We start from the raw sequence: 226,650 nt of genomic DNA, 5'->3' as shown, positions 1-226,650 counted from the left end.
CGGCAACGGCAACGGCAAATACTGATCAAAGAGAGCCATCGCTGCAACTCCTGTCACCTCGGACCGCGTTACTGACACTACCCAGTTTTTTTCCTCGGTACAGCAAGGTAATCGCTGATTTACTGACAAGCAAGCACCACGATCTTGCCACCCGCCCCAACTGGATCATTGATGTCAGGCTCAATAATGGTGGTAGTGATAGCACTTATGCGCCGCTACTGCCATGGATCAGCTCAGGCGAGATCGTCAGCGTGGGTGGCGAATGGCTGTCCACGCCAGCCAATATCGCCGGACAGGAAGATATCTGCGCGCTGTTCGCCCCCGGTGATACCTCGTGCACGACATACAGTGAGCATGCCGTCGCCCGTATGCGCAGCGTCGCATCAGGCCAGTTCGTGACGCAACAAGCCGATGGACCTGTCAGCTATGGAAGTTTTCCCAGAAAGAAAATGCAGCCGGCCCGCGTGGCGGTACTGGTCGACCGCGATTGCGCGAGCTCCTGCGAAGAATTCCTGCTGGCAGCGCGGCAAAGTTTTCGTGTCAAACTGATCGGGCGCAACAGCAATGGCGCCCTCGATTACTCGAATTTGCGCCTGCATGCCTTGCCCTCAGGGATACGCCAGTTAATGTACGCCACCTCGCGCTCGGCCCGCTTGCCGCAGCTGCAGGTGGACCTGGGCGGCATCATGCCCGACATCTACCTGCCGCCGCCGAAGGACGAGGCGGAGCGCGCCCAGGAAATCGTGCGCGTGCAGCGCTGGCTGGAAGGCGGTAGTTTACGTTAATGGCAGCAGTGAATCTACCGTGTGATTCAGCAATAAAAAAACCCGCTGCATATCGACGCAGCGGGCTTTGATAGGAGCAAGCGCAGACTCAGGCAGCTAAACGCACACTACCTCTACACCCGTCCATCAGGAACGACAGACCGACGACCAGCACCAGCTCGCCCTCGGCCGAGCGGGCAGTACCGGTAATGCCTTCCACGGTGATGGCCGTCATCGGCTTGATCACCAGATCGGCCGTGCCATCGACGGCGGCCACGGCGAGAATGTACGGCTGTGGCGCAGCAACAACAATACCCACGCGTTCGCTGCACGATTCGTAGCCCAGGGCGCCGGCCAGCGACCGCACGGGCAATGGACGGCCCTGGTCTTTCAGCACGGGCGCGCCGCCCACTTCCATGAAGGTTTCCGGCAATTCGACGACGCGCTGCACCACCGCCATCGGCAGCGCCAGCGCGGCGCCCGACGTCGACACGAGCATGGTCGGCACGATGGAAAGCTCGATCGGCAGGCGGATGGCAAACTTGGTGCCCTTGCCCAGCGACGACTCGATGTGGATGGCACCGCGGTTTTTCTCCACGGCCGTCTTGACCACGTCCATGCCCACGCCGCGTCCGGAGACGCTGGAAGCCACTTCCTTGGTCGAGAAGCCCGGCAGGAACACCAGCTGGAAGCATTCGTCGTTGCTCAGTTGCGCGTTTTCGCTGATCAGGCCTTTTTGCTGGGCCTTGCTGCGCAGGAAGGCCGGGTCCATGCCCTTGCCATCATCTTGCAGCACGATCATGACACTGTTGGCTTCCTGCCAGGCTTTGAGCGAAATATACGATTTGGCGGGCTTGCCGGCAGCCAGGCGCGCTTCCGGCGATTCTACGCCATGGTCGAGCGAATTGCGCAGCATGTGCACGAGTGGATCGTACAGGCTGTCGACAACCACGCGGTCGACTTCTGTCTCCGCGCCTTCGATGGTCAGCTCGACATCCTTGCCCAGGTCTTTCGCCAGTTCGCGCACCAGGCGCGGGAATTTCTGGAACAGTCGGCCGACAGGCTGCATGCGCGTGGCCAGGGTGGCCCGCTGCAGCTCGGTCGAGTAGCGCGAAGCGCGTTCCAGGGTTTCCGCCAGGGTCGCCATCAGGGTGGCGGCCTGACCTTCGAATTTGAATTGCAGCAAGCGTTCGAGCAGCACGGCAGCCTGGTTGGCAGCCTGCACCGACTCGCCGGCCACTTCCAGCAGTGCATCGAGCTTGACGGCGTCGACGCGGATACTGTCTTCCTTGACGGGCGCGGCATGACGCACTTCCGGACGATCTTCACGCCGTTCCGCACCATCCCAGGCCTTTGCGGCCGGCTTGGCAACGGCAGCAGGGGCGGCGGCCACGACAGCAGGCGCAGCAGCGACGGCGGAGGCCGGTGCGGCAGCGACCTGGCTACCGGCCGGCACGACCGCGTTATACATGCCTTCCCAGTCCAGGCCATCGGCACTGGCGGTGGAAACAGCGGCGGCTGGCGCCACCACGACCACTTCGGCAACGGGCGCGGTGGCTTGCGTCACCACGGCAGCGGCAGGTGCAGGTGCAGGTGCGTCTATGCCCTTGCCTTCAATGGCGTTCGTCAGGATGTGTTCCAACTCTTCCGGCATGGCCGGCAAGCTTTCCGGCGCGGCACCGTTGGCCAGTTCCGTCAGCTGGTCGGCCACGAAACCGGACGCTTGCAGCGCCGCCTCGATGGCGATCGGCGTCACCGGCGCGGCGCCCGTGCGCAAAGCGTCGAACAGGTTTTCCGTCAGATGGCAGGCCGCCACCAGCGCGGGCAAGCCCATGAAGCCGGCGCCACCCTTGATGGTGTGGAAGGAACGAAACACGGCATTCAGTGTTTCCTTGTTGTCGGGATCACGCTCGAGGCGCAATAAGTGCTCTTCAACATTAACCGCAAGATCCATCGCCTCAACGACGAAATCCTTGAGCATATCGTCCATTAGAATCCCAAATCCGCAAGAAGGTCGTCTACATTATCCTGGTCCAGCGCCACCGACGGCACGGACGGGCCCTGCATCAGCGGCACCGGCTTTTGCGCCAATTTTTCGCGCACTTCGGCCGGCGCGTTGTCGCGCAGCAGTTGGGCAAGCTCGTGCTCCACCGTCTTGGTGATGTTGACCACTTTTTTGATCAGCTGGCCCGTGATGTCCTGGAAGTCCTGCGCCATCATGATTTCCAGCAAGCGCGCTTTTTCCGCTTCCGTTGCCTCGGCAACGGCTTGCGCGAACTGGCGCGTATCGCCGGCCAGGGCCTTGAATTCTGCCAGGCTCAGCTTGCCATCGAACAGCGCCGTCCAGCGGCTGTCCATGTCCTTGGCTTTCTTCGACAGCACATCTTGCGCCGGCATGCCTTCGTCGAGCGTATTCAGGACCTTGTTGGCGGCCTGTTCCGTCAGGGTGGCGACATATTCCAGGCGGTCCTGGGCATCGACGATCTGCGACGACGCTTCCGTCAACGCCTTGTCGTAGCCCAGTTCGCGCAGCGAATCGTGCAGCAGGCGCACGATGCCGCCCAGGCGTTCGAACATCGGCTTGTCGGACTGGTCGACAGGATCGGCCGCTTCGCCAGGCACGCCTGCGGCAGCCGCAGGTGGCGCTTCCGGCACGGCGGCGACTGGCGCTTCCGCTACGGCTGCCGGCACGGCGGCGCTGGCCGACACCGAATCGAACAGCGCGTCAAAATCATCGTCCGCGATCACGGCTGCGGGCGCTGCGGCAGGCGCGGGCTTGGGAGCGGCCGCACTTTGCGCAGATACTTCATCGAATAATGCATCAAAATCATCAGCGGCGTTGGTCATATCCCTGCTTCTCCATAATTTGTCAAAATTCCGCCTGAACTGTGCGTTTTACAGACTGATACCCACAATTTCTCGATTAAGATGATTTGAGGCAATACCGCTGCGATGGTGCGAGTGTAGCAGGGCGCCGCCCTGTTGGTAAATCTCAAAACGCGCTTCCTGGTGTAAAGCTGGCTCATAAGAGCTTTTCCGCCAGGAAATAAGTGTTCCTACCGTTGTATTTTGAAATACTACCATTGGCGTGCCTGCAAGACCACGCGCCGCACAAGAAATCCTGCTCGCGGGCGCCTGCGCAACAGTACGCCAAGGATATCGTTGCGGCTAAAACACGATCTTTCTGCTAATGTTGTCTATACTGAAGGTGCAATAGTATTGATAATTATCAAGTCTTTACATGAATACCATGCTGCCGCCGCGCCTACAATAAGGGGCGTTGCACGCGCTGAGTCACTGCCAAAGGACCTGCCATGTATAAGAAAATTCTGATCGCCACGGACGGCTCCACCGTCTCCAACCTGACGGCCTGTGCCGGCGTTGCCTTTGCCGAACAGATGCAAGCCGACATTCTTGCCGTGTACGTGGCGCCCGAATACCAGTACCCGGTGTATATCGAAATCATTCCCCCAAGCTATCCCAGCGAGGAGGAATACCGCATCGCCATGCGCAAGGCGGGCGCCGACCACTGGCAGCCCATCCTCGACGCTGCCGCCAAACACGGCCTGGAAGCGACGGGCCTGACCGCCTTTTCCGACAGCCCCGCCCTGAAAATTGTGGAAGTGGCGCAATTGCAGCAATGCGACCTGATTTTCATGGGCTCGCATGGCCGCAGCGGTTGGGGCCAATTGCTGCTTGGCAGCGTGACCAATAAAGTGCTATCGCACTCGAAATTACCGGTGCTCGTGCATAGGCTGATCAAGGAACCCCCATCAAAATAAGGGGTCACATGGCCTAGCAGGCCGCCGCAGCCCATATATCGGGTAAAAGGCAAAACTGCGACCATTTCAGTTAAAATAGCAACGTTTCTCGTTTCTTAACACCCGGCCGGCCGCAACGAAACGGCCAGGGAAAAATACACGCCTCCAGATTGCGCGCCTATGATACGTATTGTGATTGCCGACGACCACACCATCATGCGAGAAGGATTGAAGCGCATCCTTGACGGCGCGCCGGACATCGACATCGTGGGCGAAGCCATCGATGGCTTTGAGGTACTCAACCACGTACGCCAGGGCGGCTTCGACCTGTTGCTGCTCGACCTGTCGATGCCGGGCCGCAGCGGCGTCGATCTGATCCGGCAAATCCGCAGCGAGGCGCCCAAGCTGGCCATCCTGATCCTCACCATGCACGAGGAAGAGCAATATGCGGTGCGCGCCATCCGCGCCGGAGCGCAAGGCTATCTGACCAAGGAAAGCGCGGGCACCCAGCTGGTGGGCGCCATCCACAAGGTGGCGTCGGGGCGCCCCTACATCAGCGCAGAGGTGGCAGAGCAGCTTGTGCTCAACATCATGATGCCAAATGAAAGCTTGCTGCACAAACAGCTGTCGGACCGCGAGTTCGAAGTCTTTTCCCTGCTGGTGGCGGGCAAGTCGATCACGGAAATCGCCAACAATCTGCACCTGAGCGTGAAGACGGTGAGTACGCACAAGACCCGCATCATGCAAAAGATGGGCATGAGTTCGTTGTCGGAAATGGTCCAGTATGCCGTGGCGCACCGTCTGCTGTCCCCCTTCAAGACCTGACTGGCGCGCCAGCGCGTAGGAACAATCCTACATCAATTGCCACAGCTCCTACTGTCATATTCAGCCACTGCTGATATGAATTGCATACGGTTGTTGGCATACTGAAACCAGTAATCAAGTTGCTGGGAAGTTATTTCATCACACAGCAAGTCTTCAGCGAATTGAGCATTACCAGCCTGGACGCGCGCCGCCGACCCTTGCCCGCCCGCCGTCCTGCGCACCTTGTCATTCAACTCTGAACTACCTGTCACCAGGAGATGAACATGCTGTCCACGCAAACGCCTGAAACCCGCGCTGCCTCTCCATCGCTGGCCCCCTCCTCTCCGATGGAAGCGGGGCGTCAGCGCCAGGGTCGGCTCTGGTCGAACCTGAAGGAGGTGTGCGACCTGCTGCATATCTCCAGCGCCTGCACCATTGCCGCCGACGAACTGCTGTTCCAGCACGTGCAATTCAAGACGGGCCAGCGCGTGCACACCATCGGCCAGCCGTTCGACACCTTGTACATCGTCAATTCGGGCTTCCTGAAAACCGTGCTCATCGACGAATTCGGCAATGAGCAGGTACTCAGCTTTCCCATGAAGGGCGACATGCTGGGCGTCGATGGCATCCACTCGCGCCATTACTCCTCGGAAGCGGTGGCCCTGTCCGACTGCGACCTGATCCTGCTGCCGTTCAAGAAGCTGACGGCACTGGGCCGCGTGCACCTGGAGCTGGAAAATGTCATGTACGGCGTGATGAGCCGCGAACTGGTGCGCGAACAGGCGATGATCGGCATGCTGGGGGCCCTCAGCGCCGAAGCCCGCGTGGCGCGTTTCCTCGTCTCGCTGGCCGACCGCTTCGCGCAGATGGGCTACTCGAGCAAGCTGTTCAACCTGCGCATGACGCGCCATGAAATTGGCAGCTACCTGGGCCTGACGCTGGAAACGGTCAGCCGTACCCTGTCCGCCTTCAATGAAATCGGCCTGATCACGGTCGACCAGCGCACCATCGGCATCAAGGATCCGGACGCCCTGAAAACCCTGCGCCGTCTGCCGCCCTCGCGTTCGCGCGCCAAGCAGCTGGCCGCCGCCAAGCTCAAGGCCGACACCGCCGCCGCAGCCACCGCCTCGGCGCAATTGCTGGCCACCATTTAACGCCCCAAATAACGCCCCAAAAAGATTTCCTTCAAGCTTGGCACAGGCTTGACCCGGCCAAGGCGCGCACCGCCTTGCCGGGTCTTTTTTGCTGCCGCTCCCCTTCCGCGCCGCGCTTGCGGCCGCCTTTGCGCAGCACCCGGCGCACCGCCCTCGCCCAAGGTGCCGTGCCGCCGTAAAAAAGCGCAAATTCCGCACAAATAGGCCTTGCTTTTTGGGCCACATTCAACAATAATGCAAATACGAATCATTCTCAACTGAGACAAAGAAAGCCCAACATGCAAAGCTCAAAACCAGCCTTGATCCAGGATGCCGCTAGCGCCCACGTCCGTCCTCCCGTCAGCATGGCGCAACCGGCGCGCCGCATCACCAGCGAAGCGCTACTGCAGCAGGGCCGCGAAGTGGAAATTGAGCACAGCGGCAAAATCTATCGCCTGCGCGTCACCCAATTGAACAAGCTGATCCTGACTGCCTGAAGCAGCACGGCAGCCAGTCACCACACTCGCCAGCCAGTCGCGCTCCGTGCGCGCAGCCAGCCAAACCACCGCACAGGAGTGTTTGATGGCGAACGACCGACCTTCCCCGATGTTTCCGTCCCCGCAGGGCCAACAGCCTGAATTGCTGCTGTCGGCCGTGCTGCACCTGATGTCGCACTACCATGCGGGCAGTCCCTGCGAGAAACTGGCGGGTGTCATCGAACGCCACCTGCAAGTGTTGTCCAATTCGCCCGGCCTGGGGCCCGTGCTGCAAGCGACCTGCCAGCAGTTGTCGCAGCAATGGGCCGCCCTGGTGGCGCTGCACTGCCCTGCGCCGCCCAAGACCACCTTGTTTGAGCGCTTGGCACGCCTGCTGAGCGCCAAACGCCCTGTTTCACCCCTGCCGCAATAATTTCTCTTCAACACCTCCCATCGCCTAACAGGATATCGCCATGTGTGACAAAGACAAGTCCCTGCCCGTCATCAGCAATTGTTCCAGCGGCGAGGGCGAAACAGCCGCGCTCGCTTCGCGCCGCCGCCGACTGTGGGAACTGTCGCATACTTGCCATTGCCCGCTGGTCGGCGTGGGCTTGCCGCTGGGCTACCTGCGCAAGCTGGTGGGCAAGATGACGGGCGGGCGCGTGCTGGCCGACGACTACGAAGTGCACGTGGGCGCCGTGACGGAATGCGGTGCGCGCAACCGCCTGTCCGAAGCCCTGCAAAAGGAACTCGAACGCCGCTACGCCCCCGTGATCCTGCGCTTTCGCGGCGCCAAGACCACCGAGCAAGTGGCCGAGCTGTGGCGCACGGCCGTCGCCAACGGCGACGTGTCGGGCGCCTTCTGGGCCGGCCTGACGCATCCGCGCTGCGATGCCGAACTGGAAGAGCAGATGTGCCGCGACTTGCACATGATCCAGCACCAGGCCGGCGCCTGCGTGCGCGCCGACATGGGCAAATTTACGGCCTTGCAGGAAGAAAATGCACGCCTGACGCACGAACTGGCCAAGCTGCAACAGCGCAGCCAGGCCATGTTGATAGAAAAAACGGGCGAGCTGGAACGCCAGGAAGCGGTGCTGCTGCGCACGCGAGCCGAAGCTATCGGCAAGGATAGCGTGATCGATGGCTTGCGCTTTGATCTGGCGCAGCTGCAGGCCGCCATCCCGGCGCTGGAATCGCGCACGCGCCTGGTCGAGCGCCTGGCGCAAATGGATGAGCGCGAAAAGGAATTGCGCCAGCAAATCACGGAATTGAAGCAGGCCCAGCCACGTCCGACCGCCGCCGTGCCGCCACCGGCGCCTAAGCTGGAAGTGTCGACGGGCGGCAAGCTGAAAATGCCGATCCGCCTGGTCGATCAAAGCGTCTTGTGCGTGGGCGGGCGCAGCGGCAATGTCGCCACCTACCGCGCCTTGATCGAGCGGGTCGGCGCGCAGTTCGCCCACCACGACGGCGGCCTGGAAGATAATGCCAACCTGCTCGATTCGAGCCTGGCAGCGGCCGACCTGGTGATTTGCCAGACGGGCTGCATCAGCCACAGCGCCTACTGGCGCGTGAAGGATTACTGCAAGCGCACGGGCAAGCGTTGCGTCTTCATCGACAACCCCAGCATCTCCAGCCTGGCGCGCGGCTTGCAGGAAGTGAGCGGGGAAATGGAACCTGCCGTGCTGAACACGGCAGAGTAATACGGCGCAGGGCGGTGTGCTTACGCCGCCAGTTCGCGGTCGATGGCCTCGCGCAGGATGGCATCGTCGACCGTGGTGTCGGGCGCGAAACGTCCCACCACCTTGCCATCCTTGCTGATCAAAAACTTCTCGAAGTTCCATAGCACATCGCTGGGCCGCTCCTGCGTGATGCCGTAGCCGGCCAGCTTGGCGCGGAAATCGCTGCCCGGCTTTTCCTGCGCTTGCGGCTGTTCCTGCACCAGGCGCTGGTACAGCGGATGCTGGCCCGGACCCTTGACGACGATTTTTTCAAACAGGGGAAATTGCACGCCAAAGGTGCCGCGGCAAAAGTCCGCGATCTCGGCATTGCTGCCCGGCTCCTGCGCGCCGAATTCATTCGCGGGGAAACCGGCCACCACCAGGCCCTCGGCCTGCTTGTCGGCGTAGAGTTTTTCCAATCCTTCATACTGCGGCGTCAAGCCGCAGGCGGAGGCTACATTGACCACCAGCACCACCTTGCCGCGATACGCGTCCAGGCTGCTAAGCTCGCCATTGATGCGGCGCAAGGGAATGTCGTAAATGCTGTCGCTCATGATGGGTCTCCTTGGATAAAACAATCATGATAGCTGTGTGCGCGCGAACGCGCTGGCGGAGTCAAAAACTCAGTACACGTCGCGCCGGTAGCGCCCTTCTGCCGCCAGCGCATCGAGCGCGGGCCGGCCCAGCATCTCTTGCAGGGCCTGGTCGACGCCGCCCGCCATGCCGGCCAGGCTACCGCAGATATAGATGGCGGCGCCCTGCTCCAGCCACAGTTTGACTTCGTCTGCATTGCCGCGCAGGCGGTCCTGCACGTAGATCCGCTCCGCCTGGTCGCGCGAAAACGCCAAGTCCAGGCGCGGCAGGTCACCGCTGGCGTGCCAGTGTTCAATTTCTTCGTGATAATGAAAATCGTGGGCCGCGTTACGCTCGCCAAAGATCAGCCAGTTGCGCCGCTGACCGGCCAGCACACGGCTTTTCAGGTGGCCGCGCAAACCGGCGATGCCGCTACCGTTGCCAATCAGAATTAATGGCCGTTGGGCATTGTCTTCCAGGCGGAAGCGTTTGTGCTGGCGCAAGCGCAGTTGCACCACGTCGCCCACAGACGCCTGCGCCGTCAGCCAGCCCGAGGCCAGTCCCAGGCTACCATCGGGATGCGCATGCTGGCGCACCAGCAAGTGCACGCCGCCATCGCGCGGGATCGAGGCGATCGAATATTCGCGCGGCTGGGCGCAATCCGCCGGCACGGCCACTTGCACCAGGTCGCCAGACTGCCAGTCAGGCAGGCTGCCGACCACGGGCGCCAGCTCCACATGAAAGATGGCGCCACCGGCGCTGTCCGGATTGAGCAAGCGCCTGTGCGTCAGGCGCCAGTCGCCGAAGGCGGGGGCGCTCCAGTCCGGTGCGTCGCTGGTGCCGGCCAGGTGGCTCAGGCGCTGGAACCATTGCTCGATGGCGGCGCTGGCGCTGCGGTCGACCTCGATACGTTCAAACAGGCGCGAGGCGCCCTGCGCCGCCAGCCAGGCATCGAGCGCGCGGCCGAAGCCGCAGAAGTGAGTGTAGCTGCGGTCGCCCAGGGCCAGCACGGCGTAATGCAATTGCGGCAACGCCAACTCACCTGTCACGCGCGTCATGAATCGGCCCATGAAGGCGGCCGCATTGTCGGGCGCGTCGCCTTCGCCATACGTGCTGACCAAGAACAAGGCCCGTTCCGCTTGTTGCAAATCAATGGCCGTCAGTTCAGCCAGCGCACACAGACGCACGGGAATGCCGGCCAGCTGCAAGCTCTGCGCCGTTTGCGTGGCCAACTCTTCGGCATTGCCCGTCTGGCTCGCATACGCCACCAGCCAGGCGGGGCGGTTGGCCAGCGCCGCCTTGGCGGCAGCGGCGCCGCGGCGCCTGGTGCGCGCGCGCAGCCAAGGTGCCAGGCACACGCCCGCATAACTGAGGGACAGGGCGGCAAGCAAGGCCAGCCGTGTCGTATCGTGCGTAAAAATCATGGAAAGTAAGTGTTCATTCGTCGAGCATGGCCAGCATCTGGCTGCTCAGCGTTTCGTGGTAGCCATGGCCGTCGCGCTGCAGGAAGCGCGCGGCCAGGCCCTGCTCTTCGGCCAAGGCCATGCCGGCATCCACGCCCAGCACGGTCAGGGCCGTCGACCAGGCGTCGGCCGCCATGCATTCGGCGTGCACGACGGTAACGGAAGCGAGTTGATTGGCGATCGGCATGCCGCTGCGCGGATCAATGGTGTGTGAAAAACGAACGGTGCCATCCTGGAAGAAACGTCGGTAATCGCCCGAAGTCGCCACGGACAAGCCGTGCAGCGCCAGCAGAATTTCCGGCGGATGCTGTGCATTATCGGCACTATCGGCGGCGCCATCGACCTGTTCCAGCATGACCCACCACGGCTGGCCGTCGGGCTTGCTGCCGGCGCCGCGCAGTTCGCCACCCACTTCGACCAGGTAATGATGGATGCCCTGGCTGTCCAGGTAGCGGGCCAGGCGGTCCACGCCATAGCCCTTGGCCACGGCCGACAAATCGAGTTGCAAGCCTCCCGGCTGGCGCGCGCGGCGAGCCGGCAAGTCCAGCTCCAAGCGGCGGCGCTGGCGCTGCGACAGCAGCAGCGCCACCGTGTCACCTTTCGGCGGCAGGAAGCCGGGCTCATCGTAGCGGTGGCGGGGACCGAAGCCCCATAGGTTGACGAGCGCACCCGCGCACGGGTCATACGCGCCACCGGACGCCTGCGATACGTGCATGGCAAAGCCCAGCACCTCGCAAAAGGCTGCGGGCAGGCTGTGCCAGCTACCGGGCTCGGCCAGGTTGAAGCGGCCCAGGTCGGACTCGTCGCTCCAGTGACTCATTTGCGCCACGACAAGGTCCAGCTGCTGCTGCAAGCCTTGCTGCAGGTCGGCGCTGCCCGCGCGTCCCGGCATGGCGGACTCCAGCAGGCGCACCGACCAGCTGGTGCCCATAGCCAAGCCGCGCAAGTCCCGGATCGCGGCGCCGGGCGGCGCGACCTCATCGGAAATATGCTGCGGCAGCAAGACCCGGCGCATCGGCGAGCTCGTGAAGAGGCCGCCGCTTACTGCGGCAGCACTTCCACGGTGGCCGCGTATGTCATGCGGCGCTCCGGCATGGCTGGCGGCTGACCGGCCACGGCCGGTGCGGCCGCAGGCCAGGTGCTGCTCAGGTAATACATGCCGGCCGCCGGCACCGTAAACGTGATCTCGCCCTTGGCATCGGTGCTCTGGCGGATTTCGCCCAGCACGCCGCGGTAGCGCACGCCGCCTGGCACCAGGCTGAAAGCCTGGTTGGCTGCCGGCTTGCCATCGACCAGGAAGCGCCACGTGGCTTTCTCGCCCGCGCGCAAGTCGTTCGGATGCGTCACTGGCACGAATTCCAGGCCCACGCCGGTCGGCTTGAACACTTCCGTGCTGGTCTCGCCATTGCTGAAGAAGGTTTCCAGGCGGCTGGCCGTGCGCGTGACTTTCACATCTTGCACATCGGCCGGCATATCTTTCTTGAAGGTTTCCTCGTTGCCGCGGAAACGTTTCTGCTCGCCATTTTGCTTGTAGCTGGCCATGACGTTTTGCGACACGATGGCCGCTTTATACGTGCCCGGCTTTTCCATTTTCACATCGAAGACGCTGCGCAGGCGGCCCGTGACGGTATTCGCCGGCGCCACTTTCGCGCCATCCGGGCCGATGACTTGCAGCGCGTCCAGGCGCAGCGGCTGGTGGTCGATTTCGAACAGGCCGTCGGAGACGGCGGCGTCCACCGTCACCCAGGCGTCCTTGCTTTCCACCATCGTGCTCGATGGCACCATCCAGCCGCGGTGGGCGTGGGCGTTCATGGCCAGGCCGGCCAGGGCCAGGGCGATCAGCGGTTTATTGAGTTGCTTCAACATGGTAGAGGCGCCTTAAGGTTTGAGTTGGACGACGACATTGCCGAGTTCTTCCTTGCCTTTGGCAGGAACGGACTGGGCCGATTTCAACGGCCACTGGAACGGTACGCGCACCAGTTCGCGTCCGCCCGCTTCGCGCGCCGCTTCCACCACCACCTGGTATTCGCCGGCCGGCAGCTTGTCGAGCAAGGCCTTGGCGCCGGGGAAAGTCAGGGTATGTTCGCCCGGCGCACGCGTGGCGCCGCTGACGCCGTCAACCGGCATGGCCAGGTCGCGGCCACTCTTGCGCCACCATTGACGCATGTCCTTCAGCCACTTCTCGCCTGCCTTGTCCTTCTTTTTCACGTCATACAGCACCGTCAGGTTGCCGACGACCTTTTGATCGGCCGTTTCCAGCCACGCCGCCACGTAGGGACGATGATATTCCGCCACATTCAGTTGCGGGATTTCAAGCTTGAGGGCCAGGTCGGCCGCCATCGCCGAAGTGCCGATCAGGGGAAGGCCAAGCGCCAGGGAGTAGCGTAATTTCATGGTGTGCCTGTAAAAAAGAATAGTAAAAACGATCAATGGATAAACAGCAAGGCGATCGCGCAGGGTATCAAGATACCGAGGCCAACCATCGGCCAGGTAAATGGCCGGTTGGCCGCGTGGAACTTCAAAATCAATAAACCCGTCAGGCAAAACACGATGCAGGCGCCGGCAAAAATATCGATGAACCAGTTCCAGGCCACGCCCGTGTTGCGGCCCTTGTGCACATCGTTGAGCCAGGACACCCAGCCCCGGTCCGTCAATTCATATTCGGCGGCGCCGTCTTCCAGGCCGATGCGCACCCAGGCGTCGCCACCCGCCTTGGGCAGCGGCAAATACACTTCATCGACGCTCCATTCGGCGGGACGCCCGCCCGCATTGAGCGACCATTGCTGCTTCAGCCAGGTCTCGGCGGCGGCCGGCATGGGCGCGTTTGCGCCATCATGCTGGGCCGCATACGCGGCCAGTTCGGTGACCAAAGGAGCCGGCAGCAGCGCCTTCTGGCGCGTGATCGATGGCTTGGCTTCGATCTGGCTGGCGTGATTCAGCGTAATGCCGGTGATGGCGAACAAAAACATGCCCAGCAGGCAAAGTGCCGAGCTGATCCAGTGCCATTGATGCAAATTCTTCAGCCAGACGGCGCGACCGGCATTGTTCTTGGCCTTGTCTGCGGCGCCCGCATTACCCATTGAGGGCTCCCGGCAAGGAGCGAGCCAGGTGGCGCGACAAGTCAGTGTGCTTCATTCCCATCCTTCAATCAAAGTTCATGCTTATCGCTTCAAACAAATGATAATGATTATCATTTATTAAGTCAATACATGGGCGTCCCGCCAGGCCGGCGTTTTGTAACAGCTTTGAAACAAAGTTACGCCACTACGTAAGCTGCCGTACAGAGCCGCGTGCAGCACCCGCCTATGCTGTTGTTCAGGACAACCATCAAGGGAGCACCCCAATGCAATCGTATTCCAGCGAACAACTGGCCAGTATCGCGGCCAAGATCAAGGACGTCAAATTTGGCATGCTGACCACCAGCGACGACATGCGCACGCTCACCAGCCGGCCCCTGACGCAGCAGCAAGTCGACAACGCGGGGCAAATCTGGTTTTTTGTCTCGGACGAGGCCGCCTACACGCGCGATTTGCTGAACAATCCGCAAGTCAATGTCAGCTTTGTCGACACGGGCGACAGCCTGTATGTGTCCGTCTGCGGCCATGCGCAGCTGCTGAAGGACCGGGCCAAGGCGGAAGAGCTGTGGAATCCGCTGATGAAAGCATGGTTCCCGGGCGGGCTCGACGATCCGAAGCTGTCGCTGATCAAGGTAACGATCCAGTCGGCCGAGTATTGGGACAGCAGTGCCAGCAAGATGATGCAATTCTATGAAATGGCCAAGGCCGCCATCACGGGCGAGCCACCGAAAAACCTGGGTGAACACGGCCGCGTCGACCTGTAGCAGTGCTGCATTATTTACCCGGGTGTTATTGATTTTTAATTTGACCCGGGTAAAATTACTTGCATAGGCACGCATTGGAGGCAAGACACGCACGCACCCGTATCACCGCCTTTGCAGGCCCACACAAAGTTGCCGCTGGCACATTGCAGGCGGTGGCCAAACACTGAAGGAATGGGTGACGCGCGATCCCGGGGCACAAATCCTGATTTTCGACGACACGAACGGTGGCCAAGTGGACCTGAACCTGCACGGCAGCCTGGCCGACATGTTGCAGCGCTTGCCACACGCAGGCGTGCCCAGCAGCGCTAGGCGAGCGAAGCGGCCTATAAAGTCATGTACGCGTTGGCGGGCGATGCGCCCGGCTTCAAGGAAGCCAGCCGCGCCCTGTTCGCCGGCAAGCAGCCTGCGTTCCTGGCGTGCGTGCAGGAATGGCCAGCTGACGTGCGCGAACACGTCTTGCAACTGGCTCAGCGGGGGATGGTCAGAGCCTGAAGAAAGCTAGGCGACCCGGTCAGACTCCCGTGCTGCCCGTGGTGTCGGGCGCATTGTCGGCGCTCTGCCGGCTCTGCCCGGCGGAACCGGACTGATGATGTGGCAAACGGTCAGCGCGCCGCACTTCGCCAATGGAAAACAGATCGTCGCCTATATCGAGTCCTTGCTCGCTATCGACCAGCACAAAGCTCTCGGCCGACTCGGCGGTGCTTTGCTTGCTGCCTGCCGTGGACGGCGTGCCGCCCTGGCTCTTGCCGGACTGCGGCGTAGTGAAGTTGCCCATCATCTTCTCCCTGGTCGTGCGTGCGATTTAATTGCAAATTGACTGCGAATTGGCCGTGACCGGCGCAGCTATTTCATCATAGTCCATGCCTGCTGCATTGCATCAAAATTTTGTGGCGGGCCAACCAACGCCCCGCCTGACCAGTGGCAATGTGCGATTCCCCCCGGCCAGGCGTGCCTTGCTAGCGCTTCCACTTACTTGTTGCGCGAACCGGACGAGTCCGTCCCTGAACCCGCACCGCCACTTTGCTTGTTGCCACTGTCGCGGTTGCCATCCTGCTTCATGCTGGAATTGTCACGCGCACCGCTGGAACTGGCGGCACTTTGACGGCTGGCATCGTTTTTGTGGCTTTGGCTGCCTGCGCGGCGCGCTTCTTCCGACGTGAATTCATGCGCCGTGCCCTTTTCATGCGCGGCGCGTCCGCCTTCGCTGGCGATTTCGCGCTGCTGGGCGGGGTCCATGGAAGCAAAACCACGCTTGCTGGTATCGCTTTGCTTGTTGCCGCCGCTGCTGCTACCGCTACTGCTGCTACCGGTTTTACTACCTTGCTGTTTATTGTCGCTCGATGTGGCCATGATGATCTCCTTGATCGATGAATCAGAAAACAGTGCAAACCATGCAATTCTTCCCCCTCGCACGGCAAGGGAAGCCTTATCTTAGTGCGCACAGGGGGCACAAGTAATAGGAGGATGGCAAGAGCGCATGTAGGATGAGTCCCGCCCGTGGTGGCACAGTTACTTCCAGTTTTTCACCAAAAGTACCAAACACTCAGCAGTTATTGGATATTGGGTATCGGGAAAATCGCCGCGTCCGCCGTCACATACACGCGCTCGCCAACGGCTGGCCGCACCGCATGGCCACCCGTAAAGGCGCCAAACGATGGCAAAATGGCACGCTGCCGGCCCAGCAGGAAACATGGCAGGCGCAAGCCGCTCCTGTCCGCGCGCAAATGAAACACAGGATGCACGTGGCCGGCCAGCACATAGCCGGGCGCGACGGTGTCCGGGTGATGGCAGAAGGAAAGATTGCCCACGCTGTGCGGTTCGTCCACCATGCTGATGCGTAGTGCGGCGGCCGGATCGCCCGCATGCGCATCATGATTGCCGCGCACCACCGTCAGGCGCACGTGCGCATGGCGCGTGCGCCAGGCCAGCATGGCCGCCACGGTGGCGTTCGCGTGTGCGGCGCGCGCGTGCAGGAAGTCGCCGAGAAAGACGATCTCCTCGCAAACATGGCTGGCCAGCAAGGCATCCAGCGCCAGCAAGTTTTGCGTGGTGGTGCCACGCGGCACGGGCACGCCCAGCGCACGGAAGGCGGCCGCCTTGCCGAAATGGATGTCGGCAATAATCAGCATCTTGCGCGCCGGCCAATACACGGCCTGGTGCGCCAGCAGCCATACCAGCTCGCCAGCCAGTTCCACCACGCAATGCGCTGGGCGCTGGCCGTTCATGCGGCCGCCTTTTCCAGCGCACTCACCAGGCGCGCTACCCGGTCTGACAGTTTTTCCGTCGTCAGCTGTTCGCGGAAACGCTCGACCATCAGGCCGAAGGCAAACGGCGAGGCCCGCTCCAACGGTTGCAGCGAAATCTGCCGTCCATGCAGCTCGTGCAAGGTGGCGCGCAAGCGCGTCAGTTCCAGTTCCTGCTCCAGCACTTCGCGCTGCGCCTGCGTGAGCAGCAAATTGGCCGCGTCGTGCTTGCGAAACACTTCAAAGAAGAGCGAGGACGACGCTTGCAACTGGCGCGCGCTTTTCGGCTGTCCCGGATAACCCTGGAACACGAGGCCGGCGATGCGGGCAATTTCGCGGAAGCGCCGCTGCGACAATTCCGTCGCGTTCAGGCTGGCCAGCACGTCCTCGAGCAAGTTGTCCGTGCTGAACAGAGGAATATCAGCGCCGCTGGCAGCCGTCAACAGCGGTGCAAAATCGATATCGTCCGCGCCCAGCAATTCAAAGCCGTAATCGTTGACGGCGATCGACAAGGTCGCCGGCTGCACGCGCGCGATGCGGTAGGCCAGCAAGGATGCCAGTCCCAGATGCACCGAGCGGCCGGCGAACGGATACACGAACAGGTGATGACCTTCTCGGCTGGACAAGGTTTCGAGCAAGAGGCTGGCACGCGTGGGCAGGCTGGACCATGCCCGCTGGATGGCCAGCAGCGGCGCCAGCGCGTGCATTTCCGGCCCGCTGGCCTTGCCCTCTTGCGCCAGCTGCAACTGGTCCAGCACGGCATGCGCCAGTTCCGACGACAGCGGCATCTTGCCGCCCTGCCAGCGCGGCACGGCGCCGCGGCTGCCTGTTGCACGCCGCACATACGCTGTCATTTCATGCACGCGCACGAATTCCAGGATGCGCCCGCCAAACAAAAAATGGTCGCCCTGCTTCAAGCGCGCGATGAACGATTCCTCGATGCTGCCGATGCGTCCGCCGCCCAGGAACTTGACCTGAATCGCCGCCTCCGAGACGATGGTGCCGATGCTCATGCGGTGGCGCCGCGCCAGGGCCAGATCCGGCACGCGGTACACGCCCTGTTCGTCGGGCAGCACACGCCGGTATTCCGGGTACACGGTCAGGCTTTGCCCGCCGCGGGCGACAAAGTCGAGCGCCCATTGCCACTCGTCTGGCGTCAGGTGGCGGTAGGACCAGGCGGCGCGCACTTCGTGGTACAGGGCTAGCGACTCGAAGCCGCCGCCCAGGGCGATCGTCACCAGGTGCTGCACCAGCACGTCGAGCGGCTTGTCCGGCACGGGACGCGCTTCCAGGTAGCCCTGCGCCAAGGCAGCGCGGGCAGCCGCTGCTTCCAGCAGTTCCAGGCTGTTGGTCGGCACCAGGGTGACGCGCGAAATGCGTCCCGGCGCGTGGCCGCTGCGCCCGGCCCGCTGCACCAGCCGGGCGATGCCCTTCGCGCTGCCCACCTGCAGCACCCGTTCGACGGGCAGGAAATCGACGCCCAGGTCCAGGCTGGAGGTGCACACGACGGCTTTCAGTTCGCCCGTTTTCAGGTGCTGCTCGACCCATTCGCGCACTTCGCGGTCCAGCGAACCATGGTGCAGGGCGATCAATCCCGCCCAGTCCGGCCGCGCATCGAGCAAGTGCTGGTACCACAGCTCTGCCTGCGAACGCGTGTTGGTAAATACCAGGGTGGTGGCGCTGCCCTCGATCTCGGCGATCAAAGGCTGCAGCATCTGGATGCCCAAATGCCCGCCCCAGGGAAAGCGCGTGGGGTTCACAGGAATCAGGCTGTCGACGAGGATGCGCTTCTTGACTTTACCTTCCACCAGCACGCCGGCGTTTTCCTCGCCCAGCAGCACGTCCTGCGCCTGCTGCAAGTTGCCCAGGGTAGCCGACAAGCCCCACGTCATCAATGCGCCATTCCAGCGGCGCAAGCGGGCCAGCGCCAGCTGCACCTGCACGCCGCGCTTGCTGCCCATCAATTCATGCCACTCGTCGACGATCACCGTTTCCAACAGGCTGAAGCGTGCCTGGGCATCGGCCTGACTCAGCATCAGGGACAGGCTTTCCGGCGTCGTGACGAGCACCTCGGGCCAGGCTTTCGCCTGCCGCGCCCGCTGCGCGGCGCTGGTATCGCCCGTGCGCGCCTCGATGCGCCAGCCCGGAGCGAGATCAGTACCAGAGGCGTGCAGCGCCCGCACGGTGTCGGCGGCCAACGCCCGCATGGGCGTGATCCACAGCACGCGCAAACCCTGCTTTCGTCCCTGATTTCCGCCCGTGCTTTTCAGGCGCTCGGCGCGCAGCAAGGCGCCGAACCAGACCGCATACGTCTTGCCGGACCCCGTGCTGGCATGCAACAGGCCGGAGCTACCCTGTGCGGCGGCCCGCCAGACGGCGCGTTGGAAGGGAAAAATCGTCCAGCCGCGCCCTGCAAACCAGGCATCGATGCGCTGCGCCAGCGTGCTTTTGCTCATCGCTTGCTCATGAATCGTCCTTCATGCGGCGCTCGCCAGCAGGGCCTTCAGGGTGGCCAGGGTGTCCGCGTCGGCGATGGCCTTGTCTTCACGCCGGCGCAGGATGCGGGGAAAGCGCACGGCGATGCCCGCCTTGTGGCGGCTGGAGGCAGCGATGCCTTCGAAGCCGATCTCGAACACCATCGTCGGCTTGACGCTGCGCACGGGGCCGAATTTCTCGATGGTGTTCTTGCGGATGGCCGCGTCGACTTGGCCAATTTCCGCATCCGTCAAGCCCGAATACGCCTTGGCGAAGGGCACCAGCTTGCGCTCTTCACCATGCTCGCCATCCCACACGGCAAACGTGTAATCCGTGTACAGCGAAGCGCGCCGGCCATGGCCCGCCTGGGCGTAGATCAGCACGGCGTCGATGGCATACGGATCGATCTTCCATTTCCACCAGGTGCCCACGTCTTTCGTCCGGCCCACGCCATACGCGGCCGAGACGGCCTTGAGCATCAGGCCTTCCACGCCGCGCGCCCGCGACTCAGCACGGATGGCCGCCAGCGCATCCCAGCTATCGGCGGCGATGCGCGGCGACAGTCGCAGCGCGGGAGAAGACACGCCGTCCACCAGGGTTTCCAGCAGCGCGCGCCGTTCCATCTGGGGCAGCTGGCGGACATCCACCCCATCCATTTCCAACATATCGTAGGCCACGAGCACGGCCGGCAGCTCGGCCAGCAGCTTGGCAGGCAGCGCCTTGCGCCCCATGCGTTGTTGCAAATCAGCAAATGGTGCCGGCAGCTCGCCCGGCTTCCAGACGAGGATTTCGCCATCGAGCACCGTACCCTCGGGCAAAGCCAGCTGCGCCAGTTCAGGAAAAGTCTCCGTGATCAATTCCTCGCCACGCGACCACAACCAGTTGACGCCATCGCGGCGCAACAGCTGGGCGCGCATGCCGTCGTATTTCCATTCAACCAGCCAGTCGGCAAGGTCGCCCAGCGTCTCCGGCGGCGCCTGCAAAGGGTGCGCCAGGAAGAAGGGGTAAGGCTGGCCGCCGCGCAGCGCATGTTCATCCTCCGACTGCGCGCCGGTCAGCTTGAGGAAGCCTGCGCCCGTGGGGCTGACCTTGCCATCGGTCCAGCCCATCAGGCGCTGCGCGATCAGCTTGCTGTCCACGGCGGCGATGCCGGTAAGCGCGCGCGTCACCAGCAGTTTGGACACGCCCACGCGAAAACTGCCGCCGATCAGCTTGATCAATAGAAACCGTTCGCGCGTTTCCAGCTCGTCCCAGTACGCCAGCAGTGCGGCGCGGATGGTCTCGGGCGCCGCGCCGCGCAAGGGCGCGATGCGCTGCTCGACCCACTCGGCCAGGCCGATATCGCTGCGCCTGGCGGGCGCGGGCAGGATCAGGGCGATGGTTTCAGCCAGATCGCCCACGGCGTGGTAAGCCTCGTCGAACAGCCAGGCATCGAGGCCGGCACGTTCGGTCGCGTATTCGCGCAGCAACTTGGTGGGCACGGCCTGGCGCGGCTTGCCGCCGGCCAGGAAATACACGGCCCAGGCCGCGTTTTCGGGTGATGCGCCCCGAAAATAGGCTTGCAGCGCCGCCAGCTTGCGGCTGGTGGACGTGGTTTCATCGAGTTCCGCGTACAGCCGGGCAAATTCACGCATGGGTGACGTCCTCCGCTGCCGTGGAAGCACCAGGCGCACTGTCATCGGCTTCGTCATCGCCATACTCGGTCTCAAAGCCGCCCGCCTGCCAGCCATTCTGCTGCAGCCAGCGCACCATCACGGGTATCGAGCCATGCGTGACGATGATGCGTTCGGCCTGCGTGGCACTGATGGCTTGCATCAGGCCGGGCCAGTCGGCATGGTCGGACAGCACGAAACCCCGGTCCACGCCACGCCGCCGGCGCGCGCCACGCAACAGCATCCAGCCGCTGGCGAACGCATCGCTGTAGTCGCCGAAGCGCTTCATCCACGGCGAACCGGCGGCCGAAGGCGGCGCGATCACCATCGCCGTCTTCAGGGCCGCCTTGTGCGTCACATCGCCCACCATCACGGTGGCCGGCAAGGCCACGCCGGACTCGCGGTAGACCTGCGTCAAGGCCTGCGCCGCGCCATGACAGATAATGGGACCGATAGTGGCGTCCAGACCCGCCAGGATGCGTTGCGCCTTGCCAAAGGCGTAACAGAACAGCACGCTGATGCGCCCTTCGGCCGCATTCCTGCGCCACCATTGGTTGATATCGTCATGGATTTCCTGCGGCGCCTGCCAGCGGTAGATGGGCAGGCCGAATGTCGATTCCGTGATGAAGGTATCGCAGCGCACGGGCTCGAACGGCGTGCAGGTAGGGTCGGGCTGCAACTTGTAGTCGCCGGACGCCACCCACACTGCGCCGCCGTGCTGCATGCGCACCTGGGCAGAACCGAGCACGTGGCCGGCCGGATGCAGCGACACCTGCACGCCGTGGTGTTCGACAGTCTCGCCATACGCGATACCCTGGATGGAAACGGCACCCAGGCGCGCCTGCAGCACTTTGACGCCGTCGCTGGCGCACAGGTAATGCCGGTGGCCCACGCGTGCATGGTCGGCATGCGCATGCGTGATGATGGCGCGCTCGACAGGGCGCCACGGGTCGATGTAAAACTGCCCCGGCACGCAATACAAGCCTTCCTTGCGCACCACTACCATGTCGGCCATGCCCAGCTCCCTACGTTAAAAAAAACTGCGTCGGAATGACTTGATTCTAGCGCTCTTGCGCGCGATCACTGTTCGACAGCGCACAATGGATACGCGCAGGTGCGATAAACTCAGCCATGAAAGCGCGCGTGGTGTTTTCCGGAAACGCCATCATGACCTGGTCGCCCGCCACCGACAGCGCGCTGCCGATCTGGCAACGGGGCACGCGCACGCGGCTGCCCACGGCGATCAGCGGCAACGATGGCTCGGCGGGGGCTTGCGCCAGAGTCTACGCTTGCGGCACCTCGTCCAGGGCAATCGGCACCGCCAGCTTGTGATGAGCTGCAGCTTGCGCGCTTCCAGCCGGGTGTCGATATCGGCCATCACTTCCAATGTGGCCGTTCCCACAGGCTGCTGTTGAGCTGCACGGCCGTGATGCCCAGCTGCTGCAGCTTTTCCAGCGGTCTTTTATCAGCCAGATCAACGGCCACACGACGACAGTCGCACCGGGCAACAGCGCGGCGGGCAGCTGGTAGCACAGCGATTTTCCGCTGCCGGTGGACAGGATGGACAGGATGGCCAGGGTGTCGCGTCCGGCCTATACGCTGTCGATGACTTCCTGCTGGCCCGCGCGCAACCAGCCGCCAGCTTGCCGTCACCTTACGGCCGGGACCGGCGCACCGCCACAGGAAGGCTGTTACAGCCCGCGCAGGACTTCAGGAAGCCAACAGGATCGCCCAGAAGAGCATCAGCAAGCCGGCAATCGACACGCACCACACCAGCGTGCGCACGACCGGCACGCCAAACGCGTACAGCGGCAGGTACAGCACGCGGGCGGCCAGATACAGGGCCGCGCCGTACAGGGTCAGCGCGCTTTCCTGCGCCGTCACGTGGGCGATCAGTACGGCGGCAGCGAACAGGGGCAGGGTTTCAAACAGGTTCGCCTGGGCCCGCTGCAAGCGGCCTGTGATCTTGCCCACGGGCGGCCCGTCGCCGTCGCGCGCGCTCACGTTATACGCCGTGCCTGTTTCGCGCGTGCGTAACAGTGCGGGCAACAGGATTTGCACCAGCGCCAGCACCAGAGTACAGCCTAGCATGGTCAGTTCAGGAGTCATGTGTGCCTCTTCAGGGTGAGATAGGCAAGCCGTGCCGGCGCGTGCCCATCAGGGTTGATCGAGTGCTGCTTGCAACTCTGTCAAATCATAGGGCTTGCGCAAGACACTGGCGGAAAAGCCCAGTTCATCCATCGATTCCTTGCCATAGCCGGTGGAAAAGATGATGCGCATGTCCGGCTTCTCGCGCAGCACCATGCGCGCCAGCGCGATGCCGGACATGCCTGGCAGGCTGACATCGGTAAACAGGATATCGAAGTCTTGCTCATTGAGCAATTGCCACGCCGCCTCGCCATCGGACACGCCGCTGACCGTGTGGCCCAGCATGCCCACCAGCTCACACACCATCAGCTGGGAATCGAGATTGTCTTCCACCACGAGAATTTTCATCGATGTCGGCAGGTCACCCTGCGGCACCAAAGCATGGCCCGTCAAGTCCAGCCCTGGCGTACCGCCTTCCAGCACGCCGGTCGCCGTGCTGCCGCTCGCCTGAATGCCGGCCACCGACGCGCCAGATCGGTCAAACTGGCGCGCGCGCATTTGCTGCTGGCGGTTGGCCAGCACATGGCGCAGCTTGCGCGCCAGCTCTTCGCGTCGGTACGGCTTGCTGAGTAATTCCACACCCGCGTCGAGCCTGCCCTCATGCACGATGATGTCTTGCGCATAGCCCGAGGTAAACAACACGGCGATATCGGGCTGCAACGCGCGCGCCTGGCGCGCCATCTCCGTGCTGCTGACAGGGCCCGGCATGATCACGTCCGTAAATAGCAAGTCGATCTGCGCGCCGCTCAGCAGCACGGATAGCGCGCTTTCGCCATCTTCCGCTTTAAGCACCGTATAGCCGAGCGCACCGAGCATATCGACCACGGTGGTGCGCACGCCCACGTCGTCTTCCACCACCAGCACCGTTTCCGTGCCGCCCGTGACGACGCCGCTCAATTCCAGTTCCTCGTCCGCTTCGGCCATCAGGGAACGGGGCAAATAGATTTTGACTCCCGTGCCCACGCCAGGTTCACTGTAAATGCGAATATGACCGCGGCTTTGCGTCACGAAGCCATACGCCATCGACAAGCCCAGGCCCGTGCCCGCGCCTTCCGGCTTGGTGGTGAAGAACGGCTCGAACGCACGCTGCAGCACGGGGCCGCTCATGCCGCGGCCCGTGTCCGTCACCGACAGCATTACGTACTGGCCGGCCGGCACATCGACCAGCTTGTTCACATACTGCTCGTCGAGCACCACATTGCCCAGCTCGATGGTCAGCTTGCCCACGCCATCCATGGCGTCGCGCGCATTGATGGCCAGGTTGAGGATGACGTTCTCGATCTGGCTGCGGTCGATCAGGGTATTCCACAGCCCGCCACCACCCACCAGCACGATATCGATCGCTTCGCCCAAGGCGCGCCGCAGCAACGCATCCATGTTGCGCACCACGCGCGCCAGGTCGGCCACTACCGGTTGCAATGGTTGACGCCGCGCAAACGCCAGCAGGTGCGACGACAGCTTGGCGCCTCGCTCGACGGCGGTAATCGCCGTGTCCAGGCGCTGGCGCATCACGCCATCCGTGCCCGTCAGGTGCTGCAGCAAATGCAAATTGCCGGAGATGATTTGCAGCACATTGTTGAAGTCGTGTGCGATACCGCCTGTCAGCTGGCCCACGGCTTCCATCTTTTGCGCCTGGCGCAAGGCATCCTCGGCCTTGGTGCGCTCATTCACCTCTTGTTCGACACGGTGTTCCAGCGTTTCGTTCAATTCATGCAGCGCCTTTTCCACGCGGCGCCGGTCCGTGATGTCGGTCTTGACGGCGATCAGGGAGTGCGTCTGGCCCTGCGCGTCCAGCAGACGGCTGACATTGCTCGACACCCACACATGCGAGCCGTCCGGTTTCAGGTAGCGCTTTTCCAGCGAGAACGATTCACCCGTTTCCACCAGACGCTGGAATAGCACGCCGTTGCCAGGCACGTCCGCCGGATGCATGATGTCGTTCATGTTTAGGCTCAGCAGCTCTTCAGCCGAGCGGCCCAGCATGCGGCACAGAGCGCCGTTGACGCGTTGGAAACGGCCATCGAGGCCCAGCTCGGACAAGCCCACCGAGGCCTGGCCGAAAATGGCCGCCATGCGCTCCTGGCTGGCGGTGAGTTCATCCTCGATATGGCGCCGCTCCGTGACGTCAAACGACACGCCCACGTAGCGGCGCTGGCCCGGCACGCGGCCGGCCACCACCTCGCCCTGACGCGCGATCCAGCGCAACGCGCCGTCGGCAGGGCGGCGGATGCGGTACTCCACATACTCGAGGGGATTTTGCGCCAGGTCAAGCTTGCTGGGCCCCACCTTATTCAAGTCCCGTTCGTCTACCAGACTCACCAGCAAATGTTGCGTGACCTCTTCCTCGTCGGCAATGCCCCACAAGCGGCGGAACATGGGCGAGACCAGCATCGCGCCGGTCTCGGGGAACCATTCGAAGGTACCGATGCCGCCCGCCTGCTGGGCCAGGCGCAGCCGCTCCTCGCCTTCCATGCGCTCGGTGACATCGATGCCCTCGACCAGGATACCCGTGACCACGCCCTCGTCATCCTTGATGGGCTGGTACACGAAGTCGATCTGGCGCTGGCACGTCTGCCCGTCCGCCATCTGCAAATCCACCTTCACCTGGCGCCCTTCGAAGGGTTCGCCCGTGCGATAGACCTGGTCGAGCAGTTCGATGAAGCCCTGCGCCTTGACTTCAGGCAAGGCCGATTCGACAGTCTTGCCCAGTAAATCGCGGTGGCCCACCAGGCGCAGATAATGTTCATTCGCCAGCTCGAACACATGCTGCGGCCCGCGCAGCATGGCCATGAAGCTGGGCGCCTGTTGAAACAGGGCGCGCAGCAGCGCGCGCTCTTCGCCCAGGCGACGGTTGGCCGCGCGCACGGCCTCGCTCTCTGTCTGCAAGGTGGCGTTGAGTTCGCCCAGCTCGGCCGTGGCCAGCTTCAGCTGGCGCCCCTCTTCCATGCGCGCCGTCAATTCCAGCGCCGTGCACAGCACGCCATCTACCTGGCCATCGGCACCATGCACAGGCGTGTAATACAGGTCGAAACAGACATCCGTGCACTCTCCACCGCGCAACAGCGGCAAACAGCATTCGCGGTGCACCTGCGTTTCGCCGCGCAGTCCCGCTTCGAGAATGCGCGCGTTCCAGTCCCAGATTTCGGGCCAGACGGCAGGTACCGTGGCGCCCAGCGCCGCCGGATGGCGCGCCCCGGCGATCTGGATGTAGTCATCGTTGTAAATCATGACGTGCTGCGAGCCCCACATCAGCACCATCGCCATCGGTGAATTGAGCACGATGTCGACGCTGGTGCGCAAATGGGCAGGCCAGCCATCGAGCGCACCAAGGCTGGTGGCGGACCAGTCGTGCCGGCGCACCAGCTCGCCCATGTTGCCGCCGCCGCGCGGCCAGGCTGGCGCGCTCATGTGGCCAGTCCCGCTTGCACGCGCACCTGACACTGGCGCGGGATGCGCACGGTCACTACCGTGCCCTGCGTGGCCGTGGAACTGAGCTCGACCGTGCCGCCGTGGGCCTTGACGAACATGTTCACCGTGTACAGGCCTAGACCCAGGCCCTGCCCCGTCCTGCGCTTCTCGCCCGCCTGCCGGAAAGGCTCGAACAGGGTAGGCAGCAAGGCGGCGGGGATGACACCACGATTGGCGATGCGCAATTCAATGCTGTCGGCGTCGCGTCCGTCGAGGGCCAAATGCACCGGCGTGCCCGCCTCGCCATGCGTGATGGCATTGCATAACAGATTCGAGATGACTTGCAACAGCAAGCCCGCATCGCATTGCCCGTGCAGCTCGCCGACACTGCTGACCTCGACATGCGTGGCCTGGCCCGCCGTCTCGCATTCCTCGACGATGGCGCGCGCCAGCGCCAGGTAGTCGTGCGTGCTGCTGCGCAACTCCATCGTGCCGGAACGGATGCGCGCCAAGTCCAGCAGCTGGTCGACCATGCGCGCCATGCGCTTGGCGCTGCTTTCGATGCGCTGCGCCGTGACGATCACCTTCGGGTGATCGCTCATCATCGGCAACAGCATGGCGCCGTTCATCACCACCGACAAGGGGGTGCGCAAATCGTGGCCCAGCACGGCTGTGAACAGTTCATTGAGGTGCAGTGCATGCTTGAGTTCATCGAGCTGGGCCGACAATTCACGCTTTTGCTGGTATAGCTGCACCAGCACCGCCACCTTGCTTTGCAAGGCTTTCACGTCGATGGGTTTGTACAGGAAATCGACGGCGCCCGCCTCGTAGCCACGGAAGCTGTAGCTCGCTTCGCGCGACGCGGCTGTGAGGAAAATCAAGGGAATGCCGCGTGTGCGTTCGCTGCCGCGTATCAGCTCGGCCAGTTCGAAACCATCCATCTGCGGCATTTGCACGTCGATCAGGGCCAGCGCGACCTCATGCGTCAACAGCAATTCCAGCGCCTCAGCGCCCGAGCTTGCCTTCAGGATGACAATACCAGGCCGTGCCAGCACGGCTTCGGCGGCGACCAGGTTTTGCGCGATGTCGTCAACGACGAGGATATAAATAGGTGCAGTCACGGAGTCATCTTCAGGCATCGCAACGGCAAGATGCCATCATGTTTCGAGATGGATATAAACATTGTTTCAATTCTCACATATATTACACGCACTGCTCGACTCCCACTCACTTGTGTTCGCCATCGCCAAGCAAGGCCAGGCTGGCAGCCATCTGCGGCAAATCAAGCACGCGGTCGGCGCCGGCCAACTTGAGCGCGGCGGCCGGCATAATGCCACAACTGGCCCGTTGCGGGTCTTGCACCCAGGCGCTGCCGCCCAGCTGCCGCACGCGCGCCAGGCCTGCCGCACCGTCGGCCGAAGCACCCGTCAAGATGATAGCCAGCACGGCGCGCCGGTAAGCGTACGCGGCCGTTTCCAGCAGGACATCGATGGACGGGCGTGAAAAATACACGGGCGCTTCTTGCGACAGGGAAAAACAGCCATCGGGTTCGACTTGCAGGTGGTAATCGGGCGGCGCGAAATACACGGTGCCGCCTTGCAGCGGTTCCTTGTCCTGCGCTTCGCGCAAGGGCAGCGCGCAGCGCGCAGCATACAGCTGCGGCAACTGGCTAGAGCGGCCCGGCGCCAGGTGCAGCACCACCACCACGGTTGCGCGGCAGGCAGCGGGCAAGGCGCGCAGCACGATGCCCAGCGCCTCCACGCCGCCGGCCGAGGCGCCGATGGCGATCAGACGCAGTCCGGCCGGCGGTGGCGCCACGTCGCAGGTCGGCAGCATGTCAGGCACGCTGGAAGATACGTACAGCCGGGCTCAGCTCGTTGAAGCTGGCCGCATGGCGGCTGAAATGCAGGCTTTCCTTCATGCCCAGGCCCAGGAAGCCCCGGTTTACCAGCGCTTCGTGGAACAGGCCCAGGCTGCGGTCTTGCAAGTCTTTATTGAAGTAAATCATGACGTTGCGGCAGGAAACCATGTGCACCTCCGAAAACACGCTGTCCGTCGCCAGGCTGTGGTCGGCGAAGACGAACTGGCGCCGCAGGCGCCGCTCAAAGATGGCGCCCTTGTAGGCGGCCGTGTAATAGTCTGACAAGGAGCGCTTGCCGCCCGCCAACTGGTAATTCTCGCTGAACTGGGCGATGCGCTCAATCGGATAGATGCCCGCTTCGGCGGCGGCCAGCGCCTCGACATTGATGTCGGTCGCATAAATCATGCTGCGCTCGAGCAAGCCTTCCTCTTCCAGCAAGATGCCCAGCGACCACACCTCTTCGCCGCTGCTGCAGCCAGCCACCCAGATCTTGATGGAGGGATAGGTATGCAGGACGGGCACGACTTTTTCGCGCAAGGCGCGGAAATACGCAGGATCGCGGAACATTTCGCTCACTTGCACCGTGAAAAACTGCAGCATCTGCGCGAACATGGCCGGCTCGTGCAAGATGCGATCCTGCAACTGCGACAGGCTGGCGCAGCCGAAGCGCTCCATGGCCTGGCGCATGCGCCGACGCAACGACGCCACCGAATAATCGCGGAAATCGTGCTGATATCTCAACAAGATTCCTTCAAGCAATAACTTCAATTCGATATCGAAAATATCATCATCTAGCAATTTGACATCCACCCTTCTATCCATGCTGCATCCCCCGGCCCCGCAGCGCCGCGCGGGTGCTTGGAGCCAGCCGGAATGCTAGCAGATCGTCGGGAATTATCCCGCAGCTAAAGCGTCAGTTAGGTACGCTGGCGTACGCTCGGCTCATCTTTTTCAGGCATCCACGCCCTTCATGCCTTCCGCCGTATAGCGCGCGCCCGCCGCCATGCCCAAGGGAAAGGCGGCGCTCATCGCCGCCAATTCCGCCGTGTCCAGCTGCACGGCCAACGCGCCGAGGTTGTCGTGCAGGTAGGCGATGCGCTTGGTGCCGGGGATAGGAATGATGTCCGGCCCTTGCGCCAGCAGCCAGGCCAGCGCCAGCTGGGCCGGCGTGCAGTCTTTCGCGCGCGCCAGTTCCCGCACCAACGCCACGATGGCCTGGTTGCGCACCAGGTTATCGGCCGCGAAACGGGGATTGAACTGGCGAAAATCCCCGGCGTCGAGGCTGTCCGCGCCGGCAATGGCGCCCGTCAGGAAACCGCGGCCCAGCGGGCTGTAGGCAAAAAAACTGGCACCCACTTCGCGGCAGGCGGCCAGCACGCCCTGCTCCGGCTCGCGCGTCCACAGCGAGTACTCGCTCTGCACGGCGGCCACGGGGCAGAGCGCCGCCGCGCGCCGCAAGGTGGCGGCGCTCACTTCGCACAGGCCCACGGCGCGAATCTTGCCCTCTTGCAGCAGTTGCGCCAGCGCCCCCATCGAGTCTTCCAGCGGCGTCTCGAGGTTCAATCGGTGCAGGTAAAACAGGTCGATGGCCTCCACGCCCAGGCGCGCCAGCGACGCTATACACGCCTGGCGGATGTAGGCGGGGGAGTTGTCGACGCGGCGCGCATAACTGCCTGCCTCGCGCGCCAGGCCGCACTTGGTGGCGACCAGGGCCTGGCCGCGATGGGCTGCCAGGAAGCGCCCCAGCAATTGCTCGTTGTGGCCAAAACCGTAGGCGTCGGCCGTGTCGAACAGGGTCACACCCGCCGCCAGGGCCGCTTCCAGCGTGACCAAGGATTGCGCCTCGTCCGTGGCGCCATAGAATTCCGACATGCCCATGCAGCCCAGGCCCAATGCCGAACTGTTCAAGCCGCTATGGCCGATGCGTCGTTGTTGCAGTTGCATGTTGATCTCCCTCATTGTCAATACGGCCAGTCTGCGCCGCGCCAGCGAGCAAGGGAATGCGCAATTTCGTGATACCTTTCTGGTATGAGATCCCTCGATACCCATGCCTTGAGCCTGTTTTGCGCCGTCGCCCGCTGCCTGAACTTCCGCCAGGCAGCGGAACAGCTGCACATGAGCCAGCCGCCCCTGTCGCGCGCCATCAAAGGGCTGGAAGAACGGCTGGGCGCACGATTGTTCGAGCGCGACACACAGGGCGTGGCCTTGACGCAGGCGGGCCGCACCCTGCTGCCGCAAGCGCTGCATATCCTCGCTTTGCTTGAGTTGGCGCAAACGTCACTGCGGCAAGACAGCGCGCCCGCGCGCCTGCGCCTGGGCCTGACCAGTTCGGTGGAAGCAGGCCTGTTCCGGCCCCTGCTGGCGGCACTGGAGGGGCAACTGGGTAAGGTCCGGCTGGAACTGACGGCGGCGCCGTCACCGCGCCTGGTCGCTGGCGTGCGCAAGGGCCAGCTCGATGCGGCCCTGCTCGCCCTGCCCAGCGCCACCTTCGAGTTGGCCGTGCAGCCGCTGGCGCGCCAGCCCATGATGCTGGCCCTGCCGGCCAGGCACCGCCTGGCAAAAAAGCGCAAGCTGGGTCTGGCCGACATCGCGGCAGAATCGATTTACTGGTTCGAACGGGCGCGCCAGCCCGCCTTTTTCGACCATTGTCAGCAGGTGTTTCGCCGCCATGGCTTCGCGCCCATTTTTTTGCGTGAGGCGCCCGACCACCATGTGCTGCTCAGCGATGTGGCGGCCGGCAAGGGCATGGCCCTGCTGGCCGACTCGTTCCGCGCGCTGCGCCTCGCTGGCGTAGTCTACCGGCAACTATTGGAGGGAGAGGAATTGGCGGCCGGCATCGGCCTGGCCTGGCGGCAAGAGCACGGCCATGCGGCCCTGCCCCTGCTGCGCCAACTGGCGGTGGAGCATCTGAACAAGTGATGGCCGCACGCGGATGCGCCAGACGCGCTACCATGGCGCCTTACCTATTTTGCACTCCTCCACGACCATGACGTTTACCATCAGCGACGCCGCCTACGGCACCGATACCCCGGAAGCCAAGCAAGCCATGTATGCGGACCTGCGTTCGCAACTGCAAGGCTTGCTGTCGGGCGAGAGCGACTTCATCGCCAATACAGCCAACTTCAGCGCGCTGGTCTTCCACACCATGCCGGGCTTGAACTGGGCCGGCTTTTATTTCCTCAAGGGCGAGGAGCTGGTGCTGGGGCCGTTCCAGGGCAAGCCGGCCTGCATCCGCATCAAGAAAGGCCGCGGCGTGTGCGGCACCACCGTGGTCGAAGGCAAATCCATCGTCGTGCAGGACGTGCACGCGTTTCCCGGCCACATCGCCTGCGATGTCAATTCACGCTCGGAACTGGTGGTGCCCGTCTTTGCAAACGGCCAGATCATCGGCGTGTTCGACCTCGACAGTCCCCTGGTGGGCCGTTTCGACGATGTCGACGCGCAAGGCGTCGAATCGCTGGTGCGCGTGCTGGAAGCGGCCATCGTCGCAGAGTAAGTAATCAGTCGCCGGACTTGACGGCGATGAATTCGCCCTTGCCGACGGTGGCCAGGCACGTCGTGTAGTTGCTGTCGGCGCGGATGGCGTCAAGGAACTCCGCCATGTCCGCGTAATGCGAACTGGCGTTGTCCACCACCAGCACGCCGCCGGCCGCCAGCACGCGGTCCAGCTGCGGCCACCATTGTGCATACTGCTGGCGGGCGGAATCGAGAAAGATGACATCGTAAGCGCCATCCGCCGCATCGCGCAGCACGTCGCCCGCGTCCGCCAGCAGTTGCTTGACCACGCCCTGCAATTGCGCGCGCACAAAGTTGGCATGCGCCATGTCGAACTTGTCCTGCGCTTTTTCCACCGTCACCACGATGCCGCCCAGCGCCTGCGCCGCGCGCGCCAGCCACAGGGTGGAATAGCCGTTCGAGGTGCCAATTTCCAGCACGCGGCGCGCACCGCGCGCACGCACCAGCACGGCCAGCAATTCGCCCGTGTCGCGCGTAATGTTGAGCATGCGGCTGGCGCGCTCCGCGTGCGCCGCATCGTTGCTGCTACCGAATGCTTCGAGTTCACATAATAAGGTATCGAGGGTATCGATGCTTGGCATGGCGGCTCCTTGTTCAAAGCATCAGCATAGCAAAAAAACCAAGTAATCCTCGGGAAATTACTGTGAAATTATGACGAACAGAACCGGATGCTATGCAAGGCGCCTGTTGCGACGCAGTGCAAGCACTGCTAGCAGCGGGCAACGCTGCAGAGCGCCGGTTAAGGAAGTCAGAAATCACAATAATTTATTGGGGGTTACTTAAGCGCTGGCACGGCGGTGCAGCGGACGTTTCAGGGTTTGCACCATCACCACGCCCAGCAAGGTCACGCCGCCGCCGATCACATCATAACTATGCAAGGTTTCCCCCAGGAACAGCATGGCGATGATGACGGTAAACACGGGCAGCAAATTCATCAAGGTCGTCGCGCGGCTGGGGCCCAGCTTGGCCAGGCCGTGCATCCACAAAAACGGCGCGATGATGGAAGCGGGGATGCCCGCAAACAGCACCAGCGGCAAGCCGGCACTGGTGACGGGCGGCGCGGACTGGCTCAGGTAATACACGAACAGCACGGGCACGGCGCACCAGACCTGGATCAGCAGGGAATGCCAATTATTCAGGGGAATCTTCCAGCGCTTGAGTAGCACGCCATAGCCCGCATACGACAGGCAGGCCAGCAGCATCAGAGCGTCGCCCACGGCCGCTCCATGGGCGATCAGGGCGACCGGGTCGCCATGGCTGAGCAGATAGCCGAGTCCCAGCAGCGACACCAGGCCGCCAAACACGCCGCCCACGGTGGGCGCCTCTTTCAACAGCAGTACGGACAGGCCCACGGCCAGCAGCGGCATCACGGATGCCAGGATGCCCATATTGGTGGCCGTCGTCGTTTGCGCGGCGATGTAGGCCAGGCACTGGTACATGACCATGCCCAACATGCCCAACACAAACAGTTTCCCAAGATACGGTTGCACCACGGCCCGCTGCTTCCACACGGCGCGGCCAAACACAAGCGCCAGCAGCACGCCGGCCAGCAGCCAGCGGTAAAACGAGATGGCGGCCGGGTCGATCACGCCCACGGCCATCTTGCTGACGATGGTATTGATGGCCCAGATCAGCACGGCGATCACGGGAAACAGGTAATGCTTGGCTTGCATGCGGCGTACTCCATTATTCAATGAGCGCCATTTTCGCATGGTCCGATTCCATGGATATAATGCATACCGGACAAACGATGCGAAGAACAGGACAAAACAGGAGACACGATGGCCAGCAACCAGCATTTTCCCGCCGTTTCCGACACCCTGCCCTACCCCGTGTACTTTCGCCTCGACGATTATCACGCGCACCAGCAATTCGATTACCAGAGCCATCCGTGGGGACAGCTCACGTATTGCTCCACGGGCGTGATGGAAATCATGGTGGCGGGCCAGCGCTATCTGTCGCCGCCCCAGTACGCCGTGTGGATACCGCCCGAGACCTTGCACGACGGCTATATCCGCCAGGATGTCATATTTCACTCGGCCTACATCGATGCCAGCCTGTGCGCGCAACTTCCGGCGCAGCCGTGTGCGCTGGTCCTGAGTCCCCTGCTCAAAGCTATCCTCGGCGACTTTGCCGGCCGGGGCGTCACCACGCCCGCCACCCAGGCGGACCAGCGCCTGGCGCAGGTGCTGGTCGACCAGTTGCAACTGGCGCCCTGCAGCCGCAACTACCTGCCGGGCAGCGACGAACCCGTCATCGCGGCGCTGCTGGCGGCCCTGCAGGCGGATCCCGGCAGTAACCGCTCACTGGCCGACTGGGCCGCGCAATTGCATGTGACTGAACGCACCCTGGCGCGCCGCTGCCAGCGCGAACTGGGTATGCCGTTCGGCGAATGGCGCCAGCGCCAGCGCTTCCTGGCCGCGCTGCCCTTGCTGGAACAGGGCGACACCGTGCAGGCCATCGCGCTGGAACTGGGCTATAGCACGGCCTCGGCCTTCATCGCCATGTTCCGCCGCCAGAGCGGCGGCACGCCGGACCAGTTCCGCCGCGGCCTGCGCTGAGAAAGCAAACCGGCGTTGTCCGCTTTGTCATATGGGGATGCTAAAATTCAAACATCTTTCCAGAGAGCAAAAGGACGCGCATGAACCCGAGCACCGAGACGGCCACCGACACTGCTGGCAGCACCGACCTGCCCGAGGTGCCCGAGGTGCCCGAGGTGCCCGAGGTGCCCGAGGTGCCCGAGGTGCCCGAGGTGCCAGCGTCGACCGCGACGGCGGCACCTGCGACCATCCGCCTGGAAAAGGAAGAAATACCCACCGTGCTGGGCAAGCTGCGCACCCTGGTGCAGGACAAGACGCGTTTCGAGCCGCACGACATCACGCCGCTGGGCGAGGTAGACGTCTTGCAAGATTTTTCCTTGCAGGCCAACTACGAGCTCGAGGCGCGCTTCGAGCAGCGCGTCATCAATGGCTATTTCGCGCCGTCAGGCAATGACTGCCGCTGTCAGGGTGGCCTGCATGAGGTGGGAGCACTCGCTCACGCGCAGGAGAAGGAACGCCTGCGCTGCGCTGCAGCCAAGCTCGACAATGCCTTGCGCCAGGCGGGCCAGGCTTACAACGGCGTCGAAGCGGGCGTTTACCTGCCGCACGCCGTCAAGTACTGGCATTTGGACACCTGCAGCAACTGCACCGGCCACGGCCGCATCAGCTGCCACACTTGCCACGGTTCGACCACGGAAACCTGCTGGAACTGCCACGGCGGGCGCACCGTCAGCTGCGACGCGTATGGCTGCTACGGCAGCGGCAAGATATCGTGCTCGTATTGCAGCGGCAGCGGCACAGTGTCCGAGCAAATCACCGATTACGTGACGGTGCAAGTGCCCACTACCACCTACAGCAACGGCAGCTCGCACACCAGCTACCACAGCGAAACGCGCACGCAATACCGCACCGAGCATCGCAATTGCTACCATTGCAGCTTCGGCAAGGTCATTTGCAACAGCTGCCACGGTTCCGGCAATGTCAATTGCGGCACTTGCCGCGCCAGCGGCAGCGTCACCTGCCGTACCTGCAGCGGCGTGGGCGACTTGCGCTGCAACCCGTGCGACGGCTCGGGCAAGGTGGGCAAGGCGGCCTGGGTCGACGTGCATGTGGCGCCCGGCTACAGCGTCAGCCTGCCCAAGCAGGCGCCCGACGATGCGCGCCGCATCCGCGACAAGGAGAGCGTGCACTCACTGGCCGCCATCGCCAGCAGCGTGGGCCTGGCGAAAGTGAGCATTTATAATGAAGACCAGCCGCAGGAAGTCGACGCCCTGTATGCGGCCAAGCTGCGCATCGTGCGCCTGGACGCCGCGTGCAACGCAGAAAAACACCACCTGGTGGCATATGGCACCGACTTGCGCTGGCTGACGCTCGATGACATCGTGGAAAAGCTGCTGCGCGGCGACCTCAAGGCGCTCAGCGACGCGCTGGCCGGCAGCGCCGACGATGGCCTGTTTTCGGCTCACGTGCAGCGTTTATTGACGCCACTGCGCGACGTGGCTGCCTCGGAACTGAATGCGGATGTAATCGAGTCTGTCCTCAGCGGCGAAGCGGACCACGCGCACGTTGATATCGTCTCCGCCGAGTATGCGCAGAATATGCGCACCTGCGTGCTCGGTGCCTTGCGCCAGGTCTACACGCGGCTGGCCAAGCAATTCTGGTGGAAAAGCGCGCTGGCCGCGCTGGCCGCCGCCAGCGCCACCTGGTTCTTCGCCGGCCGCGGTGGCGCCGCCGTCGCCGGCCTGCTCGTGACGGGCGCCGGCTACTGGCTCTTCAACCGCAAGGTGAAAACAGTGCTCAGTGAGGCGCTGGGCGGCGAGCAGCAGGCCGAACGCGCCATGCGCATCGCCGGCAAGGGCCGCCGCAACCAGTTGGCGCAAGTGCTGATCCTCGCGCCCGCCAGCTTGGCCGTGCTGGCCGCCAGCTATGGCTTGCCCGTGCGCGTGCGCGCGCCCTCCCCACCAGCGCAGGCGGCCATGGCCTCGGCGCCCGTCGCCCCCCATGCGCCAGCCGCCGTGCCGCAGGACGCAAGTAACGCCAAGGCCGTCAAGCTGTATGAAAATGGCGACAAGGTGCAGGCGCTGGCCATGCTGGAAAGCCTGGTCGGCAAGGGCGACGCCGGCGCGTATGGTTTGTATGGCTGGATGCTGCTGATGGGCGAAGGCAAACCCGGCCCCGTCACCGCGCCGACGGCGCAGCAGCGGCAAGCGCGCCAGGTGGCCGCCAAGCCCCTGATCGGCAAGGGTCTGGTGAAGAACGACAGTTATGCGCTGACGGCGAAAGGCGTGATGCTGGCCGAAGGCTGGCAGGAAGCACGCAACATGGCGCGCGGACTCGACCTGCTGAAGCAGGCCGCGAACAAGGGTAATGCGCAAGCCATGCATTTGCTGGGCCTGTACCACGTGCGCGGCTACCAGATTCCCGTCAACCACAAGGAAGCGCGCAAATGGTTCACCCTGGCCGCCGACAAGGGCAGCGCGGGCGACATCTACAACCTGGGGTTGATGGATTGGGAAGGCGCGGGCTTGAAGCGTCCGGACCGCGCCAGCGCCCTGCAGCGCTGGAAGATCGCCGCCGCCATGGGCGAGGAACGCGCGATCAAGGCGGTAGCCCAGGGTCAACCTTAAGGAGCAGCTGAAAAAAAGCCCATGGCGTTGTTGCATTGCCTGGCCGTACGCTTGCGCGGGCCGTCGGCTTTCGGCTTGACGTCCAGGCCGCGCGTGCCCGTCCAGATGCCGGCCATGCCCGTCAAGGGACCCAGGTTGTTCAGGGTGTGCACGTCGGCGGACGGCTCGGTGTAGATATCTTCGGGAAAATCGCTCATGCGGAAGTCTTCAAAATGGGGCAACAGTGCTTGCCGCCATGGTAAGACGCAGGCCGCTGTCAGGGAAAGAGCGCGCTATGGCACTCGATGAACAGCAAGGCTGCTGTCGCCAGCGCGGGGCGCTGCGCCTCGAACACCGCCGCGTCGCGCGCGTGCAGCAAGTTGGCGGCGACGTCAGGCAGCTGCAGCTCGCCGGCAATCAGCGCCGCCACCGCCTCGATATTCACATACAAGGCGCTGTCAAAGCCTTCCCAGTCCACGTAGGCCAGCCATTCGGCCAGGGTCACCACGCAAGCGACTTGCGGCGCCAGGGCCGCGATGAGATCAAAGCGCAGCACGCTGTCGCTGCGGATGCCTTCCTGCTGCAGCACGACCAGCGCCACGTGCTGCAGCGCGTCTTCCGGGGCGCGCCGGTATTTGTTCAGCAAGCGCTGCGTCAGCGTGTAGCGCTCGGCGTCGATGCCGCGCAGGGCGGCTGCCACGTCGTAATCATGCAGCGCCAGGTGGCGCACCGCGCAGGCCGCGTCCACGCCGGCTTTCGCGGCGACGATATCGGTGAGCTGCTGCCGGCGCGCGTCATTCATGCTTACACCAGCGGGTCGGTCAAACCGGTCAGGGTGAAGATTTCAAAGCCCGTTTCCGTCACGGCCAGCGAGTGCTCGAACTGCGCCGACAGCGAACGGTCTTTCGTCACCGTCGTCCATTTGTCTGGCAAGACCTTGACCTGGTAGCTGCCCACGTTGAGCATCGGTTCGATGGTAAAGATCATGCCCGGTTCGAGCACGATGCCCGTGCCGGCGCGGCCATAGTGCAGCACTTGCGGCGTGTCGTGGAAGACCTGGCCCACGCCATGGCCGCAGAAGTCGCGCACGGAAGAAAAACCCTGCGCCTTGGCCACCGCCTCGATGGCGGCGCCCACGTCGCCCAAGGTCGCGCCCGGGCGCACGGTGTGGATGCCGGCCATCATGGCGTCATACGCCGTGTTGACCAGGCGGTTGGCCAGGATGGAGACTGCGCCCACCTTGAAAGTGCGGCTGGTGTCGCCAAACCAGCCCTGGAATTTTGGCGTCACGTCGATGTTCAGGATGTCGCCCACTTTCAGGATCTTGGTCTCGGACGGGATGCCGTGCGTGACCACGTGATTGACGGAGATGCAGCTGGCGTGCTTGTAGCCGTGGTAGTCGATGGTGCCGGGGATGGCGCCGGCGGCGCGCATGAATTCTTCGCACAGGGCGTCGAGCTTGGCCGTTGAGACGCCCGGTTTCACGAAGGGCGTAATGTAGTCGAGCGTGTCGGCGGCGATGCGGCCGGCCGCGCGCATGCCGATGAAACCTTCTTCATCGTGCAGGGGGATTTTCTTGCCGTGTTCAAGCTGGGTGGAATAGCGCATGGATTTCTTCTTTGTTAATGTGATGTGGTGTGTAAAGCCCAGCCGCGCACGGCGTCGTGCGAGGCGCGCAGCATGGCGTCGACACTGGCCGGTATCGGCCGCTCCTGGGTCAGGTAGGGCTTGACGACGGCCACGGGCGCGTCGATCAGCACGAATTTGAGCAGCATGTGGTCCAGGTCCAGCTCCGTGGTGGCGGGCATGGCTTCGGCGCAGCGGACAAAGCAGGCGTCGAGCGCCGCCTGTTCCTCTTCCACGGCGGCCAGCAATTCCTCGCTGAGGCCACTGCTGAAATCGGGGCTGTCCGCGCATTGCAACAGGAAGCGCGCGTATACGGGCTTGCGCCGGCACCAGTCCAGCAAGCCGTGCACGCCGGCCCAGGTGTCGCCACCGAGCCAGCGGCTGGCCACTTCCTCGCGGAAATCGCTTTTCACGCGCAGCCAGGCGCGCGCCAGGATGGCGTTGCGCGAATCGAAGCGGTGATACACGGAGCCGATGGGCGCACCGGCCTTGACGGCGATGGCGGCCATCGAGACGGCAGCCACGCCGCACTGGGCGGCGACGGCGATCGCGCTGTCGATGAAGTTGTTTTCGTTGAATTTTGCGAGTCTGACCATTCAAATAGAATACAGATTCTATTTGAATCCGTCAAGCGTCCCGAGATGCACCGACAAGAGTTGCCCTACTGCCTTACAATGGTATGCACGAACCGCTCAAGGAGAATCCGCTTGCTTACGCCCCCCTTCATCGCCTCCTCCCGCTTCGACGATCCACGCCTGGCGCTGGAACAGGTGCAAGCCATTTACCGCAGCAGCATCGAACACTTGCGCGACGCGCTGCAGCGCTTTGTCGCCGGCGAAGACATGCACGAAAGAGTGCGCGCCTGCTACCCCTTCGTGCGCATCCAGACCGACACCGTGGCGCGCGCCGACTCGCCGCTGGCCTACGGCTTTGTCGCCGGTCCCGGCGTATTTGAAACCACCCTGACGCGCCCCGATCTGTTTGGCGACTATTACCTCGACCAGTTCACCCTGCTGCTGAAAAACCATAACAGCGGCCAGAAGGTGCAACTGGAAGTGGGCGTGAGCGCCCAGCCGATCCCCGTGCATTTCTCGTTCGCCGAGCATGACCATATCGAAGGCAATATGGATGCGGGCCGCCGCCTGGCCATGCGCGACCTGTTCGACCTGCCCGACCTGTCGGCCATGGACGATGGCATCGCCAACGGCACGCACGAACCGGCGCATGGCGAAGCGCAGCCGCTGGCCTTGTTCACGGGCCCGCGCGTCGATTACTCGCTGCAGCGCCTGCGCCATTACAGCGGCACCTCGCCGCAACACTTCCAGAACTTCGTCCTGTTTACCAATTACCAGTTCTACATCGACGAATTCATCCGCCTGGGCCACGCCATGATGGACCGCGCGCCCGATGCAGCCGCGCCCTCGGACGACGACGGCTATGTCGCCTTTGTCGAACCGGGCAATGTGGTCACGCGCCGCGTGGGCCAGACCGTCGAAAGCGAGGATGCGCTGGGCGCCGCGCCGCCGCGCCTGCCGCAGATGCCCGCCTACCACCTGCTGCGCGCCGACGGCAGCGGCATCACCATGGTCAATATCGGCGTCGGTCCCGCCAACGCGAAAACCATCACCGACCATATCGCCGTGCTGCGCCCGCACGCCTGGCTGATGCTCGGTCATTGCGCCGGCTTGCGCACCACGCAAAGCCTGGGCGACTACGTGCTGGCGCATGCGTATGTGCGCGAAGACCATGTGCTCGACGAAGACTTGCCGCTGTGGGTGCCGATCCCGCCGCTGGCGGAAATCCAGCAGGCGCTGCAAACGGCGGTGGCGGAAATCACCCAGCTGACAGGGCATGACTTGAAACACATCATGCGCACGGGGACCGTGGCCAGCACGGACAACCGCAACTGGGAACTGCTGCCGCAACGCACGCCGGAGCGCCGTTTCAGCCAGAGCCGCGCCATCGCGCTGGACATGGAAAGCGCCACCATCGCCGCCAACGGCTTCCGCTTCCGCGTCCCGTACGGCACCCTGCTGTGCGTGAGCGACAAGCCGCTGCACGGCGAAATCAAGCTGCCCGGCATGGCCAACCACTTCTACCGCGAACGGGTCGACCAGCATCTGCGCATCGGCATCCGCGCCGTGGAACTGCTGCGCCGCCAGGGCGTGGACCGGCTGCATAGCCGCAAATTACGCAGCTTTGCGGAAGTGGCGTTTCAGTAAGCGCGCTTCAAGGGAAAAACCGGGGATCGTAGCTCCACCGCCTGACGGTACTGGCGGTGATCGCTACGGCATCAGCATGCCGGGGATTGAGCAAGACATTGTATTCGTCGGGCACGATCACGGAAGGTACCAGCAGCAAGGCGGTTTTTCCCGCTGCAATCCAGCTATCGCCAACCCGCTTGCCCGACAAGCCGGCCGGTATGGCGTCCCAGCCGCCGGGAAATGGATCGAGTACCTGGCGCGCGTCCCATACGACATCGGGAATGGCGATACGCACCAGGTAACGATTGAAGGGCAGGCCGCCACCACGCAGATAATGGACGGTTTCCAGGGTGGCCAGTGCGATACTCGTTGAGCAATACACGACAGGCGCGCCCTTGCTGTTCCAGCGACCGCCCGTAATCCTGGCGCCGGTGCCGCTCAGGTCACTCGCAGGATAGGCTGGCGTCTCGACGGCAATACGCCAGAGCACATTCATGCATAGGCTCCGCTCTGCGTCATGGACAGCAATTCCGCCACCAGTTTTTGTCCCTCGAAGGTGTCCATGTAGCTGGCCGGCGTCGCACCCGCCAGCGCAGGCAGCGGCTTGCTCAGCCAATCTGAGACCCAGCGCGCCGCGTCAAAGCCGGTGGGATCGCCCGATTGCTCGACCATCGCCTGCACCATGCCGATCAGGGTTTCAATGCCCAGCACGCGTTCCGATTCGTCCTTCGACAGCAAACTGGCGTCTTTCTCCTTGCGGCTGATGGTGGCACGCGACAACCCCAGGCTCGACAACATGAATTCCTTACTCATGCCCATGCGCGCAGACAGGCGGCTGATCGTCGAAGCTGGAATGCCTCGCCGTATCAGCGCAATGCGCGCATCAGTATCAAAGCCATACAGCGCCATGCCCTCGTATAGCGTCCTCGCTTGCTGGACCGGGACGGGAATGTCAACTTGCCGCACCATAATCACCTCCTTTAAGACATAAGTATAGCTCAAATGAGGCAATACACAAGGAAGGTCCAAGGTCAAAAAAAAATGCCGTTCAGCGCAGGCTGAACGGCATGAACGGCGGCACTGCACCGCATGCAGGGCGCTCCTTACAGGAAGCGATCCAAAATCTTGCGCGTATTCTTGTCAATATTAAACATGTCGCGTATCAAAAAATGAATACCGTGGTTATCGGCGATCAGCAGCGACGTGGCGCCGATGCGGCGGATGTCTTCTTCGCCTTTCAGCACGAACTGTGTCTCGCCCCGGTCCGTGTCGACGTGCCAGGTGCACGGCGTGGCAAAGCTGGAAACGCTTTTCACGCGCGCAATCTCGGGCATGAATTCGCGCCCTTCCAGCTCTTCCTGCAGCAGGCTGCGCGCCGGTTCCGGCAAGGCGTCGAGGCATTCGATCCACGCCACTTCCTTGCCATTACCCAGCACCAGCGAAATGCCTTCGTCGGGCGACTGGATGGGAAAGGCGCGCACGGGCGCCACACCTTCAAAGATCTGGCCGTCTTCGGCCGTCATCACCAGCTTGCCAAAGGTGTCGCGGCTTAATGTAAAAGTTGTACTGGCCATGCTTATTCCTTGTCATCCAGGGCGAGTTCGTTGTTGCGCGCCTGTGCTTCGTAGAGGCGGAAATAGGCGCCCTCTTTCGCCATCAATTCATCGTGACTGCCCACTTCGACGATCTGGCCGCGGTCCAGCACCACCAGGCGATCGGCACGGTGCAAGGTCGACAGCCGGTGCGCGATGGCGATCGTCGTGCGGCCCTGCACCAGGTTGTCCAGCGCCTTCTGGATTTCTTTTTCCGTTTCCGAATCGACCGACGATGTCGCTTCATCCATGATCAGGATGCGCGGATCGATCAGCAGGGCGCGGGCAATCGAGATGCGCTGGCGTTCGCCGCCCGACAAGCCCTGACCACGCTCGCCCACCATCGAATCGTAGCCTTGCGGCAGGCGCAGGATGAATTCGTGCGCATGCGCGGCGCGCGCGGCGGCGATGATCTCCTGGCGCGTCGCGTGCGGCTTGCCGTAGGCGATATTTTCCGCGATGGTGCCGAAGAACAGGAACGGTTCCTGCAGCACCAGGCCGATATTGCGGCGATAGTCGGACACGGCGAACGAGCGGATGTCGACGCCGTCAAGCAAAATCGCGCCTTCGGACACGTCATAGAAACGGCAAATCAGGTTGACCAGGGTGCTCTTGCCCGAACCGCTGTGGCCCACCAGGCCGATCATCTCGCCCGCCTTGATGTTCAGCGTGATGCCGCGGTTGACGGCCCGGTTGCCGTAGCGGAAACCGACTTCGCGCAAATCGATCCGGCCTTCGATCTTCTCCAGTTTCACCGGTTGCGCCGGTTCCGGCACGCTCGACACGTGGTCGAGGATGTCGAAGATGCGCTTGGCGGCGGAAGCCGATTTCTGCGTCACAGAGACGATGCGGCTCATCGAGTCGAGGCGGCCATAGAAGCGCGTGCTGTAGGCGATGAAGGCGGTCAGCACGCCGACGGTAATTTCGCCGCGCGACAGCTGCCAGATCCCGAAGCACCAGATGACCAATAAGCCCATCTCCGTCAGGAAGGACACGGTCGGCGAGAACAGCGACCAGACCTTGTTCAATTTGTCGTTGACGGCCAGGTTGTGCGCGTTGGCGTCGCGGAAACGGGCCGCTTCGCGTTTTTCCTGCGCAAACGCCTTCACCACGCGGATGCCGGGGATAGTATCGGCCAGCACGTTGGTCACTTCGCTCCACACGCGGTCGATCTTTTCAAAGCCCGTGCGCAAACGGTCGCGCACCAGGTGAATCATCCAGGCGATAAAGGGCAGCGGCGCCAGGGTCATGATGGCCAGCCATGGATTCATCGACCACAAAATGACGCCCGTCATGATAATCATCAGCACGTCGGAGGCAAAATCGAGCAGGTGCAGCGAGAGGAAGACGCAGATGCGGTCGCTGCCGCTGCCGATGCGCGCCATCAAGTCGCCCGTGCGCTTGCCGCCAAAGAATTCCAGCGACAGTTTCATCAGGTGTTCATACGTGGCCGAGCGCAGGTCGGCGCCCATGCGTTCGGACACCAGGGCCAGCACATAGGTCTTGCCCCAACCCAGCAGCCAGGCCAGCAAGGCCGAGCCAAGTAAACCACTCATGTAGTACACCACCAGCCACGGGTCGATATGCTTGCCGTTTTGGTACGGGATCAGCACATTATCCATCAGCGGCGCTGTCAGGTAAGGCGGAATCATGTGCGCGGCAGTGCTCAGCAGCATCAGCATGAAGCCCAGGGCCAGCTGGCCACGGTAAGGGTGGGCGAAGCGCCACAGGCGGAACAGGGTCCAGGTCGATGGCGGCGTGTACAGCACCTTGGCGCAGATCGGGCACTCTTCCTGCTCCGGCTCCAGGGGCGCCTTGCAGCTAGGACACACTTCCTGCTCAGCTTCCAGCACGGGCTGGCCCGTCAGGTGGCTGTCGAGGCGTTCGACAAACTGCTCCAGCACGCGGATCGCGTGCAGGTTCTGTCCCAGGGTAAAACGCCACGAGGCCAGGCGGCCATGGTCGTCGAACAATTCCAGGTGGCCGACACCGGCGTGGTCATGGTGCGTCAGGCGCAGCCCGGGGCGGAAAGACCAGCTGTTCCAGGCGGTATCGCCCGGTGAACGGGCCAGCAAACGCTTCTCGGTGACAACAATTATGCCTTTTGTGAAACGTAATCGCGCATCGAGGTCAACCTCAACGCTACTTAAAACGTTCTCCCCTGGAGAAAGATTCTTTTCCACTTCCGCCAGCCAGGCTTCTGCTACAGGCGCCGGCAGTGAGGTGAGGGGAATAGTTGTTGCAGGAACACTCAGTTCAGTTGTCATCGTAAAGCATACTCCGGCTCGTAGCCAAGCCCTTCAGGGGCGGGATTTGGGGGGATGGGGCAGACGCCCGATCAATGTTTGTGTGCTGCGCGATGGCGGCTGGCGGATGTACCAGTGGCAATTTCCTGTATTGTATCGAATGGACGCATGCCGGTAAGGAATGGATGGGAAACAATCGGGAAATGCCGGATAGCCGCTGCGCTTTTGCAAGTATACAACAGGAAGCTGTTGCGCAAATGGCCCTACTTTGATACGAGACGGTAACTATCTGACAAGCAAGGCAACATTTAGTAACAATTAGTATGGCAACACCAGCAGAATACGAGAAGCAAACGCGACAAGTGGCCATTAAAAGTGGCACACTGCGCATACCCGGGATAAAGAACCAAGCACGAGCCTGAAAAGACCCTGTAGAGCCAACATAAAGTATCTGGCGCCCAGACGCCTGGCCTGTTATCAAGAAACCACTTACATGATCAAGAAGAAGAACATCGAATTTGTCCGCGTCACCCACTTGCGCGGCCCCAACATCTGGACTTACCGCCCGGTGATTGAAGCCTGGGTCGACATCGGCGAACTGGAAGATTTCCCATCGAATACCCTGCCCGGCTTGTACGAGCGCCTGGTGGCGTGGCTGCCCGGCATGATCGAGCACCGCTGCGGCGTGGGTGAACGGGGCGGCTTTTTCGAGCGCCTGCGCGAAGGCACATGGTCGGCCCACATCCTCGAACACGTGGTGCTGGAATTGCAAAACCTGGCCGGCATGCGCACGGGCTTCGGCCAGACGCGCTCGACCAGCCAGCGCGGTATCTACAAGATGGCCTTCCGCACGCGCGAAGAACACGTGGGCCGTGCCGCCCTGGCTACCGCGCGCGAACTGCTGATGGCCGCCATCAACAATGAAGCCTACGACCTGGAAGCGGCCCTGGCGCCTCTGCGCGAGCTGGTCGACGCGCGCTGCCTGGGCCCGAGCACGGCCAGCATCGTCGATGCGGCGACCGAGCGCCGCATCCCGTCGCTGCGCCTGAATGACGGCAATCTGGTGCAACTGGGCCACGGCGCCGCGCAGCGCCGCATCTGGACGGCCGAAACGGACCGCACCAGCGCGATTGCCGAAGGCATCGCCAGCGACAAGGACTTGACCAAATTCCTGCTCAAATCGTGCGGCGTGCGCGTGCCCGAGGGCAGTCTGGTGCGCAGCGCCGAAGCGGCCTGGGAAGAAGCGCAGGACATCGGCGTGCCCGTCGTGGTGAAACCGTATGACGGCAACCATGGCCGCGGCGTGTCGCTGAACCTGATGACGGAAGCGGACGTGAAAGCGGCCTACGAACTGGCCGCGCGCAAGGGCGACAGCTCGGCCGTGCTGGTGGAAAGCTTCATCACGGGCGACGAACACCGTCTGCTCGTCGTTGGCAACAAGCTGATCGCGGCCGCCAAGGGCGAATCGCTGTGGGTCGATGGCGACGGCGTCTCCACCGTGCTGGAACTGGTGAACACGCAAATCAATATCGATCCGCGCCGCGGCGAAGGCGAAGATTTTCCATTGGGTACCGTCAAGCCGCATGAATCGGGCGAAATCGTGCTGGAACTACAGCGCCAGGGCATGACCGCCCTGTCCGTGCCGCAGGCGGGTCAGAAAGTGCTGATCCAGCCGAACGGCAACGTGGCCATCGATGTCACCGACGACGTGCATCCATCCGTCGTGCATGCGGCCTTGCTGGCCGCCCGCGTGGTGGGCCTGGATATCGCCGGCATCGACCTGGTCACCACCGACATCACGCGTCCGCTGGAAGAGCAGCGCGGCGCCATCATCGAAGTCAATGCCAGCCCTGGCTTGCTGGCGCACATCAAGCCGGGCGTGGGCCAGCCGCGCCCCGTCGGCGCGGCCATCGTCGACCACCTGTTCGCCTCCGAGGAAACAGGCCGCATTCCGCTGATCGGCGTGACGGGCACGCGCGGCGCCAGCCTGATCGTGCGCATGCTGTGCAAACTGCTCAACCTGTCGGGCCTGCACACGGGCGCCGTTTGCAGCGAAGGCATGTACCTGGACCAGCGCCGTGTCGTCAGCAACGATTGCGTGAACTGGGACGCGGGCCAGCGCCTGCTGCTCAACCGCACCGTGCAGACGGCCCTGTTCGAGAGCAATCCGCGCATGATCCTGGCCGAAGGCCTGGCCTACGACAAGTGCCAGATCGGCATCGTCACCGACATGGGCAGCCTCGATAGCGTCAAGGATTTCGACGTGCTGGATGAAGCGGGCCTGTACAAGGCTGTGCGCAGCCAGGTCGACGTGGTGGTGCCGACGGGCGTGGCCGTGCTGAACGCCGCCAACGCGCACGTGCTGGAACTGGCCGAGCTGTGCGACGGCAGCGTGACCCTGTATGCGCAGGATGGCAGCCTGGCCGCCATCGCGGCGCAGCTGGCTGCCGGCCAGCGCGCCGTGTTCGTGCGCGGCAACCATATCGTGCTGGCCGAAGGCGGCATCGAAACGGTCTTGCTGTGCCTGGACCTGCTAAAACCGGCCACGGCCGGCAATGTCGACAGCGTGCTGGCCGTCGCGGCGGCCGCCTGGGCCATGAACCTGCCCGTCGACCTGATTTGCGCCGGCCTGCGCACCTTCGACGCGGCCCCTGGCTGCATCGGCAACTAATCGGCAACCAAGGTACAGGATAGCAGCACTCAAGCCCGGCCAGCATGGCCGGGCCCACAAGAACACAACAGGATTACGGTTTAATTATGGAAGTATCTCGCGTACGGGCCTTGCGGGGCCCTAACCTCTGGAGCCACGACACCGCCGTGGAAGCCATTGTTTCCTGCACCACGCAGGAACTCGACATTGCCCAGTTGCCCGGCTTCGAAGCCCGCCTGCGCGCGCGCTTTCCGCAACTGAGCCCGTTGCAGCCGCTGGGTAACTACAACGCCGCGCCGATGGCGCAGGTGCTGGAACTGGCGGCGCTGGGCCTGCAGGCGCAAGCCGGTTGCCCCGTCACTTTCAGCCGCACCACGCCGACCCTGGAAACGGGCATCTTCCAGGTCGTCGTCGAATACTCGGAAGAAGCCGTCGGCCGCCTGGCACTGGAACTGGCGCAGCAGCTGTGCCGCGCAGCGCTGGACGATGCGCCGTTCGACCTGACCGGTGCCCTGCACCAGTTGCAGGAACTCGATGAAGACGTGCGCCTGGGCCCTTCGACGGGTGCCATCGTCAACGCCGCCGTGGCGCGCAACATCCCGTTCCGCCGCCTGACCGAAGGCAGCCTGGTGACGTTCGGCTGGGGCAGCAAGCAGCGCAAGATCCAGGCCGCCGAAATGGATGGCACCAGCGCGATTGCCGAAGCCATCGCGCAAGACAAGGAACTGACGAAAAAACTGCTCGATTCTGCCGGCGTGCCCGTGCCGCAAGGCCGTGTCGCCATCGACGTGGACGACGCCTGGGCCGCCGCCTGCGAGATCGGCCTGCCGGTCGTCGTTAAACCCAAAGATGGCAACCAGGGCAAGGGCGTGACCGTCAATGTCACCACGCGCGAACAGCTGACGGCCGGCTTCATCGCGGCGCAGGAATTCCGCGACGATATCCTCGTCGAGCGCTATCTGCCAGGCCACGATTTCCGTTTGCTCGTCATCGGCAACAAGATGGTGGCAGCGGCCCGCCGCGACCCGCCGCAAGTGGTGGGCGACGGCCAGCACACGGTGCGCGAACTGGTCGATCAGGTCAACCTGGACCCGCGCCGCGGCAGCGGCCACGCCACCTCGCTGACGAAAATCCGCTTTGACGACATCGCCCTGGCCAGCCTGGCCAAGCAGGGCTACGTGGCCGAATCGGTGCCGCCCGTGGGCCAGCGCGTGATTTTGCGCAATAACGCCAACCTGTCGACGGGCGGCTCGGCCACCGACGTCACCGTCGACGTGCACCCGGAAGTGGCGGCGCGCGCCGTCGCGGCCGCGCATATGGTGGGCCTGGACATCTGCGGCGTGGACGTGGTCTCCGAGAGCATTCTCAAACCGCTGGAAGAACAAAACGCCGGCATCGTCGAAGTGAACGCCGCACCGGGCTTGCGCATGCACCTGGCGCCGTCGTTCGGCAAGCCGCGCCCCGTGGGCGAAGCCATCATCGCCGCCATGTTCGCCGAGGGCGACGATGGCCGCATCCCCGTCGTTGCCGTTACGGGCACCAACGGCAAAACCACCACCGTGCGCCTGATCGCCCACCTGCTCACCACCTCCGGCCTGCGCACGGGCATGACCAACACGGATGGCGTGTACATCGAAGGGCGCCAGATCGACAGCGGCGATTGCAGCGGTCCGCGCAGCGCGCGCAACGTGCTGCTGCACCCTGACGTGGACGCGGCCGTGTTCGAGACGGCGCGCGGCGGCATGCTGCGCGAAGGCCTGGCCTTCGACCGCTGCCAGGTCGCCGTGGTGACGAATATCGGCGCCGGCGACCACCTGGGCCTGAACTACATCACTACCGTGGAAGACCTGGCGGTGCTGAAACGCGTGATCGTGCAGAACGTGGCCGACAGCGGCGTGGCCGTCCTGAACGCCACCGACCCCGCCGTCGCGCGCATGGCCAAGAATTGCAGCGGTACGGTGACCTTCTTCGCCGCCGACAAGACGCATCCCGTGATGGCCACGCACCGCGCACAGGGCAACCGCGTGGTGTATGTGGAAGACGGCAAGCTGGTCGCCGCACAGGGCAAGGAGCGCCACGAAATCGCCCTGTCGCAAGTGCCGATCACGCGCAACGGCGCCATCGGCTTCCAAGTCGACAACGTCATGGCCTCGCTGGCCGCCGCCTGGGCCGTGGGCCTGGACTGGAAAACCATCGCGCTGGGCTTGAAAACCTTTGCCAATGAAGCCGACAATGCGCCCGGCCGCTTCAACGTCTTCGATTACAAGGGCGCCACCCTGATCGCCGATTACGGCCACAATCCAGACGCCATCCTGGCGCTGGTGCAGGCCGTGGAAAGCATGCCGGCGAAGCGCCGTTCGGTGGTCATCAGCGGCGCCGGCGACCGCCGCGACGAAGATATTCGCCAGCAGACGGAAATCCTCGGCGCCGCCTTCGACGACGTGCTGCTGTACCAAGACCAGTGCCAGCGCGGCCGCGCCGACGGCGAAGTCGTGGCCTTGCTGCGCCAGGGCTTGAACGGCGCCAAGCGCACCAGCCATATCGATGAAATCAACGGCGAATTCGTCGCCATCGACAAGGCCCTGGCGCGTTTGAATGAAGGCGATCTGTGCCTGATCCTGATCGACCAGGTGGAAGAAGCGCTGGCGCACATCGCCAAGCGCGTCGCCGAAGCGTAAGCGCAGCCTGACGGCATACAAGGGGCGGCCTGCGGGCCGCCCTTTTTTATGGGCGCGCCGTATCCAGCCACGCACCGGCACGGTGCAAAAACACCTTGTATCGACCTGGCAAGCTTGTAATTTCGGGCATGAAAATTGCCACTAAGAAAACACAAACTTGGCTGACGAGAAGGTGGTGCACGCATGGTGGGCAGAATCTCGCGCATGATCGGGAAATTGACGGTAGGGCGTAAACTGGCGCTGATCTACTTGCTCGATCTGTCTGCCGTCATCTTCATTTCCGGTATCCTCATCAACGAAAAATACATCGCCATCGACTTTTCCCGCAAGGAGATGGCGGGCAATGCCTACATCGCCGCCATCCGCGATGCGCTGCTGCCCCTGACGCGCAGCACGGCGCAACCGGGCGCGCGAGCGGCGGCCGCGGAGCAGGCCAAACGCAGCTTCGGCGCGGACATGCGCAGCGCCGAACTGAATGCGCAATTTGCCGCCCTGCTGCGCCAGGCCGGTAGTGCTCCCGCTGCGCCGGACGACAGCATCGCGCCCTCGCCCGCCTTCGTCGCCGGACGCGCACTGCTCACGCGCGTGGGCAACCAGTCGAATCTGATCCTCGACCCGGACCTGGACAGCTATTACACGATGTCGCTGGTGATCCTGCGCTTTCCCGAGCTGCTGGAAGTGATCAACAGCATGCGCGCCCTGGCCCTGCAACTGGCCACGGCCGAAGGCGCGCAGCGCCAACGCCTGCAGACCCAGTTCCTGATCCTGGAAGGGCACATGGATGCCACCATGGGCGGTATCGGCAGCGACTATGCGGAGGCGTTCGCGGCCAGCACGCCGCTGCTGCGCAAACACCTTGACGGCTCGCGCGCGACCCTGCAGCAAGCCGTGGCGCAGTTACGCGCCAGTACCCTGGCGCTGGCCAGCGCACCTGCCCATGCGGCCGGCTGCACGGCGCTGGCAAGGCACGATGCGGCCGCCGTCGCGGCCCTGCAGCGTGCCTGGCGCGCGTGGCGCAGGAGGTGCGCGAAACGGGCGACCATAGCCTGCGCGCCATCTGGGACAGCGAGGACGAAACGGGGCGCCTGGTCAGCGCCTTCAATACCATGCTGCAGCAGCTCGACTTCCAGCGCATGGCGCAGCAGGAACTGGTGGCGCGCGCCAGTGCGGCCGATGCGCAGCGCCAGCTGGTCGACGCCATTCCCATCCCGTTGATGGTCACCTCGATCCCGCATCACCAGGTGCTGCACGCGAACCAGGCCGCGCACGCGTGGCAGGGCGGCCTGGAACTGGACCCGTGGGTGAGCGGCATGCGTCCGCAAGCCCGTTCGCGCTTCTTCCAGCGCTTGAGCGACCTGGGCGCCGTCGATGAATTCGAGGTGTGCTGGAGCGGCGGCGGCACGCCCACCTGGGCACTGATTTCCGCGCGCCTGATCGATTACCAGGGCCAGCGCGCCGTGCTGTCGACCTTCACGCCGATCAACAAGATGAAGCTGATGGAGTCACGCCTGGAACTGTGGGCCAAGGTGTTCGAGGCATCGGCCGAAAGCCTGATCGTGATGGATGCCGACATGCGCATCATCACCGTCAACCAGGCCTTCCGCCGCCACGCGCTGTACGACATGGTGGAGCTGATCGGCAAGCGCCCGGCCTTCCTGCTATCGCAGCAAAACAGCCATGAGCAGCTCGACAGCCTGCGTCAGACCCTGGCGCGGCGCGGCTACTGGCAGGGCGAGATCCGGGTTCAGCGCAAGTCGATGGAAAGCTATCAGGCCTGGCTGGTAATGAACGCCGTGCGCGACCTCGATGGCGTCACCACGCATTTCATCGCCAGCTCGCTCGATATCAGCGAACGCAAGGCCAGCGAGCGGCAGATCGAGCACCTGGCCCACCACGACGCGCTGACGGGCCTGGCGAACCGCCACGTGTCGAAACTGCGCCTGGCGGCCGCCATCGCGCAGGCGCGCCGCAGCGGCGAAAAGGTGGGCGTGCTGTTCGTCGACCTGGACCGCTTCAAGCACGTCAACGATGCGCTGGGCCACCACGTGGGCGACGCGCTGCTGCAATCGGTGCGGCGCGCTTGCTGCAGCTGGTGCGCGAAGGCGATACCGTCAGCCGCCTGGGCGGCGATGAATTCGTCGTCATCCTCAACGGCATCGGCGATGCCGCAGCCATCGTCGCCCTGCTCGACACCCGGTTGATACCGGCCATGCGCCAGCCGCACCAGGTCGAAGGCAGCGAGCTGTATGTCTCGTGCAGTGTGGGCGTGGCCATTTACCCGGATCACAGCGACGACATGGATCCCCTGATGCGCCACGCCGATGCGGCCATGTACCAGGCCAAGAGCGGCGGGCGCGACCGTGCGCGCATGTTCACGCCGCAGATGCAGGAGCAGCAATTGCAGCAGCTGCACTTGGAAAGCGATCTGCGCCACGCCATCGAGCGGCAGGAACTGGTGCTGTCGCCAACAGCTGGCCTGGCGCGAAGCCGGCAAAGGCGACATCGCCGTGTCGATCAACCTGTCGGCCATCCAGCTGAAAAGCGGCGGCCTGGTGGCCACCTTGCGCGAAGTGCTGCGCGAGTTTCCCGTCACGCCAGGACAGATCGAATTCGAACTGACCGAATCGATCCTGATGGACAATGTGGACGACACCATCGCCACCCTGCGTGCCATCAAGGTACTGGGTTTTGCCCTGTCGATCGACGATTTCGGCACCGGCTATTCGAGCCTGAACTACCTGTGCCGCTTCCCGCTCGACAAGCTGGAAATCGACATGAGCTTCGTGCAGGATATCCACGGTTCACCGCAAAACCTGGCGGTGACGAAAACCATCATCGGCCTTGGCCATACCCTCGGCTTGACGGTCACCGCCGAGGGCGTGGAAAGCGCGGCCGATGCCGACGTGCTGCGCCATGCCGGCTGCGATGAATTGCAAGGCTACTATTTTGCCCGGCCCATGCCGCAGGCGCACTTCATGGCCTGGCTGGCGCAAAGCGCCGCGCCTTACGCCGCCTGACACCTCCTGTGGAGCGCCCGCAACGTGGGCGCCGGATTCGACAACGCGTGGTGCGCCGCCAAGGCGCATGAATGCTGCAGGGATACCGGAATTGGTATTGACATCGCAAAAGAAGTCATTTGTGGGGCAAAGTCATTCCCTCTACCATGTTTCTTGAGCAAGTTTCAGCTCTGGCGGCGACTGCCGCAGCGTTCTCAACATAACTAAAATACAGGTGGAGACAAGATGAACCAATGGATGGCAACAGGCACCCGCACGCCCAAGCAAAACACACGACTGACCTTGAAGGCCACGGTGGCCGCGCTGGCCGGCGCGGGCTTGCTGAGCAGCGCTTCCGTCTGGGCGCAACAGGCGCCCGCCGTGGAGACACCGGTGGCAGAAACTGCACCGGCAGCACCCGCGCAGGCCGCAACGCCAGCCGACAATGCCGGCATCGCCGTCGTCGCCGTCACGGGCGTGCGCAGGGCAGCGCAAAGCGCACAGACAATCAAGAAAAACAACGATCAGGTGGTCGACTCCATCGTCGCCGATGAAATCGGCAAATTCCCCGACAAGAACGTGGCCGAAATCCTCGGCCGCGTGACGGGCGTGCAGATCCGCCGCGAGAGCGGCGAAGCGGGTACCGTCATCATCCGCGGCTTGCCCGGCGTGGTGACCTTGCTCAACGGCCGCGAAATGTTTACCTCGGTGGGCCGCAGCCTGTACCTGGCCGACATTCCGACGGCCATGCTGCAGCGCGTGGACGTGTACAAATCGCAGGGAGCCGACATGGTCGAAGGCGGCACGGCCGGCGTGATCGACGTGCGCACCAACCGCCCGTTCGACTTCAAGGGCTACACGGCATCGGGCAACGTGCGCGCCGAGCACCGCGACAAATCCGGCTCGACGGACCCGAACGTCAGCGGCATGCTCTCGAACCGCTGGAAAACCCCGTACGGCGAATTCGGCGCCCTGCTCGGCCTGTCCTACCAGCGCGGCAGATACTATGACGAGACGATCTGGAACGCCGAACCCGTCAAGCGCCCGGAGGCGGGCAACATCACGGGTCCCGATTCCGTCGGCATGATCCCGACCGTGGGCGACCGCAAGCGCTACGCGGCAAATGCCGCCTTCCAGTGGCGCCCGAACTCGCAGGTGGAAGTGTATGCGGAAGGCATGTCGACCCTGATCAAGCATGCGTTCGACAGCCAGTTCTTCGTCGGTTCGCTGCCCTGGGGCCAGAACCCGGACATCACCCTGATCCCCGGCACCAGTCAGGCAGCCACGGTGGGCAAGATCAATGGTCAGCAGTCGCCATTCACGCTTGGCTCGACCCAGGCGCGGCGCGACCGCTCGATCGGCTCGCAAGGCGCCATCGGCGCGCGCTGGGATATCACGCCGCAGTTGCGCGCCACCACCGAACTGGCGCGCACGGTCAGCAACTTCGAGCGCGAATTCCCCATCCTCGACTTCCTCGCCCATCCGACCAGCATCATCGGCAGCACGAACGTCAACGGCGGCGCGCAAATCAGCTACCCCGGTTACAACATGACCGATCCGAAGAACTACACCCTGCTCGGCTTCTACGATAACCACAGCCACGACGAAGGCAGCTCGACCGACTGGCGCGCCGATGCCACGTACGACATGAACAGCACGGGCTTCTTCCGCGAATTTTCGGGCGGCGTGCGCATGGCCAAGCGCAAGGCCGAATCGATCCGCGAAAAGAATGGCCAGGGCGGCCTGACGTCGACCATGCACGCCGATGCCCTGCCCGGCCTGGCCTGCACTTCGCACCAGAACACAGGCAACTTCGGCCTGCAAAGCTGGCTCACGCCATGCCGCGACTTCATGCTCAATAACACGGGCGTGCTGCGCCAGCTGTATACGGGCAGCAGCGAACGCAGCCCGGACGATCCGATGAGCCATTACAAGGATGTGGAAAAAACCAATGCCGTCTACGGCAAGACGCGCATCGGCTTTGAACTGGCGCAAGTACCAATCGACGGCACCTTGGGCGTGCGCGTGGTACAGACCAAGCAGGACTTGCAAGGCAACTCTTCGCAAAACGGCATCGTCACACCGGTGCGCGTAAAGACTTCAGATACGGACGTGCTGCCCAGCATGACCTTGAAAGCCATGCTGCGCCAGGACCTGATCGCCCGCATGACCGCCGGCAAGGCCGTGCAGCGCCCCAACTTCGCCGACTTCAACCCGGGCGTGAGCCTGGGCCAGAGCCTGGAGATGGTGCGCCCGACGGGAAGCGGCGGCAATCCAGACCTCAAACCCGTGGAAGGCAAGAACCTCGACGTGGCGCTGGAATGGTATTTCGCGCAAACGGGCTCCGTCACGGCCACCGTGTTCCGCCACAACTTCAAGAATTACATTTTGTCCGGTTCGGCCAAGGAAACCTATGGCGGCATCGTGTATGACATCACGCGTCCGCGCAACACCTCGAAGGGCCACCTGCAAGGCCTGGAAATGGCTTACCAGCAGTTCTACGACAAGCTGCCGGGCTGGATGAGCGGCCTGGGCTTGCAAGCCAACGCCACCTACATGACGGGAGAGCTGGAAGAATTGAATGGCAGCGTGCATCCGTTCACGGGCATGTCGAAGTGGTCGGCCAATATCGTCGGCCTGTACGAACAGGGAGCGTGGTCGGCGCGCCTGGCCTACAGCTGGCGCGACAAATATGTCGATGACTACAACTACCGCGGCAAGGGCATGCACCTGACCGTGGCACCCACCAAGACCCTGGACGCGTCGGTATCGTACAAGCTCACCCCGCACACCACGGTGACCCTGGACGCCAACAACCTGCTCGATTCGACCTACCGCGACTACCACGACACGCCGGATTATGTGCGTGATGTGCGGCGCTATGACAAGGTTGTAGGTATCTCAGTCCGCTGGAGCTACTAGCCAGTCCCCCACCCTTTCTTCCTTGCGAGGGTTTTCAGCGCCAGCCGGCAACGGTTGGCGTTTTTTTTCTCTATGGAATCTATCCGACAGTGGAGTGATCTGACGCAAGGTGGCGCCGCCGGGGCGCTTTTATGCTGGCAGCTTGACTAGCGAACCCGGCGGGGACAGCATGCGCGATGCACGACACGTCGATGCACAGTTATTTCAACCCGACATCCCGGTGCGGCTCGACATGCGCACGGCGGCGCTGGTCGAGCATGCGCTGGCCCTGCAGGAAATGGCCGGCACGGGCGCCGCCGCGCTGTTCCTGCATTGCCACGACGTGCCGCTGCCCACCGCCTTGCGCGTGCTGACGACGGGACCACGCCGCACACCGGCCGGGCCGCACCTGTTTGCCCGCCTGCGTCCGCGCACGGCTGCGCTGGCGTCAGGCTTGCCGCTACCGGCGCGCTGACGAATCCTGTACCATCGCCGCAACCTATTCATTTGAGGCACGGCGATGCAGGCAGCGACACCCCACGACCCCTATGCTGCACTGATGGCCCTGATCAAGGCGCGTCATGCGGAACTGAGTCCGCAATTCCAGGCCGGCGCCCGCTACCTGGCCGATCATCCGGACGAGGTGGCCGTGTCATCCATGCGCAGCATCGCCGCGCGCGCGCAGGTGCAGTCGGCCGCCCTGGTGCGCCTGGCGCAGCAACTGGGCTTTGCCGGCTGGCCGGAACTCAAAGCCATCTTCGTCGAACGCATGCGCGTGGGACCGGCCGGCTATGCGGCAAAGGCCGGTGCGCTGGCCGGCAAAGAGGGCAAAGAGCGCGACCTGGTCAGCGAAGTATTCGCGCAGCAGCAACACAACCTTACCGCCACGGAAAGCGCCAACCATGCCGCCCTGGATGCGGCCGCCAGCCTGCTACAGGCGGCGCCCCGCGTGCACGTGGCCGGCTTTCGCGCCGCCCACCCCATCGCCTACACCTTGCACTACCTGTACCGCCTGCTGCGCTCCAGCGTGCAACTGCTGAGCGGCCAGGGCGGCACGCTGGAAATGGACTTGCGTGCCCTGCAAGCGGACGAAGCCGTCGTCGTTGTCAGCTTCGCGCCGTATTCCAGCGAAGCGCTGATGGTGGCGCAGACGGCGCGCCGGGCCGGCTGCAAGGTCGTCACCATCAGCGACAGCGCCATGTCGCCGCTGGCCCTGCAGGCTGACGCCAGCATCGTCATCGCCGTCGACAGCCCCTCGTTCTTCCCTTCCATCGTGGCCGGCGTCGCCGCCGTGGAAAGCCTGGTGGAATTGCTGGTGGCGCGCGCCGGGCCTGATGCTGTACACGCCATCGGCGCGGCGGAAAATCAGTTGCGGGCGCTGGGCGCCTACGCAAAAACATCGAATGATGTAAATTAAAAATAAATACATCATACGTTGTAATGCAGTGCACAGCATTCTATAATCGGCCATCCCCATGCCGATAAGAACGCGATGCCATGAGCCATGTCTTCCACCGCAGCCTGACCGCCAGTTATCCCGTCGCCGCTAGCGGCGATGGCCCTTACCTGATCGATGCCAATGGCAAGCGCTACCTGGATGCCTGCGGCGGCGCGGCAGTCTCGTGCCTCGGCCATGCGGATGCGGCCGTGATCGCCGCAGTGCAGCGGCAAATTGCCACGCTGGCGTACGCGCATAGCTCTTTTTTCACCACCGAACCGATGGAGCAGCTGGCCGATTTCCTCGTCGCCAGGGCACCAAACGGTATCGACAGCGTGTATTTCGTCTCGGGCGGCTCGGAAGCGGTGGAAAGCGCCCTCAAGCTGGCACGCCAGTATTTCGTCGAACGGGGCCAGCCGCAGCGCCGCCACATCATCGCCCGCCGCCAAAGCTACCACGGCAACACCCTGGGCGCGCTGGCCACGGGCGGCAACGCCTGGCGCCGCCAGCAGTTCGAGCCGCTGCTGATCGGCGTCACCCACGTGTCTCCCTGCTATGCTTACCGCGACCAGCCGGCCTATGAAACGGACGGCGATTACGTGGCGCGCCTGGGCCAGGAACTGGAAGACAATATCGCCGCACTGGGCGCGGACAACGTCATGGCCTTCATCGCTGAACCCGTCGTCGGCGCCACGGCCGGCGCCCTGCCCGCCGTCACCGGCTACTTCCAGCGCATGCGCGACATCTGCCAGCGCCACGGCATCCTCCTGATCCTCGACGAAGTCATGTGCGGCATGGGCCGCACAGGCAGCCTGTTCGCCTGCGAGCAGGAAACCATCACTGCCGACCTGATCTGCATCGCCAAGGGCCTGGGCGCCGGCTACCAGCCCATCGGCGCCGTGATGGTATCCAAAGACATCCGCGACACCCTCCGCGCCGGCACGGGCTTCTTCCAGCACGGCCACACGTACATTGGCCACGCCACCGCCTGCGCCGCAGCCCTGGCCGTGCAACAGCAGATCGAGGAACGCGATTTGCTGGCCAATGCGCGCGCCATGGGTGGCTTGCTGCAAGAGCGGCTGCATGCGCGTTTCGACAGCCATGCGCAGGTGGGCGACATCCGTGGCCGCGGCCTGTTCCTGGGGCTGGAACTGGTGCAGGACCGCGCCAGTAAGCAGCCGTTCGATCCGGCCCGCCGCTTGCACGCGCGCATCAAGGAGCACGCCATGCAAAACGGACTGATGTGCTACCCCATGGGCGGCACCATCGACGGCTTGCACGGCGACCACATCCTGCTGGCGCCGCCCTACATTATCGACGCCAGCCACGTCGATGAAATCGTCGACAAGCTGGGCAGGGCCATCGACGCCAGCGTGCGCTAAGTGCGCCCGCTGTTACCCACGGTGGAGATCAGGCTGGCGCCGCAGCTGGTCTTGTGCCCGTCAAACGCCACGGGCACACCATCGATCAGCACCTGCGGATCACCCTCGGCGATCACGCAGCGCACGTGGCCTTTTATCGGGCAAACGCAAGGATCGCCCTTGCGCGCCACGGCCACGCCCAGCACCGTACTGTTCGGCGCCGCGCCCACCACCTTGCCGCCGTGACTGGTGGGGTCGTTCAAACGGATCACGCCACGCATCATGCCTCCCTGTCCTTGTCCAGCGCATCACTGCGGCACGTGTCCATGCAGTGAAGCTCCCACAGACATTATCAGGCGTTACCCGCCAGTCATCATTGCGCTCGAACACATTGACGACATGCCCTCTGCCGTAGCACCCATAGCCATCAGGCTGCAACTTTTGTTCACTCCTTGCCAATATTAATTGACTTATTCGAAACAATCGTTTTAAATCAGGAAGTTACTCAAAATCAATCATCTTGGGCATTCAAACATCGCATTCACCCTCTCGATGCTTGACGTCCACGCTGATGCACTCTGAAGCCAAGGTATATGGAACTGCTCGACTCCCTGCGTCAGACCCCGTCGCAAGACGACACTATCAGCGGGCACTACGAAGTGCGCCGCTTGCTGGGCGAAGGTGGTTTCGGCCATGTATTCGAAGCCTGGGATTCCAAGCTGTGCCGTAGTGTGGCGCTGAAGCGTTTGAAACCGCAAGCCGACGTGCTGCATCCCGAAAAACTCATCAATGAAGCGCGTCTGGCCGCCTCGCTGCGCCATGCAGCCTTCGTGCGCATCTTCGCCATCGAGGGCCAGGGCACGGGCCAGTCCATCGTCATGGAATTGGTCGAAGGCCAGACGCTGGGCCAGTTCATGCACAGCGGCAAGGCTGATCTGCAGGCGGCACTCGACATCGCCTACCAGATCGCCGACGCCATGGAAGAGGCGCACGCCATGGACCTCGTGCATGGCGACTTGAAACCGTCGAACCTCATGCTGGAAGCGGATGGCAAGGTGCGCATCCTCGACTTCGGCCTGGCCCGCCACATCGATCCGCAAGCGACGCAAACGACCACCCTGTGCGACTTGCAGGGCACCATCGCCTACATGGCGCCCGAACGCCTGATGGGCCGCCTGCCCGACACGCGCGGCGACGTCTACGCGCTGGGCGCCATGCTGTACGAAATGCTGGCCGGCCAGCGCCACTTCGCCCACCTGAACGGCCTGGCCCTGGCCGCCGCCCACATGCAGGCGACGGAACCGTGGCCCTACCTGCCGGAAACGGTGCCGCCCGCCATCAACGCCCTCGTGCGCGCGATGACGGCGCACGACCCGGCCGAACGGCCACGCACCATGCGCGATGTGCGCGAGGCGATGGGGGCGCAGCGCGGGGAAGCTGTCACCGTGGCTGCCCCCCTTGCCGACGAGACGCCGGCGAAGGAAGAACCGCCCGCCAGCGTCTCCATCCGCCTGCCCCTGCCCCGCCAGCGCACGCTGAAATGGGGCGCAGGCGTGGCGCTGCTGGCGGTACTGGCGGGATGGCAGCTGCCCAATATCATTCCTGCCGTCAAATCGTTCGTCACGGGCGAGAAAGCACCGGCGCGGTATTCAGAAATGGCCAGCATGGCGGCGGGGATGGAAGCGTTGCGCATGCTCGATCAAGATAGCAGTAAGACACTGGCCATTGAGCATTTCAGCACCATCCTTAAACACAATCCAGAGCATGCTGCTGCAAATGCTGGCCTTTCGCTGGCTTTCACGTTGCGCTATTTAGGTAGCAACCGTGACGAAACTTGGCTGCAACGTGCGGACGTTGCCGCAAAACAAGCATTGGTAACCGACGATCAGCTGGCTATTGCTCATGTGGCACAGGCCTGGGTTCTGGAGTACCAAGGCAAACGCCCGCAAGCGATGCAGGAAATCACGGCAGCCTTGAACCTTGAACCAAACAATCTGCTGGGCATGTATGGTAAGGCGCGCCTCCTCATCCATGCACAAAAATTTGACCTGGCTCAGGAAGTGCTTGGCAAGGCCATCACGCTATATCCCAGTGATCGCCCTTTCATTTCAATACTGGGCAAGCTGCACTACAACCTAGGTAATTACACGGAAGCTGAAAAGCTCTTCCGGACAGCCATACTGATGGACCCGCATGTGGCCAATTCCTATGCCCAACTCAGCGGTACACTTGACCGTCTGAATCGCAGTGACGAAGCCCTGCAGGTGCTACAGCAAGGATTACAAGTGCATCCTGACTGGGAACTGTATACCAATCTTGGCAACGCCCTGTTTAATCGGGGCGACTATCTGGGAGCAGTGCAGGCATTTAAAAGTGCCGTCTCAGAAACTAAAGGCAGTCCCGGCAACTACCTGCTATGGGCGAACCTGGCGGATGCCCAACGGTGGGTACCCGGACAGATTGAGTTGTCACGCGACTCTTATCGGCGCGCAATTACGCTGATTCAAGTGATGCTACGCCACTCGCCAAACGACCCAAAAATAAATTCGCGGCTGGCACTATATTCAGCCTATGTGGGCTCGCAAGACGATGCGCTGAAGCACGTAGTACAAGCTGTCCAGCTTGCTCCCACATTGCCAGACACCCATTTCAGGGCCGCACTGACCTATGAACTGATAGGCAAGCGCAATGAAGCGATGGCGGCATTGAAACAAGCCATAGAACATGGCTATCCCCTCAACCTGATCGAATCCGCTCCCGATCTGTTGACACTACGGCGAGATGCTCGCTATCAGAAATTACTTATTAATATGGAAAGAAATCAGAAAACATGACGTACGAAAAACCCTGGATGAAGTTGTCCGTGCACTTTGATGCAGACCAGATTACCAACCAGCTCGACTATGCGTTTACTTCCTGCGACGGCAGCGCTGACCCGCGCCATGGTCCCTATATGGGCGGTGTGCATTTCCAGCAAGGCCAGCACGTCTACCTGGAAGTCAATTGCTGTGGCACCAAAGAAAGTGGCTTTACGTCCTTTCAAGTCGTCAATTGCTGCCTCATCAGCGTACCCCAGCTGACCCAAATCGGCCCCGACGTACCCACCCGCTATTCGCTGCCGTCGCCCTTCCTGCAAGCCGCTGGCGCCACCTATCAACTGCCCCTGGATTTCGAGTCCCATGTCTTACCACCAGACCCTGCCCTACCGGATCTGCGCCGCATCCGCCAGGATTGGAAACACAGCCTTGACGTGGGTCAAAGCAAGGGCCGCTGGGAACTCTCGTTCGTACTGACCGTGCGCATCATTCGAGGCGAGCAAGACTTGCCGGAACTGCGCGTCTTCAGTTTTGATCCGGAAGCATCGATAGGTGGCCACACCGATACGTAATCCGTACAGCGACCGACAGACACTTTTCGCCCGACCACTAGTGCTACCGGATATCCAAGCCGCGCCGACCTCCGCCAGCGCGGCTTTTTCACATCCGCACGCAATACGCCGCCCCGCCTGCCGAAAGCGGTAAAATGACGGCCTTGGACCCAAGCTCCGCCCCCCTGGCGCGGTCTTGAATGCACACAGCACCACCCACAGCCCGTCAGGCACGTCTTTCCCTGCCGCCGGACCAACGACAAAGAACACATGACCACCGTCCCAAAAGAAATCAACGCCGCTGCGGCAAAGAAAAATTCGGCTGAAAAGCTTACTCCGATGATGCAGCAATATTTAGGCATCAAGGAAAACCATCCGACGATGTTGGTCTTCTACCGCATGGGCGATTTCTACGAGCTGTTTTTCGAGGATGCGGAAAAAGCCTCGCGCCTGCTGGGCATTACCCTGACGGCGCGCGGCGTGGCCAGTGGCAATCCCATCAAAATGTGCGGCGTGCCGTTTCACTCGCTCGATGGCTATCTGGCCAAGCTGGTCAAGCTGGGCGAGTCGGTGGCCATTTGCGAACAGATCGGCGACCCGGCCACCAGCAAGGGTCCCGTCGAGCGCAAGGTCATGCGCGTCGTCACGCCCGGCACCTTGACGGATGCGGACTTGCTGCCCGAGAAGGCCGAGCGCCCGCTGCTGGCCATGTGCAGCATCACGCAGCGCAAGACGGTCACCACGGGCCTGGCCTGGCTGTCGCTGGCCAGCGGAGCGCTTAAACTGATGGAGTTTTCCGGCGACAGCAGCACCGTGGCGGCGCGATTGCAGCAAGAACTGGAGCGCATCGTGCCGGCCGAAATCCTGAGCGGCGACAATGGCAAGCTGTTCGACGACTATGCGGGCACGCATATCAACCGCGTGCCGGACTGGCATTTCGACGTGGTCGGCGGCCACAAGGCCCTGCTCGATCAACTGAAAGTGGCGACACTCACCGGCTTTGGCGCCGATGGCCTCGGCGCCGCGTTCGGCGCGGCCGGCGCGCTGCTGCGCTATGCACAGTCGACGCAGGGACGCGGCTTGCAGCACGTGCGCTCCTTGACGACGGAAACGGAAAGCGAATTCATCGGCCTGGACGCGGCCACGCGGCGCAACCTGGAGTTGACGGAAACCATCCGCGGCCAGGAATCGCCCACGCTGTTCTCGCTGCTGGATCATTGCCGCACGGCCATGGGTTCGCGCATGCTGCGCCATTGGCTGCACCATGCGCGGCGCGACCAGAACGTGGCGCGCGCGCGCCATGAAGCCATCGCCGCGCTGGCGCAAAGCGAAGCGGCGGGGCCATTGGCCGCCACCTTGGCGCAAGTGCCCGATATCGAACGCATCACCACGCGCATCGCGCTGCTGTCGGCGCGTCCGCGCGACCTGGCAGCCCTGCGCGACGGTTTATTGCAACTGCCGGCCCTGCGCGGCGACGTGGTGCGCTGTTATGGTCCTGGCCAGGGCGGAGAAACAGGTTTGCTGGCCGCCATCCACGCGGCCCTGGCGACACCGACCGCATGCCTGGACTTGCTGGTGCGTGCCGTGGCGCAGGAACCGGCCGCCATGGTGCGCGACGGCGGCGTCTTCGCCACCGGTTTCGATGCCGAACTCGATGAACTGCGCGCCCTGTCGGAGAATGCGGGCCAGTTCCTGCTCGACCTGGAAACGCGCGAACGGGCGCGCACGGGCATCGCCAACCTGCGCGTCGAATACAACAAGGTGCACGGCTTCTATATTGAAGTCACGCACGGCCAGACGGACAAGGTGCCGGACGACTACCGCCGCCGCCAAACTCTGAAAAACGCCGAGCGCTACATCACGCCGGAACTCAAAGTGTTCGAAGACAAGGCCCTGTCGGCGCAAGACAAGGCCCTGGTGCGAGAAAAGCTGCTGTACGACCTGCTGCTGGCCGAGCTGGCGCCGCACATCGGCACCTTGCAAACCATTTCGCAAGGCCTGGCCCAGCTCGACACCCTGAACGCGCTGACGGAACATGCGCAGCAGCACAACTGGGCCGCGCCGCAACTGGTCGACGAGCCGTGCATCAACATCGTCGAAGGCCGCCACCCGGTGGTGGAAAAGCAGATCGAACGCTTCATCGCCAACGATTGCCGCTTCGTCAACGAGCGCCGCCTGCTGTTGATTACTGGCCCGAACATGGGCGGTAAATCGACCTTCATGCGCCAGGTGGCCCTGATCACCCTGCTGGCCTACGTGGGCAGTTACGTGCCGGCCGCTTCCGCCACCATCGGTCCCATCGACCGCATCTTCACGCGCATCGGCGCCACCGACGACTTGGCGGGCGGACGCTCGACCTTCATGGTGGAAATGACGGAATCGGCGGCGATCCTGAACGGCGCCACCGAGCATTCGCTGGTGTTGATGGATGAAGTGGGCCGCGGCACCTCGACCTTCGACGGCCTGGCCCTGGCATGGGCCATCGCGCGCCATTTGATCGACAGCAGCCGTAGTTTTACCTTGTTTGCCACGCATTACTTTGAGCTGACGCAACTGCCGGACAGTCACCCGAGCGCCGCCAACGTGCATTTGTCGGCCGTCGAACACAAGGACAGCATCGTCTTCCTGCACGCCGTGCAGGCCGGTCCCGCCTCGCAAAGCTACGGCTTGCAGGTGGCGCAACTGGCCGGCGTGCCGCAGCCGGTGATCAAGGCCGCGCGCAAGCACCTGGCGCGCCTGGAAGCGCAAGCGCTCGACGCCACGCCGCAGCGCGACCTGTTCGCGCTGCCCTCCGCCGATCCGTATGCGCAAGAGGAAGAAGAGGAAGCGGCACCGCTGGCCGCGCTGAATGCGGCGCAGCAAGCCTTGCTCGACGCGATCGCCGACCTCGATCCCGATGCGCTCACGCCGCGCGACGCGCTGGAACAGCTGTATCAGTTGAAACGGCTGGCCGCCGCATGACCACGCGGCGCAGCATCGCTAGCCTGCGCCTGCTGGCCGCCGGCTTGCTGGCCGCCAGCCTGCAGTGGCAAGCGGCGCTGGCCGCCCCGGGCGACCAGGCCGGCTTCGAGTTTGCCGTGCTGGGCCATTCCTTCAACGCGGGGCCGGACGACGGCCCCCTGAAAAAAGCCATCGCGGACACCAGCGCCTTCAATGCCTCGTTCGTAGTGGCAACCGGCATCAAGGCTGCCAGCGAGTCCTGCAGCGACAAGCTGTACAGCCAACGCAAGGACCTGCTGGACGCCAGCGGGCCGCCGCTGATCGTCTCGCTGTCGGCCAGCGACTGGGCCAACTGCCGCAATTCGCGCGGCAGGGTCAACGCCATCGAACGCCTGAACCGCTTGCGCGACGTGTATTTCGCCGACGACCAGAGCCTGGGCCAGCGCAAGCTGACCCTGTCGAGACTGTCATCGACGGCGAAATTCCGCAGCTATGCGGAAAATGCCCACTGGGAATACGGCGGCGTGCTGTTCGCCACCATCAACCTGCCCGCGAATAACAACCATTTCCTGCCAGAAGCGGGACGCAACAGCGAATTCGAAGACCGCCTGGTCGCCAACCGCTCCTGGCTGCAACGCCTGTTTGCCATGGCGCAGCGCAAGCAACTCGACGGCATCGTGCTGTTTTCCGATGGCGACGTGGGCGTGCTCGATGAAGACGACAATTCGCTGCTGCCCAGCTTTAGTTCGAAACAGGATGGCTTTGCCGGACCGCGCAAGCAGATCCGCACCCTGTCGAAGAAATTCAGCGGCAAGGTCTTATTGGTCGATACGCAGCGCGATGGCGACGTGGACGGCAAGGAAGGCAAGAGTAGAAAGGCCGCAGCCAGAGCAGGCGGGCCGAAAATCAGCTGGAAAGGCAACCTTGGCCACGTCAGCATCGACAGCGACTGGTCCGCCATCGCCGTACGGCCAGGCAAGACGCCATTCTTTGAGGTGCGTCAACGGGCCGTCAGGCCATCGGCGCAAGCGCGCGCCAAGGCGTCGACTGTGCGCCGATAAACGTGCACAGCAATAAATAAAGGCCGGCGCAAAGCCAGCCTTTATCTAACAGACAACAGACGTCACGACGCCTGACAAAACCATAGCGAGCGGCAGTGATTTGTGGCCGAGAAGCGCAACCGTACTCCAGTACGGTGAGCATCGCCGGCCGCAAAGCGCGCCGCGCAGCAGGTTTGGTCAGGCGTCTCCAGATTAGTGGATAGGATGAGTGCGGAAGTGGTCGCCCTCTTCGCCGTCGCCTTCATCATCTTCATCGCCATGGTCATGGCCGTGTGCGCCATGCACGTGGCCATGGGCAATTTCTTCGTCGGTGGCTACACGTACGTCAGCGACGGTCAGCGAGAAGCGCAGCGCGATGCCGGCCAGTGGATGGTTGCCGTCCAGCACGACTTTGTCGTCGGCGATATCGGTCACCGTGAAGATCATCGCTTCTTCGTCCGGCGAATCGCTTTCCGGCATGCCTTCGAACTGCATGCCCACTTCCAGCGGCTCAGGCAGGCGATTGCGCGGCTCGACCTTCACCAGGGCTGGATCGTATTCACCGAAAGCATCATCCGGTTCGATCTGGATCGTGTTGGAATAGCCAACTTCCTTGCCATCGAGCTCTTCTTCGATCTTCGGCAGGGTGTTTTCATAATCGCCGTGCAGGTAGACCATCGGCTGACGGCCGTCTTCGATCAGATTGTCTTGCGCGTCTGACAGTTTGTAGTTGACAGTCACGACCGTATTTTTGGCAATCTTCATTATGTTTCCTTTCATTGTATAAGCAGGCAAATTATACCTTCACGCCGCCAACGGCAGGCGCATTCCTGCATTTCCGGTTGTTATAATGGGCGCATGAAAAAATTAACTCTCCTCGGCGATATCACGCCGGCGCAATTCCTGCGCGACTACTGGCATAAAAAACCCTTGTTGATCCGTCAAGCCGTACCTGGCTTCAAGGCGCTGTTCGATATCAAGGCCCTGACCGAGCTGGCTGCCCTGGACCACGTCGAATCGCGCCTGGTGAGCCATGCGGATGGACACTGGAACATGCAGCAAGGCCCGCTGACCAGCCTGCCATCGTTGAAACAGAAAGAATGGACCTTGCTGGTGCAGGGCGCCAATCTGCACAGCGCCAAGGCCGACGCCCTGCTGCGCCAGTTCCGTTTCCTGCCGGACGCACGCCTGGACGACCTGATGGTCAGCTTCGCCACCGATGGCGGCGGCGTGGGCCCGCATTTCGATTCCTACGACGTGTTCCTGCTGCAAGGCCAGGGCAAACGCCACTGGCGCATCGGCGCGCAGAAGGACCTGAGCCTGATCGACGGCTTGCCGCTGAAAATCCTCAGCAACTTCACGCCCAACGAAGAATTCACGCTGGAACCGGGCGACATGCTGTACCTGCCGCCCCACTACGCACACGACGGCGTGGCCATCGGCGACTGCCAGACGTATTCGATCGGCTTCCGCTCACCCACGTTCCAGGAACTGGGCGAAGCTTTCCTGCAATTCATGGCCGACTCGATCGACTTACCGGGCATCTACAGCGATCCCGACTTGAAAGCGTCGGACAAACCGGCGGAAATCCCCCGCGAAATGCTCAGCATCATCACGGAAGAAATAAACAAGGTGCGCTTCACGGAAGAAGACGTGACCATCTTCCTGGGCGAACACCTGTCGGAACCGAAACACAATGTGTTTTTCACGCCGCTGTCCAAGCCGTTGACGGTGGGCCGCTTCGCGGACGCCGCACAAAAAAAGGGCGTTGTGTTGTCGCGCAAGACGCTGATGCTGTATCGTGGCAAGAATGTCTTCATCAATGGTGAATCGTTTGCCATTGGCAAGGCCGACAAAGCGGCCCTGGAAATCCTGGCCAACGAACGCGCCCTCAATGGCGCCGCCGTGGCCCAGGCTTCCGATGACGTGATGGATGCGTTATATACCTGGTATCAGGTTGGCTGGATCGAACTGGCCTGAATGATCGTGGCGTAGCAAAGTGGTATTACAGTAGATGAAATGACAGCATCTGCGTTAGCGCAATGAAACATATTATTTTTATATCGCTTTGTCGCGCTTTCGCAAATCGCTTACACTTGCTTGCAATTTGCTTCGGCAAATATTGCGATATCACAAAATAGTTGCGAATTTGCCTCTTGCTCCTATTGCGACGCACCAAAAATCGCTATAATATTCGGTTAGGAAGTTTCCGTTGTCTGGCAGGCACCACCTGGTACGAAAAGCCTTCGAAGACGACCTAACGAGCGATAATTACCGGTAATTATTCATCGCAACAATATTGATTTATTTTTTGAAATAATTAAGGAAAACAAATGAAAAAATCCCTGCTGATCGCCTCCCTGATGGTTGTTGCTCTGGCTGCTTGCAGCAAAAAAGAAGAAGCTCCTGCACCAGCACCAGTAGTTGAAACCCCAGCACCAGCACCAGTAGTTGAAGCTGCTCCAGCTGCTGCTGCTGACGCTGCTGCTTCGGCCGCTACCGACGCTGCTGCTGCTGCTACGGCTGCCGCTTCGGCCGCTACCGACGCTGCTTCGGCTGCTTCGGCTGCTGCATCGGCTGCTAAGTAATTTAGCACCCCGCAGGAAAGAAAGCCGGCCCTCGGGCCGGCTTTTTTGTGTCCGCAGTTTTATGCGCCGGATAAAACGCTGGTAATCGGCAATAAAAAAGCTGGCACGGTTTCCCGGGCCAGCTTTTTTAATGTGCGGCAGGCTCTGATGCCTGCCGCGAATGTACTACTTATTTCAGCTGATCGTTCAGCAAGCCCAGGATCTTCTCGGCCACTGGCGAGGTATCGGGTTTGCCTTCGTTGCTGAGGATGCTGACCAGGCTGGTCGCGCCATTGCCAGCCTTGACCAGGACGCGGTAGCGCTGCGCTTCCTTGTCCTTGTCGGACGACGAGCCCCAGCTGAACAGTTTCGAGAAGAAACCATCTTTCTTCACAGCATCCGGATCGACGTAACGTACGAAATACGTGCCTTGCGTACGGTCGCGGTCTTCCACAGTGAAGCCGACGCGGTCCAGCGCCAGGCCGACACGGCGCCAGGCGCGGTCGAAGCCTTCATCGACTTCGATGCCGCGCGCCGGCGTGGCGGCGTCGCCCACCAGTTTGGCGTGCAGCGGCTGCACGATGGCGCCGTCGACGGCCGTCTTCGCTTGCGCTTCGTCGCTGGCCGCGCCCAGGCGCGTCATCAGCTTGGCCAGAAATTGTGCTTCCAGGCCCGGATCATTCGGCCGCGCGGTCCAGGTGGTGGTTTCCTTGTCGCGGCCCGTAACGACCTCTTCCACGCCACGGTGGCTGATGTAGATCTCGGTCGAACCATCGGCCAGGCGCTCCACGCGGGTGCGGAACTTGTCTTTTTCACCTGTCGAGTACATCGAATCGAAGGCCTTGCCTATGGTGTTGCGGATAAAGTCTTGCGGCAACTTGGCGCGGTTTTCATTCCACTCGGTTTCCATGATGCCAGCCGTGGGCTGGTCGATGGCGACGGTAAAGCCGGAATCTTCCCAGAACTGCTTGAGTTGCGGCCACAGCACTTCAGGCGACTGCTTGACGACCAGCCAGCGCTGGTTGCCCGCGCGCTCGACCTTCACGCCACCGGCCGTGACTGGCACGACGCCCACCACGCCGTCGGCGCCCACGATGACGGGCGTGCCGGCCGTGGCGTTGCGCTGCGCGTTATAGCCGGAAGCCGTGGCCACGCCGTTTTTCGAATCCGGCAGGGAGTAGCGGTTGTCCTGCTGCAATTGCGTCAGGTCAGGCGGCACGTCCAGGGTGCCGGCTTTCTTGACCGACTTGTAGTCGACCTTGTCGCCGCCGACTACCGAACTGATCATGCCGCAGCCCGCGAGGCTGGCTGCGATGGCGCCGATGACGATGCCGCGGACGGCGATGGTGGCAGGCGCCGATTGGTTTTTCTTGCAATTAGTCATGTCGTAACTGGATAAGAAGCTAAGTAGCAGCTGGAATCAGGGAAGGTCCGGACTGGTCAAGTCCGGTTTGAAGTTCGGCCTTAAGACAGGATGCCGGCGTCGCGCAAGGCATCGCGCACGATAGCATGGCAATTTTCAGCCAGTGGCACCAATGGCAAACGTATGCCGGCCGGCATCAGGCCCATTTCGGCCAGCGCCCATTTGACGGGCACCGGATTGGGCTCGACAAACAATTTCTGGTGCAGAGGAAAAACTTTGTTATTGATGGCGATCGCCTTGGCACGCTCGCCCGCCATGGCCGCAACGCACAGTTCGTGCATGGCGCGCGGCGCCACGTTGGCCGTCACGGAGATATTGCCGTGGCCGCCGCAAAACATCAGCGCCATGGCCGTCGGATCATCGCCCGAGTACACGGCGAAGTCGGCCGGCACGAGGCGCAGCAAGTCGATGCCGCGGCCGATATTGCCGGTCGCATCTTTCACGCCGACGATATTCGGGATGGCGGACAGGCGCACGATGGTCTCGTTGCCCATGTCGGCAACCGTGCGGCCAGGCACGTTATACAGGATGACAGGAATATCGACGGCTTCGGCGATGGCCTTGAAGTGCTGGTACATGCCTTCCTGGGTAGGACGGTTGTAGTACGGCACCACTTGCAGGACAGCATCGGCGCCCGCTTCTTTTGCATAGCGCGTCAGTTTGATGGCCTCGGCCGTGGAGTTGCCTCCGGCGCCGGCGATGATAGGAATGCGTCCCTTGGCATGTTCGACGGTCAACCGGATCAGCTCGCAGTGTTCTTCTACGCTGACTGTTGCCGATTCGCCCGTCGTGCCAACGATGACGATGCCGTCCGTACCCTCGGCGATATGCCAGTCGATCAGCTTGCGCAGACCTGGAAAGTCCAGACTGCCGTCTGCGTGCATCGGGGTGACGATTGCTACAATGCTGCCCTTGATCATAGTAAGTTTATAGCGCCGATAAATAAAACAACGATTGTAGCGGATAGCCCGCGCCTGTGGTGCATTCTGACATAGTATGGCCGCTCAAAACGTCGGCAGCAGGGCCGCCAACCGTGGAAAATCCGGGCGGACGGCACAAATTCGTTGCACCAGAGCAGCTTTTGGCTGTTCCACGCGTCCATCTTCGTACGCTACCACACGCAAGCCGTGCTGCACCGCCCAGCTCAGCATTTCGCCTTCCTTCAGCAGGAATTTCGGATTCGACGGCTTGCCAAACTGCTCATTACCTTCGGCAAACGTTTCGTACAGCAGCACGCCATCGGGCGCCAGGCTAGCCACCATGGCTTCCAGCAGGGGCCGGTGCAGATAATTGGTGACGACGATGCCGGCAAAGCGCCCGGGGGCGAACGGCCACACGGCGCCCGGCGCTTCCAGGTCCACCAGCGAGGTAGTGATGCCCGTGCCGGCCGCCTTTTCCAGCATTTCCGGATCATGGTCGAGCGCGATGACGGGGTGGCCCAGACTCACCAGGTGGCGCGCATGGCGCCCGGCGCCGCAGGCCAGGTCCAGCACTTCGCCGCCCGGGATCAGGGGCGCCCAGCGACGTACCCAAGCGGAAATCGCTTCAGTTTCTATAGTTGGTTCAATTACTTGCATCGGTATTTCCATCAATTATTTGCGACCATCCAGTTGCGGGCATCAAGTCAATAGTGCCGTCAGGGGCGTGACCATGGCGACAAAAATGCCAATCACAAATTCGATCGCCGCCAGCAAGGCGCGGTTCAATATGCCCGTGTACATCAGCAGCACCAGGGCGCCGAACACATACAGGCTGTAGCGCTCGATGCTGGCGTAAGGACGCGCCAGCTGCATCGGCAGCAAGCCAGTCATGATGCGCCCGCCATCGAGGGGCGGCACGGGAATCAGGTTAAAGACAAACATGGCCGCATTCACGCTGACGCCGGCACCGGCCATCTTGCGGAAAAACATGGCCATTTCCGTCGGCGGCATGATGCTAAGGACGACAAAGGCGATCATCCAGCCCAAGCCCATGACGAAATTCGCGCCGGGACCGGCAAATGCCACCCACGCCATCTGCTTCTTCGGATTGCGCAGACGGCTGAAGTCGACGGGCACCGGCTTGGCATAGCCAAACGGTACCTGGATCGTGAAATACAGTATCAAGGGCAGCAGTATCGTGCCGAAAGGATCGATATGCCGGATGGGATTGAGGCTCAACCTGCCCTCGTTCGAGGCCGTAGGGTCGCCGAAATAGCGCGCCGCGTAGCCGTGCGCCGCCTCATGCAGGGAAATGGCAAACAGCACCGGCACCAGGTACACCGCAACGGTCTGGACTATCGTATTGAAATCGCTCATGACCGAGATTCTACCAGAGGCGTACTGGAGCCTTTCTTATGTTGCCATTAAAGATAGGTAAATCCAGCGCCCTGCGCCAGCCACTACAAGCCCAGCGCAGCCGGGTCGCCGCGTCCCACGCGCACCACTTCCGGCTCCGCACCCGTCAGGTCGATCACGGTGCTGGGGCCATGCGCGCAGACGCCGCCATCGATGATCAGGTCGACCAGCTTTTCCAGGCGCTCGCGGATCGTGTCGGCATCCGTCAGGCTGTCTTCGTCGCCGGGCAGGGTCAGGGTGGCACCCAGCAGTGGCTGGCCCAGCTCGTCCAGCAGGCTTTGCACGATGCGGTGCTGCGGCACGCGCAGGCCGATGGTCTTGCGCGAAGGATGACTGAGGCGGCGCGGTACTTCCTTGGTCGCTTCCAGGATGAAGGTGTAAGCGCCCGGCGTGGCCGCCTTGAGCAGGCGGAACTGGCGGTTGTCGACGCGGGCATATACACCCAGCTCGCTCAAGTCGCGGCACAGCAAGGTCAGGTGATGCTTTTCATCCACGCCACGGATGCGGCGCAGGCGCTCGACGGCGCCTTTGTCGTCGAGCTGACACACCAGTGCGTAGCAGGAATCCGTGGGCAAGGCCACGACGCCGCCGGACTGGATGATTTGTGCCGCCTGCTTGATCAGGCGCAATTGCGGATTCTCAGGGTGAATATGAAAAAATTGACTCATGTGTAAGCATTCTGGCGAACCAGCTTGTTAAGTTAGCATTATTGTACGCCGCGCAGCGCGGCAATACGTTGTTCGAGAGGCGGATGGGTGGCAAACAGCGCGCCCCAGCCGCCATTGCCGCCGCTGATGCCCAGCGCCTGCATCGATTGAGGCAGCTCGCCCGGCGGTACGCCGCCCAGGCGGGCCAGCGCATGCATCATCGGCGTGGGGCTGCCCAACAGTTTGGCCGAACCGGCATCGGCGCGAAATTCGCGCTGGCGCGAGAACCAAGCCACGATGATGGAAGCGAGCAAGCCAAAGATCACTTCGCACACCATGACGGTGACGAAATAGCCGATGCCGCGTCCGCCGCCTTCGCGGTTGTTATTTTTCAACAGCACATTGTCGACAAAGAAACCCACCACGCGGGCCATGAAGACGACAAAGGTATTCACCACGCCCTGGATCAGGGTCAGGGTGACCATGTCGCCATTGGCGACGTGGGCGATCTCGTGGCCCAGCACGGCTTCGACTTCATCGCGGTTCATGCTTTGCAGCAAACCCGTCGAGACAGCCACCAGCGCCGAATTTTTGAAGGCGCCCGTGGCGAAGGCATTCGCCTCGCCTTCATACACGGCCACTTCCGGCATGCCGATGCCGGCCCGCTCGGACAGGGCGCGCACGGTATTGACCAGCCACAATTCGGTTGACGAGGTCGGGTTGTCGATCACGCGCGCGCCCGTGCTCCACTTGGCCATGGGTTTGCTGATCAACAGGGAAAAGATCGACCCCGTGAACCCCACCACCAGCGAAAACACCAGCAGGCTGCCCAGGTTTAGAGTGCTGCCGCGTGCCGGGTTGCCCACGCCCAGCAAGCTGAGGACGAGCGACAGCACCAGCATCACGGCCAGGTTGGTGACAACAAAAAGGACGATACGTTTCATGGGCGATGGCTCCGGAAAACAATAATAACTAAAAGATAAGTATGCGGTCGCGACTTTTCAAGCCCTGCTCGGCAGGCGCCGGCCAGCCGTACCTTAGAACCAGTCGTGCCAGATCGGGGTCACGTTGGCAGGTAAAGGCGGCAGCTTGGCAAAATCCACGCGCGACTCGCCTGGCGCATGGAAATCCGTGCCGCGCGAAGCGAGGAAGCCGTAGGCGTTGGCCAGCTGCGCGTATTCCGGATACTGATCCGGACTGTGACTGCCCGTGACGACTTCGATAGCCACGCCGCCGAGCTGCTTGAATTCATCGAACAGCACGCCTTGCGCCATGTCGCTGAAGCGGTAGCGGCCCGGATGGGCGATGACGGCCACGCCGCCCGCGCCGCGTATCCAGCCCACCGACTCGGCCAGGGTGGCCCAACGGTGCTCGACATAACCCGGCTTGCCTTCCGACAGGTATTTCTTGAACACGTCAGGGATATTCGCGCATTTCCCCATTTCCACGATGTAGCGGGCGAAATGCGTGCGCGACATCAAATCCGGGTTGCCGACAAATTTCAAGGCCCCTTCATAGGCGTCGGGGATGCCGGCCAGGTCCAGCTGGCGGGCGATTTCGCGGCCGCGCGCGTCGCGCCCGGAGCGTGTCTGGTGCAAGCCCTGTACGAGACCGGGATTGTTTTCATCGACTTGCAAGCCCACGATGTGCACGGTCTGGCCGGCCCAAGTGATGGAAATTTCCACGCCGGCCACGAAACGCATGCCCAGGTCCAGCGCGGCCGTGCGCGCGGCGGCGATACCGGACACTTCATCGTGGTCCGTGAGTGCCCACACATCGACGCCCGCGCGGCAAGCGTACGCGGCCACGGCGGCAGGCGCGAGCACGCCGTCGGAAATATTCGAATGACAATGCAGGTCGACTTTAAGCATGTGAAAACAATACCCTGCACGGGCTCAGCATGAAAGAAGCTTTCATTGTACGCTGCTTGCCCGATAAGGAAGTCGCGTTAGCGACACAGTTGCGCCAATGCATTACTGCGCCAGGAAGGTTTCCACCAGGCGCGCCAGCTCCGCCGGCTGGTCATGGTGCAGCATGTGGCCCGCGTCCGCCATCATTTCGCAGCGCACATCCTTGATGCAGGCCAAACGCCGGTCGATTTCGATGCGCGCCTCGTCCTTTGGTCCCATCCATTGCCACATATTCGTCTCCATCGCCTCCACCCACAGCACGGGCGCCGTGATGCGGCGCCAGCACGCCATCACTTCTTCCACCTGATACAGGATGGGATTGACGCGCTTGTGCTGCGGGTCGCCCAAGATGTCCCACTCGCCCGCCTCGTTCTGCGCCGACCAGTGTTCGGCCAGGAAAGCTGCGCGCGCGTCCGGCAGGCGCGGATTGGTCTTTTGCAGGCGCTCGGCCACGGCCTGTTGACTCGGATAGCTGCGCATGGCGGGCGGCTCGCGCAATTCGTCCAGCCACTTGGCGTAGCGGCCCGGCGCCTGCTCCGGCTCCGTCGCCATCATGCCGAAGCCTTCCAGGTTGATGAAGCGGCTGATGCGCTCGGGCCGCACGCCCGCATACAAGCCGGCCACGTTGGCGCCCATGCTGTGACCGAGCAACTTGACGGGTGCGTCCGGCGAATAGTGCAGCAGCATGGCGTCCAGGTCGGCCAGGTAATCGGGGAACCAGTAAGTATCGGACTGCGTGTAGTCGCTGAGGCCAAAACCGCGCCAGTCGGGCGCGATCACGTGCCAGTCGCCTGCCAGCTCGTCGACGACGAACTGGAACGAGGCGGCCACGTCCATCCAGCCGTGTACCATGAACAGGATGGGCGCGCCTTCGCGGCCCCAATGACGCACATGCGTGCGGGCGCCGCGGATGTTGATGAATTCGGAACGGGAAAGTTTCATGGGTTTCATCTCATTGCCTGCCTTGAAAGTGGCGCGGATGGCGCCACATGCTGTGTCTGTAAATAGTACGAACATAAAAGTACGACCGTTCGATAATTATACCGGATTGGTGGTCGGCGCCAGGACTTGCCCTGCAACAGCGTAAAATAGCGTACATAGCAGGTAAGCCAAGCAAAACTTCCGCGTCCGGCCCAGCCCGGCGCTTCCACCACCGCCATAGGCTAACGATGACACTCTACCAATTGGGCGCCGATGCGCCACAGATTGACGCTTCCGCTTTTGTTGCCGACACGGCCAACGTGATCGGCAAGGTGACGCTGGAAGCGAATACGTCCGTATGGTTCGGCGCCACCATCCGCGGCGACAATGAACGCATCACCGTGGGTGCCAACAGCAATGTGCAGGAAGGCGCCGTGCTGCACACGGATCCGGGCTACCCGCTCGACATCGGCCAGAACGTGACCATCGGCCACCAGGCGATGTTGCATGGATGCACGATTGGCGATGGCGCCCTGATCGGCATCCAGGCCGTGATCCTGAATGGCGCGAAGATCGGCAAGGGCTGCCTGGTCGGCGCAGGCGCACTGGTCACGGAAGGCAAGGAATTTCCCGACAATATGCTGATCATCGGCTCACCGGCGAAAGCCGTGCGGGCCCTGACGGTAGACGATATCACCAAGCTACAAGGCAACGCCGTGAACTATGTGCAACGCGGCCAGCTATTTAATACGCAACTCAAGAAGATTGGATAAGAGAATGACGACTGAAACCACGGGCGCTGTCAGCGCAGCCGCCACCACCCAGGATACCTTGCAAAAATTTATTTTTGACAACGCCGCCGTGCGCGGCCAGTTCATCGACGTCTCCGGCACCTGGCAGGAAGTAGTTGCGCGCCACGCCTACCCGACGGCCGTGAAAAAAGTGCTGGGTGAAATGGTCGCCGCCGCCGCTCTGCTGTCGGCCAACCTGAAATTCAACGGTTCCATCATCATGCAAATCCATGGTGACGGTCCCGTGCGCCTGATGGTGGTCGAGTGCGATTCGGACTTGCGCCTGCGCGCCACGGCCAAGCTGGACCCGGACGCCGCCATTCCCGAGGTCGCCACCGTGCCGCAATTGCTCAACGCCACGGGCAAGGGTCGCTTCATCATCACCCTGGACCCGGCCGACAAGGTGCCAGGCCAGCAACCGTACCAGGGCATCGTGCCGCTGGACGGCGACGACATGGCGACCGTGATCGAAAACTACATGTTGCGTTCGGAACAACTCGACACGCGCTTGTGGCTGGCCACGGACGACAGCGTCTCGCGCGGCCTGCTGCTGCAAAAGCTGCCGCACCACGGCGGCAAGGCCGAAGCGACGCCTATCTCCGAAGAAGACGCGCTGGACACATGGCACCGCGCCGTGATGCTGGCGTCGACCCTGAAAGAGGAAGAAATCCTCGCCACCGACATCGAAACCCTGATGCAACGCTTGTTCTGGGAAGAAACGATCCGCGTCTTCGACCCGCTGCACCCAAGCTTCCATTGCAGCTGCACGCGCGAAAAAGTGGGCAATATGCTCAAGATGCTGGGCGAGGAAGAAGTCAACGGCACGCTCGACGAAGTGGGACAAGTGGGCGTGAACTGCGATTTTTGCGGCCAGCACTACGAATTCGACAAGGTCGATTGCGCGCAGCTGTTCATCACGGATGCGCCGGCCGAAGTCTTGATTCCCCCCGCAGCGAGTATTAACTAAGCATTACAGTTTCGCCATCATTCCCGCGCCGCCCCTCAGGCGGCGCCATTGTTTCGACTGTCATCTTCCCGTCATCAGTTCGTCATCAGCCCGTCACGCGCCGCCGTTACGCTGCGCAGCTTGTATTACTTCCCACTTTCCACAGGCTGATGATGACCACCCACTTGACGCTGGCCCTGCGCCGCCATTCCTTCCACGTTTTGCTGGGCGCCTGCGCCGCAGGCATCTCCCTGCCGGCGCTGGCGCAAACGGCCGTGGCCGCCGCCGTGGCCTCCGCCGCCACCGACATGGCCGCTGCCGCCCCGGCTGCCGACGACAATGCGACTATGAGCACCGTGGAGATTTCCTCGCGCAAGACGCGTTCTTCGGTCGCCCTGAGCAAGAATGAAATCCAGAAAATCCTGCCCGGCACGAATCCCCTGAAAGCCCTGCAAACCTTGCCTGGCGTCAGCTTCCAAACGGCCGATCCGTGGGGCAACAACGAGCAAAACCTGTCGCTGTTCGTGCATGGTTTTTCCGGTCAACAACTGGGCTACACCATGGATGGCGTGCCGCTGGGCGACCAGCAGTACGGCAACTACAACGGTCTGTCGCCGCAGCGCGCCGTGATCAGCGAAAACGTGCGCAGCGTGGTGCTGTCGTCGGGCGCGGGCGATCTGGCGACAGCCTCGACCAGCAACCTGGGCGGCACCATCGAAACCTATTCCAGCGACCCGCTGGCCACGCAGGGCGCCAGCGTGCAGCAAACGGTGGGCAGCCACCGCACCTCGCGCACGTTTGCCCGCTACGACACGGGCGCCTTCGGCGACGGCAGCAGCGCCTACTTTTCCATCCTGCACCACGAAGCGCGCGCCTGGGATTTCGATGCGCGCCAGGGCGGCGACCAGTTCAATGCCAAGTACGTCAACCGCAGCGAGGCGGGCAAGCTGACCCTGTTTTTCAATTATTCGGACAAGATCGAGCCGAACGAAGACAGCACCGTGCACGTGAAGGGCGAGACGAGCGCACCGTACACGCGTCCCTTCCTGTATCCGGATTTCAAGGCGGCCCTGAATTACCTGTCGCCCACGGGCGCCACGCCTGCGGCGGACGGTAACAATTATCGCAATTACTACAGCGATGCGCAGCGCACCGATTACCTGGCGTACGCCAAGTTCGACGCCAACCTGTCCGAAGGCACGACGTGGTCGAACCAGGTGTATTACCACAAGGATGATGGCGCAGGCGTGGTGGCCGGCCCCATCGGCGTGGCCGGCTTGCCGGGCCTGTTCAGCGTGTACTACCCGAAACAGAACCTGAAACAGGTGTTCGGCAACTCGGGCTACGCCGTGCGCACCACGGAATACGACATCAAGCGGGGCGGCTTCATTTCCACGCTGCGCAAGGAAATTGGCGAGCATCAACTGGAAGCGGGCCTGTGGCTGGAACAGAACCGCTCGTCCGCCTACCGCCGCTGGTATGCGCTGGACGTCAACAAGCCCACTTCGCCGTACGACCGCCCCAGCAATCCTTTGATCACGCAATATGGCAGCGAGATCGACAACAAGGTGGTTCAACTGCACTTGCAGGATGAATGGCGCATCCGTCCCGATGTCGCCCTGCAGGCCGGCTTCAAATCCAGCCTGCAGTTTGCCGACGGCCAATTCCCCGTGCAACCGGCCAAGGGCGCCATTGCGGGCGGCTCGACGGCCTTGCCGGTCGGCACCATCAACACAAAGAAATGGTTCTTGCCGCAAGTGGGCGCGCGCTGGGACTTCACGCCGCAAGACCAGTTGTACTTCAATATCCAGAAAAACATGCGCCAGTTCGTCACCTACGGCGGCGGCGGGGCTTCGCCATGGAGCTTGTCGAGCCAGGCCGCGTTCGACCTGTTCAAGCGCGATGCCAAGCCGGAAACGGCCCTCACTTATGAAGTGGGCGTGCGCGGCAGTCACCCCTTGAATCTGGGCGCCATTACGGCCATCGATGGGCAAGTCAATGTCTACCACGTCGATTTCAGCAACCGTTTGCTGCAGATCAGCCCGACGCCCGTGATTTCCTCCATCATCGGTGGCAACCCCGTGCTGGCCAACGTGGGCAGCGTGCGTACGGACGGCATCGATATCGCCGGCACCGTTCACTTCGGCAATAATTTTTCCTTCTACAATGCCCTGTCGTACAACCGCTCGCAGTACGCGGACAATTACAACAATGGCGCCGCGCTGGTACTGACGGCCGGCAAGAATGTGCCGGGCTCGCCGGAGTGGCTGAACAAGTTCGTGGCTTCGGCCACGTTTGGCGATATCGAAGTGCAGCTGACGGGAGACTATGTGGGCAAGCGCTACGCGACGTACACCAACGATTTATCGGTCCCCAGCTATTTCCTGATGGGCCTGGGCGTGTCGGGCAAGCTGCCGGCCATGGCCAACTGGTTGAAAAACCCGCGCTGGCGCGTCAACGTCAGCAACCTGGCCAACCGCGAAGGTTCGCTGAACGTGGTGGTGGGCGCGGCCGACAAGACGTATAACACCTTCCCCATCGCCCCGCGCCAGGGCTTCCTGACCTTGACAGCGGAGTTCTGATGCGCGCGCCGCATCTCGCCCCGGTGTTGCCGCAACGCCACTTTTCTCGCCGCAGCTTCGTCCAGGCGGCCGTGGGCGGCCTGGCCCTGGCCAGCGCGCCCGGCTTTGCCGCCGGCCTGCTGGAAACAAAGCCAAGCCGTCCGCTGGTGTTCGCCCACCGGGGCGCCAGCGCCCTGCGCCCCGAGCACACCTTGGCCTCGTATGCCAAGGCTATCCTCGACGGCGCCGATTACGTGGAGCCAGACCTGGTCGCCACGCGCGACGGCATCCTCGTGGCACGCCATGAAAGCAATCTGATCGACACCACCGACGTGGCGCGCCGGCCTGAATTTGCCAGCCGGCGCGGCAAGAAGCTGGTCGACGGCGAATGGCACGAGGGCTGGTTCGTCGACGACTTCACCCTGGCGGAATTGAAAACCCTGCGCGCCATCGAACGGCTGCCGACAGTACGTACCGGCAACACCTTGTACGATGGACAATTCCAGATCCCCACCTGGGAAGAAATCATCGATTTTGTTGCAGCGCAATCTGCTGCCAGCGGGCGCATCATCGGCCTCGTGCCCGAGCTGAAAAGCTCGACGTACTTCCGCGATGCGGGCCTGGCGCTGGAAGACCGTTTCCTGTCGACCATGCTGGCGCACGAGTACACGCGCCGCGCGCCCATCGAGATCCAGTCCTTCGAAGTGGCGAATCTGAAGTACCTGCGCGAGAAGCTGGGACGGCGCGCCAACGTGCGCCTGATGCAACTGGTGGTGGGCGGCGATGTGCGTCCGATGGACGTGGCCAAGGCGGGCGGCAAGCTGACGTTCGGGCAAATGACGACGCCGGCCGGCTTGCGCGACATCGCAGCCTACGCGGACGTGGTGGCGCCGCCCACGCGGGCCATCATCCCGCTGGGCGCCGACCAGCGCCTGGCAAAACCCTCGTCCATCGTCGACGCTGCGCACCAGGCGGGCTTGCTGTTGCACACCTGGACCTTCCGCCCGGAAAACCGTTTCCTGGCGGCCGACTTCCGCGACGGGAATGGCGAAAATGCGCGCAACGAAGCCGGTTCCGTGGCGGAAATGCGGCGCTATATCGAAACGGGACTGGACGGCTTTTTCAGCGACGATCCGGGCCTGGGACGCATCGCCGCCGGATAAACATTTCGTAACAAATTCATTTTCAGGGCGTGGCCGATGGCTACGCCCTTATTATTCGTTTCTTGAATTTCTGAAATTGGAATTTGAAATTAGACATATATCGCCAACTCCACTATTGTGCAATGCAACAACAGACCATTCATGGAGGGCATATGTCCACTTTTACCAACACCTACAGCAACGACAACGACAACTATTTCAGCAACCTGGGCCGCGCCACGCGCGCCTTCCTGGGCGCCCTGCTCGCTTCCAAGCCATACAGCGAACTGGCACAGAAGGAAGTCATCGCCACCAGCACCAGCAGCGCCGAAGAGCAACGCTATGTGCTCCCAAGCAAGCGCGACATCGCCCTGCTGAACTCGGAAGCGGCACGTTATGAAAACCTGATGCCGAATCTGGCCAGCGAACTGCGCTTCCTGGCGTCGCGCGGCTGATCAACCTTCAATTACTTACACACTTAGAGACTATATGATGATTCTCGAAACCACCCTGATCGCCCTAGCCGTTGCCGTCACCGCCATCCGTTTTTACCTGATCTCGACCGGCAAGGGCGAGCTCTAAGTAAAACGTCGTCGGCCGGTTCCGGCTCGCCGCGCGGACTGGTTTGCTGGTGGCTGGCCAGCGCCAGAGTTCCTTGCGCGTTTCGACAAAGTCGAACGACGACAGCGCTTGCTGCGCTGCCGGCCAATGCTCAATGGTCAATGGTTCATGCCTGCACTTCTTCAAAACGGCGCCACACGTTGTTGCTACAGCCGCGCTGTGATTCTTCGTATTCCATTTCCCATTCCCGCTCATGGTGTGCACCGAGCCTGACACCGAGCGGCGCCAAGGTGCTGATTAAGTGGGTACTTAGCGCCCGGTTTCTTTCAAGTAAGCATTACGCGTAACGACGGCCGTATTGCTGAAGTCGCTAAAGGCGCCATCGAGGCCAGCGCGGAAAAAGCCCAGCAGTTCAACTGCCGGGTCGCCTTTGTAGACGCCAGCTAGATATTTCGCCTCATTGCGGAAGGTATAACTGTGGACGAACAAGCCGGCTTTATGGGCGTCGGCGATCAGGCTCGTTGGCGTGGCCTTGTTGACGTCGGCGGCCGAACCGGTGTACGGCGTGCCATCGGCATTGCTGGCTTTGAACGGCGAAATCGTCAAGGCCATCACTTGCGGTTTCCAAGGACCGATACCGTCGGCATAGGTCTTGATTTCGGCCAGGCCCGCCGGCGTCAGCATTTCGCCGAAGAAGCGGCCGTCGCCAGCCAGCGTCCAGCTATACGGACGGCCAGAGACGAAATTATAGACATCGTTGGTGCGGTAAATCATTTCACCGGTTTTGTAATTGATGTCATTGCCATCGACCAGTTGTACCATTTTGGCCGTCAAACCGGCAGCGCGCATATATTTCAGGCTGGCGGGATCAAAACTCTGGACATAGATCGCCGCTGTTTTGCTGTTCAGATTATTGTCTTTGACGATCTTGACAATCGCATCTTCGAACGGATGGCTGCCGCTGCCGCAACCGTTGGCGATTGCCTGGGCATTATTCCATACAGGGTTTTTCGATTCCGGATAGACCGAAATCGTGCGACCGCTCGATGCGCTTTTGGCTTTGGCGATATCGATCACTTCTTGCATCGTCAGGATAGGATATTTGCCATTCAATTCGCTCGGACGCGATTCGCGCGCATCGTAGGTCGTGCCCGCAATCCATTGTTTCAGTTCGACAGCCGTAAAATCGCTGATCGACCAGTCGCCCGTATGGTCTTCGCCATCGACGATCAGCGATTTCAGCACCGATTTCGGATTGGCCGGATCGGTCAGATCGCTCAGGTATTGTGCCGGGCCGCCGTAGGTGGGCAAGGAATAGCTGACATTGACCAGACGGCCTGGCACCGTGCGTTTGCGTGCGGCGACCTGAGCATTCGTCAGTGCGACGCTGCTGATATTGGTGTTGTCGCTGAGCCAGGGATTGTGGCGCGCCATCAGCACACAATCTTTCGACATGTGCACATCGAGTTCCAGCGAATCGGCGCCGGCATCGGCCGCCGCCTCGTAGGCCGGGCGGGTTTTTTCGGGGTACAGGCCCGACAAGCCGCGGTGGGCGATTACCAGCGGCGCCTTGCCGTCCAACGTCAACAGGGACTCGGTACTACCACCACCACAAGCGGACAAGGTCAGCGCCGACAGGCATAGCAAGGTGTTTTTTTTGATGGTCATGTTAAGCGCAATTCCTGGTTGATTGTAATTATGGGATCGTGGACCGCGCATTGCTCCAGCGCGCCCGGAAACCATGCTACCTATTGTAAAAACCAGTTGTGACATAGCAGTGACCGCCAGATGACAGCCTGATGACAACAGGCCAACCTGCGCTTGCGGCATCGATTTCGTATATGCTGGAGCGGCTAAGACATGCGGAGGCGCATTGGCGGCCTGCGGCTCAAATTATCGCCGGCCGAGATCAATATCGGTAGCGTCGTGCGGGAAACGGAAAGCGACTTTTTTATGGCCGGGTGTTTCGACAGCTAACACCCAGCGCCAGCGCATGGAAAGTGCTGCTAGCCGGCACGTGATCGAACGCAGCCAGTGCCAGTAACAAGAAACCGCTGCGTATCCATAAAATGCGGCATGCGTCAGCCTGGCAATCGGTCCAGGCTGGCAAGCGGGAAGTCGTTAGTACTCAGTGTGGCGCAGCAGCGTCCACCGGCGTTTCCAGCAGTGGCGGGGTCTGGCCCTTGCGCACGATCTGCACGAAAATCTCATTCTGTTTGACCATGCCCAGCTCATAGCGGGCACGCTCCTCGACGGCGCCCGTACCATCTTTCAGGTCGCGCACTTCGGATTCGAGCTTGGCGTTGCGCGCCTTCAATTCCATGTTCTTCTTGTTGGCCACCGCCACTTGGGCTTCCATGTCGGCAACACGCAGCCAGCCGCCTTTACCCATCCAGAGGGGAAATTGGATCAACAGCAGCAGAGCTGCCAGGGCGAGCGTAATCAGGCGCATGGGGCATTCAGTTAAAAAACCGGCCGGATATCTCCGGCCGGCCAGTGGGTTTTACATCAGCTTACTTCAGATTATAGAACGCATCGCGGCCAGGGTAGCTGGCGATGTCACCCAGATCTTCTTCGATGCGCAGCAGCTGGTTGTACTTGGCCATGCGGTCCGAACGCGACATCGAGCCGGTCTTGATCTGCAGGGCGTTCGTGGCAACGGCGATATCGGCGATGGTCGAGTCTTCCGTTTCACCCGAGCGGTGCGAAATGACGGCCGTGTAACCGGCGCGCTTGGCCATTTCGATGGCGGCGAAAGTTTCCGTCAGGGTGCCGATCTGGTTGATCTTGATCAGGATCGAATTGGCGATGCCTTTCGAGATGCCTTCTTTGAGGATCTTGGTGTTGGTGACATATAGATCGTCGCCGACCAGTTGCACTTTCTTGCCCAGTTCCGCCGTCAGGATCGCCCAGCCATCCCAGTCGCTTTCATGCATCGCGTCTTCGATCGAGATGATCGGGTACTTGTCGCACCAGGTCGCCAGCAGGTTGGTGAACTCGGTAGCCGTCAAGCTCAGGCCTTCGCCTTCCATTTCGTACTTGCCGTTCTTGTAGAACTCGGACGCGGCGCAATCGAGACCGATGGCGATCTGCGTGCCTGGCTCGTAACCGGCTTCTTCGATGGCCTGGATGATCAGCTTGATGGCTTCTTCATGGTTGGCCAGCGATGGCGCGAAACCGCCTTCGTCGCCCACGTTGGTGTTCAGGCCCTTCTTGTGCAGGATCTTTTTCAGCGTGTGGAATACTTCCGCGCCGTAGCGGACGGCTTCCTTGAACGACGGGGCGCCCACGGGAATGATCATGAATTCCTGGATGTCCAGGTTGTTGTCGGCGTGTGCGCCGCCGTTGATGACGTTCATCATCGGCACTGGCATCTGCATGGCGCCCGAACCGCCGAAATAGCGGTACAGCGGCAAGCCCGCTTCTTCAGCGGCAGCCTTGGCGACCGCCATCGAGACGGCCAGGATGGCGTTGGCGCCCAGGCGCGATTTGTTTTCCGTGCCGTCCAGGTCGATCAGGGTACGGTCCAGGAACGCCTGCTCATTGGCGTCCAGGCCCATGATGGCTTCGGAGATTTCGGTATTGATGTTTTCGCATGCTTGCAACACGCCCTTGCCGAAGTAACGCTTGGCGTCGCCATCGCGCAATTCCACGGCTTCGCGCGAACCGGTCGAGGCACCCGACGGCACGGCCGCACGGCCCATCACGCCCGATTCCAGCAACACATCGCATTCGACGGTCGGATTGCCGCGCGAGTCCAGGATCTCGCGACCGATAATATCAACAATAGCACTCATGTCATTCTCCAAAGTTAAGCGTAACAGGGGCTGCACACTGCGTTCTGATGCGCAATTGCACAAAGGGGCAAAGAAACTCCCGGCGGTAACCATCGGGCCGGGAGCTGTCTTACGGGTAATACTGTCGCAATCGACCGCGTTATTGCGCGGCGGCGTTGGCTTCTTTGTGCGCCAGCGCTGCCTTGATGAACGAGGTAAACAAGGGATGGCCGGTGCGTGGCGTCGACTTGAACTCGGGATGGTATTGCACGCCCATATACCATGGGTGGGCATTTTCACCCGTGCGTGGCAATTCCATGATTTCGCACAAATCTTCGCTAGGCGTGCGGGCCGAGACGATCAGGCCAGCCGCTTCGACACGGGCCAGGTAGTGATTATTGGCTTCGTAGCGATGGCGGTGACGCTCGGTCACCACGCTGCCGTAGATCTCGGCGGCGAGGGTGCCCGGATTGACGGCGCAGGTTTGCGCGCCCAGGCGCATGGTACCGCCCAGGTCCGAGTTTTCATCGCGCAACTCGACTTTACCATCGTGGTTTTGCCACTCATTGATCAGTGCAACGACAGGTTGATCCGTATCAAGGTCGAACTCGGTCGAATTCGCGTTCGGCATGCCTGCCTTGTTGCGCGCGTATTCGATCAGGGCCACTTGCATGCCCAGGCAGATGCCCAGGTAAGGGATCTTGTGCTCACGGGCAAACTGGGCCGCCTTGATCTTGCCTTCCACGCCGCGCTTGCCGAAGCCGCCCGGTACCAGGATGGCATCGTACTTGGCCAGGTTGTCGCAACCTGTCGTTTCGATTTCTTCCGAATCGATGTACTCGATGTTGACGCGGCTTTCCGTGTGGATGCCGGCGTGGCGCAGCGCTTCGATCAGCGACTTGTACGACTCGGTCAGCTCGACATACTTGCCGACCATGCCGACGGTGATTTCCGCCTTCGGGTGTTCCATCGTGTAGATCAGCTTGCTCCAGATCGACAGGTCGGCCGGCGCAGGATCGAGGTCCAGCGCTTCGCAGATGATGGCGTCGAGGCCCTGGTCGTGCAGCATTTGCGGCACTTTGTAGATGGTGTCGACATCCCACACAGAAATGACGGCCTGCTCTTCGATGTTCGAGAACAGCGAGATTTTCGCGCGCTCGTCTTCTGGAATGGCACGGTCGGCACGGCACAGCAGCGCGTTCGGCATGATGCCGATTTCACGCAGTTTTTGCACCGAGTGCTGCGTCGGCTTGGTTTTCAGTTCACCGGCCGAGGCGATGTAAGGCACCAGGGTCAGGTGGATGAAAGCCGTGTTCTTGCGGCCGGCGCGCAGACTCAGCTGACGCGCCGCTTCCAGGAATGGCAACGATTCGATATCGCCGACAGTGCCGCCGATTTCGCACAGGGCCACGTCGTAGCCTTCCGCGCCTCGACGGATGTAGTCCTGGATTTCATTGGTGATATGCGGAATCACCTGCACGGTCTTGCCCAGATATTCGCCCCGGCGTTCCTTGCGGATCACCGACTCATAAATCTGGCCAGTGGTGAAGTTATTCACCTTTTTCATGCGGGTGGAGATGAAGCGCTCGTAGTGACCGAGGTCGAGGTCGGTTTCGGCCCCGTCATCGGTGACGAATACCTCACCGTGTTGCATAGGGCTCATCGTGCCAGGATCGACGTTGATATACGGGTCGAGCTTGAGCATGGTGACTTTAAGGCCGCGCGATTCGAGGATCGCGGCGAGGGAGGCGGCGGCAATCCCTTTTCCAAGGGAAGACACAACGCCACCAGTGACGAAGACAAATTTGGTCATTGCAGATGGTGCCGAACGGCACGTGCGGGAAATTGAAATTATACACTAAAGCCCGCCTTCGGCGCTCTCCACGCGTGGAAATTTGCGCCAAATGATGACTATCGCCCCCGCTCCTGCGGCCTACACACAACAAAATTACTCAATGGCAATAATTGAAATATTTTCAATTCTTTAATTTGTGTGGGCGAGCGAACAGACCCTGCCGCGCCCTTGCGGCAGACTGGAATTTTTCAACGGAGGTCCATCATGAGCTACGAAGAACGCGACGCCTACGGCATGTATGTCAACCGCGGCCACAAAGGTCCCGGCCCCGAACTGATGGGTGCCGACACCCTGATCGGCGACCATGTGCACAACGCCAAGGATGAACACCTGGGCGAAATCAAGGAAATCATGATCGACATGCGCAGCGGCAAGATCGCCTACGCCGTGATGTCGCACGGTGGCGTCTTCACCATCGGCGAAAAGCTGTTCGCCGTGCCCTGGGAAGCGCTGGTGCTCGACACCGTCAACAAGCGCTTCACGCTGAACGTCGACAAGGAGCGCATCGAAAACGCCCCCGGCTTCGACACGGATAACTGGCCGAACATGGCCGATACCACGTGGGCCAATTCCATCCATAGTTACTACGGCACGACGCCGCGTTGATAACATCTGACAAAACTTACTGCGCGGTGCGCTTTGCGGCCGGCGATGCTCACTGTGCTATAGCACAGCTGCGCTTCTCGGCCACAAATCACATCCGCTCGCTACAGTTTTGTCAGGCGTCGCAGCTTTAGTAAAAAAAACTAGAAGCGGTACTCCAGTCCCGCCACATACGTCCTGCCCCGTGCCGTGCTCAGCGGCGTATTCTCTTGCGACTGCGACGGCATCGAGTTCAGGCGGTTCAGCGCTTCCGAAAAATCCTTGTTCATGGCGTTCTGCACCGACAGACGCAGGAACAGGTTATTCGTCACCTGGTAGCTGGCGTACAGGTCCACCACGGCCGGGATCTTCGGATTGTCGGCCTTGACCACTTCGCCCGTCGCCTCGTCGGCCTCATTCTCCGGCGACAGGCGGCGGTTCGAACCCGTGTGCTTGAGGATGGCGCCCACTTCCAGCTTATTGTCCAGCAAGCGTGTGCCCACGTCGAGGTTGTAATACACGCTGGGGAGCTCGCTGATGTCGGCCGCGCCAAACCACGCGCTGGCGATCGAGGTTGGCTGGCGCGTCGTCTCACGCGTGTACGACAGGCGCGCATAAGCCGGCCCCAGCTGATATTGCGCTTCCAGTTCCCATCCCCGCGAATACACGGGCGTGGCCGAGTTGATGTAGATATACATATTGGTCACGTACTCATCAACATTTTGCCAATCCTTGGCGATCACTTCCGCGATATTGCACTTGCGGCCGCTGTCGCACACGAGGAAGGACTGGCTGGTGATATAGCCGTCGATCTTGCTCTTGAAATACAGGGCCTTGAAGTGTAGCGCGTCACTCGCGCTCAGCAAGCCATGCAGGCTGGAATTGAAACCCAACTGGTAAGTCGTCGCCTTCTCCCCTTTCAGGAAGGGGTTCATGGAAGCGCCGCCATCGTTGGAGAAAAACACTTCCTGCGGATTCGGGCCGCGCATGGTGCGCTCGGCGCTGGCAAACGGCTGGAACCACGGCACGACCTGGGCCGACAGCATCAGCGAAGGATTCACGCCGTGTTCTTGCAGCGCAATGCGCGACGCGCCTTGCGGGAAGCACTGCACGCGCAAATCGCAGGCAGGTTTGTAGCCCGTCAGCTCGAAGCTCGTATAGTTGAGCCCGGCATTGACTTGATAGATGCCACGATTGTATTGCAGGCCGGCATACACGCTGTCGATCTTTTGCCGTCCTTCCGGCCCGAAAGTATTGTTTTCAATCGATTGCTGGTACGCCTCGGGGTTGTCGGGATCGTCGATCAGGCTTTCCACATGTTTGCTGTATCTGTTACGCATCAGCTTGCCGCCCAATGTCACCAGCGCGTCGCCGCCGGCCAGCTTGAAGCTGCTGGTGTTATTGATATCGAAGGCATCGGCGCGGTTGGCCGCATTCGTGTTGATAAAATTAATCAGCGCCTCGGGCATGTATTTCTGGTTGCCACGGCTGCTGCTGGCAACCACATTGAGGTCGATCAATTCCGAAAACGGCGTGTAGTGATATTTTACGTAGTAATCGTCGCTCTGGATGTCACGGCGCGTAAAGCTGCTGCGGTAATCGCGCGCCGACAATTCCAACGCGTGGAAGTCGCTCAATTTGAGGTCCAGCTTGAGCAATTGCGACTTGGGCTTCTGCTTGTAATAGCGGTTATAGCCGAAACCGAATTCCTCGCTATTGATTCCCTTGGCATTCTTGTAGTTATTGCCGATCACGCTGGCACTGGTGGCGGCCATGAAACCCACGCTGCCGCCATTGAAGGCCGGGTTTTTCATGGCCACGGCCAGCATCGCGCTACGCCCCACGCCATTGCTGCCGGACGACAGCTTGCTGCGCGCCCCCGTTTTCTGGCCAGAAAACACCACATCATCGACGCCGATGGTGCGGAAGTTGGCGCTGCCGGCCAGCGCATTGACGCCATCGCCGCCGATGACATTGCCGCGCGATACATCCACGCCGATGATGAAATTCGGGTCGATCAGGGCGCCGAACTGGCTGCTGGGAACGCCACCATGCGAGACCGACGATGGCGCGCTGCCATAGTAATTCTGGCTCACGCCATCGACCATCATGTTGACGCGACCCAGACCCGACAGGCCGCGGATATTCACGCTGACGGCGCCCTGCGCCGGATCGATCTGGGTAAACGTGCCCGGCATGCTGCGCACGATCTGGTCCACTGGCTGCAAGCGCGTGTCCGGCCCGCGCGCACTGACGGCGCCCGGCTTTTCCAGCGCCTGGCGTTCCGCAGGGACCGCCTCGCCCGACACATTCAGCGGCGAAAGCTCGACCTTGCCGCCGGTATTTTCTTGCGCCCACGCCTGTTGCGCGAACAACGCCATGCAGACGCCCACGGCTTGCGCCATTGTCTTGATATGCATACACCCTCGATTTGTTATGGATAGATTTTTTAATGAAAAGCAATCGGCATCCTCATGCCTTGTCTTGCCCTGCTTCCAGCTTGAACGAGACGGGCAAGGTGACGGTCACCGTGCCCTGGTGTAATACGTTGTCGGGCGGCGCCGGCAACGGTTGCGCGCGCTGCAGCACTTGCAGCGCTTCGCGGTCGAGCAGCACCGTGCCCGATGAAATGATCAATTCGCTGGCCAGCAGCTTGCCGTCGCGGTCCACCTGGAAACGCACCCAGGCGGCGCCGGCCCGCTTGCGCTGGCGCGCGTCACCCGGATAACGCTTGAAATGGGCCAGGTGGCTGAGCACCTGGCTTTGCCAGCTGGCCACCGCCGTGCTGGCAGGCGGCGTATCGCTGTTGAACGGCGCAGCCTGCGGACCGCGCACGGGGCTTGGCGCCGGCGTGGCGCTGCTGCTGGCTTGCGCGGGTAATGACGCTTCCTTGGTGGCATCCTTGCCCGGGTCCGTCACCGGACTGGCCGCCGCCTTCGCGTCTTTTTCCGCCGCGACGATCTCCGGCGCGGCGGCGCGCGCCAGCACCGGCACCGCCTCTTGCCGGGTCGTGCTCTTCGGTGGCCGAGCGGCGCTGGAGGCGGCCGACTGGAGCGCCCCTGCCGCTGCGGCCTGTCGTCTCTCCGGCGACGTCGCTTGCGCGGCAAACACCACCATCACGCTGGCGGCCGGATTGGCGGGCGCCACGGCAATGGGCTGCCAGCCGGCCCACAGCAGCAGCGCCAGTGTCATGGCGACCACCAGCGACGTGGCGATGCCCCAACTCAATAGCGGACGCAGCGCCAGCATGGTCGGCCCTTTCACCCGCCCTCCCGGCCGACCAGGCCCACTTTCAAGTAACCGGCCTGGCGCAAGGCATCCATCACGCCCAGCACGTCTTCATACGCGGCTTGCTTGTCGGCCTGGAAAAACAGCGTGCGCTGGCGGTCGCCGCCCGTCGCGGCATCGAGCAAACGGCCCAGCTGCTCGCGCGCCACGGGCGACTCGCCCAGGTACAGGCTGTGATCGGCTTTCAGGGAAACGAACAATGGTTGCTCGGGACGCGGCTCGGGCTTGGCCGTGGCGGCCGGCAAGTCGATTTTCAAGTCGACGGTCGCCAGCGGCGAGACCACCATGAAAATGATCAGCAGCACCAGCATCACGTCGATGAAGGGCGTGACATTGATCTCGCTCAATTCCGGCATATCGGCCGTGTCGTCGTCCGGGGAAGGAAACAGAGAAGCCATGGCTCAGGCCTGCTTGCGCGTGTCGAGGTCGCGGCTCAGCATCAGCAGCACTTGCGCGGAAGCGGCGCGCAGCTGCGCCTTGTACTGGTTGATGCCACGGCTGAGCACGTTATAGATGACGACGGCGGGAATCGCCGCCACCAGGCCCAGGGCTGTCGCCAGCAAGGCTTCCGCGATGCCGGGCGCGACGGTGGCCAAATTCGTGCTCTGGCTGACGGCGATGCCGATGAAGCTGTTCATGATGCCCCACACGGTGCCGAACAGGCCAACGAAGGGCGCCACGGCGCCGATGCTGGCGAGCAGGCCGATGCCTTGCGTCATCGCGCGCACCTGCTGCGCGATTAACTGTTCCTGGCGAAAGCCGGCCCGTTCTTTCAACGCCGCCGCCGGCGCATTCGCGTGCGACAAGCTCAGTTCCTGCTGCACCTCATCGAGCAAGCGTTGCGCCAGAAAAGACGCCCCGCTCTTTACTGCCGCGTCCGGCAAGGACGTGGCCGTCTTCAGCACGGCGACGGCTTGCGCCGCCGCGCGCCGGGCTTGCAGCAAACTGGCGCCCTTCACCAGCAAGACCACCCAGGTGGCCAGCGCGGCGATCAATAAACCGATGAGGACGCTTTTCACCACCTGGTCAGCAGCGAAAAACATGCCCAGCGGCGACATGTCGTGCGGCAGCGCGGACGCTTGCGCCGTGGCATGAAAGAGGGAAAGAGCGATGCCGCAGGTGGCGGCCTTGATACACAACAAAGAGAGTCGCATGGAAGCTTCAACAGGTAACAGACATGGCTGCGCCAACGGCGCGCACGCGCATGCAAAAAAAATCGGACTGACTGCCTGGCTGCTATGGAGGAGCTTGCTGGGGGAGAGTGCCGGGCAGAGCGCCCGGCGGAGGTGAAACGACTTACTTGGCGCTGGCGATGGCGGGTGCCGTAACCGGCGTGAACCACACAAAGTCCGCCTGCGGCGCCAGCACCGTGGCGCCGCGCTGCGCCAGCACCAGCACCAGCGGCGCCGGGCCGCCCGTCAAGTCCTGCACGTGCAGCGGCACGCCCAGGTCCTTGTGCGCATGGTAGGCACCGGCGATCAGCACGGCCGGCGCGGGCGCAGCCAGCAGGCGTTCGGCCATGCGGCGGTCACGCTGCTGCTGCACCGACAGCATGGCGGCCAGGCGTGGCGCGTCGATCTGGTTGTCATGCATGACACGGATGATGTCTTTCAGTTTGTCATGCACCTTGCCATCGTTGGCCAGGTTGGAATGAGTGCCCTGCACGGCCGGCTTGTCGACAAACAATTGCTTGATTTCGCTGCGGTCCAGGTTGGCCGACCAGACGGGGTATGGCGCGCGCATCACGGTCATGACGAGGTCGCCATATTGCTCCCACTTCCAGCTGGGCTGCCAAGCCAGCAGCTCGGCCACGTGTTCGGGGCGCACGACGGGGTCCGCCTGCAGCCACGGCTTGACCTTGTCCACCTTGGCTTGCTGGTCCGGATTCAGCATTTCCAGCAGTACGCTGCCTTGCGGACGCTGGCCCTGCAATTGCTGCAGCAACCACTGCTCGATCTGGTGATGGCTGAGCTGGTCATGCTGCTCGCCGATGATCACGCGCGGGGCGGCGGCCAGCTGGGCCAGCAATTGCTCGGCGCTCAGGCGCTGGCCGCTGCGCAGGTCGACGATCTCGCCCAGCTGGCGCACGTCTGGCGTAGAAACGGTCGTGGCGGTCGTGGCGGCAGCCGTGCCAGTGGCCGGTGCGACGCTGCTGCAGGCGCTCAGCGCCAGCACGCAGGCGGGCAGGACGGCAGCGAGAGACAGGGGGAATTTCATGGGTATGGCCTTTCGGGTAAAGCGCGCATCGCAAATAGGTACAGGCGGGCATTTTAATAGAAATGATTCTCATTTACAACTCATACACGACACACCATGCAGATTTTTTTTACAACTGGCAAAAAATCAATATGGTGCTTCGATGAAATCCCCGGGCGCGGAGTAGAATAAAAAAAACGGAGGACTCGCGTGAATCAAACTGAGCAGTTGGCGGTACTGAAAAAACCGCTTCCAGAATCTCTTGCTACCGTACTTTCCCTGATCTTTGCCGACCGCTTTTCCATGACGCAAGCCATGCGCGAACACCATGGCCGCGACGAGTCGAGCTATCCCCCCATGCTACCGGACGCCGTCATCTTCGCCCATTCCACCGAAGAAGTAGCTGCCGCCGTCAAGCTGTGCAGCGCGCACGACGTGCCCATCATCGCCTATGGCAGTGGCACCTCGCTCGAAGGCCACGTGCTGGCCCTGCATGGTGGCATCACGATTGATCTGTCGCAAATGAACGCCATGCTCGCCGTGCACAATGAAGACTTGACGGCCACCGTGCAGGCGGGCGTGACGCGCAAGCAACTCAATGAAGAAATCCGCGACACGGGCCTGTTCTTCCCCATCGACCCTGGCGCCAACGCGTCCCTCGGCGGCATGGCCGCCACGCGCGCCTCGGGCACGAATGCCGTGCGCTACGGCACCATGCGTGAAAACGTGCTGGCCCTGACGGTGGTAACGGCCGATGGCCGCATCATCAAGACGGGCACGCGGGCGAAGAAATCCTCGGCCGGCTACGATCTGACGCGCTTGTTTGTCGGCAGCGAGGGGACCTTAGGCATCATCACGGAAGTGACGGTCAAACTGTACCCGCTGCCCGAAGCAATCTCGGCAGCCGTCTGTTCGTTCCCTGGCACGGGCGAAGCCGTCAACGCCGTGATCCAAACCATCCAGATGGGCGTGCCTGTGGCGCGAGTCGAGTTTCTCGATGAAAACGGTGTAAAAGCTATCAATGCCTATGACAAGATGGCGCTGCCGCAAAAACCTTTGTTGCTATTTGAATTCCACGGTACGCCGGCCGGCGTGGCTGAGCAGGCGCAGTTGGTGCAAGCCATCACGGCGGAACACGGCGCCAGCGATTTCGCGTGGGCCAGCCGACCCGAAGACCGTTCGCGTCTGTGGGCCGCGCGCCACAACGCGTATTTCGCCCTGCTGCAGATGCGCCCCGGCAGCCGCGCCATTTCCACCGATTGCTGCGTGCCCATTTCGCGCCTGGCCGAATGCATTTTGGCCACCAAGGCCGATTGCGAGGCGCAGGGCCTGGTCTACGCCATCATCGGCCACGTGGGCGACGGCAATTTCCACGTGCAGATGCTGGTCGACCCGAATGATCCGGCCGACATCGCCCGTGCGGAAAAGGTCAACAGCGACATGGTCACGCGTGCCATCGGCATGGACGGCACCTGTACGGGCGAGCACGGCGTAGGCATGCACAAGATGGCTTTCCTGGTGGAAGAACATGGTGTCGGCGCCATCGACACCATGCGCGCCTTGAAACATGCGCTGGACCCAAAGAACATCATGAATCCGGGAAAGATTGTCAGATGGTAGGTCTGTCCCTTCTGGATCGGCATTTTCCCCACTGGGGAAAATGCCCCCTGAGGGTACGCTCCCAGTCCTTGCCGTTGGGCTAATTTTTACAACTCCATGCGCATCGGCACGAAGGCGATGCCATCCATTTCCACCTTCGGCCCCGTGGCGACAAAGCCCAGGCGTTCGTACAAGGGCAAGGCATACAGGGAGGCGTTCACCGTAAAGCCCGTCGTATTGCCGGCGGCGATGGACGCGTCGCGCGCGGCCTGCCACAGGCGGCGCGCCATGCCGCGTCGATGCAAGGCGCGCGGCACGAACATGTGGAACAGATGCGTGTTGTCGCGCATGGCCACCACGCCGGCCAGTTCGCCGTCGAGATGCGCCAGCTGATACGCGTAGCGCGACTGCGACAGATAACCTTCGATGGCTGGCTGGCGGCAATGTTCGATGAACTTTTCCGCCCCCGCACCATCGGGATGCAAGGTCAAAAAGGGCATCAGATCGTCGATCAGGGCGACGATGGCGGGCGCGTCGGCGACCAGGGCGGGACGCAGTGTCGGTTCGGGCAAGGTTGTCATTTTCAAATAATGCCATGCCCTCCTCCCCGCCGGCAACTCTCAACAGAAATCGCGGCTGCTGATCCTCAAGCGTCCCAGCAAATGCGACATGTCGACCAGGCGCTTGGCCACCAGGTTGCATACCTGCCCTTCGCGCTGCCACACGCCATACACACCCAGCAGCGGCGCGCTCAGCACTTCGCGCCGCTGGCTTTCCACCAGGTCGGGCCAGACGATGACGTTGACCGTGCCCGTCTCGTCTTCGAGTGTCATGAAGATCACGCCCTTGGCCGTGCCCGGGCGCTGGCGCACGGTGACGATGCCGCAGGCGCGCGCCAGCTGGCCATTCGTGTAGCTGGCAAGCGTCGCGGCGGGCAGGAAACGCTGCTCCAGCAATGACTTGCGCAACAGCGCCAGCGGGTGGCGGCCCAGGGTCAGGCCCTGCGCGCGGTAGTCGCTGACGATGTTCTCGCCTTCCGTTGGCGCGGCTAGCACGGGCAAGTCTTCCTCTGGTGTGGTGGCGCGCAACAAGTCCTTGTCGGGTACGGCGCCGGCCGCCTGCCATAGCGCCTCGCGCCGGTGGCCGGCCAGCGCGTGCAGCGCATTGCCGGCGGCCAGCACCTGCAAGTCATGACGGTCCAGGCCGCCACGCCGCGCCAGGTCGGCCACGTCGACAAAGGCGGCGATGGCGCGCGCATCCTCGATGCGCAGGGCGGCCTCGGCGCGCATGCCGAACAGGCTGTTCAAGCCCAGGCGCACGGCGGGAGCGGCTTCCTGTGCTTCCTGTGCTTCCTGTGCTTCCTGTGCTTCCTGTTCTTCCAACTTCGCCTCCCAGCCGCTGACGGCCACGTCGACGGGCAGCACTTGCACACCGTGCCGGCGAGCATCCTGCACCAGTTGCGAGGGACTGTAAAAGCCCATGGGCTGGCTGTTGAGCAAGGCGCACAGGAAGGCGGCCGGTTCATGGCATTTCAGCCAGGAACTGGCGTAGGTCAGCAAGGCGAAGCTGGCCGCGTGCGACTCGGGAAAGCCGTATTCGCCAAAGCCTTCGATCTGACTGAAGATGGATTCCGCAAACTCCCGGCTATACTCATTTTTGACCATCGTTTCGACGATGCGTTCCTTGTAATTGTTCATGCCGCCCTTGCGTTTCCAGGCCGCCATGGCGCGCCGCAACTGGTCCGCTTCGCCGGGCGTGAAATCGGCCGCGATGATGGCCACCTGCATCACCTGCTCCTGGAAAATCGGGATGCCCAGGGTGCGTCCCAGCGCCTTTTCCAGGCCCTTCGGATATTCGACGGGTTCTTTCTGCTGGCGCCGCTGCAAATACGGATGCACCATGCCACCCTGGATGGGGCCGGGGCGCACCAGCGCCACCTCGATGACGAGGTCGTAGAATTGGCGGGGACGCAGACGCGGCAACATGCTCATCTGCGCGCGCGACTCGATCTGGAACACACCGATGGTGTCCGCCTGGCACATCATGTCGTAGGTGGCGGGGTCTTCGGCGGGAATATCGTGCAGGCGAAATTGCTCGCCGCGTCGCCCACTCACCAGTTCCAGGGCGCGGCGCAAGGCCGACAGCATGCCCAGCGCCAACACATCGACCTTCATCAAACCAAGTTCCTCCAAGTCGTTCTTGTCCCACTCGATGACGCTGCGCTCGGCCATGCTGGCGTTTTCAATTGGCACCAGGCGCGACAACTTGCCTTGCGCAATCACAAAGCCGCCCGGATGCTGCGACAAATGGCGGGGAAAGCCCAGCAACTGCTGCGCCAGGCCCGCCCATTGCTGCGACAATGCCGCTTCCGGGTCGAGCCCGCATTCGGCCAGGCGGTCCAGCAAATCGCGCTTGCCGTCGAACCAGCGATGCGCCTTGGCCACTTTTTCCACGATGGCCAGGTCGATCCCCAGCGCCCTACCGCTGTCGCGCAAGGCGCTTTTCGGCCGGTAGCTGATCACCACGGCGGCCAGCGCGGCCCGCTCGCGGCCATATTTTCCGTAGATATATTGAATCACCTCTTCGCGCCGCTGGTGCTCGAAATCGACGTCGATATCGGGCGGCTCGTTGCGCTCGCGCGACATGAAGCGCCCGACCAGCGAATTGCCGCGCGCCGGGTCCACTGCTGTAATTTGCAGGCAATAGCAGACGGCCGAATTGGCGGCCGATCCCCTGCCCTGGCACAGGATGTTTTGTGAGCGGGCAAAACGCACGATGTCATACACGGTCAAAAAGTACGCTTCATACGATAAGTCGGCGATCAGCTCCAGTTCCTGCTCGATCTGCTGCTGCACGTTCGCTGGAATGCCCAGCGGAAAGCGGATGCGCGCCCCCGCATAGGTTTCCTCGCGCAGATAGGTCGCCGGCGTGTGGCCGTGCGGCACCAGCTCGTCGGGATAGTCATAGTGCAAGCTGTCAAGGGAAAATGTGCACATCTTGGCGATGCGCACAGTTTCCGCCAGCGCTTGCGGCGGATACACATTGGCCAGGCGCAAGCGCGCGCGCAGATGCTGCTCCGCGTTTTGCGCCAGCGCATACCCGCACTCATCCACGGGCTTGCCCACGCGGATCGCGCACAGGGTGTCGAGCAAAGGCTTGCGCGAACGCACGTGCATGCACACATGGCCGACGGCCACCACGGGCAAGCCCAGCGCCTGCGCGGCGTCCTGCACGGCGCTGCGGTGCGTGTCATCCTGCGCCCGCTGCAACAGGTTCAGGCCGATCCAGCTGCACTCGCTGCCAAAGGTGGACGCCATCCACGCGCCCTGCGCGCGCAGCGTCTCAGGCCGGGCCGGATAGCTGGGCAGCAAGATCATCAGACAACCGGGCAAACCCCGCAAATGGGCAAACTCGGACGACGGCGCGGCGAAATCGTCTGGCGTCAGCAAATAATGGCCCTTGGCTGCCCGCGTGCGCGCCATGGTGATCAGTTCCGACAGATTGCCATAGCCATCGGAATCCCGCACCAGCGCCAGCAGGGACAGGGCCGGGCTGCCGTCGGCCTGCGTCAAATGAAAATGCGCGCCGATGATCAAGGGAAAACCGGCTCGCTTGGCCACCGCATGGGCGCGCACGACGCCGGCCAGCGAACACTCGTCGGTGATCGCCAGCGCGTGATAACCGAGCTGGACAGAGCGCGCCACCAGCTCTTCCGCATGCGAGGCCCCATGCAGGAAGCTGAAATTACTCAGACAGTACAACTCAGCATACTCGGGTAAGACTGCGCCCCACATGATCTACCTCAATACTGTATATAAACACAGTATATTATACTTATCTGGAATCGGGCTTATCGTTTATGCTGGTGTTTTACCTTTTGCCTCGACCGCCATGACCGTCCATCTCTTGAAATGTTTCGGCGCCGCACCCGGTGGCGGCAATGCGGCGCTGGTCGTGGAAAACGAGCACGGCAGCGTAACGGCGCGCCAGGCCTTCGCCCGCGAACGGCAAGTGAGCGCCTGCGTCTTCATCGACCGGCAAGCGGACGGCGGCATCGTGCTCGACTATTTTTATCCGCACACGCGCAGCCCCCTGTGCCTGCATGCCAGCCTGGCCGCCGCGCATGTGCTGCTGACGGCGCCTGGCGCGCCGGCAACGCTGACGGTGACGACCGCCATGCGCGGGCAAGCCTTGCAACTGGTGCGCCGTGCGGACGGTTTATCGCATGGATTATTCATCGGCCTGGCGCCGCAACCGACGCCTGCCGTCAGCGTGGAAAAATACATTCCGTCGGAACTGATGGGCCAGCACATGCACCTGACCTCGCCGCCCGTGATCGCCTCGGTCGGCAGCCCGAAGCTGCTGCTGGAAGTGGCCGACCGCACCATACTGCGTGCGCTGCGGCCGAACCTGGAGCTGATCGCCGACTGGAGCGCCTTGCATCAGGTCAATGGCTGCTATGCGTATTGCCGCACGGGCGAGAGCGAATACGAGGGGCGCAACTTCAACCACCTCGACCCGGCACTGGAAGACAGCGCCACGGGCGTGGCGGCGGGCGCGCTGGCAGCGCACCGACAACAGTCGCTGCGTCTGCATCAGGGCCACGTGACGCAGCAAGCCTGTTTGATCCAGGTGCAATACAGCGCGCAGGCAATCTGGGTGGGCGGCATGGTGCAACGCAGCACCTGAACGGGGCATGCTGCACCGGTACAAGGCAAGCAAGGCAGCGGCGAAAAGATAATCAACCAGGAAACAACAGTTACAACAAATTTGTAATAACAAAACAAAGTATCGCTGGTGAATGCTGAAATGATGGCACTAGAATCAAGTCACGAATATTGCTCATCAGCCACTTGGAGATACTGCGTGCCGACCCTCACCACCTTACGTAAAGCCATCCTCATCAGCCTGTACGGCAGCGCCGCCCTGGCTGCCTTCAGTCCCGCCGCCATGGCCCAGACAACGGAAGCGGGCGCCACGGACGGTCCCGTGCAAACGGTCAGCGTGGTCGGCTCGCGCCGGGTCGCCAGTTCCGCCACCGATACGATGGTGCCAGTCGATATCATTCCCATTTCCAGGGTGGCCGAGCAAGGCGGCCAATTCGACCTGGCGCAATCGCTGCAATACATTTCCCCTTCCTTCAACTCCACGCGCCAGACGGGCGCCGATGGCGCCGACCTCGTCGATTCAGCCGCCCTGCGCGGCCTCGGCTCCGACCAGACCCTGGTGCTGGTGAATGGCAAGCGGCGCCACACGACGGCCCTGGTCAATCTGTTCGGCGCGCGCAACCGCGGCAACACGGGCACGGACATGAATGCGATTCCTTTGCTGGCGATCAAGAACGTGCAAGTGCTGCGCGACGGCGCCGCCGCCCAGTACGGCTCGGACGCCATTGCCGGCGTGATCGACATCGAACTGAAGAAAAGCCTGGGCTGCGAAGCGGTGGCCGGCTACAGCCAGTATGCCGAAGGCGACGGCAAGAATTACATGACCTCCGCGTATTGCGGCATCGCGCTGGGCGACAAGGGCACCCTGGCCATCACGGGCGAATACCTGGACCGGGGCCGCTCGAACCGGGCCGACGCGGACAGCCTGCGCATCATCGGCGACACCAAGTCCAAGAACAAGACGCTGTACCTGAATGGCGACTACGCCACCAGCAGCACAGGCAAGCTGTATTTCACAGCCGGCGCGCAGACGCGCGACGCATCCAGCGCCGCGTTTGGCCGGGGCGGCATCGGCAGCGACGACATTCCGTCGCGCAATTCCGCCGCCATGTATCCGAATGGTTTCGTACCGTTCATTAACGGCAAGATCGACGACCAGTACGCCACCATCGGCCACCGCAGCCAGATCGGCGAATGGCATGCGGATTTCTCGCAGACCTATGGCTACAACAAGATGCGCTATGACATCAGCAACACCTTGAACGCCTCGATCGCCAACCTCGACTTATTAAATGGCGGCAAGGGCGTCAGCGCCAGCCGTTTCGACGCGGGCGGCTTCTCGTTCCAGCAACTGACCAGCAACGCCGATTTCAGCCGCTACTACGACACGGTGATGCGCGGCATGAACGTGGCCTTCGGTGCCGAATACCGCAGCGAAGAATACAAGATCATGGCCGGCGAACCGGGCTCCTACAGCGACGCCGACGGCGTGGGCGTGGGCGGCAATGCGGGCAGCCAGGGCTTTCCCGGCTTCCAGCCCGGCGACGCCACCAAGGCCAAACGCCACAGCATCGCCGCGTATGGCGACGTGGAGCTGGATTGGACGGAACGCCTGAAAACCCAGGCGGCCCTGCGCTATGAAAAATTCAGCGATTTCGGCTCCACCGTGACGGGCAAGCTGGCCGCCAGCTATAAAGTGGCGCCCAACGTGCTGCTGCGCGGCTCCGCCAGCACGGGCTTCCGCGCACCATCCTTGCAGCAAGTGTATTTTTCGTCCACCTTCACCGATTTCATCGGTGGCGTGCCCACCGACGTGGTGCTGGCGCCGAATGGCGGCGCCGTCGCCAACGCGGCTGGCATCCCGAAACTGAAGGAAGAAAAATCCACCAGCTTTACGCTGGGCACCACCTGGACGCCCACGCAAGCGATTTCCGTCACGGCCGACCTGTACAACATCAAGATCAAGGACCGCATCGTGCTGTCGGGCCGCTTCAATGCCGACAACTATCCGGACCTGGCCGCGCGCCTGGCCCTCTTGGGCGTAGGCGAGGCGCAATTCTTCGTCAATTCCATCGACACGCGCACGCGCGGGCTGGACCTGACGGCTTCGCACAAGGGCGAACTGGCCGGCAACCGCCTGAACACCTTCCTGGCCCTGAACCTGAGCAAGACGGAAGTGACGAAAGTCAAGACGCCTGACTCGCTGCAAGGCTATGAAGACGTGCTGCTGTCCGAGCGCGAACGCCTGTTCATCGAACAGGGTGGCCCGCGCGCGAAAGCCACGCTGGGCTTCGACTACATCACGGGCAAGCTGGAATCGGACTTGCGCATCATCTACTTTGGCCCGCAAACCCTGGGCACCTTCAGCGGCACGGCCGCAGGCGTACCCAACGCCCATTATGCGGCCAAGACCTCGGCCGACCTGAGCTTTACCTACAGCATCAGCAAGAACACCAAGCTGACTTTCGGCGGCAACAACATCTTCAACGTCAAGCCCACCACGCAAAACGCGGATGAAACGGACAATGGTTTCAAGTACGACAGCGTGCAGTTCGGCCTGAACGGCGCCTCGTATTTCGGGCGGCTGTGGGTGAAATTCTGATCGCGCTGTCCGCATAAGAAAACAGCGGAAAACAGCGGAAAATAGCGAAAAAAGCGGCTGCGCCAGCATGGGCAGCCGCTGTTTTTCATGCTGGCATCCATACACTCACGTCCAGCCTGGATTGTCGCTTGATTTGACATGATGAAACAGCGACTCGTAAGGCCAGCCGTCCCCGGCCACGACAGTGCAATCGGTGGCGCGTACGCAGTCATGCAGCAATTTGACTGGATCAGCAATAACTGGAACAGGTAACGTATCGAATATCCGTTTCCTGGCAGCAGGCAATTCGACGTATTCCTCCACGTAGTCCTGCTCGCTAAAGCGAGCAGTCCGTCGCATCTCTTGCAAGTTGCCACCATCTGAAAACTTGAGCAGGTCGCGCCAGTAAGGCAACGCCAGCATCATGGCAATCAGCTCGGTGAGATTGGAAGCGATACAGCCGGCCTGCCCCCCGGATGTAACATACAGGACAGGGCGTCGTTCGACCTCGCCATCGCCGTACGCAAGAAAAACGCCACCGCTGCTTTCACCTGCCAGTACCATGAAAGGATTTTCTGGCTGCAGCGTGATCCAGGAACTGTCCCGCGCAGCACGGCCAAGGTCAACATCGCACTGCGATGCGAGCTCGTCCATCACAGCTTGCGATTTTTGCATATCAGCAAGAATAATCATAATAGAGAACCAAGCTTCAGTGCGATAGGTGAAAAGCCATGGACTATCCGCTTGCTTCATAGGGGAACGTGCCCCTTGGCCTGCACCGGCGGCTCCCGACGGGCACAGCCTCAGTGAACAATCTTTGCCCTGCGGCAGAAAGAACGGATAATAGCGCCTAACTCATAAGCACAGTATTGGATTACCTCATGGAAATTAAAGTCAACTTTCTCGATAAGCTGCGTCTCGAAGCCAAGTTCGACGATTTCACCGTCATCGCCGACCAGCCCATCCGTTACAAGGGCGATGGTTCGGCGCCTGGCCCGTTCGATTACTTTTTGGCATCATCGGCACTGTGTGCCGCGTACTTCGTGAAGTTGTATTGCGATACGCGCAATATTTCCACCGAAAATATCCGCCTGTCGCAAAACAATATCGTCGATCCGGAAAACCGTTACCAGCAGATTTTCAAGATCCAGGTCGAATTGCCGGCCGATATCTCGGCCAAGGACCGCCAGGGCATCCTGCGTTCGATCGACCGTTGCACGGTGAAAAAAGTGGTGCAAGCGGGACCCGAGTTCGTCATTGAAGAGGTCGAGAACCTTGATGCCGATGCCCAGGCCTTGCTGACCTTGAATCCGGCCCCTGGTGCGAGCACCTATATCGCGGGCAAGGATTTGCCGCTGGAACAGACCATCGCCAATATGTCGGGTCTGCTGGCGGGCCTGGGCATCAAGATTGAAATCGCCTCGTGGCGCAACATCATTCCCAACGTGTGGTCGCTGCATATCCGCGACGCGCACTCGCCCATGTGTTTCACCAACGGCAAGGGCGCGACTAAGGAAAGCGCGCTGGCGTCGGCACTGGGCGAGTATATCGAACGGCTCAGCAACAACCATTTCTACGCCGGTTCGTTCTGGGGCGAGGACATTGCCAACGCACCATTCGTGCATTACCCGAACGAGCGCTGGTTCAAGCCGGGCCGCAAAGATGCGCTGCCGAAGGAGATTCTCGATGCCTACTGCCTGGATATTTACAACCCCGACGGCGAACTGCGTGGTTCGCACCTGGTCGACACCAATTCCGGCAATGCGGAGCGCGGCATCTGCTCGCTGCCGTATGTGCGCCACTCCGACGGCGAGGTCGTGTATTTCCCATCGAACCTGATTGAAAACCTGTACGTCAGCAATGGTATGAGCGCCGGCAATACCCTGGTCGAAGCGCAGGTGCAATGCCTGTCGGAAATTTTCGAACGGGCTGTCAAGCGCGAAATCCTCGAAGGCGAGATCGCCCTGCCCGACGTGCCGCAGCAAGTGCTGGCGAAGTATCCGGGCATCCTGGCCGGCATCCAGGGGCTGGAAGAGCAAGGCTTTCCCGTGCTGGTGAAAGATGCGTCGCTGGGCGGCGTGTACCCGGTGATGTGCGTCACCCTGATGAACCCGCGCACGGGCGGCGTGTTCGCCTCGTTCGGCGCGCACCCGAGCCTGGAAGTAGCGCTCGAGCGCAGCCTGACGGAATTGCTGCAGGGCCGCAGTTTTGAGGGCTTGAACGACTTGCCGCAGCCCACCTTTGCCAGCGAAGCCGTTACCGAGCCGAATAACTTCGTCGAACACTTCATCGATTCCAGCGGCATCGTCTCGTGGCGCTTCTTCAGCGCCAAGGCCGATTACGATTTTGTCGAGTGGGATTTTTCCGGCCACGGCGAGAACTCGAATGCAGAAGAAGCGGCGACCCTGTTCGGCATCCTCGCCGACATGGGCAAGGAAGTCTACACGGCCGAGTACGACCAACTGGGCGCCACTGCCTGCCGCATCCTCGTGCCAGGTTATTCGGAAGTGTATCCGGTTGAAGATTTGATCTGGGACAACACCAACAAGGCGCTGCTGTTCCGCGCCGACATCCTGAACTTGCACCGCCTGGACGATGCCAGCCTGGAAGACCTGCTCGACCGCCTGGAAAACAGCGAGCTCGACGAGTACGGCGACATTGCCACCCTGATCGGCATCGAATTTGACGAAAACACGGTGTGGGGCCAGCTGACGACGCTGGAATTGAAGCTGCTGATTCATCTGGTCTTGCAGCAATTCGAGGAAGCGAAAGAGCTGGTGGAAACCTTCCTGCAGTACAACGACAACACGCTCGAGCGCAAACTGTTCTATCAAGCTTTGAACGTGGTGCTGGAAGTGGAACTCGATGACGAGCTGGAGCTGGACGATTACGTGCTCAATTTCCGCCGCATGTTTGGCGACGCCCGCATGGACGCGGTGCTGGGCTCGGTGGACGGCAGCGTGCGCTTCTTTGGCCTGACCCCGACCAGCATGCAGCTGGAAGGCCTCGACAGGCACCAGCGCCTGATCGACAGCTTCAAGAAATTGCACGCGGCGCGCGCCAAGGCTACACCCCGCTAGGACGGAAAATCAGGGCTGGCAAGCGGCTGACGACAATCAGCCGCCCGCCAGCGCCGCAATCTCTTTCTGCATGTTCGCTATCGCCCGCTCGTTGTACTGGTCGGCGAAATACGCATCGCCAAACAGCTGGCCCGCCTGCGCCTTGGCGCACAGGTGTTGCAGGGCCAGGCCCCGCTGCTGGTTGAAGCGCACGGGGTCTACATGCGCATATTCGCGGCCGATGGCTTGCGTGTACGCGTGGTAGACCTCTTCATCCTGGCCCAGGATGGCCAGGTCGGCGCTGAGCATGGCATCCTTCAGCACGTGGCTGATGCCGGGTCCCTGGAAATGGTCGGTGGCGCGTATCAATTGCGCCACATCGAGGTTGTCCCCGGCATCGAGGCCGCTGGCCAGCCATAGCTGGGCGCTCGCCTCTTCGCTGGAATACAGGGCGTCTTCGTCGTGGCTATAAACGGCGTCATGGAACCAGAAGGCCTTCTTGACCAGCGCGCTGTCGCGTTTGGGCGCATAGGTATTGTCGGCCCACACGCGGATTTCCGACAGGCCGTGCACCAGGTGGTCGAGGTTGTGATAGTGGCGGTCCGTGCCGCCATATGCCTGCGGCCCTGTCAGGTGCGCGAACCAGTGATCCGCCAGCGCGATGTCGGCTTGCGAGGCGGTGGCGTAATTCCACAGCGCTTCCCACTCCTTGCGCAGGCAGTCGAGTATCCACGCCTGATAGGCCGGGCCGGGGACGAATTTCTTCATGGTCCAGTTCCAGCCCACGGGGCCTTCCAGCGCCTTGACGAAGCTGGAGCTGACGGAGCCGAGGTCGCGCGGCGGCATGACGAAAATCGTCTTGGCGCCCTGCAGCACGTCCACATTCGTTTGCTGGATCAGGTTTTCATAGTCGAAATCGGCCGTCGTGCGGATGCCGCGGATCAGATAATCGCAGCCATGCTTTTTCGCCGCGCGCGCCGTGTAATCGCCCTTGACGATGACCACTTGCACATTCTCCCAGCCGCACTCGCGCGCGCTCTGCTCGATGATGCGCTTGCGGTCTTCGGCGGGAAATTGCGGCTTCTTGGCGGGGTTTTGCGACAGGAACACGATCACCTCGTCGGCAAGCGAACGCGCTTCGCCGATCACCCACATATGGCCGTTGGTGATGGGGTCGAGGGTTCCTGAAAATCCGATTCTCTGCATGTGCGCTCCGTGGTCTGGTTCTGCTTGTTTCGCAGACAATATAGGGCCACGGCGCGCACGTCAATGCACGCGGTTAAAGATCCGCCTCATCGCGCCGCGATCTGGAGGGAAATCTGCCTCATTTTTTCGCCGTCAAGGGGAATTCCACGCGCACGCACAGGCCGCCCAGGCGCTCGGATTTGTCCAGCACCAGGCGCGCGCCATGGCGCTCGGCGATGGCCTTGATGATGGCCAGCCCCAGGCCGCTGCCGTTGGCGTCCGTGCCGGGCACGCGGTAAAAGCGGCTGAAGACGCGTTCGCGCTCCTCGGGCGGGATGCCGGGGCCGCTGTCTTCCACCGATAACGTCACGCCGACGGAGCTGGCGCGCAAGTCGATATCGACCGTGCCGCCCTGCGGCGTGTACTTGATGGCGTTGTCGACCAGGTTGCGTAGCATGATGTTGAGGGCATCGGCCTGCCCCGCCACCCTGGCCGGGTCCATGTGGTGCAGGCCCAGGTCGATCTTGCGCGCTTGCGCGATGCCAGCCATGTCGCCCAGCGCGCGCTTGACGACATCGTTCAAATCCACCGCCTGCAACTGGTCGCCGCTGGCGGCACTCGCCTCCTGGCGCGCCAGTACCAGCAACTGCTCGACCAGGCGTGTGGCCCGCTCGATGCCGGCGCTGACGCGCGAAATCGCCAGGCTGCGCTTTTCTTCCGATTCGGCCCGCTCCAGGCTGAGTACCTGCAGTTTCAGGGCTGCCAGCGGTGTGCGTAATTCATGTGCGGCGTCGGCGACGAAATGCTGCTGCGCGTCGAACGCCGTTTTTACGCGACCGAACAGCAGGTTCAATTCATGCACCAGCGGGCGCACTTCATCGGGCAAGCCCGCTTCCGAGACGGGCGACAGATCGTCCGCCTGGCGCGCCGCCACTTGCTTGCGCACGCGCGAAACGGGCGCCAGCGAACCGCTGACGACCCACCACACGACCAGCATCAATATCGGCGCCATCAGGGCAATCGGCCCCACCGTGCGCAGCGCCAGGCTGCCGGCCATGCGCTTGCGCACGGCCATGTCCTGGGCGATCTGCACGGTCTGGGAACTGGTTTGCACGGAGAAGATACGGTAAGTGGTGCCGTTGGCTTTCACATTCGAAAAACCCAGCACGGCGCGCTGCGGCAATTCCGCGCGCGTGATCGAGCGGAAGACTTGCACGCCGTCCGGCGTCCACACCTGCACCACCATGTCGTTGTTGACGGGGTCGGCCGGCAAGGCTTGCGCATGGTTGGCCAGCGGCGCGCCGGAGCGCAGCGACAGGGCCATCTGCTGCATGTGGTAATCGAAGATCTGGTCGGCGTCGTACAGGGCGCTGCGGTAGGCGATCGACGCCTGCGCCAGGGCCGCCATGATGATGGCCGCCAGCAAAAACCACAGCAGGCGGCCGCGCAGCGAATGCGTCACCGTGACCTTCATCCTCATGCCTTGGGCACCATGTAACCGAGGCCGCGCACGTTTTGGATCAAATCGCTGCCCAACTTCTTGCGCAAGCCATGAATATACACTTCCACGGCATTGCTGTTGACTTCATCCTTCCAGCTGTACAGCTTTTCTTCCAGCTGCGCGCGCGACAGCACGATGCCGGGACGCGCGATCAAGGCTTCCAGCACGGCCCATTCGCGCGCCGACAGGTTGACCGGGTGGCCCTCGGCGATCACTTCGCGCGTCAGCGGATTAATGGAAACGCCCTGATGTTCGAAGATCGGCTCCGGCCGCCCCGAGGCGCGCCGCAGCAGGGCGCGGATGCGCGCCAGCAATTCGTCGAGATCATACGGCTTCAAGACGTAATCGTCGGCGCCCGCGTCAAGGCCCGCGATGCGCTGCTCGACGGCGTCGCGCGCCGTGGCCACCAGCACCGGGGTATCGAGCTTGCGCAAACGCATCGAGCGCAGCACGTCGAGACCATCCTTGCGCGGCAAGCCCAGGTCCAGCAGCACCAGGTCATAGGTCTGCGTTTGCAGGGCTGTGTCGGCCATGTCGCCATCCTTGACCCAGTCCACCGCGTAATGCTCGGCGCGCAGCAAGTCGAGCACCACCTCGCCGATCATCGTGTCGTCTTCTACCAGCAATAAGCGCATGACTTGCCTCTCTATCTCGTTATTCTCGTTTTCAACCCAAACGCACGGGGATGAAGATCTTATCGGGGCCGCGCTGTATCAGCAAGGCCACCGACTTGGCGGATTTTTCCACCACATCGCGCACCTGTTCGACGGTGTTGACGGGACGACCATTCACCGACAATAGCACGTCGCCCGGCTGGACTCCGGCATTCGCGGCAGCACCGCCCGCGTCTTCCACCAGCAGGCCGGCGCTGATGCCCGCCTCGCGTTTTTCATCCGATTGTAACGGACGCAGGGCCAGGCCCAGCTTTACCTTGCCGGCCGCGCTATCGCTTTTCGCCACCTCGGCCACCTTGTCGGCCGCATTGCCCAGGGTTGCCGTCAGGCTGACAATCTTGCCGTCACGCCAGACATCCATGCTGATCTTGTCGCCTGGCAAGGACGTGCCCACCAGCGCCGGCAAGTCGGCCGAGCCGATGATGCGCTGGCCATTCACCTTGCGCACCACGTCGCCCGATTTCAAGCCCGCCTTGTCGGCCGGGCTGCCCCGCTCCACGTTGGCCACCAGCGCGCCTTCCGGCGTGGCCAGTTTGAACGAGTCGGCAAAGCCCTGGTTGACTTCCTGCACCGTCACGCCCAGCTTGGCGTGGCTGGCCTTGCCCGTGGCGACGATCTGGTCCTTGATGCGGCCGGCCAGGTCGATCGGAATGGCAAACGACAGGCCCTGGAAGCCGCCCGTCTGGCTGTAAATCTGTGAATTGATGCCCACCACTTCGCCGCGCGTATTGAACAGGGGACCGCCCGAGTTGCCGGGGTTCACCGCCACGTCGGTCTGAATGAACGGCACATTGCTATCGTCGGGCAGGGAACGGCCCTTGGCGCTGACCACGCCGGCCGTCACCGTGCTGTCGAAACCGTACGGCGAACCGATGGCCAGTACCCACTCGCCCACTTTCAGCTCGCTCGAATGGCCGAGCGGCACGACGGGCAGGTTGTTGGCGTCGATTTTCAGCACGGCGATATCGGTCTTCGGATCGGTGCCCAGCACCTTGGCGCGGAATTCGCGGCGGTCGTTCAGCTTGACGGTCACTTCGCGCGCATCGCGCACCACGTGGGCATTCGTCATGATGACGCCGTCCGGGCTGACGATGAAGCCGGAACCGAGGCCATGCGTGGGCACGTCGCGGCCACCGCGCTGCCCGCCTTGCGGCCCCTGGAAGCGGCGGAAGAATTCGAAGAACGGATCGTTGCCGAAGTCATCGCTGCCGGCCTGGGCCGATGGGTCGTACGCCACCTTGGTGCTGCCCGTCACGCTGATATTGACGACGGCCGGGCTGTTGCGCGCGGCGATCTGGCTAAAGTCGGGCAAGGCCACCAGCGGCGCGGCAGCGGCAGGCGCCACGGCGGCAGCCACGGGGGCGGCGGGCGTGCCAGCGGCGGCATTCGCGCCGGCATTGTTCTGATGCATCACCATGGCGCCACCGGCGCCCAGCACACCGATCGCGGCCAGCGCGGCTACGGTGCGTTTGATTTTCAGCGATGCGGTATTCGTTTGCTGTTCCATGAATTGCTCCTCATTCAATGAGATTTTGATGTATGCAATAGTGGGCCACGAGTCTTAGGCGGTGCTTAACATTTTTCCATTTGGAAACAGGCGTTGGCGCCTTTAAGCATGGTTTAATCTTGCGCACCGCATGCACCCTGCATGGCGGGCGATGAAGGGCCCGAACGGGCTCTGAACGTGACACTGGCCGGATCAACCGGCCAGTATTTTACTGCATGGGGAGGGGATGCCCCCTCCCGCTAACGCCAGCGCGTGGCGCCGAAATCAACTCAACTTAGCTCAGCTCAGGCTGCCTGGCGCTGTTCCAACGCATTAACGTTAGCGGCGGTGGCGTGGATGTCGCTGCCGGTGCCGATCTCGATCTTGCGCGGTTTCAGCGCTTCCGGCACTTCACGCACCAGGTCGATGGTCAGCATGCCGTTTTCAAACGTGGCGCCCGTGACTTTTACATGGTTGGCCAGCTGGAAACGCTGTTCGAAATCGCGGGCAGCGATGCCGCGGTGCAAGAACGTGCGCTCGACGCCATCTTTCTGCTTGCGGCCCGTGACGTGCAGCGAGTCGCGTTCGGTGATAATGTCGATCTCTTCGCGCGAGAAACCGGCCAATGCCATCACGATGCGGTATTTATCTTCCGACACCAGTTCGATGTTGTAGGGGGGATAGCTGGGCTGTGCATCGGCGCGCTGTTCGTTGAGCAGTTGGGCCAGGCGGTCAAAGCCAATGGCGGAACGGTACAGGGGAGCAAGGTCAAAAGTACGCATGATAAATATCCTTTTCAAATGAAGCGATAAGAGGGGCGGACCTCACCGTGAGCATCCGCTTGCTACCCAATCTAAGGACGATCAAGCGGTCTTCAAGGCCTTGAAATTGGCGAAAAGCGCCCCAGACGACGCTAAATTTGTAAAAAATTTTTACACGGCCAGCGCGAGGGGATTTTGCATGGCGTCCCCTATGCGGGACCGGCTTTTGGTGTATGCTGGCGGCATGAATAATGACACCGACATCCAGCTCAGCGGCCCCTTCAAGGCCACCGACGGCTCCGGCCGTGCCCACGACATCAAGGCCATCCGCATCTTCGACGAAGGCTACGGCATCATCGACGTCTACGTCGATTTCGCCGCCCCGCTCGAAACAGGCGCTTACAAGGACAAGACCCTGGTCGGCCACATCCTGGCCCGCTTGCGCAGCCTCGGCTACGTCGGCCCCGACTTCGGTCATGGCGACCTGGGCTTGCAAGACAAGAAACTAATCGTTCTGGAAGCGCCCGAGGAATTTTCCGCCTTTGCCGTGGGCAAGGGCTGGAAGGATCTTTCGGCCGAGTTTGACGAAGACTGAGTACACCTGACCACATCTACTGCACGCCGCGCCAGCTTCTGCTGCCGCGGCGTTTTTCATGGGAGACAACTTAGTTCAGCTTAATTGATATAACGCGCGCTCCAGGCGGCGATGACGTTGGCGACATAGGCGGCATCATTGCGCCCCGTCAATAAGTGGTCGGCGTCATCGAGCGAAACGAAACTTTTCGGGTGCTTGGCTGCCGTAAAGATATCCATCGCATTCGACAGGCTCACCGTCGTGTCGTTCGGCGCGTGCATCACCAGCAGGGCCCGGCGCAGGCCGGCGATATGCTCTTTTAAGCTGTGGCTGCCCGCGTCGTCGACGAATTGCTGGCGAATGCGAAATGGCCGCCCTTCCAGCTGCACCAGCGCCTCGCCCTCGGCGGCGATTTGCTCCAGGTGCTCACTGAACATGCGCGTCACATACGCGGGCGTGCTGGGGGCGGCCAGCGTCACCACGGCCGTCGCCTCCGGCACTTGCGCGGCAGCGGCCAGCACGGCGGCGCCACCCAGGCTGTGGCCGATCAGCAATTGCGGCGCAGAGTGTCTGGCCCGCAAGAAATCGGCAGCGGCAAGCAAATCGTCGACATTCGACGAGAAATTGGTGGCGGCAAACTCACCCTCACTGGCGCCCAGTCCCGTGAAGTCGAAGCGCAAGACGGCGATGCCATGCTGCGTCAAGCCTTGCGCGATACGCCGCGCGGCCAGCACGTCCTTGCCGCAGGTAAAACAGTGGGCGAACAGCGCGTACGCGCGGATGGCGTCGTCGGGCGCATCGAGGCGCGCCGCCAGCACATGGCCATGCGCACCGGGAAAGTCTTGCCGGGTGGATTTCATTGTCTCGGATCAAAGCTGCCGCACAGCGCGGCCGATGGCGCATTGTAGCGCCGCCAGGCCGCCAGCTGTTTTAAGCACGCGTGGGTATGTCGATACCTTTCATGACGGCAGGGCGGGCCAGAAACGCTTCCAGCGCGCGCTGCACATTCGGGAAATGGTCGAAACCGACGAGATCGCCCGCAGCATAGAAACCCACCAGGCAGCGCACCCACGGGAAGATGGCGATGTCGGCAATCGTGTACTGCCCGCCCATGATCCAGTCGCGGCCCTGCAGGCGCTGCTCGAGCACACCCAGCAAGCGCTTGGCCTCGCCGATATAGCGTTCCAGCGGACGCTTGTCTTCGTAGTCCTTGCCGGCAAATTTGTGGAAGAAGCCCACCTGGCCGAACATGGGGCCGATGCCACCCATCTGTAACATCAGCCACTGTATCGTTTCATAGCGCAGGCCCGCATCCTGGGGAATGAATTTGCCCGTTTTCTCGGCCAGGTACAGCAGGATGGCGCCCGATTCGAACAGGGCCAGCGGCTGGCCATCGGGACCGTTGGGGTCGAGGATGGCGGGAATCTTGTTGTTCGGATTGAGGGACAGGAATGCGGGCGACAGCTGGTCGTTTTGCTCGAAGCTGACCAGGTGCGGCTCGTACGCCAGGCCCAGCTCTTCCAGCAGGATGGAGACCTTGATGCCGTTCGGCGTCGGCAGCGAGTACAACTGCAGGCGCTCGGGATGCCGGGCAGGCCATTTCTCGGTGATGGGGAAGTCGGAGAGTTGGGACATGGGAATCCTTATTGAAGTGGTTGACGCGGCGCGAGCAAGCAGCAAGTATAGCCAAGCAGGGCAATGTGCGTTGCGCGCCGCTTGAAACGCTCTGGCCGCCACTCAGCCAAACAAACCATGCAGGAACCAGCGCGGTGCGGCGTCCTCTCCGCTGCCTGCGATGCGTTCGCGGTAGACCCAGTAATGGGCGTGGTCGAGACCTTCGGCGATGAAATAATCGCGCGCCTGCGACTGGCCCCACCAGCCCGCCTCGATGCGCTCGGCGACAGAGACCATTTTCAAAGGCGAGCCATAAAAGGGCCGGTGCTCGCGCATCAACAGGGCCACCGGTTGCGCCAGCAGCCAGCCGGGACGGGGCATGCCGGGCAAACCGGGCGGCAAGTCCGGCAGCGCGCTTTTGCCGACGACCTTGCCCGGCAGCGGCAGCCACTGGTTGGCCGCTTCGGGGCGGTAATCGGCGCGTGGTGCTGCCTGCAAGACATTCTCGGCGCCCAGGCGCGCCACCAGCAATTCCATCAGGCGCTGGCGCTCCTGCGGCGTGCCGCCCGGTTCGGGAAACAGGCTCTCGCTGGGCGGCGCCATGGGCTGCACCTGCAGCGCTTCCAGGGTCAGGCCGATCACGGGCGCATCCAACACTAGCTGCGCCAGACGCTCCTTGAGCAAACGCAACAAATGCTCGTCGCGCCAGACGGCCTCGCCTAGCGCCAGCTCGATGACGGTGGGCGGGCGCGCCACCCTGCCCCGCTCGTGCGCCAGCAGCAGTTGTATGCGCTCGACGGCGAATTGCCGCGCGCACAGCCAGCCCGTCATTTGCTGCAGCAGGCGGCGCGCGCCGAACAGTAAGGCGTCCGCATGCTCCACGCGATCGAACAATTCCAGGCTGGCGCGGAAGGTGGGCGGAGCTTCGAGCCACACGAACAATTCCGTGCTGTGGCCATGCGCATCGTCGAGCATATCCAGCAAGGCCACGCCGCAACGGCGCTGCAAACCGGGCCGGGGCAACTGGCGCAACTGCCCCAGAGTGCGGCAACCGATACCTTCGAACCAGTCGAGATAGGGGCGCGCGGGCGGCAGCAAGGTGCACGGCAGGCGGTCGAGGCGGCGCACGAGACTATCCATGCCTAGCACGCGGCCCCGGCGCGTACCGGCGCGCGCCAGCAGCCAGGCACCGCGCGCCGTGGGCGCGCACGACAGCTGTACCGTGTAGCCCAGCGCGCGCAAACTGGCCGCAATCTGCCGGCACAGGGCGCGCACGCCGCCGAACAGGCGCAAGCTGGCGCCCGCGTCGACCAGCAGGGTTGCTTCCTCGCCCTGCGCCACCAGCGGCGAGTATTGCAGCAGCGCCAGCCCCACCGCTTGCAGGGCTTGCGCTTCCAGATCCAGCGAGCGCTCGTGCAGGCGCGCCTGCGGCGCCAGCATCAGCGCGCCCGCGCGGCGCATGCCCGGCCGGATGCCGGCCGCCCGCGCCAGCGGCGACAGGGCCATCACTTGCTCCTGCTCCAGCACCGCGCCCAGCTGATCAGCCGACCAGCGCGGGCAAAACACTTCGAGCGGGAGCCGGGGCAGGCACAGGCCGATCCAGAGTCGCATGGCGTAGCAATAATGAAGGGGGTTGCAAAGGCAAGAACAGGGGCGCGTCGCGCTGCGGCCCGCGGCGCTTGATGAAGCCGATCTCGATGCCGCCGGCGGCCGGGCGCACGGACAGGCGCAGCGGCGCCGGCGACGCATCCTGCGCGCCGTGCAGCGGGCGCAGCATGCAAAACAGGGTATTGCCGCCTTGCGCGGCCAGGTGCAGCCGGCGCAGGCTGTCGCCGCGCACGTGCGACTGCCAGAACAGCAAGGCGCCGCAACTGCCGCTGCGCAAGATGTTTTCCGCCGCCCACAAGGCATCCTTGCTGCCGGCGCTCTTCAGCCACAGCAGCTGCGACGGCGCCAGACCCTGCGCAGCCAGGGCCAGCGCCTGCGGCGGATGGGGCGGCTGCAACAGCACGATGGGCAAGCCCGGCAGCTGCGCCAGCGCGGGCGCCAGCAGACGCAATTCACCGCTGCCCGGCTGCTGCACCAGCAGATCGATGAGGCTACCGCTGGGCCAGCCGCCGCCCGGTAGTTGCGCGGACAAGACGGCAAAACCCGTGTCCAGGCAGCGTGCGGCGCCCTGCCCCAGCTGCGATGCGCGCCACAGGGACGGGTGCAAGGCTTCCGGCGAGGCCATCAATTGGGAATGTTGCATAGTTAGTTATGAGGATAAATACTGTATGCATATACAGTACTATTCAGTCCCTCTTTTGGCAAGGCTTATCTGCGTATTATCTGCCTGTCACCACCGCAGGGGCCGTCCCGCCATGTCCGAAAAACCCCGTTTCTGGCATCGATTGCTGTACCATAAGCACTCTCCTTACCGCCTGGCAACACACCAGTCGGCTCCCTCCGTCCATAAGGAAACGCATTTGACCACCATCCAACTCATCAGCGCGATCATCTTCGGCCTTGCGCTCATCCACACCTTCACCGCCAAGTCGTTTGAAACCCTGGCGCAGCGCCATCCCCGCCATGCAGGCCTGCTGCATCTGTTGGGCGAAGTGGAAGTCGTGTTCGGCTTCTGGGCCTTCATTTTGATCATCATCATGGCCTTTGTCTCGGGCAGCGAGGCGGCCATCGAGTATGCCGAATCGCGCCAGTACACGGAACCGCTGTTCGTCTTTGTCGTCATGGTGGTGGCCGCCTCGCGCCCCGTGCTCGACGCCGTGCAGCGCCTGCTCAAAGGGGTGGCGCGCGTGATGCCGCTGCGCACGGAACTGGCCCTCGTCTGGCTGGGCCTGGCGCTCGTGCCCCTGACGGGCTCGATGATCACGGAACCGGCCGCCATGACCCTGGCCGCGCTGATGCTGGCGCCGCAAATCTTCCGCCCGGGCATCCCCGAATGGCTGAAATACGGCGCGCTGGGCGTGCTGTTCGTCAACGTTTCCATCGGCGGCACCCTGACCTCATACGCGGCGCCGCCCGTGCTGATGGTGGCCGCCACGTGGAACTGGGACAGCGCTTTCATGGCCAGCCATTTCGGATGGAAAGCCGCCATCGCCGTGCTGGTCAATGCCACGGGCGTGAGCATATTGCTACGCAAATATCTGCATAGCAACACGTCCGATATCAAGCCGAAAGCCGGCGAGGTGGAACCGCCGAAAGTGCCGCTGGCCATCAGCCTCGTGCACATGATCGTGCTGGGCGGCGTGGTGGCCCTGGCGCACCATCCCGTGCTGTTCTTCGGCTTGTTCTTGTTCTTTCTCGGCTTTGTGCAGGCGTATGAGCGCTATCAGAGCCCGCTGATCCTGAAAGAGGGCTTGCTGGTCGGCTTCTTCCTTGGCGGCCTGGTGGTGCTGGGCGGCATGCAGCAATGGTGGCTGCAGCCCATCGTCTCGAGCCTGAAGCCGCTGGCCCTGTTCTTCGGCGCGCTGGGCTTGACGGCGATCACCGACAATGCGGCCCTGACTTACCTGGGCTCGCTGATCGTCGGCATGACGGACGAAGCGAAATACATGCTGGTGGCCGGCGCCGTGGCCGGCGGCGGCCTGACCGTTATCGCCAACGCGCCGAACCCGGCCGGCGTATCCCTGCTGCGCCGCGGCTTCAAGGATGAATCGATCGGCGCTGTCGGCCTGCTGGCAGGCGCCCTGCTGCCGACGGCCGTGGCGGCCCTGGCCTTCCTGGCCCTGTAAGCATCTTCATGGGGCGGCTGCCGGCCGCCCCTGCTACCCCTCAGTTTCCCTCCTCGGTTTCCCTCCTCGGTTTCCCCCTCAGTTTCCTTCCTCAGTTTCCTTCCTCAGTTTCCTTCCTCAGTTTCCTTCATACACGAGAAAGTGCAGGCGGTCATAGAACAGGCTGTAGGCATAGTCGAACGTGCCCACGCTGCGAAAACCCTTGTGCAGATACACTTGCAGCGCTTCGCTCTTTTCCCACACCGTCAAGGTGATGCGCGCACAGCCCTTGCGGCTGGCCAGGTCGCGGATTTCATGGAACATCTGCCGGAACAGGCCCTGGCCCCGATATTTCTCGTCGATGGCCAGGCTGCTGACGAAACAGTCGTCGGCGCGCGCATGCGCAAGCACGAATGCATCATAGGCATCGTCGAGCGCCTTCATGTCATCGCGGTAATACGAGACGGCGCCGCAAGCCTGGAACTCGTCCATCGTCGCGGCCGTGAAGAAGCCGATGAAGCGCCCGTCCTCGTCATGCAAACCGTGGATGTGCGCCAGGTAGGGGTCGATATTCTGCCGCCGCTGCAATTCGACGAACTGCAAATTGAGTTTATTGCCAAACGAGCAGTATTCGAGGTAACTGGTGGCAAACAGCAGCTTCGCCATGCGGTTCTTCGTCTCATCGCCCAGCAGTTCGCCCGCCACCAGCTTGAGCGGCGCATGCGACAGCAAGCCCGCCTGCACCTCGTCGCCGGACGGAGCGGCATCGCCGACGGCCGGCATGCGGCTGCCGTGGCGGCCCACGGTGGGACGCCAGAAATTGCCCGCGGCAATATGCTGCGAACGGTGGGCCAGCAGGTAGCGGCAAAAGACGGCATTCACGCGGTCCAGTTGCGGGTCGTCCGACAGCACCGAATAATAGTGGAAGTGATCGATGTCCGCCCGCAGCTGAGCCGCATACGCCATGCGCGGTACTTCCTCGATGTCGAACACATCAACAATGTTGACCAGGCGCAAAGGATCGTCGAGTTGCCAATCGATTTCATCGAGCCGCGCCACGCAGCGCGCATACGCGCGCCGCTCCTCGTCGCTGAGGGGAATGTGTATATCGGTAATGATATCGTCCAGCAAACGCATGCCGCGGATGCCGCCCGCCACCGCTTCCCGCGCGCCGTCATACAGCACACAATAGCGCTGGTAAAACTCGGCATGGCTGAGCAGGGTCACGCCCAGGTTTTTCTTCCATTCGGCATAGAACTGGCCGAACAGCTGCGCCTCGAATTGCGGGCAGGAACGGGGGATTTCCCCGTCGATGCGCGCATAAGCGAGATTCACATTACGCTGAATCACCCGCAGCGCGGCATCGTTCTTCTTGGCGATCAGCATGCCCGTTTCATCGAGAAACAGATTCATCCAGCTGACATGCTGGCGCTCTTCGCCGTCACCCTCCTTGTGCTGGAAATAATCGGGCACTTCCGGCTTCATCAGGAAAATCGTCGCCGGATTATGCGGGATCGTATCGACATCCATATACATGCCGCCGTATTCACACATGATGAGGATGCGGAAATAATCGGACAAGGTGGCGAAGTAGCGCTGCGTATGCAGGGTATCGAGTATGTCGAAGCGGGCCGGCGCAAAGTCCAGCGCCAGCGCGCGCAGCGAGTTGATATGCAGTGTCGTGCCGCCGATGGCATAGCGGCCTATCGTATAGCGCCCGGCGCCGCCCGTGGGGCTGAAACGCGCATCATGGCGCAATTGCTGCGCATCCCAGGCCCACAGGATGGAGACATACGGCGCGCCGCCATTCTGCCGCACCTCTTCCAGCGCCGCGCCCCACTGCTGGATCGCTTCAAAGGCGATGGCCGGCAACGGCCCGCCCATCCAGATGCGGTGCAGATAACGCTCGTCATCGCCCAGCGCCTGCGTGGGGATGCAACTGAGCGAGGAACAGCTTGCGGCATTGAAATGCGTAAAATTGGCGGCGACGAAGCTGCGCAGGGCGGCGGTGCCCGCCTGGTGCTCCACGGCCAGTTGTTCCAGATCGCTGCCGGCCGGGCGGACATCGGCCAGGGTGATGTAATCGAGTTTCAGCCGGTGGATGCGAAACTCGTACTCCAGGTTGAAAATCTTTGCTTGTTCGTGTTTCGAGGCCAGGTCATCTATTTTCATGGGCGCACCATCTTCCGCAGGAGAGTGTCAGTAAACGTCGCAGGAGGTAAAACAAGGTCGAGAACATGCGCATCGTTGCGCCATCAGTGCCGGGCCAGCCGCACCTCGCTTTCCCGGCGCCCCGCCATGCCCCGCGTAAACAGCAGCAGGCAGGCGGCGATGACCACGATGACGGGGATATTCAGCAGCGCATACGTTTCCAGCGCGTAGCCGAAGCGCTGGCACAGCACGTTGTACAGCTGCAGCCAGGCCGACAAATAAATGCAGTACAGCAAGCTCATGGCGGCCGTCGTCAATGTCATCGATTCCTTGCTGGCCGTGAGCGCGCTGCGGATCAGGGCGCCATTGAACAGGCCGAAGCCGATGGAATAGACAAACATGCAAGCGGCAAACACATCGACGTGATGGCGGCCCGCGCCGGCGCCCAGCATGCCGGCGGCCGCGATCAGACCGCCCAGGCGCAGCAGATGCACGAGTGGGAAATCCTGCCGCAGGCGCTGGATAGCGATGCTGCTGAGCACAAAACCGGACAAAATCACGCATTGCAGGGCGATATAGGTGGCATAGGAGGCGCCCATCTCCTGCAGCACGAAGAGGGGCGAAAAGCCGATCCAGGCCGTCAGGGGCACGGTGGCCAGCCCTGCCGTAAACATGCCGAACATGAAGCGCCGGTTGCTGAAAATGGCCGCATAGCTGCGCACAATGGCGCGGCCATCCAGACGCGGCTGTGTCGGCGCAGCGCGCGGCATGGTCTTGAACAGGCCCAGCAAGGACAGCAGCGCCAGCAGGCCGGAAAGGAAAAAGACGTAGCGCCAGTCCAGCCGGCTGATGATGGCGCTGCCGAGGATGGGGCCGGCCAGGGGCGCGAGGATGGTGGTGCTCGATAAGATGCTGCTGAGCTTGACGGCCGCCATGTCATCGAACAGTTCATGGATCATGGCATAGCCGACAAAGATGAAGCAGCAGCCCATGCCCTGGATGAAACGCAAGGTGATAAATTGCTCGATCGAGGCGGCAAACGGCACCGCCAGCGTGGCCAGCAGGAACAAGGCATTGCCAGTCAGCACAAGTTTGCGCTTGCCGATGGTGTCGGCCAGCGGACCCAGGAAAATCTGCAGCGAGCTGCCGCCCAGCAGATACAGGCTCAGGGACAAGGGAACGAACTTTTTCTCCGCCTGGAACTCGTCGACGATGCCCAGCATCGCCGGCATGATCATGTCGTTCGACAGATAGATATTCAGTTCAAAGACGAGGAAAAACGCAAAAAACCACAACAACTGCCTGGACTTGATGGACATGGCGCGTTCCGTAACGTGGGTGGCTGCCGTCAGTGCATGTCTACCGTCGGGGCATGGGACGGCGGACACGATACACACTGAAAACGTGTACCAATTGTATACCAGTTAGTATTTTTAGCGCCTATTTTTGTGATTTTTAAATACCGAAGCAATACCACCCATGAGAAATCGAGGGTAGGCCGGCATTCGGTGGCGGAGTTGAAAAGGGCGCGACAGGCGCGCTGGCGCGGCCGAGCGGCGGCACGGCCAGCGCTGCGGGGAAGGGAAGAACGATGCGTACCAGTGCCTGCCGCGCCGTTGCGGCGCGGCACGGTGGCTTATCGGCGGTGGTGGCTGGCGAAGAAATCGAGCAGCATCTTGCTGGCGTCGGGCTTTGCCTTGTCGTTGAACGGCAGGCTGGCGTCGCCACCGCTCCACGCGTGTTCAAGGTGCTCGACCTGCGCCACGCGCAGCAGCACATCCTTGCCCACCTGATAATCGTGCAAGGCATACGCATGCGCCGGGTTGCGTCCGCTCGCCGCACCGCCAGGCAGACGCTGCGCCGTCACCAGCGTATCGGCTGGCATGCGGTTGACGCGCACGCTCTGGCGCACCAGTTGCGTCTGGTTAATGGGCCGCACCACCTTGTCGGCCTGCCCTTGCAGCAGGATGGTGGGCAGGCGGGGAAACGCGGGCTGGCGCGCCAGCACTTCATCGATGGCCACATCGGCACGGGCGGCAGCGCCATGCTGCATCACGCCCAGCGCGCCGATCAGGTTATGCCCGGCGCCAAACACGGGTCCGGAATGCAGGCCCAGCGCGGCAAACAAATGAGGATGGTTCAGGGCCACGATATGCGCCATGCCGGCACCGGCGGAAATGCCGCAGATATAGATGCGCGCGCGGTCGATCGCATAGCGGGCCGCCACCTGCTCGATGGCGCCGACGATCAGACGCACGTCGCCGCCGCCCTCCTGCGTCAGCTTGTCGTACCACTTCCAGCAGCGGCGCGCATGCGAACGCAACGATTGCTGCGGATACAGCACGGCATAGCCCTTGCGCTCGGCCAGGCGGTTCATGCGCGTGCCTTCGGCAAACTGCGTGGCGCTCTGCTCGCAGCCGTGCAGCATCACCAGCAGCGGCCGGCCCCGGCTGCGCATGGCGGCGCTCGGCGCCTTCTCGGGCAGGTACAGAAAATATGGCAGGCGCCGGCCCGGCAACTGCCCCAGTTCCGGCAACGGCGCATAGTGGGCGGCCAGCCACTTGCCCGGCGGGGACGCTGTTCGCTTGCGCACGCGCGGGGGCGACAGAGGCGTGGCGAACGGCGCCAGCGAGGGCACGGCGTCGCTGGCGGGCCTGGCGCGCGGCTTGGCGACGGTTTTCGCCACTGCCTTGGCGCCGATTTTGCTTACGACCTTGCTCACGGCCTTGCGAGGCTTGGGCTTGGCTGGCACGGGCCCGAACAGCACCTTGGCCAGCCTGTTCGCCGTGCGCTGCTGCGCCTTACCGGCGCGCAATAGCCCGCGCAGCCATTTGGTGGTGGGCTTCACCATGGCAAGCGGCGCGCGTGTCGTTGTGGAGCGTAGCGCAAGTTCATCTCACTGCATCGTTGCATCGTCAGCATGTGCGGCCTCCTCCGTAGAACGCATAGAGTACCGCAATTGGCGGACAACACCGTACGTTTGCACACCGATAAAAGTGCCGCAGACACCATTGAGGCAGATCAAACGCGACCTTGTGTGCATGCGTAATCTGGGGACTCGATCAGCACTTCACGAGGAGAGAACACCATGAGCTATCTGGACCGCGACATCCTGGGCATATACCGCAACCACGACGGCCCGGGGCCGGCCTTGATGGGGGCCGACACCCTGCTCGGCGACGATGTCTACAATCACAGCGACGAGGAACTGGGCGGCATCAAGGAAATCATGCTCGACATGCGCACCGGCCAGATCGCCTATGCCGTACTGTCCTTCGGCGGCATCCTGGGCATGGGCGACAAGCTGTTTGCCGTCCCTTGGGAACACCTGACCCTGGACCCCGTCAACAAGCGCTTCCTGCTCAACGTGGAAAAAGACCAGCTGAAAGACGCACCCGGCTTCGACAAGAACAACTGGCCCGACATGGGTAGCGATGCGTGGAACCAGCAGATGGAAGCGTTCTATGGCAGCGGCACGCGCTACGGCAGCGGCGCCATGGCGGGCAGCCACATGCCATCCAGCAGCGACCTGCGCAGGGGCGCCAGTGTGCAATCAGGCAGCGACGGCAGCATGTCCGGCACCTCCATGAGCGGCAGCCGCGCCGGCACGGGCAGAAGCCAGGGCGACGTGGGCTCGCGTTCCTCGCTCAGCGATGATGAGCTGGATGAACGTAGGTCAGATTAGTAGCGCGTAATGCGACACCACCAGCGACACCGCCCCACCTCGGCGGCCCCGCTAATCCGACCTACGCTGCAGAGGAGAAAAACCTAGCGTTGCATCGACTCCCATACTTTCTGCAACCTTTTGGCAGAAACAGGCATCGGCGTGCGCAATTCCTGCGCAAACAGGGACACGCGCAGCTCTTCCAGCATCCAGCGGAACTCGACCAGTTTCGGGTCCGTATTCTTGCCCGCCTGGCGGTCCTTGGCCTGACGCAAGTATGGTGCGGCCGCCGATTGCCATTCGGCCATCAACTTGGTGTCGCGCGCGGGGTCGGCGCGCAGCTTTTCCAGGCGCACATTGATCGCCTTCAAATAGCGGGGGAAGTGCGCCAGCTGCGTGTACTCGTTTTCCGTCAGGAAGCGTTTATGCACGAGTCCCTGCAGTTGCGACTGGATATCGGCCGCCGCTGTTGCGGGAATATTCTGTAGGCGCTTGGGCAAGCCGTGGAATTCCGTCAGTACTTGCGACAGCAGGCGGGCAATTTCATTCACCAGCAGGACCAGGCGCGACTTGCCCTCCGCCTGACGCTTGGCAAACGAGGCGGAGTCCAGCGGCAGCGGATCTTGCAAGCAAGCAATATCGAGCGCCTTGTTGATGATTTGCTCGCGCAACTCTTCCTGCGACCCCAGGGCCATGAATTGCATGCCCATCTGCTGTAAACCAGGGATGCTTTTCTCGACGTACTTGATCTGCTCCTTCATTTGCAGCGCGAACAGGCGGCGCAAACCGATCTTGTGCGTGCGGGCAGCTACCGTCGGGTCGTCAAACACTTCCAGGTCGCAATGCGTGCCCTTGTCGACCAGCGCAGGGAAACCGATCAGTGTCAGCTTGCCCTGCACGATTTCCAGCAATTCCGGCAACTCGCCAAAGGTCCAGCCCGTCAAGCCCATGTGCTGCGACACAGTGGCATTGACGGAAGCCGGCGTTGCTGTAGCGGCTGCGCCCTTGGCTGGCGCGGCGTTCGCGCCCTGCGCTTGCGCTTGCAGCCGCGACGCCACTTGCGCGCCCGCCACGCGGGCAGCAGGCGTACCCGTGCCGGAGACGCCCGACACTTCGGCCAGCTTCTGGAAACTCTGGCGCGCCTGGCCGCCGAACTCCGCCTGCAGGGTGGCCAGGTTGCGGCCCATGTCCAGCTGGCGGCCATGCTCGTCGATCACCTTGAAATTCATGAAGTGATGGGCAGGCAGGGTTTCCGGCTTGAAGTCCGTCGTCAGCACATTGATCGTGATCTGCGTGCGGATGTCTGCGATGATGGCGTCGATCAGGTCACCGCGGCCAAACACGCCCGCCTCGTGCACGCGCTCGCAGAATTTGGCCGCGTAATCGGGCAGCGGCACGCAGTGGCGGCGCAGCTTTTGCGGCAAGGATTTCAGCAACAGATGCACTTTTTCCTTCAGCATGCCCGGCACCAGCCATTCGCAGCGCTCGCGCGGCAACTGGTTCAGCGCATACAGGGGCACGCTCAAGGTCACTCCATCGCGCACGCTGCCCGGCTCGAAGTGGTATGTGAGCCCCATTTCCAGGCCCGTCACGGACATGGTTTTCGGGAACAGGTCGGTGGTCACGCCGGCCGCCTCGTGGCGCATCAGCTCTTCGCGGTTCAAATACAGCAGCTTCGGGTTTTCGCGCGTGACATCCTTGTGCCATTTTTCGAAACCGGCGCCATTGCACACGTCCGCCGGCAGCAGCTTGTCGTAGAAGGCTGCGATCAGTTCATCGTCGACCAGCACATCCAGGCGGCGCGATTTGTGTTCGAGGTTTTCGATGTCCTTGATCAGCTTGTGATTGTGCGCAAAGAACGGCGCGCGCGTATCGAAGTCGCCACCGACCAGCGCGTCGCGGATGAAGATTTCGCGCGCTTCCGGCAAATTGAAATTGCCGTAATTGATGCGGCGCTGGCTGTACACCACCAGGCCATACAAAGTCGCGCGTTCCGACGCCGTCACTTGCGCCGAGCGTTTTTCCCAGCGCGGCTCGCCCCAGGATTTCTTTAGCAAATGCTCGCCGACTTTTTCCAGCCATTCGGGCTGGATCTGCGCCACGCATCGCGCGTACAGCCGCGTCGTGTCGACCAGTTCGGCCGCCATGATCCACTTGCCCGGCTTTTTCAGCAGCGAGGAACCTGGCCAGATGTGGAACTTGATGCCGCGCGCGCCCAGGTAGCCTGCGCCCGGCTCATCCTCGCCCTTGAAACCGATATTGCCCAGCAAACCGGTCAGCAAAGCCATGTGCAGGTTGTCGTAGGTAGCCGGCGCTTCGTTCAGGCGCCAGCCCTGTTCCTTGACGATGGTCAGCAGCTGCGAATGCACGTCGCGCCATTCGCGCAGGCGCATCTGCGACAGGAAATTCGTGCGGCAATTGTCTTGCAGCTGGCGGTTGGTTTTCTTGTGCTCGATGGCAGACTCGAACCAGCGCCAGATTTTCAGGTAACTGAGAAACTCCGACTTTTCATCGGCAAACTTCTTGTGCGCCTCGTCGGCCGCCTGCTGGTGCTCCATCGGGCGGTCGCGCGGATCTTGCACGGACAGGGCCGAGGCAACAATCAACACTTCCGTCAGGCAGGCGTTATCGAGCGCGGCCAAAATCATGCGGCCCACGCGCGGGTCCAGCGGCAGCTTGGCCAGCTTGTTGCCCAGTGGCGTGAGCTGGTTGACCTCGTCGACGGCGCCCAGTTCCTGCAGCAGCTGGTAACCGTCGGCCACCGCGCGCGCCAGCGGCGGCTCGATGAAGGGGAAGGTTTCCACGTCCGTCAGATGCAAGGATTTCATGCGCAGGATGACGGCGGCCAGCGAAGAACGCAGGATTTCCGGCTCCGTGAATTTCGGCCGCAGCAGATAATCCTGCTCTTCGTACAAACGGATGCAGACGCCATCGGCCACGCGGCCGCAACGTCCGGCGCGCTGGTTGGCGGCCGACTGGGCGATCGGCTCGACCTGCAACTGCTCCACCTTGTTGCGGTAGCTGTAGCGTTTGACCCGCGCCAGGCCCGCGTCGACCACGTAGCGGATGCCGGGCACGGTCAGCGAGGTTTCCGCCACGTTGGTGGCCAGCACGATGCGGCGCGCATTGCTGGTCTTGAAGACGCGTTCCTGCTCTTCGGCCGACAGGCGCGCGAACAGCGGTAATATTTCCACGTGCGGCGGATGGTGCTTGCGCAGCGCTTCGGCGCAGTCGCGGATTTCGCGCTCACCGGGCAAGAATACCAGCACGTCGCCCGAGCCGATGCGGCACAGCTCTTCCACGCCATCGACGACGGCATCCATCAAGTCGCGCTTTTCGCGCGCAGCGGCGGTGCGCTGGCCCGGCCGGTCTGTTCCCGAACCGGCATTCGCGCCCGAACCTGGCATGGCTACCTGCTCGCGCTCCACGGGACGGTAGCGCACTTCCACCTGGTACAGACGACCCGACACTTCGATCACGGGCGCGGGTTTTTCCGGCGTGCCGAAATGGCGCGAAAAGCGTTCCGCATCGATGGTGGCCGAGGTGATGATGATTTTCAGGTCAGGCCGGCGCGGCAACAGCTGTTTCAGATAGCCGAGCAGGAAATCGATGTTCAGGCTGCGTTCATGCGCCTCATCGATGATGATGGTGTCGTAATTTTTCAACAACGGGTCGGTCTGCGTCTCGGCCAGCAAGATACCGTCCGTCATCAGCTTGACGGACGCGCCACGGCTCAGGGTATCGGTAAAGCGCACCTTGAAACCCACGGTTTCGCCCAGAGGCGTACCGAGTTCCTGCGCGATGCGCTTGGCCGTCGAGGAAGCGGCGATACGCCGCGGCTGCGTGTGGCCGATCATGCCCTTCTGGCCACGTCCCAGTTCCAGGCAAATCTTCGGCAATTGCGTCGTCTTGCCGGAACCCGTCTCGCCCGAGACGATGATGACCTGGTTTTCCGTCAGCGCCTTGGCGATTTCAGCGCGCCGGCCCGAGACGGGCAAGTCTTCCGGATAGGTAATCGGTGGCAGCGGATTGCGGAAGGCTTTTTCCGCCTCGCGCGCGGCGCGAGCCGTATCACGGCTTTCGCGGCTTTCCTGCCCCTCGCGCGACGGGCGCGCGGCCTGGGCCTTGCCCTCACCCGCGCGCTGCTGCTGTTGCTGTTTCTGCTGTTCCGTGCGCGGCGGCTGCTGCCTTTGCTGGCTCACGGGCGGACGCTGGCGGCCCTGCGCAGGCGTGGCGACAGGCGTGGAAACATCCCCGCTGGCGGGCACATTTGCAACGATGGAAGGAGGGGAAGACTTATTGCTGGCTGAAGACATTGTTTTTTACAGGTATTTTAAGCGCGCACATCGCGCAGCGAATTATAATGCGCTTAATGGAAAACCCTACCCAATTCGTCCAATGGCTGCGCTCCGTCGCGCCCTACATCCACGCCTTTCGCGGCAAGACCTTCGTGGTCGCCTTCCCCGGTGAACTCGTCAGCGCCGGGGCGCTGCAGGTGCTGGCCCATGATTTGTCTCTGCTGCATGCGCTGGACATCAATGTCACCGTCGTCTACGGCTCGCGGCCGCAAGTGGCGGAACAACTGGCCTTGCGTAACGTCGAAGGCCGCTTTCACAACGGCGTGCGCATCACGGACATCGCCGCGCTGGAATGCGCGAAGGAAGCGGCCGGCGAGCTGCGCCTCGATATCGAGGCCGCGTTCAGCCAGGGCTTGCCGAACACGCCCATGTCGCATGCGGCCATCCGTATCATTTCCGGCAACTTCATCACGGCACGCCCGCTGGGCGTGATCGATGGCGTGGACCTGGAACTGACGGGCATCACGCGCAAGGTCGACGCCGAAACCATCCACTCCATCCTCGGTTCGGACGGCCTGGTGCTGCTCTCTCCGCTGGGCTTCTCGCCGACCGGCGAAGCGTTCAACCTGACCATGGAAGACGTGGCTTGCAGCGCCGCCATCGCCCTGCATGCGGACAAACTGATTTTCATCACGGAAACACCGATGATGGAAGACGCCACGGGCGTGGAAATCCGCGAACTGTCGTCGCACCAGGCCGAAGCCGTGCTAATGGCCGGTTTCTTGCCGGATGCCACGGCGTTCTACCTGAAACATTGCGTCAAAGCCTGCCACAACGGCGTCGAGCGCTCGCACATCGTACCCTTCTCGATGGACGGTTCGGCCCTGCTGGAATTGTTTACCCATGATGGCGTGGGCACCATGATCAGCCATGAAAACCTGGAAAGCCTGCGCCAGGCCACCATCGAAGACGTGGGCGGCATCATCAAACTGATCGAACCGCTGGAAGCGGACGGCACCCTCGTCAAGCGGGGCCGCGAGCTGATCGAGCGCGAAATCGATTATTTCTCCGTCATCGAGCATGATGGCGTGATCTTCGGCTGCGCCGCCCTGTACCCCTTCCCCGCGCAAAAGATGGCGGAAATGGCATGTTTGACCGTCAACCCGGAAGTGCAAGCCCAGGGCGATGGCGAGCGCATCCTGAAACACATGGAAAACCGCGCGCGCGCCGCCGGCCTGAACAAACTGTTCGTACTGACCACGCGCACCTCGCACTGGTTCAAGAAGCGGGGCTTCGTGCCGGCCACCGTCGACGATTTGCCGAAGGACCGCCAGCATATGTATAACTGGCAACGTAAATCGCAAGTGCTCATCAAGACACTGTAAAAATGAAAAATCCCGGCATGCCGGGATTTTTTATTGCTTGAATTTTATTACTTGATATTCAGCGGTGCGAACGATTTGACCAGGTCATCGAGCGCCTTCAATTGCGCCAGGAATGGTTCCAGCTGGTCCAGTGGCAGGGCGCTGGGGCCGTCGCAGCGGGCGTTGTCAGGATCAGGATGGGCTTCCAGGAACAGGCCGGCGATGCCGACGGCCAGGCCGGCGCGGGCCAGGTCCGCCACTTGCTGGCGGCGGCCGCCCGAAGCGGCGCCGCCGGGGTCGCGCTGCTGCAGGGCGTGCGTGACGTCAAAAATGATGGGCAAGTCGTCACACGTCTTTTTCATCACGCCAAAGCCCAGCATGTCGACTACCAGGTTGTCATAGCCGAGGCAGGTGCCCCGGTCGCACAGGATCAATTGCTCGTTGCCCGCTTCCTTGAATTTCTCGACGATATTGGCCATCTGGCCAGGGCTCAAAAATTGCGGCTTCTTGATGTTGATGACTTTACCGGTTTTCGCCAGGGCCACGACGAGGTCCGTCTGGCGCGCCAGGAAGGCGGGCAGTTGCAGCACGTCGACCACTTCGGCCACCTGCTGCGCCTGCCATGGCTCATGCACGTCGGTAATCACGGGCACGCCGAACGCCGCCTTCACATCCTGGAAGATGCGCATGCCTTCTTCCAGGCCAGGGCCGCGGTAGGAATGGATGGAAGAACGGTTGGCCTTGTCGAAGCTGGCCTTGAACACATAGGGAATGCCCAGTTTTTGCGTCACACGCACATATTCTTCGCAGGCGCGCATGGCGAGATCGCGCGATTCGAGTACGTTGATGCCGCCAAACAGCACGAAGCTGCCTTCATTGCTGACGTCGATGCCATTGACTTTCACTGAGGTCATAGAGAATTCCATATTAGTTAATTGCTACTACTTACTTGGACGAGGCGCAGCCAGCGGTTGGCGCGATAAGGCATCTTACTAGCTAGGGCGGCACAGATCAAATTTGATCCAGCGCAAGGGCACGATAAACGCCATGCAAGCTGGCCGTGACGGCCCCGCGAGGGCAGGCGCAAAGTGCCTTATAATCACGTTTTATCTCTACATTGATTCAGGAGCACTGATGGCCCGCACGATCCACTGCATCAAACTCAACAAGGAAGCCGAAGGACTGGATTTCCCACCGTACCCGGGCGAACTGGGCAAGAAAATTTACGAATCGGTGTCGAAAGAAGCGTGGGCCGCCTGGCTCAAGCACCAGACCATGCTGGTCAATGAAAATCGCCTAAACCTGGCCGACGCGCGTGCCCGCAAATACCTGGCCACGCAGATGGAAAAACATTTCTTCGGCGATGGCGCCGATGCGGCCATGGGCTACGTTCCACCAACGGAATAAGTTTTTCGCCTTGAATGCCCGTGGCCGACGCGCCACGGGCAGCCTTCCGTCCCGCCTTCCCGCTTCACGCCGCCTGACGCTGTTTCACGGCAGACCTTTCCCGTTTCGTCGCACATCGCTCGCCGCCCACGCCGCCGGCTGACACAGTACGTCCATCGACAACCTCATTCCAAGGCGGACACCATGTTGCAGCAAATCTTCAGCCACACTCCCCTCTACGTCTGGGCCATCCTGGGCTTCCTCGTGTACCGCGGCGTGCTGGCCAGCCGCGCGCGTGAAGTGAGCTTGCGCAAGCTGTGCATCATTCCCCTGGTCATGCTGGCCCTGTCCCTGAGCGGCGTGTACGGCAGTTTCGGCTTAGCGGGCATGGCGCCATTCGCCTGGGCCGCCGGCGCCCTGGCCGGTGCGGCGCTGGCGTGGTCGCTGGCCGATCCGCGCAAGATAACCGTCATTCCCGAGCGGGCCAGCGTGCAGCATCCCGGCAGCTGGGTGCCGTTGATCTTGATGATGAGCATCTTCTGCATGAAATATGCGGTCGCCGTGACCCTGACCATCGCCCCGGCCTATGCCCATGCGACCAGCTTCAGCGTGCCTGTCTGCCTCGCCTACGGTGGCTTCAGCGGCATCTTTTTGGGTGGCTTGCTGCGCACCGTGGCCGTATACCGTCAGGCGTACATGACAAGCGGCCCGCAAGGGGCCGCCGTGTAAGACAGGTGCAAACGCCGGCAACTGCCGGCGAGCATCTTAGTATGCCAGGGTACGCACGCCTTCCGGCATGCCCAGCAGGCAAACATTGGCGCCGCGCACGGCGAACAGGCCGACGGCGATGACGCCGACGATCTGGTTGATCTGCTGTTCCAGCGCCACCGGATCGGCGATCTGCAAGCCCAGCACGTCGATGATTTCGCCACCGTTGTCGGTAATGAACGCTTCCGTGCTGCCAGCCTTCAGGCGCAAGCGGGGCGTGCCGCCCAGCGCGATCAGCTGGCGCGATACGGCGGCGCGCGCCATCGGTACCACTTCCACCGGCAGCGGGAAGGCGCCCAGGGTATCGACCAATTTGGAGCCATCGGCGATGCAGACGAACTGTTTCGCCACGGAAGCCACGATCTTTTCACGCGTCAATGCCGCACCGCCGCCCTTGATCATGGCGCCGCTGGCCGTGATTTCATCGGCGCCGTCGATGTAGACGGCGATCGACTCGACGTCGTTCAAGTCGAACACGGCAATGCCATGGCCTGCCAGGCGCGCGGCCGTCGCTTCGGACGATGCGACCGTGCCTTTGATGCGGTCCTTGATCTTGGCCAGTTCATCGATGAAAAAATTGGCGGTGGAACCAGTGCCGACACCGATGATTTCACCATCGACTACGTAATCAATGGCCGCGCGGGCTACGGCTTGCTTCAATTCGTCTTGGGTCATGACATTCAGGCTAAAGTGGGGAATGGCGCTATTTTAACGGATTGCCAGTCTGGCCAGCCGGCCATGATGAGCGCCGATTCGATTTGATACAACAGGTAAATGGAAAAACCTTGCTCCAGGGCAATTTCACACCCAATTACTCTCTATGCCCTTTAAAATATGCGAAAATGGAACGATAGCCCGATATGACGTTTCAGGAATAGCAAATGAATCACAGTAAACAGGTACTTGTTGTCGATGACAGCCGGGTTTCACGTTTGATGTCGCATCAGTTCATCCTTAGCAAACATGCCGACTGGCAGGTGATTGAGGCGGCGACGGGTGAAGAAGCCCTGGAAAAAGTCAAGACAGTCACCCCTGTCCTGATATTACTGGATGTCAACATGCCCGGCATGGGCGGCGTGGCGGCAGCGGAACAATTGCGCGTGCTGTGTCCGCAAACGCACATCATTCTTGTCACGGCGAATGTGCAAAACGCCATCCGCAACCGCGCCAGCGAACTCGGCGTGGGCTTCATGGAAAAACCCATCACGGAAACCCGCATCCATCAATTGATCGAATCACTGGGACTGTGAGCATGATCAATCTCTCCGAACTCGAAAACGATGCCCTGGTAGAGATATTCAATATCGGGGTGGGCCATGCTGCCGCCGCGATGAGCGAGATCGTCAATGAAGAAGTGACCATGTCGGTGCCGTCGATCACGTTCCTGAACCGTGCCGACGCGGCCTCCCTGCTGGGCAGCAAGAAGGATGGCGAACGCATCTGCGGCGTCAGCCAGCATTACGATGGCGCCTTCGCCACCGAAGCCATCCTGATGTTCCCGGAAGACAAGAGCCTGGAAATCGTGCGCCTGATGGTGGGCGATGCCATGCCGCTGCAGGAACTGACGGAGATGGAACAGGAGGCGATGAGCGAAATCGGCAACATCATCCTCAATTCCTGCGTGGGCACGCTGGCCAACCTGTTCGATAGCGAACTGCATGGTTCGCTGCCCCTGTACCATGTGGGCACCAGCGCGGAAATCCTCTCCTCGTTCGGCGGCCGCGATGACGAGGCCGTCGTGCTGATGCTGCATATCGACTTCGTGCTGTCCAAGCACCAAATTCACGGCTATGTCGCCTTCGTGCTCGACCTGTCCGCCTTGCACGACCTGAAACAGCAGGTCAGCCACTATCTGGCCAAGGTCCTGGGACAGGCGTGACGATCATGCCGGATGCCTTACACCGACTCGCCCTGCTCGAAAGCATACTCGGTGCCGTCAACCTGGGTGCCATCGTGCTCGATGAGCAGCACCGCATCGTGCTGTGGAACCACTGGATGGCGCGCCACTCGGCGTGCCAGGCCGACGCCGTGCTGGGCCAGGACTTCTTCGCCGTCTATCCGGAACTGCGGCACAAGCGCATCGATTCGGCCATCACCCAGGCGCTGCGCGACAATTTCCAGTCGCTGCTGTCGCAAACGCTGCACAAGGCGCCGTTTGCCCTGTACCCGCATGGTGCGGCCGCTGGCACGGTGGAAGGCCAGGAACGCATGCAGCAGGCTATCGCCGTCACGCCGATCAATCTGCCCGGTTCGCCGCGCCACTGCCTGATCCAGATCAATGATGTCACCATCGCCGTGGGCCGCGAAAAGCTGCTGCGCGAACAGACCATGGTCTTGCGCTCGCAAACCTTTTCCGATGGTTTGACGGGCATCGCCAACCGCCGCCACTTCGACGTGGCGATCGAGAAGGAAATGCGGCGCGCGATGCGCACCAGCAGCCCCCTGTCGCTGCTGATGATCGACATTGACCATTTCAAGGATTACAACGACCATTACGGCCACCAGCAGGGCGACGACTGCCTGATCCGCGTGGCAGCCGAACTGGCCGCCATGCTGCAGCGTCCCACCGACCTGCTGGCGCGCTATGGCGGCGAGGAATTTGCCGCCATCCTGCCCGACACGGACGCGGCACAGGCGCTGCGCATGGCCGAGGCGATCCGCCTGCGGGCGGCCGAACTGCGCATTCCGCATGCCAAGGCGGGCAACGACGTCAAGCACATCACGGTCAGCATCGGCATCGCCACGCAGCACCCGCAACAGCCGCTGGCCATCGCCGCCCTGATCGGCGCCGCCGACCGCGCCCTGTACCTGGCCAAAGGCGCCGGGCGCAACCGCGTGATGGTACAGCCGCTGTAAAAAAAGCAACGCTAGAAAAAGGATTCCAGTAGACATCTTTACGGCGTGTGCGTAGACTCGTTACTGATTGCAGCAACAACAACAAGAATTTATCTGTGGTATCTATCCCAGCGCATGGCCCGTCCATGCGGGACACGGCCAGGAGCGCTTGTGAATCTCGATCCTCCCCTCAGATCCGGCTTGCCGGGCGCCGGCATGGATACGACCATGGTGAACGGCATGCGCCTGCTGCTGTCGAGCGCCACCTTGCTGACCCTGTTCATCGACCACGAAAGCGCCGGCAAGCTGAGCAAGATCACCTGGCTGATCTTTTCCGCGTATACCCTGCACAGCCTGCTGCTGTATGTGCTGGCCGTCTTGGGCCTTAGTTTGCCGGAAGATATTCTGCTCTACTGGCTGGACGTGGCCTGGTATGCGCTGATCGTGTTTTCCACCAGCGGCCACAACAATTTATTCTTCCTGTTTTTTTTCTTTGCCATCCTGACCTCGTCGTTCCAGCGCGGCTTCGAGGAAGGTGCGCGCGTGACCCTGGCCTCGGCCGGCCTGTTCGCCGCCACCGCCCTGTTCGGCGAAACGGAGGCGGAACTGTCGCGCCTGCTGCTGCGCACCACCTTCCTGCTGGCGCTCGGCTACATGATCGCCTACTGGGGCGGCTCCGCCATCACCCAGCGCAGCCACCTGGCGCTGCTGCGCGATGTCAGCCAACTGTCGAACCCCCGCTTCGGCGTCGACCAGACCATTACCTCGGTGCTGGAAAAAACCCGCGGTTATTTCAACGGCCGCAGTTGCCTGCTGATCATGCAAGACAAGGGTACACGCGTCTGGTCGCTGCGCAGCGTGCTGCATACGGCAACGGGCGTCGTGCACACCAGCTCGCTCCTCAGCGAGGATGCGGCCAGTCCCCTGCTGGCTTTCCCGCACGATAAAATCGCGCTGTACAACCAGCCCGCCGGCCCCTGGCTGCCGTGGATAGGCGGCTCGCGCATGCTCGATCCCGACAGCGGGCGCTGGCTGCGGCATGACGACGCGGCAGGAGCCCGCCTGGCCGAACTGCTCGAAGCGCACGCCTTCATCAGCGCGCCGCTGCCCTTGCGCAATGGCAAAGGCCGCATCTTTATCGTGTCCGCCACCAGCATGAGCAAGACGGACGCCCTGTTTCTCAGCCATATCGGCGCGCAGGCGTTTCCCGTCATTGAAAACATCGATCTGCTCGACCGACTGGCGTCGCAGGCGGCCTCGCGCGAGCGCGAAAAGATCGCGCGCGACTTGCACGACACGGCCGTGCAGCCGTATATCGGCTTGCGCCATGGCCTGGCCGCCCTGCGCAATGAAGCCACGCCGGGCAATCCTTTACTGCCCGAGCTGGAAAAACTGATCATCATGTCGGGCCAGGTGATCACCGACCTGCGCAGCTACGCGCGCACGTTCAAGAATGGCCAAGTGCAAAGCGAGCCGGAACTGCTGGTCGCACTGCGCCGCCAGGCCACGCAGATCCGCGAATTCTATGGCATCGACATCGCCCTGCATATCGAAGGCGACCTGCACATCAACGACCGCCTGGCGGCCGAGGTGTTCCAGATCGTCAACGAAGGCATGAGCAATATCCGCAAGCATACGTCGGCGCGCCACGGCGCCGTCAAGCTGACCTGCGTGCAGGGCGCGCTGCACATCAGCATCGACAATGAATGTGCGGCCGCGCACGTGCCCGACTTCCTGCCCGACTCGCTGGCCGAGCGCGCCGCCGCCCTCGGTGGCACGGCCCGCGTCACGCACAGCATGCTGGGCAACACCTCCGTACAGATCGAGATCCCCATATGAATGACGTACGCTACATGCCACCGGTCAGCCATGTCATCAGCGTCATGCTGGTGGACGATCACAAGACCATGCTGTGGGGTCTGGAGCGGCTGATCGGCGGCGAGCACTCGGGCATGCGGGTGGTCGCCACGGCGTCCGACAGCGCCGAGGCGCTGGAGCAGGCAAAGACGCTGCAACCGGATGTGATCGTGCTGGACCTCGACCTGGGAGGCATCAGCTCGCTGGCCATCCTGCCCGCGCTGGCGCAGTGCGGCAGCACGCGCGTGCTGGTGCTGACGGCTAGCCACGACCAAGCCATCCTGGACCAGACGGTGCTCAAGGGCGCGCGCGGCATCGTCAGCAAGGACGCGCCGGCGGAAATGGTATTGAAGGCCATCGAAAAGGTGTACAAGGGCGAGCTGTGGCTGGAGCACGCGATGCTGGGACGCATGCTGACGCAACTGACCCAGCCCGGCGGCGGCTCGGCGCATGCCATCGCCGTCGCCAGCCTGACCCTCAAGGAAAGAAAGATCATCGCCGCGCTGGTGCACGGCAGCGGCACGCCGGCCAAGCTGCTGGCGGACCAGTTGTTCATCTCCGAACACACCTTGCGCAATCACCTGACATCGATCTACCGCAAGCTGGACGTGTACAACCGCCTGGAACTGTACGCCTACGCCACCAAACACCAGCTGGGCGAATTGCCGCCCGGCGCCTGACGCCGCTGTCCCCCTGCACGGCCACTGCACGGCCGCGCACGCCCTCCCCGCCGCCCCCTTCGCCAGCCACCGGCACGGCCCCCCTTCGCCCCTGCGCGCGCCAAACTCGACCATGACAATTGTCACGAAAAAAACAAGCAGTTCCTCCTTGCAATAAAAGGATGTTCTTCTGATGTAGATCAAGCTGCTGACTTCTATAGTGGTTTTACCGGAGTGCAGATCACCGCGCGGCCACCACGACACGGAGCACAGCATGCGCCTTGACAAGTTTCTTCCGACAGCCCTGATCACCTATTTGCAAGGCAAGGAAAAAGCTGCGTTCTACCGCTATGCACTGGTGGCGGCGCTCATGGCGGTGGTGTGCATCATCGGACTGCTGGCACTGGGCGAGAGCCCATGAAAGTGCCAGGTCGAAGCACCAGGAACCAAGCTGCAATACCGTTTTACCCACCGCTGTACCTTAACCACCGCTAGGAGTTGTCATGAACCTCATCAAAAACTTTATCCGCGAAGAAGATGGCGTCACTGCAATTGAGTATGGCCTGATCGCTGCCCTGATTGCCGTGGTGATCATCGCCGCCGTCACCATCGTCGGCACGCAGCTGAAAAAAACTTTCAGCACCATCGGCACCAAGCTCACCACAGCCAATGCCTGATGCGATGCAGTCCGGGCCGGCCCAGCGCCAGCCCGGACGTATCGCCCCGACACGCTCCGGCACACCCACCTTGATGACGCATAGCGAGGCCCATCGTGAAATCTCTCTTCAGCCGTGTATCCGACGAGTCGGCCGTCACAGCGATCGAATACGCGCTGCTGGCGGGCCTGATCGCGGCAGTGCTGGTAATCACGATCACCGTGCTCGGCGACCAGGTCAAGCAGCTGTTTGTCTACGTCAAGGACCAGGTAGTCCTGGCCATGTCATGAATACCCTGCGCGCCTCGCTGCGCACCCACCGTGCCCTGCTGCTGATCGTGCTGCTGTACGCCGCCGCCGCAACGCTGCTGGCCGGCAGCCTGCCCAGCGCCTCGGACATTCTGAATGTGCTGGCCGGCTTCCTCGTGGCCATCCTCACGGGCCCCATCTTCATCCTGTGCGGCTACACCATCCATGTCATGCTGATGCAGCGTCCGCACCGCCTGTGCCACTACCTGTACCACGATCTGCGCCGCTACCTGAGCAACGAGCGCCTGCTGCACGCGCTGCCGGCCATGCTCTTGATCCCCATCTTCGCGTCCAGCTTCACCGTCTTCAAGGCCGCCATCCCGCGCCTGCACCCCTACACCTGGGATGCCAGTCTGTCCGCCTGGGACATCGCGCTACATGGCGGCCAAGCCCCATGGGAAAGGCTGCAGCCGCTGCTGGGCCACCCGCTGGTCACGGGCCTGCTCAACGTCAGCTACCACTTTTGGTTCTTCCTGTTTTACGCCGTGCTGTACTGGCTCATCCTTGATACGCGCCGCCCGCTGTTGCGCATGCAGTTCCTGCTCAGCTTTGCGCTGACCTGGATCACCCTGGGCAGCATCATGGCCGTGCTGTTTGCCTCGGTCGGCCCCTGCTACTACGGCCACCTGCACGCCAGCGACCCGTATGCGCCGCTGATGGCCTACCTGCGCGACGCCAACCAACACGTCCCCGTCTGGGCCCTGCAAGTGCAGGACATGCTGTGGCAAGGCTATCAAAGCAAGGGCGCGAACGGCGAACTGGGCATCTCCGCCATGCCCAGCATGCACGTGGCCACGGCCACGCTGATGGCCATCATGGGCTGGCACGTCAACCGCGCCGCCGGGATCGCGCTGTCCGCCTTCGCCGTGCTGATCCTGCTCGGCTCCATCCACCTGGGCTGGCACTATGCGCTAGACGGCTATGTGGGCGCGGCCGGCGCGGCGCTAGTGTGGCACCTGGTGGGACGGCTGCTGGGCAGCCAGGCCGCGGTACCCGCCATGAATCTGGCCACGGTGCCCTGCATGAGCAAGGAAGGACTGACATCATGAACCTCCACCTGCCCATGCTGCTGTGCCTAGCCGTGCTGGCCAGCCTGCTCGCCGCCGCCCTGTGGCACGACCTGCGCACGCGCCGCATCCCCAACCTGCTGGTGCTGTGGGGCACGCTGACGGGACTAATCCTCAACAGCTTCGTACCATCCGGCGCAGGCCTGTTCGACGCGTCCTTCGGCGGCCTGGGACTGCTGCAGGCACTGGCCGGCGCAGGCGCCGGACTTGCCTTGCTGCTGCCCATGTACCTGCTGCGCGCCCTGGGTGCCGGCGACGTCAAGCTTATGGCCATGTGCGGCGCCTTCCTCGGTCCCGATGCCGTGCTGGAAGCTGCCCTGCTCACATTCCTGTGCGGCGGCGTGCTGGCCCTGGCCGCCGCACTGGCCGGCCAGCGCCTGCGCCAGGTGCTGAAAAACACCTATCACATGATGCTGGGCGCGCTGCTGCACAGCCTTGCCGGCGGCGCCGCCACGATCGCCGAGCCGCCACCGGCCACCGGCAAGCTGGCCTACGCATTCGCCATTGCCAGCGGCACCGCGCTGCAGGTGTTCCTGCATTACACCCATCTGTGGAGCCTGCGCTGAAACGCGCCGCCTGCCCGCCAACATAGGACCTGACCATGGACACCCTCACCACCCTCGCTACCCTCTGCCACTCCCGGGGCGCCAGCCTGCTCACCAGCATCGCCATGGCCGCCCTGTGGACGTTCTTCGCCAGTGCCCACGTGGTGGGATTCCTGCACAGCGGCGACTGGAGCTATTTGCTGTTCTGCGCCGCCGAAACCCTGGCTGCCCTGTTCTTCATCGTGCGCTCGGCCCCCGTCAGCGTCTCCACCAATGCGGGCGACTGGCTGCTGGCCATCGGCGCCACCTTCGCCCCCTTCCTGCTCTCGCCTGCCGACATGGCCATCTGGCCCAACGCGCGCTACCTGCTGGCCGTCGGCAGTCTGCTGCAGATCGCCGGCCTGCTGTCGCTGAACCGCAGCTTCGGCCTGGTGGCGGCGCAGCGCGAAATCAAGACGGGCGGCGTCTACCGCGTGATACGCCATCCCCTGTATGCCAGTTACCTGATTTCCCTGAGCGGCTACTTGCTGGCCAATACCTCGCCAGCCAATGCCGTGGCCTACGTCGCGACGATCAGCATGATGGTGGCACGCTTGCTGCGCGAAGAGCGCTTCCTGTCCAACGACGTGCGCTATCGCGTCTACATGCGGCAAGTGAAGTACCGCCTGCTGCCCTTCATCTTCTGACATCCGGCCACCCGAACGAGGAGCACCTATCATGCCTGACACCTATCCAGAACGCAGCGACGGCGGCGGCATCGAGCCGGCCGCCAAGCGCGCGCCACGCACCGTCGAGGAAACGGGATTGCCCTTCCTGTTCCTGGTCGAACTGCTGGTCAAGATACTTTTCCTGCGCGGCCAGATCGGCCTGCCCGCCCTGTCAACGCACGTCAAGCTGGGCGCCGGCATACTCGAACCGCTGCTCACCTTCATGCGCGCCGAAAAACTGTGCGAGGCGCGCCGCAACGGCGGCAACGGCACCGATGCCGACCTGTATTACCTGCTGGGCGACCAGGGCCGCCTGCGCGCCGCCGAGTACATGCGCCGCAATGCCTACAGCGGCCCCGCCCCCGTCACCCTGGCCGATTACAGCAACCAGGTGCTGGCGCAAAGCGTGGCGCACATGCAGGTCACCCGGGACGACGTACAGCGCCAGTTCCGCGACGTGGTGGCCAGTTCGGCCGTGCTCGACCAGCTGGGTGCAGCCATGAACTCCGGGCGCGCCCTGTTCTTCCACGGTCCCGCCGGCAGCGGCAAGAGCTACCTGGCCGAGCGCCTGAACGGCCTGCTCAGCGGCGCCATCGCCCTGCCCCATGCGGTGATGGTCGATGGCGAAGTGCTGCCCTTCCTCGACCCCATGCTGCACACCCTGTCGCGCGGCGGCTCCGTGCCGTCCGACCCCCGCTGGGTGCGCGCGCAGCGCCCCGCAGTGCTGACGGGCGGCGAGCTGACGCTCGACATGCTGGACCTGCAATTCGACCAGGGCACCCGGCTGTACCAGGCGCCGCTGCACCTGAAGGCCAACAACGGCATCTTCATCATCGACGACCTGGGCCGCCAGCGCTGCTCACCCGTGGAACTGATGAACCGCTGGATCGTGCCGATGGCGCGGCATATCGATTACCTGTCGCTGCACACGGGCTATAAGTTCCCCGTGCCCTTCGACGTCATCGTCGTGTTCTCGTCGAACCTGGCGCCGCAGCACCTGGCCGACGACTCCTTCCTGCGCCGCATCGGCTACAAGATTCACGTGGGCCCCCTGAGCGCCTACCACTACCTGGCCGTGTTCCGCAGCACCTGCGCCCAGCTGGGCATCAATTTCGACGAAGCCTCGTACACCTACCTGCTGCACCTGCACAGCCAGTATCAGCGGCCCTTGCTGGCCTGCTATCCGCGCGACATCCTCGCGCAGATCTGCGACCAGGCGCGCTATGAAGACCACGCGGCGCAACTGTCTCCGGAAATCCTGTTCTGGGCATGGGAAAACTATTTCGGCAGCGATGACGACCTTGCAAGCACACATAACGGACCGGCAGCGGTCCAGCACAAAGGGGAAGCAAAATGAGAAACGCACGCGCTCTGACGATGATGGCCATCGCGGTCATCCTGGCGTTCGCCGCGGTCATCGTGGCCGCGCGCTGGATCAATGCCCAAGCCTCGGGCAATATCAACAAGGTCGCCGTGGCCCAGGTCGACATCAGCCTGGGGGCACGCCTCACGCCCGACATGGTGCGCATGGTCGACTGGCCATCGAACGCGCTACCGCCGGGCGCCATCAACGATCCGAAGCTGCTGGAAACGCGCGTCACGCGCACCAGCATCCAGCACGGCGAACCGATCATGGAAGGCAAGCTGGCGCCTCCCGGCACGCAAGGCGGCCTGTCGGCCGTCGTCGCCGAGGGCAAGCGCGCCATGACCGTGCGCGTCAACGATGTGGTGGGCGTGGCCGGCTTCGCCCTGCCCGGCAACTTCGTCGACATCCTTGTTAATACCCAGGGCGAAGGCGCCCGCAAGACGCCGGACCGCGATCCGAACATTTCCAAGATCGTGCTCGAACGCATCCTCGTGCTGGCCATTGCCCAGGAATCGAGCCGCGACGACACCAAGCCCAAGGTGGTCAACGCCGTGACCCTGGAGCTGACGCCGGAACAGGCGGAAAAGCTCGACCTGGCGCGCAGCGTGGGCACCCTGTCGCTGGTGCTGCGCAACCAGGTCGAGGACAAGCCCGTCAACACGGAGGGCGCCACCAAGTCCAGTTTGCTCGATGAAAAAGTCGCCATTGCCGCCCCCGCCGCCATGGTGCAAGCCAAGCCGCTCCCCCGCCGCCGTCCTGCCGCCGCAGTTGCGCCACAGGCCGGTCCGCGCGTCGATGTCATCAAGGGGCTGGAACGCAGCTCCCAACAATTCTAACCTGCACCAGAGGAGTCACGCCATGAGCACATATTGCACAGCAAGCGAAAGCCGGGTACTCAGCCTGGCGCTTGCCCTCGCCATGATAGGCGCGCTGGCGCCGCAGGCACGCAGCGAACCCGTCGCCGCTGCCGCCACCGCGGTTGCCGCCGAAACCGGCACCGCCAGGAGCAGCCGGATCGCCGCCCGACCCAAGGCCACGCCGCCGCAAAGCGCATCGCGCGCCGGCCGCACCGAGATGGCACCGCAAATGAGTCTGGCCGAAGGCAAGTCGACCCTGATGCGCCTGCCGTTTGCCGCCAGCCGCATGTCGGTCGGCGATCCGCGCATCGCCGACGTCATCCTGCTCAATCCCAACGAGGTGTACCTGCTGGGGCGTTCCGTCGGCACCACCAACCTGATCCTGTGGAACAAGAACAATGACGCCACCATCATCGACCTGGCCGTCGGCATCGACAGCAGCAGCCTGCAGGCACGCATGGCCGAACTGCTGCCGAACGAAAAGATCCACGTCACGGTGGCGGGCGACACCTTGATCCTGTCGGGCATGGTCAGCGATGTCGTCAAGGCCGACCAGGCCCTGTCGCTGGCCAACGCCTATGTGCAGCGCAGCGCCCGCAGCGGCTCGGCCGCCTCCGGCGCCGCGCCAGCCGCAGGCGCCGCCGCTCCCGCCCCCGCAGCTGCGCCGGATGCTGGCATGTCGCGCGTGATCAACCTGCTGTCGATCGCAGCGCCGCAGCAGGTGATGCTGGAAGTGAAGGTGGCCGAAGTGTCGAAGGTGCTGGTCGACCAACTGGGCGCCAGCCTGGGCATCAACAAGACCATTGGCAGCTGGTCGTACTCGCTGCTATCCAGCCTGCTCAGCAACAATCCCAGCGGCTTGAGCGGCGCCAGCAAGAACAACTTCTTCAACCTCGACGCGCAAAAACGCGATGGCCTGATCAAGGTACTGGCCGAACCGAACATCATGGCCATCAGCGGCCAGGAGGCGAGCTTCCTGGCCGGCGGCAAAATCTTCATCCCCGTCAGCCAGACCAACAATAACGGCGTGCCCACCATCACGCTGGAAGAGAAGGAGTTCGGCGTGGCCGTGAAATTCACACCCACCGTGCTCGAAGGGGGACGCATCAACCTGAAGGTGGCGCCGGAAGTGTCGGACCTGAACAAGGACGGCATCGGCATCACCGCCACCGGCATCTCGGCCACGGCCATCCTGCCTTCGTTTACGACGCGGCGCGCCACCACCACGGTGCAGCTGTTCGATGGCCAGAGCTTCGCCATCGGCGGCTTGATCAAGAACAACGTGACCAGCAATATCAAGGCCTTGCCGGGCTTGGGCGAAGTGCCCGTGCTGGGCGCCCTGTTCCGCAGCACGGACTTCCAGACGGACCGCTCGGAACTGGTCTTCATCATCACGCCGCACCTGGTCAAGCCGCTGCCGCCCGACTACAAGCTGCCCACCGACGGCTACATCCAGCCGACGCGCGGCGACATATTCATGCAGGGAAAAATGGAAGGCAGCGCGCCCGCGCCCGCAGCGCAAGCAGCGCCCATGCAGCCGCAAGCGGCCGCGCCCCAGCCTGCCGCCGGCTTCGACCTCAAATAGGAGAACATCATGAAAACCGCACTTTACCTGCCTTGCACCGCCCTGTTTTGCCTGCTGGCCGGCTGCACCGCCACCACCACGCCCGTCCTCGATTCGCACTTTGGCGAATCGGTGGCCCTGCTCAAAGCGCAGCAGATCATGTATCCGGACGCCTACCGCAATACCAACCCTGTCAGCGGCATCGACGGCAAGGCCGGCGCCAGCGCCTACCAGCGCTACCAGAAATCGTTTGCGGCGCCGGAACCGCAACCGAATGTCTTCACCATCGGCGTGGGCGGACGCCAGTAGGCGCCAATCCCGCGATGCACTTCCCCCAGGCCACCAGGAGACAGCCATGAACACCGCATTTCGCAGGCACGACAAGCAGCAGGGTGCGATCGCCATCGTGCTGGGGCTGACCCTGGTGGTGCTGTTTGCCATGGGTGGCCTGGTGCTGGACCTGGGCCACCTGTACATCGCCAAGACCGAACTGCAAAATGGCGCCGACAGTGCCGCCCTGGCAGGCGCCGTGGAACTCAATCAAAGCGCGACCGGCATCGACAATGCGCAGGCCAAGGCCATCGCCATCGCGCAAAAGAACCGCTACGATTTTTCCACCGCGCTGACCATCACGGCCGCCAACATCGGCTTCGGCCCCAGCCCGGACGGCCCCTGGTCGTCCGGCGCTAGCGCCCGCACCAGTCCCCAGGGCCAGACCTTCATCCGCATCGATACGGGCAGCAAGACCTTCGCCACCTACCTGATGGGCATCGCCGGCATTGCCAGCACCAGCACCTCGGGCGTGGCCGTGGCGGGCCGCTTCGTCAACGACGTCACACCGATCGGCGTGTGCGCCGTCGATCCGGCCAACAAGACGGCGCAATATACATATCCGGCAGCACCGGCCGGCACGGGCCTGACGGAACTGCTGGAATTCGGTTTTCGCCGCGGCGTCACCTACAACCTGTTCGGCCTCAATCCGCTGGGCGGCCCGTCCGATCCCTACCTGATCAACCCTGTCGATGCGCCCCCTGGCGCCTGCGACGCTTCGCATTCCAGTGCCAATTCCACCGCGCCGTTCATGTGCACGGGCAGCAGCGCCGTCGTCAGCGGCGGCTCGGGCAAGGTCTACACGAACACGGGCTTGAGTGCCGGCAAGATCGCGGCCGCCCTCAATTCGCGCTTCGACGATTATTCTTCGCCATCCGTGTGCGACCCCGCGACGGCACCGCCCGATACCAACATCAAGGAATATCCATGCAAGGGCGGCTCGTCTCCCTGCGTCGCCAGCGCGGCCAACTCGCCGCCCACCGCTTGGATGGAGCCGGGCGCCAGCACCTTGCCCAGCCAGCAATCGGTCAGCCTGGCCGGCAACAAGCCGAATTACCGCCTGCCGCCAACCTTCACGACGCCCGTGACGGCGGCCCAGGCCCAGTTCGCCGGCTATGGCGTGCTGTGGTCCTACGGCCCCGCTTACCAAAGCAATGGCGCCACCCCGGCCAAGGCCGGCACGGCCTATAGCGTCGCGGACGGCAACGCCAATCCCATGTACAGCACGGCCAAGGCGAATTACTTCGACACGGCCAGCTACCCCGTCAGCCCTGGTGCCTCCTTCCCCGTCGGCACGCCGCCTTCGCCGTACAACCAGACCAGCGGCCCCACGTTCCAGGCGCCGTCGGTGGCCCATCCGGGCCGGAACAACCGGCGTATCCTCAACGTGGTACTGGTCGACTGCCGCACGGCGCCCGTGGGGCCGGCCTCCTGCGGCAGCATGAACACGGTGGGCATCGGCAAATTCTTCATGACGATGAAAGCCGATTTCAGCGGCGGCACGAAGCGCCTCGACGTCGAGTTCGCAGGCTTGATCGAGCCCGTGCCGAATTCCGAAATCAAACTTTACAAGTGAGGCGGCCATGCACACCCACCTTTCCCACCCAAGGCAGCACGGCGGCGCCGCCGTCGAATTCGGCATCGTGCTGGCCCTGCTGGTCACCCTGCTGGCCGGCATCTTCGGCTTCGGCCGCGCCTTCTGGTACTACGACGCGCTGACCAAGGCCACGCGCGACGCGGCACGCAATATGTCCGTCAAGGCCAAGGCCGGCATCGCCTCGCAGGGCGTGCCGGCGGCCAGGCAGACGGTGGTTGATGCGGCCATCAGCGCCGGCATCAGCGACTTCACCACGGCCAACGTGACGGTCACTTGCCTGGACGCGGCGTTCAACGACAGCAGCTGCGCCGATGGCACGGCGCCAGGCGGCATCCGCGTCGAAGTCGTCAACTACACGCTGTCGGTAGGCCAGTACCTGCCGTTCGTGATCGGCGCGGCCAGCAGCTATGCCACGCCGCTCTCGCCGCGCACCACCATGCGCTACATGCTGTAAGGAGAATGCCATGCGCCACCGCCTTTCATCGCCTCCCCCAGCCGGGTGCCAGCGCGGCGCCGCCGCCGTCGAATTCGCCCTGGTGGCGCTGCTGTTTTTCACCCTGCTGTTCGGCATCCTCGAATTCGGCCGCATGCTGTACCTGTACAACACGGTGCAGGAAGTGAGCCGCCGCGCAGCGCGCGAAGCGGTGGTGCGCTGGATCGACCAGACCGACACCGTCAAGACCCTGGCCCTGTTCGGCGGCACGGCCCTGCCGGCCGCCCCGGAACTGACGGCCGCCAACATCACCATCCGCTACCTGAACAAGAGCGGCGCCGAAGTGACCTTGCCGCCGCTCGACCCGGGCGACAACCTGTCGGCCTGCGGTGACATCACGCGCACGGCGAGCTGCATCGACAGCGTGCGCGTGTCGATCGACAACGTCAGCTATACGCCGATGGTCAGCCTGTTCGGTTTTCTCAATATCGCCGTGCCAGCCTCGGTCGTGGTCATGCACGCCGAAAGCCTGGGCTTCCAGATCAATTGAATGCCATTACCGGGAGTACCAAGTGAATATCGTCATCGTCTCGAAGAATGAAGCCCAGCTCAAGCGGCTCACCCGCTTGCTGCGCGAACGCAGCGCGGCCGACCGCGTCGCGCTGCTGGCGAGCATACCGGATGTCTTCGACAACGGCGTCACACCGGACTTGCTGCTGCTGGAGCAGGAGCAGACGGGCGAGGCGGAGCTGGAACAGCTGGAGCTGCTGGGCGGGCGCCATCCAAACCTCGCCATCATCGTGCAATGTCCGCAGCAAAGTCCGCAATTCCTGCTGCGCTCGATGCGCGCGGGCGTACGCGAAGTGCTGCCGCCCGACGACGATGCGGGCCTGTGCGCCGCGCTGCGCCGCATCGAGGACAAGCTGCAAAAGCAGGTCACGCGCAAGGGCCAGGTGCTGGCCTTCGTCTCGTGCAAGGGCGGCAGCGGCGCCACCTTCATCGCCGCCAACCTCGGCTACGCGCTGGCCGCCGGCGAGCAGCGCAAGGTAGCGCTGTTCGACCTGAACCTGCAGTTCGGCGACGCCGCCCTGTTCGTCTCGGACCACAAGCCGGCCACCACCCTGTCGCAGCTGTCGCAGCAGATCGTGCGCCTCGACGCTTCGCTGCTCAGCGCCAGCATGATCCAGGTCACGCCCGCCTACAGCGTGCTGGCCGCCGCCGACGATCCCGCCCATGCGGCCGACGTCGAAGCGGAGCATATCGACCGTTTGCTGACCCTGGCGCGCAGCCAGTACGACTACATCCTGCTCGACGTGGGACGCGGCCTCGATCCCGTCAGCGTGCGCGCGCTGGACCGGGCCGACCTGATCTTCCCCGTGCTGCAGGCAACCTTGCCGTATGTGCGCGACGGCAAGCGCCTGCTCGATGTGTTCCGTGGCCTCGGCTACCGCGAAGACAAGATCCGCCTGATCCTGAACCGCTATGCGAGCAGCGACAGCATCCGCGTTGCCGACCTGGAAGCGGCGTATGGCAAGCACGTCTACAAATCCATCCCCAACCATTACGAAGCGGTGGCGGCCTCCGTCAGCCAGGGCGTGCCCATCCTCAAGCTGGCGTCGCACAATCCCGTCTCGCGCGCCCTGCAGGAACTGGCCGCCAGCCTGGCCGGCGAAACCCCGCCTGCCGCGCAAGGCTGGGTTTCGCGGCTGCTGGCGCGCGCCTGATGCCCCAGCCTGATATTCAAGCCGAATACGCCCATTCACCGGAGACCGACCATGACTGCCGAAAAACTCACCCTGCGGGACCGCCTGGGCTATGCCCAGGATGACGCCAGCCTGAATGACGATGCCGCGCACCAGGGCGCAGCTAGCCAGAGCTACCAGCAACTCAAGCACCGTACCCACCAGGCGCTACTCGACCGCGTCGACCTGGAAGGCATGCAGCGCCTGTCGCGCGAGCAGATCCGCGACGAGCTGAAAATCCTCGTCAGCGACGTGCTCACGGAAGATAATGTGGTGATCAACGAGCTGGAACGGCGCTCGCTGATCCGCGACATCCAGGACGAGGTACTCGGCTTCGGCCCGCTCGAACCGCTGCTGGCCGATCCCGGCGTGTCCGACATCCTCGTCAACACCTACCGCCAGGTGTATGTCGAGCGCCACGGCCGCCTGGAGCTGAGCGACATCTGCTTCACCGACGATGCCCACCTGATGAAGATCATCGACAAGATCGTCTCACGCGTGGGCCGGCGCATCGACGAGTCGAGTCCCATGGTCGATGCGCGCCTGCCCGACGGTTCGCGCGTCAACGCCATCATCCCGCCGCTGGCCATCGACGGCCCCGTGATGTCGATCCGCCGCTTCTCGGCCCAGCCGCTGCGCCTGGCCGACCTGATGCTCAAGCACAGCCTGACGGAAGAAATGAGCACCACCCTGCAGGCGCTGGGCAAGGCCAAGGTCAACATCCTGATCTCGGGCGGCACGGGCAGCGGCAAGACCACCATGCTGAATGCAATTTCTGGCTTCATCAGCACGGCCGAACGCATCGTCACCATCGAAGACGCGGCCGAACTGCAGATGCAGCAGCCGCACGTGGTGCGCCTGGAAACACGGCCCGCGAACATCGAAGGCAAGGGTGAAGTGACGCAGCGGGCGCTGGTGCGCAACGCGCTACGCATGCGGCCCGACCGCATCATCCTCGGCGAGGTGCGCGGCGCCGAGGCGCTCGACATGCTGCAGGCGATGAACACGGGCCACGAAGGGTCGATGGCCACCATTCACGCGAACACCCCGCGCGACGCGCTGACGCGCCTGGAAAACATGATCAGCATGGCATCGGCGGGCCTGCCCGTGAAGGCCATGCGCCAGCAGATCAGTTCTGCCGTCAGCGTGGTGGTGCAGGTAGCGCGCCTGACGGACGGCAAGCGCAAGATCATTTCGATCCAGGAAATCACGGGCATGGAAGGCGAGATGATCACCATGCAGGAAATCTTCACCTTCCGCCAGACGGGCATCGGCGAGGACGGCACGGTGCAGGGACATTTCCATGCCAGCGGCGTACGGCCGCATTTCCTGGAGCGCTTGCGCGCCTTCGGCATCAGCCTGCCGGAAACCCTGTTCGATCCCGCCCGCCAGTACCATTAAGGGGAGCATCATGGACTATCTCTATTACGTATTCGCCATCCTCACCTTCATCGCCGTGGTGCTGCTGATCGAGGGTCTGTACCTGGCATGGAATACCTCGCGCGGCCCCGAAGCGGAAAGGGTCGCGCGCCGCCTGCGCATCATGTCGGCCGGCGCGCATGGCGACACGGGCAGCTCGATGATCAAGAAGCGCCTGCTAAGTGACACCCCTGCCCTGCAGCGCGTGCTGCTCAGCGTGCCCCGCGTGCATGCGCTCGACCGCCTGCTGGAGCAATCGGGCCTGAGCTGGAGCGTGGCCAGCTTCGCCGGCGTGATGCTGGCCACGGCCGGCACCGCGTTTTTGCTGCTGAGCTACTTCAGCGTACCGTGGCTGCTGCGCCTGCCGCTGGTGGCCGGCGCGGCCCTGCTGCCGCTGCTGCTGGTCTTGCGCGCCAAGGCCAAGCGCCTGCAGCGCATCGAACAGCAATTGCCCGATGCGCTCGACCTGATGGCGCGCGCCCTGCGCGCCGGCCATGCCTTCCCCACCGCCCTGAAAATGGTCGGCGATGAAATGAACGCGCCGCTGGCCGTGGAATTTCGCGCCACCTTCGACGAAGTCAATTTCGGCATCGCCATGCAGGACGCCCTGATGAACCTGGCCACGCGCGTGCCCAGCACGGACTTGCGCTATTTCGTCATCGCCGTGCTGATCCAGCGCGAAACGGGCGGCAACCTGGCCGAGCTGCTCGACAGCATCAGCCGCATCATCCGCGAGCGCATCAAGCTGCTGGGACAGGTGCGCGTGCTGTCGGCAGAAGGCAGGCTGTCGGCCTGGATCCTGTCGCTGCTGCCCTTCGGCGCGGCGGCCATGATCCAGCTGACCAATCCGCAGTTCCTGGAAATGCTGTTTGTCGACCCGGGCGGACGCAAGATGCTCGTCGCCGCCCTGCTGATGATGGTGTGCGGCGTCTTTGTCATGCGCAATATCATCCGCATCCGTGTCTGAGCCCGCAAGGAGAATCCTCATGAACCCCGTCCATTTCGCCTTTCTCGCCCTGCTCTTCATTGCCGTCTTTGGCACCGTACTGGTCGCCATGCGCAGCTTTGCCCCCGATCCCTTGCGCCAGCGCATGGACAACGCCACCGGCAAGAGCGCGGCAGCGCCTGGCGCATCGGCGCCCAGCCCCTGGCTGGCGCGCATGGTGCGCCTGAGCGGTCCGCTGGCCAAACTGTCGCTTCCCGAGCAGGGCTGGGAAGGCTCCGTGATGCGCCGGCGCTTCATGAATGCCGGCTTGCGCCAGGCGTCGGCGCCCATCCTGTTCTTTTCCGCCAAGACCATGCTGGCCATCGGCCTACCCCTGCTGCTGTTCCTCGGACTGAGCGCCTCGGGCAGCCAGATGGCGGGCAAGGCTCTCCTGTTCTGGCTGCTGATCGTGGCCGCCATCGGCTACTACCTGCCCAACTTTGTCCTGCAACACATGATCAAGCGGCGCCAGCGCGATATCTTCGAAAGCTTTCCCGATGCGCTGGACTTGATGACGGTGTGCGTGGAAGCGGGCCTGGCCATGGACGCGGCGTTGGCCAGGGTGGCGGCCGAGATCGCCCTGAAAAGCACCGTGCTGGCCGAGGAATTGCATCTGGTGATGCTGGAACTGCGCGCCGGCAACACCAAGGAGCGGGCGCTACGCAACCTGGCCCTGCGCACGGGCGTCGAGGATGTCGACGCGCTGGTGGCCATGCTGATCCAGGCCGAGCGCTTCGGCACCAGCATCGCCGCCTCGCTACGCGTGCAGTCGGACCAGCTGCGCACCAAGCGCCGCCAGATGGCCGAGGAAGAAGCGGCGAAGATCGCACTCAAGCTGCTGTTCCCCCTGATCTTTTTCATCTTCCCTTCGCTGCTGGTCGTCCTGATGGGACCAGCCTTTCTGCAAATTTACCGCGTGCTCCTGCCCAGCATGGGCGGCGGCAGCTGACCGGAGAACCGCCATGTCACAGCACACCCCCCTGATGCTCATGCTAGCTTGCGCCGGCCTGCTGCCCGCCTGCGGCCACCTGCCCGGCCCGGCCAGCCCAGGTCACCGCGAGGCGCCGCCACAGGCACGCATCGATGACAGCCCTGCCGTCCGCACTGCCGCGTTCTGCAAGCTGGGCAAGCGCATGCAGGAACTGGGCGACCCGCGCGCGGCGCTGGCTGCCTACCGCGAAGCCCTGCTGCTGACGCCCACGTCGCCCGATGCGCGCAATGGCGCCGCCGTGCTGCACGCGCAGCTGGGCCAACTGGAAACGGCGCGCAGCATGCTGCAGGCGCTGACGCAGGAGGCACCCACGGCCAGGACCTACAACAACCTCGGCTATGTGCTGTACCTGCAGGGCGATTACGCCCAGGCGGCCAGCGTGCTGCGCCAGTCGCTGCAGCTGGACAACGGCCAGCAGCCGGCGCGCGCCAACCTGGACCTGGCCATCGCAGCGCTGGCGCGCAGCATCGGAACAGTCGATGCGGTCGATGCCACCTCTGACACCATCGCGCCCGATCTGGCGCCGGCGCCAGCGGCCCCAGCCAGCCGCTTGCAACTGACGCAATTGCAGCCGAATATCTTTGCGCTAAGCTGGCGCGACACGCCCGTAGCAGCGCGCGCCCACCTGCAGGCTCCGGCAAAACCGGCAGCGACAGCGGCACCACTGCCACGGCTGGAAGTCATCAACGGCAATGGCGCAACGGGGATGGCGGCGCGCATGCGCGGCGTGCTGGGCGGCATGGGCATCAGCGTCTTGCGGCTGGGCAACCAGCGGCCGTACAGCGTCCAGGCCAGCAGCATCGTCTACCGCCCCGGTCATGCGCAGGCGGCCGCCGCGCTGGCCCTGGCCTTGGGTGGCATGCCGCAGCTGCAGGCCGCCGCAGACAGCGGCATCGGCGCGGGCGCCGACCTGCGTTTATTGCTGGGCAAGGATGCGGCGGCCAGCCTGCGCGCGCCGGACGTACGCCTGGCATCGAATATGGCGCAGTAGCGCTAGCATCTGTGGTGGCATTAACGCGGCAGCAAGCGCCGGTCGGCAGGGTCGAGCAGGAAGCCCTGCAAGATTTCCTGCAGTTGCGGCAGCTTTGCCACGTAGGCGGGAATGCCCAACTGGCGCGCGCCAAAGTAGTGGGCGATGATGTCGCCCTGCTGCTCCATGTTGAAGTCGGACAGGACGCCGCCGGCCTGCGCGTCGTAGCGGTAGGCGCGCTGCCGGATGTAGCCGCCGCACAGCGCCAGCAACACGCCATGCAACAGCACGCAGTAGCCGAGCTGGTACTGCCACACATGCACCATTTCATGGATGAAGAACAGCTTGCCGCCGTTGCCTTCGCGGGAAAAATCGTCGCGGTACTGGGCCGGCATGAAATGCAAGCTGCCGCGCGGCGTCATCGCCGTGTTCTGGTCCTGCAAGCCAAACGGTAGAAAGGAGCCGCGCACTACGCGCACGCGCGCGTCGTCGATGGCGCCCTGAAAGACGCTGCGGGCCATGGCGGTTTCGCCGATGGTGAGGGGACGGCGCAGCACGCGCATAGCACTCCGTCAGAAGAAAGAAACGGCAAGCACGAAAGCTTGCAGAGTACTACAACTGCAAGTACCTGACAGAAGCGTAGCGAGCGGCAGTGATTTGTGGCTAAGAAGCGCAACCGTACTCTAGTACGGTGAGCATCGCAGGCCGCAAAGCACGACGCGCAGTAGCTTATGTCAGGTACGACTAAGCGGAGCGAAGGCCGCTGGCAGCTTTGGCTATTTCCGTGATGCGGTCCCAGTTGCCGGCCGCGATCGCGTCCTTCGGCGTCAGCCACGAGCCGCCCACGCAGGCGACGTTCTTGCACGCCAGGAACTGCGATGCCGTCTCTTGCGAGATGCCGCCCGTCGGGCAGAAGGTGATGTCCGGCAGCGGGCCGTAGATGGCGTTGAGCATGCCGATGCCGCCGGCCGGCACGGCCGGGAACAGTTTCAGCTGCTGGAAGCCGTTTTCACGCGCAGCCATCACTTCGCCCGGCGTCATCACGCCTGGCAGCAAGGGTAGGCCGCTGCTTTTCGCCGCCGCCACCAGGGCCGACGTCAAGCCAGGCGAGACACCGAAGACGGCGCCTGCATCGCGCGCCTGGACGAATTCCTCGGGACGCGTGAGCGTACCGACGCCGACGATGGCGCCCGGCACGGCCGACATGGCGCGGATCGCTTCCAGGCCATGCTTGGTGCGCAAGGTCACTTCCAGCACGCGGATGCCGCCCGCCACCAGCGCGCGCGCCAGCGGTACGGCGTGTTCAGGATCGTCGATCGCAATCACGGGGATCACGCTCGAGGTGCGCATAATTTCCAGTAGTGTCATGGTCATCTCTTATTTCCTAGCCAAAAAGTCTTCATCGGAACCGGGTACGGTATCACCGACATTGTCGGCGTCGTGCAAGGCGACGGTGGTGGGAATCGGCGACGGCAGGCCGAAGGTGGTGGCACCCTCTTCCGCCGCGCTGACGGTGGAACGGAACATGGAAAACAACTCGCGGCCCATGCCGACGTGGTTCGGCGACAGGTCGGCCGTGACCAGCGCGCGGGCGTGCCAGACGTCGGCCGGCACCAGCGCTTCGAGCACGCCGGTGAAGGCGTCGAGGCGGATGATGTCGCCATCGCGCACCAGGCCCAGGGGGCCGCCGGCGAGGATTTCAGGCGAGACGTGGATGGCGGCCGGTACCTTGCCCGATGCACCCGACATGCGGCCATCGGTGACCAGCGCCACGTGGCGGCCCGCATCCTGCAAGTTGGCCAGCGCCGGCGTCAACGCATGCAATTCCGGCATGCCGTTGGCGCGCGGGCCCTGGAAGCGCAGCACGGCAACGAAGTCGCGGTCCAGGGTGCCGGCCTTGTAGGCGGTCATGAACTCTTCCTGCGAATTGAACACCAATGCCGGCGCTTCCACCGTGCGGTGTTGCGGCTTGACGGCCGAGACTTTCATGACGGCGCGGCCCAGGTTGCCGGACACCAGCACCATGCCGCCGTCCGGCGCGAACGGGTTCGAGGCGGGACGCAGCACGTTCTCGTCGGCGCTGACCTCGGGCGCGTCCTTCCAGAAAACCTTGCCGTCTTCGCCCAGGAACGGCTCCATGCAGTGCGCGCGCAAGCCGTGGCCCAGAATGGTGTTGACGTCCTCGTGCAGCAAGCCCGCGTCCAGCAGTTCGCGGATCAAATAGCCCGTGCCGCCGGCCGCGTGGAAATGGTTCACGTCGGCGTCGCCGTTCGGGTAGATGCGCGTGAGCATCGGCACGATGGCCGACAGTTCGTTGAAATCGTTCCAGTCGATGACGATGCCGGCCGCCTTGGCGATCGCCACCAGGTGCAGCGTGTGGTTGGTCGAACCGCCCGTGGCCAGCAAGCCCACGACGGCGTTGACGATACATTTCTCGTCAACGATATGGCCGACTGGCAAGTAATTGGCGCTTTGCGCCGTGATGCCGGCGGCGCGCTGGGCGGCGGCGGCGGTCAGCGCATCGCGCAACGGCGTGTTCGGCGTGATGAAGGCGGCGCCCGGCAAGTGCAGCCCCATCACTTCCATCAGCATCTGGTTGCTGTTGGCGGTACCATAAAAAGTACAAGTACCGGCGCCATGGTAGGCTTTCGATTCGCCTTCAAGCAAGTCTTCGCGCGTCGCCTTGCCTTGCGCATACAGCTGGCGCACCTTGGCTTTTTCCTGGTTCGACAGACCCGACGTCATCGGACCAGCCGGCACGAAGACAGCCGGCAAATGGCCGAAGTGCAGCGCGCCGATCAGCAGGCCCGGCACGATCTTGTCGCACACGCCCAGGTACAGCGCCGAGTCGAACATATTGTGCGACAGCGCCACGGCCGTCGACATGGCGATGGTGTCGCGCGAAAACAGCGACAGTTCCATGCCCGGCTGGCCTTGCGTCACGCCATCGCACATGGCGGGCACACCGCCGGCGAACTGGGCCACGGCGCCCACTTCGCGCACGGCTTGCTTAATGATCTGCGGGAAGCCGTCGAAGGGCTGGTGCGCCGACAGCATGTCGTTGTATGAAGATACGATAGCCACGGAAGGCTTCTTGTATTCTTTCAGCGACAGCTTGTCGTTGGCGGGAAAAGCGGCAAAGCCGTGCGCCAGGTTGGTACACGACAAGGCGCCGCGCTGCACGCCCTGGATGCGCGCCGCATCCAGATGCGCCAGGTAGGCGCCGCGCGATGGCCGGCTGCGCGCGATGATGCGCGCTGTTACGGATTCGACTACTGGATGCAGCGCCATATGGATTTCCTTAAAAATGAGTATTTCGTGAAATTTTACTACAAAATGGTGAAGAAGAAGCACTCTTGCATGGGTCAACCACAGAAATACGCCACGAATTGCGGCTTATCAAAGCCAACCCCGGAAATATCGCGTATCAGCACCTGCCAAACGCTCTCTTATGTCACTGGTGCATTCGCTAAAAAAAGCGAGGCAAAATCGGCTTCACGCCACAAACTGTAGTGAAATTACGTTTTTCTGATGTATTATTCTCCTACCAACGCCGGCACACCCGTTCGCCACGATGAACGCGCCGCGCTCCTTTCAACCGAGACAAGCACCCAAGCCGACCGCCATGCGCCAGCCAGTACCTACTCCTGCCATCACCGCCACCGCCAGTTTCCAGTCCCTGCAAGCGCATAGCACCAGCCTGCGCGAAGTGCATCTGCGCCAGCTGTTCGCTCTTGACCCCGCGCGTTTTTCCAGCATGACAGTCGATGCGGCAGGACTGCTGCTCGATTACTCGAAGAACCGCGTTGACGCCACCGCCATGGCCCTGCTGATGGACCTGGCCCGCGAGCGCGACGTGGAAGCGCAGCGCGAAGCGATGTTTACAGGCGAGAAAATCAATCTTACCGAACATCGGGCCGTTCTGCATACCGCCCTGCGCGCGCCACGCGGCAGCAAGCTGGTGGTCGATGGCCAGGATATCGATGCCGACGTGCAAGATGTGCTGCAGCGCGTGAAGGCGTTTACGGACAAGGTGCGCAATGGCAACTGGCTCGGCTACACGGGCAAGCCGATTTGCGACATCGTCAACATCGGCATCGGCGGCTCGGACCTGGGCCCTAAAATGGCTTGCCTGGCACTGCGTTCCTACGCCAACCCAGGCCTGGAAATGCACTTTGTTTCCAACGTCGACGGGCATGACATGGAAGCGACCCTGTCCAAAGTCGATCCGGAAACCACCCTTTTCATCGTGGCCTCGAAAACCTTCGTCACGGCTGAAACCATGCTCAACGCCAACACGGCGCGCGCCTGGTTCCTGCTCGAAGGCGAAGAAAAAGATCTGGCCCAACATTTTGTGGCCGTTTCGACCAACACGCAAGCCATCGTCGACTTCGGCATTTCTCCGGAAAACATGTTCCCGTTCTGGGACTGGGTCGGTGGCCGCTATTCCGTCTGGTCCTCGATCGGCCTGGCAGTGGCGCTGTCCGTGGGCTTCGAATACTTCAGCGATTTCCTCGCCGGCGCGCATGCGATGGACCAACATTTCCGCCAGGCGCCACTGGAACAGAACATGCCGGTAGTGCTGGCCATGGTGGGCTTCTGGAACCGCCAGTTCCTCGATTGCGGCTCCGTTTCCATCGCGCCCTACCACCAGGACTTGAGTCGCTTTGCCGCCTATTTGCAACAGCTGGACATGGAAAGCAACGGCAAGCGCGTCACCAAGGATGGCGTGCCCGTCGACGTACCGACCGGCCCCGTCATCTGGGGCGATTGCGGCACGAATGCGCAGCACGCGTATTTCCAGTTGCTGCACCAAGGCACCGACATCACGCCCATCGATTTCATCGCCGCCCTGCGCGCCACGCACGATTTGCACGGCCACCACGACGCCCTGTTGGCCAACTGCTTTGCCCAGTCGGAAGCCTTCATGACGGGCAAGACGGGCGAGGAAGTACGCCTTGATCTGCAGGCGCAAGGCTTGCCGGAGAACGAGATCGAAGCGCTGGTGCCGCACAAGACCTTCCCCGGCAACCGCCCAAGCAACACCATCTTGATGGACCAGCTGACCCCGACCACCCTGGGCGCCCTGATCGCACTGTACGAACACAAGACCTTCGTGCAGGGCGTCCTGTGGAACGTCAACAGCTTCGACCAGTGGGGCGTGGAACTGGGCAAGGTACTGGCCAAGAAAATCCAGGCCGAACTGACGGGTGTAGCCCGTCCCGACCACCACGACAGTTCGACCAATGGCTTGATTGCGCTGGCCAAGGCTGCAAAAGCCGCATATTAAAAGAGATAAATGAATATTTACGAAATCAAAGTAGTCAGCGACAAAGCCATGCAAGTGGGCGAATGCCCGCTGTGGCATGGTAAGGAAGCGGCCCTGTACTGGGTCGATATCGATGGCTGCGCCGTGCACCGTTTGCACCCGGCCAGCGGCAAGCATGCGCAGTGGAGCATGCCGACGGAACCGTCGGCGCTGGCCATCAATGCCGGCGGCGGTCTGATCGTGGCCCTGCGCAGCGGCTTTGCCCACCTCGACACGAAGACGGGCAGCCTGGCGGAAATCGCCCCGGCGCCGTTCGACATGACCACCACGCGCTTCAACGATGGCAAGGTTGACCCAAGCGGACGCTTCTGGGTTGGCACTATTTTCGAGCCGCGCAGCGCCGATGCGGCGGAAATGTTCGTGCTGGAAAAGGGACAAGTGCGCAAGGTCTGGTCCGGCGGCATGACGGTGTCGAACGGCCTGGGCTTCAGCCCGGACGGGCGCACCATGTACCATGCGGATACCACCACCCACCGCATCGACCGCTACGATTTCGACGCGGCTACGGGTGCAATTTCCGAGCCGCAACCATTCCAGCGTTTCTCCACCGATAAAAAAGCGGCAGACTACGGCGGACGCCCGGACGGCGCAGCCGTCGACAGCGAAGGCAATTACTGGTCGGCCATGTTTGAAGGCGGCAAAATTGTACGCTTCGCCCCCGATGGTCACCTGCTGGGCGAAATTACCGTGCCCGTGCGCTGCCCCACCATGCTGACCTTTGGCGGCCCGGACCTGCGCACCCTGTACATCACCAGCGCCAGCCACAAGCGATCAAACGCCGAGATCGCCAACTACCCTTTGAGCGGCCACGTGCTGTCGGTGCGCGTGGACGTGGCGGGCCAGCCGGAAAACCTGTATCAGGCATAACTATTGTCAAGCATGAAAAAAGCGCCAGACCCTCGCGGGTAGCGGCGCTTTTTTATGCCCAACGGCGTGGGTCGGATTACGCGGCTTACCGCCGCTAATCCGACCTACCGCCATTCCGGCCTACCGCGCCAATACCTTGCGGATGGTTTCAGCCAATTCCGCCGCCACAAACTTGGCCACATAACCATCGGCGCCCACGCCCTTGACATGGTCTTCGTTGGTCGAGCCCGTCAGCGACGAGTGGATCACCACGGGGATGTTGGAGAAGCGGCCATCGTTCTTGATGTTGCGCGTCAGAGTGAAGCCATCCATTTCCGGCATTTCCAGGTCGGTCAGCACCAGCGCGACCTTGTCTTTCGCCGTCTTGCCTTCGGTCGCCGCCTGGGCCGAGATCGCCTGCAGGCGCTCCCACGCTTCCTTGCCCGTCTTGGTCATGATGAAGGGCACGCCCATCGCTTCGAGGCCCTTTTCGATCAGCGAGCGGGCCAGCGAGGAATCGTCGGCCGCAAGGATCACGGCACCGGCCGGCAAGCGCACTTGCGGGCCGATGCTGTTCTGGTCCACATCGGGATCGCCAGACGGCAGCACGTTACGCAGGATTTGCTCCACGTCCAGCACTTGCGCCAGGCGCGTCTTGTCCGTGTCGCCATCGAGGCGCGCGATACTTGTGACGAGGCCGCCACCGACGCTCGATTCGGCCGACAGGACCTGATTCCATTCCAGGCGCACTATTTCATCGACCTCTTCCACGGCGAATGCCTGGGTCGAACGGGCGAATTCCGTTACCATCAAAATCTTCAAGCCGCTGCTCTTGCAGCCGACGGCCATCGGCAAATCGATCACGGGTACGATCTGGCCGCGAATATTGACCACGCCCAACATGTGCGGATGCGAACCGGCTACCGCCGTGATGAGCGGCATTTCCATGATTTCACGGACTTTGAACACATTGATGCCGAAGAGTTCGCGGCTGGTCGAGTGATCACTGGTGCCCAGCTTGAACAGGAACAGTTCGAATTTGTTATTGCCTGTCAGGCTGGTGCGTTCATCGACATCTTGCTGCATTGAATTCATTGTGTCCCCTTGAGCCGTCTTGTAAAGTTAAGTCTGCCTACCCGTGATGCTGCGGGCAGTGCGGACTGCACGTCGCACGGACGTCGGATGGCGGGTTCGGGGCATGGCCGGCGCTAGCGGTGCAGTGTAGTACAACCAATAGTTACTATTGATTTCAGCTTGAATTATACGTTTTTTTACTTTCTTCAAAGCTACTTTACGCTGCCAACGGCGATCCTGACAGTATTTCTTGATTTGCTTGTTGCTACAGCGCAAATGATGATGGAGAGAATCGAAAATTTCCTTGGCAACCATGGTTGCTTTGAAAAGTCCTGTGCGAAGCGTGACGGCGCACCAGCGCCAGCGAACGGCATATAATGGTCTTGCCAGCGTCGCAGGCGCGCATACCGGGCAAAACTGCGACGCCAGGGAATGGAATGTAGTAAAATTTCTTGCAATTGCCTGTTCTACGTAGTAAATTTACACCACCGAATATAGTAACGACAGACTGGCACTTCCGGTCGGCCTCCTCCCCGCTCCGGCTCTTTTACTTTTGCGACGACACTCACTTATGGCACTTACCGATTTTGACCTGGTCCTGTTTGGCGGCAGCGGCGATTTAGCAATGCGCAAGTTGCTGCCTGCAATGTACGCGCGCGACGTCGCGAACGATTTGCCGCCGACGGCGCGCATCATCTGTGTGGGCCGCCAGGACAGCGGCCAGGATGCCTTCCTGAAGATGGTAGAGACCAACTCGCGCCCCCACATCAAGGCCAGCACCCTGAATGCCGCCACCTGGAGCAAATTCTGCGCGCGCATCGTGTATGTGTCGCTCAACGCCAGCGATGCGGCCACGTACGCGCCGCTGGTCGAAGCGCTGCGCGGCGATGCCGACCTGACGCGCGTGTACTATCTGGCGACGCCGCCGCATCTGTTCGCGCTGATCTGCGACAACCTGGAAGACAACGGCCTGGTGACGCCGAATTCGCGCGTGGTGCTGGAAAAACCGCTGGGCCGCGACCTGGCCAGCGCCAAGCAGATCAATGCAGAAGTGGGCAAGGTCTTCCAGGAATCGCAAATCTACCGTATCGACCATTACCTGGGCAAGGAAACCGTGCAGAATTTGCTGGCTCTGCGTTTCGGCAACATTCTGTTCGAGCCGCTGTGGCGCCGCGAATGGATTTCCGATGTGCAGATCACCATCGCCGAGAAACTCGGCGTGGGCAACCGCATGGGTTACTACGACACCTCGGGCGCGCTGCGCGACATGCTGCAAAACCATCTGCTGCAACTGCTGTGCATCGTCGCCATGGAACCGCCGACCTCGATCGCACCGGATGCCGTGCGCGATGAGAAACTACAAGTGCTGCGCTCGCTGAAAAAATTCACGCCCACCACCCTGGCACAAAACATCGTGCGTGGCCAGTACCGCGCAGGCCACGTCGACGGCGTCACCGTGCCGAGCTACCGCGACGAGCCGGACGCGCCCGAGCATTCGCACACCGAGACCTTTGTCGCGCTGAAGGCGGAAATTGATACCTGGCGCTGGGCCGGCGTGCCGTTCTACCTGCGCACGGGCAAACGCATGGCTGACAGCCTGGCCGAGATCGTCGTGCGCTTCAAGCAAATTCCCCACTCGATCTTCAACCAGCCCACCTCCAGCTTCCAGCCGAACTGCCTGGTGATCCGTTTGCAGCCCGACGAAGGCTTGCGCATGAATTTGATGGCAAAAACCCCGGGCGACGGCATGCGCTTGAAACCGGCGGAACTGGAACTCGATTTCCGCGAATCGTTCAAGACGCCGCGCATGGATGCCTACGAGCGCCTGCTGCTCGACGTCCTGCGCGGCCAGCTGACCCTGTTCATGCGCGGCGACGAACTGGAAGCGGCCTGGGAATGGGTCGAACCGATACTCGACAACTGGGAACAGAACGACAGCGCGCCGATTCCGTACACGGCCGGCACCTGGGGCCCGGCCGCGGCCAGCGCCCTGATCGGGCGCGATGGCTTGCAGTGGCGTGAAGAAGCCTTACCCGAGGATTAACCGGCAATGCAAGGGCCTGCCCATGCCTGGGCAGGCCAATCTCCCATTTCCCACTCCTGAACACCTACCCAGAAGATTATCCTGATGCTGCTTGACTCCATCCGCACCCAGCTCGATTCGCTCTCCAAGTCGGAGAAGAAGGTCGCGCTGGCCGTGCTTGACCAGCCGAACCAGACGGTCAGCCAGAACATCACGGCGCTGGCGAAAAGTGCGCAGGTGTCGGAACCGACCGTGGTGCGCTTTTGCCGCACCCTGGGCTACGACGGCTGGCATGAATTCAAGCTGAAGCTGGCGCAAGGCCTGGCCCTGGCCATGCCGGGCGCGAACGAACAGCCGGCGCAGGACGACCTGGCGGCCGACCTGGTGAATAAAATCTGCAGCCGCTCGATCAATACCCTGCTCGACCTGCGCAACAACCTGAATCCGGAAGCGATCCAGCGCGCGCTCGACATCCTGTCGCGCGCCAGCAAGATCGAATTCTATGGCCAGGGCACGTCCGGCATCGTGGCGGCCGACGCGCAGCACAAGTTCTTCCGCTCGGGCGTACCGACGGTGGCCTACAGCGATCCGAACATCCATAGCATCGCCGCGGCCCTGCTGCGCGGCGGCGACTGCCTGGTGGCCATCTCGCAGCGCGGCAACAGCCCCGCCCTCGTGCGCTCCGTGAAACTGGCGCGCCGCGGCGGCGCCGACGTCGTCGTGCTGGCCCCCTCGGGCACGCCGCTGGCCGACTTGGCGACCGTACTGATCCCGATCGACCTGGTCTTCAACACCGACCCCTACACCCCGATTTCCGCCCGCCTGGCCTACCTGGTGGTGATCGACGTGCTGGCCGTGGGCCTGGCCCTGCAACGTGGACCTGAATTCCGCAAGAAGATGCAGAATGCACAGAAGGCGCTGCAGGAATTCGATATGCAGTTCGACTCCTTCATCGGTTGATCCCGCATCGGCGCCAGCCTCGCTGGTGCCGCTCCTTATCCAAACGTCTCCATCGGACCAGGATGTCTCTTCCTTGATCCCACATGAAGAACCGATACACGCGCAGCCTTTGCATCGAAAGATCAGCCCACCATCCGTGTCTAAGAATTGGGATCCTTTGGTTTCCCATAGTGGCGTATCGGATGAGCAGTGCTATATCCGGGATAAATTGAAACCACAACCCGAACTTCGTCGTTTGGAAAAAAATGGATATAGATACTTCCTGTTTCATCGTATTTTTCCACCTCCACCATTTTTTCTTTGACAATATGCGTATGTTCTTCTGGCATATCCCACCGCACCAGAACCATCATTCCCGGGTACCACACTCTCGGGATAGAGGCACAGCAAATTTCTGCCCCTCCCGCTCCCCACCTAGCCATATTGGCGCCTCCGGCCCCATCCACCGATGCGGAGTAAATATACTTCCCCGTATGGTTGACTATACCCACCTGCGCTCCCGCAGTAGCACTTGGACCGGCTTCCTCAACCTGCCTGGCCTTGAACGCACAGCCGCTCAGCAGCAAGGCAGTGACAAGATAAATAATCCATTTCAAAATTTTCCTTTCGGCTCCAGCCGCACTGAAATCACGCTCTATGCGAGCGCCTCGATCCGCGTTGCGTAGCGCTGCTGCGCCAGGTAAATCTCTTCATCGGCTTTGGCCTGCGCAATATCCTGTACCAAGTTTTCGCTCCACACGAATTCTTCGGGTGCTTCTTTCGCCCTGATGCCGGCCGTCGGCATGCGTTGCAGTTCCTTCTCGTGCACGCTTTTCCTAAAGAAGCCGCTTTGCGGATAGTAGCCACGGCGCAGGATATAACCACCGCCCTCGCGCCGCGTATAGGTTTGCGTGGTAATCGCCCCGCTGCGCATGTCGGCGCTGTCGGCATCTGTGCGGATCGGATAGGGGGTGCCATACTGCGCTTCCTTGACCAGTGCTTCCTCTTCCGGCGTTAATGCTTCGCCATTCTTCTGTTTCAGTTGCGCGGCTTCCGTTTTACGGTTGAGCTCATACGCGCGTTTATAAAAGCCGTCTTTAGGCGGTTTATTGGCGAACGAGGCGATCTTGGCCCGCTTATCGTATTCCGTCACTTCGCCCGCCATATAAAAGCCGGCCAGCGAATCGTGTACATAGTCGTCAAAAAAACGCATCACTTCGGGTGGCAGCGGTTCGGGGTGATCGAATATGTCGAGCGCCCATGCTTCCCATTTATCCAGGTATATATGATTTTGAGCCCGATAAAATTGCCAGTGATTGATGCGCTTGCTATCCTGCGCGATGAACGGTTGCCCCTCATCGCCATGAAGGAAAGCTTTGCGCGCGCGCAGCGCTTCCAGATCGCCTGCCAGCAAGCGGTTGTAGGAACCCAGATCCTCCCGCTCCTGCGCGCTGGCCGCCTTGAAGCTGGTCGTGGCTTCCAGGGTCTTAACGCGCACGGCGCGCCAGCGGTAATACAGTTGCATATGCTTGCTCAGCAAGTCGCCTTGCTTGGCAAGCTCGGCGGTATACGCTTCCCATGCCTTGGCAAGCTCTTGACTGACCAGGAAATCCTCCTGATCGCGAAGTTCCAGTTCGCTGAACGGTATCAAGGGTACGCCCTTGAGGCGCGCCTCCTTGAACATATGCGCCAGCGGGATTTGCGACAGCAAGGCCGCTTGTCCGCCGCGGCCCTTTCCTTGCTCGCCCGGACCATAGCCGCCTCCCACGTCGGAGTGTACGCCAGGAAAATACACTTCCTCGATTTTCCCCGTCAGGCGCGTGACGGGAAAATTCATGCGCTGTTCATGCGCGGCAATACTATGCAAGCCAGCCTTGACGCAAAGAGGCAGTGGCTTGAGCAATTCATTAGCCCAGGCCCAATGGCCATCGAACATCGCGCCAGGCGCAATCGTGGTTTTCGCGACAGACGCCGAGCTGCCCACAGTTGCCACCGTGTCAAAGACGCCAAGAAAATCGATGCTGGCGAGGATGCCGGCAAACTCCTGCACCTCACCTTCGCGTGGCGTGAGCAAATCGGCAAACAGCTGGCAAAACGCCACCGCCTCGGCAGCGCCACGCGAAAAACCGAACACCGACAAGGTCAGCGATGGAATATGCGGCTTGGGTTGTGCCGCCATCGCGGCTTTAAGTTTTTCAATATGCTCAGCGAACCAGTCCGAGTGGGTCATGAAGCGCTCCCTGCCGGTTGAGGGATGCGCTACCTTTTCGTGGCCTACGGCATTATCATAGGTACGGGAAAGTTCACCGGCCTTATCTGATTCATATAATGGCGTGTCACTTCCATATATCACTCGATGAATTGCATTTAAAACTTGCAATAACCCCCATATAATTCGCGCCTGCCCTCCTTTGGCAAAAGCTTTACCCTCATCCGATTCAGTTAATTCGCCTATCTCCTTAAATGGCGTTCCCACGCCAGGAATATAATATGAGAAATATCCATTTTTTGTTTTATCACCAGGATATGCCGAAAATAAACGCGCCACATTACTATGACTGGCTTCATTGGAGTCTATCACAACATTATTTATAGGGGTAGGCTTCTTCGTTCTCGGATCGAGCACGCCTGTCCTAACCCCATTCCTATCGCGCTCCAGGTTATTATTGGTTCCATCAAAGAAAATTCCAACCCTCACTGGAATATTACATGGAGCGTTATCTTTATTATCACATATCTCCTTCGCAATTTTGGATTGCTCTCGCGTCGATAGTTTTAGAAAAAAATCGACGGGAAACGGCGCAGAGGTGGGAGTTTTGCTAATCATAATATCAAGGGATATTGGCAGGTTTTCCGGAATGAAGAATAGGATGAATTTTGCTAGGCCCTCCGGCATTTGACACAACCACTCTCACCTCGTCATTCTCAAAAAAATGCATATAAATATCTCCCGGCCTATCATATTTTTCCACTTCCACCATTTTTTCTTTGATAACGTCGGTACGCCCTTCAGGCATATTCCAACGCACCAAGACTTTCATTCCCGGATACCACACTCGAGGAATGGATGCGCAGCAAATATTGGCAAGTCCCGCCCCCCATCTGGCCATATTCCCCCCTCCGGCCCCATCAACCGATGCGGAATAAATATACTTCCCCGTATGGTTGACAATACCCACCTGCGCCGTCGCGGTAGGACTTGGGCCGGCTTCCTCAACCTGCCTGGCCTTGAGGGCGCAACCGCTCAGCAGCAAGGCAGCGCCAAGATAAATAATCCATTTCATAATTTCCCCTTTATAAAAGTAAGCAGTTGAAGGAACATGGCTAGGCAGCCGAGCGCGCCTGCCAGAAATCGTCGGGTAGCGCGTCGAGTTCGGATAGGTAATTCGCACCCTGGCGCGTCCGCCGCAACAGGCTGGCCATCGCAGGATGCAAGGTAAAGTCATCGGCCAGCATCAAGGCCAGGGCGCTGAAATGCTGACGCTGGCCCGCCGCCTCGATGCCGCTGGCGCTTGCCACAAGCAAATGACGCGCCACGCGCGCGTGACACTCGGCCGGGGTGCCGGAATGAAACAGGTCCGGCTGCACATCATGCAGATTGGCCAGGATGGCGTCGGCCTCGGCGATATCCACCAAGGCGGCAAAGGCGGTGTCGCTGAGGGGGAATTTGTCAAACTCCGCCGGGACAGGCCTAGGCTGCGCCTCGCCCTGCCAACTGATCAGGGAGCCATCGCGCCGCAGCGACCACCAGCGGTAGATGGGGCTCAGCAAATGCGCAGACTGCGTTTCAGTCAAGGCTGCCAGCAAGGCCGGCAATGTGCGGCTATCGGCCCAGCGCACGGGCCATTCGACGGTGTCTGGCGTAATGGCAATCAAATAGGGGCGCAGATGCTGCTCCAGCTGGTCGATATTTAGCGTGCTGGCGATGATGCTGAGCATGGGATTGCCTGCGCACAGCGAAAACAGGCGCTGCAGCCACTCGGCCTGCTCGCTGCTTGTCGATGGCGCCGCCATTAAATGCGGTGCGGCACTCTTGAAATTTTGCAGCGAGGTGTGCGCATACAGCGACTGGCGCCGCAAGCGGCTCGGGTAGCGCTTGGTGAAAAACTCCTCATCGCAGGCGCCGTCCAGCAGCGCCAGCAAGTGCAAGGGCTGGCCGCCGTTCGCCACCGCCGCCTCCGCGCGCAAGGCCTGCAGTTGCTGTGCAATCAGCACTGGAACTTCTGGGTCGGGAACATCGATGGCAAAGTACATCAGGGCTCCTTTCTAGGCTGCCGTGGGCGCGACAAATGGGCTACCGCTACGCAACGCTGCCAGCAGACACGCTTTGCAGACGCTGGCAGGCAGCGCCGGCAACGGATAAGCCAGCCGTGTCGGCCCGATAAAACTCTTCTTGCCGGCATATACCGTGATCTTGCCCGGGCACTGGATCGTGATATTGCCACCCTCGATGGTGATGTTGGCCCCGCCCGCCGTCGACAGGCGGATGCTTTTCGCCGCCGCCCAGTCGATGTGCGCGTTGGCGCTGATGACGTTGACCTCTTCGCGCGCCTGCACCTTGAGCACGTCGGCCTGCGCCTGCAGGTCGATGGCCTGTTTGGCGGCGATCAGCTGCAGGCCGATATTGTTCTCGCCCGCCGTGACCACGCCGCCCAGCATGCCGATGGCCTGGCCGCTATGCACGCGCAGTTTTCCGCCGCTGCTGAACTGGGTATCTTGGCCGCTCATCACGGTGACGGTTTCGCCGTTGACCAGTTGCATGTCTTGCCCTGCGACGACGCCCAGTCCAGCCCTGGCGGCAAGCGCGATGATGGCGTCCTTTGTTTGCGGCAACTGTTCATGCATGCCGGAGACGCTGGCCAGCATCGCCTTGAGCGGCGCGGCCTTGTCGTCGAGCTCGCTGGCGTTCGGCGCGCTGGCGCCGACATGGCTGGCGTAGGCCACTGTCTGGTGCGTCTTGGCGGCCTGGCTGAAGGTGTCGCCCAGCAGTACAGCCTGTTTCAACAATGCCATGCCGCCGGCATTGTCGCCGGCCGGATCGCGTTGCGCGGCGTCGTGCCTGAGCACATAGCTGCTCACCAGCAAGCCCGCCTTGGCGCGCACCGCGCCATACGCATCGGTGCGCAACTCCGCACCGGCGCCGCGCAGGCTGCCGCGATAATTGTCGGCGCCATGGATCAGGTGGCCCAGGTTCAGTTCGCTGGCCGCATGGCTGCTTTTCAGTTGCACCCGGCCCTGGCTGTCGGTGTCGTCGAACAGCAACTGGTTATAGCCCGCCGCGCGGCCCGCCTTGCCGAACTCCTTGCTGCGGATGCCCCATTGCGCTGCGCCATTGCGGTGCGCCGCGCTGGCACCTGCGGCGCCATGCCACAGCGGACTGTTGCCGCCCGCCAAGTTGCCCTGGCCCGCGATGGCGTGGTCGTGCGCCGGCTGGAATACGCCGGCATCGTTTTGCTCACGCGCCATGCCGCCCGGCGTGGGTACGGTGCCGCCCTCGCCCTGCCCGTTGTACAGGGCGCCGATGATGACGGGCCGGTCGATATCGTTTTCCAGAAATTGCACCAGCACTTCCTGGCCGATACGCGGCAGGAACTGGCTGCCCATGCCGCCGCCGGCCGCGCGCTGCGCCACCCGTACCCAGCACGTCGCGCCCATTCCCTGCTGCCCCTGCTGCCCTTGCTGCCAGTGAAAGCGGATGCGCACCCGCCCCAGCTTGTCGCAATAGATTTCATCGGCGCCGCTGGCCACGTCATTGCCGTCGGCGCCCACGACGATGGCGCTCTGGCTGCCCAGGGCGGTCGGCGTGGCGTGCTGGCGCGCATCGTTGTCATCGTGCACCGGACGCCACGGCGTGCTTGCGGTGATCATCTCGATGCAGTTGGCGTAACCGCTGGCTTGCGCCTGGGCAAGCGCGGCGGCGAAATCGGGAAACCCTGCGCCCCACTCTGCCACGCTTTCTTCCAGCAATTCCGCTATCGGGCCGAACAGTTCCGCCAATCCCTCCAAGGCCGGCGCCGGCAGGTTGTTGACGCCGATGCTGGCCACGCGCAGCACGACATACTCGGGTGCGGCACCGTCGGCTGGCTGCAACGGTCCCTGCGTCAGGGTAAAGCGCGTGCCGGCGCGCAAGGTGCGCACGGTCGAACGCGCCTGCCACTGCTGGGCGCGCGCTTCGTAGGCCTGCATCTGCAACCGCGCGTAGCGCTGCGCCTGGACGCCATTCGCATACCAGTACTGGCCCGGTGTGTCGTAGCTTTCCAGCAGCGGCGCGTTCTTGCCGCCGAGAACCATATTCGTCGGCACGCTGGCCGCGACCGCCTTCTTGGCCTTGTAATCGTAACTGAGCACGCTGCTCAGCCCGACGTGCAGGCTGCGCCGCGCGCTCAAGGCTTGCACGCTGTCGCCCAGCTCGCCGACGCGCGCGCCATGAAAACGCAAGCCGCTGCCTTGCACGCTGCTGGCGTCCTCGGGCGTGGCACAAGCCTGGCTGCTGTCGGCAAAGACAATCAGCGTCTGATCGTCAAACCGCCAGGCCAGCCCTTCTTCGGTCAGCAGGCGGCGCACGAAATCGAAATCCGATTCGCGGTACTGGCAGCAATAGCTGCGTTCGCCCGCTTCCTGCATGCACGACGCGACCTCGTCGCTCCAGCGCCACAGCGCGTGCGGCGCATACGCCTGCAATACCTCGTCGACGATGGCTGTCACGGTTTTGTCTTGCCAGACGCGGCTGTTACGCACTTGCGTCAGCAACCACAGCCACGGCGTGATGCGCAAGCGGTAGCGCGCCAGTCCGCCATTGCTGCCGAGCATGGCTGCGGCGCTGATGTAGCCGGAAAACTGGGTGCGCGTGCCGTCTGCCAGGCTGATATGCAGGCTGGCCGGCTGGCCCAGCAGGGATGCCAGCGGCACATGGGCGCTGGTGGACAAGGCGATGATGTCGCGCGCGCCGATGGTTTGCAGTGCCTCGTCGGCCGCAAAGGCCTCGACCAGCAAGCCGCTGTCCTGGCCATCGGCGCCGATGGACAATGCATACAGGCGTGTCGCGCCATTGAAGGCGGCCACTGCGCTAACGATATCTTGTGTCAAAAGATGCTCTTCATCTGGAGTGTGGCATCGCACATTGCTTATAAAAACAATGTGCAAAATAAACAAGTCCAGGCAATTATGCGCGAGTTCTTAAAAAAGCAAGATTCAATTGAGCAAGTAGTGCGCGGGGAAGACAATAGTCGGTGCTTCGTGCAATGGATTCGGTACAATACTCCGGCAAGCCCTTTCACTCTTTCCTGTGCAGCCATGAACCAACTCGAACAACTGAAGCAATTTACTACCGTGGTGGCCGACACTGGCGACTTCCAATCGATTCAGGCCTACACGCCGCGCGACGCGACGACGAATCCTTCGCTGATCCTGAAGGCCGTGCAGAAGGATGAATACAAGCCGCTGCTGGAAAAGGCCGTGCGCGACCATCCGAACGCCTCCACCGCCGAAATCATCGACCGCCTGCTGATCGCGTTTGGCGTGGAAATCCTGCAAACCATCCCCGGCCGCGTCTCCACCGAAGTCGATGCGCGCCTGTCGTTCGACACGCAAGGCACGGTGGCCAAGGGCCGCGACTTGATCGCCCTGTATTCGAACGCGGGCATTGCCCGCGAGCGCGTGCTGATCAAGATCGCCTCCACCTGGGAAGGCATCCGCGCCGCCGCCATCCTGGAAAAGGAAGGCATCCGCTGCAACATGACCCTGCTGTTCTCGCTGGCGCAGGCCATCGCCTGCGCCGAAGCGGGCGCGCAGCTGATTTCTCCGTTCGTCGGCCGCATCTACGACTGGTACAAGAAATCGACGGGCATCGATTACATGGGCGCGGAAGACCCGGGCGTGCAATCGGTCCGGCGCATCTACAATTACTACCGCAAGTTCGGCTACAAGACCGAGGTGATGGGCGCCAGCTTCCGCAACACCTCGCAAATCCTCGAACTGGCCGGCTGCGACCTGCTCACCATCAGTCCCGACCTGCTACAAAAGCTGGCCGACAGCGAGGCGCCGGTGGAGCGCAAGCTGAGCGCCGAAGCGGCGCCATCGACCAACATTGTGCACATGTCGCTCAACGAAGAAGCCTTCCGCTTCATGATGAATGAAGACGCGATGGCGACGGAAAAACTGGCAGAAGGCATCCGCGCCTTCTGCGTCGATTCCGGCAAGCTGAAACAGATGATCGCGGCGCTGCGTTAATCGCTGACTCTCCCCGCAAAAAAGCGGCGTCCGTGCAGTGCACGGCGCCGCTTTTTGCATTGCATCGCCGCCGGGAGCAATGGCGCTACAATAAACCACCGCCACCCGCAACCCACGCATGTTGCTTGCTTCGTCCGCCATCACCATGCGCGGGGCGGGCGATCTGTGGCACGGGCGTGGCTGCAACAGTCAGCAAGACAGGCAGTTTTTTCGCTTACCTCTTGGTCACTTCTCAGTGCATACTATGTCGCACAGGCAACCTTAATCCCTTTGCGACAGGAGTTCGACCATGCATGCCCTCTCCCACCTTCGTATCGGCACGCGCCTGGCTGCAGGCTTCGCGCTGGTGCTGCTGCTGTCCGTGATCTCCACCTCGTACGCGCTGTACAGCGCCCGCGTAAATGCCGAAGCGACCCGGCAAATGATGGAAAAACCGCTGGCCAAGGAGCGCCTGGTATCGGACTGGTATGTGCTGATTTACTCGGCCATCGCGCGCACCTCGATGATCGCCAAAAGCACGGATGAAACCCTGTCGAGCGTGTTTGCCGATACGATCGCCGACAGCACCAAGCAAGGCAGCGAACTGCTGAAGAAAATCGAAGCGCTGCTAGACAGCGACGAGGAAAAAAGCATTTTCAAGGCCTCCATCGCCGAGCGCGTCAAATACCAGGATGCCAAGACCCTGGTGATGAATGCGCGCAAGGCCGGCAATGCGGCGCAGGCGGAAAGTACCTACCGCGACAGCTTCGCGCCGGCCGCCACCAATTACCAGAATAACGTCAAGGCCCTGCTGGCGCAGCAGCGCAAAGCCATCGACGCCACGGCGCAAGCGATCGAAGCGGCCAACGGGCGCAGCTTCACCCTGCTGCTGACCCTGTGCGCGCTGGTGGTGGCGCTGGGCAGCATCTGCGCCTGGCTGATCACGCGCTCGATCACCGCGCCCCTGCAGGCGGCCGTGAAGGTGGCCGAGACGGTCGCTGCGGGCGACTTGCGCACGCATTTCGGCACGGCGGCCAGCGATGAAATCGGCGACTTGATGCGCGCGCTGCACGGCATGAACGAGGCACTGCGCAAGGTGGTGTCGGAAGTGCAGACGGGCACCAACGCCATCGCCACGGCATCGGGTGAAATCGCCGCCGGCAACCAGGATTTGTCGGCGCGCACGGAGCAGCAAGCCAGTTCGCTGGAAGAGACGGCATCGTCGATGGAAGAATTGACCAGCACCGTGAAGCAGAATGCGGACAATGCGCGCCAGGCCAACCAGATGGCGGTCGCCGCTTCGGGTGTGGCCGAACGGGGCGGCAGCATCGTCAGCCAGGTGGTCGACACCATGGGTGCCATCGACACGGCGTCGACGAAAATCGTCGACATCATCGGCGTCATCGACGGCATCGCCTTCCAGACGAATATCCTGGCATTGAACGCGGCCGTCGAAGCGGCGCGCGCCGGCGAACAGGGGCGCGGCTTTGCCGTCGTCGCCACGGAAGTACGCAGCCTGGCACAACGCTCGGCGGCGGCGGCGCGCGAAATCAAGACCCTGATCGGCGACTCGGTGGAACAGGTCAACAACGGCACGCGGCTGGTGCAGCGGGCTGGCAGCACCATGAGCGAAGTGGTCGACAGCGTGCGCCGCGTCACCGACATCATGGCCGAGATCACTGCCGCCAGCGCCGAGCAAAGCTTGGGCATCGACCAAGTCAACCAGGCCATCGCGCAGATGGACCAGGTGACGCAGCAAAATGCGGCCCTGGTGGAAGAAGCGGCGGCAGCCGCCGAAAGCATGCAGGACCAGGCCGCGCGCCTGGCGCAAGTGGCAGCCGGCTTCCAGCTCGAACACATGGCTACAAAGGCGCCGGTACGCACGGCGCGGCCGGTGGCCACCCAACTGGCCAAACCAGCGGCCAGGAGCGCCACAGCGGCCAGGCAGCCGACAATCGCGGCCAGGCGCGCGGCTCCTGCTCGCAAGCCCCAGGCACAGGTGGCTGGCGAGCAGGACTGGGAAGAATTTTAAGGCTGGCAACCGGGCCAGTCAAAAGGGTTTGACAGCGCCGTGGCGCGCGAGGATACTTGTTTCAGGTGGCATGGCGCGCCACCGGCAGCACTACGTGTTGCGCCTGACATGGTTCTGCGGGAGCACGAACATGAAATGTATCCGCGGTATCCGCGGTATCGGCGGCATCAGCGAACAGATGCGCCTGGGCTTGCTGTACCCCTTGCTGCTGTGTGCCGCCCTTGCCGGTTGCGCCACGCCGCCCGCCACCCCGCCTCCGCCCAACCTGTTCAACGATGCCAGCTTTGCCGCGCCAACTGTGCCGGTCGACCCGCAGCAGGCGTTTGCCATGAGCGACGCCATGCGGCACTACGTGCGTGTCGATATCGCGCGCGAGGGGCGCGGCAAGAATCCCCGCCGCGCCCTCGCCGATGCCCTGCGCAACCGGGAAGGGCTGCAGCTGGAATATGATGCCGCCATGACGCGCACGGCGGCGCAGGCGTTCGACGCGCGCAGCGGCAATTGCCTGTCCCTGGTGCTGATGACGGCCGCACTGGCCAAGGAAATGGGAGTCGATGTGCACTACCAGCTGGTCCTGGGAGAAGAAAGCTGGAGCCGCAGCGGCGGCATGTATTTCGTCGCCGGCCACGTCAATCTCGCACTGGAACGGCGCCCCCTCAGCAATGTGGTCGGCTACGACGCCGACGCCATCCTGCTCATCGACTTCCTGCCAGGCGAAGACCTCGCCGGCCAGCGCACGCAACAAATCGGCGAGGCCACCATCCTGGCCATGTACCTCAACAATCGCGCCGCCGAAACCATGGCCAGCGGCGAGCTCGATCAAGCCTACTGGTATGCCCGCGCCGCCATCCTGCAAGACCCCACGTTTGCGGGCGCCTTCAATACCCTGGGCATCATCCAGCTGCGTCACGGCGACATCGAGCCGGCGCGGCGCACGCTCGCCTATGCACTGGAACGCTCGCCATCGAACACCGTGCTGCTGTCCAATCTGGCGCAGGCACTCGACGGCCTGGGACGCACGGACGAAGCGCAACTGCTGCGACGCAAATTGCTGGCCCTGCAGCCAGAGCCGCCCTTCCACTTTTTCAACCTGGGCCAGCGCGCCATGGAAAGCGACAACTACCAGGAAGCGGCACGCCTGTTCAAGCGCGAGATCGCGCGCGACCCCTACTATCATGAATTTCACTTCTGGCTGGCGCAGGCCTATGCGCGCATGGGGCAGCTGGCACAGGCGGGCAGGCAACTGGAACTGGCGATGGAGAACAGCACCACGCGCAGCGAGCACGGACTGTACGCGGCCAAGCTGCAGCGCCTGCGCGCCGCCACGGCGCATTAGCAGTCCTCATTAAACGCTGTCAGTCTTCCAGGAACATCTGCTGCAGGTCATTCAGGAAGCGCAATCCCAGTTCCGTCGGGCGGATGACCTGGTGGTCGCGGTACAGCAAGCCTTTCGCCTCGGCCGCATTCAGCGGCTGCTCGATGGCGTTGATGGCCAGACCAGTGCGCTCGGCGAACAGGTTGGGCGAAAAGCCCTGCGTCAGGCGCAGGGTATTGAGCATGAATTCAAAACCCATTTCCTCGCGCGCCAGTTCGCGCTCTTCCTGCACCGGGTTACCGGCAACGACCGCGTCCATGTAGGCACGCGGCTGCTTGTAGCGGGCCTGGCGCAGCACGCGGTGCGGGAACGAGATTTTTGAATGCGCGCCCGCGCCGATGCCCAGGTAGTCGCCGAATTCCCAGTAATTGCGGTTGTGCTTTGCCTGACGGCCCGGCTGCGCATAGGCCGACACTTCGTAGCGGCCATAGCCGGCCTGCGCCGCGCGCGCGGCCACCATGTCGGCGATGTCGGCGCTTTCGTCGTCGTCCGGCAGCACCGGCGGATACTTGGCGAACAGGGTGTTCGGCTCCAGGGTCAGATGGTACAGCGACAGGTGCGGCGGCGCAAACGACAGCGCCGTTTCCAGGTCCTGCTGCGCTTCGGCCAGGGTCTGCGTGGGCAGCGCGTACATCAGGTCGAGATTGAAATTGTCGAAGTTGGCGTGTGCGATCTCCACCGCGCGGCGCGCTTCATTGTCGTCATGGATGCGCCCCAGCGCCTGCAGATGGCGGCCATTGAAGCTCTGGATGCCAATCGACAGGCGGTTGACGCCGCTGGCCCGGTAAGACTTGAATTTTTCCGCTTCAAAGGTGCCCGGATTGGCTTCCATGGTGATTTCGCAATCGGGCTCCAAGGGCAGCAAGGTGCGCACGTCCGACATCAGGCGGTCCAGCCCTGCCGCCGACATCAGGCTGGGCGTGCCGCCGCCGATGAAGATGGTGTGGATCTTGCGGCCCCAGATCAGCGGCAGCGCCATTTCCAGGTCCAGCCGCAGCGCGGCCAGATATTCCTCTTCCGGCAAGTCGCCGCGCACCTCGTGCGAGTTGAAATCGCAATACGGGCATTTTTTCACGCACCACGGAAAATGGATGTACAGCGACAGCGGCGGCAAGGCCGTCAGATTCAGCGCGCCCGGCTGCAGGTATTTCAGCGCCGCCCCGGCCGCGCCGGAAATGCCTTCCTGCGGCGCGGGTGAAGCTCCGGGCTTCGCTGCTGATTTGGCAACGGCGCCCACCAGTTTGATCGGGATCATCGCAGGGTCCGCAGCTTGTCGGCCAGCACGCGCAGGGCCTGGCCACGGTGCGACAGCGCGTTCTTTTCATCGGACGTCAGTTCGGCCGCACACTTGCCCAGCGCCGGAAGGTAGAAATGCGGATCATAGCCAAAACCGCCCTGGCCGCGCGGCGTGGCAATCATCTCTCCATTCCAGCGTCCGTCGGCGATCACCGGTTGCGGGTCGTCGGCATGGCGCACGTACACCAGCACGCAGTAGTAATACGCGGACTTGTCGGCATGCGCTTCCAGGTCGGCGATCAGCTTGGCACTGTTGGCCGCGTCCGATTTCGGCTCACCGGCATAGCGGGCCGAATATACGCCCGGTGCGCCACCGAGCGCATTGACGCACACGCCCGAATCGTCGGCCAGCGCCGGCAAGCCCGTCAGGCGCGACGCATGGCGCGCCTTTTGCAAGGCGTTTTCAACGAAGGTGTGGAATGGTTCGTCGCTTTCCGGCACGGCGTACTCGCCCTGGGCGTGGACGGAAAAACCGATGCTCGAGAGCAGCTCGTTGAATTCCTTGAGCTTGCCGGCGTTGTTGGAGGCGAGGATGAGGCGTTGGGTCATGTCAGTAGTCCGGTGGAAGTGCCGACATTGTAAACCTTTTGCGCTCCCCTCACCTTGGCCGATTGCCGCGCTCAACGGCGGCAACTGTGGGCTTTTTGCCCGGCGCGGCGGGCGACAGGATGTAAATCCAGGTAAAGATTACAGTCCGAGCGCCTGCTTCTGCAGGGTGATCAGGTCCGCAATCCCACCCTGCGCCAGGTCCAGCAAGCGGTTCATGCCGGCGCGGTCGAAGGCGGCGCCTTCGGCCGTGCCCTGCACTTCGATGAAGTGGCCCGCTTCCGTCATCACGACGTTCATGTCCGTGTCGCAGCCCGAATCTTCCACATAGTCCAAGTCCAGCACCGGCATGCCCTGGTAGACACCCACCGAGATGGCGGCGACAAAGCTTTTCACGGGGATGGCGGCAATCGCGCCGCGCGCCTGCAGCTGGGAAAACGCGTCATACGCGGCTACCATGGCGCCCGTGATCGAAGCCGTGCGGGTGCCGCCGTCGGCCTGGATCACATCGCAATCGAGGTGCAAGGTGCGTTCGCCGAAGGTTTGCAGATCAAAGGCGGCGCGCAGTGAACGGCCGATCAGGCGCTGGATTTCCTGCGTGCGGCCGGACTGCTTGCCACGCGCCGCTTCGCGGTCCATGCGCGTGTGCGTCGAACGGGGCAGCATGCCGTACTCGGCCGTCAACCAGCCCTGGCCCTTGCCTTTCAGGAAACCCGGCACCTTGTCTTCGATGCTGGCGGTGCAGATGACCTTGGTGTCGCCGCACTCGATCAGTACCGAGCCTTCGGCATGCTTGGTGTACTGGCGGGTGATGCGGATGGCGCGCAGCGCATCGACGGCGCGGCCGCTCGGGCGGGATTCAAATGTCATAGGGGTGTCCTGTGTGATTGGGGTTGCGGCAGCGATTCTACCACCGCGCGCATGTCTATTTGCAGTCATGCAACAGCGCAGGGCGCAATGGCGGACGGCGCGCACATGATCCCTACAATCCCGCCCCGCCAAACACAATTTTCTTTACAATGCCGTAAAACGCACACTATTCAGCAATTTTCAGGCCATCGTGCACTTCGGTCCTGTTTTGCGGCGCGGGCGGTATTGCCTGCGCTGGCTGATTAAGTGTATAAGTGACTGTATACAAGATCAAATCGGGGAATCCTTTGAGCATTTCAAGCATGACAGGCTACGCGGTTGCCACCAGCGAAGGTGCTGCAGGCACACTGACAATTGAAATCAAGAGCGTCAACTCGCGCTTTCTCGACCTGCAATTCCGCATCAACGACGATCTGCGGGCGCTGGAGCCAGACTTGCGCGCCGCCGTCATGTCCGCCATCACGCGTGGCAAAGTCGAGGTACGCCTGAGCTTTGGCCGCAAGGCCGCGACGGCCGGCACACAGGCGTTGAACCTGCCCCTGCTGGCCGAACTGGCACGCCTGCAAAACGAAGTGGGCCAGCATTTTGTCTCCGCCCCCGTCATGACGGTGGCCGAACTGCTGCGCTGGCCGGGCATCATCGAAGAAGCGCAAGTGGGACAAGAGTCCTTGCAGGCTGACGTGGGCGCGTTGACCAAACGCACCGTGGCTGCCTTCGTCGACAGCCGCAAGCGCGAAGGCGCGGCACTCGAAGCGGTGCTGGTATCGCGCATCGAGGCGATGGAAGCCATCGTCAAGCGCATCACGCCATTGATTCCGCAGGTAGTGGCGGCCTTCCAGCAAAAAGCCATCGAGCGCATGCAGGATGCGCTGGGCCTGGCCAGCCAGGGCTCGAATTCGGCCCTGTCGCGCCAGGACGCCATGGAGCGCATCCGCCAGGAAGTCATCTTGTACGGTATCCGCATCGACGTCTCGGAAGAACTGGCGCGCCTGTCGGCCCATCTGGGCGAAACGCGCCACATCCTCGCCAAGGGCGGGCAAGTGGGCAAGCGCCTCGACTTCATGATGCAGGAACTGAATCGCGAAGCCAACACGCTGGGCGCCAAGGCTTCCGTCAAGGAACTGGCCGACGCCTCGATGGACTTGAAGCTGCTGATCGAGCAGATGCGCGAACAAGTGCAAAACCTGGAATAAACCATGGCCGCGCCACGCACATGGAGACTCGCCGGCACCGCCCTCGTGCTGATGGCGGCAGGTGCGCAAGCACAAACGGCGCAACAGCCATCGCCGTACGCGATCGAAGGCTGTGCGTCAGGCTGCTTCGTGCTCAAGGAGCGCGGCGCCGCCATCTACACGGGTGCCGATGCCGCCTCCTACCGTATCTGCTCGCGCAGCAGCCTGGGCGCGGAAGTATCCGTCGACAGCGCCGTCGTGCGCCTCAGCAACCGCGACTGCACTGATGTGAATGGACGGGCCATCGTGCTGAATGCGGGCGAAATCGCACTGGGCCGGCTGCCCCGCTGAGGCGGGCCCGGGAAGTTTGTTTTTTGTCATGCCCCCAGCAGGGACTGGCTCACCGCCTTGCCTCTTGGTAAAATACCGGATTGGGCGCCGCTTGCGCAGGCATCGGCGCCAACAACACGATTATTGAAAGATCCGCATGAGCCACCCTACCGCCTTCTCCGGCAGCCTGTTCGTGGTCGCCGCGCCATCGGGCGCCGGCAAATCGACACTGGTCAATGCATTGCTGGCGCAAGAGCCCGGCATCAAATTGTCGATCTCGACCACCACGCGCGCGCCCCGACCGGGCGAGCAGCACGGCCGCGAGTACTATTTCACGACAGCGGAAGACTTTGTCGCGCGCGCCGACCAGGGCGAATTCCTGGAATGGGCGGAAGTGCATGGCAATTACTATGGCACCTCGCGCATCATGGTGGAACAGCAAATGCTGGCCGGCACCGACATCCTGCTGGAAATCGACTGGCAGGGCGCGCGCCAGGTGCGCAAGCAATTCCCCCGCGCAGCCGGCATTTTCATCCTGCCGCCATCGATCGATGCGCTGGAAGAGCGCCTGAACAAGCGCGGCCAGGACGAGCAGCACGTGATCACGCGCCGCCTGCTGGCGGCCGGCGGCGAAATCGCACACGCTCCCGAGTTCGAGTATGTTATTATCAATGAAGAGTTTACGGTCGCTTTGTCCGAACTGAGCGCGATCGTGAGAGCGGCCCGTTGCCGGTTTGCGCAACAAGCGGCCCGCAACGCATCGCTATTCGCCCAGCTGGGCCTGCACGCAGAATAATCGTCTCTGCACGCCAGTTCACACAGCGCCACGCACCACTATTAGGAGTTACTATGGCCCGTATCACCATCGAAGATTGCCTGAAACAGATCCCTAACCGCTTTCAGCTGACCCTGGCTGCAACTTACCGCGCACGTCAGTTGTTGCAAGGCCACACCCCTAAGGTGGAAGCCAAGGACAAGCCTACCGTGGTCGCGTTGCGTGAAATCGCTGCCGGTAAAGTCGGTATCGAAATGCTGAAAAAGGTCCCGATGTAAGTGGGAACCCCGCGTGCCGGAACAGTGCTGACCCCTGGTTCTACCGTATCCTTTATTCACACTGTAAAGCAACGCGACGTTTTATGAGTCTGACCCCAGCCGACACGACTTCTGCAGCACTGCCGCCCCTGGCCTCGCGCCAGGCGGCAAAACCACAGGGTGCATCAGCACCCGGTGTCGGCACGTCCGGTAGCGGTACCTCCGCAGCGCCGGCGTCCGCCTTGGGCGTGGCCTCCGTCAGCCACCTGGCCGACAAGCTGGCCGAATACCTGTCTCCCGCCGACCTGAAAAAAGTCAAGGAAGCCTACCGCTTCTCCGACGAAATGCACCTGGGCCAGATGCGCCGCTCGGGCGAGCCGTATATCTCGCACCCGATCGCCGTCGCTGAAATCTGCGCCGACTGGAAACTCGACGCGCAAGCCATCATGGCCGCCCTGCTGCACGACGTGATGGAAGACCAGGACGTCAAGAAGGACGAATTGATCGAGCGCTTCGGCGCACCGGTGGCGCACCTGGTCGACGGCCTCTCGAAGCTGGAAAAGATCGAATTCCAGAGCCAGATCGAAGCGCAGGCGGAAAACTTCCGCAAGATGCTGCTGGCCATGGCCTCCGACGTGCGCGTGATCCTGATCAAGCTGGCCGACCGCCTGCACAATATGCGCACGCTGGACTTCATGACAGCGGCCAAAAAACGCCGCATCGCCAGCGAGACCATGGAAGTGTACGTGCCGATCGCACACCGCCTCGGCCTGAACAATATTTACCACGAGCTGCAAGACCTGTCGTTCTCACACCTGTACCCGATGCGCTACCGCACCCTGGCGAAAGCCGTCAAGGCGGCGCGCGGCAACCGGCGCGAAGTGGTCAACAAGATCATGGAAGCGGTGAAAAGCACCCTGTCCATGGCCGAACTCGAGGCCGACGTCACGGGCCGCGAAAAGACCCTGTACGACATCTATAAAAAGATGCGCAGCAAGCATTTGTCGTTCTCGCAAGTGCTGGACGTGTACGGTTTCCGCGTGGTGGTGAGTAGTTTTGCCGATTGTTACGTGACCCTGGGCACCCTGCACAGCCTGTACAAGCCCATGCCGGGCAAGTTCAAGGATTACATCGCAATCCGCAAGCTGAACGGCTACCAGTCGCTACACACGACCGTCATCGGCCCCTACGGCACGCCCGTGGAATTCCAGATCCGCACGCAGGAAATGCACCGCACGGCCGAGTCCGGCGTGGCGGCGCACTGGCTGTACAAGAGTGGCGAATCGAACCCCTCCGACTTGCAGCAACGCACCCATGCGTGGCTGCAATCCCTGCTCGACATCCAGCAGCAGACGGGTGACTCGGCCGAATTCCTCGAACACGTCAAGGTCGACCTGTTCCCCGATTCCGTCTACGTATTTACGCCGAAGTCGAAGATCATCGCCCTGCCGCGCGGCGCCACGGCCATCGACTTCGCCTATTCGATCCATACGGGCATCGGCGACCAGACCGTGGCCGTCAAGATCAACAACGAAACCTCGCCGCTGCGCACCGAACTGCACAATGGCGACATCGTCGAAATCATCACCGATTCCTCGTCGCGCCCCAGCCCCACCTGGCTGTCGTTCGTGCGCACCGGCAAGGCCCGTTCGGCCATCCGCCACCATTTGCGCACGATCAACCTGCCTGAATCGATCGCCCTGGGCCAGCAATTGCTGTCGCAGGCGCTGCACACCCTGAACATCGACGCCGAACTGCCGGCGCCGCTGGTCGAGCGCCTGCTCAACGAATCGAGCGCCAATTCCATGGACGAGCTGTATGCGGACATCGGCATCGGCAAGCGCATGGCCACCCTGGTGGCGCGCCACATTTTTGGCCTGATCGGCGGCGAAGCGGCCAGCATGCCGGTAGAACACAACAGCGGCAGCGAACTCGACCCCGTCACCATCTGCGGCAGCGAAGGCGTTTCCGTGCAACTGGCGCCGTGCTGCTTGCCGATTCCCGGCGACCTGATCATCGGCCAGCTGCGCCGCGACCAGGGCTTGCTGGTGCATACCAGCGACTGCACGCAAGCCAAGCGCCAGCGCGCCAAGGAACCGGACCGCTGGATCGCCGTGCGCTGGGGAACCGAACTGAACCGCCGCTTCGACTGCCGCATCAAGGTATTGATCAACAGCGAACGGGGCATCCTGGCCAGAGTCGCCGCCGAAATCGGCGAATCCGATGCCAACATCATCTATGTGGGCATGGACGAAGACAAGGACAACGTCCTCGACCAGTTGCGCTTCACCGTGCAAGTCAAGGACCGCGTCCACCTGGCCGCCCTGCTGCGCAATGTGCGACGCGTCGCCGGGGTCAATAGAATATTGCGCGAGCGCAATTAAAAAAACGGCTGGCCAGATTACTCTGCCCAGCCGTTTTTTCATGCGCCGGACATCAGCTCAAGTTTCTCCCGGCGCCGGATATGTCACTTCCAGCAACTCCAGTTCTTGCTCGCCCTGCGGCGTGTTGAGGGTGATCACGTCGCCCTCGCGCGCCTTGGTGATGGTGCGGGCCATCGGCGAGATCCAGCTGATCTTGCCGTTCAGGGGATCGAACTCATCGATGCCGACGATGGTGATGGTGTGCGTTTCGCCGTCGCTGGTGCGGTAGGTCACCGTGGCGCCGAAAAACACCTGGTCGTTGCCATGGTGCACGCTGGGGTCGACGATGGCGGCCAGATCCATGCGCTTGGTGAGGAAGCGGATGCGGCGGTCGATTTCCCGCAGGCGCCGCTTGCCGTAGATATAGTCGCCATTTTCCGAACGGTCGCCATTCGACGCCGCCCAATGCACGATACGCACCACTTCCGGACGGTCGACGTCGATCAGCTGCAGCAACTCTTCCTTGATGCGCTGGTAACCGGTCGGCGTGATGTAGTTCTTGGCGCCGGCGGGAATGGCCAGCGCCAGCGCGGCCGCTTCTTCATCGTCGTCGTTGTCGGATTCTTTTACAAAGGCTTTATTCATCTGCCTATTGTAGCCCCGCCAGCGCGCCGCAGGCACACCGGAGGCGGGGGCAAACGGGCTTTTTTGACGTATCATCGTGGCTATCGCGGCAAACCTGCGCCGCACACGGAGACGGATGAAAAAATTCTACAGAGTCAGGCGCTGGCTGTTCGCGCCGCTGGTCTACCTGGCCGCCATCTTCCTGCTGATCGAAGAATGGCTGTGGGCGACGGGCGCGCGCATCATGCAAGTGGTGGCGCAATTTCCGCCCCTGCATGCGCTGGAAGCGTGGATCAAGCGCCTGCCGCCGTACTGGGCGCTGGCCATCTTCGTGCTGCCGGCCGTGCTGCTGTTTCCCGTCAAGCTGCTGGCCCTGCTGGCGATCGCGCGCGGCCATGCATTTTCCGGCATCGGCGTGATCGTCATCGCCAAGCTGGGCGGCGCGGCCGCCGTGGCCCGCCTGTACAGCCTGACGCGCCCTACCCTGCTCAGTTTGCCGTGGTTCGCGCGCTGGCACGGCTGGTTCATGGACACAAAGGACCGCTGGATCGCCCGCCTGCGCGCCACGCGTCCGTGGCGCCGCGTCAGCCGCCTGTCGGCTGCGCTGGGCCGCGCCCGCCGCGCCTGGTGGCAGCGCTTGCGCAAGGGCACGCCTGGGCGTCATCATTCCCGCCCAGCCAGAGTGCTGCGCCGCTTCGCCGCCTTCTGGCGCGCCCGCCGCTGATGAAGAAAGGCCACTTCATGCACGACACTCCCCGGCTGGCTCCCGCCATGCGCGCGGCGGCGCCGGAAATCTACCTGTACGACGCGGCCAGCTTGCAATTGCTGGACGCCAACGATGCCGCCTGCGACAACTTGCAGTATGCACACAAGCAATTGTTGGCGATGACGCCCTTCACCCTGGCGCCGCAGCTCGACGCGCAGCAGCTGGCCGCCGTGCTGGCCGCCCTGGACGACAGCATCGGCGCGCAAGCGCTGCTGCACGTGCAGCAGCGCCGCCGCGATGGCAGCCTGTATTCGCTCAGCCTGCACCTGTCGCGCGCCAGCCGCCAGGGACGCGCCCTGATCCTGGCCGAGGGCGAAGACTTGCGCACGCCGCAGGCGACGGCGGCCGCCCTGGCGCAGGTGCAGTCGCGCTTCAACGCCATCGTCTCGAACACGCCGGGCCTGGTGTACCAGTTCTGCCTGCATGCGGATGGACGGGCATCCTTTGCTTACCTGAGCGATGGCTGCCAAGCCCTGCTGGGGCTGAGTCCGGCACAGCTGCACGCGCGTCCGGAACTGTTCTACCAGCTGATCCTGGCCGACGACCGCGCCTCGTACCTCGAATCGATGCAGGCGTCGAAGTCCGCCTTGTGGAGCTGGAACTGGGAAGGCCGGATCTGGATCGATGCCTGGAAGGACGTTAAATGGATCAACCTACGCTCCACGCCGCGTGCGCTGGCCGATGGCACGGTGCAGTGGGAAGGCATCATGACAAATATCACCGAAAGCCGGCTCGAACAGATCGAAGTACGCCAGTCGCGCGCCCGCCTGGCCGAGCTGACGGCGCATATCGACAAGGTCAAGGAACACGAACGCACGCGTCTGGCGCGCGAACTGCACGATGACCTGGGCGGCAATTTGACGGCGATCAAGATGGCACTGGCCATGCTGGCGCGCCGCCTGCCCCCGGACGACCCGCTGCTGCAGGAAAAGGCCGACTATGTCGATGCCCTGGTCGACCGCAGCATCGACGCCGTGCACCGTATCTCGCTGGACTTGCGCCCCTCCATGCTGGACCTGGGGCTGGTTGCCGCACTGGACTGGCAGGTGAAGGAATTCGCGCGCCAGGCCGGCATCGAATGCCAGTTCATTTCTAACCGCCAGCATATCGAACTGGAGCTGGACTTGGCGACCAGCCTGTTCCGCATCGCCCAGGAGGCGCTGACGAATATCGCCAAACATGCGGGGGCAAGCAAGGTCAGCGTGCGCCTGGCCCGGCAGCGCCAGCATATCAGCCTGTTGATCGCCGACAATGGCGTCGGCATGCGCCTGTCCGACCGCGCCAAGCCGCAATCGTTCGGCATCCGCGGCATGGCCGAACGCGCCAGCGCGCTGGGCGGTACCCTGAGCCTGATGGATGGGCCCGATGGCGGCACCGTCCTGAGCATAAAAATCCGGCTGACCACAGCGCGAGAGGCGATAATAGCGGCTGCAGCCAGTGCGCCCGCGCACAGCGGGCCGCCGCCAGACACGGCCTAGTGGGTGAATTAGATAGGAAACAACGCAGTCATGAAAGAAAAAGCCACCATCCGGGTATTCATCGCCGACGATCACGCGATCGTGCGCGAGGGCTTGAAACAAATCCTCGCCGATACGAAGGACATCATCGTTGCCGGCGAGGCTGAAAATGGCCACGACGCCATCAAACTGTTTCGCGGCTCGAAATGCCAGGTGTTGCTGCTCGACATCTCCCTGCCCGACCGCAGCGGTATCGAGGTGCTCAAGCAGATCAAGAAGGAAAAGCCGGAACTGGCCGTGCTGATGCTCTCCATGCACCGCGAGGACCAGTACGCCATCCGTTCGCTCAAGGCGGGCGCGGCCGGCTACCTGACGAAACAGAGTGCGCCGCGCGAACTGGTGACGGCCATCCGCCAGGTGGCGCAAGGATTGAAATACATCAGCGCCTCGCTGGCGCAGGAACTGGCCAACACGGTCGGCGAAGACCACGAAACGGCCTTGCACGACACCTTGTCGGACCGCGAATACCAGACGCTGGTCATGATCGCCTCGGGCAAGGCGGTGGGCGCGATCGCCGAAGAGCTGAAATTATCCGTGAAAACCGTCAGCGAATACCGCGCCCGCTTGCTGGTCAAGATGAAACTCAAGAACAGCGCCGAACTGACGCATTACGCCATCCGTAACCAGCTGGTGGATTGACTGCAAAGCGGCATGCCCGCTGGCATCGAGCGAATTGACAGGACTTCTCCTTGCTTCTCGCACAATAAGTTCTTTGCCAACGCGCATATCATGGGGATAATAAGAAATATCTGAAAAGGCTGTGTCTACATGTCCAGTAAATTGCCATCTTCCCCAGCAAGCGCTCCCCCTGGCGCCACGAATACCGCCGCCGGTGCGGCGATGAATCCGGCCGATATCGCCCGCGAGGCGTTTCGCCGCCTGGCCACGCGCCGCATCGCCCCGACGCCCAGCGCCTACCGCGACATCTACAATGAAATTGCCGGCATCAGCGAACCGGAAGAGACGCCAGGTGCGCCTGCCGCGGTGCTGGCCGCCAGCGCCCCGGTGGACGGCGGCGCGGAAAACGTCCTGACGCAATTTGCCGCCAAGATGAGCGAATCGGCCGGCGAACTGGGCGACTTTGGCCGGCGCTTCCAGCGTGCACTGAAAGCGCGCGACTGGGACAGCTATGCGCGCACGCTGGCGCAACTGGCGGAAAAACAGGTCAAGAAAGGCGGCGGCATCGAATTGCCGCCCCTGCCGGATGGCGAACAGACACGCACCCTGCGTGAATTGCTCAGCCGCACCCTGGGCTTTGCCGTGGCCACCTTGCTGACGGGCACGCCCGCGCTGGTGGAAGAAGCTGAATCGCTGGGCGCGGCCATCAAGCTGGCGCATACGGAAGAGGCGCTGAACGAAGCGGCCCTGCGCCTGAAGCAGCTGTGCTACCAGATCGAACTCAAAAGCGGCGATACGGCCGAGCAGCAGGAATTGCTGCTGCGCCTGTTCAAGTTGTTGCTCGATAACGTCAACCAGTTGCTCGACGATGACAGCTGGCTGCGCGGCCAGGTCGATGCCGTACAAAACCTGATCGCCGGCCCGCTCGACCAACGCGCGCTGGAAGACGCCACGCGCAGCCTGAAGGAAGTCATCTACAAGCAAAGCCAGCTCAAGCACAGCCTTTCCGACGTCAAGCTGACGGTCAAGAACATGATGATGACCTTCATCGACCGCCTGGGGCAAGTGGCGGCCAGCACGGGCGATTTCCATGAAAAGATCGGCGGTTATTCGGAAAAGATCAGCCAGGCGGAAAACATCAGCGAACTGAACAGCGTTCTGGACGAAGTCTTGCGCGAAACGCGCATGGTGCAAAACGAAGCCTTGCGCGCACGCGACAAGATGGTGCTGGCGCGCCAGGAAGTGCAAGATGCGGAACAGCGCATCCACACACTGGAAGCCAAGCTCCAGCATATGAGCGAACTGGTGCGGGAAGACCAGCTGACAGGCAGCCTGAACCGCCGTGGCCTGGACGATGTGTTCGAGCGCGAGACAGCCCGCTCCGACCGCCGCGGCACCCCACTGTGCATCGCCATGCTGGACCTGGACGATTTCAAGCGCCTGAACGACACGTATGGCCACCTGGCTGGCGATGCCGCCTTGAAACACCTGGTGAAAATCGTCAAGGAAACCCTGCGCTCGATGGATGTCATCGCCCGCTTCGGCGGCGAAGAATTCCTCATCCTGCTGCCGGAAACCACGGTCGAAGCGGCCTCGTCGACCATGACGCGATTGCAGCGCGAGCTGACCCGGCATTTCTTCCTGCACGACAACGAAAAAGTGCTGATCACCTTTTCCGCCGGCGTGGCCCTGCGCCTGCCCAACGAAGACCAAGCCGAACTGGTCAAGCGCGCGGACCGCGCCATGTACCAGGCCAAGCAGACGGGCAAGAACCGCGTGGTGGTGGCCGACTAAGCCAAAGCCGCTGCATGACATGCCGTCCCGCTGCCCAGCCGGACGGCATTTTTCATGGCAAAAACGATAACGCCGCACTCCGTCCAGCGCTCCGATAGCCTCCGAGCGATATAAAAATAAAACTATTTTTGCCCTCAAGTTTCTTTAAATCATGTCGTCTAGCGCACGGCTAACGACAAACTGAAGGGCTAAAAATTAAAATTTAAAGCGCTTTCCGCCATAAATTTTCCCGCAGAGCAACCGTTACCCTAAATAACAGCGGCTTGATTGTCCCGGAACAGCGGGGCAGGCCAAAGTGACTAGCACATAGCGCAATGCAATACCTGTCTGGAGAATTATCATGGCTGCAGTAATTAACACCAACATCGCTTCCCTGAACTCGCAACGCAACCTGTCGACTTCGCAGTCGGCCTTGACCACCTCGCTGCAACGTCTGTCCTCAGGCATGCGCATCAACAGCGCCAAGGATGACGCTGCTGGCCTGGCGATTTCCGACCGTATGACGTCGCAAATCCGCGGCATGACCCAAGCGACCCGCAATGCCAACGACGGCGTTTCGCTGGCGCAAACGGCCGAGGGCGCGTTGTCCACCTCGGGCGACATCCTGCAACGCATCCGTGAACTGGCCGTACAATCGTCGAACTCGACCAACACCGCCAGCGACCGCCAAGCCTTGCAAACAGAGGTAGGTCAACTTGGTTCGGAACTGAACCGCGTCGCCCAAACCACCCAGTTCAATGGTCAGAATTTGCTCGACGGCAGCATGGGCACCGCCAACTTCCAGGTCGGCGCAAACGCCAACCAATTGATCTCGGCTAGTGGCGCCAACTTCCTGACCAATACCTATGGCGACAACCGCGTAGAAAACGATGCTGTAGCCGTTATCGCTACCTCAAACGTGACTGCCGGTTCGGTCAAAGTGGACGGTTCGCTGGGCAGCGCGACAATTACCACGGCGACCACCGACACGGCGAAATCGATCGCCGCCAACGTCAACAAGGCAACGGCGAGCACCGGCGTGACGGCAACGGCAAAAACCGATATGTCGCTCAAGTTGGGCGCTTCGGAGTCGTATTCGTTCACGATCGCCTCGGACAATACGGCAGCAAACGCCACCACCGTCTCCTTCTCCATGGGCGGCGGCACCACGGCTAGCGATTATGCATCGGGTATCAATGCGATCAATGCCCAGACCTCCAAAACGGGTGTGACGGCACAGTATGACGCCACGAATAGCGGCATCAAATTGACCAATGCCTCTGGCAATGATATCAGCCTCACCAATAGCAAAGCTGCTGGCAACACCGTCTTCGCCACGGCGACCTATAAAGTCGACACGCCAACAGTGAAAGACGCGCTGACGACCTCGTTCACGGGCTTGACTGCAAACGGCACCAGTGCGGTAGCAAACGGCCGCATTACGTTCGACTCGGAAAAAAGCTACCAAGTCACGGACACCACCTCGGGCCTGTTGCCTGCAGGTACAGGTGGTACCAAGGGTGCATCCGTCTTGAAAGACGTCGCATCGCTGGATGTGACAACCTTCGACGGCGCGCAACTGGCCCTGAAAATCGCCGACGCTGCACTGGCTTCGGTGAACAGCCAACGCGCCCAGTACGGTGCTTTGCAATCGCGCTTCAGCTCGGCGATTTCCAACCTGCAATCGACCACGGAAAATCTGTCCGCATCGCGCAGCCGCATCGTCGATACCGACTTCGCTGCGGAAACGGCCAACATGACCCGCGGCCAGATCCTGCAACAAGCTGGTACGGCCATGCTGGCGCAAGCGAACTCGCTGCCAAACGGCGTCCTGAGCCTGCTGCGCGGCTAATCTCCGATTAGTCAGGCAACAGCGTAGGACTCTGATTCCCCTGCCGGATTTTTTCGGCAGGGGAATTTTCACTAGGAGAGCACCATGACTATCGACACGATAGCGGCCGCCTCCGCGGCCAGGATGGACAAGAGTTATGTGTCTGCGGACACACTGCCGGCGCGCCCGGCAACGCTACGGGCCGCTACGGAAAACGGCACGGTTACACCACAGCAAGCCAGCAAGGAGCCCAGCCGGGAGCAGCTGGACAAGGCGGTATCGGCGCTGAACCAATCGTCGCAAATGAAGACGCAAGGCCTGGAGTTTTCCATCGATGAAGACAGCCAGCGCACGGTGGTTAAGGTCATCGACCAGGAAACCAAGGAAGTACTGCGCCAGATACCCACCAGGGAAGCCATGGAACTGGCCAAGACCTTTGACTCGACCAAAGGCTCGCTGATCAGTCAAAGCGCATAGTGATGGCGTTGCACACCGACTTGCAACAGCGTGGCTGCACGCATTGGCACGACCACGGGGCACGATAGCTTGGCTATCCGGCCCCGTCTTTTCGTTGTAAATTCAGCAACATCCACCTTTCTCTCGCCCGGTTTTCTGCTCCCGCTGAAAACAGCGCGGTAAATCCCCCTCTCAAGTCTTGATTGATTCTGCCGATAACAGCTTATATTAGCGTTTTCCTAGGAGCATTCAGTGGCCATCACACCTACACTATCATCCGTTGGCATCGGCGCCGGCGCCAGCGGCCTGGACGTGGGCGCCATCATCGAAAAGCTGATGACCGCTGAAGCGGCCCCCCTGGATACCTTTGACAAAAAAACGGCTTCCTATCAGGCCAAGCTCAGCGCGCTGGGCACCCTGAGCGGCGCCGTCAGCACCTTCCAGGGCTCGCTGTCGGCGCTGACCAATTCAAACAACTTCCGCGCCGTCAGCGCCACGCCGTCCGATCCGCTGGTGCTATCGGCCAGCGCCGGCGCCAAGGCCGTTGCGGGCAACTACAACATCAATGTTTCCCAGCTGGCCCAGGCGCAGACGCTGACGTCGGGCGGCATGGCCAGCAAGCTGTCGACCATCGGCAGTGGTGCCAAGACCACGGTTTCCTTCCAGCTGGGCTCGCTCGCTGGCGGCACTTTTGGTGTAACGGGCACGGTACTGAGCGGCAGCACCCTGCTCACGGGCGTGAGCAACGGCTCGGTGATCATCAATGGCACGGCCATTCCGACGGACGCCGGCACCAAGAGCGCACGCGCGCTGGCGGACGCCATCAACGCCAAGAGCAGCACCACGGGCGTGACCGCCACGGCCCAGCCAACGGCTAGCAACGCCAGCATGTTCAGCGGTTTCGGCAATATTGCCACCGGCGCGGACGGCACCTATTCGCTGTCGGTCGGCGGCATCGAGATCGTTACGCAGGGCAATGGCGTCGCCGCAGGCGGCGGCATCACTGCCGCCTCGCTCGATACGACGCTGGCAGGCCCGAATGCCGTCTCGAATGCGTTGGCTGCGGCGAATATTACCGTCACCGGCAAGGCCGCCGACGGCAACTTGCAATTCACGCGTGCCGATGGCTCCAACCTCAACATTGAAGAAGTGGTCACCGGCAGCGTCATGGGTGGTATCGGACACGCCGCCAATGCCGTCAACGATGGCTCGAATGTCACGCTTGCCAGTTCGATCACCCTGGCCTCGGGCAATGCCAGCCCCATCACCGTTGCCGGCAGCAACCCCGCGGCAGCCGGGCTGACCGCAGGCACGGGCGGCAGCTACATGAACACGGGCTTCACCCAAGATGGCACGCAGGCAACGGGTTCGGTGGTGATCGACGCCACCAACAACAACTTGCAAGGCATACGCGACGCCATCAATAACGCGGGCCTGGGTGTCACCGCCAGCATCGTATCGGACGGCACGGACAAACCGTATCACCTGGTACTCAGTTCGAGCAAGACGGGCGCCAATTCAGCCATGAAGATTTCGCTCAGCGGCAGCGATGGTCAGCCGGCCGACAGCGCCCTGAGCAATCTGCTGTCCTATGACGCTTCCGGCACGCAAAACCTGAAGCAAAACAGTGCCGCGCAAAACACCAACTTCAGCGTCAACGGCATTGCCATCACCAGCAGCTCGAACAGCGTCGATTCGGCGATCGAAGGCGTCACGCTGAGCATTACAAAGATAGGTAATTCCAGTTTATCGGTAGCCAAGGATACAACAACGGTCAAGACCAGCATCACCGCCTTCGTCAAGGCCTACAATGATCTGAACACCTCGATCAGCAAGATGACGGCCTTCAATCCCGATACCAAGAAGGGTGGCATTTTAATGGGCGACTCGACCGTTCAATCGATCCAGAGCCAGTTGCGCAGACAACTGGGCGCGCCGATTACAGGGTTGAGCAGTGGCATGAACACCTTGAGCCAGGTCGGTATTTCCTTCCAAAAAGATGGCAGCCTGACACTCGAGGCAAGTAAACTCGACAAAGCGATCAGCGCCAACTTCGGCGATATCGCCGGCCTGTTTTCGGCCATCGGCAAGGCCACCGACAGCAACGTCGCCTTCACCAGCTCGACGGCCGCCACCAAGCCAGGCACCTATGACCTGAGCATCACCACCATGGCCAGCCAGGGTTCGCTCACGTCCGACGGCGTATTGCCCGCCAGTACCACGATTGCCAGCGACACCACCTGGAATATCACCCTGAACGATACGGAGCCATCGGCGGCCAAGAATACGGCCCGGGTGTCGATACCGGCTGGCACCTATACGCCCGCGCAGATGGCATCGCTGATGCAATCGTCGATCAACGGCGTGAAGGCTTTTTCAGACAATGGCGCGACGGTCTCCGCGTCGATCGACGGCACCGGCAAACTGGTCCTGGTGTCGAGCCGCTATGGCTCCATATCGAACTTGGCACTGAGCAACGGCACGGGAACCGGCACGGAAACCCTGTTTGGCGCGGCCAAGCCCGTCAAGGGCGCCGACGTGGCCGGCACCCTGGGCGGGCAACCTGTGGTCGGCTCCGGCCAGACACTGACGGGTGCGCCCGGCTCGCAGGCGGAAGGCTTGAAAATTGAAGTGACTGGCGGCACCACCGGCTCGCGCGGCACGGTCAGTTTCTCGCAAGGCTATGCCTACCAGTTGAACAATCTGGCCACGTCCTTCCTCGGTACAAAGGGCATGATCACCGGGCGCACGAGCGGCATCAATGAAACCCTGAAGTCGGTGGCGGCGCAGCGCGACAAGTTCAGCGCGAAGCTGACCGACATCGAAGCGCGCTACCGCGCCCAGTACTCGCGCCTGGACGTATCCCTGAACAAATTGCAGGGCACGCAAACCTATTTGACCCAGCAGCTGGCCGCCATCGCCGCCAACCGTTAAGCCCCATCATCAGGAGAATATATGTTTGGAACCCAACAACGCGGCGTCAACGCCTACGCCAAGGTCGGCCTGGAAACGGGCATCGTCTCGGCCTCGCCGCACAAGCTGATCGTGATGCTGTACGACGGCGCCCTGGTGGCCGTGCTCAGCGCGCAGGTGCATATGAAATCGGGCAATATTCCGGAAAAGGGCAAGTCCATCTCGAAAGCCATCCAGATCATCGACAATGGTTTGCGCGCCAGCCTGGACAAGGAGGCGGGCGGCCAGATCGCCGAAGGCCTCGACGCTCTGTACGAGTATATGAGCGCGCGCCTGCTGATGGCTAACCTGAACAACGATATTCCCCTGCTGGAAGAAGTGCAGCGCCTGCTGACCGACTTGCGTGAAACCTGGAACGCCATCGGCACCACGCCCGCCGCCATCCCCGGCGCCGATTTGAAACGTATGCCCAGCCTTGCGAGCGCCTGACCCATGATGACCCATCAAGAAGTCCTGACCACCTACGAAACCATGCAGTCCCTGACGGGCCGGATGGTGACCGCCGCCAGCAACGCCGACTGGGACGCGCTCGAAGCGCTGGAGCAGCAAGTGAGCGCGCATGTGGAAGCGCTGAAGGCGAATGAAGCAAAAGTCGTGCTGGAAAGCGCCGGCCGCCAGCGCAAGGTCGCCCTGATCAAGCAGATATTGGAAGACGACCGCAAGATCCGCGACCTGACCATGCCGTGGATGGCGCATTTGTCCAAGCTGATCAACAGCACCGGCACCGAACGGCGCCTGGCCAACGCCTACGGCGCGTAAGCGCACACGGGGGCGCCATGTTGCCGAAGATGGAAGCCATCGGCATGACGCCCTTGACCCCGGTCAAGGCCACGCGGGCGACCGATGCCGTCGCCGACCCGCGCCAGGCTGAGTTCCAGCGCTCGCTGCAGGGACTGATCGGCAAATCCATGCAGGGCCAGGTGCTGGCCCGCATGGGCGACGGCAGTTACCTGGTGCGCGTCGCCGGCACCCCGGCCCGCATGCAATTGCCGGCCGGCGCCCAGCCGGGCACGGAGATTCCGCTGACCTTGATCGGCATCAACCCCCGCCCCTCTTTTCAAATCGGCGCTCACCGCGATCAGGCCGCCAATCCACTGCTGACCTACGCCGACGCCGATGCAGAACCCGACGCCTTTGACGCGCGCGGCGCCCAGGCCGGTGCAGCCCAGGCGGGCACGCGCGCCAGCAGCACGGCCGCCACACTGCTCAGCCGTGCACCTCTGACGCCGGCCAATTTGCTGCCCGCCCTGGCAGGCGATACGCCGGCGCCGGAACTGAGCACCACCGCGCGCGCCATCAGCACCGTGCTCAGCCAGGCGGAAAGCGTGCCCGGCGCGCCACTGGCGCTGGTCGGCAAGACGCCGCTGATGGCCACGCCGGGAGCCGATCCGGCGCAGGTGGCGCAAAAGCTGCGCGACACGGTCGGCAGCAGCGGCTTGTTCTATGAATCGCATGTGGCCGAATGGGCCGAAGGCAAGCGGCCGCTGGCCTCGCTGCTGCTGGAACCGCAAATGCAAAAGGCCGCGCCGGGCGAGACGCCCAAGACGGGCACCGACCTGGCCTCGGCGCAACTGATCAATTTGCAGTTGCATACGCACGAACAGGCGCGCGTGCAATGGCAGGGCGAAGCCTGGCCCGGCCAGAAGATGCAGTGGGATATCAGCAAGGATGCGCCGGAAGGACAACAGCACGAAGGGCGCGACGGTGACGAGGAAGCGACGGCCTGGCGCAGCAATGTGCGCTTCCAGTTCCCCCTGTTGGGCGACCTGGCCGCGCACGTGGTCTTGCAGGGCGGCCGCGTGCACATCCAGCTGCAAGCGGGCAGCGAAGGCAGCGCCGACACCTTGCGCCAGCATGCGGCGCGGCTGGAAGCGTCGCTAGCCGCGGCCGGCTGGCCATTGTCGTCGTTGACGATCGCCGGCAAGCCCGAGGGGGCTGGAGAAGATGATGCTTGACGACACCAAGCGCAAGGTGCCGCAGACGGCCGTCGCCCTGGCTTACCAGAGCGGCACGCCGGCGCCCAAGGTGGTGGCCAAGGGCAGCGGCCTGATCGCCGACCAGATCATCAGCACGGCGCGCGAACACGGCGTCTTCGTGCATGAATCGAAAGAATTGGTGGCGCTGCTGATGGATGTCGACCTGGACCGCCAGATTCCGCCCGGCCTGTATCGGACGATTGCGGAACTGCTGGCCTGGTTATATCATATTGAAACTGCGAAGGGCGGCCCCATCCCGCCGCCGCCCGACACCAGCGTCAACCTCACCGATACATAGACAGGCATCAATGCAAGCACATATTATGGATTCCGGCCTCGAAAACTGGCATGACTTTGAAGTGGAATCGCGGCGGGAAATCATCGCCTTGCTGCGCAGCATCAGCGAAAAGAGCCAGCTGATCCGCATGCTGATCCACGGAGAATCCGATGTGTGCGTCACCTCCATCCTGGAAGTCGATGCCGAACGCAATAGCGTCATCCTCGACCGTTCCGTGAACGCCGACCAGAATCGGCGCATGGTGGCCGCCACCGGCATCTCGTTTGAAACCTCGCTCGACAAGATCCGCATCCTGTTTGCCAGCGCCCTGGTGGAAGAGTGCCTTCACGGCGGTACGCCCGCCTTGAAAATTGCCATTCCGGAAACATTGATCCGCTTGCAGCGGCGCGAGTATTACCGCATGAGCACGCCCGTGAGCAATCCCGTGCGCGTCTCGATTTCCCTGCCGCCCTCGCTGGGCGGCGCCGACACCCTGTTTCCGCTGGCCGACATCAGTTGCGGCGGCATCGCCATCCTGGACAATAAACTGATACTGGGCGAGACCATCGGCAGGGACTATCCCGGCTGTCGCATCGACTTGCCCGACGTCGGCATCGTCACCGCCACCTTGCAAATTCGCAATTCGCTGGACATGACCTTGCTGAACAATAAGCTGAACCGCCGCCTGGGCTGCCAGTTCGTCGACCTGCCGCGCAGCATGCTGGCGCATGTGCAGCGCTATATCACGCGGTTGGAGCGTGAAAGGAATGCACGCATGGCGGGGTTGGGTTAACACCTTACAAACCTACTGCGCGTCGCCATTTGCGGCCTGCGATGCTCACTGTACTAAAGTACAGGTCCGCTTCGCGGCCACAACTGGCTTGCACTCGCTACGGTTTGCAAGGCGTTCGTGACATGCGAATACACTTGCCTGTATCAAACTTGCATATTCATGATCTCGTGATACGCCGACACTAATTTATTGCGCACCTGCACCGTCGCCTGGAATTCGATGCTGGACTTTTGCATCGACACCATCACATCCGACAGGCTGACCTTGTCGTCGCCCATGGTAAAGCGCTGGCCCAGCGCCGACGACGCCTTTTGCGCGCCGCTCACGGAGTCCAGCGCGCTCTTGAAGGCATCGGCAAAATTCACCTTCGCCGCCGGCATCTCGGTCTGGATCGCCGGTATTTTTGCCTCCGGCCGCGTGGCCGCCGACTTCAGTTGCGCGATCATCGCCTCGATCCTGCTGCTGTCGATACCGCCTGTTTTCACTTTGCCTCCCGATTCTCGTCGATTCCTGCCTGTTGCTTCCGGAGAACAAAACTCCAGTCAGCAAGGCAACGACGGGTACAATAACTTCCGTCACCTGTTGCCAAGGTTCCACAATACCAGTGCCAACGCCAGCCGCTCGGCCGAGCAGGCGGCAAAAGCGCCTTCTGTTTGGACGATTGAAGCGCGTGACAGTGGCGGATAATTCTGCATATCGCCCCCTCCTCCTGAGGAAGCGGCCCGCACGCATCATCCAATACCCGTCAATAACACGCGCCCCGGAAGGCAATCATGGCTGTAGCCGAAGAAATCGATGTGAACCGCATACCACAGGAACCGGCGCCTGCCCGTTCGCCCGTGGAGTCCGTGCAAGCCTTCGCCAAGACGCCGATGGGCAAGAATTTCCTGCGTGGCCTGGGCGTGGCGGCACTGATTGCCATCGGCGTGGCCCTGTACATGTGGAACCAGCCACCCGAATACAAGGTCCTGTTTTCCAACTATACGGACCGCGACGGCGGCGCCATCACCGCGTCGCTGGACCAGCTGGGCATCAAGCACAAGTTTTCCGAAGGGGGCGGCGCCATTCTCGTGCCCACCGAGCAAGTCCACGACGCGCGCCTGAAACTGGCCGCGCAAGGCTTGCCGAAAGGCGGCAACGTCGGCTTCGAGCTGATGGAAAACCAGAAGCTGGGCGTCTCGCAATTTTTGGAACAAGTCAATTTCCAGCGCGCGCTTGAGGGCGAACTGGCGAAATCGATCGAATCGGTATCCGCCGTCGACACGGCGCGCGTCCACCTGGCCTTGCCAAAGCCATCCGTCTTCGTGCGCGAACAGCAAAAACCGACCGCCTCCGTGCTGCTGAACCTGCATCCGGGCCGCGGCCTCGACCAATTACAAGTGAGCGCCATCGTGCACCTGGTGGCCTCCAGCGTGCCGGAATTGCTGCCGATCAATGTCACCGTGGTCGACCAGGCCGGCACCTTGCTGTCGAACCAGGAAAAGGACAAGGACCGCGCCAACGGCATCAAGAGCCTGGACCCGAACCAATTAAAGTACGTGCAGCAATTGCAGCAAAGCGTGATCAAGCAAGTCGAATCGATCTTGCTGCCCATCGTCGGCGAAGGCAATGTGCGCGCCGAAGCGACGGCCGATGTGGATTTTTCGCAAAGCGAGCAGGCGGCAGAAACCTACAAGCCGAACTCGCCGCCGGAAGCGTCCACCATCCGCAGCCAGCAAACGAACGAATCGACGGGCGCCGGCAATGCCAACCCGTCCGGCGTGCCGGGCGCCCTGTCGAACCAGCCGCCTGGCGTGGCCACGGCGCCATTGACGGCCGAGGCACCGGGCGCGGCACCGGGCGCACCGACGGCACCGACCCAGAAAGAATCGACGACAAATTACGAAGTTGACAAGACCGTGCGCTACGAGCAGAAATCCATGGGCGGCTTGCGCCGCCTGTCGGTCGCCGTCGTCGTCAACTACCGCCGCAGCTTCGACAAGGATGGCAAGGTCACGGTCAAGCCGATTTCTCCTGCTGAAATGGTCCAGATCAATAATCTGGTCAAGGAAGCGATGGGCTACAACAAGGAGCGTGGCGACAGCTTCAGCGTGGCCAACTCGCCCTTCGACGGCATCGATCGCGCGCCGGAAGGCAAGCTGGAGTGGTGGCGCGACCCAGCCAACTTGCCGCTGGCCAAGGAACTGGCGAAATTCCTCATCACGGCCCTGATCCTGCTGTATATCTTCATCAAGATCGTGCGCCCGATGCTGCGCCCCGTGATGCGCAAGATCGACGATTTCGGTGCCCCACCGCCCGTCATCGAGCCGGAACTGAGCAAGGACAGCGCAGAAAACGAAGTCCTGCTCAGCGAAGCCGAGCTGGAAGAACTGGAAGAAGATACGGCCCGCGGTTATCGTGAAAACCTGGCGATGGCCAGGAAACTGGCACAGGAAGACCCGCGCGTGGTGGCCAACGTAATCAAAGCATGGATAGGCAATAATGACTGAGACAACGGGACTGCAAAAAGCATCCATCCTGATGCTGGCACTGGGCGAGAGCGAAGCGGCCGAGGTCATGAAATTCCTCGGCCCGCGCGAAGTGCTGAAACTGGGCGCCGCCATGGCCACCATGAAGGGCATTGCGCACGAACAGGTGGTCGAGGTGCTCGACGACTTCCGCGCGCAGACGGAACTCAATTCCACGGTCGGCCTCGATTCGGACGAATATATCCGCCAAGTCCTCACCAAGGCGCTGGGCGACGACAAGGCGTCCGTGCTGCTGTCGCGCATCCTGGGCGGCAAGGATGCGTCCGGCATCGAATCGCTGAAGTGGATGGATTCGCAATCCGTGTCCGAGCTGATCCGCAACGAACACCCGCAGATCATCGCCACCATCCTGGTCCACCTGGAACGCGACCAGGCTTGCGAAATCCTCGGCCATTTCACGGACCGCCTGCGCAACGACGTGGTGCTGCGCATCGCCACCCTGGACGGGGTGCAGCCGGCCGCCTTGCGCGAACTCAACGATGTGCTGACGAAACTGCTGTCCGGTAACGAAAACATCAAGAAATCGTCGCTGGGCGGCGTGCGCGCGGCAGCCGAGATCCTCAACTTCATGAGCGGCGAGCAAGAAGGCTCCGTGATGGACAATATCAAGAACTACGACAACGACATGGCGCAAAAGATCATGGACGAAATGTTCGTGTTCGACAACGTGATCGACATCGATGACCGCGGCATTCAATTGCTGCTGCGCGAAGTGCAGTCGGAAATGCTGATCATCGCCCTGAAAGGCGCCTCGCAAGAGCTGCGCGACAAGATCTTCAAGAACATGTCGCAGCGTGCTGGCGAGATGATGCGCGAAGACCTGGAGTCGAAAGGCCCCGTGCGCCTGTCGGAAGTGGAATCGCAACAGAAACAGATCCTGCAAATCGTGCGCCGCCTGGCGGACGAAGGGCAGATAGTACTGGGTGGAAAAGGCGAGGATTCGTTTGTCTAATTTAATACCCAAAGAGCAACAAACCGCATACCAGCGCTGGGAAATGACCTCGTTTGGCGACGAGCGTCCCAGCGTGGTGGCGGCGCGCAAGCTGCTCGAACCGGAGCCGGAAGCACAATTCGACCCGGGCGTTGATCCATATGGCGAGCTGCACGAAGAAGAACTGGCCCCGCCGCTCGAGTATCCGACACAGGAAGAACTTGACGCCATCCGCGAGGAAGCGCGCGCCACGGCCTTCGATGAGGGCCGCGCCGCCGGCTATGCGGAAGGCCACGCGGCCGGGCATGCCGATGGCCATGCCGCGTCGTATGCTGAAGGCAAGGCGGCATCTGCCGTGGAGTTGGCGCATCTGCAAACCATCGCCGTCGACTTCGGCACAGCCGTGCACCAGGCCGATGAACTGATCGCCAATGACGTGATGGAACTGGCCTTGCAACTGGCCAAGGGCATGCTGAAAGCGGCCTTGCCCGTGCGCCCCGAGCTGATGCTGCCGATGGTGCGCGAAGCTATCGAATACTTGCCCGTGCTGCAACAACCGGCCTTGCTGATGCTTAATCCGGAAGACGCGCAAGTGGTGCGCGACGGCATCGGTGACGAGCTCGACAAGGGTGGCTGGCGTGTCATCGAAGACCCCAGCGTGGAACGCGGCGGTTGCAAGATCGACACGGCCAGCAACCAGATCGACGCGCAGACGTCCACCCGCTGGCAGCGCCTGACACATGCGCTGGGCAAAGACCTGGACTGGCTGACGCCGTGAGCGAGCCCGTCAAAGGCCCGGCTGCCCATGCGGCGCGCTGGCGCGCCTACCTGAGCGACTGTTCGGCCGTGGTCGGTTTTGTCGAACCGATGCAAATTTCCGGCCGGGTCACGCGGGTCGCCGGCCTGGTGATGGAAGCGGTGGGCCTGCGCCTTGCCGTCGGCGCCGCCTGTACCGTGCCGCTGCCGAATGGCGGGCGGGTCGAGGCGGAAGTGGTGGGGTTTGAAGGCGAACGCCTGTTTTTGATGCCGCAAAGCGACGTCGAGGGCATCGTGCCCGGCACGCGCGTGTTTTCCGTCGAACCGGCCATCCCCCGCCCGGGCAGCGTGGCGCACCCGCGCCGCCGCCCCAGCGACCGTGCGCGCCACCTGCCGGTGGGCCCGCAACTGCTGGGCCGCGTGCTCGACGGCGCGGGCCGCCCGCTCGACCAGCTTGGTCCCCTGCTCACGACGGACAGCGCGCCCATCAATGTGCGCCCTGCCAATCCGCTGGGCCGTGCACCCATCGTGACCACACTGGACGTGGGCGTGCGCTCGATCAATGCCATGCTGACCGTAGGCCGAGGTCAGCGCATGGGCCTGTTCGCCGGTTCCGGCGTGGGCAAGAGCGTGCTGCTGGGCATGATGGCGCGCTACACGGAGGCGGACGTGATCGTCGTCGGCCTGATCGGCGAACGCGGCCGCGAGGTGAAGGAATTCATCGAGCAAATCCTCGGTGCCGAAGGCCTGGCCCGTTCCGTCGTCGTGGCCGCGCCGGCCGACACGCCGCCCCTGATGCGCCTGCAGGGCGCCGCGTATGCGACGGCCATTGCCGAGTATTTCCGCGACCAGGGGCAAAATGTACTGCTGATCATGGATTCGCTGACCCGCTACGCCATGGCGCAGCGCGAAATCGCCCTGGCCATCGGCGAGCCGCCCGCCACCAAGGGTTATCCGCCGTCCGTCTTCGCCAAGCTGCCCGTGCTGGTGGAACGGGCTGGCAACGGCGAAGAAGGCGGCGGCTCGATCACCGCCTTCTACACCGTGCTGACCGAGGGCGACGACCAGCAGGACCCGATCGCCGACTCGGCGCGCGCGATTCTCGACGGCCATATCGTGCTGAACCGCCGTTTGGCGGAAGCGGGACACTACCCGGCCATCGACATCGAACAATCGATTTCACGTGCTGCCCACTCGATCACCACGCATGAACATCAGCAGCAGGCGCGCAAGCTCAAGCAACTGTATTCGCGCTATGAACGCAGCCGCGACCTGATCAGCGTGGGTGCCTACAGCGCCGGCACCGATCCCGTGCTGGACCAGGCCATCGCCCTGCATGAAAAGATCGAGGCGTTTTTGCAACAGCAAATTACGGAACGGGTCAGCATGGACGAGAGCTTGGGGCAACTTACCGCTCTATTCGACTGATTAGGGCTTGCATAGCGGGAATATAATCAAGCATGGCCTCTCCTTCCCAACTTGCAACCCTGATTGACCTTGCCCAGCGCGAAACGGATGATTGCGCCAAGCGTCTGGGCGCGGCCCTGAAAGCGCTCGCCGATTGCCGCGAAAAGCTCGACATGCTATCCGGCTACCGCGATGACTATGCCCAGCGTTTTGAGGCAAGCATGAGCAATGGCATTACGCCCACGGCCTACCGCAATTTCCAGGCCTTCATGGTCAAGCTCGACAGCGCCATCCTGGGCCAGCAGCAAGTGGTCGAGCATGCGCAAGCGCGCAGCGACAATGAAAAGATGCGCTGGCAGCTGGCAGAACGCAAGCGCATGTCATACACCACCCTGAACAACCGGGCGCAGGAACAGGCGCTGAAGCTGGAAAACAAGCGCGACCAGAAAGCAATGGATGAGCACGCGGCGCGACAAGCCTATTACAAACGCTAAGTAACACTGAGGCAGCATCATGCAAACCCTGCAAAACCCGATTTCCCAGATTGTCTCGCCAAACGCCACGCCGGGCGCCGCCAACCGCAGCCAGCCACCCAGCAGTGGCACTGCGGGCGACTTCCAGCGCACCTTGAACCGCCAGATCGAGCAACGCCAGGCCAGCCGCAATTTGGAGCAAGCAGCACCGGCGGCGCCCCGCCCCGCCAGCCCTGCCGCCACGCCGGCACCCGCCCAGGCGCCGGCCAAGGAAACGAAGCCGGCGCAAGCCGGCACTGAACCGGCAGCCAACAGCGAACAGCCATCCGCGCCTGCCACCGCGGCAGCCGTGCCCGCCAGCGGCGATGCTTCCAGCACCGCGGCCGAGGCAAGCGTGCCCGCTATCGCCACCGCGACAGCACCGCCGCCAGCCGATCCGGCCGCCGAGATGCTGGCCTTGGTGGGCAGCATCCAATTAGCCATCCAGCCGCCAGCGGCAGCAGCCAAGGCCGTGCCGGAACTGCCCGCGCGCGCCAGCGTCAAGGCCGACGGCAAGGGCCTGACAACAGCGCCATTACTGGCAGCCGGCCAAGGCAGCGTCAAGGCTACCGCCACTGTCGTCGCGCAAGCCGACAGCGGCGACTTTGCCGACAGCCTGGGCCAGGCCCAGAGCAAGACAACAGCCACGCCCGGCACCAACGTGCCGACCGGCAAGGCCGAGCCGGGCAAGCTGACCATCGATGTCCAACTGGCAGCCACCGCCAGGGCTGGCACCGCCGTGGCCGAAGCTATCATCAAGGAAACGCCAGCCGACCTGAGCCGCCTGGCGGCCCAGTTGCAGCCAAGCGCGCTGCAGCAGGCTGCCGCCGCCGTGGCCGTGCCGGCAGACAAGCTGACGGGCCGGGTCGGCACGCCGGCCTGGGACCAGCAACTGGGGCAGAAAGTCGTGTGGATGGCGGCCGGCGGCGACCAGAGCGCCACCCTGACCCTGAATCCGCCCGACCTGGGTCCCGTGCAAGTGGTCCTGACGGTCACCAATGACCAGGCCGATGCCGCCTTCATGTCAGCCCAGCCCGAAGTGCGTCAGGCGCTGGAAGCGGCCATGCCGCGCCTGCGCGAGATGATGAGCGAAGCGGGCATCGCCTTCGGCAACGCCACCGTCTCGGCCGGCACGCCGGAACAGCAAAACAATGGCGAACGGGCCGCCTCGGGCGGGCGCCGCGGCAATGGCCAGGGCGGCGACGTAGCGGGTGGCGAGATCGCCATCGCGCCAGCGGCAGGCGGACGCAGCCGGCCAAGCCTGGGTGCCGTGGATACCTTTGCCTGAGGATAATTCGTCGTCCACACGCCACTGGCGCGCCCCACAGCGTAACTTTTCGTCTAAAAACAGCGAGTTGAGGGCGCTTCCGCCCTCTTTTCACCGCATCCTTCTGCGCAGAATTTGCCGATAATGACATAATGGCGTCGTGATCCACTTCCATGCACTTGAGTACCATTGAAAGCAAATCCAAAAATGAAAGCAGATCCGAAAGCAGATGCAGGCCTGGCCCCTGCCGGCGCCTCGAAAAAGAAGCTTCTGATCATCGTGCTGGCCTCGGTGCTGGTGGCCGGCGGCATCGGTGGCGGTGCCGCCTGGTACTTCCTGCATGGCAAGGCTGACAAGGAAGAATCGGCGCCCAGCAAGAAGAAAAATACCGCTTCCAAGGCAGGTCCGCCTGTCTTCGTGCCGATCGACTCCTTCACCGTCAACTTGCAGCCGGAAAATGGCGAGCAATACCTGCAAATCGCGTTTACCTTGCAGGCCAGCAGCCCGGAAGAAATGGACTTGATCAAGGTCAACATGCCGAAAGTGCGCAGCCGCTTGCTGCTGCTGCTGTCCGGCAAGAAGGCATCCGAACTCAATACCGTGGAAGGCAAGCAGCAACTGGCGGCCGAAATCATCAATCAGGTGAACCAGCCGTTCGAGGACAAAGGGCCGGAGCAGGACGTGACGGACGTATTATTTACCGCATTCATCATTCAATAAGCAGCCATGGCCGATAATTTCCTCTCCCAGGAAGAAGTCGATGCCCTTTTGAAGGGCGTCAACGGAGACCAGGACGACGCGCAGGCGCCGGAAGATGTCACGGGAGTTCGTACCTACAACCTGGCAACCCAGGAGCGCATCGTGCGCGGCCGGATGCCAACGTTGGAAATTATCAACGAGCGTTTCGCCCGTCTGCTGCGCGTGGGCCTGTTCAACTTCCTGCGCCGCAGCGCAGAAGTGTCGGTGGGTTCCGTGCGCGTGTCGAAATACAGCGAGTTCATCCGCAACCTGGTGGTGCCGACCAATTTGAACCTGGTCCACATGAAGCCGCTGCGCGGCACGGCCCTGATGGTCTTCGATCCGGGCCTGGTCTTTCTGCTGGTCGACAATCTGTTTGGCGGCGACGGACGTTTTCATACGCGTGTCGAAGGGCGCGACTTTACGCAGACGGAGCAGCGCATCATTTTGCGCATTCTCGACATCGTCTTTGAAGCCTACACCAAGTCGTGGGAGCCGGTCTTCCCCGTCGAATTCGAATATATCCGCTCGGAAATGAACACGCAGTTCGCCAACATCGCCACGCCGAACGAGGTGGTGGTGGCGTCCACGTTTACGGTGGAACTGGGCTCCGTTTCCGGACAAATCCACTTCTGCATGCCGTATTCGATGATCGAGCCGATCCGCGATTCGCTGACCTCCAGCCTGCAGGGTGAAGCGCTGGAAGTGGACAAGCGCTGGATCCGCCTGATGACGCAGCAGATCCAGATCGCCGAAGTCGAACTGGTGGCCTCGCTGGGCACCGCGCGCGTCTCGTTCGACGAAATCCTGAACATGAAAGTGGGCGACATCATTCCGCTCAACATTCCCGAACTGATCGCCGCCACCGTCGACGGCGTGCCCGTCATGGATTGCACCTACGGCGTGTTGAACGGACAATATGCGCTGAAGGTCGAAAAGTTGCTGGCGAATGCCGACAATATGAATAATCATTAAGTAATGCACTCGGGCCGCGCTGCGGTCCGCATCTGTACAACAGGAGAAACACATGTCTGACAACCAAGACGACCAAAGCGCGGAAGACGATTGGGGCGCGGCCATTGCCGAGCAGGCCAAGGCGGAAGCCGAAGCACTGCAAAACCAGGCTGCCAATACGGCCAGCGCGGCCAGCGCCGCCGTATTCAAGGACTTTTCCAAGCAGGCATCGAAGTCGGAAACACACAACGATATCGATTTCATCCTCGATATCCCCGTGCAACTGACGGTCGAACTGGGCCGCACCAAGATCGCCATCAAGAACCTGCTGCAACTGGCGCAGGGATCCGTGGTCGAGCTCGACGGCCTGGCGGGCGAACCGATGGACGTGCTGGTGAACGGCTGCCTGATCGCCCAGGGCGAAGTGGTGGTGGTGAATGACAAGTTTGGTATCCGCCTGACGGACATCATCACGCCTTCCGAACGTATTCGAAAATTGAATAAATGAAGCCTGGCCTGTTGATTTCCACCTTGCTGCCGCTGGCAGCGGCGTGCTGTATCGCCCAAGCCGCACCGGAACCTGCATCGGCACCGGCGTCCGCGCCGGCGTCCGCACCGGTTGCCGCAGCGGTGACGGCAGCAGCGCCGGCGGCCAGCACAGTCAAGCCCCCTGCCGAAGTGGCAACTGAAAAAACCGCTACCGCCGCTGAAGCGGCGCCCGCGCCTGCCGCCGCCCTGCCCGTCATGCCACCCGGCGCGCCCATGACGATGGCACCGACGAGTTCGGCCGGTAGTTTGCTGCAAACCATCCTCGCGCTGGTGTTCGTGCTGGCCCTGCTGATCGGCCTGGCCTGGTTCATGAAGCGCTATGGCCCCAAGGTGATGGGCGGCAACAACAAGATGCGCGTCGTCAGCTCGCTCAATCTTGGCGGACGCGAACGCATCGTCCTCGTCGAAGTGGCGGACCAGTGGATCGTCGTCGGCGCCTCGCCCGGCCGCATCAACGCGCTGGCCACCATGCCGCGCCAGGAAGGCGAGCCGCCGCAACTGGCCACGGCGCAAAACGGCCCCGCGGCCGCCAATTTTTCCGAGTGGCTGAAACAGACCATCGAAAAACGCAATGGGAAATAAGCAGCAGATGGCGTGGTCCAACTTGAAGACTCCCCTGACCTGGCTGCTGGCGGCCGTCGCGCTGGCCTTGCCGCTGTGGGCCATGGCCCAGCCGGGCATCCCGGCCTTCAACAGCACGCCGGCGCCGGGCGGGGGACAGAATTACTCGCTGCCGGTGCAGACGCTCATCCTGATGACGTCGCTCACCTTCCTGCCGGCGGCCCTCTTGATGATGACCTGCTTTACGCGCATCATCATCGTGCTGTCCCTGCTGCGCCAGGCCATCGGCACGCAATCGGCGCCGCCCAACCAGGTGCTGGTGGGACTGGCCCTGTTCTTGACCCTGTTCGTCATGGGTCCCGTGTTCGACAAGATGTATACGGATGCCTATCTGCCTTACCAGGAAAACAAGATCAGCATGCAGCAAGCCATGGACAAGGGCGTCGATCCGCTGAAAACCTTCATGCTCAAGCAGACCCGCCAGGCCGACCTGGCCCTGTTTGCCAAGATGTCGCGCTCGCCGGCCCTGCAAGGTCCGGAAGACGTGCCGCTGCGCATCCTCGTGCCTGCCTTCGTCACGAGTGAACTGAAAACGGCGTTCCAGATCGGCTTTGCCATCTTCATCCCGTTCCTGATCATCGACATGGTGGTCGCCAGCGTGCTGATGTCGATGGGTATGATGATGATGTCACCGGCCACGATCTCGCTGCCGTTCAAGCTGATGCTGTTCGTGCTGGTCGATGGCTGGCAACTGCTGCTGGGCTCCTTGTCACAGAGTTTTTACTAGGGGAAATACGATGACACCCGAAAGCGTCATGACCCTGGGCCGCCATGCGATGGAAATCACCCTGATGGTGGCCGCGCCCATGCTGCTCGTCGCCCTCATCATCGGCTTGATCGTCAGCATCTTCCAGGCGGCCACGCAGATCAACGAGTCGACCCTGTCCTTCATCCCCAAGCTGGTCGGCATCTTTGTCGCCATCGTCGTGGCGGGCCCGTGGATGCTGTCCGTCATGCTCGACTACATGCGCCAGGTATTTACCGGCATTCCAAACCTGGTAGGCTGAGTTGCTGCAGCGCCCGCCATTGTGCTGACCTTATGCTAACCCTGTCGAGCATCGAACTGAATACCTGGATCGCAGCACTGCTGTGGCCGCTTAGCCGCATCCTTGGCCTGATTGCGGCCGCTCCCCTGTTCGGCAACGCGGCCGTGCCAGCCAGCGTGAAGGTGACCCTGGGTGCGCTGCTGGCCATGATCATCGCCCCCACCGTACCGGCCCTGCCTGCCGTCAATCCGATGTCCTTGCCCGGTTTGCTGATCCTGACGCAAGAGATGCTGGTGGGCCTGGCCATGGGCTTTTCCATCCGCATCGTGTTTTCCGCCATCGAAATGGCCGGCGAGCTCAGCAGCCTCACCATGGGCCTGGGCTTCGCCTCCTTCTTCGACCCGCAAACCAAGGGCCGTTCGTCGGCCATCAGCCAGTTTCTCGTCATGCTGGCCACGTTGATGTTTCTGACCGTTAATGGCCACCTGGTCTTGCTGGCGGCGCTGGCGGAAAGCTTTGTCAGCCTGCCGATTTCATCGAGTCCCATCAGCGGCGGCGGCTTCCAGCAATTGGCGGCCTGGGGCGGGGAAATCTTCCGTTCCGGCTTGCAGATTTCGCTGCCCATCATCGCTGCCTTGCTGCTGACCAACGTGGCGCTGGGCATTTTGACGCGCGCCGCGCCGCAGCTGAATATTTTCGGTATCGGCTTCCCCGTCACCCTGGGCGTGGGCTTGCTGGTGATCGGCATGGTCCTGCCCTACCTGGCCACGCCCTTCCAGAACATGTTCCTGCGCGGCATAGAAACGGCGCGTTTGCTGCCGCGCGGCTTTGCCACGCGCGACCGCCCGCCCCCGCCCGCGCCGCAGAACCCCTTGCGTCCCGCGGCGCCGGCAACACCGGCGCGATGAGGCCCGGCCTCAAGACTGGCCGCTGCCGAGCGCCAGGCGCCAGCGCCGCACATCGAGATTCACACGCAACTGTTGATGTTTGACCAGGTAGCGCACGCCGACCAGCGCCGCCGCCAGGCCCGACAGGGCGGCTATGCCCAGCGCCCAGCGCGGGCCGAAGGTATCGGCCACCCAACCCACGACGGGCGCGCCCAGCGGCGTGCCGCCGGCCGAGATGGCCAGCAGGATGGCCATCACGCGGCCCCGCATGGCGGGCGCCGTCGACAGTTGCACACTGCTGTTGACGCTGGTGCTAAACGTTTGCGCGGCGATGCCGATGACCACCAGCATCATGCCGAACAGCCAGTAATTGGGCATCACGGCGGCCAGCGCGCAGGCCAGGCCGAACAGCGCAGCGGCGCCCAGCAGCAAGGCCAGGGTGGGCTGGCCGCGCCCGGCCGCCAGCAGGGCGCCGGCCACGGAGCCGCAAGCCATCACGGAACTGAGCACGCCATACTGGCCGGCGCCCGCATGGAAGGCCGTCACCGACATGGTCGACAGGAAAATCGGAAAATTCAGTCCGAAGGTGCCGATCAGGAACAGCATCAGCAGGATGGCCATCAAGTCGGGCCGCTGGCGCACGTAGCGGAAGCCCTCGCCCAGGCTGGCGCGCGTGGCCTTCAGGCGCGGCGCGCGGCGCAGCAATGCCACGCGCAGCAGCAACAGTGAACCGATCACGGCCGCAAACGAGACGGCGTTGATGATGAAGACCCAGCCGCTGCCGACGCTGCTGATCAACAGCCCCGCCACGGCAGGGCCCAGCATGCGCGCCGCATTGAACGAAGTGGAATTGAGTGCCACGGCATTCGTCAAATCTTCCTCACCGACAATTTCGGAAACAAAGGTCTGACGCACGGGCGAATCGAAGGCCGTCACACAGCCCAGCAGGAAAGCAAACACATACACGTGCCACAGTTGCACAAGGCCGCTGATGCACAGTATCCCGAGTCCCAGCGCCAGCAAGCCCATGGCCGCCTGCGTACACAGCAACAATTTCCTGCGGTCGAGCAGGTCGGCCGCCATGCCCGTCAGGGGCAGCAACAGTAGTTGCGGGCCGAATTGCAAGGCCATGACGATGCCGACGGCGCTGGCATTGTGCTGCGTCAATTCGCTCAGCACCAGCCAATCCTGCGCCGTGCGCTGCATCCAGGTGCCTATATTCGACACCAGGGCGCCAGCGGCCCAGATACGGTAATTGGGAATGCGTAGAGAACGGAATGTGTTGTTCATCTGGGCGTGCGGGCTCCTTGCCGGGGTCGGGGTGGATGGTTCAGCGGATCACTGCGCCAAGCGTTTGAGTAGCGCCACCGCATGGTTCAGTTCGGTGACTTCGTCCGGCGTGAGCCGGGTTTCAATGGTGCGCGCCAGCCAGTCTTCACGCGCGGCGCGGCTGGCCGCTATCCAGGCACGGCAACTGTCCGTCAGGGTCAATAGCGTCTGCCGGCCATCCAGCGGGTCGGGCGAGCCCGTCACCAGCTGCGCCTCGCTCAGCGCCAGCACCGTGGCGGCCATCGACTGGGGCCGCATGCCTTCGGCGCGCGCCAGGCTGCTGGCGGTGGCCGGGCCATCGCGCTCAAGACGGCTCAGCACGGACGCCTGCGACATGCTGACATCCCCCAGATGCGCTTCCTCGCGCAGGCGGCGGCGCAATTTTCCGATGAGAATGCGCAAGTCGCCGGCCAGCTGCAATACGTGTTCGTGCTCTTCTTGTGGGGTGTGCATGGGAAGCAGGTAGTGGATCAACAAGCTCCACTATAACAGATGCACAGGTAGACTGCACAGTTTGCCTGTGTATCTTATCAAGAGGAGCATCTTGCGGACGCAAAAAAGCCGGGGCGGGAGATGCACTCCCTGCCCCGGCTTGCCGGTCATCGAGCCGATATCGAACGCCTAACTGATGTAATTGAACAGCGACAGGCCCGAGATCGAGGTGAACGTTTTCTGTGCCGCCTGCAGAGTGACTTGCTGCTGGCTGAAGTTGGAAATGGCTTTGACCATGTCCAGGTCCTGCAGGTCCGACAGGGTGGTGGCGTACTGGATGTCGAGGTCGTCGCCAGCGCTGTCGAGATAATCGAGTTCCTTCATGCGGGTACCGACTTCCGCGCGCAAGGACAGTACATTGTCGTAGGCCGTGTCGAGAATATTATGCGCGACGTTCAAGCCGTTCGTCAGGCGCGCCTGGCCCGCATCGCCGCTGCCCGGCTGGCGCAGCACGCCGATCAGGTTTTTCACGGTGGTAAACAGCGATTCCTTGGCGCTCGGTTCCAGCGTAAAGCTGTCCTGGTCGGCAGGCTTGCCCGTGATGTTCACTTGCTGGCCGTCGAAGGTGATGGTGTCGCCCGCCTTGTAGGCGATGGGCACGGCGGGATTTGGCACCGTCTGGCCTAGCGTGGCGTCCGTGACGGTGTACGTGGTGACAGCGTCGGTGCCCGTGCCGGTGACCTTGAAATCGATCGAATACTTATGCCCCGTCAATACCGACGGGTCCGTCACCGTGCCGCCCGAAACGATGCCCGAGCCGCCGCGCGTAAAGTTGGCGGTGGCGGCCGCCGTGGTGAACTTGCCATTGCCGGTCAGGTTATTCTCGAACACGGTGGCACCGGAATCGCTGGTAGCGAGGTAACGCGCCGAGCCCACCTGCAATTCGCGCTGGCCCTGGTCGCCCACATAAGCGGCGCCCGTCGGCGTCTGGCTGAATGGCTGGGTGGTGGATTTATAGCCGGAAAACAGGTAGCCGCCGGCGCCGTCGGCCGTGTTTGCGATGCCCATCAAGTCGGTCAGCCGGCCTTCCAGCTCCTTGGCCAGGGTATCGCGGTCGACATCCTTGAGGGAAGGATTACCGGCCTTCACGACCAGGTCTTTCACGTCGGCGATCAGCGCAGTGGTGCTGGCCAATGCCAGCTCTTCCTGCGACAGGAAATTCTTGGCGTTCGAGCGGTTCGTCACGAACTGGGTATTGATCGATTGCGACTGCGTCACTTCCAGCGCGCGCGCCGAGGCGATCGGATCGTCGGCCGGCGTCAGATTGCGACGGTTCGACGACAGCTGCATCTGCGTACGGTTCAAGGCGCCCTGCAGATTATTCAGCTGCGAGCTGCCCTGGTCATAAATCATTCGTGTGCTGATGCGCATGATGCTGCCCTTCCAGAAAGCCGCCGCGCACTACGTCGCGGCGAAAATTGATTAACGTCCCAGGCCGATCACCACGTCGAACAGGGTGCTGGCGATCTGCATGACCTTGCCGCACGCCTGGTAGGACTGCTGGTAACGCAGCAGGTTGGCCGCCTCTTCGTCGAGGTTGACGCCGGAAACGGCCTGCTGCTGGGTGCTGGTCTGCTGCAGCAAGGCCAGGCTGGCCAGGCCGCTGACCTGTACTTCACGTGTCTTGTTGCCCACGAAGCTGACGGTTTGCGCATACGAACCCTGGAACGTGGCATTGCCGCCATCGAGAATATTCTTCGTCTGCAAGCCCGCCAGCAGCGCGGCGTTGCGGTTGTCGCCCACACCACCCAAGTTCGGTGCAATGGTGAATTTATCGCCCTGCGCCGGCGCGCCCGTCATGCTGACATTGATGCCGCCAAAGCTGAGGCTATCGCCTTCCTTATACGGGATGTTTGCCGTCCCGGCAGGATAGGTCGTTGTGGCGCCATTCAAGCCCTTGACTGTCACCGCCTGGCCGGCCGGGAAACCCGTCAGCGAGGTGGTCGCCTTGTCATATGTCAAGGTCAGGGGACCCGTCAGGGTGTTGCCCGGGGTCAGGTATGCCTTGTCGACGGAGCCTGCACTGAGCTTGCCCGTGCCCGTATTGGCCACCGGCGCCGAGGTGGCGATGGGAGCGGCGGCGGCGATCTTGTTGCGGTCGGTGATCAGCACGGCCATGCCGGCCGCGCCATTCGCCGTCGGCTTGATGACGTAGTTGTCGCCTTGGGCGGCCGTGCCCGCGATCGAGAAATCGACGCCGTCGATGGTTTGCGGCCCCGTTTGCGGATACGGATTGATGATGGTGTGTGCGCCGTCGGATTCGCGCGTCACCACATAGTTGCTGCCGTCGTATTTCAAGCTGTAATCGCTGGCCGTCAGCTTGGTGGGGTCGCTGACCTTGGCCGACAGCACGGTGGTGCTGCTGGCGTTGTTGCCGCGGTCGGCGCCGATCACGGGGTCGGGTATCTTGAAGAAGTCGCCGCCCATGGCGCCATTCAAGTCCTGCCCCAGCTTGTGCTGGTCGTTGAAGGTGCTGGCCAGCGCGATGGCCACCTTGCCCAGGGAGTTCTGGACATTGTCCAGGGTGCCGCTGCGGAAATCCAGCAAGCCGCCCAGCGAGCCGCCGGTGAGGGAGCTGTCCGGCAGCACGCTGACGGTACTGCCCGTAACATAGCCCACCTCAATGCGGTTCGGGTCCGTCCGCGAAGGCGTGGCCGCCAGCTCGAAGCTGCGGTCCGCCACCACCAGCGGCTGGCCCGCGCCGATGGAAATGGTCACGGTATTGTTGGCAGCGGGTTGCACCGTCGCCTTGACGTATTTGTTCAATTCCGTGATCAGCTGATCGCGCTGGTCCAGCAGATCGTTGGGCTGGTTGCTGGCATCGACCGACAATTGGGAAATCGACTTGTTCAGCTCGGCGAGCTGCTTGGCATAGGTGTTAATCACCGCCACATTCGACGTGATCTGCGAATTGACGCCGTCGCCGATCTCCGTCAGGCGCGCGCTCAAGCCCTGGAAACGGGAAGTGAGCGAGCCGGCGCTCGACAGCAGCGCCTGGCGCGAGGCGACCGAAGACGGATTGGCGCTGAAATCCTGCACGCCCTTGAAGAAATCTTGCAGGGCGGGCGACAAGCCCGCCGTGGGGTCGGCCAGCAAGTTGTCGATCTGGCTGATCTGCGTGTAATAGCTATCGAGCGCGCTGGTGGCGCTTTGTGCGGCATTCACCTGGGTGGCCATGAAACTGTCGTACTGGCGCTTGATCTGCGACACTTCCGTGCCCGTGCCGACGAAGCCATAACCGGCATAGTTCGACTGCGAAGTCTGCTGCAGCACCGTCTGGCGATTGTACCCGGGTACATTCGCATTGGTGATGTTGTGCCCGGTCGTCGACAGGCCCACCTGCGCTGCAAGCAAACCGCTCTTACCGATGCTGAGTAGATTCGAAGTCATGGTGTCTTATTGGTTACCGTCAAATGTATTTACGGCAGCCGCGGCGAAAACTTGAAGCGCGCGGCCTGCACAAGGGTAGGGAGGCGGATTAACCGACCAGCGAATGCTTGATGATCTTTGTCAATTTGGCAGCGTAATTCGGGTCCGTCGCGTAGCCGGCCTTTTGCAAACCTTGGGCGAACGTGCTGGCGTCGCCCGCGCTGGCGAGCACTTTTTCATAGCGCTTGTTGTTGGTAATCAACTGCGCATAATCCTTGAAACTGTCCGCGTAGCTGTCATAGGCGCGGAATTTTTCCACCTTGCGTTGCGCCTTGCCATTGACATATTCCGTGGTGACGGCTTCTGTGACCTTGCCCTTCCAGTCGCCCGTGGCCTTGATGCCAAACAGGTTGTGGCTGCTGCTGCCGTCGCGGCTGATGATTTCGCGCTTGCCCCAGCCCGTTTCCAGCGCCGCCTGGCCCAGCATGAACTTGGCCGGGATGCCGGTGGCGCGACTGGCTTCTTCCGCATGCACGCCCAGCTTTTCCTGGAAGGCGCGCACGTGCGGCGCCTGCGTGGCGTTGGCCTTGTCGCTCAGGGTCTTGCCGGTGGCGGTGGCGCTGGCCGCGCCTTCGGTCAGGGCGCCCTGCTGCTGGCGGAACGCGGCCAGCGCCTGCGCGATACTCGACGCGCGGGGCGATGCCGCTTCCGCCGTGCCATCGACAGCCAGCGCCTGGCTGGACGATGACAGTTGCCGCATCAGCACGTCCGCCAGGCCCGTGCCCCGCTTGGCCAGGTTCTGGCTCGTCTGCTGATCCAGCATCGAGGTGTACATCTTGCTTTGCTGGCTATCCATGATGCCGTCCTGCGGCGAGGCTTCGCGCATGCTTTTCATCATCATATTGATGAACATGGCTTCAAATTGCGTGGCTGCCTCTTTCAGGGCGGCAGGGTCCTTCGCCTTGGCGGACTGGCGCAAGCCATCCATGCCCTTGACGTCATAGGCGGCGGTATTGCTGAGGTCGGTTTGGCTGATCATGGCGTACCCATCAAATGATTTCAAGTTCGGCGCGTAGCGAACCTGCCGCCTTCATCGCCTGCAGTATGGCCAGCAAGTCTTGCGGCGAGGCGCCGATGGCATTCAAGGCTTTCACCACGTCGGACAGCGAAGCGCCGCCCTTGACCAGCATGACCTTGCCCGGTTCCTTCTTGATATCGATCTGTGCCGTCTGCGTAACCACCGTGCGCCCGCCCGACAAAGGCGCCGGCTGGCTCACCTGCGGCTCGACATTGATGGTGACGGACAGGTTGCCGTGCGAAATGGCGCATGTTTCCAGGGTCACGGATTGGTTCATCACCACGGAACCGGTGCGCGCATTCATGATGACCTTGGCTGCCAGGCGAGCCGGATTGACTTCCATGCTTTCCAGCTGGCCCAGGAAGGTCACGCGCTGGTCGCTGCCGCCCGGCGACTGCACCTGGATCACGCGCCCGTCCAGCGCGGCGGCCGTGCCGGCGCCGTAGCGGCTGTTGATGGCGTCGACCACCCGGCTGGCGGTGGAAAAATCGGTGGCGTTCAACTCCAGGCGTATCGTATTGTTGGCGCCCAGCACCGAAGCGACGCTGCGCTCGACGGTGGCGCCACCCGAGATGCGTCCCACGCTCAGGTGATTGACGGTGACGGAGCTGCCGGCCGCCTGCGCGCCCACGCCGCCGACCAGCACGTTGCCCTGCGCCATGCCATACACCTGGCCATCGGCGCCCTTCAATGGCGTCATCAATAACGTGCCGCCGCGCAAGCTTTTCGCATTGCCCATCGACGACACCGTCACGTCCAGCATCTGGCCCGGCTGGGCAAATGCGGGCAAGGACGTCGTCACCATCACGGCCGCGACGTTCTTCAATTGCAAGCTGGTGCCTTGCGGCAAATTAATGCCTTGCTGCTGCAGCATCGCCGCCACGCTCTGGATGGTAAATGGCGTTTGCGTGGTCTGGTCACCGCTGCCGTCGAGGCCGACGACGAGGCCATAGCCCATCAGCTGATTCTGGCGCACGCCGGCGATGCTGGCCAAGTCTTTCAGGCGCTCGGCCTGTGCCAGGGGCGCCAGCATGGCGGCCGCCAGGCCGCAGATGACTAAAAAGCGGGGAAAAGTAAAAGTTGCCATGATCAAAACGGCAGCAGGCTGAGGAAGAAGCGCGACGCCATCGAGGCCATTTCGGCACGATCAATCTGGCTGTTGGTGCGGTATTCCACGCGCGCATCGGCCACCTGGGTCGAGGGCACGACGTTGCCCGTGCCGATGGTGTCCGGATTGACCATGCCCGAGAAGCGGATGAATTCCGTGCCCTTGTTCATGGCGATCTGTTTCTCGCCGGCGACGATGAGATTTCCGTTTGGCAAGACCTCGATCACCGTCACGCCGATCGTGCCGCTAAAGGTGTTGCTGGCGGACTGGTTGTCGCCATCGGCAAATTTCGTCGCGCCATTCGCCGAGACGCTGCCGCCCAAGCGGCCCTGCAGCATGCCTGGCGTGCTGAAGCCCACGCTGCCGGACTTGTTGCCGGAACTGGCGCCCGCCTTGACGGCATTCGTGCGTTCGGTGATGGCGATCGTCATCATGTCGCCCACATGGCGCGCGCGACGGTCTTCAAACGCGGGACGGTAAGTCGACGGCTGGTAGATGGAGCCGTTGCTGACGACCACCGGTTCGGGCATCGGCGCGCGCGTGGTGGTCGGATATTGCACGATCGAGGTGGGCGTGATGGCGCAGCCGGACAGCAGGACTGCGGACAACAGGGCGATGATGGGGTATTGCATGACGAACCTCCGCTGCCATCCGGCGGCGGATGGCATGACGACTATGAGAATTAAAGTTGCGACAATTTCTGCAGCATTTGATCGGATGTGGTGATGGCCTTGCTGTTGATCTCGTAGGCGCGCTGCGTCTGGATCATGTTGACCATTTCCTCGGCCACGTTGACGTTCGAAGTCTCGATATAGCCCTGCATCAGCACGCCGGCGCCATTCGTGCCCGGGGTGTTGGTTTGCGCCACGCCTGAGGCGCCCGTTTCCATGTACAGGTTTTCGCCCTTCGATTCCAGGCCGGCGGGATTGACGAAGGTGGTCAGCTGCAGGGAACCGATTTGCGATGGCGCCACGGTGTCGGGCAAGGTCACGGAGACGGTGCCGTCGCGCGCCACGGTCAGGCTGAGCGCATTGGTCGGCACGGTGATGGCAGGCTGGATGACGAAGCCTTCGGAGGTCACCAGCTGACCGTTGCTGTCGGTCTGGAAAGAGCCGTCGCGCGTATAGGCGGTGGCGCCATCGGGCAGCAGCACCTGGAAGAAACCGGTGCCGTTGACCATCACGTCGCGCGAATTGCCCGACGCCTGGGGATTGCCCTGGGTATGGATGCGTTCGGTAGCCACGGTGCGCACGCCCGTGCCGATCTGCAAGCCCGACGGTAGCTGGGTTTGCTGCGAGGATTGCGCACCCGGCTGGCGCACATTTTGATACAGCAAGTCTTCAAACACGGCGCGCGACTTCTTGAAGCCGGTGGTGCTGACATTGGCCAGGTTATTGGCGATCACGTCCATCTGCGTCTGCTGCGCTTCCAGGCCGGTCTTGGCTATCCAAAGGGAACGAATCATGTTTTTTCTCCAATAACAGCGCTTGCCAGCCCTGTAAACAATTTCTATGTGACCATTATGCGACCGGCTCTATCAATTCAAAGCGAGGATCTGGGTGGCTTTCGCCGCGTTATTCTCGGCATTCTTCAACAAGCTCATTTGTGTTTCGAACTGGCGCGCCAGGGCAATCATGCTGACCATCGAGTCGACGGGGCTGACATTGCTGCCTTCGAGCGCGCCCGTGGTCAATTTGACGGCCTGATCGGCTTGCGCCACCGTGCCATCCCTCAGACGGAACAGGCCGTCGTCGCCGCGCACCAGTTGCTGCTCGGGCGGATTGACCAGTTTGATGCGTCCCAGCACGGTCGATGGCCCCGGCGGCACATCGGTGGAAATCGTGCCCACCGTGCCATCGCCGGCAATCGTTACCGTCACGCCCGGCGGAATGGCCAGCGGACCCGTGTCGCCCTGCACCATCAAGCCCGATTGCGTCTGCAACATGCCGTTTTCATTGAGCTTGAAGGCGCCGTTGCGCGTATAGGCTTCGGAACCGTCGGCCGACTGCACCGCGATCCAACCGCCGTTTTCCACGGCCACGTCGAGCGCGCGGCCCGTATGCTGCATGGGACCCTGCGTGAAATCGGAACCGACCGTCGAATCGACGACGAAGGCGCGCGTCGGCATCATGCCATCGGCCACCACGGGCACGGCGCGAAATGAGTCGAGCTGGGCACGGAAACCCGTGCTGGTGGCGTTCGCCAGGTTATTCGCGGTGGTCGCCTGCTTGTCCAGGATGTGCTTGGCGCCAGAGCCGGCGGTGTAGATGAGACGGTCCATTTTTTCTTTCTCCCAAACCAACAATAAAATCGGGGGCATATGCCCCCGGTCAACTTATTAGCGGAGGTTGACGAGTGTTTGCAGCACCGAATCCTGCGTCTTGATGGTCTGCGCATTCGCCTGGTAGGCGCGCTGGGCGGTGATCATGTTGACCAGTTCGGCCGTCAGGTCGACGTTCGACACTTCCACGGCCGAGGCGCGCAAGTCGCCCAGGCTGCCCGAGCTCGGCTCGCCCGTCATCGGGCTGCCCGAGGTCGAGCTTTCCGCCCAGGCATTGTTGCCCAGCGGCTCGAGGCCATTCGGATTGGCAAAGTTGGTCAACACCACCTGGCCCAGGTCGCGCGTCTTGCCATTGTTGTACTGGCCCTGGATCACGCCATCGGCACCCACCACGAAACGGCTCAGCTGGCCGGCCGCGTAGCCATCGGCCACGGTGCGTTTTTCGCTGGTGGATGAACTGAGCTGGGAGGAATTGGTGAAGTCGACCTTGATCGCCAGGTTCGCGTTCGCACCCGTGGCGGGGAACACGGGCAGGTTGACCGTCACCGGCAAGGTTTGCGGTGGCGTCAGGGCCAGCATGGCGGCCTTGTCCAGGCTGCCGACGCTGTTGAACACCAGCGAAGCCGACCTCACGGCGGGCACTTCCGTCACCGAGGCGATATTCTTGTCGATCTGGTCGGGCGTCAGGCTGGAATTGACGCCGTTGGGCACGGCACTGCCATACGTGGCGCTGATGGCGTTCAACTGGGCCGTGCTGGCGCCGGCCAGGACGGCGGCGGCGCGCACGGCCGCGCCGGCCGCATTGCCGTAGGCGACGGCGGCGGTCGTGATATTCGCGGCCACCAGCGGCACGGCCGTGACGGCGGCCTGGTAGGAGGCGCGCGCGATCAGCGAGGCGGAATCGGTCTGCGCCGCCGCCGCCACTTTCGCGCTGGTAATTTCCTTGCCGTCAGTGGCCGTGTAGACATCCCAGGTATTGGTATTCGTCTTGACGTAGAAATTGGACATGGTGTGGGAATTGCCCAAGGAATCGAAGACCGGCACGGGGAACTGCTTGGTCCACGAGTTTTGCTCGCCCACGCTGAACGGCACCACGGTCGGCATGGCCGATTTGGAATCGAGGTTGACCTGGGTATCGACCTTGGTAGTCGCCTTCGGCGCCATGTCGGACGGGTCGATCTGCAGGGGCACGGTGGCGCCGGCCAGGATCTTGCCGTTCACATCGGCCGGATAGCCCGTCAGCTGGGCTTTCTGGGCATTGATGATGAAGCCGCTCTTGTCGACCTGGAACTGGCCGTTGCGCGAATACTGGATGGCGCCGTTCACGCTGGTGCGGAAGAAACCGCCGCCATTGATGGCGATATCGAGCGGATTCGACGAACTCTCCAGGTTACCCTGGTTGAACAGCTGCGCTACTTGCGACACGGCCACGCCGATGCCGGGCTGGTTGCCGCCCACGCCATACAGCGAGTTGGCATAGATGTCGGCAAACTGCGCCTGCGACTGCTTGAAACCCACGGTGGCCGAGTTGGCGATGTTGTTGCCGATGACGTCCAGCGATTTGGCGGCGCCATTCAAGCCGCTCAGGCCTTGTTGGAAAGACATTGTGTTCTCCTGGTAGAAAATAGGGGTAGAGGGTCTACGCTACAAATAAGCGGCTTACAAAATCTGTTTCACATCAGCCATGGTGATGCTGCCCACGCCCGGCACATTCAATTTCACGCCACCCGCGCCCGTCGACACGCTGGCGACCGAACCGAACATCAGCGCCGCGGCATCCGTGAGCATGGCGCCGCCGCGCTTGGCTTCCACCGAGAAGGTGTAGGCGCCGTCCGGCAGCACGATGTTCTTGCCATCCTTGTCGAGGTTGGCGGTAGAGCCGTTCCAGCCCAGCGGCAAGGTACCCGCATCCTGCGGGCCCAGGTCGATGGAATGGACTTCCTTGCCCGTGCCGTCGTAGATGATGACCTTGACGCTGTCGGCCGGCGTCGCCAATTCCACGCCCAGCAGAGCCGCGCTTTTGCTCAGGGTGATGTTCTTGCCTGCCGTCAACACGCCGTGGCCGATAATATTGGCCGCCTGCATGGATTCGGCTTGCTGGTAGCTGGTTTTCAGCGTTTCCAGGGTGGTATTGAGCTTGTTGACGCCCGTTACCGTGGACAGCTGGGCCAGCTGGCTGGTCAGCTGTGCATTGTCCAGCGGGTTCATCGGGTCCTGGTTTTGCAGCTGGGTCACCAGCAGGGTCAGGAATTTGTTCGTTTCCTCCTCGACGCTACCCTTCGCGGCCGTCGTCTTCTTCGGATTCATTGTCGCCATCAGGTCGGTGACGGTGGCGGTGCTGGTATCGATGGTTGCCATAATAGTCAGTCAGCCTTATTGGCCAATGGTAAGGGTTTTCAGGAGCAGCGACTTGGCCGCGTTCATGGTTTCCACGTTGGTCTGGTAGGAGCGCGAAGCCGACAACATATTGACCATCTCGTCGACCGTATTCACGTTGGGCATGGTGACGTAACCCTTCTCGTCGGCCAGCGGGTTTTTCGGGTCGTAGACCAGCTTCATCGGCGACGGGTCTTCGATCACCCTCTGCACTTTGACGGCCGTGGCGCCGTTGGCCATGGGCACGGCCTCGAACACCACCTGCTTGGCGCGGTAGGCTTCGCCCGTGGCGCTGGTGGCGCTGTCGGCATTGGCCAGGTTGCTGGCCACCGTGTTCAGGCGCTGCGCCTGGGCGCTCATGGCCGAACCGGACACATTAAAGATATTAAATAGCGACATGATTATTGTCCTCCCTGGATGGCCGTCAACATGCCCTTGATCTGCGAGTTGAGGAAGGTCACGGCGGCCTCGTAGCGGATGGCGTTGTCGGCAAAGGCGTTGCGTTCGAGATCCATATCCACCGTATTGCCGTCCACGGCGCCCTGGGCCGGCGCGCGGTACAGCAACGGCGTGCCGTCGGCCAGGGTCTCGACCTTGCCGCCCGTGCTGCCACCGGTGGCGGCGACGCCCTTGCCCGGCATATGCTGCGGCGCCGTGCCTTTCAGGGCCGGCTGCACGCCATCCTTGCGCGCCATCGCACCCTTCAGTGCGCTGGCGAAATCGACATCGCGCGCCTTGTAGTTGGGCGTATCGGCATTGGCGATATTCGAGGCGAGCAATTCCTGGCGCGTCGAACGCAGGCTCAGCGCCGTCTCGTTGAAGCGCATGTAATCGTCGAGTTTCCCTATCATGTCAGGCTCCGGAAAGATCTGCCACTGGCGCCTGAGATGGCGGAAGGATGGCGATATAGTGATGACAGGAAACATAGTACGGCGCCCAACGGCAAGGCCATCGCCGGATCAGACCTTACTTTTACCCCTTAATCGGCGCTTCGATCAGGGCGGCGCCCACTATCATGGCAGTATTCCAGAGGCCTATCCCCATGAAAATACCGCTCGCACTCCTTCTCGCTCTTGCCGCCCTGCCAATGCTGGCGCAGGCGCAAAACGCCGGCCGGCAGACGCCGGAAGCGCTGCGCAACAGCGTGGAACAATTCCTGCAGGTGCAAAGCAATGGTTTGCCGGGCAAGGTGACGATCAGCGTCGGCGCCGTCGATCCGCGCCTGAACCTGGCGGCTTGCCCCGCACCGCAAGCATTCATGGCGCCGGGCGCGCGCGCCTGGGGCAAGACCACCGTGGGCGTGCGCTGCACCGCGCCAAGCAACTGGACCATCTATTTGCAAGCCAACGTGGCCGTCGTGGGCGACTACGTGGCCAGCGCCGTGCCGCTGGCACAAGGGCAAGCCATCGATGCCAGCCAGTTGGTGACGATGCAGGGCGACCTGGCCGCATTGCCGGCAGGCATTGCCACCGACATGGCCCAGGTCGTGGGCGCCAGCACGAATATTTCCTTACCGCCAGGTACGCCGATGCGCCTCGACACCCTGCGCCGCAAGCCGGTGGTGATGCAGGGCCAGCTGGTGCGCGTCGTTTCAAGTGGCAACGGTTTCCAGGTAGCATCAGAAGGACGCGCCATCGGCAGCGCCGGCGAGGGCCAGACGGTGCAGGTCCGCACGCAGAGCGGCCAGCAGATCAGCGGCGTGGCGCGCGCCGGCGGCATGGTGGAGGTCGCCTTTTAAATACGGATGGACAGCGATATTGTGGTCTGGCGCACTAAAGTTTCGGCAGAAGGTGCCGATAATGACACATATCCCGGAGTTTCTTGACTTCGACCAGACGAGGATCACGCTGTGAAAATTACCGATAACACCATTAAAAGCAATCCCGGCCTGCCGGTGGCGCCCGCGAATACCTCGGGCGCCCGGAATGCCGAGAAAGCCCAGGCAACACCGACGACGTCGGACAATGTACGCCTGTCGCCGCAAGGACAGGCATTAGCGGCCAGTGCAACTGCCGGCAGCGGCGCCGTGTTCGACACGAAAAAAGTCGAACGCATCAAGCTGGCGATCGCCGACGGCCAGTTCCAGGTCAATTCTGAAAAAGTGGCGGACGGTCTCCTCGACACAGTCAAGGACTTGCTGCACTCACGCAATAGATAGGTTCCCTCATGCAATCAGTGACTCCGTTTTCCAGCCTGCGCGACGAGCAACAGCTCATGACCACATTGCTGGCATTGATGAAAGAAGAACAGCGGCATCTGGTTGCGGCTGACATCGATGCAATCACGGAGCTCACGGCGCGCAAGACGGCACTCGTAGGACAATTGAGCCAGCTGGCGGCGCAACGCCACCAGGCGCTGGCGGCAGCCGGTTTCACGGCCGCCGAGGCGGGCATGGAAGACTGGCTGGTCGGCGCCAGCGAAGCCGAAGCGGCATCCCTGTGGAAAGCCCTGCTCGAGACGACGCGCGAAGCCAAGGAACAAAACCGGCTGAACAGCTTGCTGGTCAACAAGCACATGCTGCACACGCAAGGCGCCCTGAACGCCATGCGCCCCACAGCCCAGAGCGGCAATTTCTACGGCCCCAGCGGCCAACCGACGACCAACACGACCAGTCGGCGCGTCGTCATCGGCTAACCCCCTATTTAACAGCGCCCCCACCCCGGCAAGGCGCAGCGGCCTTGCCGGCTCAACCATGCGCGGGTCGCCCCGCATGCTGGCGAAATTTCGCCGCGATGGCTTGCCCCTTCGCTGCGGCGGCAGCTTGCTGCTCCGGCGTCAGTTCCGCCTGCAGCCAGTGCCAGTATTCATCCTGATACGGATTGGTGACGCCGGGCGCGAGGATATCGTCGTAGACGAGGCGCAGGGCCAGCAGGTAGCCATACGCTTGCGGTGCATCTTTCTGCACCACCTCGCCATCGCGCAGATACGCCATCATCAGGGTAGCCACGCTGGAGAGGTCCGCCTCGTCCGCCTGCACCGTCAGCTGGGCGATGGCTTGCCGCTTCCATGCCTGCACCAGCGGATCGTCGGCACGGTTGCGCAGCGCGCTGCGGTCGCCGAACGGGCCTTCCGACAGGAACAAGGTGGCGGCGCCCGGCACGCCCGCCTTCGCGGCGGTGGCCAGGTAAGCGAGGCGGTCTTCGCGCTGGCGCTGCGTCAGGCCCGCGCACAGCTGCTGCTGGGCGGCTTTTTCTTCCGCCGTCATCTCGCGTCCCAGTTCGAATTCCATCCCCGGCAAGCGGCTTTCGCGTTGAAAAACGATGCAGTCGTCGATCAGGTTGAAGGCCGCATACGCGTCTTCCGCTCTGCCGCTGGCGCCCAGGCGTTCGAGCCGCTGCGCCAGGGACGCGAGAACGGGCGGCTGGGCCGCAGGGACGGAGGCATCAATATTCAAATACGATTCCAGGCTGCGTCCCGCTGGCGCGCTGGCGGCCGTCGTGGTGGCAGCTCCCGGCGCGCCGCCGTCGGACGCGGGCCAGTACGCCAGCGCCAGCGCTGCCGCGATGGCAGCGGCGATGGCGATGCCGGTAAGTTTGATATTCATCATGAAGTGGCGCGCGTGGACTGGAAACGCACGTTACCACAGGCACGCGGCACAGTCCCGCACGCACGCGAGCCGACTAGCCGCCGGCCTTTTTCGCCTGGTGGCCCAGCTTGGCCAGCGCGGCCAGGATGGTGTCCACGTGGTCGCCCTGCACTTCGATCACGCCATCCTTGACCGTGCCGCCCGAGCCGCACTGCGTACGCAGCTGCTTGCCCAGCAAGGCCAGCGCAATGGCGTCCAGCGGCAAGCCTTTGACCACGGTGACGCTCTTGCCGCCGCGCCCCTTGGTCTGGCGCGATACGCGCACCACGCCGTCACCGGCAGGTGCCGCCTTGGCTTGCGCCTTGCACGCGCATTGCGCCAGTGGCTGGCGGCATGCGGGACACATGCGGCCCGTTTCGGTGGAATACACGAGACCGCCCAGGGAACTGCTTTTCATGATCGAGAGATAAAAAAGGGAGAAGGCCGCGATTGTACCAAGCGCCGGGGTTCAGTTGGCGGGAGCCGGCGCAGGTGCAGGTGCAATGGGCGCCGTCGGCACTTCCGTCACCGTTTCCGGGATGCCGGACAAAATCGTCACGGCGACCCTGCGGTTGCGCGCGCGTCCTTCCGGCGTGGCGTTCGGCGCCACGGGAATGTTGTCGGCGTGGCCCACGGCCGTCAGGCGCGAGGCTTGCACGCCGCTGGCGATGAACAGGCGCACCACGGCGCTGGCGCGCGCGGCCGACAATTCCCAGTTCGAGGCAAAGGTCGAATTACTGATCGGCTGGACATCCGTATGCCCCTCCACCTGCACGTCGTGCGTATCATCCTTGAGCAGCACGGCCACCGCGCGCAAGGCCTGGTCCGATTCGGCAGTCAGCCCTGCGGCGCCCGGGTCGAACAACACGCTGGCATTGATTTCCACGCTCACGCCGCGGCTCGTCTGCGTCACCCTGACTTTACCTTCCTTGACCAGCGGTGCCAGGGTGGACGTCAGGTCCTGCGCCAAACGCGTCATGTGTTCACGCTCGCGGCGGATGGCTTCCGTGCGGCGTTTCAGGGCGGGATTGGGCAGCGGGATCGCCTGCGGCGCTTCCATGATGATGGGCGGCGCGCCCTTTTCCAGGCTGAATGCCTGGCCGATGGCGTTCTGGAAGACGCGGTACTTGCCCTCGTTGACTTGCGAAATCGCATACATGACAACAAAGAAGGCGAACAGCAAGGTGATGAAGTCGGCGTACGAGATCAGCCAGCGGTCCTGGTTGTCCGGCTCCTCGTCATACTTCCTGCGCGCGCGCCGCATCATGCTCAGTGCTCGTGCAGCAGGCTGGCCACGCGCTCTTCGATGATGCGCGTATGGTCCCCCGTGGCGATGTCGTACAGCACGGCGGCCGTGATTTCATACTGCAGCACGCGGCGCGAGACGATGGCTTTGAGTTTATTCGCCACCGGCAGGAACAACAGATTGGCCAGGCCCACGCCGTAGATGGTGGAGACAAAGGCCACGGCGATGCCGCTACCTAATTTACTCGGGTCGGTGAGGTTTTCCATGACGTGGATCAGGCCCAGCACGGCGCCCAAAATACCGATGGTGGGCGAATAGCCGGCCGCCGATTCCCACACCTTGACGGCCTGGCGCTCGGCCAGCTCGTAGGCGGAGATTTCCACGTCGAGCAGCTGGCGCAGCTTGTCGGGGGCGATACCGTCGACGATCATGCGCAAACCCTTGGCGTTGAAGCGGTCGGCCGTGTTTTCCATCAGGCGCTCGAGCGCCAGCGGGCCGTCGCGGCGCGCCGTCAAACTCCATTGTCCGATGTCACGCGCCAGTGCGGCGCGCGTGTCGGCCGGCGGCAGGAAGACCCAGCGCAGCATTTCGAGGCCGCGCACGAAAGTGCGCAGCTGCGTTTGCAGCAGCACGGCGCCGAAGGTGCCGACAATGACGATGGCAAAGGCGGCCGGCTGCAGCAGGGAGGCCATCTTGCCGCCTTCCAGTGCCTGGCCGACCAAGAGGCCCGCCAGCGCCAGCGCCAGCCCGATTACGCTGGACCAGTCCACGCCAGCTCCCTCAAAGTTGCGCGCAGGCGCGCGACGGCCTGGGTATGCAGTTGCGAGACGCGCGATTCGGAGACACCCATCACCGCGCCGATCTCCTTCAGGTTCAGCTCTTCTTCGTAATACAGGCCCATGAGTATTTTCTCGCGTGGCGGCAGCGCGTCGATGGCATCGATCACGGATTGCCGGAAATCGGTATCGAGCAAGGATCGCAAGGGGTCGCTGTCCTCGTCCACGCAATGGCGGTCGAGGAAGCTGTCATTGCCGTCCGGGTCATGAAAGTCTTCGTAGTACAGCAATTGGTGGCCGCCGCCGTCGCCCAGCATTTCCTGGTAGTCGGGCAGCGACATTTTCAGCAGTTTCGCCACTTCCGACTCCGTCGGCGGGTGGCCCAGGCGCTGCTGCAGGGTACTCATCGCCTCTTCGATCTTGCGCATGTTTTGGCGCATGCTGCGCGGCAGCCAGTCGCTGGTGCGCAATTCGTCAAGCATCGCGCCGCGGATGCGCAGCACGGCATACGTCTCGAACTGCGCGCCATGCGTCTCTTCATAGCGGGTAATGGCGTCGAGCAGGCCGATCATGCCGGCCTGGATCAGGTCATCGACCTCGACCGAAGGCGGCAATTTTGCCTTCATATGGTGCGCCAGACGCTTCACCAGCGGAATGTGCTCCGTCAGCAAATAGTCCTTGTTCGATTTCCCTTTGACCGTGTACATAGGCTGCTTATTGTTTTAACTGCTATCGTGTGCTGATTGATGGAATCAGACGCTGAACTGGTGCGGGCTCCCCGTCTGGTACAAGGTGCCACCAAGCACCGGCGCCGCCGAACGGGCCAGCCGCTCGGCCAGTCCGCGAAACGCCACCGAGGCTCCCGCCAGCGGAAAGGCATCGACCACGCTGCGGCCCAGACGCGCCGCGCGGTGCAGATACTCATCGGCAGGCACCGACCCCATCGAGGTCAGTTTCACGGCCAGGTAGCGGCTCGCCGCCTGCGCCATATTATCGTATACCACTTTTGCCTCGGATTCGGAAGCGCCGGTGACCAGAATGCCAAACGGACGGCGTCCCAGTTCCTGGCTCAGGCGCTTGATCAGGCAGTACGCCGCCTTGATCGAAGTGGCGCTGGTCGAGACTTGCACCACGATGTCGGACGAGGCCATCAGCGGCACGGGGAAGCAATCGCCCTGGTCGGCCACGACGCCGTCGACCAGCACGATGCCGCTCTGGCGCGCCAGCACTTCGAAGGTCTTGCCCAGGCGGCGCAGTTCTTCCTCGCCCGCATAGTCCATGCTGTCCATCAGGTGGTTGCGCGCCCCCAGGCTGGCCACGCCAAAGCCTTGCGGCACTTGGTGGATGACCTGGTTCAAGGCGCACTGCTGGCGCGCCACGTCGCGCAGGCTGGCGCCGTGCGCCAATCCCAGGCGGGCAGCGACACCATCGATGCCGCCACTGGCGTCGAGCAGCAGCACATCATTGCCGCCGTAGGCCAGCGAGGCGCCCAGGTTGACCAACATGGCACCTTTGTCATCTTGCGGCGTGGCCGATAAAAATGTCAGCACGCGCGGCTGCGGGCCGGCCAGCATGCGGCGCAAGCCTTCGGCCTGGTCGAAATCGAAATTAGCCAAGGTGCACCCCGCGCGCTTCATTGTTGCGGGCGGCCGCCTGCGCCATCAGCAGCGGCAGTTCGGCATCGGAAAACTGCGTCGCCGCCGCATCGCGCTTGAGCTTGAAGGCGCGGTCGATCAGGTAGCCGCGGTCGGCCAGGTACAGATCTTCCGGCACGCGCTGGCCGTTCGACACATAAAACAGGTTCAGCTTCTGGCGGATCACCACGTCGAGCACATTGCCGATCGAAGCCGCTTCATCGAGCTTGGTCATGATGCAGCCGGCCAGGCCGCTGCCCTGGTAGGCGCGCACCACTTCATTCAGGGTTTCCTGGGTCGCCGTGGAATTCAGGCACAGCAGGCGTTTCACATCGGCGCCGGCGCCCGACAGCATGGCCACCTGTTCCGTGACCATCTGGTCGCGCTGGCTCACGCCCACCGTATCGATCAGCACCGTGTGCTTGTTTTTCAATTCTTTCAGGGCGATGCGCAAGTCCGCTTCATCCTTCACCGAATGCACCATCACGCCGAGGATCTTGCCATAGATGCGCAACTGTTCATGCGCGCCGATACGGTAGGCATCGGTGGTGATCAGGGCCAGCTTTTCCGGGCCGTGGCGCATCACGCAGCGGGCAGCCAGCTTGGCCGTGCTGGTGGTCTTGCCGACGCCGGTCGGCCCCACCAGCGCGAACACGCCGCCCTGCTCCAGCATGGCGTCTTCATTGGCCACCGTATTCAGGTTACGGCTGAGGACGGTCTTGATCCAGCGCATGCTTTGCGCGCCATCGAGGCCGGCGGGCAGCT

General features: G+C 62.5%; 209 protein-coding genes and 3 pseudogenes (2 of these 212 running past the window's edge). 111 read left to right on the top strand and 101 right to left on the bottom strand.

The window, feature by feature from the left end:
• Positions 1-785 carry the 3' portion of a S41 family peptidase gene (locus ACQ4W7_RS02345; protein ID WP_436528127.1) on the top strand. Its footprint begins 247 nt before the window's first position, so only the last 785 of its 1,032 coding nucleotides appear in the window; its start codon lies off the left edge, out of view; the stop codon is at positions 783-785.
• Between the two features lie 88 nt (positions 786-873).
• On the opposite strand, the gene ACQ4W7_RS02340 is transcribed toward ACQ4W7_RS02345, so the two are convergent.
• The gene (locus ACQ4W7_RS02340) at positions 874-2,754 is read right to left on the bottom strand and encodes a chemotaxis protein CheA (protein WP_426070823.1); all 1,881 of its coding nucleotides are present in this window, start codon (positions 2,752-2,754) and stop codon (positions 874-876) included.
• Positions 2,754-3,611 carry a protein phosphatase CheZ gene (locus ACQ4W7_RS02335; protein WP_426070824.1) on the bottom strand — a complete coding sequence of 286 codons (858 nt, stop codon included), beginning with the start codon at positions 3,609-3,611 and terminating at the stop codon, positions 2,754-2,756. The genes ACQ4W7_RS02340 and ACQ4W7_RS02335 overlap by 1 nt, the downstream gene beginning before the upstream one ends.
• Positions 3,612-4,078: 467 nt before the next feature.
• On the opposite strand from ACQ4W7_RS02335, the gene ACQ4W7_RS02330 reads away from it, so the two are divergent.
• From ACQ4W7_RS02330 to ACQ4W7_RS02305, 6 genes are all read left to right on the top strand, one after another.
• Positions 4,079-4,546: a universal stress protein gene (locus ACQ4W7_RS02330; RefSeq protein ID WP_426070825.1), complete on the top strand. Its 468-nt coding sequence runs from the start codon at positions 4,079-4,081 to the stop codon at positions 4,544-4,546.
• 159 nt (positions 4,547-4,705) lie between these two features.
• Entirely contained in the window at positions 4,706-5,350 is a 645-nt protein-coding gene (locus ACQ4W7_RS02325; RefSeq protein ID WP_034750556.1) for a response regulator, read from the top strand.
• 326 nt (positions 5,351-5,676) lie between these two features.
• Positions 5,677-6,483, top strand: coding sequence for a Crp/Fnr family transcriptional regulator (locus tag ACQ4W7_RS02320; RefSeq protein ID WP_092797003.1), 807 nt, complete (start codon positions 5,677-5,679; stop codon positions 6,481-6,483).
• Between the two features lie 278 nt (positions 6,484-6,761).
• Positions 6,762-6,959, top strand: a complete 198-nt coding sequence (gene hemP / locus ACQ4W7_RS02315; RefSeq protein WP_102298110.1) for a hemin uptake protein HemP — start codon at positions 6,762-6,764, stop codon at positions 6,957-6,959.
• 85 nt (positions 6,960-7,044) lie between these two features.
• The gene (locus ACQ4W7_RS02310) at positions 7,045-7,371 is read left to right on the top strand and encodes a hypothetical protein (RefSeq protein WP_426070826.1); all 327 of its coding nucleotides are present in this window, start codon (positions 7,045-7,047) and stop codon (positions 7,369-7,371) included.
• Between the two features lie 40 nt (positions 7,372-7,411).
• A complete protein-coding gene (locus ACQ4W7_RS02305; protein ID WP_436528124.1) occupies positions 7,412-8,638 on the top strand; it encodes a DUF2325 domain-containing protein in 1,227 nt (408 codons plus the stop codon).
• Positions 8,639-8,658: 20 nt separating this feature from the next.
• Here ACQ4W7_RS02305 and ACQ4W7_RS02300 read toward each other — a convergent pair whose 3' ends face one another.
• The 6 genes from ACQ4W7_RS02300 to ACQ4W7_RS02275 form a co-directional block, all read right to left on the bottom strand.
• Complete coding sequence (locus ACQ4W7_RS02300) at positions 8,659-9,210, bottom strand: glutathione peroxidase (RefSeq protein WP_436528122.1); 552 nt, start codon at positions 9,208-9,210, stop codon at positions 8,659-8,661.
• 69 nt (positions 9,211-9,279) lie between these two features.
• Positions 9,280-10,653, bottom strand: coding sequence for a sulfite reductase subunit alpha (locus tag ACQ4W7_RS02295; RefSeq protein ID WP_436528120.1), 1,374 nt, complete (start codon positions 10,651-10,653; stop codon positions 9,280-9,282).
• A 13-nt stretch (positions 10,654-10,666) separates the two neighbouring features.
• On the bottom strand, positions 10,667-11,707 hold the full coding sequence (locus tag ACQ4W7_RS02290; protein ID WP_436528118.1) for an FAD:protein FMN transferase: 1,041 nt from the start codon (positions 11,705-11,707) through the stop codon (positions 10,667-10,669).
• 26 nt (positions 11,708-11,733) lie between these two features.
• Positions 11,734-12,558: a DUF4198 domain-containing protein gene (locus ACQ4W7_RS02285; protein ID WP_426070831.1), complete on the bottom strand. Its 825-nt coding sequence runs from the start codon at positions 12,556-12,558 to the stop codon at positions 11,734-11,736.
• A 12-nt stretch (positions 12,559-12,570) separates the two neighbouring features.
• Positions 12,571-13,086 (bottom strand): DUF2271 domain-containing protein, encoded by a 516-nt coding sequence (locus tag ACQ4W7_RS02280; protein ID WP_099403641.1) that lies wholly within the window; start codon positions 13,084-13,086, stop codon positions 12,571-12,573.
• Between the two features lie 32 nt (positions 13,087-13,118).
• A complete protein-coding gene (locus ACQ4W7_RS02275; RefSeq protein WP_426070832.1) occupies positions 13,119-13,772 on the bottom strand; it encodes a PepSY-associated TM helix domain-containing protein in 654 nt (217 codons plus the stop codon).
• Between the two features lie 263 nt (positions 13,773-14,035).
• Between ACQ4W7_RS02275 and ACQ4W7_RS02270 the strand changes: the two genes are divergently transcribed.
• The 3 genes and pseudogenes from ACQ4W7_RS02270 to ACQ4W7_RS02260 all read left to right on the top strand — a co-directional run bounded on the left by ACQ4W7_RS02270 (position 14,036) and on the right by ACQ4W7_RS02260 (position 15,025).
• Positions 14,036-14,533, top strand: coding sequence for a pyridoxamine 5'-phosphate oxidase family protein (locus ACQ4W7_RS02270; protein ID WP_426070833.1), 498 nt, complete (start codon positions 14,036-14,038; stop codon positions 14,531-14,533).
• A 175-nt stretch (positions 14,534-14,708) separates the two neighbouring features.
• A pseudogene (locus tag ACQ4W7_RS02265) lies at positions 14,709-14,789 on the top strand (DUF2239 family protein); the annotation flags it as partial.
• A gap of 77 nt (positions 14,790-14,866) precedes the next feature.
• Complete coding sequence (locus tag ACQ4W7_RS02260) at positions 14,867-15,025, top strand: DUF2239 family protein (RefSeq protein WP_436528115.1); 159 nt, start codon at positions 14,867-14,869, stop codon at positions 15,023-15,025.
• Positions 15,026-15,044: 19 nt separating this feature from the next.
• Here the strand turns inward: ACQ4W7_RS02260 and ACQ4W7_RS02255 are convergent, their stop codons facing one another.
• The 6 genes from ACQ4W7_RS02255 to ACQ4W7_RS02230 all read right to left on the bottom strand — a co-directional run bounded on the left by ACQ4W7_RS02255 (position 15,045) and on the right by ACQ4W7_RS02230 (position 21,918).
• Complete coding sequence (locus ACQ4W7_RS02255; protein ID WP_436528113.1) at positions 15,045-15,308, bottom strand: hypothetical protein; 264 nt, start codon at positions 15,306-15,308, stop codon at positions 15,045-15,047.
• 194 nt (positions 15,309-15,502) lie between these two features.
• Complete coding sequence (locus tag ACQ4W7_RS02250; RefSeq protein ID WP_436528112.1) at positions 15,503-15,883, bottom strand: KGG domain-containing protein; 381 nt, start codon at positions 15,881-15,883, stop codon at positions 15,503-15,505.
• A 200-nt stretch (positions 15,884-16,083) separates the two neighbouring features.
• Entirely contained in the window at positions 16,084-16,758 is a 675-nt protein-coding gene (gene pdeM, locus ACQ4W7_RS02245; RefSeq protein ID WP_436528110.1) for a ligase-associated DNA damage response endonuclease PdeM, read from the bottom strand.
• Positions 16,755-19,232: a ligase-associated DNA damage response DEXH box helicase gene (locus ACQ4W7_RS02240; protein ID WP_436528108.1), complete on the bottom strand. Its 2,478-nt coding sequence runs from the start codon at positions 19,230-19,232 to the stop codon at positions 16,755-16,757. The genes pdeM and ACQ4W7_RS02240 overlap by 4 nt, the downstream gene beginning before the upstream one ends.
• A gap of 21 nt (positions 19,233-19,253) precedes the next feature.
• Positions 19,254-20,885 (bottom strand): ATP-dependent DNA ligase, encoded by a 1,632-nt coding sequence (locus ACQ4W7_RS02235; RefSeq protein WP_436528106.1) that lies wholly within the window; start codon positions 20,883-20,885, stop codon positions 19,254-19,256.
• Positions 20,878-21,918 carry a ligase-associated DNA damage response exonuclease gene (locus tag ACQ4W7_RS02230; protein ID WP_436528104.1) on the bottom strand — a complete coding sequence of 347 codons (1,041 nt, stop codon included), beginning with the start codon at positions 21,916-21,918 and terminating at the stop codon, positions 20,878-20,880. Before ACQ4W7_RS02230 ends, ACQ4W7_RS02235 begins: the two co-directional genes overlap by 8 nt.
• Before the next feature lie 116 nt (positions 21,919-22,034).
• On the opposite strand from ACQ4W7_RS02230, the gene ACQ4W7_RS02225 reads away from it, so the two are divergent.
• Positions 22,035-22,235 carry a hypothetical protein gene (locus ACQ4W7_RS02225; RefSeq protein ID WP_436528102.1) on the top strand — a complete coding sequence of 67 codons (201 nt, stop codon included), beginning with the start codon at positions 22,035-22,037 and terminating at the stop codon, positions 22,233-22,235.
• A gap of 378 nt (positions 22,236-22,613) precedes the next feature.
• On the opposite strand, the gene ACQ4W7_RS02220 is transcribed toward ACQ4W7_RS02225, so the two are convergent.
• The 6 genes from ACQ4W7_RS02220 to ACQ4W7_RS02195 form a co-directional block, all read right to left on the bottom strand.
• Positions 22,614-23,012 carry an MAPEG family protein gene (locus tag ACQ4W7_RS02220; RefSeq protein ID WP_426070842.1) on the bottom strand — a complete coding sequence of 133 codons (399 nt, stop codon included), beginning with the start codon at positions 23,010-23,012 and terminating at the stop codon, positions 22,614-22,616.
• A 48-nt stretch (positions 23,013-23,060) separates the two neighbouring features.
• Positions 23,061-26,459, bottom strand: coding sequence for a hybrid sensor histidine kinase/response regulator (locus tag ACQ4W7_RS02215; RefSeq protein ID WP_436528100.1), 3,399 nt, complete (start codon positions 26,457-26,459; stop codon positions 23,061-23,063).
• The gene (locus tag ACQ4W7_RS02210) at positions 26,456-27,580 is read right to left on the bottom strand and encodes a hybrid sensor histidine kinase/response regulator (RefSeq protein WP_426070844.1); all 1,125 of its coding nucleotides are present in this window, start codon (positions 27,578-27,580) and stop codon (positions 26,456-26,458) included. Before ACQ4W7_RS02210 ends, ACQ4W7_RS02215 begins: the two co-directional genes overlap by 4 nt.
• Before the next feature lie 106 nt (positions 27,581-27,686).
• A complete protein-coding gene (locus ACQ4W7_RS02205; RefSeq protein ID WP_426070845.1) occupies positions 27,687-28,295 on the bottom strand; it encodes a chemotaxis protein CheB in 609 nt (202 codons plus the stop codon).
• Between the two features lies 1 nt (position 28,296).
• On the bottom strand, positions 28,297-29,142 hold the full coding sequence (locus ACQ4W7_RS02200; protein WP_436528097.1) for a CheR family methyltransferase: 846 nt from the start codon (positions 29,140-29,142) through the stop codon (positions 28,297-28,299).
• A gap of 129 nt (positions 29,143-29,271) precedes the next feature.
• Entirely contained in the window at positions 29,272-30,264 is a 993-nt protein-coding gene (locus ACQ4W7_RS02195; RefSeq protein ID WP_436528095.1) for an aldo/keto reductase, read from the bottom strand.
• 84 nt (positions 30,265-30,348) lie between these two features.
• On the opposite strand from ACQ4W7_RS02195, the gene ACQ4W7_RS02190 reads away from it, so the two are divergent.
• Entirely contained in the window at positions 30,349-31,239 is an 891-nt protein-coding gene (locus ACQ4W7_RS02190; protein ID WP_436528093.1) for a LysR family transcriptional regulator, read from the top strand.
• Positions 31,240-31,306: 67 nt separating this feature from the next.
• A complete protein-coding gene (locus ACQ4W7_RS02185) occupies positions 31,307-31,816 on the top strand; it encodes a GAF domain-containing protein (RefSeq protein ID WP_426070878.1) in 510 nt (169 codons plus the stop codon).
• A gap of 4 nt (positions 31,817-31,820) precedes the next feature.
• On the opposite strand, the gene ACQ4W7_RS02180 is transcribed toward ACQ4W7_RS02185, so the two are convergent.
• Both ACQ4W7_RS02180 and ACQ4W7_RS02175 read right to left on the bottom strand, forming a co-directional pair.
• Positions 31,821-32,417, bottom strand: coding sequence for an O-methyltransferase (locus tag ACQ4W7_RS02180; RefSeq protein WP_426070849.1), 597 nt, complete (start codon positions 32,415-32,417; stop codon positions 31,821-31,823).
• 198 nt (positions 32,418-32,615) lie between these two features.
• Entirely contained in the window at positions 32,616-33,509 is an 894-nt protein-coding gene (locus ACQ4W7_RS02175; RefSeq protein ID WP_426070850.1) for a DMT family transporter, read from the bottom strand.
• A 108-nt stretch (positions 33,510-33,617) separates the two neighbouring features.
• Here ACQ4W7_RS02175 and ACQ4W7_RS02170 point away from each other — a divergent pair, with 108 nt between their 5' ends.
• Positions 33,618-34,397 carry an AraC family transcriptional regulator gene (locus tag ACQ4W7_RS02170; RefSeq protein WP_436528090.1) on the top strand — a complete coding sequence of 260 codons (780 nt, stop codon included), beginning with the start codon at positions 33,618-33,620 and terminating at the stop codon, positions 34,395-34,397.
• 80 nt (positions 34,398-34,477) lie between these two features.
• On the top strand, positions 34,478-37,003 hold the full coding sequence (locus ACQ4W7_RS02165; protein WP_436528088.1) for a tetratricopeptide repeat protein: 2,526 nt from the start codon (positions 34,478-34,480) through the stop codon (positions 37,001-37,003).
• A 47-nt stretch (positions 37,004-37,050) separates the two neighbouring features.
• Here the strand turns inward: ACQ4W7_RS02165 and ACQ4W7_RS02160 are convergent.
• The 4 genes and pseudogenes from ACQ4W7_RS02160 to ACQ4W7_RS02145 all read right to left on the bottom strand — a co-directional run.
• A pseudogene (locus ACQ4W7_RS02160) lies at positions 37,051-37,200 on the bottom strand (FABP family protein); the annotation flags it as partial.
• Between the two features lie 59 nt (positions 37,201-37,259).
• Positions 37,260-37,784: a hypothetical protein gene (locus ACQ4W7_RS02155; protein WP_436528086.1), complete on the bottom strand. Its 525-nt coding sequence runs from the start codon at positions 37,782-37,784 to the stop codon at positions 37,260-37,262.
• 2 nt (positions 37,785-37,786) lie between these two features.
• Positions 37,787-38,590 (bottom strand): type I methionyl aminopeptidase, encoded by an 804-nt coding sequence (gene map / locus ACQ4W7_RS02150; RefSeq protein WP_426070854.1) that lies wholly within the window; start codon positions 38,588-38,590, stop codon positions 37,787-37,789.
• Positions 38,591-38,604: 14 nt separating this feature from the next.
• Positions 38,605-39,204: a TetR/AcrR family transcriptional regulator gene (locus tag ACQ4W7_RS02145; protein WP_426070855.1), complete on the bottom strand. Its 600-nt coding sequence runs from the start codon at positions 39,202-39,204 to the stop codon at positions 38,605-38,607.
• 78 nt (positions 39,205-39,282) lie between these two features.
• Between ACQ4W7_RS02145 and ACQ4W7_RS02140 the strand changes: the two genes are divergently transcribed.
• Positions 39,283-40,830, top strand: coding sequence for an AMP nucleosidase (locus ACQ4W7_RS02140; RefSeq protein ID WP_436528292.1), 1,548 nt, complete (start codon positions 39,283-39,285; stop codon positions 40,828-40,830).
• 7 nt (positions 40,831-40,837) lie between these two features.
• Here the strand turns inward: ACQ4W7_RS02140 and ACQ4W7_RS02135 are convergent, their stop codons facing one another.
• The 4 genes from ACQ4W7_RS02135 to ACQ4W7_RS02120 form a co-directional block, all read right to left on the bottom strand.
• Positions 40,838-41,308, bottom strand: a complete 471-nt coding sequence (locus tag ACQ4W7_RS02135) for an RES family NAD+ phosphorylase (protein WP_436528083.1) — start codon at positions 41,306-41,308, stop codon at positions 40,838-40,840.
• The gene (locus ACQ4W7_RS02130) at positions 41,305-41,781 is read right to left on the bottom strand and encodes an Xre family toxin-antitoxin system antitoxin (protein WP_436528081.1); all 477 of its coding nucleotides are present in this window, start codon (positions 41,779-41,781) and stop codon (positions 41,305-41,307) included. The genes ACQ4W7_RS02135 and ACQ4W7_RS02130 overlap by 4 nt, the downstream gene beginning before the upstream one ends.
• A gap of 134 nt (positions 41,782-41,915) precedes the next feature.
• A complete protein-coding gene (locus ACQ4W7_RS02125; RefSeq protein WP_436528079.1) occupies positions 41,916-42,386 on the bottom strand; it encodes a cyanophycin metabolism-associated DUF1854 family protein in 471 nt (156 codons plus the stop codon).
• A gap of 2 nt (positions 42,387-42,388) precedes the next feature.
• Positions 42,389-44,671 carry a cyanophycin metabolism-associated ABC transporter gene (locus ACQ4W7_RS02120; RefSeq protein WP_426071760.1) on the bottom strand — a complete coding sequence of 761 codons (2,283 nt, stop codon included), beginning with the start codon at positions 44,669-44,671 and terminating at the stop codon, positions 42,389-42,391.
• Between the two features lie 472 nt (positions 44,672-45,143).
• Between ACQ4W7_RS02120 and ACQ4W7_RS02115 the strand changes: the two genes are divergently transcribed.
• From ACQ4W7_RS02115 to ACQ4W7_RS02075, 9 genes and pseudogenes are all read left to right on the top strand, one after another.
• Positions 45,144-47,321 carry a cyanophycin synthetase gene (locus tag ACQ4W7_RS02115; RefSeq protein WP_436528076.1) on the top strand — a complete coding sequence of 726 codons (2,178 nt, stop codon included), beginning with the start codon at positions 45,144-45,146 and terminating at the stop codon, positions 47,319-47,321.
• Between the two features lie 86 nt (positions 47,322-47,407).
• Positions 47,408-49,978, top strand: a complete 2,571-nt coding sequence (cphA, locus tag ACQ4W7_RS02110; RefSeq protein WP_426071758.1) for a cyanophycin synthetase — start codon at positions 47,408-47,410, stop codon at positions 49,976-49,978.
• 204 nt (positions 49,979-50,182) lie between these two features.
• Positions 50,183-51,193 (top strand): hypothetical protein, encoded by a 1,011-nt coding sequence (locus tag ACQ4W7_RS02105; protein WP_436528074.1) that lies wholly within the window; start codon positions 50,183-50,185, stop codon positions 51,191-51,193.
• Positions 51,085-52,289: pseudogene (locus ACQ4W7_RS02100) on the top strand (diguanylate cyclase domain-containing protein); the annotation flags it as partial. The gene ACQ4W7_RS02105 and the pseudogene ACQ4W7_RS02100, both read left to right, overlap by 109 nt.
• Positions 52,290-52,299: 10 nt before the next feature.
• Positions 52,300-52,995, top strand: a complete 696-nt coding sequence (locus ACQ4W7_RS02095) for an EAL domain-containing protein (protein ID WP_436528290.1) — start codon at positions 52,300-52,302, stop codon at positions 52,993-52,995.
• Between the two features lie 225 nt (positions 52,996-53,220).
• A complete protein-coding gene (locus ACQ4W7_RS02090) occupies positions 53,221-55,896 on the top strand; it encodes a TonB-dependent receptor (protein ID WP_436528072.1) in 2,676 nt (891 codons plus the stop codon).
• A 169-nt stretch (positions 55,897-56,065) separates the two neighbouring features.
• Positions 56,066-56,350, top strand: coding sequence for a hypothetical protein (locus ACQ4W7_RS02085; RefSeq protein ID WP_426071754.1), 285 nt, complete (start codon positions 56,066-56,068; stop codon positions 56,348-56,350).
• Between the two features lie 45 nt (positions 56,351-56,395).
• The gene (locus ACQ4W7_RS02080) at positions 56,396-57,292 is read left to right on the top strand and encodes a MurR/RpiR family transcriptional regulator (RefSeq protein ID WP_436528070.1); all 897 of its coding nucleotides are present in this window, start codon (positions 56,396-56,398) and stop codon (positions 57,290-57,292) included.
• 80 nt (positions 57,293-57,372) lie between these two features.
• Positions 57,373-58,695 (top strand): aspartate aminotransferase family protein, encoded by a 1,323-nt coding sequence (locus ACQ4W7_RS02075; protein ID WP_436528068.1) that lies wholly within the window; start codon positions 57,373-57,375, stop codon positions 58,693-58,695.
• Here the strand turns inward: ACQ4W7_RS02075 and ACQ4W7_RS02070 are convergent.
• Complete coding sequence (locus ACQ4W7_RS02070) at positions 58,692-58,955, bottom strand: PAAR domain-containing protein (protein WP_426071751.1); 264 nt, start codon at positions 58,953-58,955, stop codon at positions 58,692-58,694. The two genes, ACQ4W7_RS02075 and ACQ4W7_RS02070, sit on opposite strands and share 4 nt — an antisense overlap.
• A gap of 312 nt (positions 58,956-59,267) precedes the next feature.
• On the opposite strand from ACQ4W7_RS02070, the gene ACQ4W7_RS02065 reads away from it, so the two are divergent.
• The 4 genes from ACQ4W7_RS02065 to ACQ4W7_RS02050 all read left to right on the top strand — a co-directional run bounded on the left by ACQ4W7_RS02065 (position 59,268) and on the right by ACQ4W7_RS02050 (position 66,042).
• Positions 59,268-61,508: a protein kinase domain-containing protein gene (locus tag ACQ4W7_RS02065; protein WP_436528066.1), complete on the top strand. Its 2,241-nt coding sequence runs from the start codon at positions 59,268-59,270 to the stop codon at positions 61,506-61,508.
• Positions 61,505-62,062, top strand: coding sequence for a hypothetical protein (locus ACQ4W7_RS02060; RefSeq protein ID WP_436528064.1), 558 nt, complete (start codon positions 61,505-61,507; stop codon positions 62,060-62,062). The genes ACQ4W7_RS02065 and ACQ4W7_RS02060 overlap by 4 nt, the downstream gene beginning before the upstream one ends.
• Before the next feature lie 249 nt (positions 62,063-62,311).
• Positions 62,312-65,002 (top strand): DNA mismatch repair protein MutS, encoded by a 2,691-nt coding sequence (mutS, locus tag ACQ4W7_RS02055; protein ID WP_436528062.1) that lies wholly within the window; start codon positions 62,312-62,314, stop codon positions 65,000-65,002.
• On the top strand, positions 64,999-66,042 hold the full coding sequence (locus tag ACQ4W7_RS02050; RefSeq protein ID WP_436528060.1) for a hypothetical protein: 1,044 nt from the start codon (positions 64,999-65,001) through the stop codon (positions 66,040-66,042). Before mutS ends, ACQ4W7_RS02050 begins: the two co-directional genes overlap by 4 nt.
• Before the next feature lie 192 nt (positions 66,043-66,234).
• On the opposite strand, the gene ACQ4W7_RS02045 is transcribed toward ACQ4W7_RS02050, so the two are convergent.
• Positions 66,235-66,786: an FKBP-type peptidyl-prolyl cis-trans isomerase gene (locus tag ACQ4W7_RS02045; RefSeq protein WP_426071739.1), complete on the bottom strand. Its 552-nt coding sequence runs from the start codon at positions 66,784-66,786 to the stop codon at positions 66,235-66,237.
• A gap of 93 nt (positions 66,787-66,879) precedes the next feature.
• Between ACQ4W7_RS02045 and ACQ4W7_RS02040 the strand changes: the two genes are divergently transcribed.
• Both ACQ4W7_RS02040 and ACQ4W7_RS02035 read left to right on the top strand, forming a co-directional pair.
• Positions 66,880-68,001 carry a JmjC domain-containing protein gene (locus tag ACQ4W7_RS02040; protein WP_436528058.1) on the top strand — a complete coding sequence of 374 codons (1,122 nt, stop codon included), beginning with the start codon at positions 66,880-66,882 and terminating at the stop codon, positions 67,999-68,001.
• Between the two features lie 353 nt (positions 68,002-68,354).
• Positions 68,355-68,609 (top strand): flagellar basal body L-ring protein FlgH, encoded by a 255-nt coding sequence (locus tag ACQ4W7_RS02035; protein WP_131687525.1) that lies wholly within the window; start codon positions 68,355-68,357, stop codon positions 68,607-68,609.
• A 169-nt stretch (positions 68,610-68,778) separates the two neighbouring features.
• Here ACQ4W7_RS02035 and bamC read toward each other — a convergent pair whose 3' ends face one another.
• From bamC to ACQ4W7_RS01995, 8 genes are all read right to left on the bottom strand, one after another.
• Entirely contained in the window at positions 68,779-69,972 is a 1,194-nt protein-coding gene (gene bamC / locus ACQ4W7_RS02030) for an NlpB/DapX family lipoprotein (RefSeq protein ID WP_426071737.1), read from the bottom strand.
• A gap of 80 nt (positions 69,973-70,052) precedes the next feature.
• Entirely contained in the window at positions 70,053-70,931 is an 879-nt protein-coding gene (gene dapA, locus ACQ4W7_RS02025) for a 4-hydroxy-tetrahydrodipicolinate synthase (protein ID WP_436528055.1), read from the bottom strand.
• Positions 70,932-71,015: 84 nt separating this feature from the next.
• On the bottom strand, positions 71,016-71,588 hold the full coding sequence (locus ACQ4W7_RS02020) for a class I SAM-dependent methyltransferase (protein WP_426071735.1): 573 nt from the start codon (positions 71,586-71,588) through the stop codon (positions 71,016-71,018).
• 42 nt (positions 71,589-71,630) lie between these two features.
• Positions 71,631-72,308, bottom strand: a complete 678-nt coding sequence (locus tag ACQ4W7_RS02015; RefSeq protein ID WP_436528053.1) for a site-2 protease family protein — start codon at positions 72,306-72,308, stop codon at positions 71,631-71,633.
• 83 nt (positions 72,309-72,391) lie between these two features.
• On the bottom strand, positions 72,392-73,015 hold the full coding sequence (locus ACQ4W7_RS02010) for an L-threonylcarbamoyladenylate synthase (protein ID WP_426071733.1): 624 nt from the start codon (positions 73,013-73,015) through the stop codon (positions 72,392-72,394).
• 38 nt (positions 73,016-73,053) lie between these two features.
• Positions 73,054-73,938, bottom strand: a complete 885-nt coding sequence (gene htpX / locus ACQ4W7_RS02005) for a protease HtpX (protein ID WP_426071732.1) — start codon at positions 73,936-73,938, stop codon at positions 73,054-73,056.
• A 93-nt stretch (positions 73,939-74,031) separates the two neighbouring features.
• Positions 74,032-74,865 (bottom strand): 3',5'-nucleoside bisphosphate phosphatase, encoded by an 834-nt coding sequence (locus ACQ4W7_RS02000; RefSeq protein ID WP_426071731.1) that lies wholly within the window; start codon positions 74,863-74,865, stop codon positions 74,032-74,034.
• Between the two features lie 102 nt (positions 74,866-74,967).
• On the bottom strand, positions 74,968-75,846 hold the full coding sequence (locus tag ACQ4W7_RS01995) for an alpha/beta fold hydrolase (RefSeq protein WP_436528050.1): 879 nt from the start codon (positions 75,844-75,846) through the stop codon (positions 74,968-74,970).
• 227 nt (positions 75,847-76,073) lie between these two features.
• On the opposite strand from ACQ4W7_RS01995, the gene ACQ4W7_RS01990 reads away from it, so the two are divergent.
• From ACQ4W7_RS01990 to ACQ4W7_RS01970, 5 genes are all read left to right on the top strand, one after another.
• Positions 76,074-76,598 (top strand): gamma carbonic anhydrase family protein, encoded by a 525-nt coding sequence (locus tag ACQ4W7_RS01990; protein WP_436528048.1) that lies wholly within the window; start codon positions 76,074-76,076, stop codon positions 76,596-76,598.
• A 4-nt stretch (positions 76,599-76,602) separates the two neighbouring features.
• Positions 76,603-77,583: an Hsp33 family molecular chaperone HslO gene (gene hslO / locus ACQ4W7_RS01985; RefSeq protein WP_426071728.1), complete on the top strand. Its 981-nt coding sequence runs from the start codon at positions 76,603-76,605 to the stop codon at positions 77,581-77,583.
• 149 nt (positions 77,584-77,732) lie between these two features.
• Positions 77,733-80,144, top strand: a complete 2,412-nt coding sequence (locus ACQ4W7_RS01980; protein ID WP_436528045.1) for a TonB-dependent receptor — start codon at positions 77,733-77,735, stop codon at positions 80,142-80,144.
• Positions 80,144-81,286, top strand: a complete 1,143-nt coding sequence (locus ACQ4W7_RS01975; RefSeq protein WP_436528043.1) for a glycerophosphodiester phosphodiesterase — start codon at positions 80,144-80,146, stop codon at positions 81,284-81,286. The genes ACQ4W7_RS01980 and ACQ4W7_RS01975 overlap by 1 nt, the downstream gene beginning before the upstream one ends.
• Before the next feature lie 152 nt (positions 81,287-81,438).
• On the top strand, positions 81,439-81,720 hold the full coding sequence (locus ACQ4W7_RS01970) for a hypothetical protein (RefSeq protein ID WP_436528041.1): 282 nt from the start codon (positions 81,439-81,441) through the stop codon (positions 81,718-81,720).
• Positions 81,721-82,135: 415 nt separating this feature from the next.
• Here ACQ4W7_RS01970 and ACQ4W7_RS01965 read toward each other — a convergent pair whose 3' ends face one another.
• From ACQ4W7_RS01965 to pyrG, 4 genes are all read right to left on the bottom strand, one after another.
• A complete protein-coding gene (locus tag ACQ4W7_RS01965; RefSeq protein WP_436528039.1) occupies positions 82,136-83,494 on the bottom strand; it encodes a glycerophosphodiester phosphodiesterase family protein in 1,359 nt (452 codons plus the stop codon).
• A gap of 460 nt (positions 83,495-83,954) precedes the next feature.
• Positions 83,955-84,278: a cell division protein FtsB gene (ftsB, locus tag ACQ4W7_RS01960; RefSeq protein ID WP_426071723.1), complete on the bottom strand. Its 324-nt coding sequence runs from the start codon at positions 84,276-84,278 to the stop codon at positions 83,955-83,957.
• Positions 84,279-84,339: 61 nt separating this feature from the next.
• Complete coding sequence (eno, locus tag ACQ4W7_RS01955; RefSeq protein ID WP_426071722.1) at positions 84,340-85,623, bottom strand: phosphopyruvate hydratase; 1,284 nt, start codon at positions 85,621-85,623, stop codon at positions 84,340-84,342.
• Positions 85,624-85,762: 139 nt separating this feature from the next.
• A complete protein-coding gene (pyrG, locus tag ACQ4W7_RS01950; RefSeq protein ID WP_426071721.1) occupies positions 85,763-87,415 on the bottom strand; it encodes a CTP synthase in 1,653 nt (550 codons plus the stop codon).
• 246 nt (positions 87,416-87,661) lie between these two features.
• Between pyrG and ACQ4W7_RS01945 the strand changes: the two genes are divergently transcribed.
• On the top strand, positions 87,662-88,063 hold the full coding sequence (locus ACQ4W7_RS01945) for a PRC-barrel domain-containing protein (RefSeq protein ID WP_426071720.1): 402 nt from the start codon (positions 87,662-87,664) through the stop codon (positions 88,061-88,063).
• 140 nt (positions 88,064-88,203) lie between these two features.
• Here ACQ4W7_RS01945 and ACQ4W7_RS01940 read toward each other — a convergent pair whose 3' ends face one another.
• From ACQ4W7_RS01940 to ACQ4W7_RS01920, 5 genes are all read right to left on the bottom strand, one after another.
• Positions 88,204-90,459 (bottom strand): TonB-dependent receptor domain-containing protein, encoded by a 2,256-nt coding sequence (locus tag ACQ4W7_RS01940; protein ID WP_436528035.1) that lies wholly within the window; start codon positions 90,457-90,459, stop codon positions 88,204-88,206.
• Between the two features lie 52 nt (positions 90,460-90,511).
• On the bottom strand, positions 90,512-91,303 hold the full coding sequence (locus ACQ4W7_RS01935) for an energy transducer TonB family protein (RefSeq protein ID WP_436528033.1): 792 nt from the start codon (positions 91,301-91,303) through the stop codon (positions 90,512-90,514).
• A complete protein-coding gene (gene exbD / locus ACQ4W7_RS01930) occupies positions 91,300-91,725 on the bottom strand; it encodes a TonB system transport protein ExbD (RefSeq protein WP_426071717.1) in 426 nt (141 codons plus the stop codon). Before exbD ends, ACQ4W7_RS01935 begins: the two co-directional genes overlap by 4 nt.
• Positions 91,726-91,728: 3 nt before the next feature.
• Positions 91,729-92,481, bottom strand: a complete 753-nt coding sequence (exbB, locus tag ACQ4W7_RS01925; protein WP_426071716.1) for a tonB-system energizer ExbB — start codon at positions 92,479-92,481, stop codon at positions 91,729-91,731.
• Between the two features lie 142 nt (positions 92,482-92,623).
• Positions 92,624-93,544, bottom strand: coding sequence for a ChaN family lipoprotein (locus ACQ4W7_RS01920; RefSeq protein ID WP_436528031.1), 921 nt, complete (start codon positions 93,542-93,544; stop codon positions 92,624-92,626).
• A 189-nt stretch (positions 93,545-93,733) separates the two neighbouring features.
• Between ACQ4W7_RS01920 and ACQ4W7_RS01915 the strand changes: the two genes are divergently transcribed.
• Complete coding sequence (locus tag ACQ4W7_RS01915) at positions 93,734-95,143, top strand: FAD-binding oxidoreductase (protein WP_436528029.1); 1,410 nt, start codon at positions 93,734-93,736, stop codon at positions 95,141-95,143.
• Positions 95,144-95,229: 86 nt separating this feature from the next.
• On the opposite strand, the gene ACQ4W7_RS01910 is transcribed toward ACQ4W7_RS01915, so the two are convergent.
• Positions 95,230-95,703, bottom strand: a complete 474-nt coding sequence (locus ACQ4W7_RS01910; protein ID WP_426071779.1) for a GNAT family N-acetyltransferase — start codon at positions 95,701-95,703, stop codon at positions 95,230-95,232.
• Between the two features lie 39 nt (positions 95,704-95,742).
• The gene (locus tag ACQ4W7_RS01905; protein ID WP_436528027.1) at positions 95,743-98,916 is read right to left on the bottom strand and encodes an error-prone DNA polymerase; all 3,174 of its coding nucleotides are present in this window, start codon (positions 98,914-98,916) and stop codon (positions 95,743-95,745) included.
• A gap of 97 nt (positions 98,917-99,013) precedes the next feature.
• Here ACQ4W7_RS01905 and ACQ4W7_RS01900 point away from each other — a divergent pair, with 97 nt between their 5' ends.
• Together ACQ4W7_RS01900 and ACQ4W7_RS01895 are read left to right on the top strand one after the other, a co-directional pair.
• Positions 99,014-99,811: a PhzF family phenazine biosynthesis protein gene (locus ACQ4W7_RS01900; protein WP_436528025.1), complete on the top strand. Its 798-nt coding sequence runs from the start codon at positions 99,014-99,016 to the stop codon at positions 99,809-99,811.
• A gap of 177 nt (positions 99,812-99,988) precedes the next feature.
• On the top strand, positions 99,989-102,391 hold the full coding sequence (locus tag ACQ4W7_RS01895) for a TonB-dependent receptor plug domain-containing protein (protein WP_436528023.1): 2,403 nt from the start codon (positions 99,989-99,991) through the stop codon (positions 102,389-102,391).
• Between the two features lie 105 nt (positions 102,392-102,496).
• Here ACQ4W7_RS01895 and ACQ4W7_RS01890 read toward each other — a convergent pair whose 3' ends face one another.
• Entirely contained in the window at positions 102,497-103,123 is a 627-nt protein-coding gene (locus ACQ4W7_RS01890; RefSeq protein WP_436528021.1) for a hypothetical protein, read from the bottom strand.
• Positions 103,124-103,251: 128 nt separating this feature from the next.
• Here ACQ4W7_RS01890 and ACQ4W7_RS01885 point away from each other — a divergent pair, with 128 nt between their 5' ends.
• Entirely contained in the window at positions 103,252-105,450 is a 2,199-nt protein-coding gene (locus ACQ4W7_RS01885; RefSeq protein WP_436528019.1) for an OsmC domain/YcaO domain-containing protein, read from the top strand.
• A 36-nt stretch (positions 105,451-105,486) separates the two neighbouring features.
• Here the strand turns inward: ACQ4W7_RS01885 and coaD are convergent, their stop codons facing one another.
• The 5 genes from coaD to ACQ4W7_RS01860 all read right to left on the bottom strand — a co-directional run bounded on the left by coaD (position 105,487) and on the right by ACQ4W7_RS01860 (position 111,057).
• Positions 105,487-106,635: a pantetheine-phosphate adenylyltransferase gene (gene coaD, locus ACQ4W7_RS01880; RefSeq protein ID WP_426071708.1), complete on the bottom strand. Its 1,149-nt coding sequence runs from the start codon at positions 106,633-106,635 to the stop codon at positions 105,487-105,489.
• Positions 106,636-106,753: 118 nt separating this feature from the next.
• Complete coding sequence (locus ACQ4W7_RS01875) at positions 106,754-108,088, bottom strand: ATP-binding protein (protein WP_426071778.1); 1,335 nt, start codon at positions 108,086-108,088, stop codon at positions 106,754-106,756.
• A 2-nt stretch (positions 108,089-108,090) separates the two neighbouring features.
• Positions 108,091-108,750 carry a response regulator gene (locus tag ACQ4W7_RS01870; protein WP_010400558.1) on the bottom strand — a complete coding sequence of 220 codons (660 nt, stop codon included), beginning with the start codon at positions 108,748-108,750 and terminating at the stop codon, positions 108,091-108,093.
• Between the two features lie 31 nt (positions 108,751-108,781).
• Positions 108,782-110,296, bottom strand: coding sequence for a Do family serine endopeptidase (locus tag ACQ4W7_RS01865; protein WP_436528017.1), 1,515 nt, complete (start codon positions 110,294-110,296; stop codon positions 108,782-108,784).
• A gap of 284 nt (positions 110,297-110,580) precedes the next feature.
• On the bottom strand, positions 110,581-111,057 hold the full coding sequence (locus tag ACQ4W7_RS01860) for an Hsp20 family protein (RefSeq protein ID WP_426071706.1): 477 nt from the start codon (positions 111,055-111,057) through the stop codon (positions 110,581-110,583).
• Positions 111,058-111,280: 223 nt separating this feature from the next.
• Between ACQ4W7_RS01860 and ACQ4W7_RS01855 the strand changes: the two genes are divergently transcribed.
• A complete protein-coding gene (locus ACQ4W7_RS01855; RefSeq protein ID WP_436528015.1) occupies positions 111,281-111,631 on the top strand; it encodes a hypothetical protein in 351 nt (116 codons plus the stop codon).
• Positions 111,632-111,711: 80 nt separating this feature from the next.
• On the opposite strand, the gene ACQ4W7_RS01850 is transcribed toward ACQ4W7_RS01855, so the two are convergent.
• From ACQ4W7_RS01850 to imuA, 4 genes are all read right to left on the bottom strand, one after another.
• Positions 111,712-112,470, bottom strand: coding sequence for an alpha/beta hydrolase family protein (locus ACQ4W7_RS01850; protein ID WP_436528013.1), 759 nt, complete (start codon positions 112,468-112,470; stop codon positions 111,712-111,714).
• A 70-nt stretch (positions 112,471-112,540) separates the two neighbouring features.
• The gene (locus ACQ4W7_RS01845; protein WP_436528011.1) at positions 112,541-113,245 is read right to left on the bottom strand and encodes a glutathione S-transferase N-terminal domain-containing protein; all 705 of its coding nucleotides are present in this window, start codon (positions 113,243-113,245) and stop codon (positions 112,541-112,543) included.
• 102 nt (positions 113,246-113,347) lie between these two features.
• The gene (locus tag ACQ4W7_RS01840; protein WP_436528009.1) at positions 113,348-114,835 is read right to left on the bottom strand and encodes a Y-family DNA polymerase; all 1,488 of its coding nucleotides are present in this window, start codon (positions 114,833-114,835) and stop codon (positions 113,348-113,350) included.
• Positions 114,765-115,475, bottom strand: coding sequence for a translesion DNA synthesis-associated protein ImuA (gene imuA / locus ACQ4W7_RS01835; RefSeq protein ID WP_426071701.1), 711 nt, complete (start codon positions 115,473-115,475; stop codon positions 114,765-114,767). Before imuA ends, ACQ4W7_RS01840 begins: the two co-directional genes overlap by 71 nt.
• 217 nt (positions 115,476-115,692) lie before the next feature.
• Here imuA and ACQ4W7_RS01830 point away from each other — a divergent pair, with 217 nt between their 5' ends.
• Positions 115,693-116,958 (top strand): putative Na+/H+ antiporter, encoded by a 1,266-nt coding sequence (locus tag ACQ4W7_RS01830; RefSeq protein WP_426071700.1) that lies wholly within the window; start codon positions 115,693-115,695, stop codon positions 116,956-116,958.
• 117 nt (positions 116,959-117,075) lie between these two features.
• Here the strand turns inward: ACQ4W7_RS01830 and ACQ4W7_RS01825 are convergent, their stop codons facing one another.
• The 3 genes from ACQ4W7_RS01825 to ACQ4W7_RS01815 form a co-directional block, all read right to left on the bottom strand.
• Positions 117,076-119,109, bottom strand: a complete 2,034-nt coding sequence (locus tag ACQ4W7_RS01825) for a GNAT family N-acetyltransferase (RefSeq protein WP_436528006.1) — start codon at positions 119,107-119,109, stop codon at positions 117,076-117,078.
• Between the two features lie 83 nt (positions 119,110-119,192).
• Positions 119,193-120,407 (bottom strand): MFS transporter, encoded by a 1,215-nt coding sequence (locus ACQ4W7_RS01820; protein WP_436528004.1) that lies wholly within the window; start codon positions 120,405-120,407, stop codon positions 119,193-119,195.
• Between the two features lie 317 nt (positions 120,408-120,724).
• Positions 120,725-121,939 (bottom strand): extracellular catalytic domain type 1 short-chain-length polyhydroxyalkanoate depolymerase, encoded by a 1,215-nt coding sequence (locus ACQ4W7_RS01815; protein ID WP_436528002.1) that lies wholly within the window; start codon positions 121,937-121,939, stop codon positions 120,725-120,727.
• Positions 121,940-122,176: 237 nt separating this feature from the next.
• Here ACQ4W7_RS01815 and ACQ4W7_RS01810 point away from each other — a divergent pair, with 237 nt between their 5' ends.
• On the top strand, positions 122,177-122,773 hold the full coding sequence (locus ACQ4W7_RS01810) for a PRC-barrel domain-containing protein (protein ID WP_436528000.1): 597 nt from the start codon (positions 122,177-122,179) through the stop codon (positions 122,771-122,773).
• 83 nt (positions 122,774-122,856) lie between these two features.
• Here ACQ4W7_RS01810 and hrpA read toward each other — a convergent pair whose 3' ends face one another.
• The gene (gene hrpA / locus ACQ4W7_RS01805; RefSeq protein WP_436527998.1) at positions 122,857-127,068 is read right to left on the bottom strand and encodes an ATP-dependent RNA helicase HrpA; all 4,212 of its coding nucleotides are present in this window, start codon (positions 127,066-127,068) and stop codon (positions 122,857-122,859) included.
• A 56-nt stretch (positions 127,069-127,124) separates the two neighbouring features.
• Between hrpA and argA the strand changes: the two genes are divergently transcribed.
• Entirely contained in the window at positions 127,125-128,435 is a 1,311-nt protein-coding gene (gene argA, locus ACQ4W7_RS01800; RefSeq protein ID WP_046685875.1) for an amino-acid N-acetyltransferase, read from the top strand.
• Positions 128,436-128,482: 47 nt separating this feature from the next.
• Here argA and kdsA read toward each other — a convergent pair whose 3' ends face one another.
• On the bottom strand, positions 128,483-129,328 hold the full coding sequence (gene kdsA / locus ACQ4W7_RS01795) for a 3-deoxy-8-phosphooctulonate synthase (protein ID WP_426071694.1): 846 nt from the start codon (positions 129,326-129,328) through the stop codon (positions 128,483-128,485).
• A gap of 220 nt (positions 129,329-129,548) precedes the next feature.
• Between kdsA and ACQ4W7_RS01790 the strand changes: the two genes are divergently transcribed.
• Together ACQ4W7_RS01790 and ACQ4W7_RS01785 are read left to right on the top strand one after the other, a co-directional pair.
• Entirely contained in the window at positions 129,549-129,821 is a 273-nt protein-coding gene (locus ACQ4W7_RS01790; protein WP_034750797.1) for an oxidative damage protection protein, read from the top strand.
• A 183-nt stretch (positions 129,822-130,004) separates the two neighbouring features.
• Complete coding sequence (locus tag ACQ4W7_RS01785) at positions 130,005-130,529, top strand: DUF6622 family protein (RefSeq protein ID WP_426071693.1); 525 nt, start codon at positions 130,005-130,007, stop codon at positions 130,527-130,529.
• 36 nt (positions 130,530-130,565) lie between these two features.
• On the opposite strand, the gene rpiA is transcribed toward ACQ4W7_RS01785, so the two are convergent.
• A complete protein-coding gene (gene rpiA, locus ACQ4W7_RS01780) occupies positions 130,566-131,243 on the bottom strand; it encodes a ribose-5-phosphate isomerase RpiA (protein WP_426071692.1) in 678 nt (225 codons plus the stop codon).
• Between the two features lie 206 nt (positions 131,244-131,449).
• Here rpiA and ACQ4W7_RS01775 point away from each other — a divergent pair, with 206 nt between their 5' ends.
• The 23 genes from ACQ4W7_RS01775 (at position 131,450) to ACQ4W7_RS01665 (ending at position 151,477) form a co-directional block, all read left to right on the top strand.
• On the top strand, positions 131,450-131,818 hold the full coding sequence (locus ACQ4W7_RS01775) for a response regulator (RefSeq protein ID WP_426071691.1): 369 nt from the start codon (positions 131,450-131,452) through the stop codon (positions 131,816-131,818).
• Positions 131,819-131,820: 2 nt separating this feature from the next.
• On the top strand, positions 131,821-132,447 hold the full coding sequence (locus tag ACQ4W7_RS01770) for a chemotaxis protein CheC (RefSeq protein ID WP_426071690.1): 627 nt from the start codon (positions 131,821-131,823) through the stop codon (positions 132,445-132,447).
• 5 nt (positions 132,448-132,452) lie between these two features.
• On the top strand, positions 132,453-133,424 hold the full coding sequence (locus ACQ4W7_RS01765) for a diguanylate cyclase (RefSeq protein WP_426071689.1): 972 nt from the start codon (positions 132,453-132,455) through the stop codon (positions 133,422-133,424).
• A 150-nt stretch (positions 133,425-133,574) separates the two neighbouring features.
• Entirely contained in the window at positions 133,575-135,242 is a 1,668-nt protein-coding gene (locus tag ACQ4W7_RS01760; RefSeq protein ID WP_426071688.1) for a sensor histidine kinase, read from the top strand.
• Entirely contained in the window at positions 135,239-135,940 is a 702-nt protein-coding gene (locus ACQ4W7_RS01755) for a response regulator (protein WP_426071687.1), read from the top strand. The genes ACQ4W7_RS01760 and ACQ4W7_RS01755 overlap by 4 nt, the downstream gene beginning before the upstream one ends.
• A 253-nt stretch (positions 135,941-136,193) precedes the next feature.
• Positions 136,194-136,340, top strand: a complete 147-nt coding sequence (locus ACQ4W7_RS01750; protein WP_157814672.1) for a hypothetical protein — start codon at positions 136,194-136,196, stop codon at positions 136,338-136,340.
• Positions 136,341-136,422: 82 nt separating this feature from the next.
• On the top strand, positions 136,423-136,596 hold the full coding sequence (locus ACQ4W7_RS01745; RefSeq protein WP_070281259.1) for a Flp family type IVb pilin: 174 nt from the start codon (positions 136,423-136,425) through the stop codon (positions 136,594-136,596).
• A gap of 95 nt (positions 136,597-136,691) precedes the next feature.
• Positions 136,692-136,865, top strand: coding sequence for a Flp family type IVb pilin (locus tag ACQ4W7_RS01740; protein ID WP_426071686.1), 174 nt, complete (start codon positions 136,692-136,694; stop codon positions 136,863-136,865).
• Positions 136,862-137,932, top strand: a complete 1,071-nt coding sequence (locus tag ACQ4W7_RS01735; protein ID WP_436527993.1) for a phosphatase PAP2 family protein — start codon at positions 136,862-136,864, stop codon at positions 137,930-137,932. Before ACQ4W7_RS01740 ends, ACQ4W7_RS01735 begins: the two co-directional genes overlap by 4 nt.
• On the top strand, positions 137,929-138,516 hold the full coding sequence (locus ACQ4W7_RS01730) for a prepilin peptidase (RefSeq protein WP_426071684.1): 588 nt from the start codon (positions 137,929-137,931) through the stop codon (positions 138,514-138,516). Before ACQ4W7_RS01735 ends, ACQ4W7_RS01730 begins: the two co-directional genes overlap by 4 nt.
• A gap of 35 nt (positions 138,517-138,551) precedes the next feature.
• A complete protein-coding gene (locus ACQ4W7_RS01725; protein WP_426071683.1) occupies positions 138,552-139,181 on the top strand; it encodes a methyltransferase family protein in 630 nt (209 codons plus the stop codon).
• Between the two features lie 31 nt (positions 139,182-139,212).
• Positions 139,213-140,559, top strand: a complete 1,347-nt coding sequence (locus ACQ4W7_RS01720; protein WP_436527990.1) for a DUF8689 domain-containing protein — start codon at positions 139,213-139,215, stop codon at positions 140,557-140,559.
• Complete coding sequence (gene cpaB, locus ACQ4W7_RS01715; protein WP_436527988.1) at positions 140,556-141,404, top strand: Flp pilus assembly protein CpaB; 849 nt, start codon at positions 140,556-140,558, stop codon at positions 141,402-141,404. The genes ACQ4W7_RS01720 and cpaB overlap by 4 nt, the downstream gene beginning before the upstream one ends.
• 22 nt (positions 141,405-141,426) lie before the next feature.
• Positions 141,427-143,010, top strand: a complete 1,584-nt coding sequence (locus tag ACQ4W7_RS01710; RefSeq protein ID WP_436527986.1) for a type II and III secretion system protein family protein — start codon at positions 141,427-141,429, stop codon at positions 143,008-143,010.
• Between the two features lie 9 nt (positions 143,011-143,019).
• Positions 143,020-143,298, top strand: a complete 279-nt coding sequence (locus tag ACQ4W7_RS01705) for a hypothetical protein (RefSeq protein WP_436527984.1) — start codon at positions 143,020-143,022, stop codon at positions 143,296-143,298.
• Between the two features lie 46 nt (positions 143,299-143,344).
• Positions 143,345-144,895 carry a TadE/TadG family type IV pilus assembly protein gene (locus tag ACQ4W7_RS01700; RefSeq protein ID WP_436527982.1) on the top strand — a complete coding sequence of 517 codons (1,551 nt, stop codon included), beginning with the start codon at positions 143,345-143,347 and terminating at the stop codon, positions 144,893-144,895.
• Between the two features lie 7 nt (positions 144,896-144,902).
• Positions 144,903-145,370: a TadE family protein gene (locus tag ACQ4W7_RS01695; RefSeq protein ID WP_436527980.1), complete on the top strand. Its 468-nt coding sequence runs from the start codon at positions 144,903-144,905 to the stop codon at positions 145,368-145,370.
• A gap of 10 nt (positions 145,371-145,380) precedes the next feature.
• Complete coding sequence (locus ACQ4W7_RS01690) at positions 145,381-145,899, top strand: TadE/TadG family type IV pilus assembly protein (protein WP_426071676.1); 519 nt, start codon at positions 145,381-145,383, stop codon at positions 145,897-145,899.
• A 22-nt stretch (positions 145,900-145,921) separates the two neighbouring features.
• Positions 145,922-147,073 (top strand): CpaE/TadZ family protein, encoded by a 1,152-nt coding sequence (locus ACQ4W7_RS01685; RefSeq protein ID WP_426071675.1) that lies wholly within the window; start codon positions 145,922-145,924, stop codon positions 147,071-147,073.
• Positions 147,074-147,124: 51 nt separating this feature from the next.
• Complete coding sequence (locus ACQ4W7_RS01680; protein ID WP_426071674.1) at positions 147,125-148,492, top strand: TadA family conjugal transfer-associated ATPase; 1,368 nt, start codon at positions 147,125-147,127, stop codon at positions 148,490-148,492.
• A gap of 10 nt (positions 148,493-148,502) precedes the next feature.
• Positions 148,503-149,477 carry a type II secretion system F family protein gene (locus ACQ4W7_RS01675; RefSeq protein ID WP_426071673.1) on the top strand — a complete coding sequence of 325 codons (975 nt, stop codon included), beginning with the start codon at positions 148,503-148,505 and terminating at the stop codon, positions 149,475-149,477.
• Positions 149,478-149,496: 19 nt separating this feature from the next.
• On the top strand, positions 149,497-150,444 hold the full coding sequence (locus tag ACQ4W7_RS01670) for a type II secretion system F family protein (RefSeq protein ID WP_436527976.1): 948 nt from the start codon (positions 149,497-149,499) through the stop codon (positions 150,442-150,444).
• A gap of 13 nt (positions 150,445-150,457) precedes the next feature.
• A complete protein-coding gene (locus ACQ4W7_RS01665; protein WP_436527974.1) occupies positions 150,458-151,477 on the top strand; it encodes a LytR C-terminal domain-containing protein in 1,020 nt (339 codons plus the stop codon).
• A gap of 20 nt (positions 151,478-151,497) precedes the next feature.
• Here ACQ4W7_RS01665 and ACQ4W7_RS01660 read toward each other — a convergent pair whose 3' ends face one another.
• The 3 genes from ACQ4W7_RS01660 to edd form a co-directional block, all read right to left on the bottom strand.
• Entirely contained in the window at positions 151,498-152,019 is a 522-nt protein-coding gene (locus ACQ4W7_RS01660; protein WP_436527972.1) for a Rhs element Vgr protein, read from the bottom strand.
• Positions 152,020-152,200: 181 nt separating this feature from the next.
• Entirely contained in the window at positions 152,201-152,830 is a 630-nt protein-coding gene (gene eda / locus ACQ4W7_RS01655; RefSeq protein ID WP_010400696.1) for a bifunctional 4-hydroxy-2-oxoglutarate aldolase/2-dehydro-3-deoxy-phosphogluconate aldolase, read from the bottom strand.
• 3 nt (positions 152,831-152,833) lie between these two features.
• Positions 152,834-154,747, bottom strand: coding sequence for a phosphogluconate dehydratase (gene edd, locus ACQ4W7_RS01650; protein WP_426071669.1), 1,914 nt, complete (start codon positions 154,745-154,747; stop codon positions 152,834-152,836).
• 334 nt (positions 154,748-155,081) lie between these two features.
• Here edd and pgi point away from each other — a divergent pair, with 334 nt between their 5' ends.
• Both pgi and ACQ4W7_RS01640 read left to right on the top strand, forming a co-directional pair.
• Positions 155,082-156,746: a glucose-6-phosphate isomerase gene (gene pgi / locus ACQ4W7_RS01645; RefSeq protein WP_436527970.1), complete on the top strand. Its 1,665-nt coding sequence runs from the start codon at positions 155,082-155,084 to the stop codon at positions 156,744-156,746.
• A gap of 9 nt (positions 156,747-156,755) precedes the next feature.
• Positions 156,756-157,652 carry an SMP-30/gluconolactonase/LRE family protein gene (locus ACQ4W7_RS01640; protein ID WP_436527968.1) on the top strand — a complete coding sequence of 299 codons (897 nt, stop codon included), beginning with the start codon at positions 156,756-156,758 and terminating at the stop codon, positions 157,650-157,652.
• 120 nt (positions 157,653-157,772) lie between these two features.
• Here the strand turns inward: ACQ4W7_RS01640 and ACQ4W7_RS01635 are convergent, their stop codons facing one another.
• The gene (locus ACQ4W7_RS01635; RefSeq protein WP_436527966.1) at positions 157,773-158,726 is read right to left on the bottom strand and encodes a chemotaxis protein; all 954 of its coding nucleotides are present in this window, start codon (positions 158,724-158,726) and stop codon (positions 157,773-157,775) included.
• A 550-nt stretch (positions 158,727-159,276) separates the two neighbouring features.
• On the opposite strand from ACQ4W7_RS01635, the gene zwf reads away from it, so the two are divergent.
• Both zwf and ACQ4W7_RS01625 read left to right on the top strand, forming a co-directional pair.
• Positions 159,277-160,749: a glucose-6-phosphate dehydrogenase gene (zwf, locus tag ACQ4W7_RS01630; protein ID WP_426071665.1), complete on the top strand. Its 1,473-nt coding sequence runs from the start codon at positions 159,277-159,279 to the stop codon at positions 160,747-160,749.
• 84 nt (positions 160,750-160,833) lie between these two features.
• The gene (locus tag ACQ4W7_RS01625) at positions 160,834-161,688 is read left to right on the top strand and encodes an SIS domain-containing protein (RefSeq protein ID WP_034750862.1); all 855 of its coding nucleotides are present in this window, start codon (positions 160,834-160,836) and stop codon (positions 161,686-161,688) included.
• 140 nt (positions 161,689-161,828) lie between these two features.
• Here ACQ4W7_RS01625 and ACQ4W7_RS01620 read toward each other — a convergent pair whose 3' ends face one another.
• The 5 genes from ACQ4W7_RS01620 to ACQ4W7_RS01600 are packed head-to-tail and all read right to left on the bottom strand — an operon-like array spanning position 161,829 to position 168,753.
• On the bottom strand, positions 161,829-162,284 hold the full coding sequence (locus ACQ4W7_RS01620) for a DUF3304 domain-containing protein (RefSeq protein WP_436527964.1): 456 nt from the start codon (positions 162,282-162,284) through the stop codon (positions 161,829-161,831).
• Between the two features lie 38 nt (positions 162,285-162,322).
• Positions 162,323-164,494, bottom strand: a complete 2,172-nt coding sequence (locus ACQ4W7_RS01615) for a phospholipase effector Tle1 domain-containing protein (RefSeq protein ID WP_436527962.1) — start codon at positions 164,492-164,494, stop codon at positions 162,323-162,325.
• Positions 164,495-164,498: 4 nt separating this feature from the next.
• Positions 164,499-164,951 (bottom strand): DUF3304 domain-containing protein, encoded by a 453-nt coding sequence (locus ACQ4W7_RS01610; protein ID WP_436527960.1) that lies wholly within the window; start codon positions 164,949-164,951, stop codon positions 164,499-164,501.
• Between the two features lie 40 nt (positions 164,952-164,991).
• Positions 164,992-165,921, bottom strand: coding sequence for a DUF4123 domain-containing protein (locus tag ACQ4W7_RS01605; RefSeq protein ID WP_436527958.1), 930 nt, complete (start codon positions 165,919-165,921; stop codon positions 164,992-164,994).
• A gap of 12 nt (positions 165,922-165,933) precedes the next feature.
• Positions 165,934-168,753, bottom strand: coding sequence for a type VI secretion system Vgr family protein (locus tag ACQ4W7_RS01600; RefSeq protein WP_436527956.1), 2,820 nt, complete (start codon positions 168,751-168,753; stop codon positions 165,934-165,936).
• A gap of 207 nt (positions 168,754-168,960) precedes the next feature.
• Here ACQ4W7_RS01600 and tal point away from each other — a divergent pair, with 207 nt between their 5' ends.
• The 3 genes from tal (at position 168,961) to ACQ4W7_RS01585 (ending at position 173,243) form a co-directional block, all read left to right on the top strand.
• Positions 168,961-169,896: a transaldolase gene (tal, locus tag ACQ4W7_RS01595; protein ID WP_426071659.1), complete on the top strand. Its 936-nt coding sequence runs from the start codon at positions 168,961-168,963 to the stop codon at positions 169,894-169,896.
• Positions 169,897-170,185: 289 nt separating this feature from the next.
• Complete coding sequence (locus ACQ4W7_RS01590) at positions 170,186-171,907, top strand: methyl-accepting chemotaxis protein (protein WP_436527954.1); 1,722 nt, start codon at positions 170,186-170,188, stop codon at positions 171,905-171,907.
• 130 nt (positions 171,908-172,037) lie between these two features.
• Positions 172,038-173,243 carry a tetratricopeptide repeat protein gene (locus ACQ4W7_RS01585; RefSeq protein ID WP_436527952.1) on the top strand — a complete coding sequence of 402 codons (1,206 nt, stop codon included), beginning with the start codon at positions 172,038-172,040 and terminating at the stop codon, positions 173,241-173,243.
• Positions 173,244-173,262: 19 nt separating this feature from the next.
• Here the strand turns inward: ACQ4W7_RS01585 and hemW are convergent, their stop codons facing one another.
• The 3 genes from hemW to rph form a co-directional block, all read right to left on the bottom strand.
• The gene (gene hemW, locus ACQ4W7_RS01580; protein WP_436527950.1) at positions 173,263-174,537 is read right to left on the bottom strand and encodes a radical SAM family heme chaperone HemW; all 1,275 of its coding nucleotides are present in this window, start codon (positions 174,535-174,537) and stop codon (positions 173,263-173,265) included.
• Positions 174,534-175,127 (bottom strand): RdgB/HAM1 family non-canonical purine NTP pyrophosphatase, encoded by a 594-nt coding sequence (gene rdgB, locus ACQ4W7_RS01575; protein ID WP_436527948.1) that lies wholly within the window; start codon positions 175,125-175,127, stop codon positions 174,534-174,536. The genes hemW and rdgB overlap by 4 nt, the downstream gene beginning before the upstream one ends.
• A 138-nt stretch (positions 175,128-175,265) precedes the next feature.
• Complete coding sequence (gene rph, locus ACQ4W7_RS01570) at positions 175,266-175,994, bottom strand: ribonuclease PH (protein ID WP_436527946.1); 729 nt, start codon at positions 175,992-175,994, stop codon at positions 175,266-175,268.
• Between the two features lie 302 nt (positions 175,995-176,296).
• Here rph and ACQ4W7_RS01565 point away from each other — a divergent pair, with 302 nt between their 5' ends.
• The 5 genes from ACQ4W7_RS01565 (at position 176,297) to ACQ4W7_RS01545 (ending at position 180,912) form a co-directional block, all read left to right on the top strand.
• A complete protein-coding gene (locus ACQ4W7_RS01565; protein WP_426071653.1) occupies positions 176,297-177,187 on the top strand; it encodes a YicC/YloC family endoribonuclease in 891 nt (296 codons plus the stop codon).
• A 3-nt stretch (positions 177,188-177,190) separates the two neighbouring features.
• Complete coding sequence (locus ACQ4W7_RS01560) at positions 177,191-177,517, top strand: hypothetical protein (RefSeq protein ID WP_436527944.1); 327 nt, start codon at positions 177,191-177,193, stop codon at positions 177,515-177,517.
• Between the two features lie 136 nt (positions 177,518-177,653).
• A complete protein-coding gene (gene gmk / locus ACQ4W7_RS01555; protein WP_099762610.1) occupies positions 177,654-178,292 on the top strand; it encodes a guanylate kinase in 639 nt (212 codons plus the stop codon).
• Between the two features lie 53 nt (positions 178,293-178,345).
• The gene (rpoZ, locus tag ACQ4W7_RS01550) at positions 178,346-178,549 is read left to right on the top strand and encodes a DNA-directed RNA polymerase subunit omega (protein ID WP_010400723.1); all 204 of its coding nucleotides are present in this window, start codon (positions 178,346-178,348) and stop codon (positions 178,547-178,549) included.
• Positions 178,550-178,632: 83 nt separating this feature from the next.
• A complete protein-coding gene (locus tag ACQ4W7_RS01545; RefSeq protein ID WP_426071651.1) occupies positions 178,633-180,912 on the top strand; it encodes a RelA/SpoT family protein in 2,280 nt (759 codons plus the stop codon).
• A gap of 57 nt (positions 180,913-180,969) precedes the next feature.
• Here the strand turns inward: ACQ4W7_RS01545 and greB are convergent, their stop codons facing one another.
• Positions 180,970-181,536: a transcription elongation factor GreB gene (gene greB, locus ACQ4W7_RS01540; RefSeq protein WP_436527942.1), complete on the bottom strand. Its 567-nt coding sequence runs from the start codon at positions 181,534-181,536 to the stop codon at positions 180,970-180,972.
• 115 nt (positions 181,537-181,651) lie between these two features.
• On the opposite strand from greB, the gene ACQ4W7_RS01535 reads away from it, so the two are divergent.
• The 12 genes from ACQ4W7_RS01535 to ACQ4W7_RS01480 all read left to right on the top strand — a co-directional run bounded on the left by ACQ4W7_RS01535 (position 181,652) and on the right by ACQ4W7_RS01480 (position 194,495).
• The gene (locus ACQ4W7_RS01535) at positions 181,652-182,239 is read left to right on the top strand and encodes a hypothetical protein (protein WP_426071649.1); all 588 of its coding nucleotides are present in this window, start codon (positions 181,652-181,654) and stop codon (positions 182,237-182,239) included.
• Positions 182,240-182,256: 17 nt separating this feature from the next.
• The gene (locus ACQ4W7_RS01530; RefSeq protein ID WP_426071648.1) at positions 182,257-183,759 is read left to right on the top strand and encodes a sensor histidine kinase; all 1,503 of its coding nucleotides are present in this window, start codon (positions 182,257-182,259) and stop codon (positions 183,757-183,759) included.
• A 30-nt stretch (positions 183,760-183,789) separates the two neighbouring features.
• Positions 183,790-184,437 carry a response regulator gene (locus ACQ4W7_RS01525; RefSeq protein WP_034753998.1) on the top strand — a complete coding sequence of 216 codons (648 nt, stop codon included), beginning with the start codon at positions 183,790-183,792 and terminating at the stop codon, positions 184,435-184,437.
• Positions 184,438-184,638: 201 nt separating this feature from the next.
• Positions 184,639-186,210 (top strand): GGDEF domain-containing protein, encoded by a 1,572-nt coding sequence (locus ACQ4W7_RS01520; protein WP_426071777.1) that lies wholly within the window; start codon positions 184,639-184,641, stop codon positions 186,208-186,210.
• A 340-nt stretch (positions 186,211-186,550) separates the two neighbouring features.
• On the top strand, positions 186,551-188,041 hold the full coding sequence (locus ACQ4W7_RS01515; protein WP_436527940.1) for a flagellin N-terminal helical domain-containing protein: 1,491 nt from the start codon (positions 186,551-186,553) through the stop codon (positions 188,039-188,041).
• An 84-nt stretch (positions 188,042-188,125) separates the two neighbouring features.
• A complete protein-coding gene (locus tag ACQ4W7_RS01510; RefSeq protein ID WP_436527938.1) occupies positions 188,126-188,497 on the top strand; it encodes a flagellar protein FlaG in 372 nt (123 codons plus the stop codon).
• Between the two features lie 231 nt (positions 188,498-188,728).
• On the top strand, positions 188,729-191,410 hold the full coding sequence (gene fliD, locus ACQ4W7_RS01505) for a flagellar filament capping protein FliD (RefSeq protein WP_436527936.1): 2,682 nt from the start codon (positions 188,729-188,731) through the stop codon (positions 191,408-191,410).
• Between the two features lie 21 nt (positions 191,411-191,431).
• The gene (gene fliS / locus ACQ4W7_RS01500; protein ID WP_426071644.1) at positions 191,432-191,878 is read left to right on the top strand and encodes a flagellar export chaperone FliS; all 447 of its coding nucleotides are present in this window, start codon (positions 191,432-191,434) and stop codon (positions 191,876-191,878) included.
• Positions 191,879-191,881: 3 nt separating this feature from the next.
• Complete coding sequence (locus tag ACQ4W7_RS01495; protein WP_426071643.1) at positions 191,882-192,208, top strand: flagellar protein FliT; 327 nt, start codon at positions 191,882-191,884, stop codon at positions 192,206-192,208.
• Between the two features lie 17 nt (positions 192,209-192,225).
• Positions 192,226-193,404, top strand: coding sequence for a flagellar hook-length control protein FliK (fliK, locus tag ACQ4W7_RS01490; RefSeq protein ID WP_426071642.1), 1,179 nt, complete (start codon positions 192,226-192,228; stop codon positions 193,402-193,404).
• Positions 193,397-193,723, top strand: a complete 327-nt coding sequence (locus ACQ4W7_RS01485) for an EscU/YscU/HrcU family type III secretion system export apparatus switch protein (protein ID WP_426071776.1) — start codon at positions 193,397-193,399, stop codon at positions 193,721-193,723. The genes fliK and ACQ4W7_RS01485 overlap by 8 nt, the downstream gene beginning before the upstream one ends.
• Positions 193,724-193,748: 25 nt before the next feature.
• Complete coding sequence (locus tag ACQ4W7_RS01480; RefSeq protein WP_426071641.1) at positions 193,749-194,495, top strand: flagellar brake protein; 747 nt, start codon at positions 193,749-193,751, stop codon at positions 194,493-194,495.
• A gap of 143 nt (positions 194,496-194,638) precedes the next feature.
• Here ACQ4W7_RS01480 and fliE read toward each other — a convergent pair whose 3' ends face one another.
• Positions 194,639-194,941 (bottom strand): flagellar hook-basal body complex protein FliE, encoded by a 303-nt coding sequence (gene fliE, locus ACQ4W7_RS01475; protein ID WP_426071775.1) that lies wholly within the window; start codon positions 194,939-194,941, stop codon positions 194,639-194,641.
• On the opposite strand from fliE, the gene ACQ4W7_RS01470 reads away from it, so the two are divergent.
• The 14 genes from ACQ4W7_RS01470 (at position 194,838) to fliR (ending at position 206,652) form a co-directional block, all read left to right on the top strand.
• On the top strand, positions 194,838-195,182 hold the full coding sequence (locus ACQ4W7_RS01470; RefSeq protein WP_426071781.1) for a hypothetical protein: 345 nt from the start codon (positions 194,838-194,840) through the stop codon (positions 195,180-195,182). The genes fliE and ACQ4W7_RS01470 overlap by 104 nt on opposite strands.
• An 86-nt stretch (positions 195,183-195,268) precedes the next feature.
• Entirely contained in the window at positions 195,269-196,984 is a 1,716-nt protein-coding gene (gene fliF, locus ACQ4W7_RS01465; protein ID WP_436527933.1) for a flagellar basal-body MS-ring/collar protein FliF, read from the top strand.
• Positions 196,977-197,975: a flagellar motor switch protein FliG gene (gene fliG, locus ACQ4W7_RS01460; protein ID WP_034787109.1), complete on the top strand. Its 999-nt coding sequence runs from the start codon at positions 196,977-196,979 to the stop codon at positions 197,973-197,975. The genes fliF and fliG overlap by 8 nt, the downstream gene beginning before the upstream one ends.
• A gap of 43 nt (positions 197,976-198,018) precedes the next feature.
• The gene (locus ACQ4W7_RS01455) at positions 198,019-198,732 is read left to right on the top strand and encodes a flagellar assembly protein FliH (RefSeq protein ID WP_436528286.1); all 714 of its coding nucleotides are present in this window, start codon (positions 198,019-198,021) and stop codon (positions 198,730-198,732) included.
• 89 nt (positions 198,733-198,821) lie between these two features.
• On the top strand, positions 198,822-200,138 hold the full coding sequence (fliI, locus tag ACQ4W7_RS01450) for a flagellar protein export ATPase FliI (protein WP_243136568.1): 1,317 nt from the start codon (positions 198,822-198,824) through the stop codon (positions 200,136-200,138).
• Positions 200,139-200,170: 32 nt separating this feature from the next.
• Entirely contained in the window at positions 200,171-200,611 is a 441-nt protein-coding gene (gene fliJ, locus ACQ4W7_RS01445) for a flagellar export protein FliJ (RefSeq protein WP_436527931.1), read from the top strand.
• A 19-nt stretch (positions 200,612-200,630) separates the two neighbouring features.
• A complete protein-coding gene (locus ACQ4W7_RS01440) occupies positions 200,631-201,917 on the top strand; it encodes a flagellar hook-length control protein FliK (RefSeq protein ID WP_436527929.1) in 1,287 nt (428 codons plus the stop codon).
• Positions 201,918-202,103: 186 nt separating this feature from the next.
• Positions 202,104-202,616 carry a flagellar basal body-associated protein FliL gene (gene fliL / locus ACQ4W7_RS01435; RefSeq protein ID WP_436527927.1) on the top strand — a complete coding sequence of 171 codons (513 nt, stop codon included), beginning with the start codon at positions 202,104-202,106 and terminating at the stop codon, positions 202,614-202,616.
• 6 nt (positions 202,617-202,622) lie between these two features.
• A complete protein-coding gene (fliM, locus tag ACQ4W7_RS01430) occupies positions 202,623-203,609 on the top strand; it encodes a flagellar motor switch protein FliM (RefSeq protein WP_034754035.1) in 987 nt (328 codons plus the stop codon).
• 52 nt (positions 203,610-203,661) lie between these two features.
• On the top strand, positions 203,662-204,096 hold the full coding sequence (gene fliN / locus ACQ4W7_RS01425; RefSeq protein ID WP_034754038.1) for a flagellar motor switch protein FliN: 435 nt from the start codon (positions 203,662-203,664) through the stop codon (positions 204,094-204,096).
• Positions 204,093-204,719, top strand: coding sequence for a flagellar biosynthetic protein FliO (fliO, locus tag ACQ4W7_RS01420; protein ID WP_436527925.1), 627 nt, complete (start codon positions 204,093-204,095; stop codon positions 204,717-204,719). Before fliN ends, fliO begins: the two co-directional genes overlap by 4 nt.
• Positions 204,709-205,485 (top strand): flagellar type III secretion system pore protein FliP, encoded by a 777-nt coding sequence (fliP, locus tag ACQ4W7_RS01415; protein ID WP_436527923.1) that lies wholly within the window; start codon positions 204,709-204,711, stop codon positions 205,483-205,485. Before fliO ends, fliP begins: the two co-directional genes overlap by 11 nt.
• A gap of 10 nt (positions 205,486-205,495) precedes the next feature.
• Positions 205,496-205,765, top strand: coding sequence for a flagellar biosynthesis protein FliQ (gene fliQ, locus ACQ4W7_RS01410; RefSeq protein ID WP_426071634.1), 270 nt, complete (start codon positions 205,496-205,498; stop codon positions 205,763-205,765).
• A 32-nt stretch (positions 205,766-205,797) separates the two neighbouring features.
• Positions 205,798-206,652, top strand: coding sequence for a flagellar biosynthetic protein FliR (gene fliR / locus ACQ4W7_RS01405; protein WP_426071633.1), 855 nt, complete (start codon positions 205,798-205,800; stop codon positions 206,650-206,652).
• 9 nt (positions 206,653-206,661) lie between these two features.
• On the opposite strand, the gene ACQ4W7_RS01400 is transcribed toward fliR, so the two are convergent.
• The 13 genes from ACQ4W7_RS01400 to flgB all read right to left on the bottom strand — a co-directional run bounded on the left by ACQ4W7_RS01400 (position 206,662) and on the right by flgB (position 219,515).
• A complete protein-coding gene (locus ACQ4W7_RS01400) occupies positions 206,662-207,921 on the bottom strand; it encodes an MFS transporter (RefSeq protein WP_436527920.1) in 1,260 nt (419 codons plus the stop codon).
• A gap of 48 nt (positions 207,922-207,969) precedes the next feature.
• Positions 207,970-208,413: a MarR family winged helix-turn-helix transcriptional regulator gene (locus tag ACQ4W7_RS01395; RefSeq protein WP_426071631.1), complete on the bottom strand. Its 444-nt coding sequence runs from the start codon at positions 208,411-208,413 to the stop codon at positions 207,970-207,972.
• Between the two features lie 168 nt (positions 208,414-208,581).
• Positions 208,582-209,823, bottom strand: a complete 1,242-nt coding sequence (flgL, locus tag ACQ4W7_RS01390) for a flagellar hook-associated protein FlgL (protein WP_426071630.1) — start codon at positions 209,821-209,823, stop codon at positions 208,582-208,584.
• A 51-nt stretch (positions 209,824-209,874) separates the two neighbouring features.
• Complete coding sequence (gene flgK, locus ACQ4W7_RS01385) at positions 209,875-211,842, bottom strand: flagellar hook-associated protein FlgK (protein WP_426071629.1); 1,968 nt, start codon at positions 211,840-211,842, stop codon at positions 209,875-209,877.
• Between the two features lie 88 nt (positions 211,843-211,930).
• Positions 211,931-212,860 (bottom strand): flagellar assembly peptidoglycan hydrolase FlgJ, encoded by a 930-nt coding sequence (flgJ, locus tag ACQ4W7_RS01380; RefSeq protein ID WP_426071628.1) that lies wholly within the window; start codon positions 212,858-212,860, stop codon positions 211,931-211,933.
• A gap of 10 nt (positions 212,861-212,870) precedes the next feature.
• Entirely contained in the window at positions 212,871-213,986 is a 1,116-nt protein-coding gene (locus ACQ4W7_RS01375) for a flagellar basal body P-ring protein FlgI (RefSeq protein WP_436527917.1), read from the bottom strand.
• 2 nt (positions 213,987-213,988) lie between these two features.
• Positions 213,989-214,639, bottom strand: a complete 651-nt coding sequence (locus ACQ4W7_RS01370) for a flagellar basal body L-ring protein FlgH (RefSeq protein ID WP_426071626.1) — start codon at positions 214,637-214,639, stop codon at positions 213,989-213,991.
• A gap of 50 nt (positions 214,640-214,689) precedes the next feature.
• Positions 214,690-215,472, bottom strand: coding sequence for a flagellar basal-body rod protein FlgG (flgG, locus tag ACQ4W7_RS01365; protein WP_099408910.1), 783 nt, complete (start codon positions 215,470-215,472; stop codon positions 214,690-214,692).
• A gap of 72 nt (positions 215,473-215,544) precedes the next feature.
• Entirely contained in the window at positions 215,545-216,288 is a 744-nt protein-coding gene (locus ACQ4W7_RS01360) for a flagellar basal body rod protein FlgF (RefSeq protein WP_436527914.1), read from the bottom strand.
• A gap of 57 nt (positions 216,289-216,345) precedes the next feature.
• Positions 216,346-217,893, bottom strand: a complete 1,548-nt coding sequence (locus ACQ4W7_RS01355; protein ID WP_426071624.1) for a flagellar hook protein FlgE — start codon at positions 217,891-217,893, stop codon at positions 216,346-216,348.
• Positions 217,894-217,947: 54 nt separating this feature from the next.
• Positions 217,948-218,646, bottom strand: a complete 699-nt coding sequence (locus ACQ4W7_RS01350; RefSeq protein ID WP_426071623.1) for a flagellar hook assembly protein FlgD — start codon at positions 218,644-218,646, stop codon at positions 217,948-217,950.
• A gap of 15 nt (positions 218,647-218,661) precedes the next feature.
• Positions 218,662-219,063, bottom strand: a complete 402-nt coding sequence (flgC, locus tag ACQ4W7_RS01345; protein WP_426071622.1) for a flagellar basal body rod protein FlgC — start codon at positions 219,061-219,063, stop codon at positions 218,662-218,664.
• Positions 219,064-219,065: 2 nt separating this feature from the next.
• On the bottom strand, positions 219,066-219,515 hold the full coding sequence (gene flgB, locus ACQ4W7_RS01340) for a flagellar basal body rod protein FlgB (RefSeq protein ID WP_426071621.1): 450 nt from the start codon (positions 219,513-219,515) through the stop codon (positions 219,066-219,068).
• Between the two features lie 191 nt (positions 219,516-219,706).
• On the opposite strand from flgB, the gene flgA reads away from it, so the two are divergent.
• The 3 genes from flgA (at position 219,707) to ACQ4W7_RS01325 (ending at position 221,298) form a co-directional block, all read left to right on the top strand.
• Positions 219,707-220,402 carry a flagellar basal body P-ring formation chaperone FlgA gene (gene flgA / locus ACQ4W7_RS01335; RefSeq protein WP_436527911.1) on the top strand — a complete coding sequence of 232 codons (696 nt, stop codon included), beginning with the start codon at positions 219,707-219,709 and terminating at the stop codon, positions 220,400-220,402.
• A 111-nt stretch (positions 220,403-220,513) separates the two neighbouring features.
• Positions 220,514-220,822, top strand: coding sequence for a flagellar biosynthesis anti-sigma factor FlgM (gene flgM / locus ACQ4W7_RS01330; RefSeq protein WP_034754089.1), 309 nt, complete (start codon positions 220,514-220,516; stop codon positions 220,820-220,822).
• Between the two features lie 8 nt (positions 220,823-220,830).
• Positions 220,831-221,298 carry a flagella synthesis protein FlgN gene (locus tag ACQ4W7_RS01325; RefSeq protein ID WP_426071619.1) on the top strand — a complete coding sequence of 156 codons (468 nt, stop codon included), beginning with the start codon at positions 220,831-220,833 and terminating at the stop codon, positions 221,296-221,298.
• Positions 221,299-221,350: 52 nt separating this feature from the next.
• Here the strand turns inward: ACQ4W7_RS01325 and ACQ4W7_RS01320 are convergent, their stop codons facing one another.
• The 7 genes from ACQ4W7_RS01320 to flhF all read right to left on the bottom strand — a co-directional run.
• A complete protein-coding gene (locus ACQ4W7_RS01320) occupies positions 221,351-222,211 on the bottom strand; it encodes a hypothetical protein (protein WP_436527909.1) in 861 nt (286 codons plus the stop codon).
• A gap of 73 nt (positions 222,212-222,284) precedes the next feature.
• A complete protein-coding gene (locus ACQ4W7_RS01315; RefSeq protein ID WP_426071617.1) occupies positions 222,285-222,647 on the bottom strand; it encodes a translation initiation factor Sui1 in 363 nt (120 codons plus the stop codon).
• Positions 222,648-222,698: 51 nt separating this feature from the next.
• Positions 222,699-223,493: a flagellar motor protein MotD gene (gene motD / locus ACQ4W7_RS01310; protein ID WP_426071773.1), complete on the bottom strand. Its 795-nt coding sequence runs from the start codon at positions 223,491-223,493 to the stop codon at positions 222,699-222,701.
• 5 nt (positions 223,494-223,498) lie between these two features.
• Entirely contained in the window at positions 223,499-224,245 is a 747-nt protein-coding gene (locus ACQ4W7_RS01305) for a flagellar motor protein (RefSeq protein WP_426071616.1), read from the bottom strand.
• Entirely contained in the window at positions 224,227-224,958 is a 732-nt protein-coding gene (locus ACQ4W7_RS01300; RefSeq protein WP_426071615.1) for an RNA polymerase sigma factor FliA, read from the bottom strand. The genes ACQ4W7_RS01305 and ACQ4W7_RS01300 overlap by 19 nt, the downstream gene beginning before the upstream one ends.
• Before the next feature lie 45 nt (positions 224,959-225,003).
• A complete protein-coding gene (locus ACQ4W7_RS01295) occupies positions 225,004-225,867 on the bottom strand; it encodes a MinD/ParA family ATP-binding protein (RefSeq protein ID WP_436527906.1) in 864 nt (287 codons plus the stop codon).
• Positions 225,860-226,650, bottom strand: the 3' portion of a protein-coding gene (gene flhF, locus ACQ4W7_RS01290) for a flagellar biosynthesis GTPase FlhF (protein ID WP_426071613.1). It continues 544 nt past the right edge of the window; the window shows 791 of its 1,335 coding nt (coding positions 545-1,335); its start codon lies beyond the right edge, outside the window; its stop codon occupies positions 225,860-225,862. The genes ACQ4W7_RS01295 and flhF overlap by 8 nt, the downstream gene beginning before the upstream one ends.

It is taken from the genome of Janthinobacterium algoris (genome assembly GCF_051380935.1).
GTDB lineage: Bacteria > Pseudomonadota > Gammaproteobacteria > Burkholderiales > Burkholderiaceae_D > Janthinobacterium.
This window is presented reverse-complemented; position numbering and strand designations above follow the sequence as displayed.

Bases quoted from the DNA above. Each gene is read 5' to 3' on its own strand.
- fliM (WP_034754035.1), top strand. From the start codon at position 202,623: ATGGCCGATAATTTCCTCTCCCAGGAAGAAGTCGATGCCCTTTTGAAG.
- ACQ4W7_RS02205 (WP_426070845.1), bottom strand. From the start codon at position 28,295: ATGCTGCCGACCTGCGACGTGGCGCCACCGCCGGCCGGACTGCGTCTG.
- fliE (WP_426071775.1), bottom strand. From the start codon at position 194,941: ATGATCGCGCAACTGAAGTCGGCGGCCACGCGGCCGGAGGCAAAAATA.
- ACQ4W7_RS01765 (WP_426071689.1), top strand. From the start codon at position 132,453: ATGCCGGATGCCTTACACCGACTCGCCCTGCTCGAAAGCATACTCGGT.
- fliI (WP_243136568.1), top strand. From the start codon at position 198,822: ATGCAAATTTCCGGCCGGGTCACGCGGGTCGCCGGCCTGGTGATGGAA.
- ACQ4W7_RS01610 (WP_436527960.1), bottom strand. From the start codon at position 164,951: ATGAAATGGATTATTTATCTTGGCGCTGCCTTGCTGCTGAGCGGTTGC.
- ACQ4W7_RS01770 (WP_426071690.1), top strand. From the start codon at position 131,821: ATGATCAATCTCTCCGAACTCGAAAACGATGCCCTGGTAGAGATATTC.
- ftsB (WP_426071723.1), bottom strand. From the start codon at position 84,278: ATGCGCCTGATTACGCTCGCCCTGGCAGCTCTGCTGCTGTTGATCCAA.
- htpX (WP_426071732.1), bottom strand. From the start codon at position 73,938: ATGAAACGTATCGTCCTTTTTGTTGTCACCAACCTGGCCGTGATGCTG.
- ACQ4W7_RS01660 (WP_436527972.1), bottom strand. From the start codon at position 152,019: ATGCGCGTGCTGCGCCGTCCCCTCACCATCGGCGAAACCGCCATGGCC.
- fliK (WP_426071642.1), top strand. From the start codon at position 192,226: ATGTTGCCGAAGATGGAAGCCATCGGCATGACGCCCTTGACCCCGGTC.
- cphA (WP_426071758.1), top strand. From the start codon at position 47,408: ATGGAAGTATCTCGCGTACGGGCCTTGCGGGGCCCTAACCTCTGGAGC.
- rpoZ (WP_010400723.1), top strand. From the start codon at position 178,346: ATGGCCCGTATCACCATCGAAGATTGCCTGAAACAGATCCCTAACCGC.
- ACQ4W7_RS01370 (WP_426071626.1), bottom strand. From the start codon at position 214,639: ATGCAATACCCCATCATCGCCCTGTTGTCCGCAGTCCTGCTGTCCGGC.
- ACQ4W7_RS01525 (WP_034753998.1), top strand. From the start codon at position 183,790: ATGAAAGAAAAAGCCACCATCCGGGTATTCATCGCCGACGATCACGCG.
- ACQ4W7_RS02170 (WP_436528090.1), top strand. From the start codon at position 33,618: ATGGCCAGCAACCAGCATTTTCCCGCCGTTTCCGACACCCTGCCCTAC.
- ACQ4W7_RS01730 (WP_426071684.1), top strand. From the start codon at position 137,929: ATGAACCTCCACCTGCCCATGCTGCTGTGCCTAGCCGTGCTGGCCAGC.
- ACQ4W7_RS02120 (WP_426071760.1), bottom strand. From the start codon at position 44,671: ATGACAACTGAACTGAGTGTTCCTGCAACAACTATTCCCCTCACCTCA.
- ACQ4W7_RS01980 (WP_436528045.1), top strand. From the start codon at position 77,733: ATGATGACCACCCACTTGACGCTGGCCCTGCGCCGCCATTCCTTCCAC.
- hslO (WP_426071728.1), top strand. From the start codon at position 76,603: ATGACGACTGAAACCACGGGCGCTGTCAGCGCAGCCGCCACCACCCAG.
- ACQ4W7_RS01360 (WP_436527914.1), bottom strand. From the start codon at position 216,288: ATGGACCGTCTCATCTACACCGCCGGCTCTGGCGCCAAGCACATCCTG.
- ACQ4W7_RS01775 (WP_426071691.1), top strand. From the start codon at position 131,450: ATGAATCACAGTAAACAGGTACTTGTTGTCGATGACAGCCGGGTTTCA.
- argA (WP_046685875.1), top strand. From the start codon at position 127,125: ATGGAAAACCCTACCCAATTCGTCCAATGGCTGCGCTCCGTCGCGCCC.
- ACQ4W7_RS01720 (WP_436527990.1), top strand. From the start codon at position 139,213: ATGCCTGACACCTATCCAGAACGCAGCGACGGCGGCGGCATCGAGCCG.
- ACQ4W7_RS02065 (WP_436528066.1), top strand. From the start codon at position 59,268: ATGGAACTGCTCGACTCCCTGCGTCAGACCCCGTCGCAAGACGACACT.
- fliS (WP_426071644.1), top strand. From the start codon at position 191,432: ATGTTTGGAACCCAACAACGCGGCGTCAACGCCTACGCCAAGGTCGGC.
- ACQ4W7_RS01900 (WP_436528025.1), top strand. From the start codon at position 99,014: ATGACCGTCCATCTCTTGAAATGTTTCGGCGCCGCACCCGGTGGCGGC.
- ACQ4W7_RS01695 (WP_436527980.1), top strand. From the start codon at position 144,903: ATGCACACCCACCTTTCCCACCCAAGGCAGCACGGCGGCGCCGCCGTC.
- ACQ4W7_RS01785 (WP_426071693.1), top strand. From the start codon at position 130,005: ATGTTGCAGCAAATCTTCAGCCACACTCCCCTCTACGTCTGGGCCATC.
- fliL (WP_436527927.1), top strand. From the start codon at position 202,104: ATGAAAGCAGATCCGAAAGCAGATGCAGGCCTGGCCCCTGCCGGCGCC.
- fliO (WP_436527925.1), top strand. From the start codon at position 204,093: ATGAAGCCTGGCCTGTTGATTTCCACCTTGCTGCCGCTGGCAGCGGCG.
- hemW (WP_436527950.1), bottom strand. From the start codon at position 174,537: ATGATCCCGATCAAACTGGTGGGCGCCGTTGCCAAATCAGCAGCGAAG.
- tal (WP_426071659.1), top strand. From the start codon at position 168,961: ATGAACCAACTCGAACAACTGAAGCAATTTACTACCGTGGTGGCCGAC.
- coaD (WP_426071708.1), bottom strand. From the start codon at position 106,635: ATGCAGAGAATCGGATTTTCAGGAACCCTCGACCCCATCACCAACGGC.
- ACQ4W7_RS01965 (WP_436528039.1), bottom strand. From the start codon at position 83,494: ATGACCATCAAAAAAAACACCTTGCTATGCCTGTCGGCGCTGACCTTG.
- ACQ4W7_RS01315 (WP_426071617.1), bottom strand. From the start codon at position 222,647: ATGAAAAGCAGTTCCCTGGGCGGTCTCGTGTATTCCACCGAAACGGGC.
- ACQ4W7_RS02295 (WP_436528120.1), bottom strand. From the start codon at position 10,653: ATGATTTTTACGCACGATACGACACGGCTGGCCTTGCTTGCCGCCCTG.
- ACQ4W7_RS01850 (WP_436528013.1), bottom strand. From the start codon at position 112,470: ATGAAATCCACCCGGCAAGACTTTCCCGGTGCGCATGGCCATGTGCTG.
- ACQ4W7_RS02215 (WP_436528100.1), bottom strand. From the start codon at position 26,459: ATGAGCGCGCCAGCCTGGCCGCGCGGCGGCGGCAACATGGGCGAGCTG.
- ACQ4W7_RS02165 (WP_436528088.1), top strand. From the start codon at position 34,478: ATGAACCCGAGCACCGAGACGGCCACCGACACTGCTGGCAGCACCGAC.
- ACQ4W7_RS01560 (WP_436527944.1), top strand. From the start codon at position 177,191: ATGGCCGCGCCACGCACATGGAGACTCGCCGGCACCGCCCTCGTGCTG.
- ACQ4W7_RS01455 (WP_436528286.1), top strand. From the start codon at position 198,019: ATGACCTCGTTTGGCGACGAGCGTCCCAGCGTGGTGGCGGCGCGCAAG.
- ACQ4W7_RS02125 (WP_436528079.1), bottom strand. From the start codon at position 42,386: ATGGCCAGTACAACTTTTACATTAAGCCGCGACACCTTTGGCAAGCTG.
- ACQ4W7_RS01605 (WP_436527958.1), bottom strand. From the start codon at position 165,921: ATGTACTTTGCCATCGATGTTCCCGACCCAGAAGTTCCAGTGCTGATT.
- ACQ4W7_RS01480 (WP_426071641.1), top strand. From the start codon at position 193,749: ATGGATTCCGGCCTCGAAAACTGGCATGACTTTGAAGTGGAATCGCGG.
- ACQ4W7_RS01755 (WP_426071687.1), top strand. From the start codon at position 135,239: ATGAATGACGTACGCTACATGCCACCGGTCAGCCATGTCATCAGCGTC.
- ACQ4W7_RS02235 (WP_436528106.1), bottom strand. From the start codon at position 20,885: ATGCGTGAATTTGCCCGGCTGTACGCGGAACTCGATGAAACCACGTCC.
- pyrG (WP_426071721.1), bottom strand. From the start codon at position 87,415: ATGACCAAATTTGTCTTCGTCACTGGTGGCGTTGTGTCTTCCCTTGGA.
- ACQ4W7_RS02095 (WP_436528290.1), top strand. From the start codon at position 52,300: ATGCGGCCATGTACCAGGCCAAGAGCGGCGGGCGCGACCGTGCGCGCA.
- ACQ4W7_RS02260 (WP_436528115.1), top strand. From the start codon at position 14,867: ATGTACGCGTTGGCGGGCGATGCGCCCGGCTTCAAGGAAGCCAGCCGC.
- ACQ4W7_RS02275 (WP_426070832.1), bottom strand. From the start codon at position 13,772: ATGGGTAATGCGGGCGCCGCAGACAAGGCCAAGAACAATGCCGGTCGC.
- ACQ4W7_RS01940 (WP_436528035.1), bottom strand. From the start codon at position 90,459: ATGCATATCAAGACAATGGCGCAAGCCGTGGGCGTCTGCATGGCGTTG.
- bamC (WP_426071737.1), bottom strand. From the start codon at position 69,972: ATGACTAATTGCAAGAAAAACCAATCGGCGCCTGCCACCATCGCCGTC.
- ACQ4W7_RS02310 (WP_426070826.1), top strand. From the start codon at position 7,045: ATGGCGAACGACCGACCTTCCCCGATGTTTCCGTCCCCGCAGGGCCAA.
- ACQ4W7_RS01625 (WP_034750862.1), top strand. From the start codon at position 160,834: ATGCTGCTTGACTCCATCCGCACCCAGCTCGATTCGCTCTCCAAGTCG.
- ACQ4W7_RS01875 (WP_426071778.1), bottom strand. From the start codon at position 108,088: ATGAAGGTCACGGTGACGCATTCGCTGCGCGGCCGCCTGCTGTGGTTT.
- flgA (WP_436527911.1), top strand. From the start codon at position 219,707: ATGAAAATACCGCTCGCACTCCTTCTCGCTCTTGCCGCCCTGCCAATG.
- ACQ4W7_RS01815 (WP_436528002.1), bottom strand. From the start codon at position 121,939: ATGGTGAAGCCCACCACCAAATGGCTGCGCGGGCTATTGCGCGCCGGT.
- fliQ (WP_426071634.1), top strand. From the start codon at position 205,496: ATGACACCCGAAAGCGTCATGACCCTGGGCCGCCATGCGATGGAAATC.
- ACQ4W7_RS01640 (WP_436527968.1), top strand. From the start codon at position 156,756: ATGAATATTTACGAAATCAAAGTAGTCAGCGACAAAGCCATGCAAGTG.
- ACQ4W7_RS02010 (WP_426071733.1), bottom strand. From the start codon at position 73,015: ATGAGTCAATTTTTTCATATTCACCCTGAGAATCCGCAATTGCGCCTG.
- ACQ4W7_RS02280 (WP_099403641.1), bottom strand. From the start codon at position 13,086: ATGAAATTACGCTACTCCCTGGCGCTTGGCCTTCCCCTGATCGGCACT.
- ACQ4W7_RS02075 (WP_436528068.1), top strand. From the start codon at position 57,373: ATGAGCCATGTCTTCCACCGCAGCCTGACCGCCAGTTATCCCGTCGCC.
- ACQ4W7_RS01860 (WP_426071706.1), bottom strand. From the start codon at position 111,057: ATGCGTACTTTTGACCTTGCTCCCCTGTACCGTTCCGCCATTGGCTTT.
- map (WP_426070854.1), bottom strand. From the start codon at position 38,590: ATGCGCTATTCCACCCAGCTTGAACACGGCAAGAAAATCCCCCTGCAC.
- ACQ4W7_RS01485 (WP_426071776.1), top strand. From the start codon at position 193,397: ATGCTTGACGACACCAAGCGCAAGGTGCCGCAGACGGCCGTCGCCCTG.
- pgi (WP_436527970.1), top strand. From the start codon at position 155,082: ATGCGCCAGCCAGTACCTACTCCTGCCATCACCGCCACCGCCAGTTTC.
- ACQ4W7_RS01890 (WP_436528021.1), bottom strand. From the start codon at position 103,123: ATGAAGCAAGCGGATAGTCCATGGCTTTTCACCTATCGCACTGAAGCT.
- ACQ4W7_RS01440 (WP_436527929.1), top strand. From the start codon at position 200,631: ATGCAAACCCTGCAAAACCCGATTTCCCAGATTGTCTCGCCAAACGCC.
- ACQ4W7_RS02045 (WP_426071739.1), bottom strand. From the start codon at position 66,786: ATGAAGATTGCCAAAAATACGGTCGTGACTGTCAACTACAAACTGTCA.
- fliN (WP_034754038.1), top strand. From the start codon at position 203,662: ATGTCTGACAACCAAGACGACCAAAGCGCGGAAGACGATTGGGGCGCG.
- ACQ4W7_RS01665 (WP_436527974.1), top strand. From the start codon at position 150,458: ATGTCACAGCACACCCCCCTGATGCTCATGCTAGCTTGCGCCGGCCTG.
- ACQ4W7_RS01855 (WP_436528015.1), top strand. From the start codon at position 111,281: ATGAATAATGACACCGACATCCAGCTCAGCGGCCCCTTCAAGGCCACC.
- ACQ4W7_RS01590 (WP_436527954.1), top strand. From the start codon at position 170,186: ATGCATGCCCTCTCCCACCTTCGTATCGGCACGCGCCTGGCTGCAGGC.
- ACQ4W7_RS01840 (WP_436528009.1), bottom strand. From the start codon at position 114,835: ATGCGACTCTGGATCGGCCTGTGCCTGCCCCGGCTCCCGCTCGAAGTG.
- ACQ4W7_RS01995 (WP_436528050.1), bottom strand. From the start codon at position 75,846: ATGAAACTTTCCCGTTCCGAATTCATCAACATCCGCGGCGCCCGCACG.
- ACQ4W7_RS01585 (WP_436527952.1), top strand. From the start codon at position 172,038: ATGAAATGTATCCGCGGTATCCGCGGTATCGGCGGCATCAGCGAACAG.
- ACQ4W7_RS02225 (WP_436528102.1), top strand. From the start codon at position 22,035: ATGAAAGCGCGCGTGGTGTTTTCCGGAAACGCCATCATGACCTGGTCG.
- ACQ4W7_RS02185 (WP_426070878.1), top strand. From the start codon at position 31,307: ATGACGTTTACCATCAGCGACGCCGCCTACGGCACCGATACCCCGGAA.
- ACQ4W7_RS01375 (WP_436527917.1), bottom strand. From the start codon at position 213,986: ATGGCAACTTTTACTTTTCCCCGCTTTTTAGTCATCTGCGGCCTGGCG.
- ACQ4W7_RS01710 (WP_436527986.1), top strand. From the start codon at position 141,427: ATGAGCACATATTGCACAGCAAGCGAAAGCCGGGTACTCAGCCTGGCG.
- pdeM (WP_436528110.1), bottom strand. From the start codon at position 16,758: ATGAACGGCCAGCGCCCAGCGCATTGCGTGGTGGAACTGGCTGGCGAG.
- ACQ4W7_RS01725 (WP_426071683.1), top strand. From the start codon at position 138,552: ATGGACACCCTCACCACCCTCGCTACCCTCTGCCACTCCCGGGGCGCC.
- fliR (WP_426071633.1), top strand. From the start codon at position 205,798: ATGCTAACCCTGTCGAGCATCGAACTGAATACCTGGATCGCAGCACTG.
- ACQ4W7_RS02255 (WP_436528113.1), bottom strand. From the start codon at position 15,308: ATGGGCAACTTCACTACGCCGCAGTCCGGCAAGAGCCAGGGCGGCACG.
- ACQ4W7_RS02320 (WP_092797003.1), top strand. From the start codon at position 5,677: ATGGAAGCGGGGCGTCAGCGCCAGGGTCGGCTCTGGTCGAACCTGAAG.
- ACQ4W7_RS01355 (WP_426071624.1), bottom strand. From the start codon at position 217,893: ATGTCTTTCCAACAAGGCCTGAGCGGCTTGAATGGCGCCGCCAAATCG.
- ACQ4W7_RS02080 (WP_436528070.1), top strand. From the start codon at position 56,396: ATGCAGGCAGCGACACCCCACGACCCCTATGCTGCACTGATGGCCCTG.
- ACQ4W7_RS01350 (WP_426071623.1), bottom strand. From the start codon at position 218,646: ATGGCAACCATCGATACCAGCACCGCCACCGTCACCGACCTGATGGCG.
- ACQ4W7_RS01870 (WP_010400558.1), bottom strand. From the start codon at position 108,750: ATGCGCTTATTGCTGGTAGAAGACGACACGATGATCGGCGAGGTGGTG.
- rdgB (WP_436527948.1), bottom strand. From the start codon at position 175,127: ATGACCCAACGCCTCATCCTCGCCTCCAACAACGCCGGCAAGCTCAAG.
- ACQ4W7_RS02085 (WP_426071754.1), top strand. From the start codon at position 56,066: ATGCGCGATGCACGACACGTCGATGCACAGTTATTTCAACCCGACATC.
- fliF (WP_436527933.1), top strand. From the start codon at position 195,269: ATGGCTGTAGCCGAAGAAATCGATGTGAACCGCATACCACAGGAACCG.
- ACQ4W7_RS02285 (WP_426070831.1), bottom strand. From the start codon at position 12,558: ATGTTGAAGCAACTCAATAAACCGCTGATCGCCCTGGCCCTGGCCGGC.
- ACQ4W7_RS02105 (WP_436528074.1), top strand. From the start codon at position 50,183: ATGATCGGGAAATTGACGGTAGGGCGTAAACTGGCGCTGATCTACTTG.
- ACQ4W7_RS01810 (WP_436528000.1), top strand. From the start codon at position 122,177: ATGAGCTATCTGGACCGCGACATCCTGGGCATATACCGCAACCACGAC.
- ACQ4W7_RS02020 (WP_426071735.1), bottom strand. From the start codon at position 71,588: ATGCAAGTAATTGAACCAACTATAGAAACTGAAGCGATTTCCGCTTGG.
- greB (WP_436527942.1), bottom strand. From the start codon at position 181,536: ATGAATAAAGCCTTTGTAAAAGAATCCGACAACGACGACGATGAAGAA.
- ACQ4W7_RS01320 (WP_436527909.1), bottom strand. From the start codon at position 222,211: ATGATGAATATCAAACTTACCGGCATCGCCATCGCCGCTGCCATCGCG.
- ACQ4W7_RS02340 (WP_426070823.1), bottom strand. From the start codon at position 2,754: ATGGACGATATGCTCAAGGATTTCGTCGTTGAGGCGATGGATCTTGCG.
- flgL (WP_426071630.1), bottom strand. From the start codon at position 209,823: ATGCGCATCAGCACACGAATGATTTATGACCAGGGCAGCTCGCAGCTG.
- hemP (WP_102298110.1), top strand. From the start codon at position 6,762: ATGCAAAGCTCAAAACCAGCCTTGATCCAGGATGCCGCTAGCGCCCAC.
- ACQ4W7_RS01530 (WP_426071648.1), top strand. From the start codon at position 182,257: ATGCACGACACTCCCCGGCTGGCTCCCGCCATGCGCGCGGCGGCGCCG.
- ACQ4W7_RS01300 (WP_426071615.1), bottom strand. From the start codon at position 224,958: ATGTACACGGTCAAAGGGAAATCGAACAAGGACTATTTGCTGACGGAG.
- ACQ4W7_RS01705 (WP_436527984.1), top strand. From the start codon at position 143,020: ATGAAAACCGCACTTTACCTGCCTTGCACCGCCCTGTTTTGCCTGCTG.
- ACQ4W7_RS02195 (WP_436528095.1), bottom strand. From the start codon at position 30,264: ATGCAACTGCAACAACGACGCATCGGCCATAGCGGCTTGAACAGTTCG.
- ACQ4W7_RS01990 (WP_436528048.1), top strand. From the start codon at position 76,074: ATGACACTCTACCAATTGGGCGCCGATGCGCCACAGATTGACGCTTCC.
- ACQ4W7_RS01745 (WP_070281259.1), top strand. From the start codon at position 136,423: ATGAACCTCATCAAAAACTTTATCCGCGAAGAAGATGGCGTCACTGCA.
- ACQ4W7_RS02015 (WP_436528053.1), bottom strand. From the start codon at position 72,308: ATGAGCGATTTCAATACGATAGTCCAGACCGTTGCGGTGTACCTGGTG.
- kdsA (WP_426071694.1), bottom strand. From the start codon at position 129,328: ATGACCTCAGTGAAAGTCAATGGCATCGACGTCAGCAATGAAGGCAGC.
- flgB (WP_426071621.1), bottom strand. From the start codon at position 219,515: ATGATAGGGAAACTCGACGATTACATGCGCTTCAACGAGACGGCGCTG.
- ACQ4W7_RS01945 (WP_426071720.1), top strand. From the start codon at position 87,662: ATGAGCTACGAAGAACGCGACGCCTACGGCATGTATGTCAACCGCGGC.
- imuA (WP_426071701.1), bottom strand. From the start codon at position 115,475: ATGCAACATTCCCAATTGATGGCCTCGCCGGAAGCCTTGCACCCGTCC.
- ACQ4W7_RS02060 (WP_436528064.1), top strand. From the start codon at position 61,505: ATGACGTACGAAAAACCCTGGATGAAGTTGTCCGTGCACTTTGATGCA.
- eda (WP_010400696.1), bottom strand. From the start codon at position 152,830: ATGACCATGACACTACTGGAAATTATGCGCACCTCGAGCGTGATCCCC.
- ACQ4W7_RS02335 (WP_426070824.1), bottom strand. From the start codon at position 3,611: ATGACCAACGCCGCTGATGATTTTGATGCATTATTCGATGAAGTATCT.
- ACQ4W7_RS02135 (WP_436528083.1), bottom strand. From the start codon at position 41,308: ATGAATGTGCTCTGGCGTATTGCCGTCGAGACGCCAGCCTATCCTGCG.
- ACQ4W7_RS02250 (WP_436528112.1), bottom strand. From the start codon at position 15,883: ATGGCCACATCGAGCGACAATAAACAGCAAGGTAGTAAAACCGGTAGC.
- ACQ4W7_RS01680 (WP_426071674.1), top strand. From the start codon at position 147,125: ATGACTGCCGAAAAACTCACCCTGCGGGACCGCCTGGGCTATGCCCAG.
- ACQ4W7_RS01885 (WP_436528019.1), top strand. From the start codon at position 103,252: ATGGAAATTAAAGTCAACTTTCTCGATAAGCTGCGTCTCGAAGCCAAG.
- ACQ4W7_RS02305 (WP_436528124.1), top strand. From the start codon at position 7,412: ATGTGTGACAAAGACAAGTCCCTGCCCGTCATCAGCAATTGTTCCAGC.
- ACQ4W7_RS02130 (WP_436528081.1), bottom strand. From the start codon at position 41,781: ATGGTGCGGCAAGTTGACATTCCCGTCCCGGTCCAGCAAGCGAGGACG.
- ACQ4W7_RS01615 (WP_436527962.1), bottom strand. From the start codon at position 164,494: ATGATTAGCAAAACTCCCACCTCTGCGCCGTTTCCCGTCGATTTTTTT.
- fliG (WP_034787109.1), top strand. From the start codon at position 196,977: ATGACTGAGACAACGGGACTGCAAAAAGCATCCATCCTGATGCTGGCA.
- flgK (WP_426071629.1), bottom strand. From the start codon at position 211,842: ATGACTTCGAATCTACTCAGCATCGGTAAGAGCGGTTTGCTTGCAGCG.
- ACQ4W7_RS01790 (WP_034750797.1), top strand. From the start codon at position 129,549: ATGGCCCGCACGATCCACTGCATCAAACTCAACAAGGAAGCCGAAGGA.
- exbB (WP_426071716.1), bottom strand. From the start codon at position 92,481: ATGCGACTCTCTTTGTTGTGTATCAAGGCCGCCACCTGCGGCATCGCT.
- ACQ4W7_RS02200 (WP_436528097.1), bottom strand. From the start codon at position 29,142: ATGGATAGAAGGGTGGATGTCAAATTGCTAGATGATGATATTTTCGAT.
- ACQ4W7_RS02300 (WP_436528122.1), bottom strand. From the start codon at position 9,210: ATGAGCGACAGCATTTACGACATTCCCTTGCGCCGCATCAATGGCGAG.
- ACQ4W7_RS02050 (WP_436528060.1), top strand. From the start codon at position 64,999: ATGACCACGCGGCGCAGCATCGCTAGCCTGCGCCTGCTGGCCGCCGGC.
- ACQ4W7_RS01675 (WP_426071673.1), top strand. From the start codon at position 148,503: ATGGACTATCTCTATTACGTATTCGCCATCCTCACCTTCATCGCCGTG.
- ACQ4W7_RS02140 (WP_436528292.1), top strand. From the start codon at position 39,283: ATGGTATGCACGAACCGCTCAAGGAGAATCCGCTTGCTTACGCCCCCC.
- gmk (WP_099762610.1), top strand. From the start codon at position 177,654: ATGAGCCACCCTACCGCCTTCTCCGGCAGCCTGTTCGTGGTCGCCGCG.
- exbD (WP_426071717.1), bottom strand. From the start codon at position 91,725: ATGGCTTCTCTGTTTCCTTCCCCGGACGACGACACGGCCGATATGCCG.
- ACQ4W7_RS01635 (WP_436527966.1), bottom strand. From the start codon at position 158,726: ATGAATTCAATGCAGCAAGATGTCGATGAACGCACCAGCCTGACAGGC.
- ACQ4W7_RS02325 (WP_034750556.1), top strand. From the start codon at position 4,706: ATGATACGTATTGTGATTGCCGACGACCACACCATCATGCGAGAAGGA.
- ACQ4W7_RS01735 (WP_436527993.1), top strand. From the start codon at position 136,862: ATGAATACCCTGCGCGCCTCGCTGCGCACCCACCGTGCCCTGCTGCTG.
- mutS (WP_436528062.1), top strand. From the start codon at position 62,312: ATGACCACCGTCCCAAAAGAAATCAACGCCGCTGCGGCAAAGAAAAAT.
- edd (WP_426071669.1), bottom strand. From the start codon at position 154,747: ATGGCGCTGCATCCAGTAGTCGAATCCGTAACAGCGCGCATCATCGCG.
- ACQ4W7_RS02190 (WP_436528093.1), top strand. From the start codon at position 30,349: ATGAGATCCCTCGATACCCATGCCTTGAGCCTGTTTTGCGCCGTCGCC.
- ACQ4W7_RS02220 (WP_426070842.1), bottom strand. From the start codon at position 23,012: ATGACTCCTGAACTGACCATGCTAGGCTGTACTCTGGTGCTGGCGCTG.
- ACQ4W7_RS01920 (WP_436528031.1), bottom strand. From the start codon at position 93,544: ATGAAATTCCCCCTGTCTCTCGCTGCCGTCCTGCCCGCCTGCGTGCTG.
- ACQ4W7_RS01510 (WP_436527938.1), top strand. From the start codon at position 188,126: ATGACTATCGACACGATAGCGGCCGCCTCCGCGGCCAGGATGGACAAG.
- ACQ4W7_RS02330 (WP_426070825.1), top strand. From the start codon at position 4,079: ATGTATAAGAAAATTCTGATCGCCACGGACGGCTCCACCGTCTCCAAC.
- ACQ4W7_RS02090 (WP_436528072.1), top strand. From the start codon at position 53,221: ATGAACCAATGGATGGCAACAGGCACCCGCACGCCCAAGCAAAACACA.
- motD (WP_426071773.1), bottom strand. From the start codon at position 223,493: ATGCGGCGCGCGCGCAGGAAGTATGACGAGGAGCCGGACAACCAGGAC.
- hrpA (WP_436527998.1), bottom strand. From the start codon at position 127,068: ATGTCTTCAGCCAGCAATAAGTCTTCCCCTCCTTCCATCGTTGCAAAT.
- ACQ4W7_RS02145 (WP_426070855.1), bottom strand. From the start codon at position 39,204: ATGGTCAGACTCGCAAAATTCAACGAAAACAACTTCATCGACAGCGCG.
- fliP (WP_436527923.1), top strand. From the start codon at position 204,709: ATGGGAAATAAGCAGCAGATGGCGTGGTCCAACTTGAAGACTCCCCTG.
- ACQ4W7_RS02230 (WP_436528104.1), bottom strand. From the start codon at position 21,918: ATGGCCGACATGGTAGTGGTGCGCAAGGAAGGCTTGTATTGCGTGCCG.
- rph (WP_436527946.1), bottom strand. From the start codon at position 175,994: ATGACATTTGAATCCCGCCCGAGCGGCCGCGCCGTCGATGCGCTGCGC.
- ACQ4W7_RS01545 (WP_426071651.1), top strand. From the start codon at position 178,633: ATGAGTCTGACCCCAGCCGACACGACTTCTGCAGCACTGCCGCCCCTG.
- ACQ4W7_RS01970 (WP_436528041.1), top strand. From the start codon at position 81,439: ATGTCCACTTTTACCAACACCTACAGCAACGACAACGACAACTATTTC.
- ACQ4W7_RS01700 (WP_436527982.1), top strand. From the start codon at position 143,345: ATGAACACCGCATTTCGCAGGCACGACAAGCAGCAGGGTGCGATCGCC.
- flgG (WP_099408910.1), bottom strand. From the start codon at position 215,472: ATGATTCGTTCCCTTTGGATAGCCAAGACCGGCCTGGAAGCGCAGCAG.
- ACQ4W7_RS01845 (WP_436528011.1), bottom strand. From the start codon at position 113,245: ATGTCCCAACTCTCCGACTTCCCCATCACCGAGAAATGGCCTGCCCGG.
- ACQ4W7_RS01520 (WP_426071777.1), top strand. From the start codon at position 184,639: ATGAATCCGGCCGATATCGCCCGCGAGGCGTTTCGCCGCCTGGCCACG.
- ACQ4W7_RS02115 (WP_436528076.1), top strand. From the start codon at position 45,144: ATGATCAAGAAGAAGAACATCGAATTTGTCCGCGTCACCCACTTGCGC.
- ACQ4W7_RS01750 (WP_157814672.1), top strand. From the start codon at position 136,194: ATGCGCCTTGACAAGTTTCTTCCGACAGCCCTGATCACCTATTTGCAA.
- fliJ (WP_436527931.1), top strand. From the start codon at position 200,171: ATGGCCTCTCCTTCCCAACTTGCAACCCTGATTGACCTTGCCCAGCGC.
- ACQ4W7_RS01565 (WP_426071653.1), top strand. From the start codon at position 176,297: ATGACAGGCTACGCGGTTGCCACCAGCGAAGGTGCTGCAGGCACACTG.
- ACQ4W7_RS01515 (WP_436527940.1), top strand. From the start codon at position 186,551: ATGGCTGCAGTAATTAACACCAACATCGCTTCCCTGAACTCGCAACGC.
- ACQ4W7_RS02180 (WP_426070849.1), bottom strand. From the start codon at position 32,417: ATGCCAAGCATCGATACCCTCGATACCTTATTATGTGAACTCGAAGCA.
- ACQ4W7_RS01865 (WP_436528017.1), bottom strand. From the start codon at position 110,296: ATGGAACAGCAAACGAATACCGCATCGCTGAAAATCAAACGCACCGTA.
- ACQ4W7_RS02240 (WP_436528108.1), bottom strand. From the start codon at position 19,232: ATGAGCAAAAGCACGCTGGCGCAGCGCATCGATGCCTGGTTTGCAGGG.
- flgC (WP_426071622.1), bottom strand. From the start codon at position 219,063: ATGTCGCTATTTAATATCTTTAATGTGTCCGGTTCGGCCATGAGCGCC.
- rpiA (WP_426071692.1), bottom strand. From the start codon at position 131,243: ATGACCCAAGACGAATTGAAGCAAGCCGTAGCCCGCGCGGCCATTGAT.
- ACQ4W7_RS02000 (WP_426071731.1), bottom strand. From the start codon at position 74,865: ATGCTTAAAGTCGACCTGCATTGTCATTCGAATATTTCCGACGGCGTG.
- ACQ4W7_RS01825 (WP_436528006.1), bottom strand. From the start codon at position 119,109: ATGAAAATAGATGACCTGGCCTCGAAACACGAACAAGCAAAGATTTTC.
- ACQ4W7_RS01400 (WP_436527920.1), bottom strand. From the start codon at position 207,921: ATGAACAACACATTCCGTTCTCTACGCATTCCCAATTACCGTATCTGG.
- ACQ4W7_RS02070 (WP_426071751.1), bottom strand. From the start codon at position 58,955: ATGCGTGGCGTGATCCGTTTGAACGACCCCACCAGTCACGGCGGCAAG.
- ACQ4W7_RS02270 (WP_426070833.1), top strand. From the start codon at position 14,036: ATGCAATCGTATTCCAGCGAACAACTGGCCAGTATCGCGGCCAAGATC.
- ACQ4W7_RS02035 (WP_131687525.1), top strand. From the start codon at position 68,355: ATGAAAAAATCCCTGCTGATCGCCTCCCTGATGGTTGTTGCTCTGGCT.
- ACQ4W7_RS01820 (WP_436528004.1), bottom strand. From the start codon at position 120,407: ATGTCCATCAAGTCCAGGCAGTTGTTGTGGTTTTTTGCGTTTTTCCTC.
- ACQ4W7_RS01535 (WP_426071649.1), top strand. From the start codon at position 181,652: ATGAAAAAATTCTACAGAGTCAGGCGCTGGCTGTTCGCGCCGCTGGTC.
- ACQ4W7_RS01690 (WP_426071676.1), top strand. From the start codon at position 145,381: ATGCGCCACCGCCTTTCATCGCCTCCCCCAGCCGGGTGCCAGCGCGGC.
- eno (WP_426071722.1), bottom strand. From the start codon at position 85,623: ATGAGTGCTATTGTTGATATTATCGGTCGCGAGATCCTGGACTCGCGC.
- ACQ4W7_RS02175 (WP_426070850.1), bottom strand. From the start codon at position 33,509: ATGCAAGCCAAGCATTACCTGTTTCCCGTGATCGCCGTGCTGATCTGG.
- zwf (WP_426071665.1), top strand. From the start codon at position 159,277: ATGGCACTTACCGATTTTGACCTGGTCCTGTTTGGCGGCAGCGGCGAT.
- ACQ4W7_RS01325 (WP_426071619.1), top strand. From the start codon at position 220,831: ATGCAATCAGTGACTCCGTTTTCCAGCCTGCGCGACGAGCAACAGCTC.
- flgJ (WP_426071628.1), bottom strand. From the start codon at position 212,860: ATGATCAGCCAAACCGACCTCAGCAATACCGCCGCCTATGACGTCAAG.
- ACQ4W7_RS02155 (WP_436528086.1), bottom strand. From the start codon at position 37,784: ATGAATGACGCGCGCCGGCAGCAGCTCACCGATATCGTCGCCGCGAAA.
- ACQ4W7_RS02290 (WP_436528118.1), bottom strand. From the start codon at position 11,707: ATGCGCCGGGTCTTGCTGCCGCAGCATATTTCCGATGAGGTCGCGCCG.
- ACQ4W7_RS01395 (WP_426071631.1), bottom strand. From the start codon at position 208,413: ATGCACACCCCACAAGAAGAGCACGAACACGTATTGCAGCTGGCCGGC.
- ACQ4W7_RS01905 (WP_436528027.1), bottom strand. From the start codon at position 98,916: ATGTGGGGCGCAGTCTTACCCGAGTATGCTGAGTTGTACTGTCTGAGT.
- ACQ4W7_RS01670 (WP_436527976.1), top strand. From the start codon at position 149,497: ATGAACCCCGTCCATTTCGCCTTTCTCGCCCTGCTCTTCATTGCCGTC.
- cpaB (WP_436527988.1), top strand. From the start codon at position 140,556: ATGAGAAACGCACGCGCTCTGACGATGATGGCCATCGCGGTCATCCTG.
- ACQ4W7_RS01975 (WP_436528043.1), top strand. From the start codon at position 80,144: ATGCGCGCGCCGCATCTCGCCCCGGTGTTGCCGCAACGCCACTTTTCT.
- ACQ4W7_RS01910 (WP_426071779.1), bottom strand. From the start codon at position 95,703: ATGACAACCTTGCCCGAACCGACACTGCGTCCCGCCCTGGTCGCCGAC.
- ACQ4W7_RS02040 (WP_436528058.1), top strand. From the start codon at position 66,880: ATGAAAAAATTAACTCTCCTCGGCGATATCACGCCGGCGCAATTCCTG.
- ACQ4W7_RS01495 (WP_426071643.1), top strand. From the start codon at position 191,882: ATGATGACCCATCAAGAAGTCCTGACCACCTACGAAACCATGCAGTCC.
- dapA (WP_436528055.1), bottom strand. From the start codon at position 70,931: ATGATCAAGGGCAGCATTGTAGCAATCGTCACCCCGATGCACGCAGAC.